General features: G+C 71.0%; 204 protein-coding genes, 5 tRNA genes, 2 pseudogenes and 1 riboswitch (1 of these 212 only partly in view). Of the genes and pseudogenes, 92 read left to right on the forward strand and 119 right to left on the reverse strand.

Annotated features, from left to right (window positions below):
* Positions 1–129: 129 nt before the first annotated feature.
* Positions 130–1,251: an IS630 family transposase gene (locus tag ABZV42_RS08975; protein ID WP_356051606.1), complete on the forward strand. Its 1,122-nt coding sequence runs from the start codon at positions 130–132 to the stop codon at positions 1,249–1,251.
* Here the strand turns inward: ABZV42_RS08975 and ABZV42_RS08980 are convergent.
* Positions 1,248–1,940, reverse strand: a complete 693-nt coding sequence (locus ABZV42_RS08980) for a GntR family transcriptional regulator (RefSeq protein ID WP_355984366.1) — start codon at positions 1,938–1,940, stop codon at positions 1,248–1,250. The genes ABZV42_RS08975 and ABZV42_RS08980 overlap by 4 nt on opposite strands.
* A gap of 156 nt (positions 1,941–2,096) precedes the next feature.
* Here ABZV42_RS08980 and ABZV42_RS08985 point away from each other — a divergent pair, with 156 nt between their 5' ends.
* The 8 genes from ABZV42_RS08985 (at position 2,097) to ABZV42_RS09020 (ending at position 19,893) form a co-directional block, all read left to right on the forward strand.
* Complete coding sequence (locus ABZV42_RS08985) at positions 2,097–2,630, forward strand: YbhB/YbcL family Raf kinase inhibitor-like protein (RefSeq protein WP_355984367.1); 534 nt, start codon at positions 2,097–2,099, stop codon at positions 2,628–2,630.
* 82 nt (positions 2,631–2,712) lie between these two features.
* Positions 2,713–3,573, forward strand: a complete 861-nt coding sequence (locus ABZV42_RS08990; protein ID WP_356051608.1) for a hypothetical protein — start codon at positions 2,713–2,715, stop codon at positions 3,571–3,573.
* Positions 3,574–4,273: 700 nt separating this feature from the next.
* On the forward strand, positions 4,274–11,599 hold the full coding sequence (locus tag ABZV42_RS08995; RefSeq protein WP_356051362.1) for an SDR family NAD(P)-dependent oxidoreductase: 7,326 nt from the start codon (positions 4,274–4,276) through the stop codon (positions 11,597–11,599).
* A 77-nt stretch (positions 11,600–11,676) separates the two neighbouring features.
* Positions 11,677–16,362 carry a beta-ketoacyl synthase N-terminal-like domain-containing protein gene (locus ABZV42_RS09000; protein WP_356051610.1) on the forward strand — a complete coding sequence of 1,562 codons (4,686 nt, stop codon included), beginning with the start codon at positions 11,677–11,679 and terminating at the stop codon, positions 16,360–16,362.
* Positions 16,359–16,694 carry an acyl carrier protein gene (locus ABZV42_RS09005; RefSeq protein WP_356051365.1) on the forward strand — a complete coding sequence of 112 codons (336 nt, stop codon included), beginning with the start codon at positions 16,359–16,361 and terminating at the stop codon, positions 16,692–16,694. The genes ABZV42_RS09000 and ABZV42_RS09005 overlap by 4 nt, the downstream gene beginning before the upstream one ends.
* Positions 16,695–16,697: 3 nt before the next feature.
* Positions 16,698–17,519, forward strand: a complete 822-nt coding sequence (locus tag ABZV42_RS09010; protein WP_356051367.1) for an alpha/beta hydrolase — start codon at positions 16,698–16,700, stop codon at positions 17,517–17,519.
* Positions 17,516–18,772 (forward strand): glycosyltransferase, encoded by a 1,257-nt coding sequence (locus ABZV42_RS09015; protein ID WP_356051369.1) that lies wholly within the window; start codon positions 17,516–17,518, stop codon positions 18,770–18,772. Before ABZV42_RS09010 ends, ABZV42_RS09015 begins: the two co-directional genes overlap by 4 nt.
* Positions 18,769–19,893 (forward strand): class I SAM-dependent methyltransferase, encoded by a 1,125-nt coding sequence (locus ABZV42_RS09020; protein ID WP_355984372.1) that lies wholly within the window; start codon positions 18,769–18,771, stop codon positions 19,891–19,893. The genes ABZV42_RS09015 and ABZV42_RS09020 overlap by 4 nt, the downstream gene beginning before the upstream one ends.
* A 405-nt stretch (positions 19,894–20,298) precedes the next feature.
* Here the strand turns inward: ABZV42_RS09020 and ABZV42_RS09025 are convergent, their stop codons facing one another.
* From ABZV42_RS09025 to ABZV42_RS09040, 4 genes are all read right to left on the reverse strand, one after another.
* Positions 20,299–21,240 (reverse strand): diacylglycerol kinase family protein, encoded by a 942-nt coding sequence (locus ABZV42_RS09025; protein WP_356051371.1) that lies wholly within the window; start codon positions 21,238–21,240, stop codon positions 20,299–20,301.
* 78 nt (positions 21,241–21,318) lie between these two features.
* A tRNA-Cys gene (locus ABZV42_RS09030) sits at positions 21,319–21,405 on the reverse strand.
* A gap of 42 nt (positions 21,406–21,447) precedes the next feature.
* Positions 21,448–21,534: transfer RNA gene (locus tag ABZV42_RS09035), tRNA-Cys, on the reverse strand.
* A gap of 204 nt (positions 21,535–21,738) precedes the next feature.
* Positions 21,739–22,380, reverse strand: a complete 642-nt coding sequence (locus tag ABZV42_RS09040) for a TetR/AcrR family transcriptional regulator (RefSeq protein WP_355984374.1) — start codon at positions 22,378–22,380, stop codon at positions 21,739–21,741.
* A gap of 224 nt (positions 22,381–22,604) precedes the next feature.
* On the opposite strand from ABZV42_RS09040, the gene ABZV42_RS09045 reads away from it, so the two are divergent.
* The 3 genes from ABZV42_RS09045 to ABZV42_RS09055 all read left to right on the forward strand — a co-directional run bounded on the left by ABZV42_RS09045 (position 22,605) and on the right by ABZV42_RS09055 (position 27,257).
* On the forward strand, positions 22,605–24,206 hold the full coding sequence (locus ABZV42_RS09045; RefSeq protein WP_356051373.1) for a DHA2 family efflux MFS transporter permease subunit: 1,602 nt from the start codon (positions 22,605–22,607) through the stop codon (positions 24,204–24,206).
* Complete coding sequence (locus ABZV42_RS09050) at positions 24,206–26,350, forward strand: MmgE/PrpD family protein (RefSeq protein ID WP_356051375.1); 2,145 nt, start codon at positions 24,206–24,208, stop codon at positions 26,348–26,350. The genes ABZV42_RS09045 and ABZV42_RS09050 overlap by 1 nt, the downstream gene beginning before the upstream one ends.
* Before the next feature lie 106 nt (positions 26,351–26,456).
* Complete coding sequence (locus ABZV42_RS09055) at positions 26,457–27,257, forward strand: GDSL-type esterase/lipase family protein (protein ID WP_356051377.1); 801 nt, start codon at positions 26,457–26,459, stop codon at positions 27,255–27,257.
* Positions 27,258–27,576: 319 nt separating this feature from the next.
* Here the strand turns inward: ABZV42_RS09055 and ABZV42_RS09060 are convergent, their stop codons facing one another.
* The 12 genes from ABZV42_RS09060 to ABZV42_RS09115 all read right to left on the reverse strand — a co-directional run bounded on the left by ABZV42_RS09060 (position 27,577) and on the right by ABZV42_RS09115 (position 38,472).
* Positions 27,577–28,059, reverse strand: a complete 483-nt coding sequence (locus ABZV42_RS09060) for an SRPBCC family protein (RefSeq protein ID WP_355984378.1) — start codon at positions 28,057–28,059, stop codon at positions 27,577–27,579.
* A gap of 21 nt (positions 28,060–28,080) precedes the next feature.
* A complete protein-coding gene (locus ABZV42_RS09065; protein WP_355984379.1) occupies positions 28,081–29,316 on the reverse strand; it encodes a beta-ketoacyl-[acyl-carrier-protein] synthase family protein in 1,236 nt (411 codons plus the stop codon).
* On the reverse strand, positions 29,316–29,555 hold the full coding sequence (locus ABZV42_RS09070; RefSeq protein ID WP_355984380.1) for a phosphopantetheine-binding protein: 240 nt from the start codon (positions 29,553–29,555) through the stop codon (positions 29,316–29,318). Before ABZV42_RS09070 ends, ABZV42_RS09065 begins: the two co-directional genes overlap by 1 nt.
* Positions 29,556–29,633: 78 nt before the next feature.
* Complete coding sequence (locus ABZV42_RS09075; RefSeq protein ID WP_355984381.1) at positions 29,634–30,656, reverse strand: beta-ketoacyl-ACP synthase III; 1,023 nt, start codon at positions 30,654–30,656, stop codon at positions 29,634–29,636.
* The gene (locus tag ABZV42_RS09080) at positions 30,653–31,708 is read right to left on the reverse strand and encodes an acyl-CoA desaturase (RefSeq protein WP_355984382.1); all 1,056 of its coding nucleotides are present in this window, start codon (positions 31,706–31,708) and stop codon (positions 30,653–30,655) included. Before ABZV42_RS09080 ends, ABZV42_RS09075 begins: the two co-directional genes overlap by 4 nt.
* The gene (locus ABZV42_RS09085) at positions 31,705–32,688 is read right to left on the reverse strand and encodes a VlmB-like protein (protein WP_355984383.1); all 984 of its coding nucleotides are present in this window, start codon (positions 32,686–32,688) and stop codon (positions 31,705–31,707) included. The genes ABZV42_RS09080 and ABZV42_RS09085 overlap by 4 nt, the downstream gene beginning before the upstream one ends.
* A gap of 2 nt (positions 32,689–32,690) precedes the next feature.
* The gene (locus tag ABZV42_RS09090; RefSeq protein WP_356051379.1) at positions 32,691–33,287 is read right to left on the reverse strand and encodes a flavin reductase family protein; all 597 of its coding nucleotides are present in this window, start codon (positions 33,285–33,287) and stop codon (positions 32,691–32,693) included.
* On the reverse strand, positions 33,284–33,778 hold the full coding sequence (locus tag ABZV42_RS09095) for a hypothetical protein (RefSeq protein ID WP_355984385.1): 495 nt from the start codon (positions 33,776–33,778) through the stop codon (positions 33,284–33,286). The genes ABZV42_RS09090 and ABZV42_RS09095 overlap by 4 nt, the downstream gene beginning before the upstream one ends.
* Complete coding sequence (locus ABZV42_RS09100) at positions 33,778–34,338, reverse strand: SRPBCC family protein (RefSeq protein ID WP_355984386.1); 561 nt, start codon at positions 34,336–34,338, stop codon at positions 33,778–33,780. The genes ABZV42_RS09095 and ABZV42_RS09100 overlap by 1 nt, the downstream gene beginning before the upstream one ends.
* A 2-nt stretch (positions 34,339–34,340) precedes the next feature.
* Positions 34,341–35,627, reverse strand: coding sequence for an aminotransferase class III-fold pyridoxal phosphate-dependent enzyme (locus ABZV42_RS09105; protein WP_355984387.1), 1,287 nt, complete (start codon positions 35,625–35,627; stop codon positions 34,341–34,343).
* 9 nt (positions 35,628–35,636) lie between these two features.
* Positions 35,637–36,773: an acyl-CoA dehydrogenase family protein gene (locus tag ABZV42_RS09110; protein ID WP_356051381.1), complete on the reverse strand. Its 1,137-nt coding sequence runs from the start codon at positions 36,771–36,773 to the stop codon at positions 35,637–35,639.
* Between the two features lie 100 nt (positions 36,774–36,873).
* The gene (locus ABZV42_RS09115; RefSeq protein ID WP_355984457.1) at positions 36,874–38,472 is read right to left on the reverse strand and encodes an aldehyde dehydrogenase; all 1,599 of its coding nucleotides are present in this window, start codon (positions 38,470–38,472) and stop codon (positions 36,874–36,876) included.
* 291 nt (positions 38,473–38,763) lie between these two features.
* On the opposite strand from ABZV42_RS09115, the gene ABZV42_RS09120 reads away from it, so the two are divergent.
* Positions 38,764–39,762, forward strand: a complete 999-nt coding sequence (locus ABZV42_RS09120) for a DUF2156 domain-containing protein (protein ID WP_356051383.1) — start codon at positions 38,764–38,766, stop codon at positions 39,760–39,762.
* A gap of 102 nt (positions 39,763–39,864) precedes the next feature.
* On the opposite strand, the gene ABZV42_RS09125 is transcribed toward ABZV42_RS09120, so the two are convergent.
* Both ABZV42_RS09125 and ABZV42_RS09130 read right to left on the reverse strand, forming a co-directional pair.
* Positions 39,865–40,626 carry an AfsR/SARP family transcriptional regulator gene (locus ABZV42_RS09125; protein WP_355984390.1) on the reverse strand — a complete coding sequence of 254 codons (762 nt, stop codon included), beginning with the start codon at positions 40,624–40,626 and terminating at the stop codon, positions 39,865–39,867.
* Between the two features lie 1,021 nt (positions 40,627–41,647).
* Entirely contained in the window at positions 41,648–42,169 is a 522-nt protein-coding gene (locus ABZV42_RS09130; RefSeq protein ID WP_355984391.1) for an ATP-binding protein, read from the reverse strand.
* Positions 42,170–42,382: 213 nt separating this feature from the next.
* Between ABZV42_RS09130 and ABZV42_RS09135 the strand changes: the two genes are divergently transcribed.
* From ABZV42_RS09135 to ABZV42_RS09145, 3 genes are all read left to right on the forward strand, one after another.
* Positions 42,383–43,213 carry a helix-turn-helix transcriptional regulator gene (locus ABZV42_RS09135; RefSeq protein ID WP_356051385.1) on the forward strand — a complete coding sequence of 277 codons (831 nt, stop codon included), beginning with the start codon at positions 42,383–42,385 and terminating at the stop codon, positions 43,211–43,213.
* Positions 43,210–43,422 (forward strand): DUF397 domain-containing protein, encoded by a 213-nt coding sequence (locus ABZV42_RS09140; RefSeq protein WP_356051387.1) that lies wholly within the window; start codon positions 43,210–43,212, stop codon positions 43,420–43,422. The genes ABZV42_RS09135 and ABZV42_RS09140 overlap by 4 nt, the downstream gene beginning before the upstream one ends.
* Before the next feature lie 256 nt (positions 43,423–43,678).
* The gene (locus ABZV42_RS09145; RefSeq protein WP_355984394.1) at positions 43,679–46,897 is read left to right on the forward strand and encodes an alpha-L-rhamnosidase; all 3,219 of its coding nucleotides are present in this window, start codon (positions 43,679–43,681) and stop codon (positions 46,895–46,897) included.
* A 99-nt stretch (positions 46,898–46,996) separates the two neighbouring features.
* Here ABZV42_RS09145 and ABZV42_RS09150 read toward each other — a convergent pair whose 3' ends face one another.
* A complete protein-coding gene (locus ABZV42_RS09150; protein ID WP_355984458.1) occupies positions 46,997–48,898 on the reverse strand; it encodes an ABC transporter ATP-binding protein in 1,902 nt (633 codons plus the stop codon).
* A gap of 291 nt (positions 48,899–49,189) precedes the next feature.
* Here ABZV42_RS09150 and ABZV42_RS09155 point away from each other — a divergent pair, with 291 nt between their 5' ends.
* The 3 genes from ABZV42_RS09155 (at position 49,190) to ABZV42_RS09165 (ending at position 52,706) form a co-directional block, all read left to right on the forward strand.
* Entirely contained in the window at positions 49,190–50,122 is a 933-nt protein-coding gene (locus ABZV42_RS09155) for a lysylphosphatidylglycerol synthase transmembrane domain-containing protein (protein WP_355984459.1), read from the forward strand.
* A 231-nt stretch (positions 50,123–50,353) separates the two neighbouring features.
* Entirely contained in the window at positions 50,354–51,118 is a 765-nt protein-coding gene (locus ABZV42_RS09160) for a crotonase/enoyl-CoA hydratase family protein (protein WP_356051389.1), read from the forward strand.
* 502 nt (positions 51,119–51,620) lie between these two features.
* Positions 51,621–52,706: a mechanosensitive ion channel family protein gene (locus ABZV42_RS09165; protein WP_355984396.1), complete on the forward strand. Its 1,086-nt coding sequence runs from the start codon at positions 51,621–51,623 to the stop codon at positions 52,704–52,706.
* A gap of 72 nt (positions 52,707–52,778) precedes the next feature.
* Here the strand turns inward: ABZV42_RS09165 and ABZV42_RS09170 are convergent, their stop codons facing one another.
* Positions 52,779–54,332, reverse strand: coding sequence for a M1 family metallopeptidase (locus tag ABZV42_RS09170; RefSeq protein ID WP_355984397.1), 1,554 nt, complete (start codon positions 54,330–54,332; stop codon positions 52,779–52,781).
* 435 nt (positions 54,333–54,767) lie between these two features.
* Here ABZV42_RS09170 and ABZV42_RS09175 point away from each other — a divergent pair, with 435 nt between their 5' ends.
* The 6 genes from ABZV42_RS09175 to ABZV42_RS09200 all read left to right on the forward strand — a co-directional run bounded on the left by ABZV42_RS09175 (position 54,768) and on the right by ABZV42_RS09200 (position 61,394).
* Positions 54,768–56,987 carry an NADP-dependent isocitrate dehydrogenase gene (locus ABZV42_RS09175; protein ID WP_356051391.1) on the forward strand — a complete coding sequence of 740 codons (2,220 nt, stop codon included), beginning with the start codon at positions 54,768–54,770 and terminating at the stop codon, positions 56,985–56,987.
* A gap of 235 nt (positions 56,988–57,222) precedes the next feature.
* Complete coding sequence (locus ABZV42_RS09180) at positions 57,223–58,086, forward strand: helix-turn-helix transcriptional regulator (protein WP_355984399.1); 864 nt, start codon at positions 57,223–57,225, stop codon at positions 58,084–58,086.
* Positions 58,083–58,313, forward strand: coding sequence for a DUF397 domain-containing protein (locus ABZV42_RS09185; RefSeq protein WP_355984400.1), 231 nt, complete (start codon positions 58,083–58,085; stop codon positions 58,311–58,313). Before ABZV42_RS09180 ends, ABZV42_RS09185 begins: the two co-directional genes overlap by 4 nt.
* 58 nt (positions 58,314–58,371) lie before the next feature.
* Positions 58,372–59,022: a hypothetical protein gene (locus ABZV42_RS09190; protein WP_356051393.1), complete on the forward strand. Its 651-nt coding sequence runs from the start codon at positions 58,372–58,374 to the stop codon at positions 59,020–59,022.
* Between the two features lie 214 nt (positions 59,023–59,236).
* The gene (locus ABZV42_RS09195) at positions 59,237–60,298 is read left to right on the forward strand and encodes a right-handed parallel beta-helix repeat-containing protein (RefSeq protein WP_356051396.1); all 1,062 of its coding nucleotides are present in this window, start codon (positions 59,237–59,239) and stop codon (positions 60,296–60,298) included.
* Between the two features lie 67 nt (positions 60,299–60,365).
* Positions 60,366–61,394, forward strand: a complete 1,029-nt coding sequence (locus tag ABZV42_RS09200; RefSeq protein ID WP_355984403.1) for a methyltransferase — start codon at positions 60,366–60,368, stop codon at positions 61,392–61,394.
* 82 nt (positions 61,395–61,476) lie between these two features.
* On the opposite strand, the gene ABZV42_RS09205 is transcribed toward ABZV42_RS09200, so the two are convergent.
* From ABZV42_RS09205 to ABZV42_RS09235, 7 genes are all read right to left on the reverse strand, one after another.
* Positions 61,477–61,809 carry a TcmI family type II polyketide cyclase gene (locus tag ABZV42_RS09205; RefSeq protein WP_355984404.1) on the reverse strand — a complete coding sequence of 111 codons (333 nt, stop codon included), beginning with the start codon at positions 61,807–61,809 and terminating at the stop codon, positions 61,477–61,479.
* A gap of 31 nt (positions 61,810–61,840) precedes the next feature.
* Complete coding sequence (locus tag ABZV42_RS09210; protein WP_355984405.1) at positions 61,841–62,320, reverse strand: SRPBCC family protein; 480 nt, start codon at positions 62,318–62,320, stop codon at positions 61,841–61,843.
* Position 62,321: 1 nt separating this feature from the next.
* On the reverse strand, positions 62,322–62,582 hold the full coding sequence (locus ABZV42_RS09215; RefSeq protein WP_355984406.1) for a phosphopantetheine-binding protein: 261 nt from the start codon (positions 62,580–62,582) through the stop codon (positions 62,322–62,324).
* Positions 62,583–62,611: 29 nt separating this feature from the next.
* Positions 62,612–63,859: a ketosynthase chain-length factor gene (locus tag ABZV42_RS09220; protein ID WP_355984407.1), complete on the reverse strand. Its 1,248-nt coding sequence runs from the start codon at positions 63,857–63,859 to the stop codon at positions 62,612–62,614.
* On the reverse strand, positions 63,856–65,124 hold the full coding sequence (locus tag ABZV42_RS09225) for a beta-ketoacyl-[acyl-carrier-protein] synthase family protein (protein WP_355984408.1): 1,269 nt from the start codon (positions 65,122–65,124) through the stop codon (positions 63,856–63,858). Before ABZV42_RS09225 ends, ABZV42_RS09220 begins: the two co-directional genes overlap by 4 nt.
* Complete coding sequence (locus ABZV42_RS09230; protein ID WP_355984409.1) at positions 65,121–65,603, reverse strand: cupin domain-containing protein; 483 nt, start codon at positions 65,601–65,603, stop codon at positions 65,121–65,123. Before ABZV42_RS09230 ends, ABZV42_RS09225 begins: the two co-directional genes overlap by 4 nt.
* Before the next feature lie 66 nt (positions 65,604–65,669).
* Entirely contained in the window at positions 65,670–66,794 is a 1,125-nt protein-coding gene (locus tag ABZV42_RS09235) for a SchA/CurD-like domain-containing protein (protein ID WP_355984410.1), read from the reverse strand.
* 234 nt (positions 66,795–67,028) lie between these two features.
* On the opposite strand from ABZV42_RS09235, the gene ABZV42_RS09240 reads away from it, so the two are divergent.
* Positions 67,029–68,696 carry an FAD-dependent monooxygenase gene (locus ABZV42_RS09240; protein ID WP_356051399.1) on the forward strand — a complete coding sequence of 556 codons (1,668 nt, stop codon included), beginning with the start codon at positions 67,029–67,031 and terminating at the stop codon, positions 68,694–68,696.
* A 119-nt stretch (positions 68,697–68,815) separates the two neighbouring features.
* Here the strand turns inward: ABZV42_RS09240 and ABZV42_RS09245 are convergent.
* From ABZV42_RS09245 to ABZV42_RS09265, 5 genes are all read right to left on the reverse strand, one after another.
* Positions 68,816–68,889, reverse strand: a tRNA-Pro gene (locus ABZV42_RS09245).
* 146 nt (positions 68,890–69,035) lie between these two features.
* On the reverse strand, positions 69,036–69,803 hold the full coding sequence (locus tag ABZV42_RS09250) for an NPP1 family protein (protein ID WP_355984412.1): 768 nt from the start codon (positions 69,801–69,803) through the stop codon (positions 69,036–69,038).
* 264 nt (positions 69,804–70,067) lie between these two features.
* On the reverse strand, positions 70,068–71,507 hold the full coding sequence (locus tag ABZV42_RS09255) for a hypothetical protein (protein ID WP_356051613.1): 1,440 nt from the start codon (positions 71,505–71,507) through the stop codon (positions 70,068–70,070).
* Positions 71,508–71,814: 307 nt separating this feature from the next.
* On the reverse strand, positions 71,815–72,909 hold the full coding sequence (locus tag ABZV42_RS09260) for a maleylacetate reductase (RefSeq protein ID WP_355984413.1): 1,095 nt from the start codon (positions 72,907–72,909) through the stop codon (positions 71,815–71,817).
* On the reverse strand, positions 72,906–73,769 hold the full coding sequence (locus tag ABZV42_RS09265) for an intradiol ring-cleavage dioxygenase (RefSeq protein ID WP_355984414.1): 864 nt from the start codon (positions 73,767–73,769) through the stop codon (positions 72,906–72,908). The genes ABZV42_RS09260 and ABZV42_RS09265 overlap by 4 nt, the downstream gene beginning before the upstream one ends.
* Positions 73,770–74,012: 243 nt before the next feature.
* Here ABZV42_RS09265 and ABZV42_RS09270 point away from each other — a divergent pair, with 243 nt between their 5' ends.
* A complete protein-coding gene (locus ABZV42_RS09270) occupies positions 74,013–74,549 on the forward strand; it encodes an NUDIX hydrolase family protein (protein WP_355984415.1) in 537 nt (178 codons plus the stop codon).
* A gap of 18 nt (positions 74,550–74,567) precedes the next feature.
* Here the strand turns inward: ABZV42_RS09270 and ABZV42_RS09275 are convergent, their stop codons facing one another.
* Positions 74,568–75,287, reverse strand: coding sequence for a 2-phosphosulfolactate phosphatase (locus ABZV42_RS09275; RefSeq protein WP_355984416.1), 720 nt, complete (start codon positions 75,285–75,287; stop codon positions 74,568–74,570).
* A gap of 109 nt (positions 75,288–75,396) precedes the next feature.
* A tRNA-Pro gene (locus tag ABZV42_RS09280) sits at positions 75,397–75,470 on the reverse strand.
* Between the two features lie 100 nt (positions 75,471–75,570).
* On the opposite strand from ABZV42_RS09280, the gene ABZV42_RS09285 reads away from it, so the two are divergent.
* From ABZV42_RS09285 to ABZV42_RS09295, 3 genes are all read left to right on the forward strand, one after another.
* Positions 75,571–76,095 carry a DUF309 domain-containing protein gene (locus tag ABZV42_RS09285; protein WP_356051401.1) on the forward strand — a complete coding sequence of 175 codons (525 nt, stop codon included), beginning with the start codon at positions 75,571–75,573 and terminating at the stop codon, positions 76,093–76,095.
* 340 nt (positions 76,096–76,435) lie between these two features.
* The gene (gene cobF / locus ABZV42_RS09290) at positions 76,436–77,206 is read left to right on the forward strand and encodes a precorrin-6A synthase (deacetylating) (RefSeq protein ID WP_355984418.1); all 771 of its coding nucleotides are present in this window, start codon (positions 76,436–76,438) and stop codon (positions 77,204–77,206) included.
* A gap of 76 nt (positions 77,207–77,282) precedes the next feature.
* On the forward strand, positions 77,283–79,367 hold the full coding sequence (locus ABZV42_RS09295; protein WP_355984419.1) for an MDR family MFS transporter: 2,085 nt from the start codon (positions 77,283–77,285) through the stop codon (positions 79,365–79,367).
* A gap of 31 nt (positions 79,368–79,398) precedes the next feature.
* Here the strand turns inward: ABZV42_RS09295 and ABZV42_RS09300 are convergent, their stop codons facing one another.
* Positions 79,399–80,172, reverse strand: coding sequence for a sulfite exporter TauE/SafE family protein (locus ABZV42_RS09300; RefSeq protein WP_355984420.1), 774 nt, complete (start codon positions 80,170–80,172; stop codon positions 79,399–79,401).
* 156 nt (positions 80,173–80,328) lie between these two features.
* Positions 80,329–81,516 carry a thiolase family protein gene (locus ABZV42_RS09305; protein WP_356051403.1) on the reverse strand — a complete coding sequence of 396 codons (1,188 nt, stop codon included), beginning with the start codon at positions 81,514–81,516 and terminating at the stop codon, positions 80,329–80,331.
* Between the two features lie 219 nt (positions 81,517–81,735).
* On the opposite strand from ABZV42_RS09305, the gene ABZV42_RS09310 reads away from it, so the two are divergent.
* The 3 genes from ABZV42_RS09310 to ABZV42_RS09320 all read left to right on the forward strand — a co-directional run bounded on the left by ABZV42_RS09310 (position 81,736) and on the right by ABZV42_RS09320 (position 85,545).
* Entirely contained in the window at positions 81,736–82,551 is an 816-nt protein-coding gene (locus ABZV42_RS09310; RefSeq protein ID WP_356051405.1) for an SAM-dependent methyltransferase, read from the forward strand.
* Between the two features lie 153 nt (positions 82,552–82,704).
* Positions 82,705–83,469 (forward strand): CBS domain-containing protein, encoded by a 765-nt coding sequence (locus tag ABZV42_RS09315; RefSeq protein WP_356051407.1) that lies wholly within the window; start codon positions 82,705–82,707, stop codon positions 83,467–83,469.
* A 339-nt stretch (positions 83,470–83,808) separates the two neighbouring features.
* On the forward strand, positions 83,809–85,545 hold the full coding sequence (locus ABZV42_RS09320) for a GAF domain-containing protein (RefSeq protein WP_355984424.1): 1,737 nt from the start codon (positions 83,809–83,811) through the stop codon (positions 85,543–85,545).
* A gap of 82 nt (positions 85,546–85,627) precedes the next feature.
* Here the strand turns inward: ABZV42_RS09320 and ABZV42_RS09325 are convergent, their stop codons facing one another.
* The 13 genes from ABZV42_RS09325 to ABZV42_RS09385 all read right to left on the reverse strand — a co-directional run bounded on the left by ABZV42_RS09325 (position 85,628) and on the right by ABZV42_RS09385 (position 99,440).
* Positions 85,628–87,442, reverse strand: a complete 1,815-nt coding sequence (locus ABZV42_RS09325; protein ID WP_356051409.1) for an ABC transporter ATP-binding protein — start codon at positions 87,440–87,442, stop codon at positions 85,628–85,630.
* A gap of 255 nt (positions 87,443–87,697) precedes the next feature.
* A tRNA-Pro gene (locus ABZV42_RS09330) sits at positions 87,698–87,771 on the reverse strand.
* Positions 87,772–87,828: 57 nt separating this feature from the next.
* Entirely contained in the window at positions 87,829–89,415 is a 1,587-nt protein-coding gene (locus tag ABZV42_RS09335; RefSeq protein WP_355984426.1) for an MFS transporter, read from the reverse strand.
* A 108-nt stretch (positions 89,416–89,523) separates the two neighbouring features.
* Complete coding sequence (locus ABZV42_RS09340; RefSeq protein WP_355984427.1) at positions 89,524–89,883, reverse strand: MmcQ/YjbR family DNA-binding protein; 360 nt, start codon at positions 89,881–89,883, stop codon at positions 89,524–89,526.
* Between the two features lie 260 nt (positions 89,884–90,143).
* Positions 90,144–91,049, reverse strand: coding sequence for a LysR family transcriptional regulator (locus tag ABZV42_RS09345; RefSeq protein ID WP_355984428.1), 906 nt, complete (start codon positions 91,047–91,049; stop codon positions 90,144–90,146).
* Positions 91,050–91,128: 79 nt separating this feature from the next.
* Positions 91,129–92,322 (reverse strand): glycine C-acetyltransferase, encoded by a 1,194-nt coding sequence (locus ABZV42_RS09350; protein ID WP_356051615.1) that lies wholly within the window; start codon positions 92,320–92,322, stop codon positions 91,129–91,131.
* A 19-nt stretch (positions 92,323–92,341) separates the two neighbouring features.
* Complete coding sequence (gene tdh / locus ABZV42_RS09355; protein ID WP_355984430.1) at positions 92,342–93,370, reverse strand: L-threonine 3-dehydrogenase; 1,029 nt, start codon at positions 93,368–93,370, stop codon at positions 92,342–92,344.
* A 396-nt stretch (positions 93,371–93,766) separates the two neighbouring features.
* On the reverse strand, positions 93,767–94,351 hold the full coding sequence (locus ABZV42_RS09360) for a GAF domain-containing protein (protein ID WP_355984431.1): 585 nt from the start codon (positions 94,349–94,351) through the stop codon (positions 93,767–93,769).
* On the reverse strand, positions 94,348–94,947 hold the full coding sequence (locus tag ABZV42_RS09365; RefSeq protein ID WP_355984432.1) for an ATP/GTP-binding protein: 600 nt from the start codon (positions 94,945–94,947) through the stop codon (positions 94,348–94,350). The genes ABZV42_RS09360 and ABZV42_RS09365 overlap by 4 nt, the downstream gene beginning before the upstream one ends.
* Entirely contained in the window at positions 94,925–95,296 is a 372-nt protein-coding gene (locus ABZV42_RS09370; RefSeq protein ID WP_355984433.1) for a DUF742 domain-containing protein, read from the reverse strand. The genes ABZV42_RS09365 and ABZV42_RS09370 overlap by 23 nt, the downstream gene beginning before the upstream one ends.
* Before the next feature lie 2 nt (positions 95,297–95,298).
* Complete coding sequence (locus ABZV42_RS09375) at positions 95,299–95,733, reverse strand: roadblock/LC7 domain-containing protein (protein ID WP_355984434.1); 435 nt, start codon at positions 95,731–95,733, stop codon at positions 95,299–95,301.
* A 62-nt stretch (positions 95,734–95,795) separates the two neighbouring features.
* Entirely contained in the window at positions 95,796–97,877 is a 2,082-nt protein-coding gene (locus tag ABZV42_RS09380; protein WP_355984435.1) for an ATP-binding protein, read from the reverse strand.
* Positions 97,878–98,222: 345 nt separating this feature from the next.
* Positions 98,223–99,440: an MBL fold metallo-hydrolase gene (locus ABZV42_RS09385; protein WP_356051411.1), complete on the reverse strand. Its 1,218-nt coding sequence runs from the start codon at positions 99,438–99,440 to the stop codon at positions 98,223–98,225.
* Between the two features lie 517 nt (positions 99,441–99,957).
* On the opposite strand from ABZV42_RS09385, the gene ABZV42_RS09390 reads away from it, so the two are divergent.
* Both ABZV42_RS09390 and ABZV42_RS09395 read left to right on the forward strand, forming a co-directional pair.
* Positions 99,958–101,577, forward strand: a complete 1,620-nt coding sequence (locus ABZV42_RS09390; protein WP_356051413.1) for a 5-guanidino-2-oxopentanoate decarboxylase — start codon at positions 99,958–99,960, stop codon at positions 101,575–101,577.
* Entirely contained in the window at positions 101,574–102,755 is a 1,182-nt protein-coding gene (locus ABZV42_RS09395) for a Glu/Leu/Phe/Val dehydrogenase dimerization domain-containing protein (protein ID WP_355984438.1), read from the forward strand. The genes ABZV42_RS09390 and ABZV42_RS09395 overlap by 4 nt, the downstream gene beginning before the upstream one ends.
* A gap of 276 nt (positions 102,756–103,031) precedes the next feature.
* On the opposite strand, the gene ABZV42_RS09400 is transcribed toward ABZV42_RS09395, so the two are convergent.
* Together ABZV42_RS09400 and ABZV42_RS09405 are read right to left on the reverse strand one after the other, a co-directional pair.
* Positions 103,032–104,627 (reverse strand): IS4 family transposase, encoded by a 1,596-nt coding sequence (locus ABZV42_RS09400; protein WP_356051617.1) that lies wholly within the window; start codon positions 104,625–104,627, stop codon positions 103,032–103,034.
* Positions 104,628–104,693: 66 nt separating this feature from the next.
* Positions 104,694–105,920 (reverse strand): IS110 family transposase, encoded by a 1,227-nt coding sequence (locus tag ABZV42_RS09405; protein WP_356051415.1) that lies wholly within the window; start codon positions 105,918–105,920, stop codon positions 104,694–104,696.
* A 489-nt stretch (positions 105,921–106,409) separates the two neighbouring features.
* On the opposite strand from ABZV42_RS09405, the gene ABZV42_RS09410 reads away from it, so the two are divergent.
* Positions 106,410–107,030 (forward strand): TetR family transcriptional regulator C-terminal domain-containing protein, encoded by a 621-nt coding sequence (locus ABZV42_RS09410; RefSeq protein WP_355984440.1) that lies wholly within the window; start codon positions 106,410–106,412, stop codon positions 107,028–107,030.
* A gap of 346 nt (positions 107,031–107,376) precedes the next feature.
* On the opposite strand, the gene ABZV42_RS09415 is transcribed toward ABZV42_RS09410, so the two are convergent.
* On the reverse strand, positions 107,377–108,162 hold the full coding sequence (locus ABZV42_RS09415; RefSeq protein ID WP_355984461.1) for an SGNH/GDSL hydrolase family protein: 786 nt from the start codon (positions 108,160–108,162) through the stop codon (positions 107,377–107,379).
* A 303-nt stretch (positions 108,163–108,465) separates the two neighbouring features.
* On the reverse strand, positions 108,466–109,389 hold the full coding sequence (locus ABZV42_RS09420) for a LysM peptidoglycan-binding domain-containing M23 family metallopeptidase (RefSeq protein ID WP_355984441.1): 924 nt from the start codon (positions 109,387–109,389) through the stop codon (positions 108,466–108,468).
* A 4-nt stretch (positions 109,390–109,393) separates the two neighbouring features.
* A riboswitch (cyclic di-AMP (ydaO/yuaA leader) is annotated at positions 109,394–109,551 on the reverse strand.
* A gap of 640 nt (positions 109,552–110,191) precedes the next feature.
* Here ABZV42_RS09420 and ABZV42_RS09425 point away from each other — a divergent pair.
* Complete coding sequence (locus ABZV42_RS09425) at positions 110,192–110,989, forward strand: tyrosine-protein phosphatase (RefSeq protein ID WP_355984442.1); 798 nt, start codon at positions 110,192–110,194, stop codon at positions 110,987–110,989.
* 39 nt (positions 110,990–111,028) lie between these two features.
* Here the strand turns inward: ABZV42_RS09425 and ABZV42_RS09430 are convergent, their stop codons facing one another.
* The 20 genes from ABZV42_RS09430 to ABZV42_RS09525 form a co-directional block, all read right to left on the reverse strand.
* Entirely contained in the window at positions 111,029–111,145 is a 117-nt protein-coding gene (locus tag ABZV42_RS09430) for a DUF6126 family protein (protein WP_148012225.1), read from the reverse strand.
* A gap of 26 nt (positions 111,146–111,171) precedes the next feature.
* Positions 111,172–111,810, reverse strand: coding sequence for an XRE family transcriptional regulator (locus ABZV42_RS09435; protein WP_355984443.1), 639 nt, complete (start codon positions 111,808–111,810; stop codon positions 111,172–111,174).
* A 184-nt stretch (positions 111,811–111,994) separates the two neighbouring features.
* Positions 111,995–113,395 carry an aspartate aminotransferase family protein gene (locus ABZV42_RS09440; RefSeq protein ID WP_355984444.1) on the reverse strand — a complete coding sequence of 467 codons (1,401 nt, stop codon included), beginning with the start codon at positions 113,393–113,395 and terminating at the stop codon, positions 111,995–111,997.
* A complete protein-coding gene (dxs, locus tag ABZV42_RS09445; protein ID WP_355984445.1) occupies positions 113,392–115,344 on the reverse strand; it encodes a 1-deoxy-D-xylulose-5-phosphate synthase in 1,953 nt (650 codons plus the stop codon). Before dxs ends, ABZV42_RS09440 begins: the two co-directional genes overlap by 4 nt.
* Before the next feature lie 27 nt (positions 115,345–115,371).
* Complete coding sequence (gene ispG, locus ABZV42_RS09450; protein WP_356051417.1) at positions 115,372–116,529, reverse strand: flavodoxin-dependent (E)-4-hydroxy-3-methylbut-2-enyl-diphosphate synthase; 1,158 nt, start codon at positions 116,527–116,529, stop codon at positions 115,372–115,374.
* A gap of 4 nt (positions 116,530–116,533) precedes the next feature.
* Entirely contained in the window at positions 116,534–117,556 is a 1,023-nt protein-coding gene (hpnH, locus tag ABZV42_RS09455) for an adenosyl-hopene transferase HpnH (protein ID WP_355984447.1), read from the reverse strand.
* Between the two features lie 5 nt (positions 117,557–117,561).
* Positions 117,562–118,203: a 1-hydroxy-2-methyl-2-butenyl 4-diphosphate reductase gene (locus ABZV42_RS09460; protein WP_355984448.1), complete on the reverse strand. Its 642-nt coding sequence runs from the start codon at positions 118,201–118,203 to the stop codon at positions 117,562–117,564.
* A complete protein-coding gene (gene shc, locus ABZV42_RS09465; RefSeq protein WP_355984449.1) occupies positions 118,203–120,203 on the reverse strand; it encodes a squalene--hopene cyclase in 2,001 nt (666 codons plus the stop codon). The genes ABZV42_RS09460 and shc overlap by 1 nt, the downstream gene beginning before the upstream one ends.
* 152 nt (positions 120,204–120,355) lie before the next feature.
* Positions 120,356–121,486, reverse strand: a complete 1,131-nt coding sequence (locus ABZV42_RS09470) for a polyprenyl synthetase family protein (RefSeq protein ID WP_355984450.1) — start codon at positions 121,484–121,486, stop codon at positions 120,356–120,358.
* Complete coding sequence (hpnE, locus tag ABZV42_RS09475) at positions 121,483–122,889, reverse strand: hydroxysqualene dehydroxylase HpnE (RefSeq protein WP_355984451.1); 1,407 nt, start codon at positions 122,887–122,889, stop codon at positions 121,483–121,485. The genes ABZV42_RS09470 and hpnE overlap by 4 nt, the downstream gene beginning before the upstream one ends.
* Entirely contained in the window at positions 122,889–123,041 is a 153-nt protein-coding gene (locus ABZV42_RS09480) for a DUF6380 family protein (RefSeq protein ID WP_355984452.1), read from the reverse strand. The genes hpnE and ABZV42_RS09480 overlap by 1 nt, the downstream gene beginning before the upstream one ends.
* Positions 123,041–123,991 carry a presqualene diphosphate synthase HpnD gene (hpnD, locus tag ABZV42_RS09485; protein ID WP_355984453.1) on the reverse strand — a complete coding sequence of 317 codons (951 nt, stop codon included), beginning with the start codon at positions 123,989–123,991 and terminating at the stop codon, positions 123,041–123,043. Before hpnD ends, ABZV42_RS09480 begins: the two co-directional genes overlap by 1 nt.
* On the reverse strand, positions 123,988–124,890 hold the full coding sequence (hpnC, locus tag ABZV42_RS09490; protein WP_355984454.1) for a squalene synthase HpnC: 903 nt from the start codon (positions 124,888–124,890) through the stop codon (positions 123,988–123,990). The genes hpnD and hpnC overlap by 4 nt, the downstream gene beginning before the upstream one ends.
* Positions 124,891–125,259: 369 nt before the next feature.
* A complete protein-coding gene (locus tag ABZV42_RS09495; RefSeq protein WP_356051419.1) occupies positions 125,260–126,039 on the reverse strand; it encodes an ABC transporter ATP-binding protein in 780 nt (259 codons plus the stop codon).
* Positions 126,032–127,009: an ABC transporter permease gene (locus ABZV42_RS09500; protein ID WP_356051421.1), complete on the reverse strand. Its 978-nt coding sequence runs from the start codon at positions 127,007–127,009 to the stop codon at positions 126,032–126,034. The genes ABZV42_RS09495 and ABZV42_RS09500 overlap by 8 nt, the downstream gene beginning before the upstream one ends.
* Positions 127,010–127,055: 46 nt before the next feature.
* Positions 127,056–127,901: a glycosyltransferase gene (locus ABZV42_RS09505; protein WP_355983016.1), complete on the reverse strand. Its 846-nt coding sequence runs from the start codon at positions 127,899–127,901 to the stop codon at positions 127,056–127,058.
* Positions 127,902–127,936: 35 nt separating this feature from the next.
* The gene (locus tag ABZV42_RS09510; protein WP_355982998.1) at positions 127,937–128,716 is read right to left on the reverse strand and encodes a CDP-alcohol phosphatidyltransferase family protein; all 780 of its coding nucleotides are present in this window, start codon (positions 128,714–128,716) and stop codon (positions 127,937–127,939) included.
* Positions 128,694–129,755 carry an iron-containing alcohol dehydrogenase family protein gene (locus ABZV42_RS09515; RefSeq protein WP_355982996.1) on the reverse strand — a complete coding sequence of 354 codons (1,062 nt, stop codon included), beginning with the start codon at positions 129,753–129,755 and terminating at the stop codon, positions 128,694–128,696. The genes ABZV42_RS09510 and ABZV42_RS09515 overlap by 23 nt, the downstream gene beginning before the upstream one ends.
* A complete protein-coding gene (locus ABZV42_RS09520; RefSeq protein ID WP_355982994.1) occupies positions 129,743–130,495 on the reverse strand; it encodes a phosphocholine cytidylyltransferase family protein in 753 nt (250 codons plus the stop codon). Before ABZV42_RS09520 ends, ABZV42_RS09515 begins: the two co-directional genes overlap by 13 nt.
* Entirely contained in the window at positions 130,492–132,288 is a 1,797-nt protein-coding gene (locus tag ABZV42_RS09525) for a DUF5941 domain-containing protein (protein ID WP_355983014.1), read from the reverse strand. The genes ABZV42_RS09520 and ABZV42_RS09525 overlap by 4 nt, the downstream gene beginning before the upstream one ends.
* A gap of 323 nt (positions 132,289–132,611) precedes the next feature.
* Here ABZV42_RS09525 and galE point away from each other — a divergent pair, with 323 nt between their 5' ends.
* From galE to idi, 4 genes are all read left to right on the forward strand, one after another.
* Positions 132,612–133,592 carry a UDP-glucose 4-epimerase GalE gene (gene galE, locus ABZV42_RS09530; RefSeq protein ID WP_356051423.1) on the forward strand — a complete coding sequence of 327 codons (981 nt, stop codon included), beginning with the start codon at positions 132,612–132,614 and terminating at the stop codon, positions 133,590–133,592.
* 135 nt (positions 133,593–133,727) lie between these two features.
* Positions 133,728–134,666, forward strand: coding sequence for a cation diffusion facilitator family transporter (locus ABZV42_RS09535; protein ID WP_355982990.1), 939 nt, complete (start codon positions 133,728–133,730; stop codon positions 134,664–134,666).
* Positions 134,667–134,896: 230 nt separating this feature from the next.
* Positions 134,897–135,427 carry an N-acetyltransferase gene (locus ABZV42_RS09540; protein ID WP_355982988.1) on the forward strand — a complete coding sequence of 177 codons (531 nt, stop codon included), beginning with the start codon at positions 134,897–134,899 and terminating at the stop codon, positions 135,425–135,427.
* Positions 135,428–135,551: 124 nt separating this feature from the next.
* Entirely contained in the window at positions 135,552–136,145 is a 594-nt protein-coding gene (gene idi, locus ABZV42_RS09545) for an isopentenyl-diphosphate Delta-isomerase (protein ID WP_355982986.1), read from the forward strand.
* Between the two features lie 16 nt (positions 136,146–136,161).
* Here idi and ABZV42_RS09550 read toward each other — a convergent pair whose 3' ends face one another.
* Entirely contained in the window at positions 136,162–136,662 is a 501-nt protein-coding gene (locus ABZV42_RS09550) for an ATP-binding protein (RefSeq protein ID WP_355983012.1), read from the reverse strand.
* 298 nt (positions 136,663–136,960) lie between these two features.
* On the opposite strand from ABZV42_RS09550, the gene ABZV42_RS09555 reads away from it, so the two are divergent.
* From ABZV42_RS09555 to ABZV42_RS09565, 3 genes are all read left to right on the forward strand, one after another.
* Positions 136,961–137,704 (forward strand): enoyl-CoA hydratase-related protein, encoded by a 744-nt coding sequence (locus ABZV42_RS09555; RefSeq protein WP_356051425.1) that lies wholly within the window; start codon positions 136,961–136,963, stop codon positions 137,702–137,704.
* Positions 137,705–137,963: 259 nt separating this feature from the next.
* On the forward strand, positions 137,964–138,830 hold the full coding sequence (locus ABZV42_RS09560; protein WP_355982982.1) for a hypothetical protein: 867 nt from the start codon (positions 137,964–137,966) through the stop codon (positions 138,828–138,830).
* A gap of 368 nt (positions 138,831–139,198) precedes the next feature.
* A complete protein-coding gene (locus ABZV42_RS09565) occupies positions 139,199–141,622 on the forward strand; it encodes a Tex family protein (RefSeq protein ID WP_355982980.1) in 2,424 nt (807 codons plus the stop codon).
* Between the two features lie 207 nt (positions 141,623–141,829).
* On the opposite strand, the gene ABZV42_RS09570 is transcribed toward ABZV42_RS09565, so the two are convergent.
* Together ABZV42_RS09570 and ABZV42_RS09575 are read right to left on the reverse strand one after the other, a co-directional pair.
* Positions 141,830–143,470 (reverse strand): ABC-F family ATP-binding cassette domain-containing protein, encoded by a 1,641-nt coding sequence (locus ABZV42_RS09570; RefSeq protein WP_356051427.1) that lies wholly within the window; start codon positions 143,468–143,470, stop codon positions 141,830–141,832.
* A 189-nt stretch (positions 143,471–143,659) separates the two neighbouring features.
* A pseudogene (locus ABZV42_RS09575) lies at positions 143,660–144,214 on the reverse strand (oxidoreductase); the annotation flags it as partial.
* 66 nt (positions 144,215–144,280) lie between these two features.
* On the opposite strand from ABZV42_RS09575, the gene ABZV42_RS09580 reads away from it, so the two are divergent.
* The gene (locus tag ABZV42_RS09580; RefSeq protein WP_356051429.1) at positions 144,281–145,237 is read left to right on the forward strand and encodes an FAD-dependent oxidoreductase; all 957 of its coding nucleotides are present in this window, start codon (positions 144,281–144,283) and stop codon (positions 145,235–145,237) included.
* A gap of 26 nt (positions 145,238–145,263) precedes the next feature.
* Here ABZV42_RS09580 and ABZV42_RS09585 read toward each other — a convergent pair whose 3' ends face one another.
* Positions 145,264–147,222: a Xaa-Pro dipeptidyl-peptidase gene (locus tag ABZV42_RS09585; RefSeq protein ID WP_355982974.1), complete on the reverse strand. Its 1,959-nt coding sequence runs from the start codon at positions 147,220–147,222 to the stop codon at positions 145,264–145,266.
* A 183-nt stretch (positions 147,223–147,405) separates the two neighbouring features.
* Between ABZV42_RS09585 and ABZV42_RS09590 the strand changes: the two genes are divergently transcribed.
* On the forward strand, positions 147,406–148,905 hold the full coding sequence (locus ABZV42_RS09590) for a M1 family metallopeptidase (RefSeq protein WP_355982972.1): 1,500 nt from the start codon (positions 147,406–147,408) through the stop codon (positions 148,903–148,905).
* Positions 148,906–149,059: 154 nt separating this feature from the next.
* Here ABZV42_RS09590 and ABZV42_RS09595 read toward each other — a convergent pair whose 3' ends face one another.
* Positions 149,060–149,992, reverse strand: a complete 933-nt coding sequence (locus ABZV42_RS09595) for an adenosine kinase (protein WP_355982970.1) — start codon at positions 149,990–149,992, stop codon at positions 149,060–149,062.
* A 316-nt stretch (positions 149,993–150,308) separates the two neighbouring features.
* On the opposite strand from ABZV42_RS09595, the gene ABZV42_RS09600 reads away from it, so the two are divergent.
* The gene (locus ABZV42_RS09600; RefSeq protein ID WP_356051431.1) at positions 150,309–151,007 is read left to right on the forward strand and encodes a MerR family transcriptional regulator; all 699 of its coding nucleotides are present in this window, start codon (positions 150,309–150,311) and stop codon (positions 151,005–151,007) included.
* A gap of 187 nt (positions 151,008–151,194) precedes the next feature.
* On the opposite strand, the gene ABZV42_RS09605 is transcribed toward ABZV42_RS09600, so the two are convergent.
* From ABZV42_RS09605 to ABZV42_RS09625, 5 genes are all read right to left on the reverse strand, one after another.
* Complete coding sequence (locus tag ABZV42_RS09605; RefSeq protein WP_355982966.1) at positions 151,195–153,387, reverse strand: 3-hydroxyacyl-CoA dehydrogenase NAD-binding domain-containing protein; 2,193 nt, start codon at positions 153,385–153,387, stop codon at positions 151,195–151,197.
* Between the two features lie 38 nt (positions 153,388–153,425).
* On the reverse strand, positions 153,426–154,640 hold the full coding sequence (locus ABZV42_RS09610; protein ID WP_355982964.1) for an acetyl-CoA C-acetyltransferase: 1,215 nt from the start codon (positions 154,638–154,640) through the stop codon (positions 153,426–153,428).
* Between the two features lie 21 nt (positions 154,641–154,661).
* Positions 154,662–155,804 (reverse strand): acyl-CoA dehydrogenase family protein, encoded by a 1,143-nt coding sequence (locus tag ABZV42_RS09615; protein WP_356051433.1) that lies wholly within the window; start codon positions 155,802–155,804, stop codon positions 154,662–154,664.
* 118 nt (positions 155,805–155,922) lie between these two features.
* Positions 155,923–157,059, reverse strand: a complete 1,137-nt coding sequence (locus ABZV42_RS09620) for a CaiB/BaiF CoA-transferase family protein (protein WP_355982960.1) — start codon at positions 157,057–157,059, stop codon at positions 155,923–155,925.
* Positions 157,060–157,309: 250 nt separating this feature from the next.
* Positions 157,310–157,690: an MmcQ/YjbR family DNA-binding protein gene (locus ABZV42_RS09625; protein WP_356051436.1), complete on the reverse strand. Its 381-nt coding sequence runs from the start codon at positions 157,688–157,690 to the stop codon at positions 157,310–157,312.
* Positions 157,691–157,831: 141 nt separating this feature from the next.
* Here ABZV42_RS09625 and ABZV42_RS09630 point away from each other — a divergent pair, with 141 nt between their 5' ends.
* Positions 157,832–159,004 (forward strand): saccharopine dehydrogenase NADP-binding domain-containing protein, encoded by a 1,173-nt coding sequence (locus ABZV42_RS09630; RefSeq protein ID WP_355982956.1) that lies wholly within the window; start codon positions 157,832–157,834, stop codon positions 159,002–159,004.
* Between the two features lie 51 nt (positions 159,005–159,055).
* Here ABZV42_RS09630 and ABZV42_RS09635 read toward each other — a convergent pair whose 3' ends face one another.
* The 3 genes from ABZV42_RS09635 to ABZV42_RS09645 form a co-directional block, all read right to left on the reverse strand.
* The gene (locus ABZV42_RS09635; protein WP_355982954.1) at positions 159,056–159,193 is read right to left on the reverse strand and encodes a hypothetical protein; all 138 of its coding nucleotides are present in this window, start codon (positions 159,191–159,193) and stop codon (positions 159,056–159,058) included.
* Positions 159,194–159,298: 105 nt separating this feature from the next.
* Positions 159,299–159,988: an endonuclease V gene (locus ABZV42_RS09640; protein WP_355982952.1), complete on the reverse strand. Its 690-nt coding sequence runs from the start codon at positions 159,986–159,988 to the stop codon at positions 159,299–159,301.
* A 92-nt stretch (positions 159,989–160,080) separates the two neighbouring features.
* Entirely contained in the window at positions 160,081–161,160 is a 1,080-nt protein-coding gene (locus ABZV42_RS09645; RefSeq protein WP_355982950.1) for an oxidoreductase, read from the reverse strand.
* 322 nt (positions 161,161–161,482) lie between these two features.
* On the opposite strand from ABZV42_RS09645, the gene ABZV42_RS09650 reads away from it, so the two are divergent.
* Positions 161,483–161,899, forward strand: coding sequence for an SsgA family sporulation/cell division regulator (locus ABZV42_RS09650; RefSeq protein ID WP_355982948.1), 417 nt, complete (start codon positions 161,483–161,485; stop codon positions 161,897–161,899).
* 16 nt (positions 161,900–161,915) lie between these two features.
* Here the strand turns inward: ABZV42_RS09650 and ABZV42_RS09655 are convergent, their stop codons facing one another.
* Together ABZV42_RS09655 and ABZV42_RS09660 are read right to left on the reverse strand one after the other, a co-directional pair.
* Entirely contained in the window at positions 161,916–162,752 is an 837-nt protein-coding gene (locus ABZV42_RS09655; protein WP_355982946.1) for an isocitrate lyase/phosphoenolpyruvate mutase family protein, read from the reverse strand.
* Between the two features lie 101 nt (positions 162,753–162,853).
* Complete coding sequence (locus ABZV42_RS09660; protein ID WP_355982944.1) at positions 162,854–163,540, reverse strand: GPP34 family phosphoprotein; 687 nt, start codon at positions 163,538–163,540, stop codon at positions 162,854–162,856.
* A 303-nt stretch (positions 163,541–163,843) separates the two neighbouring features.
* On the opposite strand from ABZV42_RS09660, the gene ABZV42_RS09665 reads away from it, so the two are divergent.
* The 3 genes from ABZV42_RS09665 (at position 163,844) to ABZV42_RS09675 (ending at position 167,574) form a co-directional block, all read left to right on the forward strand.
* Positions 163,844–165,478, forward strand: coding sequence for an ATP-binding cassette domain-containing protein (locus ABZV42_RS09665; RefSeq protein ID WP_355982942.1), 1,635 nt, complete (start codon positions 163,844–163,846; stop codon positions 165,476–165,478).
* 129 nt (positions 165,479–165,607) lie between these two features.
* Entirely contained in the window at positions 165,608–166,384 is a 777-nt protein-coding gene (gene ddaH, locus ABZV42_RS09670; protein ID WP_356051438.1) for a dimethylargininase, read from the forward strand.
* Positions 166,385–166,596: 212 nt separating this feature from the next.
* Entirely contained in the window at positions 166,597–167,574 is a 978-nt protein-coding gene (locus ABZV42_RS09675) for an acyl-ACP desaturase (RefSeq protein WP_355982938.1), read from the forward strand.
* 173 nt (positions 167,575–167,747) lie between these two features.
* On the opposite strand, the gene ABZV42_RS09680 is transcribed toward ABZV42_RS09675, so the two are convergent.
* Positions 167,748–167,993, reverse strand: coding sequence for a WhiB family transcriptional regulator (locus ABZV42_RS09680; protein ID WP_355982936.1), 246 nt, complete (start codon positions 167,991–167,993; stop codon positions 167,748–167,750).
* A 436-nt stretch (positions 167,994–168,429) separates the two neighbouring features.
* Here ABZV42_RS09680 and ABZV42_RS09685 point away from each other — a divergent pair, with 436 nt between their 5' ends.
* Positions 168,430–169,221, forward strand: coding sequence for a VOC family protein (locus tag ABZV42_RS09685; protein WP_356051440.1), 792 nt, complete (start codon positions 168,430–168,432; stop codon positions 169,219–169,221).
* A 62-nt stretch (positions 169,222–169,283) separates the two neighbouring features.
* Here the strand turns inward: ABZV42_RS09685 and ABZV42_RS09690 are convergent, their stop codons facing one another.
* The 4 genes from ABZV42_RS09690 to ABZV42_RS09705 form a co-directional block, all read right to left on the reverse strand.
* Positions 169,284–170,321 (reverse strand): LacI family DNA-binding transcriptional regulator, encoded by a 1,038-nt coding sequence (locus ABZV42_RS09690; protein ID WP_355982932.1) that lies wholly within the window; start codon positions 170,319–170,321, stop codon positions 169,284–169,286.
* A gap of 138 nt (positions 170,322–170,459) precedes the next feature.
* On the reverse strand, positions 170,460–171,491 hold the full coding sequence (gene ligD / locus ABZV42_RS09695) for a non-homologous end-joining DNA ligase (RefSeq protein WP_355982930.1): 1,032 nt from the start codon (positions 171,489–171,491) through the stop codon (positions 170,460–170,462).
* Positions 171,492–171,644: 153 nt separating this feature from the next.
* A complete protein-coding gene (locus ABZV42_RS09700) occupies positions 171,645–172,853 on the reverse strand; it encodes a tyrosine-type recombinase/integrase (protein ID WP_356051442.1) in 1,209 nt (402 codons plus the stop codon).
* 25 nt (positions 172,854–172,878) lie between these two features.
* Entirely contained in the window at positions 172,879–173,457 is a 579-nt protein-coding gene (locus ABZV42_RS09705; RefSeq protein ID WP_356051444.1) for a helix-turn-helix transcriptional regulator, read from the reverse strand.
* 373 nt (positions 173,458–173,830) lie between these two features.
* Here ABZV42_RS09705 and ABZV42_RS09710 point away from each other — a divergent pair, with 373 nt between their 5' ends.
* The 13 genes and pseudogenes from ABZV42_RS09710 (at position 173,831) to ABZV42_RS09770 (ending at position 181,853) form a co-directional block, all read left to right on the forward strand.
* On the forward strand, positions 173,831–174,046 hold the full coding sequence (locus tag ABZV42_RS09710; protein WP_356051445.1) for a DNA-binding protein: 216 nt from the start codon (positions 173,831–173,833) through the stop codon (positions 174,044–174,046).
* A 142-nt stretch (positions 174,047–174,188) separates the two neighbouring features.
* On the forward strand, positions 174,189–174,650 hold the full coding sequence (locus tag ABZV42_RS09715; protein WP_356051447.1) for a hypothetical protein: 462 nt from the start codon (positions 174,189–174,191) through the stop codon (positions 174,648–174,650).
* A complete protein-coding gene (locus tag ABZV42_RS09720) occupies positions 174,647–175,246 on the forward strand; it encodes a hypothetical protein (protein WP_356051449.1) in 600 nt (199 codons plus the stop codon). The genes ABZV42_RS09715 and ABZV42_RS09720 overlap by 4 nt, the downstream gene beginning before the upstream one ends.
* Positions 175,243–175,437, forward strand: coding sequence for a hypothetical protein (locus ABZV42_RS09725; protein ID WP_356051451.1), 195 nt, complete (start codon positions 175,243–175,245; stop codon positions 175,435–175,437). Before ABZV42_RS09720 ends, ABZV42_RS09725 begins: the two co-directional genes overlap by 4 nt.
* A 518-nt stretch (positions 175,438–175,955) precedes the next feature.
* Entirely contained in the window at positions 175,956–176,270 is a 315-nt protein-coding gene (locus ABZV42_RS09730) for a hypothetical protein (RefSeq protein ID WP_356051454.1), read from the forward strand.
* A 20-nt stretch (positions 176,271–176,290) separates the two neighbouring features.
* Positions 176,291–177,610 (forward strand): annotated as a pseudogene (gene dnaB / locus ABZV42_RS09735) (replicative DNA helicase); the annotation flags it as partial.
* A gap of 324 nt (positions 177,611–177,934) precedes the next feature.
* The gene (locus tag ABZV42_RS09740) at positions 177,935–178,489 is read left to right on the forward strand and encodes a hypothetical protein (RefSeq protein WP_356051456.1); all 555 of its coding nucleotides are present in this window, start codon (positions 177,935–177,937) and stop codon (positions 178,487–178,489) included.
* Between the two features lie 6 nt (positions 178,490–178,495).
* Positions 178,496–178,687 (forward strand): hypothetical protein, encoded by a 192-nt coding sequence (locus ABZV42_RS09745; protein WP_356051458.1) that lies wholly within the window; start codon positions 178,496–178,498, stop codon positions 178,685–178,687.
* Between the two features lie 483 nt (positions 178,688–179,170).
* Positions 179,171–179,500: a helix-turn-helix domain-containing protein gene (locus tag ABZV42_RS09750; protein WP_356051460.1), complete on the forward strand. Its 330-nt coding sequence runs from the start codon at positions 179,171–179,173 to the stop codon at positions 179,498–179,500.
* 417 nt (positions 179,501–179,917) lie between these two features.
* The gene (locus ABZV42_RS09755; RefSeq protein ID WP_356051619.1) at positions 179,918–180,127 is read left to right on the forward strand and encodes a WhiB family transcriptional regulator; all 210 of its coding nucleotides are present in this window, start codon (positions 179,918–179,920) and stop codon (positions 180,125–180,127) included.
* Positions 180,128–180,217: 90 nt separating this feature from the next.
* Positions 180,218–180,937: a hypothetical protein gene (locus ABZV42_RS09760; protein WP_356051461.1), complete on the forward strand. Its 720-nt coding sequence runs from the start codon at positions 180,218–180,220 to the stop codon at positions 180,935–180,937.
* A gap of 35 nt (positions 180,938–180,972) precedes the next feature.
* The gene (locus ABZV42_RS09765) at positions 180,973–181,620 is read left to right on the forward strand and encodes a hypothetical protein (protein WP_356051463.1); all 648 of its coding nucleotides are present in this window, start codon (positions 180,973–180,975) and stop codon (positions 181,618–181,620) included.
* 104 nt (positions 181,621–181,724) lie between these two features.
* Complete coding sequence (locus ABZV42_RS09770; RefSeq protein WP_356051465.1) at positions 181,725–181,853, forward strand: hypothetical protein; 129 nt, start codon at positions 181,725–181,727, stop codon at positions 181,851–181,853.
* Positions 181,854–181,902: 49 nt separating this feature from the next.
* On the opposite strand, the gene ABZV42_RS09775 is transcribed toward ABZV42_RS09770, so the two are convergent.
* The 6 genes from ABZV42_RS09775 to ABZV42_RS09800 all read right to left on the reverse strand — a co-directional run bounded on the left by ABZV42_RS09775 (position 181,903) and on the right by ABZV42_RS09800 (position 185,691).
* Positions 181,903–182,412: a hypothetical protein gene (locus tag ABZV42_RS09775; protein ID WP_356051467.1), complete on the reverse strand. Its 510-nt coding sequence runs from the start codon at positions 182,410–182,412 to the stop codon at positions 181,903–181,905.
* 196 nt (positions 182,413–182,608) lie between these two features.
* Positions 182,609–182,869, reverse strand: coding sequence for a hypothetical protein (locus ABZV42_RS09780; protein ID WP_356051469.1), 261 nt, complete (start codon positions 182,867–182,869; stop codon positions 182,609–182,611).
* A 290-nt stretch (positions 182,870–183,159) separates the two neighbouring features.
* Positions 183,160–183,561 carry a hypothetical protein gene (locus ABZV42_RS09785; protein WP_356051471.1) on the reverse strand — a complete coding sequence of 134 codons (402 nt, stop codon included), beginning with the start codon at positions 183,559–183,561 and terminating at the stop codon, positions 183,160–183,162.
* Positions 183,558–184,022, reverse strand: a complete 465-nt coding sequence (locus ABZV42_RS09790) for a hypothetical protein (RefSeq protein ID WP_356051473.1) — start codon at positions 184,020–184,022, stop codon at positions 183,558–183,560. Before ABZV42_RS09790 ends, ABZV42_RS09785 begins: the two co-directional genes overlap by 4 nt.
* Positions 184,023–184,109: 87 nt before the next feature.
* Positions 184,110–184,949 (reverse strand): helix-turn-helix transcriptional regulator, encoded by an 840-nt coding sequence (locus ABZV42_RS09795; protein ID WP_356051475.1) that lies wholly within the window; start codon positions 184,947–184,949, stop codon positions 184,110–184,112.
* Positions 184,950–184,959: 10 nt separating this feature from the next.
* A complete protein-coding gene (locus tag ABZV42_RS09800; RefSeq protein ID WP_356051477.1) occupies positions 184,960–185,691 on the reverse strand; it encodes a DUF6879 family protein in 732 nt (243 codons plus the stop codon).
* A 206-nt stretch (positions 185,692–185,897) separates the two neighbouring features.
* Here ABZV42_RS09800 and ABZV42_RS09805 point away from each other — a divergent pair, with 206 nt between their 5' ends.
* Complete coding sequence (locus ABZV42_RS09805; protein WP_356051479.1) at positions 185,898–186,380, forward strand: hypothetical protein; 483 nt, start codon at positions 185,898–185,900, stop codon at positions 186,378–186,380.
* Positions 186,381–186,574: 194 nt separating this feature from the next.
* A complete protein-coding gene (locus ABZV42_RS09810; protein WP_356051481.1) occupies positions 186,575–187,009 on the forward strand; it encodes a hypothetical protein in 435 nt (144 codons plus the stop codon).
* A 148-nt stretch (positions 187,010–187,157) separates the two neighbouring features.
* Here the strand turns inward: ABZV42_RS09810 and ABZV42_RS09815 are convergent, their stop codons facing one another.
* Positions 187,158–188,402, reverse strand: a complete 1,245-nt coding sequence (locus ABZV42_RS09815) for an IS110 family transposase (protein WP_356051483.1) — start codon at positions 188,400–188,402, stop codon at positions 187,158–187,160.
* 455 nt (positions 188,403–188,857) lie between these two features.
* Here ABZV42_RS09815 and ABZV42_RS09820 point away from each other — a divergent pair, with 455 nt between their 5' ends.
* Positions 188,858–189,313: a hypothetical protein gene (locus ABZV42_RS09820; protein WP_356051485.1), complete on the forward strand. Its 456-nt coding sequence runs from the start codon at positions 188,858–188,860 to the stop codon at positions 189,311–189,313.
* Positions 189,314–189,499: 186 nt separating this feature from the next.
* Here the strand turns inward: ABZV42_RS09820 and ABZV42_RS09825 are convergent, their stop codons facing one another.
* Complete coding sequence (locus ABZV42_RS09825; RefSeq protein WP_356051487.1) at positions 189,500–190,084, reverse strand: hypothetical protein; 585 nt, start codon at positions 190,082–190,084, stop codon at positions 189,500–189,502.
* Between the two features lie 170 nt (positions 190,085–190,254).
* On the opposite strand from ABZV42_RS09825, the gene ABZV42_RS09830 reads away from it, so the two are divergent.
* Positions 190,255–190,470 (forward strand): hypothetical protein, encoded by a 216-nt coding sequence (locus ABZV42_RS09830; protein WP_356051489.1) that lies wholly within the window; start codon positions 190,255–190,257, stop codon positions 190,468–190,470.
* A 64-nt stretch (positions 190,471–190,534) separates the two neighbouring features.
* On the opposite strand, the gene ABZV42_RS09835 is transcribed toward ABZV42_RS09830, so the two are convergent.
* Complete coding sequence (locus ABZV42_RS09835; protein ID WP_356051491.1) at positions 190,535–190,873, reverse strand: hypothetical protein; 339 nt, start codon at positions 190,871–190,873, stop codon at positions 190,535–190,537.
* A gap of 199 nt (positions 190,874–191,072) precedes the next feature.
* On the opposite strand from ABZV42_RS09835, the gene ABZV42_RS09840 reads away from it, so the two are divergent.
* On the forward strand, positions 191,073–192,011 hold the full coding sequence (locus tag ABZV42_RS09840; RefSeq protein WP_356051493.1) for a hypothetical protein: 939 nt from the start codon (positions 191,073–191,075) through the stop codon (positions 192,009–192,011).
* 292 nt (positions 192,012–192,303) lie between these two features.
* Positions 192,304–192,852 (forward strand): PH domain-containing protein, encoded by a 549-nt coding sequence (locus ABZV42_RS09845; RefSeq protein ID WP_356051495.1) that lies wholly within the window; start codon positions 192,304–192,306, stop codon positions 192,850–192,852.
* Positions 192,853–193,082: 230 nt separating this feature from the next.
* On the opposite strand, the gene ABZV42_RS09850 is transcribed toward ABZV42_RS09845, so the two are convergent.
* The 9 genes from ABZV42_RS09850 to ABZV42_RS09890 all read right to left on the reverse strand — a co-directional run bounded on the left by ABZV42_RS09850 (position 193,083) and on the right by ABZV42_RS09890 (position 198,536).
* On the reverse strand, positions 193,083–195,203 hold the full coding sequence (locus tag ABZV42_RS09850; RefSeq protein WP_356051497.1) for an FtsK/SpoIIIE domain-containing protein: 2,121 nt from the start codon (positions 195,201–195,203) through the stop codon (positions 193,083–193,085).
* Positions 195,204–195,289: 86 nt separating this feature from the next.
* Complete coding sequence (locus ABZV42_RS09855; RefSeq protein ID WP_356051499.1) at positions 195,290–195,625, reverse strand: hypothetical protein; 336 nt, start codon at positions 195,623–195,625, stop codon at positions 195,290–195,292.
* Positions 195,626–195,627: 2 nt separating this feature from the next.
* Positions 195,628–195,837 carry a hypothetical protein gene (locus ABZV42_RS09860; RefSeq protein WP_356051501.1) on the reverse strand — a complete coding sequence of 70 codons (210 nt, stop codon included), beginning with the start codon at positions 195,835–195,837 and terminating at the stop codon, positions 195,628–195,630.
* A gap of 82 nt (positions 195,838–195,919) precedes the next feature.
* On the reverse strand, positions 195,920–196,228 hold the full coding sequence (locus tag ABZV42_RS09865; protein ID WP_356051503.1) for a hypothetical protein: 309 nt from the start codon (positions 196,226–196,228) through the stop codon (positions 195,920–195,922).
* Positions 196,225–196,398 (reverse strand): hypothetical protein, encoded by a 174-nt coding sequence (locus tag ABZV42_RS09870; RefSeq protein WP_356051504.1) that lies wholly within the window; start codon positions 196,396–196,398, stop codon positions 196,225–196,227. Before ABZV42_RS09870 ends, ABZV42_RS09865 begins: the two co-directional genes overlap by 4 nt.
* Positions 196,399–196,403: 5 nt before the next feature.
* Entirely contained in the window at positions 196,404–197,645 is a 1,242-nt protein-coding gene (locus tag ABZV42_RS09875) for a hypothetical protein (RefSeq protein ID WP_356051506.1), read from the reverse strand.
* Complete coding sequence (locus ABZV42_RS09880) at positions 197,642–197,836, reverse strand: hypothetical protein (RefSeq protein ID WP_356051508.1); 195 nt, start codon at positions 197,834–197,836, stop codon at positions 197,642–197,644. The genes ABZV42_RS09875 and ABZV42_RS09880 overlap by 4 nt, the downstream gene beginning before the upstream one ends.
* Positions 197,833–198,210 (reverse strand): hypothetical protein, encoded by a 378-nt coding sequence (locus tag ABZV42_RS09885; protein ID WP_356051510.1) that lies wholly within the window; start codon positions 198,208–198,210, stop codon positions 197,833–197,835. Before ABZV42_RS09885 ends, ABZV42_RS09880 begins: the two co-directional genes overlap by 4 nt.
* Complete coding sequence (locus ABZV42_RS09890) at positions 198,207–198,536, reverse strand: hypothetical protein (RefSeq protein ID WP_356051512.1); 330 nt, start codon at positions 198,534–198,536, stop codon at positions 198,207–198,209. The genes ABZV42_RS09885 and ABZV42_RS09890 overlap by 4 nt, the downstream gene beginning before the upstream one ends.
* Positions 198,537–198,772: 236 nt before the next feature.
* On the opposite strand from ABZV42_RS09890, the gene ABZV42_RS09895 reads away from it, so the two are divergent.
* From ABZV42_RS09895 to ABZV42_RS09910, 4 genes are all read left to right on the forward strand, one after another.
* Positions 198,773–199,183: a hypothetical protein gene (locus tag ABZV42_RS09895; RefSeq protein WP_356051514.1), complete on the forward strand. Its 411-nt coding sequence runs from the start codon at positions 198,773–198,775 to the stop codon at positions 199,181–199,183.
* Between the two features lie 298 nt (positions 199,184–199,481).
* The gene (locus tag ABZV42_RS09900; RefSeq protein ID WP_356051516.1) at positions 199,482–199,709 is read left to right on the forward strand and encodes a hypothetical protein; all 228 of its coding nucleotides are present in this window, start codon (positions 199,482–199,484) and stop codon (positions 199,707–199,709) included.
* Between the two features lie 132 nt (positions 199,710–199,841).
* Positions 199,842–200,912, forward strand: a complete 1,071-nt coding sequence (locus ABZV42_RS09905; protein WP_355982849.1) for an ATP-dependent DNA ligase — start codon at positions 199,842–199,844, stop codon at positions 200,910–200,912.
* 179 nt (positions 200,913–201,091) lie between these two features.
* Positions 201,092–202,069: a DUF3048 domain-containing protein gene (locus tag ABZV42_RS09910; protein WP_356051517.1), complete on the forward strand. Its 978-nt coding sequence runs from the start codon at positions 201,092–201,094 to the stop codon at positions 202,067–202,069.
* An 86-nt stretch (positions 202,070–202,155) separates the two neighbouring features.
* On the opposite strand, the gene ABZV42_RS09915 is transcribed toward ABZV42_RS09910, so the two are convergent.
* Positions 202,156–202,620, reverse strand: a complete 465-nt coding sequence (locus ABZV42_RS09915; protein ID WP_355982845.1) for a MarR family transcriptional regulator — start codon at positions 202,618–202,620, stop codon at positions 202,156–202,158.
* A gap of 240 nt (positions 202,621–202,860) precedes the next feature.
* Between ABZV42_RS09915 and ABZV42_RS09920 the strand changes: the two genes are divergently transcribed.
* From ABZV42_RS09920 to pcaD, 7 genes are read left to right on the forward strand one after another with little or no spacing between them, the layout of a single operon-like run.
* Positions 202,861–203,643, forward strand: a complete 783-nt coding sequence (locus tag ABZV42_RS09920; protein ID WP_355982844.1) for a CoA transferase subunit A — start codon at positions 202,861–202,863, stop codon at positions 203,641–203,643.
* Positions 203,643–204,290 (forward strand): CoA transferase subunit B, encoded by a 648-nt coding sequence (locus ABZV42_RS09925; RefSeq protein ID WP_355982842.1) that lies wholly within the window; start codon positions 203,643–203,645, stop codon positions 204,288–204,290. The genes ABZV42_RS09920 and ABZV42_RS09925 overlap by 1 nt, the downstream gene beginning before the upstream one ends.
* Positions 204,287–205,489: a thiolase family protein gene (locus ABZV42_RS09930; protein WP_356051519.1), complete on the forward strand. Its 1,203-nt coding sequence runs from the start codon at positions 204,287–204,289 to the stop codon at positions 205,487–205,489. The genes ABZV42_RS09925 and ABZV42_RS09930 overlap by 4 nt, the downstream gene beginning before the upstream one ends.
* A gap of 10 nt (positions 205,490–205,499) precedes the next feature.
* Complete coding sequence (gene pcaH, locus ABZV42_RS09935) at positions 205,500–206,276, forward strand: protocatechuate 3,4-dioxygenase subunit beta (RefSeq protein ID WP_355982838.1); 777 nt, start codon at positions 205,500–205,502, stop codon at positions 206,274–206,276.
* On the forward strand, positions 206,273–206,842 hold the full coding sequence (gene pcaG / locus ABZV42_RS09940) for a protocatechuate 3,4-dioxygenase subunit alpha (RefSeq protein WP_355982836.1): 570 nt from the start codon (positions 206,273–206,275) through the stop codon (positions 206,840–206,842). The genes pcaH and pcaG overlap by 4 nt, the downstream gene beginning before the upstream one ends.
* The gene (pcaB, locus tag ABZV42_RS09945; RefSeq protein WP_356051521.1) at positions 206,839–208,188 is read left to right on the forward strand and encodes a 3-carboxy-cis,cis-muconate cycloisomerase; all 1,350 of its coding nucleotides are present in this window, start codon (positions 206,839–206,841) and stop codon (positions 208,186–208,188) included. Before pcaG ends, pcaB begins: the two co-directional genes overlap by 4 nt.
* Entirely contained in the window at positions 208,185–209,330 is a 1,146-nt protein-coding gene (gene pcaD / locus ABZV42_RS09950) for a 3-oxoadipate enol-lactonase (protein ID WP_355982832.1), read from the forward strand. Before pcaB ends, pcaD begins: the two co-directional genes overlap by 4 nt.
* Positions 209,331–209,360: 30 nt before the next feature.
* Here pcaD and ABZV42_RS09955 read toward each other — a convergent pair whose 3' ends face one another.
* Entirely contained in the window at positions 209,361–212,027 is a 2,667-nt protein-coding gene (locus ABZV42_RS09955; protein WP_355982830.1) for an AAA family ATPase, read from the reverse strand.
* Positions 212,028–212,674: 647 nt separating this feature from the next.
* On the opposite strand from ABZV42_RS09955, the gene ABZV42_RS09960 reads away from it, so the two are divergent.
* A complete protein-coding gene (locus tag ABZV42_RS09960; protein ID WP_356051523.1) occupies positions 212,675–213,706 on the forward strand; it encodes a DUF2510 domain-containing protein in 1,032 nt (343 codons plus the stop codon).
* A gap of 310 nt (positions 213,707–214,016) precedes the next feature.
* Here the strand turns inward: ABZV42_RS09960 and ABZV42_RS09965 are convergent, their stop codons facing one another.
* A complete protein-coding gene (locus ABZV42_RS09965) occupies positions 214,017–214,634 on the reverse strand; it encodes a TetR/AcrR family transcriptional regulator (protein ID WP_355982825.1) in 618 nt (205 codons plus the stop codon).
* A 232-nt stretch (positions 214,635–214,866) separates the two neighbouring features.
* Here ABZV42_RS09965 and ABZV42_RS09970 point away from each other — a divergent pair, with 232 nt between their 5' ends.
* Positions 214,867–215,805 carry a phosphatase PAP2 family protein gene (locus ABZV42_RS09970; protein ID WP_355982823.1) on the forward strand — a complete coding sequence of 313 codons (939 nt, stop codon included), beginning with the start codon at positions 214,867–214,869 and terminating at the stop codon, positions 215,803–215,805.
* Entirely contained in the window at positions 215,802–216,770 is a 969-nt protein-coding gene (locus tag ABZV42_RS09975) for a hypothetical protein (protein ID WP_355982821.1), read from the forward strand. Before ABZV42_RS09970 ends, ABZV42_RS09975 begins: the two co-directional genes overlap by 4 nt.
* Before the next feature lie 91 nt (positions 216,771–216,861).
* On the opposite strand, the gene ABZV42_RS09980 is transcribed toward ABZV42_RS09975, so the two are convergent.
* Positions 216,862–217,701 carry a phospholipid scramblase-related protein gene (locus ABZV42_RS09980; protein WP_355982819.1) on the reverse strand — a complete coding sequence of 280 codons (840 nt, stop codon included), beginning with the start codon at positions 217,699–217,701 and terminating at the stop codon, positions 216,862–216,864.
* Positions 217,702–217,753: 52 nt separating this feature from the next.
* Complete coding sequence (locus tag ABZV42_RS09985) at positions 217,754–219,805, reverse strand: phosphocholine-specific phospholipase C (RefSeq protein ID WP_356051525.1); 2,052 nt, start codon at positions 219,803–219,805, stop codon at positions 217,754–217,756.
* Between the two features lie 415 nt (positions 219,806–220,220).
* Between ABZV42_RS09985 and ABZV42_RS09990 the strand changes: the two genes are divergently transcribed.
* On the forward strand, positions 220,221–221,285 hold the full coding sequence (locus tag ABZV42_RS09990) for an aromatic ring-hydroxylating dioxygenase subunit alpha (protein ID WP_355982815.1): 1,065 nt from the start codon (positions 220,221–220,223) through the stop codon (positions 221,283–221,285).
* A 50-nt stretch (positions 221,286–221,335) separates the two neighbouring features.
* Complete coding sequence (locus ABZV42_RS09995; protein WP_356051621.1) at positions 221,336–222,247, forward strand: PDR/VanB family oxidoreductase; 912 nt, start codon at positions 221,336–221,338, stop codon at positions 222,245–222,247.
* Here the strand turns inward: ABZV42_RS09995 and ABZV42_RS10000 are convergent.
* Entirely contained in the window at positions 222,198–223,013 is an 816-nt protein-coding gene (locus ABZV42_RS10000) for an IclR family transcriptional regulator C-terminal domain-containing protein (protein ID WP_355982813.1), read from the reverse strand. The genes ABZV42_RS09995 and ABZV42_RS10000 overlap by 50 nt on opposite strands.
* Positions 223,014–223,199: 186 nt before the next feature.
* On the opposite strand from ABZV42_RS10000, the gene ABZV42_RS10005 reads away from it, so the two are divergent.
* Genes ABZV42_RS10005 through ABZV42_RS10020 form a run of 4 tightly spaced genes read left to right on the forward strand, consistent with a single transcriptional unit; the run spans position 223,200 to position 226,625 of the window.
* The gene (locus tag ABZV42_RS10005) at positions 223,200–224,171 is read left to right on the forward strand and encodes an ABC transporter substrate-binding protein (RefSeq protein ID WP_355982811.1); all 972 of its coding nucleotides are present in this window, start codon (positions 223,200–223,202) and stop codon (positions 224,169–224,171) included.
* The gene (locus ABZV42_RS10010; RefSeq protein WP_355982809.1) at positions 224,168–224,977 is read left to right on the forward strand and encodes an ABC transporter permease; all 810 of its coding nucleotides are present in this window, start codon (positions 224,168–224,170) and stop codon (positions 224,975–224,977) included. The genes ABZV42_RS10005 and ABZV42_RS10010 overlap by 4 nt, the downstream gene beginning before the upstream one ends.
* A 47-nt stretch (positions 224,978–225,024) precedes the next feature.
* Positions 225,025–225,792 carry an ABC transporter permease subunit gene (locus ABZV42_RS10015; RefSeq protein WP_355983008.1) on the forward strand — a complete coding sequence of 256 codons (768 nt, stop codon included), beginning with the start codon at positions 225,025–225,027 and terminating at the stop codon, positions 225,790–225,792.
* Between the two features lie 20 nt (positions 225,793–225,812).
* Entirely contained in the window at positions 225,813–226,625 is an 813-nt protein-coding gene (locus ABZV42_RS10020) for an ABC transporter ATP-binding protein (RefSeq protein WP_355982807.1), read from the forward strand.
* Positions 226,626–226,659: 34 nt separating this feature from the next.
* Here ABZV42_RS10020 and ABZV42_RS10025 read toward each other — a convergent pair whose 3' ends face one another.
* Positions 226,660–226,710, reverse strand: the 3' portion of a protein-coding gene (locus tag ABZV42_RS10025; RefSeq protein ID WP_355982805.1) for a glycoside hydrolase family 13 protein. It continues 1,551 nt past the right edge of the window; only the last 51 of its 1,602 coding nucleotides appear in the window; its start codon lies beyond the right edge, outside the window — the gene reads right to left on this strand; it ends in the stop codon at positions 226,660–226,662.

Genomic DNA, 226,710 nt, shown 5'->3' on the forward strand with positions numbered 1-226,710 from the left:
CGGGCAGAAGCCGTCCGTGACGGCATCCTGCCCGCTACACTCCCACCGCTCGACGTTTCCCCAGGTCAAGCCACGAAGTACTGCTGGAGTACTAGTGTCCTGCGCCAGAGATCCGTCGTTAATTCGTTTATGAGTGCTTCTGCGGATGTTCCGGTGCCACGTCGCGGTCCGAAGTTGGAATCGTTGCTGTTGTCGCCTGATGAGCGTGTGGTGTTGGAGCGTTGGGCCCGTAGGGCGTCATCTGCGCAGGCAGTGGCCTTGCGGGCTCGCATCGTGTTGGCATGTGATGGTGTTGATGTGCCGCCGATTGTCGTGGTGGCGCGCGAGTTACACATCGCGGCGGACACAGTCCGCAAGTGGCGTCGCCGGTTTTTGGCCGCACGGTTGGACGGGCTGGTGGACGAGCCGCGGCCGGGCCGGCCGCCCACCATCAGCGTGGACCAGGTGGAGGCCGTCGTGGTCAGCACGCTGGAGGAGATCCCGAAGAACGCGACGCACTGGTCGCGTTCATCGATGGCGGACCGCAGTGGGTTGTCGAAGTCGACGGTGGGCCGGATCTGGCGCAGGTTCCAGCTCAAGCCCCATCTGAGTGACACGTTCAAGCTGTCGACAGATCCATTGTTTGTGGAGAAGGTCTACGACGTGGTGGGCCTGTATTTCAATCCGCCGGAGGGTGCGGTGGTCCTGTCCGTGGACGAGAAGTCCCAGATCCAGGCCCTGGACCGCTCGCAGCCTGTCCTGCCGATGATGCCTGGCATGCCCGAACGTCGCACTCATGACTATGTCCGTAACGGCTTGACCACCTTGTTCGCGGCCTTCGATGTCGCGACCGGCGAAGTCATCACCTCCCTGCACCGCAGGCATCGGGCCGCGGAGTTCAAGAAGTTCCTCATCAAAATCGACAACGAAGTCCCTGAGCACCTGCAAGTGCATCTGATCTGCGACAACTACGGCACTCACAAGACCCCGGCCATCAAGACGTGGCTGGCCAAACACCCGCGGTTTCACCTGCACTTCACGCCCACAGGCTCCTCCTGGATCAACCAGGTCGAGCGATGGTTCGGCTTCCTCGCAGACCAGAAGATCCGGCGCGGCGCACACAAGAGCGTGCGCTCCCTCGAAGCCGACATCCGAGCCTGGGTCAAACAGTGGAACGAGAACCCGACCCCGTTCACCTGGACCAAAACAGCCGAAGAGATCCTCGACTCCCTCGCCCGCTTCTGCCAGCGGATCTCTGGCGCAGGACACTAGGAGACCTGACCTGAATCGTCGGCCAGGGCAGCCGCGGTCAGGGTGAGGTGCTGGACCAGGACCGCTGCTGCGGTGTCGGCGTCGCGGGCCAACACCGCCTCCTCCAGCATGCGGTGTTCCTTGGTGCCGTCCCGGTCAGGGTTGCGGTGCGCCGACCAGCGGCGGGCCAGCTCGCTCGCGGTCCACAACCGGTCGAAGGTCTCCAGCAGTGCGCGGTTGCCGCACCCCTCCAGCAACGTGCGGTGGAAGACCCTGTGAGCCTCGGCCCAAGTGCCGGTGTAGTACTCGCCTTCCTCCGGCACATACGCCGGAGTGCGCACCAGGCGGTGGTGGGCAGCCCGTACGCGGGCCTCCCAGTCGACGTCGCCGCGCTCGACGGACATGCGCAGCATGACCGGTTCGATGGTCCGGCGAGCTTCCGCGATCTCCTGCCAGCGGTGGTCGGAGAAGGACGGGACTGCGAACCCGCGGTTGGGCAGCCGGTCGGCGAGCCCCTCACCGACCAGCCGCACGAGCGCCTCACGCGTGACGGCCAGGCTCACGCCCTGTTCCCTGGCGAGATCCTGCGGTTTGAGGGCGTCGCCAGGGGCGTGGTCCCCGCGCATGATCGCGCCCCGCAGGCGTGTGTGGACCTGCTCGGAAAGCATCTGCTTCCCGGAGGAAGCGAGGTTGTCAGGCGTGCCAGTCATGACGTCAGCATAGACGATCCCTTGGATAATCGATTATTAGTGTTACTGTCGATTCATTGGAGGCGTGCCATCGACGACAGTGCCGTTCCGTCGCCCCTGCCGCCCCGACCGGCCGCGCCACCGCCCCGCCGGACAGCCCCGATGAGGAGCATCACCGTGAACGTCAACGACCCCTTCGCCCGCCTCCCCGAGGCGGTGCCCTTCACCCTCACCAGCACCACCGTCACCGACGGCGCCGCTTGGCCGCCCGGGCAGCACGCCTCCGGCCTGCCCGGCGGGAAGGACATGTCCCCGCAGTTGTCCTGGAGCGGCGCCCCGGACGGCACCAAGAGCTATGCCGTCACCGTCTACGACCCCGACGCCCCCACCGGGTCCGGGTTCTGGCACTGGGCGGTCGCCGACATCCCCGTCACCTGCACCGAACTGCCCGAGGGTGCCGGCGACGACACCGGCTCACATCTGCCCGAAGGTGCCTACCAGTTGCCCAACGACGCCCGCGCAGCGCGCTACATCGGCGCCGCCCCTCCGGCCGGACACGGTCCGCACCGCTACTTCGTCGTGGTGCACGCCCTCGACGTCACCTCCACCGGCGTACCGGCCGATGCCACCCCGGCCGTCCTCGGCTTCACGATGGCCCAACACACGCTCGGGCGCGCCGTGTTGATCGCCACCGCCGAAACGTCCGCCTGACGGCACCGCCCGACTTTCCGGAGAGACAACCGTGACGCACCTCTACGACCTTCGCGGCTCCGCCCGCCCCGGCGACGGGCCGATGGACCTGAACGCCGTCCGCGACGTCAGCTGCGCCGTCAGCGCCGCCCACCTGTTCGTCTATCTCGCCCCCGAGAGCGCCCTGAACGCGGCCGAGCTCGGCGTGAGTGACCGCGGACGGGCGTATCTGGCCTTCCGGTCGGCCGCGATGGGCGCGGTCCCGTGGCAAGTCACCCTCGCGGCCTTCTACAACTTCAGCCCGCGGGCAGTGCGGGCCATGGCGGGCGTGTGGGACGCCGCGCCGCCCGAGCGGTGGCAGGCCGCCCGCTTCTCGGCCGCCGGACGGGCGATGCGGCGCGTCGACGTGCGCCTCACGGGCGACCACCTCGCCGAGGCGCGCTCGTTGATCGACCCGGTCGTCGCCGGCGCCGACTACGCCGGCAAGGTGCTGGCCGCCGCGAACGCCTCGGTCGAGCTTCCACCCGACCCTCTCGTCGCGCTGTGGCAGCAGATCACCGTGGTGCGCGAGTGGCGCGGGGACGCTCATCTCGTCGTGCTCGCCGACAACGGACTCGGGCCGTGCGACTGCCTCGTCCTGCACACCGCGACGGGCCGCCTCCCGACAGCTCTCGCGCGAGAGACCCGGCAATGGGACGACGAGGAGTGGAGCGCGGCGACGGCACGTCTCGCCGCGCGAGGCTGGCTCGACTCCAACGCCACGATCACCCGAGCAGGCAGCGCGGAGCGGGAGCGGATCGAGGTGGAAACGGACGAGCACTGTGCCGCACTGTGGGCGCCGATCGGCAATGAGGGTGCCCGCCGCTTCGCCTCGCTCATCGCGCCGATCACCAGCGCGTTCACCGCGGCGGAGACGCCCCGGGCCGTGCGGGGACCGCGGGTCGCTCGCGATGGCGCGATCTGACCTACGAGGCCCCCGAGGTCTCACGCCCGGGACCGGGTGTGAGGCCAAGGCCCCCTCCTGGCATGTCAGTTGTCGAGTTCCCCGGAGTCGATCAGCCGGGCGGCGCAGCGTGTGAGCGGGCGAAGCCCGCGGAAACACCCGGCAGCCGGTGCGCCGTCCGGCCGAGACCCCGCCTCACGCCTGGCTTCCGCGCGTACGGCGTCCGCACGCGTGCCGCGCGATGCCCGTACGGGCGTTCGCACGCGGGCCATGCGATGCCCATACAGCGCCCGCGTAAATCCCTGCACAGACCTTTCCCGGTCAATTCAAGATCGGCACATGGAATTTTCCTGTGCCCGCCGCCCGAAGGGAAAGTGCGCCCCGATTCGGACATGCCGCACCAGAGAAAGTTCCTCATTCACCTATCGGCGTTTCGATGATGTGTGAAGGGAGTGAACGAGACGCCACCATCGCGGAATTGCTCCGAATCCCGGCACCTTCTCCGGCATCCACGATTGACCGAATCAATACCCCCGCACACCGCCCCACTGGTTCAACATTGACCAGCCAGTAACAACAGGGCTACCTTTCAACGCGTTTCGAGCAGGCTATATAGAACGGTCTTCCCCGGGTTGTCGCAGGTCCCGCTGGAATCCGACGCGCCGCCATCGTTGTCGTACCGCATCCCCCACCATGCAGTCTCAGCTTGATTCGGAGAATCATGACGTCTGCTGTGCGTTCCGAGGACATGATCATCGGCATCACCCCGTTCGGCGAACCCGACGCCCGGCTCGCCGCGGCCGTGTGCCGGGCCGGCGGGCTCGGCGTCCTCGACCTGGGCAACGGGGACCGAAGATCCCGTGACGCGCTGGAACGCCTGCGCCGCCTGGCACCGGGACCGTTCGGAGTTCGGATCGGCGCCCGCTGCCGGCTGGACCCCGCCGACCTCGCGCCGGGGACCGGTGACGCCGGTCGGCCGGACACCGTGGTCCTCGCGGTCGACGCGCCGTGGCAGGCCGGCGGCCTGACCGCCGACCACCGTGTGCTGGTGGAGGTCACGGACCTCGACGAGGCGCGGGCCGCGATGCTCGCCGGGGCGTACGGGCTGATCGCCCGGGGCAGCGAATGCGGCGGCCGGGTCGGGGAGTTGAGTACCTTCGTCCTGCTCCAGCGGCTGCTCGCCGCGCCCGACCTGCCGCTCCCCGTCTGGGCCTGTGGTGGCATCGGCCCCCGGACGGCGGCCGCCGCCATGGCCGGCGGAGCGGCCGGGGTGGTGCTGGACAGCCAGCTCGCGCTGCTGGCCGAGTCCTCCCTGCCAGAGGCGGCCGCCGCGCAACTGCGGCCCCTGGACGGTTCGGAGACGACGGTGCTGGCCGGTCACCGGGTGCTGCTGCGGCGGGGACCGGACGCGCCGCGCATCACCGGGACCGACCCGGAGACGGTGGCGGCGGCACTGGGCGCACAGGATCCGCGTACCCAGTTGCTGCCGGTGGGTCAGGACGGCTTCCTCGCGGCCCGGTTCGCGCGGCGCTGGGGGGACGCGCGCCGGACGGTACGCGCTCTGACGGACGCGGTGCGCGCAGTCGTACGCGACGACACGGCCGCCGGAGCACTGGGCACAGGCTCCGCGATGAGCCGGGCGCTCGGCACCCGGCTGCCCGTCGCGCAGGGACCCATGACCCGGGTCAGTGACCGCGCCGAGTTCGCGGCGGCGGTCGCCGAGGCCGGCGCGCTGCCGTTTCTCGCGCTGGCGCTGGCGGACGGCGCGCGCACCCGGGCGATGCTGACCGAGACCCGGGCCGCCATGGCCGGGCGGCCCTGGGGCGTCGGCGTGCTCGGCTTCGCGCCGGAGGAGGTGCGTGCCGCCCAATTGGAGGCTGTACGGGAGCTGCGGCCGACGCACGCCGTCATCGCGGGCGGACGGCCTTCCCAGGCGCGGGCGCTGGAGCGGGACGGAATCCGTACGTTCTTGCACGTGCCCTCGCCGGGGCTGCTGCGGCAGTTCCTGGAGGCCGGGGCCCGCCGGTTCGTGTTCGAGGGTTCCGAGTGCGGCGGGCACGTCGGTCCGCGCGGCAGTTTCCCGCTCTGGGAGGCCCAACTCGCGGTCCTGGAGGACTTCCTGGAGGACACGGCCGGCAAGAGCAGCGGGTACGACAGGGGCGGCAAGGGCGGCAGCGAGGATGCGGGCGACGGGAACGGCGGGGACACGGCGGAGGCGCTGGAGGTGTTCTTCGCGGGCGGTGTCCACGACGAGCGCTCGGCGGCGATGGTCGCCGCGCTCGCGGCCCCGCTGACCTCGCGCGGGGCCGCCGTCGGGGTCCTCATGGGCACCGCGTACCTGTTCACCGAGGAGGTGGTCGCGCGCGGCGCGATCCAGCCGCTGTTCCAGCGCCAGGTGCGGGCCGCCGAGCGGACCACGCTCCTGGAGACCGCCCCCGGCCACGCCACCCGCTGCGTGCCGAGCTCGTTCACCGAGGGGTACCGCGAGCACGAGGGCCGGCTGCGGTCCGCGGGCGTGACCGACCGGCGGATCTGGGAGGAACTGGAGCAGCTCAACATCGGGCGGCTGCGCCTCGCGAGCAAGGGCGTGGAACGGGACGGCGGCGGGGCGCTGAGGTCGGTCGACGAGGCGCGCCAGCTCACCGACGGCATGTTCATGGCCGGGGAGGTGGCCGTGTTGCGCTCGGCCACCACTACCGTCGCGGCGCTGCACGAGTCGGTGACCTCCAGCGCCGCCGGCTTCCTCACGCGGCGGGCGGTGGGGCTGCGCGACCGGCTGGGCGAGCGGCCGGGCGGGTCCGGGAACCGGGAACCGGTGGTGCCCCCTCCGTTGGACATCGCGGTCGTCGGGATGGCCTGTATGTTCCCGCAGGCGCCCGACCTCCCCGCCTTCTGGGCGAATGTCGTCGGCGGCCGGGACGCTGTCGGTGAGGTACCGCCCGAGCGCTGGGACCCGGCCGTGCACTACGCGCAGGGCGACGACGGTGCCGCCCCCTCCAGCCGTGCCCTTCCCTCCAGCGGGGCCGCCCCTTCCAGCCGTGCCGTCCCCTCCAAATGGGGCGGCTTCCTGCCCCGTATTCCCTTCGACCCGCTGCGCTACGGCATCCCGCCCACGTCGCTCGGCAGCATCGAGCCGGTCCAGTTGCTGTCCCTCGAGGCAGCCCGGCGCGCCTTGGACGACGCCGGCTACGGCGACGGGGGAAGGGAGTTCGACCGTTCCCGCACCTCCGTGGTGTTCGGCGCGGAGGCCGGCAGCGACCTGTCCAACGCGGCCACGCTGCGCGCCGTGCTCCCGTCGTACCACGGGCGCGTCCCCGAGGGCCTCGACGGCCAGTTGCCCCGGCTGACCGAGGACTCCTTCCCGGGCATGCTCGCCAATGTGATCTCCGGCCGGATCGCCAACCGGCTGGACCTCGGTGGCGCCAACTTCACCGTCGACGCCGCCTGCGCCTCCTCGTTGGCCGCGGTGGACGTCGCGTGCAAGGAACTCGTCGGCGGCTCCAGCGATGTGGTGCTGTGCGGCGGCGCCGACCTGCACAACGGCATCAACGACTACGTCCTGTTCTCCTCGGTGCACGCGCTCTCCCCCACAGGGCGCTCCCGCTCCTTCGACGGCTCGGCGGACGGCATCGCGCTCGGCGAGGGCGTCGCCTGCGTCGTCCTGAAGCGGCTCGCGGACGCCGAGCGGGACGGAGACCGGATCTACGGGGTGATCAAGGGCCTCGGCAGTTCCAGCGACGGCCGCTCCCTGGGTCTGACCGCGCCCCGCCCCGAGGGGCAGCGCTCGGCGCTGGAGCGGGCCTACCGCAACGCGAGGGTGTCACCGGCCGACGTCGGGCTCGTCGAGGCGCACGGAACCGGGACCGTGGTCGGCGACCGCACCGAACTGACCGTCCTGGGCGAGGTGTTCGGCAAGGCCGGGGCTGAGCCGGGGAGTTGTGTGCTCGGGTCGGTCAAGTCGCAGATAGGACACACCAAGTGTGCTGCCGGGCTGGCCGGGTTGATCAAGGCGACCCTGGCGCTGTACACCGGTGTCCGGCCGCCCACCTTGCATCTGGAGCACCCCAACGCCGCCTGGGACGAGGGAAGCAGCCCGTTCGCCTTCCACACCCGGGCCCGGCCCTGGGCGGCTCCGGCCTCGCAACGGCTCGCCGGTGTCAGTGCGTTCGGCTTCGGCGGCACCAACTTCCATGTGGTGCTCGGCGCGTACGCGGACGGCGCGGCACCGGCGCAGACGCTGGACGAATGGCCCGCCGAACTGTTCGTGTTCCGGGGCCGGGACACGGCGGCGGCACACCGGGCCGTCGAGGAACTGCTCGGGGCCGCCGAGGCCGACGGCCGGCCGTGGCGGCTGCGCGACCTGGCGCTGAGCGCGGCCCGCCGGGCCGATGTCTGTCCGGATCCGGCACGGGTGGCGGTCGTGGCCGCGGACCTGGACGAGCTGACCGGGCGGCTGCGGCGGGCGCTGGCCGGGGAGCACGATCCCGCGCACGGCGTCCATCTGGTGCCGCGACGCGACGGGCGGACGTCACCTGCGGCGGCGCCTGCCCAGGACCCGGCCGAGGGCAAGGTCGCCTTCCTCTTTCCCGGTCAGGGCAGCCAGCGCCCCGGAATGCTCACCGACCTGTTCGTCGTCTTCCCCGAGCTGCGCCACTACCTCGAACTCGGCGCCGACCACGCCGGGCGGCTGTACCCGCCCGCCGCCTTCGACGACAGCGCACGCGACCGGCAGCGGGCGGCGCTCACCGACACCCGGGCCGCACAGCCCGCGCTCGGCATCGCCGGCCTCGCCGCCCACGCCCTGCTCACCACGGCCGGGGTGCGGCCCGACATGGCCGCGGGGCACAGCTACGGCGAACTGGTCGCCCTGAGCGCGGCGGGCGCCCTGAGCCCGGAGACGCTTCTCGCGCTCAGCTCCGAACGGGCGGCGGCCATCCTCGCGGCCGCCGGGGCGGACCGCGGAGCGGACCCGGGGACCATGGCCGCGGTCGCGGCCGGCGCCACGGAGGTCGTCGCGGCCCTTCGGGCTGTGGAGGCCCCGGCCGCCGTGGTCGTCGCCAACCGCAACGCGCCCCGTCAGACGGTGATATCCGGCCCGGCCGACGACGTCGCGGACGCCGTGCGTCTGCTGCGCGAGGCCGGGTACGACGCCCGGCGCATCCCCGTGGCCTGCGCCTTCCACAGCCCTGTGGTCGCCGGTGCGGGCGCCCGCTTCGCCGAGGCGCTCGCGGCCCGTCCGGTGCGCGCACCGGAGTTCCCGGTGTGGGCCAACCGCACCGCGACGCCGTACGCCGCCGACCCGGACGCGGTACGGGCCGAACTCGCCGCGCAGATCGGCGCCCCGGTCGGGTTCGTCGAGCAGATCGAGGCGATGTACGAGGCGGGCGCGCGGATCTTCGTCGAGGCCGGGCCCGGATCCGTGCTGACCGGGCTGGTCGGACAGATCCTCGGCGACCGGCCGCACCGAACGGTCGCCTGTGAGCCGCGCCCGGACAGCGGCCTGCGCGGCTGGCTGGACGCCCTGGCCCGACTGGCCGTCGCCGGGCTGCCGGTGCGCACCGGCTGGCTGCTACGGGGCCGCGACGCGGTCGACGCGGTGCGCACGCCGGTGCCGAAGCGGCCCGGCTGGACGGTCGACGGACAGTTGGTACGCACCGCCGCCGGAGACCTCCTTCCCGGTGCGCTCGCACCGGCCCGACGAGTCGTGGAGACGACGGTGCCGACGAACCCCCAGCACGCGGCCCCGTCCGACCGGGACGGCCGCCACGGCATGCACAGCAGCAACGGCAGCAACGGCAGCAACGGCGTGCACTACCAGGACCGCCAGGACGCCCAGGACGCGCTGATCTCCGAATTCCTGCGCACCAGCCGCGAGATGGTCGCAGCCCAGCGTGACGTGCTGATGACCTACCTCGGAGCGGTGTCCGGGGAACGGACGGCCGCGCCACCCGCGCCCGTCGCCCCGTCGGCACCGCGGGACACGACGGCCGCCGCGCCCCGGGTGGAGCCGCCGATGTCCCCACCGCCCCGGGCCGCAGGGCTGCCGGCCGACCAGGCACCCGCCACCGGGTCGGCGTCGGTTCAGGACGTCGACGTCCAGCAGGTGGTCCTGGAGATCATCAGCGAGCGAACCGGCTATCCCCTCGACATGATCGAGCCCGATCTCGACCTGGAGGCCGACCTCAGCATCGACTCCATCAAGCGGGCCGAGATAGCCGGCGAACTGGCCCGGCGCCTCGGCGCCGGGGACGGCGCGGACCTCACCGGTCTCGACGACGCCGAGTTGGAGGATCTGGCGAAGGCACGGACGGCCGCCGCGGTGACCGACTGGCTGACCGCGCGGCTCTCCCGCCCCGCGGAACCGACCACGCTTCCCGCCGAGGACGCCGAGACGATCCCGGCGGCCGACACTGCCGAGTCCTCTGCGGCCTCCGAGTCGGCTGAGGCGTTCGAGGCATCGGAGGCGTCCGGGACCGTCGAGGCCGTGCGAACGGTGAACGGCGACGCGGTGAACGGCGATGCAGTGAAAGGCGATGCGGTGAACGCCGCGACGGTGAGCGGCGAGGCGCCCAAGCGGTACCTGCTGCGGTCGGTGCCCCTCCAGCAGGAGGGTGACACCGCGGATCCGGCGGCCGTGCTCTCCGGGACGCGGTGGGCCGTCCTCGGCGACGCCCCCGAGATCGGCGCCCGGCTCGCCTCGTACGGCGCCGACGTCGTCGTACGCGACCGGGAGCATCTGCTCACCCAGGACGACGGGCGGTTGGACGGGGTCCTGTACCTCGTCACGGGTGGCGCGCCGGTGCTGCCGAACGCGTTCCCCGTCCTGAAGGCCGCCCTCGCCCTGGAACCGCGCCGGCTGCTGGCCATGCGGGCCGTCGGCAGGGACACGCCGAACACGGCGGCCGCCGGGCTGCGCGGCCTCTTCCGCACCGTGGCGCGGGAGTACCCGTCGACGGTCGCGCGGACGGTGGAGGTGGTGACCACGTCGGCCGTCGCGGACACGCTGACCGTCGCGGACGGGCTGCTGCTCGCGGACGCGCTGGTCGACGAGCTGTGCGCGTCCGGCCTCGCCCCGGTCGTCCTGCGCCGGCCGGAGGGCCGGTTCGGCCCGGAGCTCGTCGAGTCACCGCTGGGGATCCTCGGCGGCACCGGCGCGGGCCCGGCCGGTGCCGGTGCGGCCGAAGCCGCCGCGCTCGGCCTGGACCGGGACGCGGTGGTCCTGCTGGCCGGCGGGGCACGCGGCATCACCGCGCAGTGCGCAGCGGCCATCGCCGCCGCCGGCCGGTGCCGGCTCGAACTGCTCGGCAGGACGCCCGCGCCGGACGGCCCGGAGGACCCGGACACGGCCGCCGCCCGTACCCCGGCCGCACTGCGCGCGGCGCTCGCCGCCCGCGGCGGGATGAGACCGGCCGCGATCAACCAGGCCGCCGAACTCCTCCTCGCGCAGCGGGAGATCACCACGACGCTGACGGAGCTCAGAGCGCTCGGGAGCGAGGTCCGCTACCGCTGCGTCGACTTCCGGGAGCCGGAGGCGGTGCTCCAGGCGGTGAAGGACATCCACGCCGAGCACGGCCGCCTCGACGGTGTCGTCTACGCGGCCGGGGTGATCGAGGACCGGATCATCGCCGAGAAGACCCCCGAGTCCTTCCAGCGGGTCTACGGTACGAAGGCGACCGGCGCCGGTGCCCTGCTCACCGCGCTGGAGGAACTGCCCGACGGACCGGCGTTCAGTGTGCTGTTCGGCAGCGTCTCCGGTGTCCTCGGCAACCGGGGCCAGGCTGACTACGCGGCGGCCAACGACGCGCTCCAGACCCTCGGCTCGGCCTGGGCCGCCCGCACCGGGCACCGGACTCTGACCGTGCACTGGGGGCCCTGGGCGCCCGCCGCCCGGCACGGCGGCATGGTCGGACCGGAGCTGGCCCGCGCCTACGGCCGCCGGGGCATCGGCCTGATCGACCCCGAGGAAGGCACCGCGGCCCTGCTGCGTGAACTCGCCTGGGGCGACCCGTCGACCACCGCCGTCGTCTACACCGCCTCGGGCTGGTGAGGAGTTCAGTGACGGATACCGCGGCGGGCGCGGCAGGGGCGGCGAGGGACCGGACGGTGGGCTCGGCGGGAGAGCTGATGACGCGGCGGCAGGTTCCGGTCGCCATCGTCGGCATGGCGGTGCTGATGCCAGGGGCCCGGGATCTGGAGGCGTACTGGCTCAACCTGCGGGACGGCGTGGACGCGATCGGCGAGGTGCCGCAGGGGCGTTGGGACGCCGGGTACTACCACCCCGGCACCGCCTCCGCACCGGCCGTCGCCCACCAGGTGTACTGCCGCAGGGGCGGGTTCGTGGACGCGCTGGCCGAGGTGGAGGTGACCCGGTTCGGGATCATGCCGAACTCGGTGGCCGGCACCGAGCCCGACCAGCTCATCGCGCTGCACGTGGCCGCCGCGGCCCTCGCGGACGCGGGCGGCCCGGACCGGCTTCCCGACCGGCGGCGCGTCGGTGTCGTTCTCGGCCGGGGCGGCTATCTCACCCCGGGCCTGGTCCGGCTCGACCAGCGGGTGCGCACGGCCGGGCAACTGGTGCGCACCCTGGGCGAGCTGTTACCTGAGCTGACAGACAGTCAACTCAGCCGTGTACGCACGGCGTTCACCGACCGGCTCGGCCCCGACAGCCCCGAGTCGGCGATCGGCCTGGTGCCCAACCTGGCCGCCTCCCGGGTGGCCAACCGGCTCGACCTGCGCGGCCCCGCCTACACCGTGGACGCCGCCTGCGCCTCGTCGCTCGTCGCGGTCGACCAGGCGGTGGGCGAACTCTCCTCGGAGCGCTGCGATCTGATGCTCGCCGGAGGCGTCCACCACTGCCACGACATCACCCTGTGGAGCGTCTTCTCCCAACTGCGCGCCCTCTCCCCCAGCGAGCGCATCCGCCCCTTCCACCGGGACGCCGACGGTCTCCTCGTCGGCGAGGGCACCGGGGTCGTCGTGCTGAAGCGACTGGCCGACGCCCGGCGCGACGGCGACCGGATCTACGCGGTGATCCGGGGCACCGGGGTGGCGAGCGACGGCCGGGCCGGCGGCCTGGTCAGCCCCGATCCCGGCGGTCAGGCGAGTGCTGTGCGGCAGGCATGGCTCGCCGCCGGACTCGACCCGGCCGCGCCCGGCTCGGTCGGCCTGCTGGAGGCGCACGGCACCGCGACCCCGGCCGGCGACGCGGCCGAACTGGCCACGCTCGGCGCGGTGTTCGGCCCGGCCGGAAGATCCGGCACGGACCGCGCGGTGATCGGCTCGGTGAAGTCGATGATCGGGCACACCATGCCCGCAGCGGGGGTGGCCGGACTGGTCAAGGCCGCTCTCGCGGTGCACCACGCGACACTGCTGCCGACCCTGCACTGCGACGACCCGCATCCGGCGCTGGCCGCGACCCGCTTCCGTACGCTGGAGAAGGCGGCCCCCTGGGAGATCTCGCCCGGTCACCCGGTGCGCCGGGCCGCCGTGAACGCCTTCGGTTTCGGCGGGATCAACGCCCACGTGGTGCTGGAGGAGGCACCGGCGCCCGTCACGACGGCGCCCGCTCCGGCAGCCGGGCGCCCGGCCGTGCGGGTCACCGAGCCCGAGCGGGTCCTGCTGCTCGCCGCGGACGGCCCGGAACGGCTCGCCGCCCTGCTGGACACCGACGACGCCGCGGTACGCGCCGCCGGACTCGACCCCGCGCTTCCCCATCCGGCCGCGGGCCGGGCCCGGCTCGGCATCGTCGACCCGACCGCGAAACGGCTGGCGCTGGCCCGCCGGGCGGTCGGCCGGGGCCGCGCCTGGCACGGCCGGGGCGACGTCTGGTTCCGGCCCGGCCCCCTGCTCGGTCCCGGGCACGGCAAGCTCGTCTTCGTCTTCCCCGGTCTGGAGAGCGAGTTCTCCGCGCGCGTCGACGACGTGGCCGCGCACTTCGGACTGCCCCGGGTGGCGCCCGAGGGCGACCCCGTCGGCGACGTGGGCCGGCACGGCCTCGGCGTGGTGGCCGTCGGACGCCTTCTCGACGCGGCGCTGCGTCGCCTGGGTGTCGTGCCGGACGCGGTCGCGGGGCACAGCGTCGGCGAGTGGACCGCGATGACGGTGGCCGGGCTGTACTCCGGGGACGAGGTCGACGCCTTCATGGCGGGCTTCGATCCGGACACGGTGACGGTGCCGGGTCTCGCGTTCGGTGCCGTCGGCGCGCCCGCGGAGCGCGTACTGGCCGCCCTGGAACAGGAGTTCACGGGCGCCGGCCTGGTGCTCTCCCACGACAACGCGCCGGGCCAGTCGATGGTGTGCGGGCCGGACCGCGCGGTCGAGGAATTCGTCCGGTCGTTCCGGGCCCGCGGTGTGCTCGGCCAGGTGCTGCCGTTCCGTTCCGGCTTCCACACACCGATGCTGGCGCCCTACCTCGGGCCGATCGGACAGGCGGCGCAGCGGTTCCGGCTGCATCCGGCGACCGTCCCGGTGTGGTCGGGGACGACCGCGGCGCCGTTCCCCGAACGGGAGGCGGAGGTACGGGAGCTGTTCGTCCGGCACCTGCTGGAACCCGTGCGCTTCCGGCAGTTGACCGAGGCCCTGTACGCGGCGGGGCACCGGGCCTTCGTCCAGGTGGGCCCCGGGCAGCTCGGGTCTCTCATGGGCGACACCCTCGGCGACCGCGACCATCTGACCGTGGCCGCCAACTCCCCCCAGCGCACCGGCCTCGCCCAGTTGCGCCGGGTGGCGGCCGCGCTGTGGACGGCGGGGGCGGCCGTCGCCCCCGCCCTGCCCACCGGGCCCCGCATGGGCACCACTTCAGGAGCCGGGTCCGGACCCACCGACGGCGGCGCGCTGCCGGCGCGGCCCCCCGTGCGTCTCGACCTGGACGGCGCGCTGATCTCGCTCGACGGCCCGGAACTGGCGCACCTGCGGGCCGAGTTGAGGGCTCCCGTACCCAATCCGGGCGCCGCCACCCGGTACGCGCTGGGTGGGCTCACCGACCGGTTCCCCGCCGCCGCCGAACTGGAGGCCCTGCTGCGGGACACCGCGGACACGGCGGCAGCGCTCATCGCCGCGCGGCCCACCCGCCGACCGGCCGCCACGCCCCCTCCCCCCGTCCCCGCCTCTGCCCCCGTCCCCGTCTCGGTCTCCGTGCCGGCTTCCGGACCCGTCACCGAGACGCGAACGGCGGTCGGCGACGCGGCGACGGGCCCCCACGTACGAACCTCGGTCGTCCGCGTCTCTCCGGAGACCATGCCGTACCTGCTCGACCACTGCTTCTTCCCCCAGCGGGCCAACTGGCCGGACGTGGCCGACCGCTGGCCGGTCGTCCCGGCGACCACGATCGTGCACCACCTGATGGACGCTGCCCGGAGGGCGGCGCCGGGCAAGGTGCCGGTCGCGGTGCACGGCGCCCGGTTCGAGGAGTGGCTGACGGCCACCCCCGCCGTCGACGTACAGGTCACGGTGGAGCCCGTGGCACCGGACCGCCTGGCCGTGTCCTTCGGTCCCCGCGCCCGCGCCACCGTCGAACTCGCCACCGGCTACCCGGCCCCGCCGCCGGACCGTTGGCGGACCGACCCCGCGAGCGAACGCGCGCCCCTCCACACCGCGGCGCACCTGTACGGCGAGCGCTGGATGTTCCACGGCCCGGCGTTCCAGGGAGTCACCGAACTCACCGCGCTCGGCGAGCGGCACATCCGCGGGATCATCACCGCCCCGGCGGCGCCCGGCGCCCTGCTGGACAACGTCGGCCAGATCCTCGGCTACTGGATCATGGCGACCCGCTCCGAGCGGACGGTCGTGTTCCCGGTCGGAATGCGGGAGATGCGCTTCCACGGCCCGCACCCTGCCCCGGGCACGAAGGTGGTGTGTCTGGTGCGGATCACCTCGCTCACCGACACCGTGCTGGAGGCCGACGTACAGCTTTCGGTGGCGGGGGCGGTGTGGGCGGAGTTGCGCGGCTGGCAGGACCGCCGGTTCGACAACGATCCGCGCACCCGGCCGGTGGAGCGCTTCCCCGAGCGCAACACCCTGTCCGAGGCCCGCCCGGGCGGCTGGTCACTGGTGCACGAACGGTGGCCGGATCTGGCGTCGCGCGACCTGATCATGCGCAACTCGCTTGGCGGACAGGAGCGTTCGGACTACGCCGGGCACCCGCCACGCGGCCGGCGACAGTGGCTGCTGGGCCGGATCGCGGTCAAGGACGCCGTACGGCAATGGCTGTGGGACCACGGCGAGGGCCCGGTGTTTCCCGCGGAGCTGCGGGTGCGCAACGACGGCATGGGCCGCCCGTACGTCACCGGGGTGCACGGCCGGGAACTGCCCCCGCTGGACATCTCTCTCGCCCACCGCGGCGAGGCGGGCGTGGCGATCGTACGACCGCACACGCCCGCTCCCGGTCCCGGCATCGACATCGAGGAGGTCACGGCCCGCGACCCGCAGGCGATGGCGACGGTGCTCGGCGTGGAGGAACTGCGGCTGCTGCGCACGCTGTGCGCCACCGGCGGCACCGGCGGCACCGGCGGCACCGGCGGCACCGGCGGCACCGAGGCACTGTGGTTCACCCGGTTCTGGGCCGCCAAGGAGGCGGTCGCCAAGGCGGAGGGCACCGGCTTCGGCGGCCGGCCGCGGGACTTCGCCGTGCTGGAGGCGGCACCGGCCGGGGACGAGCTGATCGTCTCAGGGCGCCTGGAACGCGCCTACGCGGTGCGGTGCGCGCCCGCCGCGAACCCGCCCCGACTGACCGAACGGGCCTACGTCGTGGCCTGGACCACAGGACCGACCGGGCCGACGGGACACCCCCACGAGGAGGAGTACGCCCCATGAGAGCCACCCCCCACCCCGCGGACGCCACGCCCCACCCCGCAGACGCGGACCTGGTGCTCGCCGAGATCACCGGACTGCTCGCCCGGCTCCTGGAGGACGAGTACGGCCTCGACGACGTCGAGATCGGCATGGCGACCACGTTCAACCGCGATCTGGAGCTGGAGAGCATCGACCTGGTGACGCTGTCGGGGCTGCTGGAGGAGCGGTACGGCGGGCGGGTCAACTTCGCCGAGTTCCTGGCCGGGATGGAGTTCGACGAGATCATCGGGCTCACCGTGGGGCAGCTCGTCGCCTACGTCGTGACCAGCCTGAAGGCGGCGGAGGGGAGCTGACGCATGGTGATGGTCGACACCGGTGGACTCCGGTTGCACGTACAGCGGATCGGCCCCCGGGACGACCGGGCGGCCACCGCCACCGCTGTGCTGATCCACGGTCTGCTCACCGACAGCCTGGCCAGCTACTACTTCACCGTGGCGCCGGCCTTCGCCGCGGCCGGCCTCGACGTCGTCATGTACGACCTGCGGGGCCATGGCCGCAGCGAACGCCCGCCCGACGGCTACACCCTGGACCACAGCATCGACGACCTCCGGGCGCTGCTGGACCGGCTGGCGGTGACCGGACCGGTGCACCTGGTCGGCAACTCCTACGGCGGCACGATCGCCTTCGGCTTCGCGGCCCGCCATCCGGAGCGTGTGGCCAGCGTGTCCCTGATCGAGTCGGAACCGGCCACCGCCGCCTGGGCGTCGAAGCTCGGCGGCATCCTCGACCGGGTGATGGCCCAACTGGCGCACAACGAGCTCGAAGCCCTCGCCTGGATCACGGCGAACCGTGGTCACAACACGGCCCGACTGGCCCGAGGCGCGGCCCGGCTCGCCCGGGACACCACCCTCGGGCAGGACATCCCGGCCAGTGGCGTCCTGACGGACAATCAGATCGCCGCGATGCACCGTCCCGTGCTCGGCGTGTACGGGGGTGACTCCGACCTCGCCGAACTCGCGCCCTGGTTGGGGTCGTTGCTGCCGGACTGCCGGACGGTGGTGATCCCGGGCCACGAGCACTCGGTTCTGGTGGAGGCCGCCGGGACCGTGGGCGGTCACATCCTGGCGCTGATCCAGGGGACTTCGGCGGCCCGTAGCGTGGGGGTCGAGGCCAGGTGAGCGCATTCCTGTTCGTGGTACCGCCGTTGGTCGGGCACATCAACCCGGCCGTCGGAGTCGCCGACCTGCTGCTCGCGCGCGGGCACCGGGTGGCGTGGGCCTGCGCCGACCCCGGTCTCGTGGGACGCCTCGCGGGTGACCGGGCCCCGGTGTTCCCGTGCGCCGGGACGGTACCGGGGGCGGGCGAGGCGCGGCGGCCGCCCGATCTGCGGGGGCCCGAGGCGCTGAAGTTCCTGTGGGAGTGGTATCTGCTGCCGCTGGCCGAGGCCATGGCGCCGGGGGTGCGGGCGGCGGTCGAGACGTTCCGTCCGGACGTGGTCGTCGCCGACCAGCAGGCGTTCTCGGGCGGGCTGGTCGCCGAGCGGGCGGGGCTGCCGTGGGCCACCTCGGCGACCACCTCGGCCGAGTTCTCCGACCCGCTGGCCGGGCTGCCGAAGGTCACGGAATGGCTGGCGGAGCGCCTGGCGGGCCTGCGCGGGTCCGTCGGGGATCCGGCGGGCGACACCGATCCGCGGTTCTCGCCGCATCTGGTGCTGGCGTTCAGCACGGTGGAGCTGGCCGGTCCGCCGGCCGCCGGTCGGGGCGGCCCGATCCGCTGGGTCGGCCCCTCGATCACGGCCAGACCGGCCGTGGCTGGCTTCCCCTGGGACTGGCTGGACCCCGGCCGGGCCACGGTGCTGGTGACGCTCGGCACCGCGAACGCGGACGCCGGCGGGCGTTTTCTCGCCGTCTGCCGAGAGGCCCTGCGCGCACGCGCCGACCGGGTGCAGGGGGTCGTCGTCGACCCGGGGAACACGCTGGGCGCGGTCGCCGCCCGGTCACGGGGCGACATTCCGTCCCCGGACGGCACCGGGGCTCCGTACGGCGCTCACCCCTCGCCCGGCCACGACAAGGATCTGCTGGTCCTGCCCTCCGTACCTCAGCTCGCCCTCCTCGAAAGGGTCGACGCCGTGGTCTGCCACGCCGGACACAACACCGTGTGCGAGGCGCTGTGGCACGGGGTTCCGCTCGTGGTGGCGCCCATCCGCGACGACCAGCCGGTGGTGGCCGGTCAGGTGGTGGACGCGGGGGCGGGCGTCCGGGTCAGGTTCGGCCGCGTGACCGCCGCCCGACTGGGCGCCGCACTCGACGCCGTACTGCACGAACCCGGGCACCGCGCAGCCGCCGAACGGATCGGTACGGCGTTCCGCGCCGCCGGCGGTGCATCCGCGGCGGCGGACAGCCTCGAACAACTCGCCTGGGAGCACCGATGAGTGAGCTGACGGATGGACCGACCGGGCAAGCCGGCGAGCAGGACGCAAGGGAACCGGTCAGGGAGGCCGGCCGTGCCGAGCGGGTGGCCGGGCTGCGCCCCGTCTACCTGGCCGATCTGGCCGAGGGCACGGGCCGCTTCTTCGAGCCGCCGCGCACCACCTGCCCCTGGTGCGGCTCAGGCCCGCTGACCACCCGCCTGCGCACCACCGACCTGCTCCAGCACAAGCCGGGCCGGTTCGTCCTCGACAAGTGCGACGCCTGCGGGCACGTCTTCCAGAACCCCCGGCTGAGCGAGGCCGGGCTGGAGTTCTACTACCGCGACTTCTACGACGGGCTCGGCGAGAAGAGACTCGGCGACACCTTCGGCGGCCGTACCAGGATGTATCGCGACCGCGCCGAGTCGATCCTGCCGTACGACTCCGCCCCGAAGAACTGGCTCGACGTCGGCACCGGGCACGGCCACTTCTGCGCGACCGCCCACGAGATGCTGCCCGGCACGGCGTTCGACGGTCTCGACTTCACGGACGGCGTCGAACTCGCCGCCCACGAGGGCCGGGTGGAGCACGGCTACCGCGGTGCCTTCCCCGACCTGGCACCGGAACTCGTCGCCCGCTACGACGTGGTGAGCATGTTCCACTACCTGGAGCACAGCACCGACCCCGACCGTGAACTGAGGGCCGCGTGGCAGGCGGTGCGGCCCGGCGGCCATCTGCTCATCGAGGTCCCGGATCCCGAGAGCCGCTACGCCCGGCTGCTGGGCCGCTGGTGGCTGCCCTGGCTCCAGCCGCAGCACCTGCACTTCGCGCCGGTCGCCAATCTGCGCCACCGACTGGCGGAGCTGGGGTTCACGGTGGTGGCGCAGCAGCATGCCGAGCCTCACGATCCGGTGGACCTGCTCGCCGCCGTCTGGCTGGCGCTGGACCACGCCGCTCCGCGCGAGGACGCGCCCTGGTTGCCGAGGCCGCCTGGCGCGCTGCGCCGGGCCGGGCGCACGACCCTGCTCGTCGCGGCGATCCCGGCCCTGGTCCTGGGCACGCTGCTGGACCGGTTCGCGGTCCGCCCGCTCGCGCACCGGCTCGGCGTGTCCAACGCCTACCGCCTGGTGGCCCGCCGGGACTGACCCGTGTACGGCTCCGAAAGCCGTTTCGTCGTCCGCGGCACATGGCGGGGAATCGGAGTCGGCGGAAGGCACGCTTTTATCGCCCTGGCCGGATACCGGCAATTGCGGCGACCGTGAGCCGAGAATCCGTACTTCCCTGCCCTTCCGCCGCCGACTGCATCACCCCGTCGGTCTTCCAGATGGCGGAGCAGGTGGAGCAGGTGGAGCAGGTGACGATGTCTCAAAGTCGTTGCCAGGGAAGGGATTCCACCGGGCGACGCGGAGTGCGTCCCGGAGAAGCCTGTGGCGTGAACGGGAGTTCGTGGCCCCGCCGGGATCCGTTCCCGGCGGGGCCCTCGCACGCACGGGCCCCGGCGCGGTTTCCTGGCGGCCTGACCAGGACCCCCTCGCCCGGGGCGACTTCGGCTACGCCTCCGGAGACGGTGCCACGACCCTCAGCGCCCCCGGCAGTACGTCCAGCGTGAACCGCTCCCCCGGCATCTCCAGTACGTCACCGTCGTACTCGAAGACGAGTGGCTGTCCGTCGGTGCGTTCCACGACGATGTTCCGGCCGCGCGCGTAGACCACGCCCTCGCGGCCGACGTGGCCGCCGTCGCGGGAGAGTGCCGGGAGTTCGCGCAGCGGGAGGGCGGTGCCGACGACGCAGACGTCGAGGAGGCCGTCGTCCATGACGGAGTCCGGGAGCAACTTGAACCGGCCGCCGCGGTGCCGGCCGCCGCCCACGTTCGCGAAGACGGTCGGGCCCTCCTGGACCACCTCGCCGTCGACCAGGACCCGGCCCGGGTACGGGGTGAACGTACGCAGGGACTCGGCGACCGCCTTCTCGTACCGTTCGCGGCCGGCGTCGGTGATGTCGCGGGCCGTGATGAGGGACTGGGCGACGACGCCGGTGGAGGCGCCGAGCAGGGCAAGCGCGCCGTTCTCCGCGACGCGCGCCAGGTCGATCTCGCGGAAGTGCGGTGCCGTCACGGCAAGTTCGAGTGCCTCACGCCAGGGGCGGTCGGCCCAGATCTCGCGGTAGAAGGAGTTGCCGGTGCCGGTGGGGAGGATCAGCAGAGCCGGGGGCCGGGCGGAGCCCCGGGAGGACTCGGGGTCGCCGTCCGCGAGGCCGGCGGCCACGTCGTGCGCCGTCCCGTCTCCGCCCAGCGCGACGACCAAGGCGGGGCCGCCGGACGCGAGCGCCTCGGCAGCCAACTTGCCTGCCTGTCCCGGTTGTTCGGTGACGACGAGGGTGACGGTCCGGCCCGCGTCGGCGAACCGGCGCCGTACCGCCTCGGCCGTCCCGGGCAGGTACGTGCCCGACGCGGGGTTGGCTATCACCAGGACCGATGCGAACGGGGCGCTCATGACGACGGGCACTCCAAGCCGGGGTGGACAACGCGGCGGCGCCGCCGGAGTCCGGCGGCGCCGCTCGGGAACACTCTGCGGAGAGGGCAGGATTCGAACCTGCGCGGGCCGAAACCCGAACCAAGTTGCCTCGGTACCCCGTTGGGCCGCTTCGGGTACCTCTCCACGCTCCGGTCGACGGACTCCCGTCCGTTCCCCGGTGCACCGCGGAGAGGGCAGGATTCGAACCTACGCGGGCCGAAACCCGAACCAAGTTGCCTCGGTACCCCGTTGGGCCGCTTCGGGTACCTCTCCACGCTCCGGTCGGCGGGCTTTCGTCCGTTCCCCGGTGCACCGCAGACTGTTCCGCAACCACCTGACATCCTGCTGACATCCAGCTGAGACGGACGCCTCAGGAGGCTCGCAGTACGGCGCTCTTGGATCGACTGCGTGGTGGAAAACGTGCAAAGGCGCGCCCTGGCCGGACGCGCCCCGCTCCCCTCCGGACCGTCTCCCGGTTCAGTCGAGGTCCGGGTCGCCCAGGCCGCGGTGGGCCAGTTCCAGGATGGACGCGGTGACCGCTTCCAGGTCGATCGGCTCGTCGCGGCTGATCAGGTCGTCGAGCAGACCGTCCGCGGCATGGAAGACCAGCCGGCAGGCAAGGCCGGTGTCGCGGGCGCGGAAGGCCCCGACCAGGGAGCCGCGAGCGACGAAGTCGCACATCAGGTCCACGACGCGCTGGTTGGAGGCGTGGCAGAGCTCCAGGGCCTTGGCGTTGGCGGAGCGGTAGACGACGCGGTGCAGGGCGGCGTTCTCGACGGCGTGCTCGACCATGGTGCGGATCAGGCGGTCCAGGCTGGGCCACCAGGCGCCGCCCTCGTCGAGCATGGCGCGGGTGTCCCGCAGGAAGCCGTCGACGTACTCCTCCCACATGGCTCCGAGCAGATGGTCCTTGGAGTCGAAGTAGAGGTAGAAGGTGCCCTTGGCCACCTCTCCCGCCTCGGCCAGCTCGGCGACCGTGGCCGCCGCGAAGCCCTTCTCCCGGAAGACCTCGGAAGCGCCCCTGATCAGCGCCGAGCGGCGGTCGTCGGGGCTCATGGTCCGGCGCTTGCGGCGCGCGGGCTTCCCGGGGTCCGTCTCTGCTGTCGCAGCCGTCGCCATGGACTCGCCTCCTGTCCGGGGACCCTCCGTCAGGTTCGCGGGGATCGCCTCCCCAAATCTACCTCCCCCACTGACTGGCCGCCGGTCAGTTGACTGACTGACCGTCGGTCATTAGCCTCGAAGGGCCTTGGCACACGGGCGGACCCGCCCCTCACCGTCCCCGAGACCCGCCCCCTCACCGTCCCCGAGACCCGTCCCCCAACCTTTGACACGAGGGAACCGCGATGAGCGACACCACTGCCCCGGGCCAGCGGAAAGGGCTTCTGCTCGCCTTCCTCTGCTTCGGCGTGTTCATGGTCTATCTCGACGCCACGATCGTGAACGTGGCGCTGCCCGACATCCAGCAGGACCTGTCCACGGACATCACCCAGCTCCAGTGGATCATTGACGCCTACACGCTGACGTTCGCCTGTCTGCTGCTGACCTCCGGCACCCTGGGCGACATCCTCGGCCGCAAGAAGATCTTCCTCGCGGGCCTGACCGGCTTCACCCTCAGCTCCGTGATCTGCGCGCTGTCCCACTCGATCGGCGTGCTGCTCGTCGGCCGTACCCTCCAGGGGGTCTGCGGTTCCATCATGATCCCGGTCTCGCTGGCACTGGTCTCCGCCGCGTACACCGCCCCGGCCGCCCGCGCCAAGGCGATCGGCATCTGGGCCGGCGTCGGCGGCATCGCCCTGTCGACCGGCCCCGTGCTCGGCGGTGTGCTCGTCGACCACTACGGCTGGCAGAGCATCTTCTGGGTCAACGTGCCCGTCGGCATCATCGCGACCGTCGTCCTGGCCAGGCTCCTCACCGAGAACCGCTCCCCGCGCAAGCGCCGGCTCGACCTCGTCGGACAGCTGCTGTTCATCACGGCGATCGCGTCCCTGGCGTACGGACTGATCGAGGGCAACAGCAAGGGCTGGACGTCCGGGATCATCCTCGGGTCGTTCGCCGGCTCGGTCGTGACGCTGCTGCTGTTCGTGCTGTGGGAGCTGCGCCACCCCGACCCCATGCTGCCGATGAGCTTCTTCCGCAGCCCGATCGTGGTCGTCGCGGGCATCGTCAACTTCCTCAGCCTGTTCGGCCTGTTCGCGGCGATCTTCCTGCTCACGCTGTATCTCCAGAGCATCAACCGCCTCAGCTCCATCGAGACCGGAGTACGGTTCCTCGCGCTCACGGTGCCGATCATGATCGCCTCGTTCGCCGCCAGCATCGTGGCCGCGAAGGTCGGGCCGCGGCTGCCGATCGCGATCGGTTCCGTGCTGTCCGCGGGTGGCCTCTTCGGGCTCACGGTCCTGGAGGTCGGTTCCGGATTCGGCAGCTACTGGTGGTCGCTGGCCCTCCTCGGCGTGGGCGTCTCGTTCACCGGCGCGCCCGCCACGGTCGCGCTCCTCGGGTCCGTGCCGGCCGAGCAGGCCGGTACCGCCTCCGGCGTCTCGAACACCTTCCGCCAGGTCGGTACGGTCTTCGGTGTCGCCCTCGCCGGCGCCCTGCTCCTGCGGCACCTGCGGGACACGATGCCGGACGCGCTGGCCGGCACCGACGTGCCCGCCCAGACGCAGGCCAAGGCCGTCGCACTGCTCGGCGACGGCGACCTGTCCCGCGTCGCCGCCCTCCCGCCGGGAATCCGGGCGACGGTCATGGAGGCGGTCGGACCGGTCTACGTGGACGGCATGCACCTCGCCATGCAGATCGCCGGAACCGGCGCCCTGGTCGGCGGGCTGTGCGCGCTGATCTTCCTCAAGGGAAGGCGGCCGGCCGCTCGCGCCGAGTCCGGTGCGGCGGGCGACCAGGGGCAGAACGGCCTTCCGGCCGAGAACGAGACCGCCGGACAGCACTCCTGATGTCCGGCTCCGGAACGGCTCCCGTGGGGCAGGACGCCTTCGGCACCCTGCCCCACGGGACGCCCGGCGGCGCTGCCGACGGGCGCGGCGCATCCGGCGACGCCAGTATCATCCGCCGACTCGCCCGCTGGGGCAGCAGGCTCGACCTCGGCGACGCACCCGACCGGGTCGTCGCGCACCTCAAGAGCCAGATCCTCAGCCAGCTCGGCGCCGCCCGCGCCGGGTACGGGCACCCGCTCGGCAGGCGCATCGGCCAGGCCTACGGCAGTCCGCTCCAGGACGATCCGAAGCACGCCGTGCATTCGCTCTCGATGGCGACCGTCTGTCTGGACTTCGACGACACCGCCTACGCGGGCCACTTGTCGCACTCCACCGTCAACGTCCCGCTGATCTACGCCAGTTCGCTCGGCCTCGACGGGCGGCAGCTGCTTACCTCGGTACTCGCGGCCAACGAGACGGCCGCCCGTATCACCGCCGCCGCGACCCTCGGACCGTTCCGCGGCCAGACCGCCGGGCACACCCATCTCGCGGGGGCGGTCGCCGGGCGGCTGCGCGCGGAGAACGCCTCCGCCGACACCTGGGCCCACGCGCTGGGCATGGCGTTCTCGGTGCCGACGTGGAGCCTGTCACGCGGATTCTTCAGTACGGACGCCAAGTTGCTGGTGGCCGCGGTGCCGGTGCAGATCGGGCTGAGCGCCTGCGACGGGGCCCGGTTCGGGCTCACCGGGCCCGAGGACGTACTGGAGCACCCGCAAGGGTTCCTGCACCGATTCGCGGACATACCGCTGCCCGAGGAGGCACTGGCCGGGCTCGGCAGCCTCTGGCACACGGAGACCTTCTCGTACAAGATCCACCCGGGCAGCGCCTACACCAGTGCCGCCGTCGACTGCGCGATCGAACTGCACAACGCGCTGGCGGGAGTCGACCACAGGGAGATCGCCGAAGTCGTCGTGGAGGGCTCGATCTTCACCGCCGGACTCGACCGCATAGCCCGGCAGCACCGGATCGGCCCCGGCTCCAGCGTGGCCGCGCTCAACTTCTCCCTCCCCTACAACGTCGCCACCGCCCTGCTCACCGGCTCCCTGCTCCCCGCCGACCTGACGCGCCCGGCGGTGGACCGCCCCGACCGCTGGGAAGTCGCCGCCCGCGTACGCACCGAGCACGACCCGGCGTTCAGCCGGCACGCACTGCTGGCCACCGCCCCGCTGGGCCAGGCGCTGCGCCGCGCGGGTGAGCGGGCCGAGGCCTGGGTACGCGCCATCGACGCCCGAGCGGCCGAGGCCCTGCCGCCCGACTGGCTGGAACCGGAGACCGACTTCCGGTGGGCCACCAAGAACCTCGGCGCGCGTGTCACCGTCCGGCTGCGCGACGGCCGCGAACTGCGCGCCGAACGACGCGGCGCCGTGGGTGCGGCGAGCGGCCCGGACGGCACCGACCACGCGGCGCTCGCCCGTGCCAAGTTCCTCGCGTGCGGCGGCGATCCGGAAGCGGTCGACCTGCTCAGCCGCCTCGAGACCCTGCGTCCCGAGGAGGTCCGGCGCCTGGTGAACCTGGCACTCGCCGGAACCGACGACCACACCTCGCGCCCGGCCGCGGACACCCGTGCGACCGGCGAGATCCGAGACTTCCGAAAGGGCACAGCGATGGAGACCGCAGTTCTGGAGGAGGCCTATGTGGGCCTGATCGCCGCCGCGACCGCCGCGACCTCCGCCATGGTCGGCCACCAGGCGTCCGTGCCGCGGCCGGGCGACCGCGACACGGACTGGACTCTTGCCCATATCGCCTTGAGCGACCGGCTGTTGGCCTCGACGGCACGACAGGTGCTGGGGGGAGCCGAGGCGGGGCTGGACAACGGCCCGGCCATGGATCCGAAGGCCATCGAGGAACTGACGTCCTCGGTCGACCGCGACGTCCTCATCGACCTCGTCCGCCGCAATGCCGCCGAATTCGTTGGCCTCGTCGCCCGGATGCGACAGGATCAGCAGGCCACGCCGGTCGCCGTGCGGCTCGTCGGCGACGAGGGCGAGGAACTGTTCAGCGGGGCCGTGCCGTGGGGCGAGATCGTGCGCATGCGCGCCGAGGACCACATCCCCGGGCATACGGACCGGCTCCGGCGGGTCTCGCGGGCGCCGCGGGAGTCATGAGAACAGGGTGCGTCCGGCGTACGCGCACGCATGACCGCGGCCTGCCCGGCTCATGGGGGGCTCATGGGGCGAGCGGGCGGCCGTCGACCGAGAGGGGGCAGGGCCGATGGACGGACCAGGACAGGGAAGAGGCCCCGTACGGACACGGGCACTGACCGAACGGCGGGATGTCCGGGCGCCGGGCGGCGCGCCGCGGCCGGCGGTCGCGGCCGCGGATGCCACCGCGGGCGCTCCGGGCGAGCACGCGGATCCGCGGTGTCTGGGTCCGGGCGAGGGCGCCGGGCTGCTCGCCGACGCCGGCTGGCGACGGGCCGTGGTGCTGGGCGACAGCACCGCCGACTCCTCGGGGATGACCGTCGTACCCGGCTGGGCACGCGCCACGTGGACCGACCGCGTCGCCGCCGCGCTGCGCGACGCGCATCCGCAGTTCGCCTGTCTCCATCCCCGGGGCAGGCGGGACCTGCCGCTCGCCCACGTCAGGTCCACCCAGCTCGGGGATGCCCTCGACTTCAACGGTGACATCGCGCTACTCGCCTGCGGCGGGCCGGAGTTGACTGCGCGCACCTTCGACCCGGACGCCGTGGAGTTCGAGTTGAGCAGAATCCTGGCCGCGTTGCGCGGCGCGACCTGCCAAGTGGTCCTGGTGGTCAGCCCGTTCGACCTGACGAGGGCCGGTCAGGTGCCCCCGGCCCAGCGCACCACCGTACGGGCCCGGCAGCGCCTGCTGGCCGAGCGCATCGAATCGGTGGTCCTGCGGCACGGCTGCGTACATGTCGACCTCGCCGAGCACGAGGGCGCCGACTCAGCCGACCTGTGGGGTGCGCGCGCGGGGCGGCTGAGCAGCAGGGGGCACGCGGTGGCGGCGGCTGCCGTGGTCCGGACGATGGGGCGCCTGCTCGGGAAGTAGGAAAAGGGCACGCCGATTCCACGCCGGTCGCCTCCAGCGGGAATCCAGCGTGCCCTACGCCTCCGGCGAGAAACCGGCGTGCCTCGTCGTCCTCGGCGGGGAAATAGCGTGCCCCGTCAGCTCCGGCGCGGACCGGCACGCCCCCGCCATCGGCGCGGAACCGGCGTACAGCCGCCTACGACGGCAACCGGACCTGCCCCGTCACCTCCGGCAAGGAACCAGCGCGCCCCGTCAGCTCCGACGCTGACCCGGCACGCCCCTCACCTCCGGCGCTGACCCGGCGTACCCGTCGCCCACAACGGCGACCGGCCGTGCCCTCTCAGCGCTCCAGTGCCGTCTTCAGCCGCTCCAGGGTCGCCCGCATGCCCGCGGAGTTCGCCCGGTGGCGGATCGCCGGCTTGGTGCCCGTGAAGAATCCGAGCAGTTCGGCCGGCCGGCCCCTGCGTCCCGTGCGCAGGTCCTCCCAGTACTCGGTGACCCGTGTGCCGTCGCCCTCGGCCGCGAACCGGTAGCCCCAGAGCGCGATCGGCAGGCCGAAGCTGGTGACGCGGAAGGCGAAGTCGCGGCCTTCCTCGGCGCGGACGACGCGGCAGTCGGTGAACCACAGCCAGAGGCCCTTGCGGTTGAACCCGGTGAACCTGGTGCCCCGGGTGACCGGACCGCGGCCGTGCAGCCAGACCCCGACGCACTCGGGGGAGAACGTGCCCATCTTCCGTACGTCGCTGATCGTGCGGTAGGCCCGCTCGGGAGTGGCGTGCACCAGCACACTCTCCTCGACCTGCCATCTGCGTTCCTCGGACACGTCCCACGACTCCCGTTCGCGTCAGGCCCTGGTGAACACGAGTACGGCGTTCTGGCCGCCGAACCCGAAGGAGTTGCTCACCGCGACCTCGACCGGCAGTTCGCGGCCCGCCTTGGCCACCACGTCCAGGTCGACCTCCGGATCGAGGCTCTCCAGGTTCGCGGTGGGCGGGACGAAGCCGTTCTCGATCGTGAGCACGGTGGCCACGGCCTCGATCGCGCCCGCGGCGCCGAGTGCGTGACCGACCACCCCTTTGATGGAGGTTACCGCCGGGTGCTGTCCGACGACCCGGCGGATCATGCGTGCCTCGGACACGTCGTTGAGCGGCGTCGAGGTGCCGTGCGCATTGACGTGCGTGACGTCCGCGCCGACGACTCCGGCGTCCGACAGGGCTCCGCGTACGGCGAGTTCGGCACCGGCGCCCTGCGGATCGGGGGCCGTGGCGTGGTGGGCGTCGGCCGAGGCCCCGTAACCGCTGACCATGGCCCTTATCCGGGCGCCGCGGGCCTTCGCGTGCTCGGCGCGTTCGAGGACGAGGACGGCGGCGCCCTCGGCCGGGACGAAACCGTCGCGGTCGGCGTCGAAGGGGCGCGAGGCCGAGGACCGGTCGTCGCGGCGCTTGGACAGGGCGCCCATCTGGCTGAATCCGGAGACTATCGACGGTACGAGGGGAGCCTCGGTGCCGCCCGTCAGGACGATGTCGCACCGGCCGCTGCGGATGAGTTCGCGTGCCATGCCGATCGCGGTGGTCCCGGAGGCGCAGGCGGTGGCGGTCACGAAGTTGGGGCCGCGCGCCCCGCACTCCATCGCCACATAGCCGGCGGACATGTTGATGGACAGCATCGGGATGAGCAGCGGCGAGACCTTGAGGGGGCCCTCGTCGCGCAGGACGTCGTGCTGCTTCTCCCAGGCGGCGGCGCCACCGATACCGTTTCCGAGGACGACGCCGACTCGGGTGCCGTCCCAGGTGGACGGGTCGAGGCCGGCGTCCGCGATGGCTTCCGCGGCGGCGGCGATCGCGAACTGGTTGCACCGGTCGAGGCGCCAGGCCTTGCGCCTGCCGACCGCCTTCGCCGGGTCGAAGTCCGGCACGGAGCAGCCGAAGTCGGCCGGCGTGCCGTCGAGCGCGGGGACCGGACCGGCGGCCGTGCCCTCTCCGGCACGGATGCGCTCCCAGGACTCCGGGACGCCGATCCCCGCGCAGCTCACCATCCCGACCCCGGTGACGGCGGCGTCGAAGCGGGAGGGACCCGCCATCAGACGGTCACGCCCTTCGCCTCTATGACCTCCGCCGCGCGGGAGATGGTGTCCTGCGAACTGATGTCCTCGTCGTTGACCGGCACGCCGAACTCCTCCTGGGCGGCCAGGGACAGCTCCACCATGGCCAGCGAGTCCAGCTCCAGGTCGTTGAAGGTCTGTTCGGGGCTGATCTCGTCGGCTTCCAGACCGAAGCCGGCCTGAAGCAGCTTGACCATACGGTTGTAGACGTCGCTCATGACTGAATCCCCTTCTGATCGCGTTGATCGCGATTGATTTCCACTTGATCGAAAGTGATCACTACTGGTCGCTGCTGGTCAGGCAGACTGGATGTCCGGCCAGGTCAACGTGCACGCGCCCCAGGTCAGACCCCCGCCGAAGGCGGTCAGGAGGACGCGCCGGCCCACGCTCAGGGCCCCGGAGCGGTCCGCGTCGCCGAGGGCGAGCGGGATGGACGCGGCGGCGGTGTTGCCGACCCGGTCGATGTTGGTGAAGCAGTCCGTACGGTCGACGCCGATCCGGTCGGCGACGGCGTACAGGATCCGCAGGTTGGCCTGGTGCGCCACGACCAGATCCGGCCGCCCTCCGCTCCAGCCCGTGCGGGCCAGCACCCTGCGCGAGGACTCGGTCATCCGCTCGACGGCGTTGCGGAAGACCGCCTTGCCGTTCATCCGGAAGTACGGGTCCGCCGCGTCCCCGGCCGTCGTGTGCGGGAGTCGGGATCCCCCGGTGCGCACGGTGATCAAATCGCTCCCGGTGCCGTCGCTGCCCAGGTCGAAGGGGCCGAGCGCGCCCGGCTCGTCCGGTTCCCCGGCCCGCAGCACCACCGCTCCGGCGCCGTCGCCGAAGATGGCGCGGCTGGAACGGTCCTCGGGGTCGAGGATGCGCGAGAAGGTCTCGGCGCCGATCACGAGGACGCGTTCGGCGGTGCCCGCGGCGATGAGCCCCGCCCCGGCCGCGAGCCCGTAGAGGAAGCCGGTGCACACCGCCGCCACGTCGAACGCCGGAACCGTGCCCAGTCCCAGCCGCGCCGCCACCAGCGGGGCGGTCGCCGGACAGGGGCGGTCGGGGGTGGTCGTCGCCACGATGACGGCGTCGGCTTCCGGACCCCCGGCCGCGGAGGCCGACTTCAGGGCCCGGCCGCCCGCCTCGACCGCGAGGTCGCTCGTCGCGGTCGAGGCGTCGGCGATGTGACGCTGCCCGATGCCGGTGCGGCTGCGGATCCATTCGTCGGACGTGTCGACGAGCTTCGCGAGTTCCCCGTTGGTCAGCGCGTACGGGGGGACGAAGGTGCCGAGCCCGCACACGACGGCCGACCGGCCGGCGCCCGTACCGGTCATGAGGCCCCGCTCTCCAGCCGCGCCACCTCGTGGCTGACCTCGCCGAGGTAGCCGGCCACCTCGGAGTAGGACTCGATGATCGACACCTCCACGTAAGGCAGTCCGCTGCGCAGGCAGAACTCCTTCACGATCGGCTGTGCCCTGCGCAGATTGGTGCGTGGCATCGACGGGAACAGGTGGTGCTCGATCTGGTAGTTGAGCCCGCCGTAGAAGAAGTCGCTGAACCGGCTGGGCTTGAGGTTGCGGGAGGTGACCACCTGCCGGGTGAGCCAGTCCAGTTCCTCCGTCTCGCCGTCGCGGACCGGCATGCCCTTGTGGTTCGGGGCGAACATCAGGCCCATGTAGAAGCCGAACACGGCCTGGTGCAGGGCGAGGAACGCGATCGCCTTGCCCGGCGGCAGCACGTAGAACAGCGCGGCGACGTAGAGCACCAGGTGCAGGGTGATGACGGTGAGCTCGGACTTCTTGTACTTGGTGAGCGCGCCCCTGCTCGCGGCCACATAGCCCGACATGTGCAGGCGCAGGCCTTCCAGCGTGATCAGGACGAAGAACATCCAGGACTGGTGGCGGACCACGAACCGCTGGAACGGCGTGGTGCGCTTGACCCGGTCCCCGGCCTCGAAGATGACCTGCCGGCGCAGGACGTCGGGGTCCATCGAGAGGTGGTTGGGATAGTTGTGGTGGGCCGTGTGGTGCCTGACCCACCAGCCGAAGCTGACGCCCGTGAGCAGGTTGCCGTGCACATAGCCGATGATGTCGCTGGCCTTGCGGGTCCGTACGATCTGCCGGTGGCCCGCGTCATGGCCGACCAGGTCGGTCTGGCCGAACATCAGGCCGAGGAACACGGCCACCGCCAGCTGCCACCAGGTGTCGCCGAGGAGCGCGAAGGCCGTCCAACCCGCCGCCAGAAGAACGAAGTTGAACGCGATCTTGTAGACGTACCAGCTCGGGCGGGTGTCCATCAGGCCGGCTTCCCTGACGAGCCGGGTGATCTCCTCCAGCGTGCCGGAACCGCCTGCGTCCCGGACTCCCCTCTCGTTGACGGTGGTCATATCGCCTCTTCAAGGCCCATGTGGACGAGCCGCTTGCGCTGCATCGTCTCGGACCACTCGTGGGCGGTCCCCACCCGCTCCTCGACGGATGTGTCGACGAGGCGGCGGCCCGGCCAGATCTCGTAGTCGCCCGCGAGGTCGCGGTGCGCGTCCAGGCCCTTCTGGAAGAGGGTCTCGCGGCGCAGTGTCATCTCCCTGGCGGGCAGGTTCTCCCACAGCTTGCGGCCACGGGTGATCAGTTCGAGGACGCGTTCCTTGTCCTCGGGGTGCGCGAGCAGGTGCTCGCGGGCGACGGAACTGCCCACCGTGAGGTGGCGGATCTCGTCGATGCCCGCGCCACGCTCGACGTCGGCGGCGGCCGGGTCGAAGACACGCCACTTGAGCTCGGAGAGCTGCGCGGCGGGCGCGAGCACGCCCTCGACGAGGATCGTCAGGACGACCACCCCGCCGATGAAGTCCCGCTGGTCGCGCAGGACTTCGAGGCCGAGGTTCTCCAACGGCACGAGCACGGCGTCACGGTCGGCGGCGGCGAGCCGGTCCATGGTGGCGAAGAGGTCGCGCTCGGCGACACCGAGGCTCATCAGATGGCTGCGGAACACCATCGCGTGCCGGGCCTCGTCCATCAGCTGGGTCGTGTAGAACTCCATCGTGGCCGTGTCGGGAGCGAGGGCCACCATGTAGCCGAGCGCCCGCGTCGCCTTGTCCTCGGCGATGGAACGGAACGCCAGCTCCTGGGTGAGCGCCTCGTTCAGCGGCCCGGGACGCCGGGTCACCTCGTGCGGTCGTACGTTCTCGTCGTGGCCGAGGACTTTGCCACGCAGGGTGCCCTGCGGCACGGCACGCAGCCAGTACCGCAAGTCACATTCGGCAGCGGTGAGTTCGAGGGACCCGGCACCGTCGACCAGCGACGGCGCGCGGTTCCAGTCGGCTTCCGGCGGGACGGTGGTGTCGGGGGCCGTCCCCGTGGGTGCGTCGGTCATGGTCAGCTCCGGTTGGTGTCGTCGGCCGGGTCGGAAGGGGCCGGTAGCCGGTGCAGGGTTCCGGCGAAGTTGAGCAGCGGGGTCTCCGCGGTACCGAGCCGGGCGTCGGTCACCAGACCGAGGACCAGTTCGTGGTCGCCGGCCCGCACGGTGCGCGTCACCGTGCACTGGAGCCAGCCGACGGCGCCGCCGAGCAGCGGCACCCCGTCCGCGGTGTTCCCCGCCCAGACGCCGCGGCCTGGGCGGATGAGTCCCTCGCCCCGGTCGGAGCGGGCGAAGTGCCGGGCCAGCGGATCCTGCCGGCTGCCCAGGACGTTGGCGGCGAAGGTGCCGGCCGCCAGCAGGGCGGCGAGGCCCTGGCTGTCCCGGCGCAGGGCGACCGAGACCATCGGCGGCTTCATCGAGGCGAGCGTCAGGGTGCTGACGGTGACGCCGTGGGTGCCCTCGTCACGGCCGCACGTCAGGACGGTCACCCCGGTGGCGAACTTCCGGGTGGTGGCGCGGACGGAGGCGGTGCGGCTGCCGGCCGGCCAGCGGGCGGCGCCGGTCCGCGTACCCGTGGACGTCGTACTCGCAGACGTCGCGCTCGGGGACGTCATGTCGTCGACCTCGCGTCGAGCTGCTCGATGAGGCGTGCGCGGTCGGCGGTGGAGGCGGCGAACTCGGACCTGAAGCGCTCGAACGGCGGGTTCGCCACCGGTTCGAAGTCCAGGGCGAAGGGCTTGAGGAAGTTGCCGAACAGGGCCCGGTCGCCGAAGAGATGGATGGGCAGCACGAGCAACGCCCACTCCGCGCCGAAGAGCCAGATCCAGGCGAGCGCGACGATCGTCTGCGTGGCCAGGCTGTGCATCGTGTTGTAGAGGACGTAGTAGGCCTTGGAGATCGCCTTGTCCTCGCTGCGGTGGTAGGCGATCGCGCCCGGGATGTAGCCGATGAGGTCGATGTAGAGGAAGAGGGCCACGGCCGGCAGCCACCGCACCTCGGTGATGTGCGCGAGGAAGAAGGCGACCGCGACGGCCAGACCAACCGCGTACTCGACGCGGATCAGCCGGTAGGTGACGGGCGTGTCGAAGGTGTTCTTGGCATCCATCAGATCGCCCCCACAGTGCTCACGGCGGACGCGTGGTGAGTGGTCCGCAGTTCCGCGGCGCGCTCGCGGGCCAGCTCGACGGCCCGCACGAGTGCCTCGTCGCCCATGACCTCCGCCTTGGGGAACAGGCTCGTGACGACCAGGCCGATCGTCTCGCGGAACACCCGTTCGGCGACCGGGTCGAGGATGCCCGCGAGGCTCGGGATCCCGAAGTCGAACTCGGTGTAGAAGTCGATCAGGCTGTCCTCGCCGTCGGCGCGGACCCGCCACGTACCCGCGAACTCGGCGAAATCCCCGTCGGTCTGGGTGAAGGCGATGCTCAGGCCGGCGCGGTCGAAGGTGTCCGTCTCGCTCCAGCGCAGGATGCCGTTGCGGAAGTACACCTCCCAGTCGCTGTGTTCCTCGGCGGCCCCGCCCGACGGTCCCGAGGCTGTCTGAGTGACCGTCACGGAGCGTACGACGGGTGAGAGTTCGGGATAGGCGGCGAAGTCCTTCACGCGGTCGAACGCATCGACGGGTGCGACGGCGACGGCGCGGATCGTGACCTGTGCGCTGCGCATGGTCAGACACCTCCTGAGGTCGGTGTGTAGCGGGCGGCCTGGATCCGGCAGGCACGGTCCATCGCCTCGTAGAGGAACTCCAGGTCCGCGCTGTCGAGCACGGCCGGCGGAGTGAGACGCAGGACCAGATGGGAGTTGAGCGAGTGGTTGGCGATGACGCCCTGCTGGATCAGCTCGATGAGCAGATCCCCGGCCGGTCCCGGCTCGGCGAACTCGATGCCGAGCATCAGCCCGCGCCCGCGTACCTCGCGCACCACCTCGCCGAAGTGGCCGGTGACGATCGAGCGCAGTTCGGTGAGGATCTCCTCGCCGAGTGTCCTGGAGCGGGTGACGAGGTCGTTGTCCTTGATCGCCTCGATGGCCCCGCGCGCGGCGGCCATGGCGAGCGGCGCGCCGGAGAAGGTGGAGGTGTGCAGATACGGGTCCTGGTCGAAGGCCTTGAACGCCACCGGGGTGGCCACGACCGCCGACACGGGAACGACGCCGCCGCTGAGCCCCTTGCCGACGAGCAGTACGTCCGGCACCACGCCCTCGGCGTCCGCGCCCCACCAGGTACCGAGCCTCCCCAGGCCGGTCTGGATCTCGTCCAGCACCAGGAGGGCGTCGAACTCCTTGCACAGCGCGGCGACTCGGGTCAGATAGCCGGCCGGCGGTATGACCACTCCGGCCTCGCCCTGCACAGGTTCCACGAAGACGCAGCCCTCGCCCGGAATGCGCGCGAGCACGTCCCGCAACGCCTCGGCGTCCCCGTAGGGCACGTGTGTCGTACCGGGCAGCAGCGGGCGGAAGGGGTCCTGGAAGAGGCTCTTCCCGGTGAGCGTCAGAGCGCCCATCGTCTTGCCGTGGTATCCGCCGTCGGTGGCGACGAGCCTCGTCCTGCCGAGGGTGCGAGCCAGTTTGATGGCCGTCTCCACCGCCTCGGCGCCCGAGCCCGCGAAGTGGACCCGGCTCAGGCCCTCCGGTACGACGGACACCAGGGCGTCGGCGGCGAGCGCGGCCTGCGGCTCCAGGAAGATGCGGGTGGCGACGGGGTGGGTGTGCAGTTGTTCGGCGACCCGGCGGATGACGGCGGGATGCCGCGCCCCGGTCAGAAAGACGCCGTAGCCACCGCAGTTGAGGAACGAGCGGCCGTCACTCGTGGTGACCCGGGCGCCCTCGGAGGCGACCTCGACATGGCCGCCGAACATCTCGCCGAGGGTGGCGCGGCCCTTGCTGAGCCGGTTGCGGTAGAGCCGTCCGAGCTCGTGGCGGTCCGGCAGGACGTCCGGTGCGAGAGGAGTGATCGTCACGGTGCCTCCTCAGGCCAGCCGCAGCGGCTTGCCCGCCACATGTTCGAGGAACGGGGCCTGGAAGCTCGCGCGGGACGGCGGGTGGAAGGTCAGTCCGTGCGAGACGGCCGCGAGGTAGGCGACGTCGGAGGAGTTGATGAAGGCCATGCCGCCCAGCAGCTCCACGGCCCGGTTCACCGCCTCGCCGAGCGCGTCCTGCACCGCGTAGCGGGCCACCAGGGTCTTCGCGAGCGCGTCGTTGCCCCGCTCGCCGTCCATCACCATCCGGGCGACGCCTTCGAGCAGCAGGTTCGCGGTCTCCAGTTTCGTGATCAGGTTCGACCGGTCCGACTCGCTGCCGCGGCCCGATCGGTACACGCGCTCCACCAGGGCGGAGACCATGCCCACGTACGCGGCGGAGATGAGCAGTTCGAACCAGATGAACCCGACGGTCTGGAGTTCGTCGAGTTCGCCGGCCTCCCCGAGTTCGGTCCGCATGATCAGCTGCTCGTCGACGAACACGTCCGTCAGCCGTACCTCGTTGCTCTCCGCGCCCGCCAGCGCCCAGCTCCGCCAGAACGGGTGGCTGGTGATGCCGTCGGTCAGGCGCGGCACCAGCAGCACCGCCATCTCCGAGCCTCCGTCGGGCTTGGGAAGCGCCACGCTCGCCGTCAGGAGGTCCATCGACTGCGAGAGGCTGCACGGCTTCTTCGAGCCGTTGATGACGAACCCGCCCTCCGCCGGCTTCGCCCGCATGGTCGGCGTGAGGATGCCCTGCGAGGGGTTCCCCTCGGCGAACCCGGAGGCGACCAGGAGGTTCTGCTCGGCGATGCCTTCGAGCAGCGCCCACTCCATGCCGCTGCTCTTGATGGAGTCAGCCAGCGTGAAAAGGGTGGCCACGGAGAAGTGGTGCATGGTGGTGGCGACGGCCAGCGAGGGCGAGACAGCGCCGATGGCCCGTACGACGGCGAGTGCCTGCAACGGGTCGGCGCCGGCGCCCTGGTACTCCTTCGGAATCACCAGACCCGGGCCCTTGGCGGTACGGAAGTGGGTGAGGCCGGGGCTCTCCGGCTTCTCCAGATCGGCGAACGGAATGTCATCGAGGTTCTTGAGCAGGCCGGGCAGATAGCTCTCGCAGATCTCCCGGGCCGCGTCCAGGGAACGCATGGGCTTCCTCAGGGTCGGTGGTCTTCTGGGATATGGAGACAAAGGAATACGGTGACAAAGGGATACGAGGACACAGCGCCGCGGACCGCCGCGGCCGGTGTCACCCGGACCGGCCGCCGCCGAAGACGGCCTCGCGGGGACGCGGTCCCTGGGGGCTGACGCTGACTCCCTGCACGTGGGAGGTGCGCAGGATCGGGTAGTTGGCCTCGCCGAACACTCCGCCGGTCAGACCCGTGCCGCCGTGCGTGGGCAGGTAGGGCAGGAAGCCGATGTGCGAGTCGTTCACCTTCAGCAGCCCGCCCTTGGTGACCCGCGCGGTGAACCGGTCGATCACCGAACGGTCGTCCGCCCAGAAGGAGTTGCGCAGCCCGTAGGCGTTGCTGTTGACCCAGTCGATGAACTTCTCCAGCAGTTCCTCGTCGTCGCCGTCGGCGCGTTCCGCGACGACCACCGGAAGCAGCGGGAAGAAGGTCTCGTGCGCCACCGCCTGTACGTCGCGTGCCCCTTCGAGACCGCGCACCAGGACGACGGTGGGTTCGAGGAAGATGCCGGAGGAGTCCCGGACTCCGTCGAGCTGCATCGCGTGGCCGCCGCAGACGAGTTCGGCGCCCGAGTCGAGGGCGTCCTGGAGGCAGGAGAAGAACTTCTCGTTCCGCAGCACCGGGGTGAGCAGTACGCCCTCGTCACCGGCGCGCCCCGGGCGTACCAGGGCGCTCTGGCGGGCGAGTTCGGCGGTCAGCGACTCGGCGACGTCGGGGTGGGCGAGCACCTGGTTGGGGATCATGCACAGCTGCCCTGAGCCGTAGAAGCTCTCGGTGAGCGCCTCGGCGGCCAGGGCGACGTCGGCGTCCTTCCAGACCACCACCACGTCGTTGCCCGCGAGTTCGAGGATCGGCTTCTTGCCGGCGGCGACGCAGCGCTCCTGGAACCGCAGGCCGTTCTCGCTGCTGCCGAAGTACATGATGTCGTCGACGTGCGGGCTGCTCAGCCAGGAGTTCAGCATCGGTCCCGGGTCGCCGCACACCACGCCGAGGGTGCCGGGCGGTGCCCCGACCTCCTCCAGCGCGGGCACCACCACCTCGTGCAGGACGTACATCACTCCGAGCGGCGCGCTGCGCGGGGCCCGTACGACCAGGGCGTTGCCCGCGAAGAGCGAGGTCACGCCGAGGAGCGCGCTCGAAAGTGGCGCGTTCTGGGGCGGGTTGAGGCAGACGACCCCGTCGGGCTGCCTGCGTACGGAGATCTCGCGGGCCCCGTGCCGGAATTCCTGGAGCATCTGTGTGCGGTAGAAGCCGAGCGACTCGGGTCCGAAGCACTCCAGCATGCCGGAGACCTGCCAGCGGGCGAGCGCCAGCGGGTGGCCCTCCTTCACCAGGATGTCGATGATCTCCCCGGCCCGCTCGGCCAGCCGGTCGTGCAGCAGCGTGCCGAGCTGTTCGAGGCGTACGTCCAGGGGCACGGCGGACCACTCGCGGCCGGCCCGGGCGGCGGCCTGGAGCGCGTGTTCGACCGTCTCGCGGTCCGCCTTCGCGACCCGGGCGACGATCGTGGGCGGCAGCTCGCCTCCGGCCGGACCGCCCTGCCACTGGCCGCGTTCCAGCTTCCGTTTCAGGGTCAGATTCGTGAACGCGTCGTCGAGCAGTGCCGCCGCGTCCAGGACGTAGACCCATTCCGTACTCGGAATGTTCTTTCCGTCCACATAGGAGAGATACGTCGAGGCCCCAGGGGCGAGAGTGACATCCTCATGGGTGAGCGGCGCACCCCCCGCCAATTGCGTGCCGTTCACACGGTCCCCGCTTTCTTCTAACGCTTCGTACAGCCGGCACATTCTTCTTCCGGCTGCGCTCAGTAATCTCCCAGCGGGGGCTGAGAGGGCCCTGAGACGGAGCTGAGACGACCGTTTCAGGAGCATCGAAGCCGGCAGTCCGAGAATCTGCGGGAAAGGGACGTGGATTTAAGTCCGTGTATGGCCTGGTGACAGGGGAGCGAGATGTCAACGACTGAGGAATCGGTAGCCTTCGACTCCGTTGCGCAGCCGCTACGGAAGTACGCCGAGAACGCGAGCGCCTTCCTGGCGACGAACACCGGGACCGAGTATTTCTTCGCACCCGGCACGGAGGGCTTCATCGCCTACCGCACGGCGGGCGGCTATCTGGTCCAGTTCGGCGGGGTGTTCGGTCCCGAAGGTGAACAGGAGAAGCTTCTCAACGCCTTCCTGGACTTTGCGCGCGGCAAGCGGCGCAAAGTCTGCGCCATCCAGCTCCAGCGCTCGGACGCTGATCTTTACGCACGCTGCGGATTCACCGTGAACCAGGTCGGATCATCGTTCTCTTTGCATTTGCCCGAGTTCACGCTCAAGGGCTCGAAGTTCATGAAGCTGCGCAATAAGATCTCCCGCGCCAAGCGCAGCGGCCTGAAGATCGACGAGGTCGCGTACGAGGACGTCGCCGGCGAGATCGCCGCACTCGACCAGCGCTGGCTGCGCAGCAAGGGCAAGCACGTCAAGGAGATCGAGTTCCTCGTCGGCCAGTGCGGCGGCCCCGCGCAGGGCGAACGCCGGCTGTTCGTCGGCCGCGTCGAGGGCGCCGTGGTCGCGTACATCTCCTACTCCCCCGCGTACGGCTCCCGTTCCGGCTGGCTGCACGACCTCAGCCGCCGCGACAACGAGGTGTCCCCGGGGGTGATGGAGGCGGTCAACGCCCACGCCATCGAGACCTTCCGTACCGAGGGCGCCGAGTGGCTCCACTTCGGCTTCACCCCGTTCACCCGCCTCGATCCCTCTGTCGAGGTCTCCGCCGCCAGTCCCGTGACGGGCTGGTTCATGCGTTTCCTCGCCGACCACGGAGAGAAGGTCTACCCCTCCGCCAGCCAGCTGGCGTACAAGGAGAAGTGGGCGCCGCAGCTGGTGCTGCCCGAGTATCTGGCCTTCCACGGGCGGGCCCGGTTCGGGGCGATCTGGCAGATCCTGCGGGTGACCAAGTCCGTCTGAGCCGGCCCCCGGACCCCCGGTGAAGCCGACGTCCCCTGGCCCGGCGCCGGGCCAGGGGACGTTCGTGACATCGCGCGACGCGGGTGCTTCGCCGGCGGCCGGCTACTTCGCCAGGGGCTCCTGGCGGAGGATTTCCTGGAACCTGGCGCGCAGGGAGTACCCCGGCTCCAGACCGAGCCCCTGGGAGAGCCGCTGCCTGGTGCGGTGGTACGCGTCGAGCGCCTCGGCCTGCCGGCCCGAGCTGTACAGCGCGGTGATCAGTTGCTCGCAGAAGCGCTCGCGCAACGGGTACTGGGCGTGCAACTGCTCCAGCTCCGTGATCACACTGCGGTGCATGCCGAGCACGAACTGGGCCTCGAAGAGCTGTTCGTAGGCCGTCAGCCGGGTCTCGGTGAAGCGGGTGGCGGCTATCCGGCACAGCATGCCGTGGCCGGTGTCGAGGAGCGCGGGGCCCCGCCACAGCGCGAGCCCGTCGGTGAGCAGCCGGACCGCGCCGCCGGGATCGGATTCCTGAAGGATCATCGCCCTGCGAACCAGGTCGCAGAAGTTCAGGGCGTCGATCTGACGGTCCGGCATCGAGAGTACGTAGCCGAAGTTCGAGGTGCCGATCAGATCACGTCGGCTGCCCATCCCGGTGCGTGCCGCGATAATTCGGCGTAATCGGGCCATGTGGCCGTGCAGTGAATTCTCTGCGTCGCGCGGAGGGTTCTCTCCCCACAGTTCGTCGATGAGGTCGTTTCGCGAGACGGGACGGTTCGGGGTGAGGGCGAGAGTCGCGACGATGGCGCGCAGCTTTTCCCCCGGAATCTTCAGCGATATATGCTCGTCGCTCATCTCCAACGAGCCCAGCAGATGGATCTCCATTTTCACTCCCACGTCTGAGTACTCAGCGCAGACACACCTCGGTGACGGGACAGCACTGTTCCGTCACGGCAAGGAGTGCAGGGGAATTTCGGCGCCGTGGTCGCGGCACCGAAATATCGACCGATCGACCGCGCCGGCTCCGGGATCTTGAGCCCGGAGATCAGACGCGGGAGAATCGAAACGAATGAGGAAATGGGACGGCATCCATCACAGCGGACGGCCTCGAGGGGCGTCCTGATCAATGATTCTCGTCTTGCCCCTTGAGGCACTTTCCGCACCACCGCAAGCGGTAGCGACTTCCCCCGTGTCAACCATGGCTCGAACATTATTCTCGTGCCCCGGGGCGGTCAACACGTGCGGGTCGCATCGGCGAGTCGGCCAAGCCCCCGAGTCGGCGGTCCGGCCGGCTCCGGAACTGGTCAACGAGTGGTAAAGACCGCTGGCGGGCATCGGCACGGCGCATTCGAACTGTGTGTCGAGAGTCGCTCACGCTCCGCATGGCACGTGACGCGCCTCACTTCGAATCAGAGGTGATCATGAAGCGTGCCTGCTCAGAGCGGACGTGTCTGTTCAAGGTTGAACTGTCGAAATAGGCCGGATCCGCACCGTGCCGCGGCCTCAGGCCGCGGCCCCGTCGGCCTCCATGGTCATGCGGGCCACGCCCTACGCCGCGGAGGATCTCCTCCGCCAGCGTGCCGGGTGTGGGTGTGTTCATGCGGCGTCCCTGCATCCCTCTGGTTCTCGATATCGCGTCGGTCCGCGACCTCTCACGCCCGGACCGTGGCAACAAAAAAGGCCCGGGTCGCGCACGAGGCGCTACCCAGGCCTTGCCTCCCGTCGAGCTGGACGCCGCCCGGCATCGCACAGGGCGACGACGACGGCATCCATAGGGAGTAACAATCCTGCGATCGAGATCGATCGAAAATGACTATACACGGGCAGAGTGGTACAGGTCGAACCCCTGCCGGCTGCCATGAGGAGCGTGGAGCCCAGGACGTTCACCACGGGAACGCTGAACAGATCAGGGAGGGGTCGGCCGGGCCCACCGCGCCGGCCCCGCGGTAGTAAAGCAGATCGGCGACGGACGCGGCGCCGACGGCGAGCTGCACGCGCCGTGCTGCGCCGACGAGGCCGGTGCGGGGAGGCGCACCTCCGCCCATACGGTCTTGCCGGGCGCCGCCGGGCGCGGGGCGACCCCCCAGTCGTCGGCGAGGGCGGCGACGAGGAGCAGGCCGTATCCGGACTCCCCGGCCGGGTGCGGCGCCGCCGGGACGGGAAGCCGCTCGGCCCGCGTGTCCGCGACCTCGACCCGAAGGACGGGCCCCGTCGCCGCGAGCCGGAGACGGAAGTCCCGGCCGGGGACATGACCGTGCCGGACGGCGTTCGCGGCGAGCTCCGCCGCGATCAGGGTGACCCTCTCGTTGGCCGGTGACGTGTACGGGTGGCCCCACTCGTTCAGCCGATGCGAGACGAGCCGCCGGGCGAGACGCGCGCCCCGCGGGGTCGACGTGAACCGCATCGCGAACTCCCGTGCGATCAGCATGCGTTGCGGCAGAGGGCTGTACGGAGGAATTTCCGGCTTCATGGGGAGAACGGTCGCGGCCCGTGCGTAGCTTTGAACAGGCGCGACGCGCGGACCGGTGCCTGTTGTACGTGACCGGTGCGTGGTTGTACGAGCGGCGAGGCGTGACCTGCCTCCCGCGCGGCGGGTTGACCGCGAGGTGTTCGGTGGCGGCGGGTACGGGAGGTGCCGGGCGTGGAGGAGCAGCGGGCGGAGGGTGAGTACGAGTCCGGGGCGGGCATCCTGCACGTGTTCGGGCGGCAGTTGAAGCTGTGCAGGGAGCGGGCCGGGCTCGACCGGACGGAACTGGGGGCGCGGACGGGGTACTCGGCCTCGACGATCGCCTCCTTCGAACAGGGGAGACGGATCCCGCCACCCAAGTTCATCGACCGCGCCGATGAAGTGCTGGACACGGGCGGGGTGTTGGGGGCGGGCAAGGAAGAGGTGGCGCGGGCCCAGTATCCGGCCTTCTTCCGGGACGCGGCCCGGTTGGAGACGGAGGCCGTCGAACTCCACGTCTATGCCAATCAGGCGGTGCCTGGACTCTTGCAGACGGGTGACTACGCACGCGCCGTATTCGCCATGCGACGCCCCTTGCTGGGTGATGAGATCGTCGAACAGCGGGTCGCCGCACGCCTGGCCCGGCAGGAGATCTTCGCCCGCATGCCGTTGCCCACGATCAGCTTCGTGATCGAGGAGTCAGTCCTACGGCGTCCCCTGGGCGGTCGGCCAGTGATGCGAGGCCAGTTGGAGCAGATGCTGCTCCACGGTCATCGGCGTAACGTCGAATTCCAGGTGATGCCCACGGAGTGCGAGGACCATGCCGGACTCGCGGGTCCGTTCACCTTGATCGAGACCTCGGAAGGGCGGAGGATCGCGTATGCGGAAGTGCACAAGGACAGCCGCCTCTACACGGAGCGGAAGTCGGTCCGAGAACTCGAAGAGCAGTACGGGATTCTGCGCGCCGAGGCACTCACCCCGCGCGAATCACTGGCCTTCGTCGAGAAGTTGCTAGGGGAGAGATGAACGCCGTGGACCCTGTTGCGATCGTGCCCGAGTCGGCCTGGAGCAAGAGCAGCTACAGCAGCGGCGAAGGGGGCGAGTGCGTCGAAATAGCCCCCTGGCAGGGCCTCACCCACGTACGGGACTCCAAGAACCCGGCGGGACCGGCGCTGCGCCTCGGCCCTCACGCCTGGACCGCGTTCGTCGACTTCGCTGCCCGGCACGCCTGTTGAGGTGAAACGCGCGCTTCGTCGTGCCCCGTGACCGCCACGACCGGTCCCGGGGTGCGACGGAATCTTCAGGCCCGCCGATTGAAACGTTCAATCCCCAAGGGTCACGAACCAGCCAGATCTCGTTGATGACACGAATCAACGGCACCGGATCGCGGAAATACCCTGCGCACTCATTGACCCCTCCCCCACGCACCCCTACCTTCACCGACGTGAATCGATTCATAGCGATGCACAACTCCTAGGTGAGGGGCCGCAATTGATCAGCAGGAGGAACATCCTGGCGGGCGCGGCGGGTGCCGTCGCCGCGACGGCCGCCGGAACGGGACCGGCCACCGCCGCGCCCACGTCCGCACCGGCGTCGACGTCCGCGTCGGCCGCGCGGCGCGGAGCACCTCGCGTCACCACCCCGACCGTCGAATACGTCGACCGCCCCTTGGGCCTCGACGCCCGACACCCTCGGCTGAGCTGGCCGATGACCTCGGACAAGCCGGGGATGCGCCAGGCCGCTTACCAGATCCGTGTCGCCTCCAGCGCGTCGGGCCTGTCGCATCCGGACGTCTGGGACAGCGGGAAGGTGACGTCGGAGGATTCCGTCCTCGTCCCGTACGCCGGTCCTCAACTCGCGCCGAGAACCCGCTACTTCTGGTCCGTACGGGTCTGGGACACCGACGGCGCGGCCTCCGGCTGGAGTGCGCCGTCCTGGTGGGAGACCGGGCTCATGGACCGTGCGCAGTGGTCGGCGGACTGGGTCTCCGCTCCCCCGGTCCTCACGGACGCGCCCTCCCTCGAAGGCAGTTCCTGGATCTGGTTCCCCGAGGGGGACCCGGCGAGCAGCGCCCCGGCGGCCACACGGTGGTTCCGGCGGGTCGTCGACATCCCCGACGGGGTCACGGCGGCGAAGATCGCCATCAGCGCTGACAACGTTTTCTCGCTCTCCGTGAACGGCGCCGAAGTCGCCCGTACCGACCTGGCGACGGACAACGAGGACTGGCGCCGTCCGGCCGTCGTCGACGTGCTCGGACGGCTGCGCCCCGGCCGGAACGTCCTCGCGGTCGCGGCGGCCAACGCGACGGTGGGGCCCGCCGGTCTGGTCGCCGTGCTCAGCCTGACCACGGCCTCCGGTGAGCGGCGGATCGTCACCGACACCTCCTGGAAGGCGGCGGACGCCGAGCCTGCGGGCGACTGGCGCGGGGACGGCTTCGACGACAGCGGCTGGCCGGCGGCGAAGCCGGCCGCCGCCTGGGGAGCGGGCCCCTGGGGCAGGGTCGTCCCGGCGTCGTTCGCCGCCAACCAGCTGCGGCACGCGTTCACGCTGCCGGACAAGAAGGTGGCCCGCGCCCGCCTGTACGCCACGGCCCTCGGCCTGTACGAGGCACACCTCAACGGCAGCCGGGTGGGCCGCGACCAGCTCGCCCCCGGCTGGACCGACTACCGCGAACGCGTCCAGTACCAGACGTACGACGTCACCTCCCTGCTTCGGCCCGGCGCCAACGCCATCGGCGCGTACGTGGCACCGGGCTGGTACGCGGGCAACGTCGGCATGTTCGGGCCCCACCAGTACGGTGAACGCCCGGCGCTGCTGGCGCAGTTGGAGGTCGAGTACGCCGACGGGACGAGTGAGCGCGTCACTTCGGGCACGGACTGGCGGGCGTCGGCCGGGCCGATCGTCGCGGCCGACCTGCTCGGCGGTGAGACCTACGACGCGCGGATGGAGACCGCCGGCTGGACGTCACCCGGTTTCGACGACCGGACCTGGCTCGCGGTCCGTGCGGCGGGCGACGGCGCGCCCGGCCGGATCGTCGCGCAGGTCGACGGCCCGGTGCGCGTGGCCGGTGAACGGCCCCCGGAGAAGGTGACCGAGCCGGCGCCGGGGGTCTTCGTCTTCGACCTGGGCCAGAACATGGTCGGTTCGGTCCGGCTGAAGGTCTCGGGCGACGCCGGGACGACCGTGCGGATGAGACACGCCGAGGTCCTCAACCCGGACGGAACCCTGTACACCGCGAACCTGCGCTCCGCCGCGGCGACGGACACGTACACCCTGAAGGGTGGCGGAGAGGAGACGTACGAGCCGCGCTTCACCTTCCACGGGTTCCGCTACGTCGAGCTCACCGGGTTCCCCGGCACTCCCACAGCGCAGGCCGTGACCGGCCGTGTCATGCATACGTCGGCGCCCTTCACCCTTGAGTTCGAGACCGACGTACCGATGCTCAACCAGCTTCACAGCAACATCACCTGGGGTCAGCGCGGCAACTTCCTGTCCGTCCCGACGGACACCCCCGCACGCGACGAGCGGCTCGGCTGGACCGGCGACATCAACGTCTTCGCGCCGACGGCCGCCTACACGATGGAGTCGGCCCGCTTCCTCGCCAAGTGGCTCGTGGACCTGCGCGACGGCCAGACCGCGGACGGCGCGTTCACCGATGTGGCGCCCATGGTCGGAACGGTCGGCAACGGCGTCGCGGGCTGGGGCGACGCGGGTGTCACCGTCCCCTGGTCGCTGTACCAGGCGTACGGGGACCGGCAGGTCCTGGCCGACGCCTGGCCCTCCGTCCAGGCCTGGCTGGGCTACCTGGAGCGGCACAGCGACCGTCTGCTGCGGCCGGCGGACGGATACGGGGACTGGCTGAACGTCTCGGACGAGACACCCAAGGACGTCGTCGCCACCGCGTACTTCGCGCACAGCGCCGATCTCGCGACCCGGATGGCGGGCGAGCTCGGCGAGGACCCGGCGCCCCACGCGAGTCTCTTCGCGCGCGTCCGCGAGGCGTTCCAGAACGCCTACGTCGGCGCAGACGGGAGGGTGAAGGGCGACACACAGACGGCGTACGTGCTCGCCCTGTCGATGAACCTGCTGCCGGACGGCCTGCGCACGGCGGCGGCCGGCCGCCTCGTGGATCTGATCCGCGCGAAGGACTGGCACCTGTCGACCGGCTTCCTCGGCACGCCCCGGCTGCTGCCCGTCCTGACCGACACCGGGCACACCGACGTCGCCTACCGGCTGCTCGGGCAGCGTTCCTTCCCGAGCTGGGGCTACCAGATCGACAAGGGCTCCACCACGATGTGGGAACGCTGGGACTCCATCCGGCCCGACGGCAGCTTCCAGACCCCGGGCATGAACTCCTTCAACCACTACGCCTACGGCTCGGTCGGCGAGTGGATGTACGCCAACATCGCCGGAATCTCGCCGGGCCGCCCCGGTTACCGGGAGATCGTCGTACGCCCCCGGCCGGGCGGTGACGTCACCTCCGCCCGTGCCACGTTCACCTCGGTGTACGGACCCGTCTCCACGCACTGGCGGCAGGGCTCCGGCGGTTTCGACCTGACCTGTGCCGTGCCCGCCAACACCACGGCCGAGGTGTGGATCCCCGCGACCGGACCGGACGCGGTCTCCCACACCCGGGCGACCTTCCTGCGTGCAGAGGACGGCTGCGCGGTGTACCGGGTCGGCTCCGGCCGCCACCGGTTCACCGCCTGACCGGACGGCCCTGGAAGGACGGGAGGGGGTGCCCGCCGTACACCGGCGGACACCCCCTCCCGTCCTGTCGCGGCCCGGCCCGGCCCGCGCGCACGGTGCCTACGGCGTCGCGTCCACGGCGACCGCGATCTCCTCGGCGTCCGCCCGCGCGGACCTGAACTGCGTCCGGTACAGCTCCGCGTAGCGCCCGTCCACCTCAAGCAGATCCTCGTGGGTGCCCCGCTCCACGATCCGGCCGGCCTCGACCACGAGGATCAGGTCGGCGGCCCGCACCGTCGACAGCCGGTGCGCGATGACGATGGCGGTGCGGCCCTCGAGGGCCTCGGTGAGCGCCTCCTGGACGGCCGCCTCCGAGGTGTTGTCGAGGTGGGCGGTGGCCTCGTCCAGGATGACGACCCGCTGGCGGGCGAGCAGCAGCCTGGCGATGGTCATGCGCTGGCGCTCGCCGCCGGAGAGCCGGTAGCCGCGTTCGCCGACCACGGTTTCGAGGCCGTCGGGCAGGGACCGTACGAGATCTTCGAGACGGGCCCGGCCCAGTACGTCCCACAGTTCGTCCTCGGTCGCCCCCGGCCGCGCGAGGAGCAGGTTCTCGCGGACGGATTCGTGGAAGAGGTGACCGTCCTGCGTGACCATGCCGAGGGTCGCACGCATCGAGTCGGCGCTGAGGTCGCGGACGTCGACCCCGCCGATGCGCACGGCGCCCGCGTCGGTGTCGTACAGGCGGGGCAGCAGTTGCGCGATGGTCGACTTGCCGGCGCCGGAGGAGCCGACGAGCGCGATGGTCTGACCGGGATCGGCACGGAAGGAGATGCCGTGCAGGACCTCGTCGCCGCCCCGGGTGTCGAGGGCGGCGACCTCCTCCAGGGAGGCGAGGGAGACCTTGTCGGCGGACGGGTAGGCGAAGCGGACGTCGTCGAACTCGACGGACGCGGGACCCTCCGGGACCGCCCGGGGCTCCGGCTTCTCCTCGATGAGCGGCTTCAGGTCGAGCACCTCGAAGACACGCTCGAAGCTGACCAGGGCGCTCATCACCTCGACGCGCGCCCCGGCCAGCGAGGTGAGCGGCGCGTACAGACGGGTGAGCAGCAGCGCCAGCGAGACGACGGCGCCCGGCTCCAGGGTGCCCTTCAGCGTGAACCAGCCGCCGAGCCCGTAGACGAGGGCGAGCGCCAGGGCCGACACGAGGGTCAGGGCGGTGATGAAGGCGGACTGTGCCATCGCCGTACGCACCCCGATGTCCCGCACCCGCCGGGCCCTCGCCGCGAACTCGGCGGACTCCTCCCCGGGCCGCCCGAAGAGCTTGACGAGGGTGGCGCCGGGCGCGGAGAAACGTTCGGTCATCCGGGTGCCCATGGAGGCGTTGAGGTCCGCGGCCTCTCGCTGGAGCCTGGCCATGCGGCTGCCCATCCGCCGGGCTGGGAGCACGAACACCGGCAGCAGGACCAGCGCGAGCAGAGTGATCTGCCAGCTCAGGGTGAGCATCACGACCAGGGTGAGCAGCAGCGTCACCACGTTGCTGACGACTCCGGACAGGGTGTTGCTGAACGCGCGCTGGGCGCCGATGACGTCGTTGTTGAGTCGACTGACGAGCGCGCCCGTACGTGTACGTGTGAAGAACGCGACCGGCATGCGCTGCACATGATCGAAGACAGCCGTCCGAAGATCGAGGATGAGTCCCTCGCCGAGCGTCGACGAGAGCCAGCGGGCCAGAATCCCGAAGCCCGCCTCGGCGAGCGCGATGACGGCGATGAGCACGGAAAGACGGATGACTGTGCTCTCGGCCCCGTGGGCCACGATGGTGTTCACGACGTGCCCCGCGAGCACCGGCGTCGCGACGGCCAGCAGCGCTGTCACCACACTGAGGAGGACGAACTGCGCGATACGGCGGCGGTGCGGGCGGGCGAAGGCGGCGATGCGGCGCAGCGTCGCACGGTCGAAGGGACGACGCTCCTGCTGGGCGTTCATGACACTGTGCAACTGTGTCCAGGCTGTGGTCTCCATGCTCATAAAAGAGACAGTAGGACCTCAAGCGTTGTTGAGGTCAACGGGCCCGGTCGGGAGTACTCGCACGGGCGGTCCCTCGTACGGGAGCGTTCGCGCCGGCGGTCCCCCGTGGACACCGGGTCCGAGGCCGGCGCCGGGCTTCCGAGGCCCGCGTCTCCCGCGGCTTGCCCCGGGTGTCAGCCGCCGTCCCCGCGCCCGCAACCTCACGTTGGTGCGGTGTGGAAAGCCTCTCCCGATGTGACAGCCGTACGACTTCCCCGGGCGCTGCCCCGGCTCCCCCGTCGACTCATCCTGCGGCCCGCCGTCCGGCCGGTCCTTTGCCTGCTCCCGCTCGCACTGGTCCTGGTGGTGGCCGCACGCCACCGGTCCGTGCTCGCCGAGGGCTTCGGTCAGCTGAGGTCTGCCGAGTGGCCCTGGCTCATCGCCGCGGCCGCCGCGACCTGCCTGACCTGGGTCGCCGCGGCCGTGACCCGCCAGGGCGCCGTCATGGAACGGCTGCCCGCCCGCCGACTGCTGGCCACGCAGTTCGCGGCGGGCGCCGCGAACCATCTGCTGCCGACGGGGCTCGGCGCCGGGGCGGTCAATCTCCGGTTCATGACGGTGTGCGGGGTGCCGCTGGCCCGCTCGTCGGCCGCGCTGGCGCTTTATCTGATGGCCGAGTCGGTCGCCCGGCTGACCCTGCTCCTCGGCCTGCTGATCGCGTTCCCCGATGCGCTACGGGTCGACGGCCTGCTTCCGGACGGAGCGGTCGGGCCACTGCTGCTCGGCGTCGTCCTGGCCCTGTGCGCCGCGCTGGCGGTGCTCGCTCTCGTACGACGGCTGCGCACGGCAGTGTTCTCCTTCCTGCGCACCGCCTTCGGGGAGGCCCGCTCGGTGCACACCCGCCCGTCCCGGGCCATCGCCCTGTGGGGCGGCTCGCTCGCCTTCCCGCTGCTCCAGGCCGCCGGACTGGCCTCGGTGGGACGGGCGCTCGGCCTTCAGGTGTCGCCCACGCACATGATGATCGCGTATCTGGCGGCGACGATCGCGGTCGCGATGGTGCCGACGCCCGGCGGGCTCGGTTCGGTGGAGGCCGCGCTGGTGGTGGCCCTGGTCGCGGCGGGCGGCCCGGTGGCCGTGGCGACCGCGGTGGTGCTGGCCTACCGGATCATCACGGTGTGGGTGCCGCTGGTACCGGGGGCGCTCACGCTCGGCGTGCTGGTCCGGTGGAAGGTGATCTGACGCGCGGGAGCCGAAGCTCCGGGGCGGGATCGGCGCGTCACCCCCGGACCGGGCGTCACACCCCGGACGCTCGTCACCCCGGACTGCGCGTCGCCCCAAACGGCACGTCGCCCCGGACAGCGCGGAGCCCCGGGCCCCGCCCCCGGACCGTGCGTCGCGCCGCGTGCTGTGATACCGAGGAGTAACCACGGCGTGCGGTGTGGCGCGCCGGCCGCCGAAAGGGACAGCGCGATGCCGGTCCGTATCGAACGTCAGGGTCACGTCACCACCGTCGTCCTCTCCCGGCCCGCGGCCCGCAACGCGGTGGACGGGCCGACCGCCGCCGAACTCGCGGACGCCTTCCGCAAGTTCGAGGCCGACGAGACGGCGCGCGTGGCCGTGCTCTGGGGCGAGGGCGGCACCTTCTGCGCGGGCGCGGACCTCAAGGCCATCGGCAGCGAGCACGGCAACGAGGTCGCCGAGGACGGTGACGGGCCGATGGGTCCCACCCGGCTGCGCCTGACCAAGCCGGTGATCGCCGCGATCGCGGGTCACGCCGTGGCCGGCGGCCTGGAGCTGGCGCTCTGGTGCGATCTGCGCGTCGCCGAGGAGGACGCCGTCTTCGGCGTGTTCTGCCGCCGCTGGGGTGTGCCGCTGATCGACGGGGGCACGGTACGGCTGCCCCGGCTCATCGGCACGAGCCGGGCGATGGACATGATTCTCACCGGCCGCCCGGTCGAGGCCCGTGAGGCGTACGAGATGGGGCTCGCGAACCGTCTCGTCCCGGTCGGCCGGGCCCGCGCCGAGGCCGAGCGGCTGGCCGCCGAGATCGCCGGCTTCCCGCAGTCCTGTCTGCGCAGCGACCGCGCCTCGGTCCTCGACCAGGAAGGCCTGATCGAGAAGGAGGCCATGCGGACCGAACTCCTTTACGGCATGGGCGTACTGGAGGAGAGCATGGAGGGTGCGGCCCGGTTCGCGTCCGGTGCGGGCCGGCACGGTGCCTTCGGCGATGTGTGACACCGGTGGCGGGCACTCGGCCGTGACACCGGCAGAGGCCCGCCCGGCGAAAGCCCGTCCGTCAAGAGCCCGCCCCCGTGAAAACCCGCCCCGGTGAAGGGCCGTTGGCGGGGGCGCCTTCGCCAGGAACCCTGCCCGGCATCCCCGGCCAAAGCCCGCCCGGCGAAAGTCCGTCCGGAGAAAGGCCGTTGGCGGGGGCGCCTTCACCGGAGGGCTGCCCGGCGCCGGGGCAGACCACGAGAGCGGCTCCGGGGTCCGTCCGGCCAGACCGGTCACGGCAGTTGGCCGGGCCGGCCGTCGTAGGTCCTCAAGAGTGCTGTCCGGCAGGGGTGGTGACGGAGGGGTAAGTGGATGCGGCAGGATGAGCGGTCCTCCCGGGCGAAGACGATCACCCGTCCGGGCATGATCGCGCGTTCCCGGATTCGAGCAGGTGGCAAGTGACGACACAGCACATTCGGCCCGAGGGCCCTCCCCCCGGTCCCGGCCCGCGAGGAGGCCGTCGATGAAGCGCTCCGTCACCCTGGACGACCTGATGATCGCCGGAATAGCGGTGGCCGCCGGACTGCTTGCGGCGTTCCTGCTGCGGATGCTGCTGCGCTGGCTCGGCAAGCACGCCGAGCGCACCCGCTGGAGCGGCGACGACATCATGGTGGACGCGCTGCGCACCGTCGTGCCGTGGTCCGCGGTGGCCGCGGGCGTCGCCGCGGCCGCCGCGGTGCTTCCGCTGACCGCGCCGGTCGGCCGCACCGTCAACCGGTCGCTGACCGTCCTGCTCATCCTGGTCACGACGATCACCGCGGCGCGGCTGATCACCGGCCTGGTCCGGTCGGTGACCCAGTCCCGCTCGGGTGTCGCCGGTTCGGCCACCATCTTCGTCAACATCACCCGGGTCGTGGTGCTGGCGATCGGTTTCCTGGTCGTCCTCCAGACCCTGGGGATCTCGATCGCGCCCCTGCTGACCGCCCTGGGCGTGGGCGGTCTGGCCGTCGCCCTCGCGCTCCAGGACACCCTCGCCAACCTCTTCGCGGGCGTGCACATCCTCGCGTCGAAGACGATCCAGCCGGGCGACTACATCCAGCTGAGCAGCGGCGAGGAGGGTTACGTCGTCGACATCAACTGGCGCAACACCACGGTCCGTCAGCTGTCCAACAACCTGGTCATCATCCCCAACGCCCAGCTCTCGGGCACCAACATGACCAACTTCACCCGGCCCGAGCAGCGGATGACGCTCACCGTGCAGGTGGGCGTCGGCTACGACAGCGACCTCGACCACGTCGAGCGGGTCACGAACGAGGTCGTCGCCCAGGTGATGACCGGGATCGACGGCGCTGTCCCGGAGCACGAACCCGCCGTGCGTTTCCACACCTTCGGCGACTCGCGCATCGGTCTCACCGTGATCCTCGGGGTGGGCGAGTTCAGCGACCAGTACCGGATCAAGCACGAGTTCATCAAGCGCCTGCACAAGCGCTACCGGGACGAGGGCATCCGGATTCCGTCGCCCGCCCGGACGGTCGCGCTCCAGCCGGGCGGTGCCGGCTTCCTGGAGACCGTCATACCGCATCAGCGCGAGGCCGCGAAGCGGCCCTGAGACCGGGCCGGGACCGAGGCGGCCGGGGCCGGGCGGTGTGTTCCGCCCGGCCCCGGCCGCCTCGCCGCGCGGTCAGAGCGTGGCGGTCGAGTCCGGGTAGTGGCCGGGCGCGCGGTTGCGCGGGGCGACCAGGCTCGACACCACCGGGGTGACCGTCCAGTCCGGGTGGTTCGGCATGCGCGGTGTCCTCGTCCCGTACAGCCAGTCGTTCAGGAATCCGGCCTGGTCCTGCCCGGAGATCTCGGAGGCGACCGCGATGTAGTCCGCGGTGGTGGCCGCGCGGTTGCGGTGGCGCTCCAGGAAGGTGCGCTCGACGCGGTTGAAGACGTCCTCGCCGATGAGTTCGCGCAGTGCGTAGAGGACCAGGACACCGCCCAGGTAGCGCTGGTTGTCGAACAGGTTGACGGCGTTCGGCGCGGCGACCGGCCCGGAGGACTGACGCCACTGGTCGCCCTTGGCGTACGTGTCCTTCATCCGGGCTTCCATGGTGGTCAGGCCGAGCGAGTCCGGCCAGCCGCGCTCGTAGCGGTAGAGCAGCCCGTAGAAGTCGGCGTGGCCCTCGTTCAGCCACAGATCGGCCCAGTCGGCCGGGCTGACGCTGTTGCCGAACCAGGAGTGGACCAGCTCGTGCATCATGTGCGAGCCGATCTTCTTCTCCTCCTGGAGCAGGAAGTTCGGCTTGTAGAGCGTCAGGGTCTGGGTCTCCAGGCCCGTGAAGTCGAAGGCGTTCGGGTCGTCGGAGTTGCAGGGCAGCAGCCCGTACGTCTCGAACGGATAGGCGCCGAGCCGCTGCTCCAGCCAGTCGACGAGACCGGGAGTGAGAGCGAGCGCGGGTTCCAGCGCGGTGGCCCGTGCCGTCGGGACGACATCGCGCAGCCCCAGCCCGCCTGGCCCCTGCCGCTCCTTGACCGTGTAGTCGCCGACGGTGATCTGCACGAGCTCGGTGGCCATCGGGGAGGCCGAACGGTACGTGTACGCGGTCCGGTCCCCGTCCAGGTTCTCCGTGCGGATCAGCGAGCCGTTCGCGACACCGCGCAGGGTGTTCGGCACGGTGATGCGGAAGCTGAAGTCCGCCTTGTCCGCCGGGTGGTCGTTGCACGGGAAGACGGTGTGCGCGGCGTCCGGCTGGGGGCAGGTCGCGAAGCCGTCGGGGGTGGGGACCCAGGCGGTGTGCGCGAGCTTCCTGGCCGGGTCGGCGCCGTACTCGACGCAGACCGCGACGGCGCAGTGCTCCGGCAGGGTCCGCACCGGGGTGACCCGCAGCTTCTCGCCCACCTGCTCGAAGCCGGCCGCGACGGCGCCGACCCGCACCGCGCGGACATCCAGACCGAGCGCGTCGAGCGAGAAGCGGGACAGGTCCTGCGTCGCCCTGATCATCAGGATCGCCTTGGCGTCGACCAGACGGGTCGTGGCGTCGTACGAGAAGTCGAGGTGGTACGCCTCGACGCGGTAGCCGTCGTTGCCGAGGGCCGGGAAGACGGAGTCGCCCAGGGTCTCCGCGCCCGGGGTGCCCTCATCGGGCCGTGGGGTCAGGGGCCGCGCCGAGGCGGTCGGGGCGGCGGCGAGCGCGACGGCGGTACCGAGCAGCGCGGCCGCGGGGGCCGTCACTCTGGTGCGATATCTCATGGTTCGCTTTCGTTCGGGCGACGGAGTGCCGGGAGGTCCGCCGCAGGATGCAAGTGCGCGATCACTTCCTGTACTCCTGGGCGGGCGGCCCGGTTGCCTTCGAGGGGCACCGCCCGATTCACTCCGGCCCGCGCGTTCACAACGCGGGGCCGGGCGGAGGGCCGCGGGTACGCGTCCGGCGAGTGCGGGCCGGGCGGACGGCCGCGGGTACGCGTCAGGCGTGTGTGGGCCGGCGCGGACCGGCCCCGGGTACGCCCCCGGCGAGTGCGGGCCGGCGCGGAGGGCCCCGGGTACGCCTCCGGCGGGTCCGGGCCGGTGCGGACGGCGGATTTTCAGCGGGCCGGGTCCGACGCGGAGTGGACCCCTGTCGAGCCGGGGGCGCTCACGAGATATCTTGATGTCGAGCAATGTTGCAGACGTGGAGCGGAGCACCCGGTGACTGACTCGACCATCATTTACACGCACACTGACGAGGCCCCGGCCCTGGCGACGTATTCGTTCCTGCCGGTGGTCCAGGCGTACGCCTCTCAGGCGGGTGTCACTGTGGAGACCCGTGACATCTCGCTGGCCGGGCGCATCATCGCCCTCTTCCCGGAGTTCCTCCAGGAGGACCAGCGCATCGCGGACGCCCTGTCCGAGCTCGGTGAGCTGGCCAAGACGCCCGGCGCGAACATCATCAAGCTGCCGAACATCTCGGCGTCGATCCCCCAGCTGAAGGCTGCGGTCGCCGAGCTTCAGGCTCAGGGCTACGCGCTTCCGGACTACCCGGACGACCCGAAGTCGGACGAGGAGCGCGACATCCGCGCCCGTTACGACAAGGTCAAGGGCAGCGCCGTGAACCCGGTCCTGCGCGAGGGCAACTCCGACCGCCGCGCCCCCGCGTCGGTCAAGAACTACGCCAAGACCCACCCGCACCGCATGGGCAAGTGGTCGTCCGAGTCGAAGACGAACGTCGCCACCATGGGCGTCGACGACTTCCGCTCCACCGAGAAGTCCGCGGTGATCGCCGAGGCCGGCACGCTGCGCATCGAGCTGGTCGGCGACGACGGCTCCACCACCGTGCTGCGTGAGTCCGTACCCGTCCTCGCGGGCGAGGTCGTGGACGCGTCCGTGATGCACGTCGCGCCGCTGCGCGAGTTCCTGACCGCGCAGATCGCCCGCGCGAAGGCCGAGGACGTGCTGTTCTCGGTGCACCTCAAGGCCACGATGATGAAGGTCTCCGACCCGATCGTCTTCGGTCACGTGGTGCGCGCCTTCTTCCCGAAGACGTTCGCGCGCCACGGCGAGACGCTCGCCGCCGCCGGTCTGACCCCCAACGACGGTCTCGGCGGCATCTACAAGGGCCTGGAGGCCCTCGCCGACGGTGCCGAGATCAAGGCGTCCTTCGACGCCGAGCTCGCCGAGGGCCCGGCCCTCGCAATGGTCGACTCCGACAAGGGCATCACCAACCTGCACGTGCCGTCCGACGTCATCGTCGACGCCTCGATGCCGGCCATGATCCGCACCTCCGGCCGCATGTGGGGCCCGGACGGCCAGGAGGCCGACACCCTCGCGGTGCTGCCGGACTCCTCCTACTCGGGCGTCTACCAGGCCGTGATCGAGGACTGCCGCGCCAACGGCGCCTACGACCCCTCGACCATGGGCTCGGTCCCGAACGTCGGCCTCATGGCGCAGAAGGCCGAGGAGTACGGCAGCCACGACAAGACCTTCGAGATCCCGGTCACCGGCACGGTCCGCCTGGTCGACGCGGCCGGCATCGCGGTCCTGGAGCAGACGGTCTCCGCCGGCGACATCTTCCGCGCCTGCCAGACCAAGGACGCGCCGATCAGGGACTGGGTGAAGCTCGCCGTCACCCGCGCCCGCGCCAGCGGCGACCCGGCCGTGTTCTGGCTGGACGAGTCCCGCGCCCACGACGCCAACCTGATCGCCAAGGTCGAGGAGTACCTCGCGGAGCACGACACCGAGGGCCTGGACATCCGCGTCCTCGCCCCGGTCGAGGCCACCAAGCTGTCGGTGGAGCGCATCCGCCGCGGCGAGGACACCATCTCGGTGACCGGCAACGTGCTGCGCGACTACCTGACCGACCTGTTCCCGATCCTGGAGCTGGGCACCAGCGCCAAGATGCTGTCGGTCGTCCCGCTGATGGCAGGCGGCGGCCTCTTCGAGACGGGCGCCGGCGGCTCCGCGCCGAAGCACGTCCAGCAGCTGGTCAAGGAGAACTACCTGCGCTGGGACTCGCTGGGCGAGTTCTTCGCGCTGGTGCCGTCCCTCGAGCAGTTCGCGAAGACCACCGGCAACGCCCGCGCCCAGGTCCTCGCCGACACCCTCGACCGCGCCACGGCGACCTTCCTCAACGAGGACAAGTCCCCGACCCGCCGGGTCGGCGGCATCGACAACCGCGGCAGCCACTTCTTCCTGTCCCTGTACTGGGCGCAGGAGCTGGCCGGCCAGACCGACGACGCCGAACTCGCCAAGGCGTTCGCCCAGCTCGCCGAGACGCTGGCCGCGCAGGAGGAGACGATCGTCGGCGAGCTGAACGCGGTCCAGGGCAACGCGGCCGACATCGGCGGCTACTACCAGCCCGACCCCGCGAAGGCCGCGAAGATCATGCGCCCGTCCACCACCTGGAACGAGACGCTGGCGACACTCGCCTGACCCACCGCACCACCCCGCGGACACACCTCCGCACACACCGCCCCGGCCGGATCCTCCGACCGGGGCGGTTGTCGTCATGGCAGAGGCGCACGCCCCCGGCGCGACAGAGTGACTTCCTCCACGCAAGTGCGTCAGCCACCTGTCTCGAATCAAGTGAAGTGAATGACAAGGGAGTTGGAGTACGGGCACACTTGCGTGGAGCAATACACCACCACGTCCGGTGTGAGGAGGGGCCATGCCTCCAGTCGGTGGACCGACCGTCCGGCGCCGCCAGCTCGGTTCCGAGCTGCGTCGGCTGCGTGAGCACGCGGGCAAGAAGATCGAGGACGCCGCCGCGCATCTGGAGTGCTCGATGTCCAAGATCAGCCGGGTGGAGACCGGCCAGGCGCCCATCAAGGCACGAGACGTCCGGGACCTGCTGGAGTGGTACGGGGTCACGGACTCGGCGCAGACCGAGACGGTCATGCAGATCCACAGGGACGCACAGCAGCAGGGCTGGTGGGCACACTACGGAGAGGTCCTGCCCTCGGGCATGGCCACCTACGCGGGCCTGGAGTCCGACGCCCGCGCCCTGCGTTCCTACGAACCGACCTTCGTGCACGGCCTGTTGCAGACCGAGGACTACGCCCGGTCGGTGATCGCCGCGGCCAGGCCCAACGATCCCCACGAGGTCGACCAGTTGGTGAGCTTCCGCAAGGAGCGCCAGTCGCTGCTCACCCGGGAGCCCGAGCCCCTGGAACTGTGGGTGGTGCTGGAGGAGAGCGCGCTGCGGCGACCGGTCGGCGGGAGCGACGTCATGGCGGCGCAGCTCGCGTACCTGGCCGAGGCCACGGCGATGCCGAACGTCACGATCCAGATCATGCCGACCGCCAAGGGCGCGCACGCGGCACTGGCCGGGATGTTCTCGCTCCTGGAGTTCGAGCCCCGGACCCCGACCGTGGTCTACGTCAACTCCATCGCAGGAAACGTGTATCTGGAGAAGGAACGGGACGTCCGGACGTTCATCCAGACCTTCGACCTGGTGCGCGCGGCGGCTCCCGATCCGCAGGAGACGCGCTCGGTCCTGGAGACGATCGCAAGGGAGATGTACGGCACATGAGCGGGCACGACGGGCGGTTCGCCCGGCAGGTCGACCTGAGGGACGCCCACTGGCGCAAGAGCAGCCGCAGCTCCGGCAACGGAGCTTGCGTGGAAGTCGCCCTCGTCGGGAACGCCGTCGCCGTCCGGGACTCCAAAAGGACCCGCGGCCCGGCCCTAGTCTTCTCGGCGGCCGGCTGGACCGCGTTCCTCGACGGGGCCCGTCTCGGCCGTCAGGGCCGGGCCTGACCGTCCGTCGGCGCAGGACCGTCGGCGGGCCGGGGCGGTGAGAGAACAACCGGAACAGTTGCCGCACGTACGAATGGAGTACGACGCGCGGCCGGCCCCTCGGCGCGTCGGGCTGCCCGTGTACGACGTTCACCATCTCGCGCCCGTCGCGTCCGGCGCCTTCTACACCGCGAGCACCTTCTGGGCCGCGACGGGGGTCGGCGTCGCCGTCCTCACGGGCGCCGGCGCGATCTGGGCCGCACTGCGCGCCTCGCATCCCAGGTGGCGTCTGACCTACTCGACGGGCCATGATCCGCTGGTCGATCCGCTCGTCGGCGGACGGCTGGAGATCCGGCGCGACGGCACGCTGCTCGCCGACCCCCATCTGGTGCGGCTCGTGCTCGCCAACCCCGGCCGGCGCGACATCCCCAGCAGCGCCTTCGACCAGGGGCAGCCGTTCCAGGTCGACCTCGACGTGCCCTACCTGGAGATGGTGGGCACGGAGTCCGAGCCGAGCGCGGCGCAGCCTCCGCCGGCCTCGGTGGACGGCTCCCGGCTGAGCATCGGACCGGGGCGCATCGGCAGCGGCACGACCATCACGTATCTGCTCCTCGTCGACACCGCTCCCAACTGTCGCTGCACCCACTCCCTGCTCGACGTCAGGGTTACGGAGTTACCCGCCCCGCCCATCCGGCGTGCCCCGTGGCAGCTGCCGCTCGTCCGGCCGTGAACGCCGGGCCGGGGCGGACGCGCCCGCCGTGCGCGCGGTGCGGTGACGCCGGCCCGTGTTCCGCGGGCCCAGGTCGGTGACGGCGCCCCGGGCTGTCCCGGCGGCGCCCTCCCGTGCGTGCCCGTGGTGTCGTTCGGCGCGTCACGGTGACCGGAGCGGGCCACCTGGTGGAGCACCGGTGGCGGGCCGGAACGGCGGTTCATAGCTTCGGCCCATGACCAGACAAAAGATGGCATACCTCGCTTGCACCGCGGTCGTCGTGGCGTCGGGAGTGGGCGCCGCCCTGCCCGCCGACCACCCGTCGGTGCACCTGGTACGCCAAGGTGAATCCATCCAGAAGGCCGTGGACTCGGCGCGCGCGGGCGACACCGTCGTCGTCGCCCCCGGCACCTACCGCGAGAGCGTCACCATCACGGTGAAGGACCTGACGCTGAGGGGCGCGAGCGCCCGGTCCACCGTCATCGTGCCGAACACGGCCGCCACCGACGCCTGCGCCAAGGCGGGCAACGGCATCTGTGTGACCGGGACCGACAGCAAGCGCGTCAGCGGCGTCACCGTCGCCTCACTGACCGTCAAGGGCTTCTCCAAGCAGGGCCTGTGGGCGACCGGGACCGACGGACTGACGGTGCGCCGGGTGACCGCCGAGAAGAACGGACAGTGGGGTATCGCCGAGGAGCGGTCCGTGCGGACCCGGTTCGTCCGCAACGTCGCGAAGGACAACGGCGACGCCGGCGTGTTCCTCTCCAACACGGTCGCCACCGAAGAGGGAGCCCGCGACACCCGGGGCACGGTGGTCGCCCACAACCTGCTGAGCGGCAACCGGATCGGCATCACGGTACGACGGCTGCGGAACCTGACCATCGCCCGTAACGAGGCCACCGCCAACTGCACCGCGGTGTTCGTCGTGGGCGACGAGAACAAGCCGCGCGTCGGCGACCTGTCCGTCCGCGGGAACTACATCCACGCCAACAACAGGTCCTGCCCCAAGACCGCCCGGCTGCCCGCCCTCCAGGGCTCGGGGATCGTCCTCACCGGCGCGGAGGACACGCGGGTCACGCACAACCGGGTCGAGGACAACGTGGGCACGTCCCCGCTGTCGGGCGGCATCGTGCTGTTCAAGAGCTTCGTGGGCGCGCTCAGCGAGCGCAACGAGGTGCGCGACAACGTGGTCCTGCGCAACGGTCCCTCCGACATCGCCAACCGCGACACCGCAGGCAAGGGCAACACGTTCCGGGGCAACAGCTGCAAGGTCTCCGAGCCCACCGGCATGTGCTGAGTCCTCCCCGTACGGCACGACATCGGAAACGACGACATCAGAGCCGACATCAGAAACGAGGCATTGAATGACAACTGTCGAACAGAGTCCCCCGCCGTCCATGCAGCTGAGGGAACTCGTCTTCGGCGCGGCCCGCGCCGCCGCCGTACGCGCCGCGGCCCGGCTGGGTGTGGCGGACGCGCTGGACGACACGCCCATGAGCGCCGAGGAACTGGCCGCCGCGGTCAAGACCCGGCCGGGGACCCTGCGCCGGCTGCTGCGCGCCCTGTCCTGCCAGGGCGTCTTCACGGAGCGCCCCGACGGTACCTTCGCGCACACGCAGATGTCCCGGCTCCTGCGCGAGGACGACCCCAACAGCCTGCGCTACATCGCCCTGTGGTGCACCGAGCCGTGGACGTGGAACGTCTGGCCGAAGCTCGACGAGGCGGTCCGCACCGGCGGCAACGTCTTCGAGGACGTGTACGACAAGGAGTTCTTCCAGTACCTCAACGAGGACGCCCCCGAGTCGGCTCACGTCTTCAACCGGGCCATGACGACGTCCAGTTCGCAGTCGGCCAAGGACGTCGCCGACCTTCTCGACCTGCGGGGCGTGAAGGCGGTCGCCGACATCGGAGGCGGTCAGGGGCACGTGGTGGCCAGTCTGCTGGAGAAGCACCCCGGCATGCACGGCACCCTGCTCGACCTGCCGGGCGTGGTGGAGAACGCCGACCCTCGCCTGCGCGAGGGCGGGGCGCTGGCCGGCCGGGTGCGGATCGTGGCCGGGGACTGCCGTGAGGACATCCCGGTCCAGGCGGACGTCTACATCATCAAGAACATCCTGGAGTGGGACGACGAGAGCACCCGCAGGGCGCTCGCGAACGTCCGCAAGGCGGCCCGGCCCGGCGCCCGGGTCGTCGTCATCGAGAACCTCGTGGACGACACTCCGTCGATGAGGTTCACGACGGCCATGGACCTGCTGCTGCTCCTCAATGTCGGCGGGGCCAAGCACACCCGCCAGAGCATGGTCGACCGGCTCACCGCCGCGGGCCTGGTCATCGGCGAGATCCGCCCGGTGAACCCCTATCTGCACGCCTTCGAGTGCACCGTCCCCGGCTGACAGGCGGCGCACGGAGAAAAACCCGAGGCCGCCGGTTCCGCTTCGTCGCGGAGCCGGCGGCCTCGGGTTGTGTCACGGTGCCTCAGGAGGCGGTGTCCCGCTCCCAGCGGTAGAAGCAGTGCGCCATGGCGTCCTTGGGGCTCCGCCATGTCTTCGGGTCGTACGCGCTGACGTACGCCGACAGTTCCTCGCTGACGCTCCGGAACTCGGGGTGTCCGGCCACCTTCGCGATGGCGGGTCCCGGGTCCCGTTCCGATTCGATGAGGTGCATGTACACGTCGCCGAACTGGAAGAGGCTGCGCCGGCTGACCCCGATGAGGTGCGGGAGCTCACCGCGGTCGGAGGCGGCGAACACGTCGGAGATCGCCGGAGCCGAGTCGGGCGCCATGCGGGCGACGATCAGGGCGTGATGCATCGGGTGTCCTTTCCTGTGCCGGTTGCGGCGGTCAGCGGGGCATGGCGGCGGGGCTGCGGCGCTCGCGGGCGGCCTGCTCGATCCGGTCCCGGATGAGGGCCATCTGCGTGGCGGAGTTGCGGTTGATGTTGTCCGTCATCCAGGCGTCGTCGACCGGGGCGTCGGGCTTCATCGCGAAGTCCTGCACCCAGCGCATGTGCGTACCGGCCGGCGTCTCCTCGTACTCCCACCGGATGTTCATGTGCGCGAACGGCCCGGTCTCGACGCGGCGCGCCCGGACGGTCCGCCCGGGACGGTCGACGGTGCGCTGCGAGACCCAGCTCCACACCTTGCCGTTCTCGTCCGGGTGCATGGTGAGACGGAAGGTGGTCGTGTCGCCGTCCCGGGTCAGGACTTCGAGGGACGCGTACTCGCTGAAGAGCCGTGGCCAGTTCTCGATGTCGTTCGTGATGTCCCACACGAGGTCGAGCGGGGCATCGATGACGATGCTGTTCTCGGTGTGTCCGGCCACTTCAGGCTCCAGCCTTGAGGGTGTCGTTGACGAGGTCGAGGAACTCCCGCGGGGTCTTGCAGCGCTCCGCGTCGGGGGGCAGGGGCCGGCTGTACCGGTTCTCCAGTTCGCCGACGATGCCGAGCAGACCGAGCGAGTCGAGTCCGAGGGTGCCGAACGGCGCGTCGAAGGACTGCGCGAGTTCGTGGGGGTCGACGGTGATCCCGGCGGCCTTCTTCATGAGCGCGGCCAGTTCGTCGACGGTCACTTCGGTGGTGATCATGCGGTGGTTCTCCTCACGTGCGGCCCGGATCACCGGGCGCGGTCTCCACCTCGGCGCACGACCAGGGCCGCGTTGGACCCCATGAGTCCCCTGCTGAGGACGAGGGCGGTGCGCAGTTCGGCGGGGCGGGCGTTCGACGTCACCAGGTCCAGGTCGTGGCAGATGTCGAACACGTTGGGGGTGGGAGGGATCTGGCCGTGCTCCATCGCGAGGATCGCGGCCGCGGTGTCCAGCAGGGGTGCCCCGCAGTAGGCCCGTCCGATGCCGGTCTTGGGTGCGGTGACGGGTACCCGGGTGCCGTGCGCCCCCAGGGCGTCGGCGATGGCCAGGGCCTCGGCGCGGTCGGCGGCCGGGACGCCCAGCGCGTCGGCGAAGACGACGTCGATCTCCTCCGGGGCGCAGCCGGCCTCGGCGAGGGCGCCCCGGATCGCGTGGGCGAGCCCTTCCCGGGACCGCTCCCACTGCGAGGCTCCGGTGAACGTGGCCGCGTGTCCGGCCACGAGGGCGCGGACCTCGGCTCCCCGCTCGCGCGCACGCCGCTCGTCCTCGACGACGAGCATGGCGCCGCCTTCCGCGGGTACGAAGCCGCAGGCTCCCTCGGTGAAGGGGCGGTAGGCGCGACCGGGGTCCTCGACGGTACTGAGCTCGGGGTAGCCGAGCTGGCAGACCATCGAGTACGGGGCGAGCGGCGCCTCCGCGGCGCCGACGAGCATCGCGCCGGTGCCGCGCCGTACACCGCGGGCGGCGTGCGCGACGGCGTCCAGTCCCCCGGCCTCGTCGCTCGCGACGACTCCGCACGGCCCCTTGAATCCGCCGCGGATGGAGATCTGGCCGGTGCTGGCGGCGTAGAACCAGGCGATCGACTGGTACGGGCCGACGTATCTGGAGCCCTGGCCCCACAGTTTCTGGAGTTCGCGCTGGCCGAACTCGCCGCCGCCCGATCCGGCGGCGGTGACGACGCCGATGTCGTACGCGTCCTCGGGGGCGCCCGCTCCGAGGCCCGCGTCGTCGAGGGCGAGGACGGTCGCGGCCATCGCGAAGTGGCTGAAGCGGTCGGTCTGGACGAGGAAGCGCTCCTCGATGAGGTCCGCGGCGTCGAAGGCCCGCACCTCGCCGGCGACGCGCAGCGGCAGGTGTCCGCATCCCTCGCGGGTGATCCCGTCCAGGACGCTGAGGCCTTCCCTGACGGACTTCCAGTACGCGTCGGCGCGCAGTCCGTTGGGCGCGATGACACCGATGCCGGTGACGACCGCGTTCCGGGGACGCTGAGTGCTCATCGTGTCCTCCCAGCCGGCCCGGTCAGAAGCACCGCGGACTGGAATCCGCCGAACCCGCTGCCTACGGAGAGCACGTTCCTGAGCTTCCGCGGGCGTGCGGTGCGCGGCACGTAGTCCAGGTCGCACTCGGGGTCGGGGGTCTCGTAGTTCGCCGTGGGCGGCACCACCTGGTGCTTCAGCGCGAGGACGCAGGCGACGACCTCGATCGCGCCGATCGCGCCGAGCGAGTGGCCCACCATGGATTTGATGGAGCTCATCGGCGTCCGGTGGGCGTGCTGGCCCAGGGACCTCTTGACCGCGGCGGTCTCGTGCCGGTCGTTCTGCCGGGTGCCGGAGCCGTGCGCGTTGACGTAGTCGATGAGCGTGGGGTCGAGGCGTGCCTGGTCGAGCGTGCTGTCGATGGCCCGGGACATCTCCAGGCCCTCGCTGGTGAGACCGGTCATGTGGTAGGCGTTGCCGTAGGTGGCGTAGCCGCCGATCTCGCAGTAGATGTGCGCGCCGCGGGCCCTTGCGTGCTCGTACTCCTCCAGGACCAGTACGGCCGCGCCCTCGCCCATGACGAAGCCGTTGCGGTTGGCGTCGAAGGGCCTGGAGGCGTGCTCGGGGTCGTCGTTGTCGGGCGACGTGGCCTTGATGGCGTCGAAGCAGGCCATCGTGATGGGGGAGATCGGCGAGTCGGACGCCCCGGCTATGCAGACGTCGGCCCTGCCTTCCTCGATGGTGTGGAAGGCGTATCCGACCGCGTCGAGTCCGGAGGTGCATCCGGTGGAGACGGTCTGCACCGGTCCCTGCGCCCCGAACTGTTCGGCGACGACCGAGGCGAGGGTGCTGGGCGCGAACGCGAGGTGGAGTTTCGGGTCGGCCGCGCGGTGGTCCACGTCCCACCGCCGGCCCGACTCGCTGACCCGCACGTAGTCGTGTTCGAGACGGGTGGTGCCGCCGACGGCGCTGCCCAGGGAGACTCCGACGCGCCATGGGTCTTCCCGGCCCGTGTCGAGGCCGGAGTCGTGGACGGCCTCGTCGGCCGCGACCACGGCGAACTGGATGTACCGGTCGACGTGTTCGATCAGCTCCGGGTCCAGACCGTGCGCGAGCGGGTCGAAGTCGCATTCGGCGGCTATGCGCGAGCGCAGGCCCGCCGGGTCGAAGAGCGTTATGCCCCGGGTCGCGGTGCGGCCGCCTTCGAGGAGGTCCCAGAACGCCTTTGTCCCGGTGCCTCCAGGAGCGACCACACCGATGCCGGTGACGGCCACCCGCCGCGTCACTTTATGGCCCCGCTTCGCTCGGACGGCTGTCCGTGGTCCGGCGCGGACAGGTTGGGCACGGTGGTCATGAACTCGGGGCTCGGCACGGTGTCGTCGGTGGCCTCCGTGTCGACATGGCCGAGGCTGGGACGCGGGGCGAGCGGACCGAGGTGGAAGACCATGCGGGCCTCCTCGTGGCCGACGTTGCGGAAGCGGTGCCGCATGTCGATCGGGATCAGCAGGCCCTGGTCGGGCCTGAGCGTGAACGCCTCACCGTCCAGGTCCACTTCGAGGGCGCCGCTGACCACGTACACGAACTCCTCGGAGTACGGGTGGTAGTGCTCGGCGATGCGCTCGCCGGGCTGGATGACGGCCAGGCCCATGAAGCCGCTGGTGGAACCCACCGTGGCGGGTGTGAGAAGGGCCCGGATGTCTCCTCCGCGCCTACGGTTGGGTTCCGTCTCGCTCAGATCCACGATGCGTGGATGGTGCTGGGTCATGCTTCAACCTCCGGGTGTGGCGTGGACGCCGGATGGACGTCCGGGGACGGGGGCTGCGGCGCTCCGTCAGGAGTCCGCCGAGCTCCGGTCGGTGATGGGCAGCATGTCGGCGTGCGACAGGAGGCGGTTGATGTTGCGTTCCGTCCCCAGGGAGCCTTCGACGCCGATCGCCGCGCCGTCGAGGAGGCGCTCCAGTTCGGCGGCCTTCTTGGCGCCCTTGAGGCCGAGTGAGGCGACGGGGTCGAGGTCGAGGTCACCGGTGATGTCGATGAGCCGCACCACGATGTCGTCGCGCTGGAAGACGGTGCTGCTGTACACCGGGCTGTCCTTGGCGTCGGCCGCCGCCTCGTCCTGGTGGGCGAGCAGCCTGGCCAGTTCCATTCCGCAGCCCGGCCGGGCCGGGTAGAACAGCGCGTGCCTGGTCACCTTGGCGGGTTCCTCGCGTCCCGAGACCACGTGGTGGACGGCGGGGAGGGCCGCACGGGTGAAGAAGACCCGCGCGGAGTCGGGGTCGCTCAGGTCCCGGTCCTGCTCCAGGTAGGGGTTGATGGCCTCCTCGACCGCGCGGACCTCGGGCTGGCGCGAGACGTGGCGCAGTGCCGCGAGGAGGTCGCCCTCGACCTCCACGGCCCGCACGACCCGGTTGCCGTGCATGAAGAGCGAGGTGCGGCGCAGCCGGGTGGTGTCGTCCACCTGGGCCTGGGGCGACTGGTAGCCGGCCAGGATCTCCGCGACCTTCGACTCGGATCCGGGCCTGACGGTGAAGGTGAGGGCGTGGCGCGCGACGCCGTTGCCCACGCGGGCCTCGACCTGCCGGGCAGGCCTGGCCGCTTCGGGGGTGAGCGGCTCGGTGGGGCTGGTCTCGCGCAGGATGCTGTAGCGCATCGACCGGGTGTCCCGGACGCAGCTGTGCATGGGCCGGACGGTTTCGACGTGCTCCTCGCTGTTCACCCAGGCGAGGAAGGGCGGGGCGCTCTCCCACTCGCTGGTGATGAGCCACTGCGAGGGGTTCTCGATCGACTGGCAGAGCTGGTCACTGAGGTGACCGGGGACCGAGGCGACCTGGTTGCGCATGAGTTCGTACGCGTCGAGGAACTGCTGCTGGGCGCCTTCGTACAGGTCGAGCAGCAGGATCACCCGAAGCTTCGATCCGTCGAAGGCCGACTGCGCGATACGTCCCGAGTTGGACATTGCGGCACACCTCTCCTTTTCGTCACGGAAGTCCGGAACGACCGCGGTATCCGAAACGCCGGGGCCGCCATGAACTGATCGTTGCCGCGTGCCCGGGACTGCGCGAGCCCCGCGGGTCAGGCGAGTGAACCGCGCGCCATCCGGGTGCCCCTGCCGAGCGAACCGGCCCGCACCGGGCATGGAACCTGCACACCCATCCCTGACTCGCGTCCCAGGCGGCGCTGGAGGCAATCGATGAACGCATTCGAAGAGGCCGGCGAGAACGGTCTCCACACGCCCGTCCTCATCGTCGGCGGCTCACTGGTGGGCCTCTCGACCTCGCTGTTCCTGGGGCGTCTCGGGGTGCCGCACGTCCTGGTCGAACGCCACGCGGGCACGTCCAGGCACCCGCGCGGGCGGGGAAACAACGTGCGCACCATGGAGATCTTCCGGGTGGCCGGGGTGCAGCGGCGCATCGAGGACGCGGCGTCCGTCCTCGCGGACAACCACGGCATTCTCCAGACGCCGACGCTGGTGGGCGACGCAGGTGAATGGCTGTTCAAGGAGATCGACCCCGGCGGCGGGCTGGCCCGCTTCAGCCCGGGGGCGTGGTGCCTGTGCAGCCAGAACGACCTCGAACCGGTGCTGCTGGCGAACGCCCGGGAGCTGGGCGGCGACCTTCGGTTCTCGACGGAACTGATGTCGTTCGAGCAGGACTCCGACGGGGTGACGGCGAAGGTCAAGAGCCGGGAGACCGGCGAGCACACGACGATCCGCGCGGACTACCTCGTCGCGGCGGACGGTCCGCGCAGCCCCATCCGCGACACGCTCCGCATCGGCCGGACCGGTCCTGGCGACCTGTTCCACAACGTGAGCCTCACGTTCACCTCGCGGGGCCTCGCGGAGGTCGTCGGTGACCGCCGGTTCATCGTCTGCTATCTGACCGACCCGGCGGCCGACGGGGCTCTGCTGCCCGTCGACAACAAGGAGCACTGGGTCTTCCACGCTCCCTGGCACCCCGAACACGGGGAAACGCTCGAGGAGTTCACCGACGAGCGGTGCGTGGAGCACATCCGGCGGGCCGTCGGCGTGCCGGATCTCGACGTGGAGATCACCGGCCGGGCGGCCTGGCACGCGGCCGAGCGGGTCGCCGAACGGTACGCGCAGGGGCGGGTGTTCCTGGCCGGCGACTCGGCCCACGAGATGTCCCCGACGGGGGCGTTCGGCTCCAACACCGGTATCCAGGACGCCCACAACCTCGCCTGGAAGCTGTCCGCCGTGCTGGCCGGCTGGGCCGGGCCCGGACTGCTGAAGTCGTACGACGCCGAGCGCCGGCCGGTCGCGGAGGCGACGAGCGCGCGTGCCTCGTCGCGTTCGGTCGAGCACAGCCACCCCGGGTACACCCCGGAGCCGGGAGCGGGTGGCCAGGGCGGCCCCGGCGGCAGGAAGGGCGGGATCCTCAATGTGGCGCTCGCCTACCGCTACCCGCGGGGCGCGGTCATCGGCGCCGACGCGGCCGCTCCGGTCGTGCCCGACGGCGTACGGCTGACGGGCGAGCCGGGAAGCCGGGCGCCGCACCTGTGGCTGACCCGCGCCGGTGCCCGGATCTCCACCCTCGACCTGTACGAGCGTTCCATGGTGCTGCTGAGCTCGGCGGACGGCGCCGACGCCTGGCACGCGGCGGCGAAGGACACGGCCCGGCAGCTGTCGGTCCCGCTCGACTCGTACCGGATCGGCGCAGGACCCGAGGCGGATCTGGTGCCCGCGGGTGACACGGACTGGGCGCAGGTCCACGGTGTGACCGCGGAAGGGGCGGTGCTGGTGCGCCCCGACGGCTTCGTCGCCTGGCGGTCCGAGGGGCCGTCCAAGGACCCCCGCACGACACTGAGGAAGGCCCTGGTCGCCCTGCTGGACCAGGCCTGATCAGCCCTTCGCGGGCGGCCGGCGGACAGCGCCGGCCGGGCCCCGCACCCGCGGTGGACGCGGAAAAGCCGGAGGCCGTATCGGAATTCCGATACGGCCTCCGGCCACGACTTCAACAGTCGGGACGACAGGATTTGAACCTGCGACCCCTTGACCCCCAGTCAAGTGCGCTACCAAGCTGCGCCACGTCCCGATGCGTCTCGCACACGGTTGCCCGTGTGTTCGCGCATCCGAACCTTACCGCACGTCGGTGGACGTCCGCGCACACACGGTCATCGTCGCAGCGCAGCCGGGGTCGGCGCCGGGCGCGGCGGAGCGGCCGGCCTCCCCGGGGGCGGATCAGGCGTTGGGGTCGAAGGCGATGCCTGCGGGCTTCGCCTTCGCCAGGTGGGAGCTGAAGCTGTCGTCCCTGAGGCCGAAGTGGGCACTGCCGAAGTCGTACGAGGTCAACTTGTCGCGCAGTCCGGCGGGGTAGCCGTTCCAGCCGACCAGTGTCGGGAACTGCCAGGTGTGGTAGCTGTTCTCCGGCGGTTCGTCGTTGGTGTTCGCGGGCCGGAAGCAGTGGGTGCCGATGCCGTCCTTGTGGTAGACGACCTTGGGGTGCGTCCCGTCCCAGCGGATCCGGTCCCGGGCGTAGATGTTGAAGTTGCCGTGGGCCGACGTGGAGACGTACTTGGCCTCGTTGTCCTGGACCCACACGACGACGTGCTCCCAGTCGTTGCGGTGCCCGCCGAGGCCGCTGCCGACGACGGCCTGGTCCTTCTCCATGTAGAGGCCGTAGATGATGGCGCACCAGCCGTTGTTGCACTTCTCGCGGGAGTAGCCGTTGGTGTTGTCGAGGTCCCAGGGGTCGTGACAGTGGCCGTTCAGCGCCCCGGAGGGCTTGAGGCCGGGGTTGACGGTCCCGTCGGGGCCGATGGCGGGCGTCGGGTAGCAGCCGTCGGTGTCGTAGTCGAAGGCCGGCTGGAACGTGCTCTCCAGCGCGTCCGCGTTCCCGGGCAGGGCCGTGGGCGGGTCGGCGAGGGCGTTGCCCGGGAAGGCGACGACCAGCGCGACGGCGCTGCCGAGGACGAGCGAGACCTTGCGGGTCCGCGAGCTTCTTCTCACTGCTTCCTCCAGATCGACCGCGGCGTGGGGGCAGGGCAGACCAGGCGGTCATCTTGGCATGCCCAGGTCAGCCTCCCCGGCGTGCCTGGAAAGCACCAGAGGTCGCGGGTCTCGGTGCGATGAAGGATCTCCCAACGGGTGTCTGCGAAAGAGCCGTTGAGGGCATTCGGGTTTCACCGTGGCCCAACTCCCATGCCCATCAGCGTGGTTACTGGTGAGCACGGGAGATGCAGGCCTCAGGCGGGCGTCGGACGCGTCCGGGACCTACCCATGGCCGTCGGCGAGCTTCCACTCCCGGTGCAACACACCCAGGGGAATGACACGCTGGAACACGGGAGTACCGAAGACGGACAACTGCATCCGCAGGGTTCCGGTCAGGTCGACACCGCCGTAGAGAGCCCAGTCACCCGTCGCGGCGACGTCCGTCTTCGCCGTGGACCCAGTCGTGGTCGCGGCCTCGGCCGAGCCCGCGGCCTCGCCCCGCAGATACGGGGCCAGGTCGGCGGTGACACCGACGGCACCGTAGAGGCCGACGGTGGCCTCGGCGCCAAGGGCCGCCTTCACCCGTCCCGCCGCGGTGACGGAGGTACGCACCGGACTGCTCGTCATGTGCGACTCGTCGACCGGCGTCCACCCCTGGGCAGGACCGAAGGTGCCGCCGGCCTTGAAGTCACCCTTGAGATGCTGCTCGACGTCGACCGTGACGGTTCCGTCGGCGCCGATCTGGAAGTAGCAGGTCAGATCGAGGTTCACCACGACGGGGATCGGGCCGACCTGGAGAACGGGGTCGGCGTGCAGCTTGGCGAACGGCACCCGCTGCGGCTGCGCGGAGGCGGCGGCACGCCCCTTCACCGCCCACTGCGCGTCCCAGTCGCCGGAGACACCGAGGTAGGCGGCTCCGGGCCCGGAGCGGGCCACGTCACCGCCGTAGGAGAAGTCGACATCGGGTGCGACCTGCACGAACCCGGACACGGATGCCGCGGCCGACGCCGGTGCCCCCGGCGCCGTCGCCACCTTCGCGCCGACATCGATCCGCAGGCTGCCGAGCGGAACCTTCGCACCCTCGGGGCCGACGTGGACGTCTCCGGACCCTGCCCAGGACACCTGCACGTCCGGCAGCAGTTTCTCGACGTCGAAGGACGCCGGGTCGACGGGGACGGAGCCCTTGGCGTCGTCGTCACCGAGGAGGGCGTCCAGGGTCGTCGGGGCGGTCTGCACCTCGGTGCCGTCACCGCTCTCGCCGATCACCTCGGTCACCTTCGCCAGAAGACCGTCGGGGGCACCGGGCGCGGGAGCGCTGGCGATGACATCGCCCACGGTGGTGCCGTGCGGTTTCGCCGTGCTCCCGGCGGACGGGGAAGGGAACGGGGATTCAGTGACCCTGACGCCTGAACCACTCTTCCCCACAGGCGATATGACGGCTCGTCGGGTCTTGCTGTCGTACGACGTCACCTTGAGCGCGGCACGGTGCGCCCGGCCGCCCGGCGCGCCCGGACGGGCCACGGCGGTCGAGGTGGCCGCCGCCTCGGGGGCCGCGGCGACGGCGAGCGGCTGCCCGGCCTCCGCGGAGGAGGAGGCCGCGGCCGGCCGGGCGTGGTCGGCCCGGGAGGACGGTTCCGCGGAGCTCGCGGAGCAGCCGGCGGCGAGAAAGAGGGCGGATGCGGCGAGCGCGGGCACGACGGCCCGCGAGGGCCGCTTGCGGATACGCAAGGTCAGTCCTTGAGGAGGGTGGGGGGTGGCTGAGGATTACCGACGGGTAACCAGAGGTGAGAGTGTCATGAACCCGTGAAACCCCGCGGCGCGTTTCAGCGCCCGTCAGGGTGATGTGCGCCACCCCTGTCCGGAACGACCCGAAGAGTCGTCGACCGCTCAACCAACGTGTACCGCAATGCATATGACACAGCGTCAGCAAAAACGGAGACGAGACGGATCGACGGCCCCCGGCCCGGCCCCTACGCGCGGCGGAACCAGCCCGCCGGCTCCCGGAACGGCGGAAGCGCCCCCGCCGCCCCTAAGGAGTCTCGCTCCGCGGCTCCCAGCCCTCGTACGCGGCAGTCAGCAGCCCGAGCACGCCGTTCGCCGTGACCTCACGGGGGTTGGGGTAGGACTCGGCGGCGACCATCGTGGCCGCTCGCGCCAAGTCGGCTTCCTTCAGGCCGAGTTCGGCCAGGGTACGGGGAGCACCGAGGCTTCCCGCGAGCTCCTTGAGGGCGCGGGGGACGTCGTCGGTGTCCATGGCCCGCGCCAGTACGGCGATCGCCTGCGGAGCGGCGGCCGCGTTGTGGGCGAGGGTGTACGGGAGGAGCACGGTGTGGGTCTCGGCGTGCGGCAGACCGAAGGTGCCGCCGAGGACATGGCACAGCTTGTGGTGCAGGCCCATGGTCGTCGCGCCGAGGCAGGAACCGCAGAGCCAGGCGCCGTAGAGGGCCCGGCCGCGCGCCTGCGGATCGCCGGGGTCCGCGGCCACGCCGGGAAGCGCGCCCGCCATCGCCCGGACGCCCTCCTCCGCCATCAGGGAGACCAGCGGGGAGGCGTCGGGTGCGTACAGCGCCTCGACCGCGTGCGCGAGTGCGTTGACACCGCTGGTCACCGAGAGCGGTACCGGGAGGCCGAGGGTGAGGTCGGGGTCGTAGACGACGCAGCGCGGCTGTACGGAGGTGTCGCGTCCGGTGCGTTTGACGCCCTGCTCGGTCAGGCCCCAGACGGAGGTCATCTCGGAGCCGGAGTAGGTGGAGGGCACGGCGATCAGCGGCAGACCGGTGCGCAGCGCGATCGCCTTGCCGAGGCCGATCGCGGATCCGCCGCCGACGGCGACACACCCGTCGGCACCCGCCGCCCGCGCCACCTCGACGGCCTCGTCGGCGACTTCGGCGGGGACATGCATCCGGGCACCGGTGTGGACCCCCACGCAGCTGTCGCCGAGCGAGTCCGCCACCGCTCGCGCGGCCTCCTCGCCCCGGTTCCCGCACACCACGAGCACCCGGTGCAGCCCGAGCCGCGCGACCTCCCCGGGCGTAGCGGTCACCGAGGCGCCGGGCCGGAAGACGACCCGGACGGGCCGGGTCTCGTAGGCGAAGTCGAGCGGGGTGGTCGGCGGGGTGGTCATTTCGGCTCCAGCACGAGGTCGAAGCGGGCGTGCCGGAAGGGGTTCGCGACGCCGAACTCCCTTGCCGGCGAGGGGTCGTCGGTCTCGGTGAAGTCCTGGACGAGGCTGCTCTTCACGGCGAAGACGGCGTCGGAGTCCAGGTAGGGGCTGCCCGCCACGAAGATGTGCGTCGTGACGGTGGCGTGGCCCTCGGCCGAGGCGATGAAGTGGATGTGGGCGGGGCGCCAGGGGTGGCGGCCGGTGGCCCCGAGCAGGGCGCCGACCGGGCCGTCGACGGGGATCGGGTACGGGCTCGGTACACAGGTGCGGAACCGGAAGCGGCCCTCGGCGTCCGCGGTGAAGAGGCCGCGGCAGTGGCCGGGCGGGCGGACGTCGGGCCGCTGGACGTCGTAGAAGCCCTCGCCGTCCGCCTGCCACACGTCGAGGACCGCGCCGGGCAGCGGGGTGCCGTCCCGGGACAGCACCCGGCCGCTGACCACGCACGGCTCGCCGGCGCCCACCAGGTCGATGTTCGCGCCGAGTTCCCGTACGGGTGACTCCGTCAGGTGGAACGGCCCGAGGACCGTCGACTCGGTCGCGCCCGGGTCGTCGTGGCCGTTCAGGGTCTCCACCAGCATGGACACGCCGAGCACGTCCGACAGCAGGATGAACTCCTGCCGGGTGTCCGTGCACATCTGCCCGGTCGCCGTGAGAAAAGCTATGGCGCTCTCCCACTCCCCCATGGTCGGCCGGGTCTCGCGGACGAAGGCGTGCAGGTGGCGGGTGAGCGCGCCCAGCAGCTCACGCAGCCTCGGATCGGCCGTGCCCGCGAAACTCTCGACGACGGCGTCGGTGATCTCCGTGGTGAAATCCATGGCCATGCCGCTCCCGTGGTTCCGCCGGCCGCGCTGCCGGGCGTGCACCAGGCTACGAGGCCTCGGGGCCGCACGGCCGCCGGCCGGCGAACCTCCCGCGCCGTGTCCGTGCCCCCCGCGCCGGGTCTGTGCCGGGCGGGCCGAAACATCGCGGCCGGCGCCGAAGAACACACAATGACCCTTTTCGTGGGGCATCGTTGACCTGGAGCATCACACCCGCACCGGACGCACGGAAAGTATGATCAAGCAATGTCTGACTTGACCGAAACCACGCCCGGCTGGCTGTCCCGTGACGAACTGGAATCGGCCCGCTCCCGTATGCCGATCCTGTACGTCGAGGCCGTACCGGTGCGCGTCGACGACAACGGCGAAGTCACCCACATCGGGCTCCTGCTCCGTATCGGTCCGGACGGGACCGTCAGCCGCACCCTCGTCTCCGGCCGGGTGCTGCACCACGAGCGGGTCCGCGACGCTCTGCTGCGCCATCTGGAGAAGGACCTCGGCCCGGTGGCCCTCCCCCGGATCCCCGCCTCGCTCCAGCCCTTCACCGTCGCCGAGTACTTCCCGACGCTGGGGGTGACGCCCTTCCACGACCCGCGCCAGCACGCCGTGTCCCTGGCGTACATCGTGCCGGTGACCGGCGACTGCCGCCCCCGGCAGGACGCCCTCGACCTGGTCTGGTTCAGTCCGGAGGAGGCCTTGTCCCCCGTGGTCACGGACGACATGCCGGGCGGTCACGGCGTTCTGCTGCGGCAGGCACTGGCGTACGTCGGACGGATCGCCTGACCGGCGGGCCGGAACCGGTCAGATCCGCGCGTCGCCGGCCGGCCGGGGCACGGCGGCCGGGCGCAGGACCATGAGCGAGTCCTCCGAGGCCGCCACCATGGCGAAGGGGAAACGGTCGAGCTCGAGACAGAGTGCGACGTCGTCGGGGTGAACTCCTTGACGCACTCCCGTCGCCAGCTCGGTGGCGGCGCGGGACTCGGCGGCGCGGCGGAGGAACTCGGCCGCGTCCGCCCCGGTCTCGCCACCGGGCCCGGCCCCGGTGGCCCTCCGGGAGATGTACTGAGCGCACGCCAGGTCCTCGTCGGCGCGTCCGTCCTCGCCGGTGACCACGAACGTGACGCTGTCGCACGCGCGGGCCCGCAGGAGCCGGGCCGTCGCCTCCGCCACCACGAAACCGGCGCACAGCACCAGCGAGGCGTCCTTGACCGCGAGGGCGCCGACCGTCCCCGCCGTGGTCTTCTGCACGACGGTCCGTCCGCCGAGGTCGAGGGACCGCAGCAGGCCCGGCGAGTTGACGGTGTCGAAGCCGGGAGCGGGCGGACCGTCCTTGAGCGCCACCCAGTCCGGGTGGCGGGCCTTGAGCGCCAGGACCTCGTCCAGCGACGCGGCGAGGACGATCTTCTCCGCGCCCTGGGCGAAGGCCCAGGCCGCCACGGTGAACGCACGCATGACGTCGACCACGACCGCCACGGACGGGGTTTCGACCAGCTCGGCGATACCGGAGAAGCGAGCGTCCATCCGGTCATGATCACGCACGCCCCGGCCGAAGCGCCGGAACAGTGACCCGCATCACAACCGAAAGGCCGTTCCCGCGTCTGCGGAAACGGCCTGCGACCTGCGTTGCAAGTCGGGACGACAGGATTTGAACCTGCGACCCCTTGACCCCCAGTCAAGTGCGCTACCAAGCTGCGCCACGTCCCGGTGCCTTCACCCGCGGTGCTCCGCGTGATCGTGCGAACAGAACTTTACCCCACGCCGGGGTGCCGCTCCGCAGGGGGACGGGGCGCGCGACAATCGGCGTATGACCGGGACATCTGAGACGCGGCGGGCCGGCGGACGCGACCGGGACGCCGAGGGACGGGCACGGAACGCCCGGCCCCGCGACGGACTGGGGCGCCCGCTGCCGTACGGCGCGGACGGGGTGGAGCGAGCGCCCGAGGGCGTCGTACGCCGTCCCGAGGCGACCGTCGCGGAGGCGCAGGCGCTGCTGGACGCGGGGAGGCCGTTCCACGCGCACGAGGTCTTCGAGGACGCCTGGAAGGCCGGTCCCGCGGAGGAGCGGGGGCTCTGGCGCGGGCTGGCCCAGCTCGCCGTGGGGCTCACCCATGCGGCGCGGGGGAACGTGACGGGCGGCGCCCGGCTGCTGCGGCGCGGCGCCGGGGAGGTCGAGGAGTGGACGTCGGCGACCGGACGGCCGCGCCCGTACGACCTGGACCTCGCGGACATCACCGGCTGGGCACGGGAGTTGGCGGCCGTCGTCGAGCGCGACGCCGAGCCCTTGGACGCGGCCCGGGAATCGCCCCGGCTGCGCGGCCGGCCCACCTGACGGGGGCGCGCCTTCGGCACCCGGGGCGGGCTGCGCGGGCCCGGGGGACCTGCGGGTGGGTCCACTGTCGGTGGGCGGGGGCCCAGGAGCTGGGTCGGTGCGTCAGCGGTCACTGGACGGAGGCCCGGGGCCCGGCCGGTGGGTCCCCTGTCGGTGGACGAAGGGCCAGGGAGCCCGGCCCGTGCCGTCCGCCGTCACCGGACGGAGGCCCGCGAGTCCGGCCCGTGCCGTCCGCAGTCTGTGGACGGAGACCCGACAGCCCGGCCCGTGCCGTTCGCTGCCTGTGGACGGAGACCCGGCCGGTGCGTCCACTGTCAGTGGCGTGGGGCAGACTCTCGGTGTGCGAAAGATTCATGTCATCGGCATCGGAGCGGGCGACCCCGATCAGCTCACGCTTCAGGCGGTCAAGGCGCTGAGGGGCACGGACGTGTTCTTCATCCTGGACAAGGGCGAGGTGAAGTCGGACCTCGTCCGGCTGCGCCGCGACATCCTCGACGCGCACATACCCGAGGGGTCGTACCGCCTGGTCGAGGCGCGCGACCCGGACCGGGACCGGACCGCGGGCGGCTCGGCGTACTCGCCGGCCGTCGGGGACTGGCGCAGCGCCCGCGCGGCCATCTACGAGCGGCTGATCACCGAGGACCTGGGCGAGGACGAGAGCGGCGCGTTCCTGGTGTGGGGCGATCCCGCTCTGTACGACAGCACGCTCGGCATCCTGGAGGAGATCCTGGACCGGGGCGCGGTGGCGTTCTCGTACGACGTGGTGCCCGGCATCAGCAGCGTGTCGGCGCTGGTCGCCCGGCACCGTACGGGACTGAACCGGGTCGCCCGGCCCGTCCAGATCACCACCGGACGGCGTCTCGCGGAGGGCTTCCCGGACGGGGTGGACGACGTGGTCGTGATGCTCGACGCCCACCAGACGTTCCGTCAGTACGCGGACGAGGACATCGACATCTACTGGGGCGCCTACATCGGCACCCCCGACGAGATCCTCGCCTCCGGTCCGCTGGCCGAGACCGCCCCCCGGATCGAGCGGCTGCGCGCCGAGGCCAGGGAGCGCAAGGGATGGATCATGGACACCTATCTGCTGCGCAGGAATCCGGGGACGTAGGGCGCCCCGGCCGTCCTGTACACCGGGCGGGTCGCCCCGCATGCACGGGGAGCCCACCGGTGTGAGGGTGGCAAATGTGACGATCACGGAGGACACCGCGCCGGCCCCGGCGGCGGCGCCCGGACCGCCGGTGCTGGACAGGCGCCGCCGCAACATCGTCTTCGTGACGATCGCGCTCGGCCTGCTGCTCGCCGCCCTGGACCAGACGATCGTGGGCACCGCGCTGCCGACGATCGTGTCGGATCTGGGCGGCGCCGAGCACATGTCGTGGGTGGTGACCGCGTATCTGCTGGCGGAGACCGTGGCGACCGTACTGGTCGGCAAGTTCGGCGATCTGTTCGGCCGCAAGGTGGTCTTCCAGGCGTCGGCGATCATCTTCATCACGGGGTCGTTCCTGTGCGGGCTCGCCACGAACATGTCGCTGCTGATCGCCTGGCGCGGATTGCAGGGCGTCGGCGCCGGGGGTCTGATGGTGACCTCCATGGCGCTGATCGCGGATGTCATCCCGCTGCGCGAACGAGGCAAGTACCAGGGCGCGATCGGTGCCGTGTTCGGTGTGGCCACCGTCATCGGACCGCTGCTCGGCGGCCTGTTCACGGACCATCTGTCGTGGCGCTGGGCGTTCTACATCAATGTGCCCCTCGCGATCCTCGTGGTGATCGCGGCGGCGCGCACCATCCCCGTGGTGAAGTCGGTGACCCGGCCGGTCATCGACTATCTGGGCATCGCCCTGGTCGCGGTGGGGGCCAGCTCCCTGATCCTGGCGACGAGTTGGGGCGGCAACGAGTACGCCTGGGGATCTCCGGTCATCATCGGCCTCTTCGTGGGCGGTCTGATCGCGCTCGGCCTGTTCTGCCTCGTGGAGAACCGCGCGGCGGAACCGATGCTGCCGATGCGGCTGTTCTCCAACCCGGTCTTCACGGTCTGCTCGGTCCTCAGCTTCATCGTGGGCTTCGCGATGCTCGGCGCGATGACCTATCTGCCCACCTACCTCCAGTACGTCGACGGGGACTCGGCCACCGTCTCCGGAGTGCGCACGCTGCCCTTGGTCATCGGGCTGCTCATCGCGTCGGTCTTCAGCGGCAACGTGGTGAGCAAGACCGGGCAGTACCGGATCTTCCCCATCGTCGGCTCCCTCGTGATGGCGGTCGGGCTCTATCTGATGTCGCGTATGGGGCCGGGGACCGGGGCCTGGCTCGAGTCGCTGTACATGTTCGTGCTCGGCACCGGGATCGGGCTGTGCATGCAGGTGCTGACGATCGCCGTGCAGAACACCGTCGAGTACACCGACCTCGGCACCGCGACGTCCGGGGTCACCTTCTTCCGCACACTGGGCAGTTCGTTCGGCACGGCCGTCTTCGGCACGATCTACACCAACGCGCTGAAGCCCAACCTGGCCGAAGGGGTCAGGACGGCCGCCGGTACGGGTGCGGCCCCACCCGCCGTCATCGCCAAGGCCGCGCAGAGCCCGGAGGGACTGCACCGACTGCCGCCGAGGGCGGCCGCGCCCATCATCGACGCGTACGCCGACACCCTTCACACGGTGTTCCTGTGGACCGTTCCGGTCGCGGTCCTCGGCTTCGTCGTGGCGCTCTTCCTCAAGCAGGTCGAGCTGCGCGACAGCGCGCGCATGGGCTCGACGGACATGGGCGAGGGTTTCGCGTCGCCGTCCACCGCGGACTCCCGAAGGCTGCTGGAGGCGGCGGTCGGGAAGATCATCGGCACCACGGAGATCAGCACCGCGCGCCGGATCGTGTCCGGGTCCGACACCCGGCTGGACGTGGCGGGCGCCTGGGCCGTGATGCAGGTGGAACTCTTCACCCGCATGGTCGGCCACGCCGGTCTCGCGCTGATCGCCGCCCGGCGCCGGCTGCCTCCCGAGGTTCTGGTCCCGGTCTTCGACCGCATGGTCGAGGAGGGATATCTGACCCGGCACGGATCGCTGTTCTCGCACACGGCTGCGGGCGAGCGTGAGGCGCGGTTGATCAGTGAGGCCTGGGGCCGATGGCTCGCCGGACGGGTGGAGCAGGATCTCGGCCGTCCTTCCGGCGCGGAACTGCACGCCGCGGTCGACTCGATCGCCAAGCGGCTGCTGGTCGAGGACCTCACCCAGGGGCTGCCCGAACAGCCACCGGAACTGACGTCGGCCTCGAGGAGCTGACCGGGCCACCGAGGCGGGCGCAAGGGTGGTGTCAGCGGAGCAGCAGCTGCACTCCGCCGGCCACCGTCGCCGCGATCACCAGGCGTTCGAAGAGCAGCTGGTTGATGCGCTTGACTGCCCACTTCCCGAGGAACGCTCCGGGCACGACGAAGACGGCCAGGGCCGCGTCCAGCAGCAGCGAACGGCCGTTGATCAGGCCGAGACCCGCGCTGAACGGCAGCTTGGAGACGTTGACGATCAGGAAGAAGAAGGCCGAGGTGCCGAGGAAGCCGAGCTTGCGGAAGCCCGCCGAGAGGAGATACATCGACATGACGGGGCCGCCCGCGTTGGCGACCATCGTGGTGAAGCCGCCGAGGACGCCGTAGGAACGTGCCTTGACGCGGCCCGCGGGGGTCACGACGGCGTCGGGTTCCTCGTCCTGCACGGCGGCCCGGCGGCGCCACAGCGTGATCCCGGTCATCAGCAGCAGGGTCGCGCCGATCGAGACCCGTACGACGTCGTCGTCGGCCCACACCAGGAACAGGGTGCCGAGGACGACACCGGCGGCGACCGCCGGGAACAGACGCCACAGCGTGGGCCAGTGGGCGTGGCGCCGGTAGGTGACGACGGCCAGCACATCGCCGACGATCAGGAGGGGCAGCAGGACGCCCGTCGAGGCGCGGGCGGGCAGTACGGCGGCGAAGACCGCCAGACTGACCGTGTTGGCGCCGCTGACGGCGGTCTTGGAGAAGCCGACGAGCAGAGCCGCGACGGCGAGAGCGGCGAACTCCCCCATGGATATGTGCCAGAGCGTCATCGTGTTCATGCGGGGGCCGATGCTATGCCCACGCTTCCCGCCCGGGGGACGTGGGTGCCGCCCAGTGGACGTGGGTCCTGCCCGGGGGACGTGGGTGCCGCCGGGGGGACGAGGGTCCCGCCCGGGGGACGTGGGTCCCGGGCGGGTGTCAGTGGCGATCCACTGTCAGTGGCGTTCCACCAGGACCGCGCTGCCCTGCCCCACGCCGACACACATCGTGGCCAGGCCGCGCTCGGCGCCCGTGCGGCGCATGCGGTGCAGCAGAGTGGTGAGGATACGGGCGCCCGACGCGCCGAGCGGATGGCCGAGGGCGATGGCGCCGCCGGTCGGGTTGACGAGGTCGGGGTCGATGCCGAGGCGGTCGACGCAGGCGAGGGCCTGGGCGGCGAACGCCTCGTTGAACTCGGCCTCCTGGATGTCGGCGACGGCCCAGCCGGCGCGTCCGAGGGCCTTGCGGGTCGCGGGCACCGGGCCGATGCCCATGACGTCGGGTTCGACGCCGGCCGAGGCGCCGGCGACATACCGGCCCAGCGATTCCAGGCCGAGCTCGTTCAGTGCCTCCTCGCTGACGAGGAGCACACCGGCGGCGCCGTCGTTCATCGGCGAGGCGTTGCCCGCGGTGACCGTGCCACCGGCGCGGAACACCGGCTTGAGGCGAGCCAGTTTGTCGAGAGACGTGTCCTCCCGTACGCATTCGTCGCTGTCGACGATCACTCCGTCGGGGCGTTCGACGGGAAGCAGCTCGGTGTCGAAGTACCCGTTCTTGCGGGCGTCCGCCGCGCGCTGGTGGCTGCGGAGCGCGAACGCGTCCTGCCGCTCGCGCGAGACGCCGTACCGCTCGGCGACCTCCTCCGCGGTCTCCCCCATGGACAGGACGCCGTGCAGGTCCTTCATCGCCGGGTTGACCAGCCGCCAGCCGAGCCTGGTGTCGACGGTCTCGATGCGGTGCGGCAGCGCCTGTTCCGGGCGGGGCAGTACGAAGGGGGCCCGGCTCATCGACTCGGAGCCGCCGGCGAGCACGATGTCGGCCTCGCCCGAGGCGATGGCACGGGCCGCCGTGGTGATGGCTTCGAGGCCGGAGGCGCAGAGCCGGTTGACGGTGGCCCCGGGCACGCTGTCGGGCAGTCCGGCGAGCAGGGCGGCCATCCGGGCGACATTGCGGTTGTCCTCGCCGGCCTGGTTGGCGGCGCCCCAGTAGACGTCGTCGACGCGGGCCGGGTCCAGCGTCGGCACCTCGGCGACCAGCGCGCGGATGACGCCCGCGGCGAGGTCGTCGGGCCGCACGGAGGAGAGGGCACCGCGCAGCTTGCCGATGGGCGTGCGGCGAGCGGCCGCGAAATGGACGGGACGCACGACAGGACTCCTGACGGACACCGGCGGACAGACACCGGATGTTGATGAGCACAGGGTTAATTAGCACTGCTAGTTTTGGACTATAGCCCCGCGCCGGCCCCTTGGGAAGATCCCCCGACCGCCCGCCTCCGTCACCGAGCCGCATGGCAGACTGCTCGCGCATCCCGCCGAACCCAGGCCGACGGGGTGAACAGGCCCAGCGGAGCGGGGAGTTGTCGTATGACGGGGACGGAGTCCACCGCGGACGGGATCGACACCACCCGGCCCCATCCGGCACGGGTGTACGACTGGTATCTGGGCGGCAAGGACAACTACCCGGTCGACGAGCGGCTCGGGCAGCAGATCACGGCCCGCGATCCCGGAGCCAGACGGGCCGCGCGCAGCAACCGCTGGTTCATGCAGCGGGCCACCCGCCATCTGGTCCGCACGGCGGGCATCCGCCAGTTCCTGGACATCGGCACCGGCATTCCCACCGAGCCCAACCTTCACCAGATCGCGCAGCGCACCGCTCCGGACGCCCGGGTCGTGTACGTCGACAACGACCCGATCGTCCTCGCCCACGCCGAGGCCCTGCTGCGCGGCACCCCGGAAGGCATGACGGACTACGTGCAGGCGGACGTGCGCGAGCCTGGGAAGATCCTCGACGAGGCCGCGCGCGTGCTCGACCTCGACCGTCCCGTGGCCCTGTCGCTGATCGCGCTGATGCATTTCATCGCCGACGACAGCGGCGCGTACGAGCTGGTCGGGACCCTGGTCGACGCGCTGGCGCCGGGCAGCTTCCTGTCGCTGTCGGCGATGACCGCCGACTACGAGCCGGAGGAGGTCCGGCGGGGCATCGAGGCGTACGCGCGCGGCGGCGTCACCCTGGTGGGCCGCTCCCACTCCGAGGTGAGCCGCTTCTTCGAGGGCCTCGACCTGGTGGAGCCGGGCGTCGTCTCGGTGAAGGACTGGCGTCCCGGGCTCGCGGAGGGCGAGACCCCGATCGGCGACGAGCCGGTGTCCCTGTACGGCGGGGTCGGCCTGAAGAGCCGGTGAGCCGGTGAGTACGGGGCCGGGGTGTCCGGCGTGGGTCCTTGGGCCCGCGGGCGGGGGCGGTCCGGCCCCCGGCCCGGGACGGTCGGCCCCTGCCCCCGCGGGCCCCGGCGGAGCAGGCTGGGAAGCCGTCCGAGCAGGAAGCGAGGTGGCGAGATGACCCTCATCGTCGGGCAGGTGATGACCAGCGAGGTCGTCGGGGCGTGCCGGGAGATGTCCTTCAAGGACGTGGCGCGGCTGCTGGACCGGTACCGGATCAGCGGGCTGCCGGTCGTGGACGACGACGACAAGGTCGTGGGCGTGATCTCGGAGACCGATCTGCTGCGGGTCCAGGCGGCCGGGTCCGGCCGTGGAGGGGAAGCGCGCCGACGGCTGCCGTCGCTGCGCCGGGCGCTGCCGTGGCCGCCCCGTCCGGAGCGGGCGGTGCGACGCGCGACGACCGCCGGGGCAGGGCCCGTCCACCCCACGACCGCGGAACAGCTGATGTCGACGCCCGCGATCACGGTGCATCCCGAGCAGCGCGTGGCCGATGCCGCCCGGGTCATGGAGCGCCATAGCGTCGAACGGCTTCCGGTGGTGGACGAGGAGGACCGGCTCATCGGGATCGCCACCCGCCGCGACCTGCTGCGGGTCTTCCTGCGGACGGACGAGGAGATCCGCCGCGAGGTCGCCGACGACGTCCTGGGGCGCGCGCTGTCGCTGCCGCCGCACTCCGTGATCGTCTCGGTCGGCGACGGCGTGGTGACGCTGGAGGGCCGGCTGGAGCACCGCAGCGAGATCCCGGAGGCCATCAGGCTGACGTGGCGGATCGACGGGGTCGTCGGGGTCATGAACAGCCTGACCTTCCGCGTCGACGACACCCGCCCGGCCGAGAGGCACCCCTCGCACCGGATCGAGCATCACTGGCTCCCCGAACGCTGAGCCGCGCCCGAGGGCTGGGCAGCGGCGCGAACACTCCGGAAGCCGGCCGACGCCGGGTCACGCCCGCCCGGGGTCTTTTCAGGCAACCTGCCCTGAAACAAGCAGTGTTGATACATCGACGGAGCGCCCGGGAACTACGCGGTCCGTGGGCGTCCGGATCCGGCGCCGCGGCCCGCTCCACAGCGCGGCGGCCCGTTCCGCATCCCTCTCCTGAACCATTCGCACATGTTCCTCCCTTCCGCCCCCGAAGCCTTCGCCACGTTCCGCCCAGGTGCCCGACCGCGGGCGCGGGCGGTCGGGCATCATGGCTTCGACGGGCGGTAAGTGAGGGGATCTCGAATGGACCGGAGCGCACACCTTCCGGAGGAGCCGTCGGCTCCGCGGTTCCGGCTGGACGCCCTGCTCGAGGACCTCCAGGAGCAGGTGCAGCGTGTGCGGGGCACCCAGAACCGGGTGCACACCCTCCTCGAGGCCGTTCTCGCGATAGGCAGCGACCTGGACCTCGACGTCGTCCTGCGGCAGATCGTGGAGTCCGCGGTGCAACTCGTCGACTGCCGCTACGGCGCGCTCGGCGTCCTCGGTGACGAGGGCGGCATCAAGCAGTTCATCACGGTGGGCATCGACGAGGAGACCATCGCCCGCATCGGCCACTATCCCCGGGGAGAGGGCATCCTCGGCCTGCTCATCCGCGAGCCCCACGCTCTGCGCCTCCCCGTCCTGAGCGCTCACCCGGACTCCGTCGGCTTCCCGCCCGGTCACCCGCCGATGACCACGTTCCTCGGCACCCCTGTACAGGTCCGGGACAAGATCTTCGGCAACCTGTATCTCACGGAGAAGCACGGCGGCGCCGAGTTCGACGCCGAGGACGAGGCCGTGCTGCGCACGCTCGGCGCGGCGGCCGGTGTGGCCATCGACAACGCCCGGCTGTACGACGACGCCCGGCGCCGCGAGCGCCGGCTCGCCGCGAGCAGTGACCTGACCCGCACCCTGCTGTCGGGCGCCGACCCGGTCGACGTGCTGCACGCGTTCACGGCGACGGTCCGGGAGCTGTCCGACGCGGATCTCGTCACTCTGGCGCTGCCGTTGTCCGGGACCACGGATCTGGTCATCGAGTGGGCCGAAGGACGCGACGCCGACCGGGTACGGGGGCTGACCCTGCCCGACGGGACGAGTCTTGCGGCCAAGGTGTACGCCTCCGGCGAGAGGATCGTCAGTCCATCGCTCAGCCAGGACCCGCGCACCGGGACGGGCAGCGCGTCGGTGATCGACCTCGGCCCGGCGTTCGTCATCCCGCTCGGCACCCACGAGCGGGTGCGGGGCGTTCTCCAGGTCGCGAACCGGCAGGGCGGCCCCGCGTTCCCCGACGCCACCGTCGACATGATCGCCGGGTTCGCCGGCCACGCCGCGCTGGCCCTGGAGATCGCCGAACACCGCCGCGACGCGGAACAGCTCCTGATCCTCAACGACCGCGACCGGATCGCGCGTGATCTGCACGATTTGGCCATCCAGCGGCTCTTCGCGAGCGGACTCAGCCTCCAGTCGGTCCTCAACCGCCTCGCCGACCGGCCCGATGTGGCCGAACGCGTCCAGCGGGTGGTGGACGACCTCGACGACACGATCAAGGTCGTACGCTCCACGATCTACGCCCTGCGGGAGAGCGACCGGTCCGACGCCGTCGCCGGTCTGCGCACCCGGCTCGTGACCGAGGTGGGCCGCGCGGCCGAGACACTCGGCTTCACCCCCGCGCTGCGCATGAGCGGCCTGCTGGACACCGACGTGTCCGACGAGCAGCGGGAACACGTGGTCGCGGTCCTGCGCGAGGCCCTGTCCAACACGGCCAGGCACGCCCACGCCACCGCCGTGGAGATCACCGCCGAGGCCACCGCCACGACGCTGCGGCTGCGCGTGGCGGACAACGGGCGCGGGATCGGCCCCGACGTCACCCGCCGCAGCGGGCTCGGCAACATCGGCACCCGCGCCGAGAACCTGGGCGGCAGCTGCGCCCTGACGTCCAACGAGCCGAGCGGCACCGTCCTGGAGTGGACGGTACCGCTGCACCACGACAACCCGGCCTGAGCCCCGTCGCCCCCGCCCCCGCCCTCCCTCGGCGCCGTCGCCCTGTTCCCGCGCCCGGCGCGGGCCGCCCGAGGGCACGGGTTCAGGGCCGGGCGGCCGAGGCCGGGCTGTCGTCGATGAAGCCGCCGGACTGGTGGCGCCACAGCTTCGCGTACGCGCCCTCCGACGCGAGCAGTTCCTGGTGCGTGCCCTGCTCGACGATCTTTCCTCGGTCGAGGACGACGAGCCGGTCCATGGTGGCGACCGTGCTCAGCCGGTGCGCCACCACGAGCGCCGTACGCTTCTCCATGAGCCGCCACAGGGCCGACTGGACCAGGATCTCGCTCTCGGAGTCGAGGGCGCTCGTGGCCTCGTCGAGCAACAGGATCGGCGCGTCGCGCAGGATCGCGCGGGCGAGGGCGACCCGCTGGCGCTGGCCGCCGGACAGCTTGATGCCACGCTCTCCGACCATCGTCGCGAAACCGTCCGGCAGCGCGTCGGCGAACTCCGTGACGTGCGCCGCCTCTGCCGCGCGGCGGATCTCAGCGTCGGTGGCGTCCGGACGGGCGAAGGCGATGTTGTCCCGGAGCGTGCGGTGGAACATCGCCGGGTCCTGCGGCACGTACGCGATCAGACCGCGCAGGTCGGTCTGGCGCAGCTTGCTGATGTCCTGTCCTCCGATCAGGATGCGGCCGCCGTCGATGTCCGTCATCCGCAGCAGCAGCCGGGTGAGCGTGGTCTTGCCGCCGCCCGACCGGCCGACCAGACCGACCTTCGCCCCGCTGGGCACAGCCAGTTCGAGCCCGGTGAAGAGCGGCTCGGCACCGCCGTGGGTGAAGGTCACCCGCTCGAAGCGGACGTCGGCGTCACCGGACCGCAGCGGCTCGGGGGCGACCGGGTCGAGCACGCTCGGCGGCGTCAGCAGCAGCTCGGTGAACTGGGCGGCCTCCGTCATCGAGCTCTCCAGACGCCTGTAGATCTGATTGAACTCGAACATGATCCGGGTCGCGTTGGCGTAGTACGTGAAGGCCACCACGACCGCCTCCACGCCGTGCGCGCCCCCGCCGAGCGTGATCGCGAGCAGCAGGCCGAGCGCGTTGGTCAGGACGGACATCGGCGCGACGAACGTGTCGATGCGCAGATTGCCGTAGTCCCACGAGCGCAGGGTGAGCCGACGCGACGCCGCGACCCGGGAGCGGTGCTCCGCCGCCTCGCGCTCCTCGGCCGCGAAGGCCCGGACGGTGTCCATGTTCATGAGGCTGTCGGCGACATGGCCCGAGACCCGGGCGATCGCCTCCTCGCGCTCGTCGACGATCGCCTGACGGCGACGGATGAGGGGCACCACGCACACCGCCGTCACGGCGATCATCACCAGGAGCCCGACGACGAGCAGCGGTTCGTAGCGCCACAGGACCACCGACCCGAAGAGGAGCGGTACGAGGCTGCCCACGACCTGGAAGGTCATCGTGTCGACGAACTCCTCGTAGCGGGAGGCGAAACTCAGCACCCGCTTGGTCAGCGAGCCGGCGAAGTTGTCGTGGAAGAACGAGGCGTCCTTGGCGAAGAGTTCGTCCATGCCGATCACGTACAGCCGCTCGATGCCGAGGGCGTCCAGACGGTTCAGGCAGTGCAGACCGAGGCGCCAGAACGCCTCCGCGAGGAGCAGGACACCGCCGAAGGCCAGAACGTAGGGCAGCGCGGCACCGACGGAGACACCGCCGCTGCCCGCGATACGGCCGATGAGCTTCGCGACGACGAGCGGCGCGACATAGCTGATGCCGATATTGCCCAGCGCCGGCAGCAGCATTCCGGGCACGGTCAGCCGTCGGAGCCTGCGCAGTTCTCTTCCGTAGTAGCGAAGTGCGAGGAGGACCGGGCCCTTGCCCGGTAAGGCCTTGCGCGATTCAGGAGATGTCATCACAACCCTGTGTCGTCGTACGGCTGCCCGCCGCGCCGTCGGCGGTTCACGGCGTCCGCGGTTCTCCGGGACGCCGATGTCCGGACATGGGCAGGCAAGAAGTTAGATGGTCCCGTGACGGTGGCCACGCGGTCCAAGCGTTTTTCTCGGCCATCGGCCCGTACCGGTCAGCCACCTGGCGCTCCGGTACCCGGGTACGACAAAGGCCGCTTTCCCGGTGATGAGAAAACGGCCTCTGAACCACGACTCAAAAAGTCGGGACGACAGGATTTGAACCTGCGACCCCTTGACCCCCAGTCAAGTGCGCTACCAAGCTGCGCCACGTCCCGATGCCCGTCTGACCTGGGGTTTCCCCTGGCTGGACGCGCACGGAAACAATACCGCACTCACGCCGGTGGTCGCGCACCCGTTTTGCGCGGGCCGCGTGGACGGCGGACCTGTCCGAGCGGTACGGAGCCGGTGCCGGCCGGCCTGGGCGCGGGGCCTTCGACCCGTACCAGGTCGCGTATCGCGGGCACCGAGAGCAGCGCCACGGCGACGACGAGGGACATGACGCCGGCCACGAGCAGGACGTTGTCCGCGCCGAGGGCCGAGGCGGCGGGCCCCGCGAGTGCCTGGCCGACGGGCATCATCGCCAGGGATCCCGCGACGTCGTAGGCGTGGATGCGGTTCAGGACGTCGGGGGCGACCTGCGTCTGCACACTGGTCGCCCACATCACGCCCCAGAACGAGATGCCCGCTCCCGCGATCACCGCACCCGCCGAGATGGCCGCGACGCCGAACCCCGCCCCCACGGCGGCGGGGAAGCAGGCGAAGGCCAGGAGGGCGAGGGAACCGGCGCGCAGCATGCGGCGCGGCCGCAGCCGCAGCGCGACGAGTCCGCCGATGACGGTGCCGGCGCCGAGGGCGGAGTTGATCAGCCCGTAGGCGCGCGGGCCGTGCCGCTGCACCACCTCGGTCGCCACGAGGGGGACGGTCGGGCCCCAGACGGAGATCATGTAGACGCACCAGATCGCGATGACGGCCCACAGCCACGTCCGGGATCTGAACTCCCGCCATCCTTCGGCGAGATCGGCCTTGAAGCCGGCGGTGTGGGCGCGGCTTCCGGGCGCGGCCGGGGGCAGGCGGAGCAGCAGCAGGCACAGGGCGCTGAGCGCGTAGGTACCGGCGTGGGCGACGAAGACTCCTCCGGCGGAGGAGAACGCGACCAGCAGGCCCGCCAGGGCGGGGCCGGCGAGCTGGGCGGCGGACTCGGCGATCCGGATGGCGCCGTTGGCTCCCTGTATGTCGGCGGCCAGGCGCGGCACGGTGCTGGCGACGCCGGGCTGGAAGACGGCGGCGGCGGCGCCGTTGACCGCGCCGATCACACAGATCTGCCAGAGGACCACGTGGCCGGCGAAGAAGAGGGCGGCGGTGATCGACTGGGCGACGAGCCGCACCAGGTCGGCGCCGATCATCAGTCTGCGGGTGCTGAAGCGGTCGGCGATCACCCCGCCGAAGATCACCAGTCCGGCGAAGGGGGCGGCCGACGCGGCCATGGCGAGTCCGACGGCGCCGACTCCGTACCCGTACCGCAGGAGTCCCGCGGCGAGGGCCACCGGCAGCATGGTCTCGCCGAGCCGGGCCACGGCTCGCGCGACGAAGAAGAGGGCGAAGTCCCGCGACCAGACCGGCCGCGGCGACCGGTCGTCGAGCAGTTCGGACCGGGTCCGGCCGAAGCCCGGCACCCCGGACGTGTCGCGCCGCCGCCCGCCCGACGCGCCTCTGGCGGAGCCGTCCGCCGTGGCCGGGCCCCCGCCGTGACCACCGTGACCGCCGTCGGCGGCGGAGCCCTCGCTCGCGGAAGGGTCCCGTGCGTGGCCGCCGTCTCCCGGGCCGTCCTTCGCGGAGCCCGCGTCCGCCGTGCGGCGCCCAGCCGTCCGGTCCGACGGCTCTCCGGCCCCCGGCTCCTCGCCCGATGACGTCATGGTCATCCCGCTCGCGCCCCTCCCCCTGTCCCTGCCCCGACGGCTCCCCCACGAAGCCGCCCGTCCCCCGCGTTTCGGATCATGCCATGGGGCACCGACGGCGCAGAGGCCGTTTCAGCCGTCGGACGGGAGACCCAACTCGGGGTGGGAGTCGATGAGTCGGGGCGGGGCCGCCTGGCGCCAGGAGTCGGCGAGGATGGCACGGAGTTCATCCTCGTCCTCCACCGCGGCGAGCCGGGCCCGGACCCAGGCGAAACCGGCCTCGTGGCCGGCGATCCAGAACTTCCCCGGCTCGGCCAGGACCAGTTCGTCGCGCTCTTCTTTCGGACACCGCACGGCGATGGAGGTCTCCGCCTCGGGCAGCGTGGCGAACATCTTTCCCGCGACCCGGAAGGTGGGCATGCTCCAGGCGATCTTCTCCGTCGTGTCCGGCAGGGAAAGGGCGATACGGCGTACGTCTTCGGCATCCGGCATGAGACGCACGCTAGCCAATCCCTCTGACATCGACGCGGCGAAGCAGGACGTCAGGGGTGGACCGGTCGGCGCTGCCCGGGGATCCGGCGGTACCGCTGCGCGACCTCGCGGGGTCCGCGCCCCGGACCCGTCACGCGCCGTCGGCGAACGCGCCCGGCCGCCGGACGAATCCGAAGGCCTCGTCCGTCTTGTCCGTCCAGTCCGTCCGGTCGCACGCGCGGACCAGGAGAGCCGAATCCCGCTCGACCTCGCCGAGCGGCTCAGTCGACCGCGGCCGCCCGGGTCAGCGCGTCCAGGACGGGCCGGATCAGGGGGTGGTCCTCCGCGCCGCGGCGTACCGCGGCGAAGACGCGGCGGGTGGGGGCGACGCCGTCCACGGGGCGCACGACCACGCCCGTGAGCTCCATCCCCCGCAGTGCCGAGCGCGGGACGAGGGCCACGCCCGCGTCCGCGGAGGCGAGGGCGACGACGGCGCGGAAGTCGTCCGAGGAGTGTTCGAGGCGCGGCTGGAATCCGGCGTTCTCGCAGGCCAGGACGACCACGTCGTGGCAGGGGTTGCCCGGGTAGGGGCCGATCCACGGGTCCTTGGCCAGCTCGGCGAGGGGCACTTCCTCGGCGTCGGCCAGGCGGTGGGTGACGGGGACGACCGCGTCGAAGGGCTCGGCGTAGAGCGGGACATGTGTCAGACGCGGGTCGTCCGCGTCCGGGGCTCCCCGGTACTCGACGGCCACCGCGATGTCGACCTGCCGGTCCAGCACCATCGGCAGGCTGGCGTCACCCTCCGCGTCCTGGACCCGGACGAGGATGCCGGGCGACGTGACGGCGAGGCGGGCCAGGGCCGGGGCCACCACCAGGCCGATGCCGGTCGCGAAGGAGGCCACCGTGACCGTACCGGCGGAGCCCGCGCTGTATGCGGCCAACTCGGCCTCGGCGCGCTCCAGTTGAGCCAGTACCGCGTTGGTGTGGCCGAGCAGGATCTCACCGGCGGGTGTCAGCCGTACGCCCTTGGCGCCGCGCTCGACGAGCCGGTGGCCAGTCTCCTGCTCCAGGGCGGTCAGCTGCTGCGAGACCGCCGAGGGCGTGAGATAGAGCGCGGCGGCCGCCGCCGTCACCGTGCGGTGGTCGGCCACCGCACGGAGGATATGGAGCCGCCGCGCTTCGATCATGCGACCGATTCTCTCAGGTCACACACGCTTTCCGGCCATCGGACCGGTGTGCGCCCCCGGCGTGGGGGGCGCGCCGCCGTCAGGCGTCGAGTTCCGCCCGCGCCGCCACGAAGGCGTCCACGGCACGGTTCACGTCCTCGGTGGAGTGTCCCGCGGAGAGCTGGACACGGATGCGTGCCTTGCCCTGCGGCACGACCGGGTAGGAGAAGCCGATCACGTACACGCCACGCTCCAGGAGGAGCTCCGCCAGACGGCCGGCGACGGACGCGTCGCCGATCATGACGGGGGCGATCGCGTGGTCGCCGGGGAGGATGTCGAAGCCCTCCTCGGCCATCCGGGAACGGAACAGCGCGGTGTTCTCCCGGAGCCGCACGCGCAGGTCGTCGGCGGACTCCAGCAGGTCGATGACCTTCAGGGAGGCCGCGGCGATCACCGGGGCGAGCGTGTTCGAGAAGAGGTACGGGCGGGAGCGCTGGCGCAGCAGGGCGACGATCTCGGCGCGGGCGGCGACATAACCGCCGGAGGCGCCGCCGAGGGCCTTGCCGAGGGTGCCGGTGATGATGTCGACGCGGTCCATGACCCCGTGCAGCTCCGGGGTGCCCCGGCCGCCGGGGCCGACGAAGCCCACGGCGTGCGAGTCGTCGACCATGACCATCGCGTCGTAGCGGTCGGCGAGGTCGCAGATCTCCTGGAGCGGAGCGACATAGCCGTCCATGGAGAAGACGCCGTCGGTGACGATCAGCCGGCGGCGCGCGCCGGAGGCCTCCTTGAGCTGTGTCTCCAGGTCGGCCATGTCGCGGTTGGCGTACCGGAAGCGGCGTGCCTTGGACAGCCGGATGCCGTCGATGATCGAGGCGTGGTTGAGGGCGTCGGAGATGACCGCGTCCTCGGCCCCGAGGAGGGTCTCGAAGACGCCGCCGTTGGCGTCGAAGCAGGAGGAGTAGAGGATCGTGTCCTCCTGGCCGAGGAACGCGGACAGCCGCGCCTCCAACTCCTTGTGCACCTCCTGCGTACCGCAGATGAAGCGCACGGAGGCCATGCCGTAGCCCCAGCGGTCGAGCGCCGCGTGGGCGGCGGCGACGACCTCGGGGTGGTCGGCGAGACCGAGGTAGTTGTTCGCGCAGAAGTTGAGGACCTCACCGGGGCGGCCGCCCGAGGTGACGCTCACGGTCGCGGACTGCGGGGTGCCGATGACCCGCTCGGGCTTGTGCAGCCCGGCGGCGCGGATCTCGTCGAGGGTGGTGCGAAGGTCGTCGCGGACGGAGTCGAACATCATCAGTTCCTTAGAGTCCTCAGAGGGTCCAGTCGAGAATGACCTTGCCGCCACGGCCGCCGGCCGCGTCGTCGAACGCCGCCTCGTAGTCCCGGAATCCGTAACGGCCGGTGATCACGGGCATGAGGTCGAGGCCGCTCTCCAGGAGGACCGACATCGCATACCAGGTCTCGAACATCTCGCGGCCGTAGATGCCCTTGATCGTGATCATCGAGGTGACGATCCGGACCCAGTCGACCGGGAACTCCTGGGACGGCAGACCCAGCATCGCGATCCGCCCGCCGTGGGTCATGTTGGCGATCATGTCGCGCATCGCCTCGGGGCGGCCGGACATCTCCAGGCCGATGTCGAAGCCCTCGCGCAGGCCGAGTGTCCGCTGCCCGTCGGCGATGGTCGAGCCCGAGACGTTCAGGGCGAGGCTGACACCGATCTTGCGGGCCAGCTCCAGGCGCTCCTCGCTCACGTCGGTGACGACGACGTTGCGGGCGCCCGCGTGGCGGGCCACGGCGGCGGCCATCAGACCGATCGGGCCGGCGCCGGTGATCAGGACGTCCTCGCCGACCAGCGGGAAGGAGAGCGCGGTGTGCACGGCGTTGCCGAACGGGTCGAAGATCGCGGCGACATCGAGGTCGACCGGGACGCGGTGCACCCACACGTTGGTGGCGGGCAGCACGACGTACTCGGCGAACGCGCCGTCGCGGCCGACGCCGAGGCCGACGGTGGCACGGCAGAGGTGACGCCGTCCGGCGAGACAGTTGCGGCACTTGCCGCAGACCAGATGGCCCTCGCCGCTGACCCGGTCGCCGATGTTGATGTCGGTGACGTCGCGGCCGGTCTCGACGACCTCGCCGACGAACTCGTGGCCGAGCACGAGGGGCGTGGTGATGGTCTGCTGCGCCCAGCCGTCCCAGTTGCGGATGTGCAGGTCGGTGCCGCAGATCCCGGTCCTGAGAACCTTGATCAGTACGTCTCCGGGGCCGGCCTCGGGCTCCGGGACGTCCTTGAGCCAGAGTCCGGGCTCCGCCTTCTCCTTGACCAGCGCCTTCACTCGTACGGCTCCTGTGCGTGAGGTCCCGGGAAAGGGCACGCCGAAGCGGGCCCGCACCGGGGAGAGGGGTGAGTTCACCCAGGAATCTGCCGTACTACGGCGTCCTGGGTCCATCGAGGATTTCTTAAGCGCAGCCCCAGCTTTCCTTCACGCCCCCCTCCTCCCGGCCTTTCCCGGGGGTCGCTCGCCGTCCGCCGGGACTGCCGAGACGGCGAGGAATGAGGAGGCGAGGAGGCAAGAGATGAATTGGGGCGGTGGCGTCAGGCATGACTACGTGGACATGCGTCTCCCCCGTTCCATGGGGGCTCATCACATGCATCAGGGAGGGGACCCGGCATAAGTCACAGGATGGGTCCCTGACGGCCGACAAGGCCGGACCCGCGCCCCGGCGCGTCGTCAGATCCCGTGAAACTCTTCCCGCCGTTCGAGCCGCCCGGTCAGCTCGGCCGCCATCGCCTTGATCGTCTCCAGACCCGCCCTTCCCCAGGGACGCGGCTCGATGTCCACGACACAGATCGTGCCGAGGGCGATGCCGCTGCGGTCGAGCAGCGGGGCACCGAGGTAGGAGCGGACGCCGAACTCGTCGACGACCGGATTCCCGGCGAAGCGCGGGTAGTCGCAGACGTCCTCCAGGACGAGCGCCTTGCGGCGCACCACCACATGCGGGCAGAAGCCGTGGTCGCGGGCCATGTAGCGGCCCAGTTCGAGCTCGCTGCCGTCCGCGGCGGCCACGAGGCGGCCGCCTCCGCCGCCGTCCGGGGTGTGCAGACCCGCGAAGAACTGCTGTTGCTCGTCGATGAAGTTGACCATCGAGTACGGCGCCGCGGCGATCTGCGCGAGGCGGTCCGCGAAGGCGTCGAAGGCGGGCTCGGAGCGCTCCCCGAGGCCGAGCCGGCGCAGCCGTCGCACCCGGGCCGGAGCGTCCTTGTCCTGCGGTGTCAGCAGCAGACGACCGGCCGGCCGGGGCGGGTCGTGACTCATGTACGGGCTCCGTGGCTCGGGGAGTGTGCGGGCGCGTGGGCGAGGAGGTGACGGACCAGGGTGAGCAGGGTCTGCACGCCCGAGCTGGAGATCCGGGCGTCGCAGCACACGACGGGGATCGCGGGGTCGAGGTCGATGGCCGCGCGCACCTCGGCCGGGTCGTAGCGGTACGAACCGTCGAACTCGTTGACCGCGACGATGAACGCGAGACCGCGCTGTTCGAAGAAGTCGACGGCCGCGAAACAGTCCTCCAGGCGCCGGGTGTCGGCCAGGATCACCGCGCCGAGCGCGCCGTCCGAGAGCTCGTCCCACATGAACCAGAACCGCTCCTGCCCGGGTGTGCCGAACAGATACAGCACGTGTTCCGGGTCCAGGGTTATGCGGCCGAAGTCCATGGCGACGGTCGTCTCGACCTTGTTCTCGATCCCGTCGAGCCTGTCGGTCGAGGCGCTGACCGTGGTCAGCAGTTCCTCCGTACTGAGCGGCGCGATCTCGCTCACCGCGCCGACGAACGTCGTCTTGCCGACCCCGAACCCTCCCGCGACCAGGATCTTCAGCGCGGTGGGGAAGGGGTCAGAGCTGTCGTCGTAGTCCATCGAGCACTGCCTCCAGAAGGGATCGGTCAGTGGGGTTGTGGTGGAACCGCGGGGGCTTCGTGGTCAGCGCCCCGCAGTCGACGAGGTCCGACAGCAGCACCTTGGTGACCGCCGCCGGCAGCTTCAGATGGGCGGCGACCTCGGCGACCGAGACGGGTGCCCGGCAGCGTTCGAGCGCCTGGCAGTGCTCGGGGCCGAGGTAGCCGAGGGGGGTGGCTCCCGTGGCCATGACCTGGGAGAGGAGGTCGAGCGCGGTACTCGGCCTGGTCCGGCCGTCGCTGACGGTGTAGGGGCGCACCAGGCGTCCTGCCGCTTCGTCGAGCCAGGGCCCGTCACCGGCCGCGGCCACCCTCAAGACCTCATCGCCGAGGGTTCGACGGCGTGCTGCCGGGGCGCGGTGACCAGATAGGGCCGGACGCTCTTGACCAGCATCGCCATCTCGTAACCGAGGACGGCCGCGTCGGCCTCGCGGCCCGCGAGCACGGCGAGACAGGTGCCGGAGCCGGCCGTGGAGACGAACAGCAGGGTCGAGTCGAGTTCGACCACGACCTGGCGCACCTCGCCGCCGTCCCCGAAGCGCACGCCGGCGCTGCGCCCGAGGGCGTAGAGGCCGCAGGCGAGTGCCGCCATGTGGTCGGCGCTGTCCGGGTCGAGGCCGTGGACGGACTTCACGAGCCCGTCGCTGGAGAGAAGTACGGCGCTCGTGGTGTGGGGTACGCGCTGGACGAGGCCGCTCATCAGCCAGTCGAGGTCGGACGCGTGGCCGGTCGGCGCATCGCTCGCCATGGGGGATCGACTCCTTGGGGTACGAAGGTCTGCGGGAGCGGTCGGGGTGGGTGTGGGGGTCGTCATCCGGCCGGTGCGCTCCCGTCGTGCCGGCTGGCGCGTTCGTGGCCGGAGGCGGTGTCGTGGGCTCTGCGGGGAGCCTGTGCGTGCGTCGCGCGCGACAGACCCGGGTGAGCCGCCGGTGTGCCGTCCTCCAGGGGTACGTCCGGCCGGTCGCCGCCGTCGGCGAAGGTGTCCGTGGGCGGCTCCCGGCGGGGCTGGACCGCGCCGTGCCCGCGTGACGACTCCAGCCGCGCCCGGTCCGGGAAGGACGCCGGGGCGGTCGACCCGGCGTCCGGAGAGGGGTCGTGGGAGGGCTCCGGGACCTCCTGGCCCGCCGGCTCCGCGTGGGCGGCCTCCGCGAGTCCGATCCCGCGCTGGAAGGCCGCCATGAGACCCGGGTCGTGGCCGACGAGGTGGTCCGTGGCCGGGCGGGGCGGCTGTGCTTCGCGCAGTTGCGGCACGATGTGCTCCTGGGCACGCCGCTTGGGAAGGTTGGGTCTGCCCATGGTGCCGCGCACGACACCGGCGCGCGCTGTGGGCGGCGTGACCGCGTTCTCGGCGGCGGCGAGCCGGTCCTCGGGGCGGATGCCGGGTACGGCCTCGGCCGGATTGGGCCTTTCGGCACCCGCGCCTCGCACCGGGAGCGGTGTGGCACCGCGTCCCCCGGCGGTTTGGTCGGCGACACGCAGCGGTGTCCGTTCCGCCCGCACGGGCCCGGGCACCGGCTCACGCGGCGACTGCCGTGGCACGACGGGGGCCGCCCGGTGCCCGCTGGGCAGGGCCGGGACCTGCGCCGACGGCGTGTGCGTGGGCGCGGGGCCGAGGGCCGGGCGGTTGCCCCCGCTCGTCCCGCTCGACGGCGTCCGGTCCGCGCCCCCGTCCTCGGCGGCGTCCGGTGCCGGGCCCAACAGGTCCTGCGGGACGACGAGTACGGCCTGGACACCGCCGTAGATGTTGCTCTGGAGCCGTACGTGGATGCCGTGTCTGCGGGCGAGCTGCGAGACCACGAACAGACCGATGCGCCCGTCCTGGAGCAGGCCGGCGACGTTGACCATGTCGGGGTCGGCGAGCAGGCTGTTCATCCGGTCCTGCTCGGCCGCCTGCATGCCGAGTCCGCGGTCCTCCACCTCGATGGCCAGTCCCGAGGTGACGAGATCGACCCGCAGCAGCACCTGGGTGTGCGGGGCGGAGAACAGGGTGGCGTTCTCGACGAGTTCGGCGAGCAGGTGGATGACGTCGGCGACGGCGTGGCCCCGCAGGGTGCCGACGATCGGGGGCACCAGCTTGACCCGTGAGTACTGCTCGACCTCGGCGATCGCGGAGCGCAGCACCTCGGTCATGGATACGGGGTTGCTCCACTGGCGGCGCGAGACGGCACCGCCGAGCACGGCCAGGTTCTCGGCGTGGCGCCTGATCCGGGTGGCCAGGTGGTCGACGTGGAAGAGGCCCTTGAGGAGGTCGGGGTCCTCGATCTCGTTCTCCAGCTCGTCGAGGATGGAGATCTCTCGGTGCACGAGGGACTGAAGGCGCCGGGCCAGGTTGACGAAGACCTCGACCTTCTGTTCGCTGCCCGCCTGGCTGGAGAGCCGGGAGGCCTGTACGACGGCTGTCACGGCGCCGTCGTGGGCACGGGAGAGGTCGGCGGCGAGCAGTTCGAAGTCGTCGGCGTCCGCGGGCGGGCGGCGGCGCTTCTTGCGCGCGGGCGGGTCCTCGCCGCGGCTCAGTCCCTCGACGACGGAGCGCAGGTCGGTCTCGGTGCGGGCGCTCGTGCGGCGCAGGGCTCCTATGCGTTCCCGTACGGACGTGGCGGCGCGGTCGGCGGCCACGGCGGCGATGAGGATGCCGACCAGGGCCACGCCCACGGCTCCGGCGAGGACCGCCCACAGGACGGGGCCGGGCCGGGCTCCGGTGGAGCGGACGGTGAACAGTACGGCGGCGCACGCGCTGAGGGCCACCGCGGTGGGCGGCAGGACCGCGAGGCGCAGCAGCTGGGGCCGCAGGTGCGTCTCGGGCGGCGCGAGGGTGGCGCGGGCGGCCGGTCGGCCGTGCCGCCCGCCCTCGCGGCGGTCTGCGCGTGCGGCCGGTGCGCGGAGGTGAGACATCGGCGTCCTCGTACTGGATGCGTCGGGGGCATGGAGCTCCCGCGGTTCCGCGACTCGGGCGTGTGTCGTCGCGGTGCCGGTCGAGAGAGCCGGAAAAACGGCCCTGCGTCGCCCGTCGGCAACTGACAGTAGTCGCCAACGCGTCATGTGCGGTGGGCTGTTGACAAATTCCCCCGGCTGACGTCCCGCTCTGGTATGAGCCCTCGTACGGCTGACCGATAACTCGGTCGGACACGTGTTCCCGCCCGGCTCCGAGACCGATCAGAGCTGGTCGGAAGCGGTCACAAGCAAACGGCGAGGGCCGGGGAGCATTGCGCTCCCCGGCCCTCGCCGTCGGTCGGTCGATCAGCCCGCGGGCACCGTTTCGGGCTCTCCGGTGTCCTCCGTGGAGCCGTCGGCGACGTCACCCGGAGTGTCGGTGACGGTCTCCTCGAAGGCCGGCCAGCCACCCTTCGGCGCGCGCGCCACACCACGCCACCACGGCTCGGAGGGGACGCTCCCACCCGTGGGTTCGAAGGGCTCACCGGGCCGGGGCAGCGCCACACGCACACCCGCGGCGAGGCCGGCGGCCAGCGTGCCCTCGCCCGGGTCGGCCCAGGCATGGGTGGAGAGGTTGAACGTCCCCCAGTGGATCGGCAGCATCACTCCCGAGGGCTGCCCGCCCTGGAGGTCCAGGTGGGAGCGCATCCCCTCCTGGGGGGTCATGTGGATGTCGGGCCAGAAGTCGCTGTAGGCGCCGATCTGGATCATCGTGGCGTCGAACGGGCCGTGGGTGGCGCCGATCTCCTTGAAGCCCTGGAAGTAGCCGGTGTCTCCGCTGTGGTAGATCCGGTGCCTGTCGCCCTCGGCGACCCAGGAGGCCCAGAGGGTGTGCTGGGTGTTGCGCAGGCCGCGTCCGCAGAAGTGGCGCGCGGGTGTCGCCGTCAGGGTGATCCCGCCGACCTTGGCCGACTCGTTCCAGTCCAGCTCGTGGATCCGCTCGGCCGGGACGCCCCAGTGTTCCAAGTGGGCCCCGACGCCCAGCGGCACGGCGAACACGGTGTCCGTGCCGCCCAATGCCTTGATCGTGGGCATGTCGAGGTGGTCGTAGTGGTCGTGCGAGATCACCACGACGTCGACCGGGCCGAGCGCGGCGAGCGGGAGGGGAACCGGGTGCAGCCGCTTGGGGCCGGCGAAGGCGAACGGGGAACAGCGCTCCCCCCAGACCGGGTCGAACAGCACGCGGTGGCCGTCGATCTCGGCGAGGACGCTGGAGTGCCCCATCCAGGTGAGCCGCAGCCCGGTCGCGGCGGGCCCGGCCAGGTCGGCGAGCGTCGTCGCGTGGACCGGCACGATCCCGGCCGGGGAGCGGTGGGCACGCTCCTCGCTGCGGAAGTAGACCTTCGCGAACTCCACCATGGAGCCGTCGGGGCGGGTGCGGGCGGTCTCCGGGTTCTGGAAGACTCCGTCCGCGAAATTCGGCGAATTGCGGATGCGCCGCAGGCGCGCACCAGCCGGATCCGCGCCGAAGGCGGCGGGCCGCAGCGCGCGGAGCCCGGAGCTCAGGGTACGGAAACCGGTCACGGATACCTCCAGATGGAGTCGGTCAGGCTTTCATTATGGTCGTCGCCTCTGACAGCGCCGGGTCACCCCGGTCACAACGCGATGCCCGTGGCCGTGGGTCCGTATGTGCTCAACCCCGTCGCACCCCCGCTTCTTCCGCCTCCGGAGGGCGTTCTGGGTGCCACCGTGCCGCCGGCGTCCGCCGACGGCACGTCCGGTGCACGGCCGCACCGGGTGCGGGCCGGTCCCGCGGAGCCCACCCGGCCGCTCGCGCCCGCCCGCCCGGCCGCTCCCGCTCCGCCGCCGGCCGCCCGGCACCTCACGCCCGGCCGCCCAGCACCTCCGACGACGTTCGCCCCCCGTGCGTTGACATGACCCGGCGCCCATTCCGATACTGACTCATGGTTCAGTAGTCAGGTATCCGTACGGCCGGCCCGGGGGCCGCGCCGGCGCTTCCGCCCACGTCTGGAGACACCGTGTCCGACCTTGCCGCCGCACCCTCGCCCCTCGCGCCGCGCGCCGCGACGCGGAGCCTGTGATGGGCGAGACGCTCACCGGCGGCGAGGCCCTCGTCCGCGCCCTGAGCGGACACGCGGTGACGCGGGCCTTCGGCATCCCCGGAACGCACAACCTGGAGATCTACCGCCATCTCTCCGCGTACGGCATCCGGCACGTCCTGACACGCCACGAACAGGGCGCCGGATACGCAGCCGACGGCTACGCGCGCGTGAGCGGGCGCCCCGGTGTCGTGATCACCACGACCGGGCCCGCCCTGCTGAACGCGGCGGCCGCCGTCGGCCAGGCCTACTCGGACAGCGTGCCGCTGCTCGTCGTCTCCCCCGGGATGCCCCTGCGCCACCCGCGCCTGGCCACCGGCCTGCTGCACGAGACGCGCAGTCAGACGGAGGCCCTGCGGGGCGTGGCCGCGTTCAGCCACCGCGTGTCCTCGGTCGCCGAGATCGACGCGGCGGTGGCACGCGCCTTCACCCTCTTCCGCACCGGCCGGCCGCGGCCCGCGCACATCGAGATCCCCCTCGATCTGCTGGAGGCCGCCGAGGAGACCGGTCCCGTCCGCCTCACCCCACCCGTCGCCCCCCTCGCCCCGGCCCCCCTCTCGGTGGAGCGGGCCGCCGAGGCCCTGCGCGAGGCCCGCCGCCCGGCACTCGTGCTCGGCGGCGGAGCGCGCGGCGCCGCCGTCCCCGGCCTGGCCCTCGCCGAGGCGCTGGGCGCTCCCGTCGTCACCACGGCCAACGGCAAGGGGATCGTCCCGGAGACCCATCCGCTGGCCCTCGGCGTGTCGCTGCACAGTCCCTCGGTCCGGAACTGGCTCGCGGGACGGGACGCCGTGCTCGCCGTGGGCACCGAGCTCGCCGAGTCCGACTTCTGGTCCGCGCCGCCCGCCCTCGACGGCACCCTGATCCGGGTGGACCTGGACCCGGACCAGATGTACGCGGGTCTCACCGCGGACATCGCCGTCGTCGGCGACGCGCGGCTCTCCCTGACGGCCCTGCTCGCCGCCGTCCAGAGGCCCGGCGGCCCCGACCGGCACGCGCGCGTGGCCGACGAGGAACCCGCCCGGACGGCCGGAACACTGCTGGCCGCCAGGAACGCCGAGACCGCCGAACGCGACGCCCGCTGGATCCCGTACCTGCGGGCGGTCCGTTCCGTCCTCGCCGGCGACGGCGTGATCACCTCGGACAGCGCCCAGTGCTGCTACTACGGCGCACTCCCCCACCTCGCGCTCGGCCCCGCGGGCCGCTATCTTCACCCGACCGGATACGGAACGCTCGGCTACGCTCTGCCCGCGGCGATCGGAGCCAAGGCGGCGTGCCCCGGCCGGGAGGTCGTGGCGCTCAGCGGGGACGGCGGCCTCCAGTTCACCGTGCAGGAGCTGGCGACCGCGGTACAGCTCCGGCTCCCGCTGCCCGTCGTGGTGTTCGACAACGGCGGCTACGGGGAGATCCGCGACGAGATGGCCGCCCGGGGCGACACACCCACGGCGGTCCGCCTCGCCCCGGTCGACCTGCCCGCCCTGGCCCGCGCCTACGGAGGACAGGGCACGCACGCGTACAGCCCGGACGAGCTGAGCGCCGCGCTCGACGAGGCACTGCGCACCCCCGGCCCCACCCTGATCGCCGTCCCCGAGGAGACCTCATGACCGCCGCCCCCCTGATGACGCTCACCTGGACGGACCATGTCACCGGCCGACCGGGCTTCCTCGTCGTCGACCGGCTCGTGCGGGGCGTCTCCAGCGGCGGTCTGCGGATGCGGCCCGGCTGCACCCTGGAGGAGGTCGCCGGACTCGCCCGTGGCATGACCATGAAAGAGGCCCTGCACTACAACCCCGAGGGCCGGTACATCCCGCTGGGCGGCGCCAAGGGTGGCATCGACTGCGATCCCCAGGATCCGGCGGCGTACGGCCTGCTGGTGCGCTATCTGCGCGCCATGCGCCCCTACATCGAGTCCTTCTGGACCACCGGCGAGGACCTCGGGCTCAGCCAGGACCTGGTCGACCGGGCCGCGGCGGAGGCCGGTCTCGTCTCGTCCATCCAGGCCGTGTACCCGCTGCTCGACGACGAGGCGACGGCCCGCAAGCGGCTCGCGGACGCCTTCGCGGTCGAGGTGGACGGCATCGGCCTCGACGAACTGGTCGGCGGCTGCGGCGTCGCCGAGTCGGTGCTCGCCGCCCTGGACCGGGCCGGAACGCCGTACGCGGGAACGCGCGTCGCCGTGCAGGGGCTCGGCACCATGGGCGGGGCCACCGCGCGCTTCCTCGCGCGCGCGGGACTCAGGATCGTGGCCGTCGCCGACGTCAAGGGAACCATCGCGAACCCGGACGGCCTCGATGTCGAGGCGCTGCTCGCGGCACGGGACGCCTACGGGACGGTCGACCGCGCGGTGCTGCGCCGGGCCGACCGTGAACTCCCCGGTGACGCCTGGCTGTCCGCCGACGCCGAGGTACTGGTGCCGGCCGCCGTCTCGTACGCGATCGACGCGGCGAACCAGCGGGCGGTCAAGGCCCGTTGGATCGTCGAGGCGGCCAACATGCCCGTCCTGGCGGACGCGGAACGGCTGCTCGCCGCGCGCGGGGTGACCGTCCTGCCGGACGTCGTGGTCAACTCCGGTACGAACGCCTGGTGGTGGTGGACCCTGTTCGGCGACATCGGCGCCGACGCGGACGAGGCGTTCGCCCACACCCGGCGCTCCATGCGCGCCCTGATCGACCGGACGCTCACGCGCGCGGAGGCCGACGGCACGACTCCCCGGGCCGCCGCCCACGCCATCGTCACCGACCGGCTGCCGGTCATCGCGGAACGGTTCGGCTGGTACCGCTGAGAAAGGCGGAGCCGCCGCCCCTGACCCGACGTGACCGTCCTGGACGAGGAGGGCCGCATCAGGGCCGACTGCCGGTTCGTCGACCGACGGCGGGCGGGGCCTCGCCCGTAAGGGCTGTGTAGACACCTCACGTTGCTATGCCGTCAAGCCGCGGCGGTCAGCTCCGTGGGGAAGGCAGTCTGTTCATCGAACAACTCGTGGTGCTGGAGGCAGTGGTGGAGCTGGCCGAGCATGCGGTTGAAGCAATGCCACGAAGTTAACGCCGCAGTTGCCGAGTCAAGGGCATCCGCTGGGTGAAGGTTGAGCCGGTAGGCAATCGGGGGCGAGCCGGTAAGTCGCGTTTGCGATCTTCTCGAGGAGACCTTCCCGCGTCCAGCGACCCAACTGGACGCAGAAGCTGTCGTAGTGGGTGAAGTCGAGTGCCGTGGCCAGCTCGCGCGCATGCCAGGAACGATGAGGTGCGGTTCGCATGTGCTGGAGGACTCGATTGCGCTGACCACTGCGGCCTTCCGCTGCGGACGATGTGGGCTGCGTGAGGATCTCGACGGTGAGACTGGTGACGTTCTGGCTGTTCAGAGGGTGCCCGCTGGTCGGGTTTGCCGGGTAGCGCGAGGTCGGGCACTTCACCTTGCGGGCGCTGGTGCGTGAGCGTCTGGGAGGCAGCAGGGCGGATCTGACCGCAGTGGAAATGCCGTTGGTGATGCGGTCCGACGGGGTCGGCAGGACGTGGTCTGCGCGGATCAGCTGGTCACGAGCGGCCTGCAGGGCGACGGTGAAGCTTGTCCGGTCCGGGTCGCCCCCGGGGACAGACTCGACGGCGTCGACCATCGCCATTCGGAGGGCCTGATAGAGGGTGAGCAGAGCCCATACCTCCTGTTCGAGTCCGCGGGGCTCCTGGGACCGCAGGACCCGCCCGGTCAGCAGGGTGTGCCGCAGCGAGTAGAAGGCGGACTCGATCTCCCACCGCTCGTGATAGAGGCGGACCAGGACCTCGGCGGGGTCGCGGCGGTGATCCAAGAGAGTGGTCGCGAGCCGGTAGCGGCCGGCGATGCGCTGTCCGCTGCTGGTGGTGAGCGTGATGTCGGCGTCGATGATGCGGACGCGCAGGCCCTGGAAGCGGGTGAGGTAAGAGCCGTCGGGGAGAACCGCCAGCACTGCAGGGCGTCGGTGGGCACACAACCGCACCAGGAACTGGGAACCGGTGCTGGCGACGGCGCGGAGGAAGTCGTCGCCGTCGAAGGCTCGGTCTGCCAGCAGAAGCATCTGCGGGGTTAGCCGGGGCAGCAGCCGTGCCGCCTGCACGGTCTCGCCGTTCTCGGATGGGCCGAAGACTGCACCGAGCAGGCCGCGAGTCCCGGTCTCGCACAGCACGGTCAGTCTCAGGGACGGGTAGCCGGACATGCCCCAGTGGTGCCGGACCTTACCCAGCAGGGCTCGGATGCGTGGCAGGTCCGGTGCCTTGAGGGAGCTGCAGCCGTCGAACGCCACGGTCCGCCAGCGCCGGTAGCAGACGCCGGGTGTTGACGGCCGTGCCAGCGGCACGGCCAGAACTTCGAACAGCGCTCTGAGCGGCTCCGGACCCAGACGTCGGCGAACCTGTCGTAAGGCTGCTTCCGAAGGAGTGCGCAGGTCGATGCCCGACAGGCCAGCCACGAGCTTGTCCCAGACACGCCCGTATCCCAGAGCCGGGAACAGCCCCAGGGCCAGGACGAAGTAGATGCCGACCCGGGACGGAAGCGTACGCACCCGGGCCTGAACGGTCCTGGTCTCTTCGAGCACATCATCGACGAGCTCGAACGGTATGTACTCAGTCAGTCCACCAAGATGACCAGGCGCGAAGGCGCCTGCGGCAACGGTCGTAGTGCGCGTCATGGTGCAGATGGCGGACTGGCTCGACAACGGGATCCTCTGATTAGGAACGTTTTGGTCGACTTCCTCCTACCAGGGAATCCCACTCTTCATCGTCATAACCACCCACTGCAGACACGCCCTTGACTCGGTGGCTGCGGCGTTAACTTCGTGGCATTGGCGGTTGAAGAGGTTTCTCTGGGCGGCCGCGTGCCAGTCTCCAGTCTCGCGACGGCGCCGGTAGTGGGCGTTGGCTCCGGCGGATGGCCGCAGGGAAGCGAAGGCCCAGAAGTAGCCGGCGTGGTTGAGACGGTCGTTCTTCACCCAGCGTCGGGTGATGCTGGACTTCTTGCCGGACGCGCGGGTGATGGGCGAGGCGCCGGCGTAGGCCTTCAGGCCTCGGGCGTCGGCGAAGCGGGTGTGGTCGTCCCCGATCTCAGCCAGGATCCGGGCGGCCAGCTGAATGCCGAGGCCGGGGAAGCTCAGCAGCACTTCGGCGTCCGGGTGTCGAGGGAACGCCTCTTCGACCGCTATGGCGAGGTCATCGGCGGCGGTGCAGGCGGCTTCGAGCTGGACCAGGAGGGCGAGCATCTGCTTGCCGAGCGCCTCCTCGACCAGGAGCGGATGGTGGGCCGAGCCGGTGCGGAAGATCTCACGGAAGCGGTCGGCTTCGGCCTCGATGCCGCGTTTGCGGCCGGACCGCTTGAGCGCGGCCTGGATCTGCGTGCGGCTCAGCTTGGCGGCCCTTGTGGGCGTCGGGGCGGTCTTGAGCAGTTCGCGTGCCTCGGGCCGACACAGGCCATTGGTCCAGGGGGCAAAGGCTTCCAGGGCGGCCGGGTAGTACTCGCGCAGCAGGGAGCGGAGCTGATTGGAAATCTGCTGCCGGTTCCAGGTCGCGTCCTGCTGGGCGCGGGCGAGGACTGCGATGGCGCGGCCCAGGTCGCTGTCGTCGGGCAGCGGCCGGTGGGCGTGCATGTCGGTGCGCAGGATGTTCGCCAGGACCAGGGCGTCACCGGGGTCGGATTTCTTGCGGGAGACGCTGTGCCGGTCACGGTAGCGGGCGGCGGCCATCGGGTTGATCGCAAACACTTTCCGCTTGCCCGTTCGCAGGACTGCCACCAGCAGGCCCCGGGACGTCTCGATCGCCACCGGGATCGGTTTCTCCTCGGTGTCGCCGTATTCGATGAGCAGGTCCAGCAGCAGCCGGTAGCCGGCCGCGTCGTCGGTGACGTGCCGCTTGGCAAGTAATTCGCCACTGTCGTTGACGAGGGCGACGTCGTGTGTCCGTTCTGCCCAGTCGATGCCGCAGTAGATCAAGGGTCCTCCCTTTTCCGACACGCAGGTATTTGCGCTGGTCACGAGCGCAAGCGGGCCACGCAGCGACCTAATCCCAGGACTCAGCCCAGAGGCTGGTCCGCCACCTCACTAGCCGTTCGTGACACCAGCGCACCCCGCGGGCCTCGGTCTATGCAGGAGCTCAAGCGGCTCGGGCATCACAAGAAGTCACCGTGGAATGGGCTCGCACCACCAACACCAACGAGTGATCAATCAGCGAGATGTCGACAGTGGCGGCGGTCGTGAAGACGCCGAGCGTCACCGATCTACGCAGAGGCATCAAAGGCCGGGTACACCAAAGGCATCCGCCCGGAGTCCACGCGACCGCCACCACAAACGCCAAGACCGCCCACCGATCTACACAGAGGCCTTCTCGAGCCAGGGTTGCCGAAGGCATCGCGATCCGCTCGAACAGACTGAAGGAATGGACCTCCTACAGCACTGCCCTCAGCAAGGGATTAGGGTTGCCGCGTGGCGAGAGTCCGGTTGAGCGTGGCGGAGCGGCGTGAGGAATTGCTGCGGGCCGCCGTCGAACAGATCGAGGCACGGGGCGTGGCGGCGGTACGGATCGCCGACGTGGCCTCTTCCCTCGGCGTGAGCAACGCGCTGGTGCTGTACCACTTCTCCACGAAGGAGAAGCTGGTCGCCGCCGCGTTCACCTACGCCGCCGAGGACGACCTCGCCCATCTGCGCAAGCTGCTCGGCCGCCGTACGACGGCACTGCGACGCCTTCGGACCGCCGTGCGCTGGTACGCCCCGACGGGGCAGGCCAAGGGCTGGCGTCTGTGGATCGAGGGGTGGGCAGTCGCCCTGCGCGAGCCCGCGCTGCGCGAGGTCACCCGCGATCTCGACCGGCAGTGGAAGGCCGCGATGACCGAGGTGATCGCGGAGGGCGTGGCCGCCGGCGAGTTCCGGTGCCCGGACCCCGCTGGTTCGGCCCTCCGGCTCACGGCGCTGCTCGACGGACTGGCCGTCCAGATGACGGCGTACACCGGAGCGGTGTCACGGGCGCGGACCCAGGAGTGGGTCGACGAAGCCCTCGCCCGCGAACTGGGCCTGGAGCGCGCCGCGTTGATGGCTGCGGTGCGATAGCCGCGGAAGGCGCGACGCCGTCCGGCCCCGCTCCCCGTGTTCCACTTCGCCCGCTCCGATTCCCGCCTCGCCGTACGACGGACTTCCCCGGTCTCGCCGGGAGGGACCGGTTCCCATGATCCGCCCCTGGGCCGGCCACGGCGTCAGGCACTGGTCCCGGGCCACCGGGTCGCACACCGCCGGCACCGGTCCCGAGCCGCGGGGCGGTCACAGCGGCCGGCACCGGACCGGTCCCCGACTCCAGGTCGGCCACGGTGGCAGGCGCCGGACTCGGGGCCCAGGTCGCACGGAGGCCGGCGCCGACCCGGCCGGGCAGGTCTCCCCCTCCGGCCGGACCGGTCCCGAATCAGGCCACCGACTCGATGCGCAGCTTGATGTCGTCGGGCGAGAGGGTCCCCTTGGCCGCCACGTGGTCGCCCGAGGACTCCCCGCGCAGCCGCCGTCCGATCCACGGGACCAGATACTCGCGCGCCCACTGGATGTTGTCGCGACGCACCTCCAGCGTGCCGCGCGGCGGGAGGGGCGGCCAGGGCTGGTCCGGGTCGGCCGGCACCTCGAAGCCGAGTAGCTGTCCGGCACGGAGCGCCACCCGGGTGTGCCCCTCGGGAGAGAGGTGCAGCCGGTCGCCGTCCCAGGCACGCCGGTCCTGGATCGTCTTCAGGGACCAGAGGTCGAGGACGGGACAGCCGTAGCGGTCCGCGATGGCCCGCACATGTCCGTTGTAGGTGGCGATCTTGCCGCGCAGGTGCTTGAGCACGGGGACGCCACGGGTGTCGAAGCCGGTGGTCACCATCACGGTGCCCACGGCGGAGGTGAGATCGGCGACCGCGCGCTCGAAGCGCTCCGCGACCTCGTCGGGGTCGGTGCCGGGGCGGATGATGTCATTGCCGCCGGCGCTGAACGAGACCAGGTCCGGGCCGAGTTCCTTGGCCCTCTGGAGCTGGGACTCGACGATCTGGTCGAGCAGTTTGCCGCGCACGGCGAGGTTGGTGTAGTCGAAATCGCCTTCGGGCCTGCGGTCCGCGAGAAGTACCGCGAACCGGTCGGCCCAGCCGACGAACGCTCCGTCGGGCCCAGGGTCGCCGACGCCCTCGGTGAAGCTGTCCCCCACCGCCACGTACGACCCGATCACCGATCTGTTGTCACTCTTCGAATCGTCTGCCACATCGAGCATGATTAACCCTTCGATGTGAGCTACGCGACCGTAGGGAAGGGTTGACGGGCGGTGAGATAAGCCACTCGCCAAGCGTTGGTCAACTCCGGAATAAGGCTCGCGGCAAGGACGTTGAAGCAGCGATCGCTCAGATGCCCCGAAAACCCGATCTCTCAGGTGCCCCGGAAACCGGTGCCGCGGGAACACCGAAGGCCGGACCCAGGGGATCATGGGGTCCGGCCTTCGGAGATCGTCCTGCCGTCAGGAGCAGGAAGTCGGGCGTCAGCCCACGGCGACACCGTGCGAGCGCAGGTACGCCACCGGGTCGACGTCGGAGCCGTAGTCGGGCGTGGTGCGGATCTCGAAGTGCAGGTGCGGTCCGGTCACGTTGCCTGTCGCGCCGGAGAGGCCGATCTGCTGCCCCTCGGTCACGGTCTGCCCCGCCGAGACGGACAGCGACGACATGTGGGCGTACTGGGAGTACTTGCCGTCGGCGTGCTGGATGACGACCTGGTTGCCGTAGGCGCCGCCCCAGCCCGCGGAGACGACAGTGCCCGCGGCGATGGACTTGATCGTGGTGCCGGTCGGGACCACGAAGTCCACGCCCGTGTGGTAACCGCTGGACCACATGCTGCCCGGCACCTTGTAGCCGGTGCCGATGCTGCTGCTGTCGACCGGCAGGGTGTAGCCGGAGGAGCTGCTGGTGGAAGCGGTGCCGGAGGAGGCGGCCGTGTCGGCGGCCGGGGTCGCCGCGGACGTCGTGGCGGTCGTCGTGGCGGACGCCGTCGAGGCCGTCGTCGAGGCCCTAGTCCGGGTGGCCGAGTGGGCGACGGTGGCGGCCTTCTTGCCGAGCGACAGCTTCAGACCGGGGTGGATCAGCGACGGGTCGCTGCCGATGGCCGAGTGGTTGTCGGAGTAGATCTTCTTCCAACCGCCGCTGACGTTCTGCTCGTCGGCGATCTTCGAGAGGTAGTCACCGGACCTCACCGCGTACGTCTTCGTGGTGGCGGCCTTGACGGTCTTCTCGGCGGGGGCGGCGGTCGCGGCCCGCTCGACGTGCTGTGCGACGGTGGCCTGGGTCGCGGCGTGGGCGCCCGTGGCTCCCATCAGAGGCAGCGCGAGTGCGGCGCCACCGGTTCCGGCCACGGCGATCGAGCGGGTGAAACGCAGGGACTTGGGACGGCGGTGCTTACCCTTCGCGGGCATGGCGATTTCCTCTCCGGCGCCTGCGGGGTGAGCTGTCGGGTGCGGGCTGGAGATGCCCGGCCGCGCTGCTGCGCGGCTGTACCCCTAGCCTGTTCCGGGAACCGGACCAGGCACGGAACCTGTGGGTCCCCCGCTCCTGCCATGTACGGGTGAGTGTGCGGATTCCGGGCGGCGGCAGGATTGGGCGTCCGTCCGGATTGAGGCAGAACGTAAGCGAGATGAGAGCGCGTCGACAACTATGTGCGGTTTCTGTGCGCTCGCCTTTCTTGATCCATGCGGAAATCGCCGTCACCCTCCGTGGAATGACGATCTTCCGGACATCTCAACCCGCCCGTAATGGCGGGGCGTTGAGAATCGACGACGACAACGCATCGTCACGAATATGACGCTCCTCACGCGACTCGCCCCAGTGCGCCTTATTCCAGGGCCAGTTGTAATGAAGGTGCTTAATCGGACAGAACGGTCAGATGTGACGTGGACGGATATCCGGCACATCTGGATCTCCGTGCGGAATGACGCGCAAATCACCGATCGTGCGAATGCCGCATTTGGGAACAATTCGTCACGGAATCCTCGAGGTGGGGGCGTGCGGTGGATCACTCGATTCGTTCGAACGCGCATCCGGCAGCGCGGAGCCGTGCAGCGAGACCATCAAGGGGTCCCGTCCGCGAGGCGGTGCCTGTGGACAACTCATTGCCCGAGGAACCCATGTCGTATCGTCGAGAGCGCGAGCCGGTACAACTGCCGACGAGCGACGCCGAGTCCAGTCCGGCGACGCCGGAGGCCAATGGGAGGAGCCCCCGTGACGCAGCAGATCCCGTCGACCGAGCCCGAGCTCGGCGGAGTGCGCAACTTCCGCGACGTGGGCGGACTGCCCACCGCGGACGGCCGGCGCGTGCGCTACGGGCAGCTGTTCCGCAGCGGCCACCTGGCACACGCCACGGAGGAGGACGCCGCGTTCCTCTCCTCCCTGGGACTCCACACGATCTTCGACTTCCGCAATGCCGCGGACCAGAAGCTGGAGGGCCCGGACGTCGAACTGCCGGGCGTGCGGAACATGAACCTCCCGCTGACCGACCCGGCGGACGGCAGCGAGTTCTGGAAGATGGTCCGCGAAGGCGATCTCGACCAGCTGCGCGCGCTCCTCGGTGACGGCAAGGCCGCGAACCGGATGATCAACTCCTACCGCGCCATAATCAAGGAGCGAACGGCCGAGCACTCCCAGGTGCTGCACGCCCTGGCCGACGACAGTGTTCCCGCGCTGATGCACTGCGCCGCGGGCAAGGACCGCGCCGGACTGTCCATCGCGGTCACCCTGCTCGCCCTCGGCGTCGAGCGCGAGGCGATCGTGGCCGACTACCTGGAGTCGAACGCCGCGCACCGCCGTTACAAGGTGCACCGCAACAGCTCCTCGACCGGGGCCTACTCCCCCGAGGTGATGGACCTGCTCAGCCCCCTGTTCGACGCGCGCGCCGAGTACCTGACAGCCGCGTTCGAGACGATCGAGGAGACCTGGGGCGACGTCGAGGTCTATCTGGAGCAGGGGCTGGGGCTGACGCCGGAGCTGCGGGAGCGCCTGCGCGCGCGACTCCTGGACTGAGCCGCGCGCCGGACCGGTCCCGGCGCCGGGACCGGGTCGCTACTGGTTCTGCGCGCCGAGCGTGAAGAGCAGGTAGATGAAGGCCGCGAACAGGTGGCCGACGGCGACGTAGATGATCAGCCGCACCCACAGGGCGCGCGGGAACTTGTCCTCCATGGAACGGCGGCGTTCTGTGGGCTCGGTCATGACGTCTCTCCCGGGGTGGGGTGGCCGGTCGCCGGGCCGAGGCACAACGCGGCGACGGGGCTCTGCAACAGGGTGTGTACGAAGAGGAGCTCTGCTCCGTCTCGCTCGGCGGCGGCGATACGGTGCGGGGTCAGCGAGTCGAAGTGGGCGCTGTCTCCCGGCGCGAGGACGTGGGCGGTGTCCCCGAGGCGCAGGCTGAGCCGCCCCTGGAGGACGTACAGCCACTCCTCGCCCGGGTGGACGCGCACGACGTCGCCCTGCGAGCCGTAGGGGACGTGTACGCGCAGCGCCTGCATACCGCGCCCGGAGGAGCCCGCCTGCCAGTAGGTCCAGCCGCCCGCCGGGGCCGGCTCCATGTCGGCGGCCCGTACGATCGCGTCACGTTCGGGGACCGCCTCGCCCAGCAGCTCGGAGACCGTCGTACCGTAGACACGGGCCAGCGTGAGCAGCATCGGCAGCGAGGGCTGGCGCTGCCCGGTCTCCAGCCGGGAGAGATGGGCGGGCGAGAGTCCGGCGGCGCGGGCGGCGGCCTCCAGCGTGAGAGTGGCGCCGCGGCGCAGGGCGCGGAGGCGGGGCGCCACGGCGTGCAGCTCGGCGGACGGCTCGTCGGCCGCCCCTGGTTCGGCAGGGCTCATAGGACCATTGAGCCAAACAATTACCTCCGGGGCAATTTTCTTGCCCCAGAGGCAAAAGGCCCAGGACGTGGCCCGTCCTGGATGGAGCCTGGACGCGGCCCACCCAGCCGCTCGGCGCCCCGCCGCTCTCCGCCCGGCAGCTCGGCGCCCCGCCGCCGTGGCGCCCCGCCGTCGCGGCCCGGTCTCAGCGGTTGGCCACGGCCTGCTTCACCAGCGTCTTCCCGAAGTCCCACATCAGCCCGCCACCGCCGTGCGCGTCCTCCATCACCGCGGTGAAGGCCTCCACGAAGCGGTCGACGTCACGTTCGTCGATGACCAGCGGCGGGATCAGCTTGATCACCTCCAGGTGGTCGCCGGAGACCTGGGTGAGGATGCGGTGCCGCTGGAGCAGCGGTACGACGACCATCTGCGCGAACAGACCCTTGCGCGCGGCCTGAAGCATGGTCCAGCGGCTGCGCAGCTTGAGCGACGCGGGCCGGCCGAACTCGATGCCGATCATCAGACCCCGCCCGCGCACCTCGCTGAGCAGCTCGTACCGGTCGACCAGGGCCGCGAGCCGTGACCTCAGCAGTTCTCCGGTGATCCGCGCGTGGGCGACGGTCTGCTCGTTCTCCATCACGGAGAGGACCGCGAGCCCCGCCGCCATGGCCTGGGCGTTGGAGCCGAAGCTCGCCGAGTGCACGAGGACCCGGTCCATGGAGGAGTAGACCTTCTTGAAGATCCAGTCCTTGCCGAGGGTCGCGCCCACCGGCACATAGCCGCCGGAGAGCGCCTTGGCCACACACACCAGGTCCGGTTCGACACCCTCCTCGTGCTGGTAGGCGTAGAAGTCCCCGGTCCGGCCGAGGCCGGTCTGCACCTCGTCGGCGATGAGCAGCGCCTTGTGCCGGTGCAGCAGCTCCTGGGCGGCGCGCAGATATCCGGGCGGGGACTCGTGGACGCCCTTGCCCTGGATGGGCTCCACGATCAGCGCGGCGACATCGCCCTTCTTCAACTCCCTCGCCAGGGCCTCGAGATCGCCGAGCGGGACGGCGGTGTCGGGCAGCAGCGGTGCGAAGCCGTCGCGGAAGCCGTCCTCGCCGTTCACGGACAGGGAGCCGGTGGTCAGTCCGTGGAAGGCGTGCGAGCAGTACAGGATCCGTGGTCTGCCGGTGGCGTACCGGGCGAACTTCAGCGCGGTCTCGACCGCCTCCGTACCGCTGTTCCCGAAGAACACCCGGTCCAGGTGCGGGCTGTGGGTGAGCAGCCGTTCCGCGAGCAGGCCGGGCAGCGGCTGGCAGTCGAAGCGGGTGAGGTCGGCGAGCGAGGCGTCGAGGACGTCATGGAGCGCCTGCCGGACGACGGGGTGATGGCGGCCGAGGCCCATCACCCCGAACCCGGCGAGCATGTCCAGGTAGTCGTTGCCGTCGGCGTCCCAGAAGTGCGCGCCCTCGGCCCGCTCGTAGACCTTGTCGAAGCCGATGGTGTGCAGCATGCGCGGGAGCTGGTGGTTCAGATACCTCGTGTGCAGTTCGTAGCGCTCGCCTCCGCGCTCGGCGAGGAGTGCGCCGAGGTCGAACTCGCCCTTGCGGGCAGGGTCGGTCATTCCTTCTTCTCCTTGGACGACTCGTCCTCGGCCGGCCGGTCGGCGGCCTGTGCCAGCTCGTGGGCGGCCTTGGCCCGCTCGTCCCTGATGGCCAGGCCCGCGCTGATCCGTCCGGCGATCTCCACGGGCGTGAGCCCGATGTCGGCGAGCACCTCGGCCCGCTTGGCGTGCGCGAGGAACTGCTCGGGGATGCCGAACCGCCGTACGGGTACGTCGACTTCGGCGTCCCCGAGGGCCAGCGCGACCGCGGCGCCGACACCCGAGGCCCGGCTGTTGTCCTCGACGACGGCGACGAGCCGGTGTCCGGCGGCGAGGCGGGGAAGCTCCGGGTCGACGGGCTTGACCCAGCGCGGATCGACGACGGTGCAGCCGATGCCACGGGCCTCCAGGAGGTCGGCGGTCTGGAGGCAGACCGGTGCCATCACGCCGACCGCGACCAGCAGGACCTCGGGGCGCTCGCCGCGGTGCAGGACGTCGAGGCCGCCCACCCGATCGACGGCGGGGATCACCGGGCCGACCGACTCCTTCGGGAAGCGGATCAGGGTCGGCGCGTCGTCCACGGCGACCGCCTCCCGCAGCTGGGCTCTCAGCTGGTCGGCGTCGCGCGGCGCGGCGATCCTGAGTCCGGGCACGACCTGGAGGATCGACATGTCCCACATGCCGTTGTGCGAGGCACCGTCGACACCGGTGACCCCGGCCCGGTCGAGGACGAAGGTCACCCCGCAGCGGTGCAGCGCGACATCCATGAGGAGCTGGTCGAAGGCGCGGTTGAGGAAGGTGGCGTACACGGCGACCACGGGATGCAGCCCGCCGGTCGCGAGTCCGGCCGCGGACACCGTGGCGTGCTGCTCGGCGATGCCGACGTCCCACACCCGGCCGGGGAACCGCTCGGCGAACCCGCCGAGACCGACCGGGTGCAGCATGGCCGCCGTGATGGCGACGACGTCCGCGCGCTCCTCGCCGATCCTGACGATCTCGTCGCCGAACACGGAGGTCCAGGAAGGGCCGTTGGACGGGGCGAGGGGTTCGCAGGTGAGCGGGTTCATCACGCCGACGGTGTGGAAGTGGTCCTCCTCGTGCGCGAGCGCCGGTTCGTAGCCGCGTCCCTTCTCCGTCAGACAGTGGATGAGCACAGGTCCGTGGAAGCGCTTCGCCCGGCGCAGCGCGGACTCCACGGCTCCCACGTCGTGGCCGTCGATCGGGCCGACGTACTTGAGCCCGAGGTCCTCGAACATGCCCTGCGGCGCGAAGGCGTCCTTGAAGCCCTTCTTCGCGCCGTGCAAGGACTCGTAGACGGTGTTGCCGATCAGCGGCGTGCGCAGCAGGACCTTCTTGCCCCAGGCGAGGACCTGTTCGTAGCTGTCGGTCGTCCGCAGGGTGGCGAGGTGGTTCGCGAGTCCGCCGATGGTGGGGGCGTAAGAGCGTTCATTGTCGTTGACGACGATGATCAGGGGCCGGTCCTTGGCGGCGGCGATGTTGTTCAGCGCCTCCCACGCCATGCCGCCGGTCAGCGCGCCGTCGCCGATGACCGCGACGACGTGGCCCTTCTCGCCCTGTACCTGCCGGGCCTTGGCGAGCCCGTCCGCCCAGCCGAGCGCCGTGGAGGCGTGGCTGTTCTCGATGACGTCGTGCTCGGACTCCTCGCGGGAGGGATAGCCGGACAGGCCGCCCTTGCCGCGCAGCTTGGAGAAGTCCTGACGCCCTGTCAGCAGCTTGTGCACGTAGCTCTGATGGCCGGTGTCCCACAGGATGCGGTCGATCGGCGACTCGAAGACCCGGTGGAGGGCGATGGACAGCTCCACCACTCCCAGATTGGGTCCGAGGTGACCGCCGGTCCTGGCGACCGCGTGCACCAGGAACTCCCTCACCTCTTCGGCCAGTTCACCGATTTCCGCCTCGGACAGCGCCTTCAGGTCGCGTGGTCCCCGGATGTTCTCCAGAATCGTCACGTCGGGCCCCCTCTCGGTCCGTGCTGATCAGCTCACGGTGACGGCCGGTTCCCCGGACGCGACGCCGTCGTTCTCCATCTGCTCCGCGATCTTCATCGCCTCGTCGATGAGGGTCTCCACGATCTTCGACTCGGGGACGGTCTTGATGACCTCGCCCCTGACGAAGATCTGCCCCTTGCCGTTGCCGGAGGCGACCCCCAGATCCGCCTCCCGCGCCTCGCCGGGACCGTTGACGACACAGCCCATGACGGCGACCCGCAACGGGACCTCCATGCCCTCCAGGCCGGCCGTGACCTCGTCGGCCAGCTTGTACACGTCGACCTGGGCGCGCCCGCAGGACGGGCAGGAGACGATCTCCAGGCGCCGCTGCCGCAGTCCGAGCGACTCCAGGATCTGGATGCCGACCTTGCACTCCTCTGCGGGCGGCGCGCTCAGCGAGACCCGGATGGTGTCGCCGATGCCCTCGGAGAGCAGGGCACCGAAGGCGACGGCCGACTTGATGGTGCCCTGGAAGGCGGGGCCCGCCTCGGTGACGCCGAGGTGCAGCGGGTAGTCGCAGGCGGCGGCCAGCTGACGGTAGGCGTTGACCATGACGACCGGGTCGTTGTGCTTCACCGAGATCTTGATGTCCCGGAAGCCGTGCTCCTCGAAGAGCGACGCCTCCCACAGCGCGGACTCGACGAGCGCCTCGGGCGTCGCCTTGCCGTACTTCTCCAGCAGCCGCCGGTCCAGCGAACCGGCGTTCACACCGATACGGATCGGGATCCCGGCGTCCTTGGCGGCCCGCGCGATCTCCTTCACCTTGTCGTCGAACTGCTTGATGTTGCCGGGGTTGACACGGACGGCCGCACAGCCGGCGTCGATCGCGGCGAACACGTACTTCGGCTGGAAGTGGATGTCAGCGATCACCGGGATCTGCGACTTGCGGGCGATGGTCGCGAGCGCGTCCGCGTCGTCCTGCGTGGGGCAGGCGACACGGACGATCTGGCATCCCGACGCCGTCAGTTCCGCGATCTGCTGGAGCGTCGCGCCGACGTCCGACGTACGGGTCGTGGTCATCGACTGCACCGACACGGGCGCCCCGCCGCCGACCGCCACCGCTCCGACCTGGATCCGCCGCGACACACGGCGCTCCGCGATCGGCCGGAGGGGAACCTCGGGGAGGCCCAGGGAAACGGCGGTCACGACGTCACCCGCGGCTTTCCGTGAAGGTCTCGCGGGCCGCCCGGATCGACTCCTTGAGAGAGCCCATGGTGGCGAGGACCGCGGTCGGCTCGTAGCCGCAGTGCGCCATGCAGTTCGCGCACCGCTCGTCCCTGCCGCGGCCGTAGGAGTCCCAGTCGGTCTCCTCCAGGAGCTGCTTGTACGTCGGCACGTAGCCGTCGCTCATCAGGTAGCAGGGCCGCTGCCAGCCGAAGAGCGAGTAGCTCGGGATCGCCCACGCGGTGCAGGGGAAGTCGACCTTGCCTTCCAGGAAGTCCAGGAAGAGCGGGCTCTGGTTGAGCCGCCAGCGGCGCCGGTTGCCGCCCGCGAAGGCCTTCTTGAACAGTTCCCGGGTCTGCTGGACGCCGAGGAAGTGCTCCTGGTCGGGGGCCTTCTCGTAGGCGTAGGCGGGCGAGAGCATCATCTCGTCGACCTTGAGGTCGTCGTTGAGGTAGTTCAGCACCTCGATGACGGTCTGCGGGGTGTCGGTGTTGAAGAAGGTCGAGTTCGTGGTGACCCGGAAGCCGCGCCGCTTGGCCTCCTTGATCGCCTCGACGGCCTCGTCGAAGACGCCTTCCTTCGCGACGGACTCGTCGTGCCGCTCGCGCAGCCCGTCGATGTGCACGGCCCACGCGAAGTACGGCGAGGGCTTGAACTTGTCCATCTTCTTGCGCAGCAGCATCGCGTTGGTGCAGAGGAACACGAACTTCTTCTTCGCCACCAACTGCCGCACGATCTCGTCGATCTGAGGGTGCATCAGCGGTTCGCCGCCGGCGATGGACACCATCGGAGCACCGGATTCGAGGACCGCGCCCACCGCCTGGGCGACCGGCATGCGCTGCTTGAGCACACCGGCGGGGTGCTGGATCTTGCCGCAGCCCTCGCACGCGAGGTTGCACGCGAAGAGCGGCTCCAGTTCGACGAGCAGGGCGAACTTGTCCCGCTTCCTGAGCTTCTGTTCAAACAGGTATGCAGCGACCTTCATGGACTGCCGAAGCGGCATGGCCATACGGCTCACCTCCGAGGGAGCGACAAAGAACGGTGCCATTCGAAAAAAGCTGGAAGCACGGAACGAAGTACGCGGAAGGCTGATATTCCACCGCGAAACGTGCCGATTCGGACCAGTTCATGTTCTGGAGCATCCACGACCACCCGGACGGCCGCAACGGGACGGGTGCCCGAGCGGACGGCGCCGAGCAGCGTGGCCGCCGACTCCATGTCGACGGCGATGGCGCCGGTCGCGAGCAGATCGGAGCGCTCGTGACCGCGTACTACATGATCGGAGCCGGTGAGGGGCCCCGTGTGGACGGTGCGGCCGGGCAGGGCCCGCACGAGTTCCTTGACCAGCAGATCGGTGCCCACGCAGGGCGTGGTGCCGCCCGGGTCACGGGTCTCCTCGGCGACGACGAGGTCACCGGGGTGCATGCCCGGGGCCAGCCCCGCGCAGAAGCCGGTGGCCAGCACGGCCGCCGAGGACAGTGCCGGGTCGGCGAGCACCCGGGTGACCGACCGGTCGGCGGCCCTCGGCCCCATGCCGGTACGCAGCACGGTGACCGGCCCGCCCGCGCCGCTCCGGTCGCCGCTGCGCAGGGCGAGGTGCTCGATGCCGAGCGCGCAGGCGATCAGTAGCGGTTCCGGTGCGGGCAGCCTGTCCATCAGCCCCCCTCGGTCACGGCGAAGGGCTCTCCGTGGACGTAGCGGCCGAGCGCGGTCAGGGGAAAGACCTGGCGGTAGAGGTTGTAGTTGATCGAGAAGTCCCACGGGAAGCCGGTCCCCGTGAAGTACGGCTCGTCCCAGGTGCCGTCGGACAGCTGGGTCTCCGCGAGCCAGACCACCCCGCGCTCCGCGGCCTTGGAGTCCCGCTCCCCCGCGGCCAGCAGGGCGAGCAGCGCCCAGCCGGTCTGTGAGGCGGTCGAGGCGCCGCGTCCGCTCCATCCGGGGACGTCCTCGTAGGAGCGCATGTCCTCGCCCCAGCCGCCGTCGTCGTTCTGCACGGTCTCCAGCCAGGCCACGGCGCGGCGGATCGCGGGATGCGAGCCGGGCAGCCCCGCCGCCACGAGCGCCGGGACCACCGACCCTGTTCCGTATACGTAGTTGACGCCCCAGCGCCCGAACCAGGACCCGTTCGGCTCCTGATGGGAGAGGAGCCAGCGGATGCCCCGACGGGTGCGCGGGTCCTGGGTGAGCCCCTCGACCGCCAGCATCTCCACCACGTGCGCCGTGACGTCCGCGGAAGGCGGGTCGATCACCTCCCCGAAGTCGCAGAACGGCAGCCGGTTGGGGAAGGGGCTGGTGTTGTCGACGTCGAACGCGCCCCAGCCGCCGTCCTTGGACTGCATGCCGAGATTCCAGCGGACCCCGCGTCCGATGGCGTTCTCGACGCGGTCCGGGTCGTGATGCCGGACGCGGCGCAGTGCGAGGACGACCTCCGCGGTGTCGTCGATGTCAGGGTAGTTGTCGTTGTGGAACTCGAACGCCCAGCCACCCGGCGGAAGTTGGGGTCGCTTGACCGACCAGTCGCCGGGCCGGACGATCTCCTCCCCGAGCATCCAGTCCACGGCCTTGACGAGCTGCGGATGGTCGGCGGGCACTCCCGCGTCGGCCAGCGCGATGGTGGCCAGGCAGGTGTCCCACACCGGCGACTGGCAGGCCTCGATCATCCGGGCGCCGTCGTCGCGCCACACGGCGAAACGGTCCAGCGAGGCCAGTCCCGCGCGCATCACCGGGTGTTCGAGGTCGTAGCCGAGCAGATGCAGCGCGATGACCGAGTAGACGGCGGGCGGCTGGATGCCTCCCCAGCATCCGTCGTTCTCCTGGCGCTCGATGATCCAGCGGCCGGCCGTGTTCATCGCCGCTCTGCGCAGGGCGCGCGGCGCGACCTTGCGGTACTGGTGCAGCGCCTTGTCCATGCGCTGGAAAGCGCCGTCCCAACTGGCCATGGGAGCAAGGGGCCTGACCGGATTGGGATTGCGGGCGTCGGTGTGCAGCTCGTCCAGCGGGAACGGCGCGGGCCGCACCGGACGCTTGGCCGAGACGACGGTGAGCGGCACGATCGTCTGCCGCGCCCAGCAGCCGAAGTCATAGATGTTCAGCGGCATCCACTTCGGGAAGTAGATGAGTTCCGGAGGGAGTTCGGGCAGGTCGTCCCACTTCCACCAGCCGAAGAGGGCGAGCCAGATCCGGGTGAAGACCCGGGCCGCGGCGAGGCCGCCGCGCTCGCGGATCCACGCGGCCGCCCTCGCCATGTGGGGGTCGTCCGGGGCGTCACCGGCCAGCCGCAGGGCGACATACGCCTCGATGGTGGTGGAGAGCTCGCCCGGTCCGCCGTAGAACGAGGTCCAGGTGCCGTCCTCGCGCTGCTCGCCGCGGATGAACAGCGCCGCGCCGCGGGTGGTCGGCTCGTCGCGGATTCCCAGGAACTGGCGGAGCAGCAGATCCTCGGCGTCCATGGTGACGTTCGTCTCGAGGTCGCCCTTCCACCAGCCCTGGGCGTCCTGCCGTGCCAGCAGGAAGTCCGTGGCCCGCTCCATGGCGCGCGTGGCGGCGTCTCGGGTCTCGACTGTCCCGGCCGCCTCGGGAGTCGTCTCGCGGGTTTCGCTGGCCGAGGCAGCGCGGGGCGGCAGGGCCCCGGTGCTTCCGTCGGTCGTCGCTGTCATGGCTTCCCCTTCGTGCAGTGGTGTGTCTCTGCTGTGGGTCCGCCGTCGGCCGGTGCGTTCGTTCGGATGGATATCCCCCCGCTCGAACGAGGTTCGAAGCTTGGGGAAGGCACCGGCCGGCGACTACGCGAGGTTTATTCGACCGATAACGATCATCTCTTCCGCACGACGACGAAGTCGGCCAGCGCCACGAGCTGGGCGCGTACCTGTTCGGGCATCGGTACGGCGTCCAGCGCCTCGATGGCGATCGCGTGCTGGCGACGCGCCTCCTGGGCGGTCCACTCGCGGCCGCCCGCCTCCTCGATGAGCGCGGCGCGCACGGCGAACTCCTCCTCGGAGAAGTTCTCGAAGTCGCTGGCCTTGGCGTCCTCGGCGAGCAGGTCGCCGAGCCGCTCGGAGGCGGGACCGCCCGCTGCGAGCGCGGCCACGACCGGCAGGGACTTCTTGCGCTGGCGCAGATCGCTCCAGGTCTGCTTCCCGGTGGCCTCCGGGTCGCCCCAGATGCCGAGGAGGTCGTCGACCGCCTGGAATGCGAGGCCCAGGTGGTAGCCGTAGCGCTCCAGCGTGTCGGCGGTGAGGTCGTCGGCGCCGCCGAGGACCGCGCCGATGGAGCAGGCGCAGGCGAGCAGGGCGCCGGTCTTGTTGCCCTCCATCTCCAGGCACTCCTCGACGCTGACGCGGTCGCGGTGCTCGTAGGAGATGTCCTGGGCCTGGCCGTCGATCAGGGCCCGGGTGGCGGTCGTCAGACGCCGGGTGGCCCGGCCGGCCTCGACGGTGCCGAGCTCCAGGAGGACCTCGTTGGCCAGCGCGAACAGGGCGTCGCCGACCAGGATCGCCTGGGCGGGGCCGTGCACCTTCCAGACGGTGTCGCGGTGGCGGCGCTGTTCGTCGCCGTCCATCAGGTCGTCGTGCAGCAGCGAGAAGTTGTGCACCAGCTCGACCGCGACCGCTCCGGGGACGCCCACCTCGGGGGCGGCGCCGGCGGCCTGCGCGGAGAGCACGGCGAGCGCGGGGCGTACCGCCTTGCCGCCGTCGCCGTCCGCGGGCTTGCCCTCGGCGTCGATCCAGCCGAAGTGGTAGGCGGCGACGGTGTCCATGGGCGGCGCCAGGCGGTCCACGGCCGCCTTGAGCACCGGTGTGGCCAGGGTCCGGCCGCGCTCCAGGAGCGCGGTCACGTCCACCGCGTCGGCAGCCGTTTCGGCCGGGGGCACAGTGGGCACAATCTCTCCTCTTGTTGCGGTACCGGGGGTGCGGGGACCTGCCATGCTCCGGTCGAGCTTCATGCCGCCTCCTCGAAGAGTCCGAGGAGGTGGTCGCGGGGCCGGCCCAGGGCGTCCAGCGCGGCGTCCGCCGCACCGACTCCACTGCGAACCGCACTCTCCATGGTCGCGGGCCACCCTGTGGCGGTCCACGCTCCGGCCAGGTACAGGCCGGGGGCCTTGGTACGGGCACCGGGCCGCAGCCGCCCGACGCCCGGGGCGGGGGCGAACGTCGCGGTGCGCTCCCGGGTCACGAAGAAGTCCTTGACCCCGGCGCCGCGCGCACCGGGCAGCAGCCGCTCCAGCTCCGGCAGATAACGCTCCCGGAGCACGGCGACCGGCTCGTCGATCTCGTCCTGCGCGGCCGACTGCGACAGCGCCAGATACTGCCCGTCCCTGAGCCCCGAGGACTCGGTGCGGTCGAAGACCCACTGAACCGGGGAGCCGAGCGCCGCGAAGAACGGAGCGGTGAGGACCTTGCGGTCGTAGACGACGTGGACGTTGAGGATCGGCGCGGTGCCGATGTCCAGAAGCCGCTCGGGGGCGTCGAGCGCTCCTTCGGGCAGCAGCCTGTGGGCCTCGTCCTGGGGTACGGCGAACACGACCGTGTCGGCCTCGATGCGTTCGCCGGGAACCTGAACGCTCCAGCGTCCGTTTTCGTAGCGGGAGACGGAGGTGACTCGTGTACGGATCTCGGTACGCACGCCCGCGGAGTCGAGCGCCTTGCGGGCCAGGGTGTCGTGCAGTTCGCCCAGCGGGACGCGCGCCCAGCCGATGTCGGCCGCGCCCGGGTCGGACAGCAGACCCGTCTTGAACACCATCGCGGCGAGGCCGAGCGAGGAGTCCTTGGCCACCGCGTTGAGGGTGGCGACCCCCACGAGGTCCCACAGTGCTTCGACCGCACGTTCCGACTGACCGTGCCCGGCGAGCCAGTCGCCGAAGTTCTGCGCGTCGAGTGCCGGATCGGTGAGATCCAGGCCCTTGAGCGCGAGCGCGGCACGGCCGACTCTGGCACGCTCGGCGAGGGACAGATGCTGGTACGTCGCGAGGCTGCGCGCCAGGTGCAGCGGCACGGGCAGCGCGGTGCGGCCGATTCTGCCGAGCCGTCGCCCGGAGGGCGCCTCCGCGTCGAGAACGGGCACGTCGAGACGATCCTGCAAGGGCGCGAGAGCCGTCGCGTCGACACGGTCGAGGAACCAGCGGTAGGCGGTGCAGCAGCGCAGGAAGACATGCTGTCCGTTGTCCACGGTGAGTTCGCCGCGCCGGAAGGAGAACGCGAGACCGCCGAGGCGCGGCCGGCCTTCGAGCAGCGTCACCCGGACCCCGGCATCGGCCAGCGCGAGCGCGGCGGTGATGCCGGCGAGCCCGCCACCGATCACCACGGCGCCGGCCCGGCCGGAGTCGTCCGTGGACTCACCCTCGCTCATCACGCACCCTCCCCTGCGGCATCGCCGTGGTGGTCGAACGATCCACGGCAAGCCGTTGAAGTCAGGGACGCCACCCGGCGCCGGAGGGTTGCCTGCCACTTCCCGCCGGCCGTATCACCACCGCCCGTTCCGCCCATCGGACACGCGTCCATCAGACACGCCTCCGGACCGTACGGCGGGAGACGTGCCGGGCGTCGAGGCCGGAGAGGCCGCGCACGGCGACGTACGCCTTCTCGCGTCCCGGCAGGGACACCCGGCCGCGCAGCACGGCCTCCGGCTCGCGCTCGATCCGGTCGAGCAGACGCCGGTAGATCCCCGCCATCGCCGCGACACAGGCGCCGCTGCGCCGGTCCAGCATTGGCAGCAGCCGGTAGCCCTCCGCGAAGAGGGCACGGGCGCGCCGTACCTCGAAGTGCACGAGGCCCGCGAAATCGGAGCCCTGCGGCGGAGTCGGTCCGTCGAACCCGGCCGAGCAGCCGAACTTGGCCAGGTCGTCGGCGGGCAGATAGGTGCGCCCGCCCTCGGCGTCCTCCCGGACGTCCCGCAGGATGTTGGTGAGCTGGAGCGCGAGCCCGAGCGTGTCGGCGTACTCCGGCGCGCGCTCGGCGCCACGCGCCCCGGGCTCGGTGCCGAAGACCCCGAGCGAGAGCCGCCCGATGGCTCCTGCCACGCACCGGCAGTACACCTTCAGGTCGTCCCAGGTCTCGTACGTCTCACCGCGCACGTCCATCAGCACACCGTCGATGAGCTCGTCCAGGCCCCCGAGGGGCACCGGGAAGTACTCGGCGGTGTGGCTGAGGGCGACCGCGACCGGGTCGGTGTCGTCCTCGGCGACGTCGCCCGCGCGGACACGGGCGAGCAGCGCCCGGGTCTCCTCCAGGCGCACCGACTTCACCTCCGGCGCCAGCGTGCCGTCGCCGATGTCGTCGACGCGCCGGGAGAACGCGTAGAGCGCCGACATCGCACGCCGCTTGGACGTCGGCAGCAGCCTGATGCCGTACGCGAAATTACGGGCCTGCTGACCGGTCACCGCCTCGCAGTAGCTGTACGCGGCGAGTACCGGTGCGGACACGTGCTGTTCCGACTCCACGGTCCGGATCACCCCTCTCCTCGCAGAGTCACTCCCACCTCGCGCAGCAGCTGGAGCTTGCCGGGCTTGGGCGGGCCGGGAAGTACGTCGTATTCGGCGGCGGCGATCGCGCGGATCGCCGCCTTTCCCCCTGCCACGAACCCCGCGAGCAGCAGTTTCAGCCTGCCGTGGACGCTACCCACGAGGGGGGTGCCTTCATTCAGGAGGTTCAAGGCTCGTTCTGCTTCGTATGCAACCAGTGCTCGCACCGATGCGCCTGCTGTGCGGACGGCAAGATCCGCTTCGACGACGTGAAAGCGCTTCATGTCCTCGGCGGGCAGGTAGACGCGGTCGCGGCCGAGGTCCTCGGCCACGTCCTGGAGATGCTCCACGATCTGGAGGCCCGTGCACACCGCGTCGGAGCGGCGGACCCGCTCGGGCGTGGACGTTCCGGTGACGGAGAGGACCAGGCGGCCGACGGGATTCGCGGACAGTTCGCAGTAGGCGAGCAGATCGTCGTAGGTCTCGTAACGCTTGACGAGCTGGTCCTGGCGGTTGGCCGCGATCAGGCCGAGAAAGGGCTCGGGGGTCAGATCCGCGCGGCGGACCGTGGGCATGAGCCGGCGCAGCAGGGGGTGGCGCGGGGCCGAGTCGAACACCCGGTGAAGATCGGCTTCGAGTGCGTCGAGGAGGACGAGACGGTCGTCGGCGTCCGCGTCGGCCACGCCGAGGAGCCGAGCGTCGGTACCACCGGGGGTGAGGTCGCCGTCACCGATGTCGTCCACGAGACGGGCGAAGCCGTACACGGCCATCAGGTCGTCGCGCCAGGCCCTGGGCAGGAAGAACGGGGCCACGGGAAAGTTCTCGTCCGCGGCCTTGTCGAGGGTGCCTCGCACCGGATCGCCGGTGCGGGCCGTCCCGGCTTCGGTCACCGCTCGCCGCCCGGCGCGAGGACGGCACACGCATCGCGGAGCTGGAGAGTCACCGTAGCCATTGCCGTCACACCTCCCGTTCTACACTGCCGACCCAACACTGCCCATTTCGGACACGCCGCCCGGAAATCCGCTCGGCGTGACGGTGCCGGGTGTCGCGTATTATCGCCCTACTTGACGCGATTCAGCACCGGTACAGCTTACGTTGTACAACGCGCCACACTCCGCCGGGGTGTCCTGCACATCACAACAACACACCGATTGGCGTCAAGATTCCTCTTGCTGACGGGAGTTGGCGTTTCCCTTGCAGACGCAGGGCCCCGCCGGAGAGTTCCGGCGGGGCCCGGGTCCTGTCGTGGGCGAAACGGGCTACTTGCCCGTGAACTTCTCGTACTCCTTGAGGACGTCCTCGGTCAGGCCGTCCATGCGCAGCTCGCCGCGCTCCAGCCACAGCACGCGGTCGCAGGTGTCGCGGATGGACTTGTTGTTGTGGCTGACCAGGAACACCGTGCCCGCGCTCTTGCGCAGCTCGCGGATGCGGGCCTCGGACCGCTTCTGGAAGGAGCGGTCACCGGTGGCGAGGGCCTCGTCGATCATCAGGACGTCGTGGTCCTTGGCCGCGGCGATGGAGAACCGCAGCCGGGCCGCCATGCCCGAGGAGTAGGTCCGCATCGGCAGGGTGATGAAGTCGCCCTTCTCGTTGATGCCCGAGAAGTCGACGATCTCCTGGTAGCGCTCCCTGACCTGCTCGCGGGACATGCCCATGGCGAGGCCGCCCAGGATGACGTTCCGCTCGCCGGTCAGGTCGTTCATCAGGGCCGCGTTCACGCCGAGCAGCGAGGGCTGGCCGTCGGTGTAGACCTTGCCCTTCTCCGCGGGGAGCAGGCCGGCGATGGCCCGCAGCAGCGTGGACTTGCCGGAACCGTTCGAGCCGATCAGGCCGATGGCCTCGCCCCGGTACGCGGTGAAGGAGACACCCTTGACGGCGTGCACCTTGCGCACACCACGCTCCTCGCCGCGCTTGAGGATGCGGCTGAGGGCGGAGGTGGCGCTGCCCTTGCCGGTCTTGGCGCCGTTCACGCGGTAGACGATGTGCAGTTCGTCCGCGATGACGGTCGGGATGTGCGACCTCTTCTCGAGCTCAGCCACGGCCGTACCTCTCCTCAGCCTTCCAGAAGTAGACGAAACCGCCGACGGCCGTGGTCACGGCCCAGAAGACGGCGATGGCCCACACGTGCGGCGGCAGGTGGGAGGCCCCGTAGCCGTCGATGAGGGCGAAACGCATCAGGTCCATGTAGACGGCGGCCGGGTTCGCCTGGAGCACCCGGGCGATCCACTCGGGCCGGCCGGCCAGCATGGTGCTGATGGAGAACATGACACCGGAGGCGTACATCCAGGTGCGCAGGAGGAACGGCATGAGCTGGGCGAGGTCGGGCGTCTTGGAGCCCATCCGCGCCACGATCAGCGCGAGGCCGGTGTTGAACAGGAACTGGAGGAACAGCACCGGGACGATCAGCAGCCAGGACATGCCCGGGTAGCTGCCGAAGCCGATCGCCACGACGAACAGCACGATCATCGAGAAGAGCAGCTGCTGGAGCTGCTGGAGGGCGAACGAGACGGGCAGCGAGGCGCGCGGGAAGTGCAGGGCGCGCACCAGTCCCAGGTTGCCCGAGATCGCCCGGACACCGGCCATGATCGAGCTCTGCGTGAAGGTGAAGACGAAGACGCCCGTCACCAGGAACGGGATGTACACGTCGTGCGACATCCCGCGGTCGGCCTTCAGGATCAGGCCGAAGATGAAGTAGTAGACGGCCGCGTTCAGCAGCGGCGTCGCCACCTGCCAGAGCTGGCCGAGTTTGGCCTGGCTGTACTGGGCGGTGAGCTTGGCCTGTGAGAAGGCGAGGATGAAGTGCCGTCGGCCCCACAGCTGGCGAACGTACTGGACCAGTCCGGGACGGGCGCCGCTGACCGCGAGGCCGTACCTGGCTGCCAGGTCGGCCGCGGACAGCCCGTCGTCGGGCGAGGGTCGGTCGCTCACCGCGATGCCGCCGTCATGCGTCGTACTCACAAGGGGAAACTTTCGTCTTCGAGAGGCGCACGGCCGGCCGGGCGCCGGCATGAGCCGGGGCCCGGGTTGTGCCCGGGTGCTCTCAGGATCGAGCTTGTCAGATGACCGGGGGCCGGCCCAGTCGGGTCAGCCGCCACACCGTGCGCCACCTCATGGGGCGCCTCGGTCCGCACGGACTCCTCCAGCCTTCCCGGAATCCGCCGAACCAGGCTCGCAGCGCGGCCCGCGAGGGACGGCGCAGCAACGTCAGGAGCATCCAGACGCCGAGGTAGACCGGGACGAGTGGCGCGGGAAGGTTCCGGCGAGCGAGCCAGACGCGGTTGCGGGCCACCATCCGGTGGTACACCGCGTGCCGTGACGGGGCGGTCGTCGGGTGGTTCAGCACCATGTCGGAGCGGTAGTCGATCATCCAGCCGGCGTCGAGGGCCCGCCAGGCCAGGTCGGTCTCCTCATGGGCGTAGAAGAAGGCGTCCGGGAGCCCGCCGACCTCGGCCAGGACCTTCGTGCGGACCGCGTTGGCGCCGCCGAGGAACGTGGTGACGCGCGAGGAGCGCATCGGGTCGGCGGCGCGCAGCCTCGGGACATGGCGGCGCTGGGTCTCGCCGGTCTCGGGGTCGGCTATGCGGAAGCTGATGATGCCGAGCCGGGGGTCGTCGGCGAAGGCCCGGCGGCACAGTTCGGCCGTGTCGTGGCGGGCCAGCAGGCCGTCGTCGTCCAGGAAGAGCAGGACGTCCACGTCGGTGCCGCCGGGGCCGAAGGCCTCGATGCCCACGTTGCGGCCGCCGGGGATGCCGAGGTTCTCCGGCAGCTCGACCGTCCGGACACCCGCGGGGACGTCCGGGACGGGCGAGCCGTTGCCGACCACGACCACCTCGACGCGGTCGCCGTCCTGCTTGGCGACGGAGTCGAGGAGCGCCCTGAGCTCGTCGGGGCGGTTGCCCATGGTGATGATCACCGCGCCGACCTTCGTCGCCGTACTCACTTGAGCCTGCTCGAAGCGAGGATGGACACCAGGTGCAGCACGGTCTGGAGGAGCGCGATGCCGGCGAGCACGGCGGTGCCGAGCCGGGTGAAGAACAGGTCGCCCCTGATCTGGTCCGCGACGGCGAGGAGGAGGATCAGCAGGGACGCCTCGATGCCGAGGATCAGCCGGTGGAACTTCAGCGCGGCGGCGGCCCTGCGGGCCAGCGCCACACCGGAGGACCGGGGCTCGGACGCGGACTCCTGGACCGGAGCGAGCCCGGTCTGGTGGCGGGCGACGCCGACGAGGTCGGTCTCCGCCTTGACCAGGATCGCGCCGAGGGCGGCCAGTGTGCCGAGGAAGGCCCACAGCCAGTCGATACGTCCGGTGCCCCACAGGTCGGCGGCGCGCAGGCCGAGGCCGACGAGCACGGCCGCGTCGGTGAGATAGGCGCCGACGCGGTCGAGGTAGACCCCGCCGAGCGAGTACTGCTTCTTCCAGCGCGCTATCTCGCCGTCGACGCAGTCGAGCAGCAGATAGAGCTGGACCATCACCACGCCGAGCACCGCGCCCGCGATCCCCGGCACCAGAAGGGCGGGGGCCGCGAGCACGCCGCAGAGGGTCATCAGGTACGTGAGCTGGTTGGGCGTGATCCTGGTGTTCACCAGGTAGCGGTCGCAGCGCAGCGAGATCTCTCGCATGTACAGGCGTCCCGCCCAGTGCTCACCGCTGCGCCGGTCCTTCACCCCTGGGGGATGAACGACGGGGCGGAGTTCAGCTACCGATGGCCTTGGCATAGTCGGAGTAGGTGTCCTTGATCTGGTGGGTTTTCAGGTCGAGGTGCTCGAGGATCGTGTAGCGCCCGGGCCGGGTCTGCGGAGCGAACTCCACGACCTGGACGAACTCGTCCACGGTGAAGCCGATCTCCTCGGGCAGCACCGGCAGTCCGTGCCGGCGCAGTACCTCGGCCATGTGTGCCGCCTCCTCGTGGGCTCCGCGCAGATGCATCGCGAAGGCCGCGCCCAGTCCGCACTGCTCGCCGTGGCTCGCGGCGCGCTGGGGGAAGAGGAGGTCGAAGGCGTGGTTGATCTCGTGGCAGGAGCCCGAGGCGGGCCGGGAGTCGCCGGAGATCGACATCGAGATGCCGGTCAGGACCAGCGCCTCGGCCAGGACCTGGAGGAAGTCGTTGTCTCCGACACCGCCGGGGTGCCGGAGCACCGCCTCGCCCGCCTGGCGTGCCATCGCGGCGGCCAGGCCGTCGATCTTCTCGCCTTTGACGCGGTTGGCCAGCTCCCAGTCCGCGATCGCGTTGATGTTGGACACCGCGTCGCCGATGCCGGACCGGACGAACCTGATCGGCGCCTCACGGATCACGTCGAGGTCGATGACGACCGCGATGGGGTTCGGCACTCCGTAGGAGCCGCGGCCCGCGTCGTTGTCCAGGGTGGCGACCGGCGAGCACAGTCCGTCGTGCGCGAGGTTGGTCGGGACGGCGACGAGCGGCAGACCGACCCGTGCCGCGGCGAACTTCGCGCAGTCGATGATCTTGCCGCCGCCCAGGCCCACGACAGCGTCGAAGTGCCCGGACCGCATCTCGTCGGCCAGCCGGATGGCGTCGTCGAGCGTGCCGCCGCCGACCTCGTACCAGGTGGCTCCGGGCAGCGCCGGGGCGAGCCGGTCGCGCAGCCGCGCGCCCGACCCGTTGCTGACCGCGACGGCCAGCTTGCCCGAGTGCGAGATGCGCTCGTCGCTGAGCACGCTCGCCAGGTCGTCCAGGGCACCGGGACGGATGTCGACGACGACCGGCGAGGGGATGAGCCTCGTCAGTACTGGCACGCGATCTCACGTCCCTTGGCCAGGTCGTCGTGGTTGTCGATCTCGACCCACTTGACATCACCGATCGGCGCGACGTCGATCCGGAAGCCGCGGTTGACGAGCTCCTGGTAGCCGTGCTCGTAGAACTGCTGCGGGTCGGTCTCCCACACCGTCTTCAGGGCGTCGGCCAGCTCGTCGGCGGCGGCGCCCTCGATGAGGGTCACACCGATGTACTCGCCGGTGGCCTCGGACGGCTCCATGAGCTTGGTGATCTTCTGGACACCCTTCTCGGGGTCCACGACGACCTTCATCTCCTCGTCGGCGAGCTTCTTCACCGTGTCGAGGGCGAGGATGATCTTCTTGCCGTCGCCGCGGGCGGCGAGCAGCGTCCGCTCGACGGAGACCGGGTGCACGGTGTCGCCGTTGGCGAGGATCACGCCGTCCTTGAGGGCGTCACGTCCGCACCACAGGGAGTAGGCGTTGTTCCACTCCTCGGCCTTGTCGTTGTCGATCAGCGTGATCTTGAGGCCGTACTTCGCCTCGAGGGCCGCCTTGCGGTCGTAGACGGCTTCCTTGCGGTAGCCGACGATGATGCCGACCTCGGTCAGACCGATCTCGGCGAAGTTGCCGAGGGTCAGGTCCAGGACCGTGATGGAGTCCTCCATGCCTGCGGGGCCCACCGGCACCAGAGCCTTCGGGAGGCTGTCGGTGTAAGGGCGCAGTCGCCGGCCGGCGCCGGCCGCCAGCACGAGGCCGATCATGGGGTTTCTCCTTCATCGTGTACGGCGGGGGCCCCGGAGGACACCCAGAAGCGGATGCTCTCGAAGAGCACCAGCAGGGCAACGGCCACGGCGAGTGCCGTGAGCGCGACCTTGAACTGTGAGGCGGTGAGCAGCGCGGCCAGGACGGTGACCAGCAGCGTCCTGCCTTCGTGCCCGCCGATCGCCCGCACCAGCCAGTGCGGGGAGGCTCCGGCGTTTCCGCGAATGCGGTACACCGTGTCGTAGTGATGGTAGGCGACGGCGGCCACCAGGCAGAAAGCCGCCGGAAGCACTCCGTTCATACCGGCGTTGACCGCCAGTGCCAGAACGGTGAGGTACTCGGCCGCGCGGAAGAACGGCGGGACCAGCCAGTCCAGGGCGCCCATGAGGGGCCTGAGCAGGGCGGCGGGCGACAGCAGGACGTAGACGACGGCACCGAGCACGGGCAGCCAGCTGCCGTACGGGGCGAGTGCGGCGGATGTCACGACGACCGCGCCCGCGACGAAGGCGACGACGGCCGGAGCGACGCGCGCGAGCCGGCCCGTGCAGCGGGTCAGGTACTCGGCGAGCGCACCGGAGTCGGTGAGGTCCACCAGTGCCTGCGCGGCGCGGTCCGTCCGGCGCGCCTTGCGGGTGAGCGAGCGCAGCACCCGGCCGGCCGTGGTGTAGGTGGCCGCGAAGGCACAGCCCCCGAGCAGCGCGTAGAAAGTGATACGAGGGGTCGTCAGCGCTGTGAGTACGGCGATCATCGCCCATCGTTCGCCGATGGGCAGGACTATCATCCGGCGCACCCAGACCGTCCAGCCGACGCTGTCGAGCTTGTCCGAGAGGGCGGCGGTGGGGCTGGTGTTGGCCGTGGCGTCGTGGTTCGCCTCGTTGAACGAGAAGTCCACGACATGCCGGCAGGTCTGGAGGATCATCGCGCCGAGCGCGAGCGCCCACACGTCGTCGCCGCCGCGGGCCGCTCCGAGCGCGAGTCCCGCGTAGTACGCGTACTCCTTGGCGCGGTCGAAGGTCGCGTCCAGCCAGGCGCCGAGCGTCGAGTACTGGAGTGAGTAGCGGGCCAGCTGCCCGTCCGTGCAGTCCAGGACGAAGGAGCAGAGCAGCAGCAGACCGGCGGCGACGAAGCCGACCCGGGTACCGGTGGCGGCGCAGGCCGCGGCGATCAGCGCGGTGATCAGCGACGCGGTGGTGACCTGGTTCGGGGTCAGGCCGCGGCGCGCGCACCAGCGGGCGATGTAGCGCGAGTACGGGCTGATGCAGTACGTGGTGAAGAAGCCGTCACGGGCCTTGACGGCGCCGCGCAGCCGTACGGCCTCGTCGTCGACGGCCAGGACGGCCTGCCGGACACCATTGCGCTCCTGCGGATCGGCGGGGACCTCGGCGACGAGGGTGCCGAGTTCCGGACGGTGGACGGAGAGGTCTTCCGCCTCCAGGGCCTCACCGAGACGCTCGGCGAGGTTCTCCGGGGCCACGGCGCCGTTGCCCGCGGCCACGGTCTCGCGGGTCACGGCGCGGGCCAGGGCCCGCCGGGCCTCGGGCTGCACGGACACGGCGCCGGGAAGGGCGGAGGCCGCGAATCGGGGGTCGGTCAGGCCGAGACGCAGGGCGTGCACATGCCCGACGAAGCGGGCGTCCACGACGGCGACGCGCTGGTTCGCCGGCACGGCGGCGAGCTGGGCCTCCGTCTCGCCCGCGTCGGACGCGAGACGCACGTCGAAGCCGAGCGACCGCAGATCGCCTTCGAGCGACGATCCGGGGACCGGCTGGCCGGTGAGGATGGCGGTCGGCAGCGAACTCACTCCCTGGGGTACCGGCGCGGCCTCGCGTCCGGCGTGTGCGTGAATGGGATGGGCCCCCGGCTCATGGCGGCGGCCCCGGCGGCATGTCGGCAGAGGCTATCGGATGAACGGAAGCGGGCGTTCACCAGGCGTTCACGGTCCGATCAACCGATTTTGTCCAGCGGGTGCCGCGATCATCATCAGGGATTCCGGGCCGGCGTCACAAGCGCCGCTTCGCGGACCGGCACATTCCCGGCACGGCGTGCCGCACCCGGTCCTCCCACGAAAGCGGGGCACACCGGACCCGGCCGCGCACCCGCATAGGGTGGTCGTCCATGACATGGCTGATCACAGGCGGGGCCGGATACATCGGGGCACACGTGGCGCGGGCGATGACGGAGGCCGGGGAGCGCGTCGTCGCCCTCGACGACCTGTCGTCCGGGGTACCCGACCGGCTTCCCGGGAGCATTCCCCTCGTCCAGGGGTCGTCACTGGACGGTGATCTGCTCAAGCGGGTCCTGGCGGAGCACGGGATCACGGGTGTGGTTCACCTCGCCGCCCGCAAGCAGGTCGGCGAGTCCGTGGCCGAGCCGACGCGCTACTACCGGGAGAACGTGGGCGGCCTCGCGACGCTTCTGGAGGCGGTGGCGGAGGCGGGCGTCAGGCGGTTCGTCTTCTCCTCGTCGGCGGCCGTCTACGGCAACCCCGATGTCGACCTCATCACGGAGGGCACCCCCTGTGCCCCGATGAGCCCGTACGGCGAGACGAAGCTCGCCGGAGAGTGGCTGGTGCGGGCGGCGGGCCGGGCGCACGGGATCGCCACGGTGTGCCTGCGCTACTTCAACGTGGCGGGCGCGGCCGCGCCGGAACTCGCCGACACCGGGATCTTCAACATCGTCCCGATGGTGTTCGACCGCCTCACCCGCGGCGAGGCCCCGCGGATCTTCGGCGACGACTACCCGACGCCCGACGGCACCTGCGTACGCGACTACATCCATGTCGCCGACCTCGCCGAGGCCCATCTCGCGGCGGCCCGGCGGCTGACGGACGGGGCGACCGGAGATCTGACGGTGAACATCGGCCGGGGCGAAGGTGTCTCCGTACGGGAGCTCGTGACGCTCATCGCCGAGGTCACCAAAAACCCCGTACGGCCCCTCGTCGAACCGCGCCGCCCGGGCGATGCCCCCCGCGCGGTCGCCTCGGCCGCTCTGGCCGCCGACGAGCTGGGCTGGAGCGCGCGACGAGAAGTGCGCGAGATGGTGGACTCGGCCTGGCGGGGCTGGCTGCTGCACCACCCGGGGACCACCGGCGCCTGAACGCGCCGACGCTCTGACCTGCGGATCGTTTCCGCAGGTCAGAGCACATGACAACGGTGTTCAGTGCCGCGTTGCCCGATACCCCCCGCCCGTAGTTGACTGGCACGACCGAGCGGAACACAGGAGGCGGCTTCCATGGGGGCTGGGCACGACCACGGGCACGCGCACGGCGCTCCCCCGGCCGGTACGGCGACGGCCGCGTACCGAGGGCGGCTGCGCGTCGCGCTGGCGATCACGCTCACCGTCATGGTCGCCGAGATCTTCGGCGGTCTCCTCGCCGACTCGCTCGCGCTCGTCGCGGACGCGGCCCACATGGCGACGGACGCGCTGGGCCTGGGCATGGCCCTGCTCGCGATCCACTTCGCGGCGCGCCCTCCGAGCGAGAACCGCACCTTCGGCTACGCGCGGGCCGAGATCCTCGCCGCGCTCGCCAACTGTCTGCTGCTGCTCGTCGTCGGCGGCTACGTGCTCGTCGAGGCGATCCAGCGCTTCATCACGCCCGCGGACACCCACGGCGGACTGACGATCGCGTTCGGTGTGTTCGGTCTGGTCGCCAACATGGTCTCGCTGACGCTGCTCATGCGCGGGCAGAAGGACAGCCTGAACGTGCGCGGGGCCTTCCTGGAGGTAGCGGCCGACGCGCTGGGCTCGGTGGCGGTCATCGTCGCCGCCGTGGTGATCATGACCACCGGCTGGCAGGCCGCGGACCCGATCGCCTCGATCGCCATCGCGCTGATGATCGTCCCGCGTACCTGGAAACTGCTCCAGGAGACGCTCGAGGTGCTCCTGGAGGCGGCGCCCAAGGGGGTCGACATGGCGGAGGTGCGTGCCCACATCCTGGCGCTCGACGGGGTCGAGGAAGTCCACGACCTGCACGCCTGGACCATCACCTCCGGCATGCCGGTGCTCTCCGCGCACGTGGTCGTCAGCACCGACGTCCTGAACGCGATCGGCCACGAGAAGATCCTGCACGAGCTCCAGGGCTGTCTGGGCATCCACTTCGACGTCGAGCACTGCACCTTCCAGCTGGAGCCGAGCGGACACGCGGAGCACGAGGCGAAGCTCTGCCACTGAGGCGGCGAGGCTCCGGACTGGGCGGGCCGGACCGGGCGGGCGCCGGGAATCCGGAGGCGGCGCCAAGCGGGCGCTGCTAGCGTGGCCGGCGGTCCCAGGAGGTGGGTTGATGACGGCCGTCGCCGGCGCTGCCACGCGCAGCGACTTCGTCGTCCCCGTCTCCCCGGCCCGGGGCTGACCGCCGTCCACTCGGCGCGTCGGCCCGGGCCCGTCATCCAAGGGTTTCCACAGTGACCGACCACACAGCACACAGCACTGCCTGGCGCATCCGCCGGGAGAACACCGCCGACGTCACCGAGGTGCACGCCGTGACCGCCGCCGCCTTCGGCCGGGCGGAGGAGGCCGATCTGGTGGACGCGCTGCGCGCCGATCCCGGGGCATGGCTGCCCGGCCTGTCGTACGTGGCCGAGGCCCCGGACGGCACGATCGCGGCCTACGCCCTGATCACGCGCTGTCACGTCGACGACGCCCCGGCGGCCGCTCTGGCGCCCGTCGCCGTCCGTCCCGACCTCCATCGCGAAGGCGCCGGATCGGCCGTCGTCCGCGCGGTGCTGGAGGCGGCACGCGCGCGGGGCGAGGCGCTCGTCCTCGTGCTCGGGCATCCGGGTTACTACCCGAGGTTCGGCTTCCGGCCCGCCGCCGACCACGGCATCCGGCCCGGATTCGACGTGCCGTCCGAACATCTGATGGCCCTCGTCCTCGACGATTCCGTGCCGGTGGCGCCGGGCACGCTCAGGTATCCGGCCGCGTTCGGCGTCTGAACCACGCCGGCCGCGTGTCCCGCCCCGGGACCCCGGGGCGGGACATGCGGAGAGTCGCGAAGTGCCGGGAGTGCCGGATTCGTACGGCAGACTTGGGGCCGGAAAACCGATGCGAAGGATGGGTATGCCGATCACACCTGCCACCGCGACGCACAGTTCGTCGAACGGCGCCGCTGAAGCGATCTTGCTGGAGCTGGTCGACGAGGACGGCAACACGATCGGCACGGCGGAGAAGCTCGCGGCCCATCAGGCCCCGGGACAGCTGCACAGAGCGTTCTCGGTGTTCCTCTTCGACGAACAGGGCCGGCTGCTGCTCCAGCAGCGCGCGCTCGGCAAGTACCACTCCCCCGGCGTCTGGTCGAACACCTGCTGCGGCCACCCCTATCCGGGCGAGGCGCCCTTCGCGGCGGCGGCCAGGCGTACGTACGAGGAGCTCGGGGTGTCACCGACGCTGCTCGCCGAGGCGGGCACGGTCCGCTACAACCACCCGGACCCGGACTCGGGGCTGGTGGAGCAGGAGTACAACCACCTGTTCGTCGGGATGGTCCAGTCCGCGCTGCGGCCCGACCCCGAGGAAGTCGGTTCGACGGCGTTCGTGTCCGCCGCCGAGCTGGCGGAGCGGCACGCGAAGGACCCGTTCTCGGCGTGGTTCATGACGGTGCTGGACGCGGCCCGTCCGGCGATGCGGGAGCTGACGGGTCCGTCCGCGGACTGGTAGCGGGTCCGCCGAAGGCTCAGAGGCCCGGAGCGAGCGGCAGGGCGGCCCAGATCACCTTGCCGCCGCCCGCGGTGTACTCGACGTCGCACCCTCCGCCGAACTCCCTGGTCACCTCGCGTACCAGCAGCAGGCCCCGGCCGCCGGTCTGCCCGTGGTCGGCCTCCAGGGCGGTCGGACGGTAGGGGTGGTCGTCCTCGACGGACACCCGCACCCAGTCGGAGCCGACCGCGACCTCCACCGCGAGCATCGGCGACAGAAGAGCCGCGTGCTTGACGGCGTTCGTGACCAGTTCGGAAACGATCAGCAGCAGTCCCTGAACGACATCGTCCGAGACCGGCACCCCCTGGCGGACCAGCAGATCACGGACGGCGTGCCGCGCCTGCGGCACCGAGGCGTCGACGGCGGCGGCGGTGAACCGCCACACTCCCTCGTACGGCAGCGGTCCCGGCGATCTGACGTCGGGAGTCACGACCGCGCCTTCAGGGCTCGGGTCGGACCCCCGCCCGAGGTTCTCCATCGTCCGGTCGCCACCCTTGCGCTCGATTGTCACCACACGTCGAGTGTTGGTAATGCGCCGGTCCGTACCGGTTGACTGAACAGAAGTCAGCAATTATCGCTGACTTCTGATAGCGGATGCGCAAGAAAGTCGGATATACGACAACCCTTGTCACTTTCGCGTCGACTTCCGAAACTATTCTGGTTGTACGGGTTTGCCCCCTCTGTCGACCCCGTTCGTTCCCCGCGGTCGCGTCGCCCGCGAGGCGGCCCGAGACCATGATCGAAGTCCGGCCGGCGGTGCGGATAGCATCCGGCGTATGGAGCCGCAACTGTTGCACCACGTCGGCGACGGGGTCGCCACCGTCGTCATCCATCACCCCGCCAAGCGGAACGCCATGACGACGCCGATGTGGCGAGCGCTCCCGCCGCTCCTGGACTCGTTGAGCGCGCGCGCCGACGTGCACGCGCTCGTGCTCACCGGAGAGGGCCACACGTTCTGCGCCGGGGCCGATATCTCGACCCTGCGGAAGTCACCGGACGAGGCGCAGGGCCTCGCCGTGCTCGCCGAGGAGTCGCTCGCCGCGTTCCCGAAGCCGACCCTGGCCGCGATCCGCGGCTACTGCGTGGGCGGCGGATCCCAGCTCGCGGCCGCCTGCGATCTGCGATTCGCCCAGGAGGGCTCGCTGTTCGGGGTGACTCCGGCGAAGCTCGGCATCGTCTATCCGGCGTCCTCCACCCGTAGGCTGGCGGCGCTGGTAGGACCGTCCGCCGCCAAGTACCTGCTCTTCTCGGGCGAGTTGATCGACACCGGGCGCGCGCTGCGCACGGGACTGGTGGACGAGGTGCTGCCCGAGGGCGAACTCGACAAGCGCGTCGCGGAGTTCACCCGAGTCCTGGCCGCGCGCTCCCTGCTGACACAGGCGGCGGCCAAGGAGTTCGTGAACGGGCGCACCGACCGCGACGCCCACTGGGCACGGCAGGCACGCGCCGGCGGCGACACCGCGGAGGGGGTCGCCGCCTTCCTCGAACGCAGGCGGCCGCACTTCACTTGGGCTCCCTGACGGCTCAACGTGCCCGCCGGGCGCGGCGACCGGTACCGGGAGTCTTCGCGTCCACGTCAGCGGGAAGCGGCTCCTGCTCCGGAACTCCCGACGAGGTGCGCCGAGGTTCCGCACTCCGTCGAGGAGGACGATCAGGAGCATTCGCATGTCTCGATTCCCGGCCGGTGGGCAGAAGGCCGCAATGACGAGGATCCCGCCTTTCCTGCCATCGCCGGTCCGGGAGTTCACGGCATACCAACCAGTCGGTAATGTGCGGGGTATGACCTCTCCACTGCCGGAGCGCGCCGGGCGCCGCTGCCACAACGTCCTCAATCCGCTGCACTCGATGCACTACTTCTCGCCCGATCTGGGCCGCGAGCTGGCCGCGGTCGGCATCGAGAACGAGCGCACCGCGTACTTCGCGGCGCGGGCCGCCGCGATGGGAGCGGTCGGCGCGGGCACGGTGACGGCCACGTTCTTCAACTTCCGCTACGAGCTGGTCGCCGAGCATGTACCCGCGGTGTGGCGGACCGCGTCTCCGGAGACGGTGCTCGCGGCCCGCCTGCGCGCCGTGGACGCGACGCTCACGCGCCTGCTCGGCGAGGACGTCGTCGCGTCCGTGGAGGTGGCCGAGGCCGCGGAGCTCGCCCTGCGCGCGACCGAGGCCTGCGGCCGGACCGCCCGCCCGCTGTACGCGGCGCACGCGGACCTGCCCGTGCCGAAGGCGCCCCACCTGGCGCTCTGGCACGCGGCCACGCTGCTGCGCGAGCACCGGGGCGACGGTCACCTCGCGGTGCTGCTCGACGCCGGGCTCGACCCGGTGGAGGCGTTGGTGAGCCACACCGCGACCGGCAAGGGCATGGCGCCCCGGTGGGTGCTCGGCACACGTGGCTGGTCTCGGCAGGACTGGGAGGCGGCGTCCGCACGGCTGCGGGAGCGCGGGCTGCTCGACGCGGACGGCGGGCTGACGCAGGCCGGTGCGGACCTGCGCCAGGACATCGAGGTCCGGACGGACCGCCTGGACCGCGCTCCTTACGAGCACCTGGGCGCCGCCGGGGTCGAACGGCTCACCGAGATCGCGAAGGGCCTGCTGATGACGGCGTTCGCCGCCGGCGCGTTCCCGGAGGGGATGATCGGCAAGGAGTGAGGCCCCTGACGGGCCCGGCAGCCCCCGGCCGCGCGTACGAGAGACGGGCCGGCCACGACGGGGGTGGGCGTCGAGCGGGCGCGCTTGGAACGCGGGCGGGCGCGGGTGTGCCGGGCGAGTGCCGGGTGTGCTCGGCGGATGTGCCGGGCGGCTGCGCCGGCCGGGTGTGCCGGGGCCCGCGCCGGGAAGGTGCGCTTCGAGCGCTTGCCGGTGCGGTCGCGGTGGGCGGGTGCTCGGGGCTGATGCCCGGGGCGCCGGCCGGGTCGGGTCGCGGCACGCGGTCCCTCGTGTGCCGCCCTGAGCCCCTCTTGTCGGTGTCACCTGCCACAATTGCCGCGCAACCTCAGTGGAGAAGGCGGTACGGGATCGTGACGACACCCCTCGTAGGGTCCATCGAAGGCAGGATCGCCGAAGAACTCGGCGTACGGGAGCGGCAGGTCAAGGCCGCCGTCGACTTGCTCGACGGCGGTTCGACGGTGCCCTTCATCGCCCGCTACCGCAAGGAAGCGACGGAGATGCTCGACGATGCGCAGCTGCGCACCCTCGAGGAGCGGCTGCGCTATCTGCGGGAGCTCGAGGACCGGCGGGCCGCGATCCTCGACTCGGTGCGCGAGCAGGGCAAGCTCAGCGCCGAGCTGGAGGCGCAGATCAGGGCCGCCGAGACCAAGGCGCGTCTCGAGGACATCTATCTGCCGTTCAAGCCCAAGCGGCGCACCAAGGCGCAGATCGCGCGCGAGGCGGGTCTGGAGCCGCTGGCCGAGGGCCTGCTCGCCGACCCGTCCGTCGAACCGCTCGCCGCGGCCGCGGCCTTCGTCGACGCCGACAAGGGCATCGCCGACCCGCAGGCCGCGCTGGACGGCGCCCGGTCGATCCTCGCCGAACGGTTCTCCGAGGACGCCGATCTGATCGGCGAGCTTCGCGAGCGCATGTGGACGCGCGGCCGGCTCGCCGCCAAGGTGCGCGACGGCAAGGAGGAGGCCGGCGCCAAGTTCGCCGACTACTTCGACTTCGCCGAGCCCTTCAAGGCGCTGCCCTCGCACCGGATCCTCGCCATGCTGCGCGGCGAGAAGGAGGACGTACTCGATCTCGTCCTGGAGCCCGAGGAGCCCACCGAGGGCCCGTCTTCGTACGAAGGGATCGTCGCCCACCGCTTCGGGATCGCCGACCGCGGCCGTCCGGGCGACAAGTGGCTGACGGACACCGCCCGTTGGGCCTGGCGCACCCGCATCCTCGTACACCTCGGCATCGACATGCGCCTCAGGCTGCGCACCGCCGCCGAGGACGAGGCGGTGAACGTCTTCGCGGCGAACCTGCGGGACCTGCTGCTCGCCGCCCCGGCGGGCACGCGTGCGACGCTGGGCCTGGACCCGGGTTTCCGTACGGGCGTGAAGGTCGCCGTGGTCGACGCGACCGGCAAGGTCGTCGCCACGGACGTCATCTACCCGCACGTCCCGGCGAACAAGTGGGACGAGGCCGTCGCCAAACTCGCCCGGCTCTCCAAGGAGCACGCGGTCGACCTGATCGCCATCGGCAACGGCACGGCCTCGCGCGAGACCGACAAGCTCGCCGGTGAGCTCATCACGAAGCACCCGGAGCTGAACGTCACCAAGGTGATGGTGTCGGAGGCGGGCGCGTCGGTGTACTCGGCGTCCGCGTTCGCCTCGCAGGAGCTGCCCGACATGGACGTGTCGCTGCGCGGCGCCGTCTCGATCGCGCGCCGGCTCCAGGATCCGCTGGCCGAGCTGGTGAAGATCGACCCGAAGTCGATCGGTGTCGGGCAGTACCAGCACGACCTGTCCGAGGTGAAGCTCTCCCGTTCGCTCGACGCGGTGGTCGAGGACTGTGTGAACGGCGTGGGTGTGGACGTGAACACCGCCTCCGCCCGGCTGCTGTCCCGGGTCTCCGGCATCACCTCCGGCCTCGCGGAGAACATCGTGGCGCACCGTGACGCCAACGGTCCCTTCACCTCCCGTACGGCTCTCAAGGGCGTGGCCCGGCTCGGCCCGAAGGCGTACGAGCAGTGCGCGGGCTTCCTGCGGATCCGGGGCGGGAGCGACCCGCTGGACGCGTCCAGCGTGCACCCCGAGGCGTACCCCGTGGTGCGGCGGATGGTGAAGACGGCGGGCAGCGAGGTCGCGTCGCTGATCGGCAACACGAGTGTGCTGCGCTCGCTGAGGCCGGCCGAGTTCGTCGACGAGAGCTTCGGTCTGCCGACCGTCACGGACATTCTCCGGGAGCTGGAGAAGCCGGGTCGCGACCCGAGGCCCGCCTTCAAGACGGCGACCTTCAAGGACGGCGTGGAGAAGATCTCCGACGTGGAGTCCGGGATGGTCCTGGAGGGGGTCGTCACGAACGTGGCCGCGTTCGGCGCGTTCGTGGACATCGGCGTCCACCAGGACGGGCTCGTCCATGTCTCCGCGATGTCCAAGACCTTCGTCAAGGACCCGCGGGACGTCGTGAAGTCCGGTGACATCGTCAAGGTGAAGGTGCTGGACATCGACATCCCGCGCAAGCGGATCTCGCTGACGCTCCGCCTGGACGACGAGGCGGCGGCTCCCGCGGCCGAGGACGGCGGCCGGCCCCAGCGGGGCGGACGGCCGCCCCAGCAGCGCGGCCGGCAGCAGGGTGGCCAGCAGCCGCGGCAGGGCCGTGGCGGCGGTGCGGGGAGCGGGAGCGGCGCCGGGAGCGCCGCCGGAGGCGGGTCCCGGCAGGCTCCGCCGCCGGCGAACAGCGCCATGGCCGACGCCCTCAGGCGTGCGGGCCTGACCGGCCCCGAGCGGGGACGGAACTGACACACGGAAGGGGGCGGCTGCCGAACGGCAGCCGCCCCCTTCCGCTTCCGGCCCAAAGGCTCGGCGTTCCGTCAGCTTCCCGGGTCCGGCCCGAAGGCTCGGCGTTCCGTCACCTTCCCGGGTCCGGCCCGAAGGATCGGCGTTGCGTTCCCGGGTCCGGCCCGAAGACTCGGCCTTGCGTCACCTTCCCGGGTCCGGCTCGAAGCCTCAGCGTTCCGTCACCTTGCCGTCCGCCACTTCCAGGCGGCGGGTCGTGCGGACCGCGTCCAGCATGCGGCGGTCGTGGGTGACCAGCAGGAGCGTGCCCTCGTAGGAGTCCATGGCCGCTTCGAGCTGCTCGATGGCCGGGAGGTCGAGGTGGTTGGTCGGCTCGTCCAGGACCAGCAGGTTGACGCCCCGGCCCTGGAGGAGCGCCAGCGCGGAGCGGGTCCGTTCGCCCGGGGAGAGCGTGGCCGCCGGGCGCAGGACATGGTCGGCCTTCAGGCCGAACTTGGCCAGCAGCGTGCGGACCTCGGCGGGTTCCGTGTCCGGGACGGCCGCGCCGAACGCGTCCAGCAGTGACTCGGAGCCGTGGAAGAGCTTGCGGGCCTGGTCGACCTCGCCGACGACCACACCCGAGCCGAGCGTGGCATGGCCGGCGGACAGCGGCACCCGGCCGAGCAGCGCGCCCAGCAGGGTCGACTTGCCCGCGCCGTTGGCGCCGGTGACGGCCACCCGGTCCGCCCAGTCGATCTGGAGGGTCGCCGGGCCGAAGGTGAAGTCTCCGCGCCGCACCGCGGCGTCCCGCAGCGTGGCGACCACCGCGCCCGACCGCGGGGCCGCCGCGATCTCCATGCGCAGGTCCCACTCCTTGCGGGGCTCCTCCACGACGTCCAGCCGCTCGATCATGCGCTGTGTCTGCCGGGCTTTCGCGGCCTGCTTCTCGCTGGCCTCGCTGCGGAACTTGCGGCCGATCTTGTCGTTGTCGTTGTTCGCCTTGCGCCGGGCGTTCTTGACGCCCTTGTCCATCCAGCCCCGTTGCATCTGGGCCCGGCCTTCGAGGGCGGAGCGCTTGTCGGAGTACTCCTCGAAGTCCTCGCGGGCGTGCCGGCGGGCCGTGTCGCGTTCTTCGAGGTAGGCCTCGTAGCCACCGCCGAAGAGCGTGATCTGTTGCTGTGCGAGGTCGAGTTCGAGGACCTTGGTGACCGTGCGGGTGAGGAACTCGCGGTCGTGGCTGACGACGACGGTCCCGGCGCGCAGGCCGGAGACGAAGCGCTCCAGGCGCTCAAGACCGTCGAGGTCGAGGTCGTTCGTCGGCTCGTCGAGCAGGAAGACGTCGTAGCGGGACAGCAGGAGCGAGGCGAGTCCGGCGCGGGCCGCCTGGCCGCCGGACAGGGACGTCATCGGCTGGTCGAGTCCGACGCCGAGCCCCAGGGAGTCGGCGACCTCCTCGGCCCGTTCGTCGAGGTCGGCGCCGCCGAGGTCGAGCCAGCGCTCCAGGCTGGTGGCGTACGCGTCGTCCGCGCCCGGCGCTCCGTCGACGAGGGCCTGCGTCGCCTCGTCCATCGTCCGCTGGGCCTCGTCGACGCCCGTACGGCGCGCGAGGAAGTCGCGTACGGTCTCGCCCTCCCGGCGCTCCGGCTCCTGGGGAAGGTGCCCGACGGTCGCGGAGGGCGGGGAGAGCCGCAGCTCGCCCTGTTCCGGTGTGAGGAGGCCGGCGAGCAGCCGCAGCAGCGTGGACTTGCCCGCGCCGTTGGCGCCGACGAGCCCGATCACATCGCCGGGCGCGACGACGAGGTCGAGTCCGGCGAAGAGCGCGCGGTCGCCGTGTCCGGCGGTGAGATTCTTGGCGACGAGAGTGGCAGTCATCAGGGAGCCGATTTTAACGGCCCGCCGCCGCGCGGCTCACCGTCGCTCCCCACGGTCCGCGGCGGCCCGTGCCATCGGGCGACAGGGGCCGGAACGGCCTGCTCACAGCCGGGTGGCGGGCCCGGGAACCGCAGGGCCGGCGGAACTCGCGGCGGCCCGTTCCGCCTCAGGGACGTCGCCGGCGGTGCCGGCGCCGATGCCGACGAAGCGCGGGACGGCGGCCGGCTTCGCGGGAGGCGCGCCCCGGGCGCCGGCCGGCAGGACGCGGCGGCGGGAATCCGCGTCGCCTTCGAGCAGGGAGTTCAGCGCGCCGCGGTACTCGGGGCCGTAAAAGCGGAACGGTCCCACGCCGTGGTAGCCGTTGCGTTCCAGGTCGGGCCGTTCGCCGGTCTGCCAGGCGAAGTCCCGCCAGACGTAGTCGTCGCCGTCCCGCTCGATGAGCGCGGTGACGGCACCGCACTCGACGCTCTCGCACTCGGGACAGCCGTAGATGATGTGCCTGCCGCCGTCGAGCGGGGCACCGGCTTCCAGGAGAAGGCCGCTCACCTGTGCGGTGAAGATCGCGGGCGGTACGTCGGAGGCGAGCGGGGAGACGGCGTCCAGGCCGGAGAGCCGGAACAGCAGCGGGCGCCCCTCGACGACGAAGTCGACGAAGCCCCGGCGCACTCGGCAGCCACCGGCCGCGAGAACTCCACCGGCACGCGTCGCCTGTACCAGGCCGAAGGTGGCGTACACGGAACACATGCTGTGAGTATCCCAGTACGGAGAGCGACCGGACCACGCGGCGGCCCGATCCGCTAACGTCCCGGCATGGAGAAGCCCGGAAGCGGTGATGTGATCGTGGTCGGCGCCGGCATCGTCGGCCTGACGACGGCGTTGGTGCTGGCCGAGGCCGGCAGACGGGTCCGGGTGTGGGCGCGGGAGCCCTCGGAACGGACCACCTCGGCCGTCGCGGGGGCCCTGTGGTGGCCGTACCGCATCGCGCCGGAGGCCCTGGCCCGCGAGTGGGCGCTCGAATCCCTCGGCGTCTACGAGGAACTGGCGGCGAGACCCGAGGACAGTGGCGTACGCCTGGTCGAAGGGGTCATGGGCGAGACGCGGCTGGACGGGCTGGGGGCGTGGGCGGCCCGGGTGCCAGGACTGCGCGCGGCGACGGCCGAGGAGTACCCGGGGACGGCACTGCGGGCGCGGCTTCCGTTGATCGACATGCCCGTGCATCTGCGCCATCTGCGGGAGCGGTTCCTGCGGGCGGGCGGGACGGTCGAGGAACGCACGGTGACGGACCTCTCGGAGCCGGACGCGCCGGTCGTCGTGAACTGCGCGGGCCTCGGTGCCCGTGAACTCGTCCCGGATCCCGGCGTACGTCCCGTACGCGGGCAGCTCGTGCTCGTCGAGAACCCCGGGATCCGTGAGTGGCTCGTCTCGACCGACCGGGCGGCCGGGACGACGACGTACGTCTTCCCGCAGCCCGACCGGCTGGTGCTCGGCGGCACCACGGACGAGGACGACTGGTCCCAGGTCCCCGACCCCCGGGCGGCGGCGCGGATCGTCGAGCGGTGCGCGGCGCTGCGCCCCGAGGTCGCCGGAGCGCGGGTGCTCGGTCACCGGGTGGGGCTGCGGCCGGTGCGCGACACGGTCCGGCTGGAACGCGAAGTCGGGCCGGACGGCAGGGTGCTGGTGCACAACTACGGGCACGGGGGCGCCGGAGTGACCGTGGCGTGGGGCTGCGCGCGCGTGGCGGCCGGACTCGCCGGTCCGGCCGCCTGAGGCGGTTGGCGTCGGGGGTCAGCGGATCAGCTGTCCTCCCCCGGGACGCGGTGCGCGGCGCGCGGTGCGCGTACGCCGTCGAGGACGGACGCGGCCGGGGCCGCCTCGGAGCCCGCCGTCGCCCGCTCGAACGCGTCCGCGCCGCCCACCAGCGGCACCCGGGCCGAGGTGCGGGACAGATCGAGGGTCAGGGCCGGCTTGTCGGCGGGAGGGTCGATGAGGTCCTTGTCGGTGCCCGCGACGATCAGTGCGAGCCGGTGCCCCTTCGGGACCACGTGGTCGGTGGCCGCCAGGTCCAGGGTGATGGTGTAGGCCTTGCCCGGGGTGAGGGGCACGCCCCGGTCCGACGCGTAGTTGCCGAGGTCGGCCCAGCCGCGGCTGAGGACCGTGTAACCGACGTCCGTCCTGGCGGCCTCGGTCACCTTGTAGCAGGAGCTGTCGCCCGCCGTGCTCGCACCCCAGCAGGTGCGGCCGGTGAGAGTGCCGATGCCCTCGCCGGGGCCCGCGTAGTCGCGGATGGTGTCCGGGCCGAGGTCGACGAGTACCGCCGAGAGATGGGCCGTCGAGGTGGTCGGCGTGGCGGTGATCGTCACTTTCGAGGAGCCGGCGAGTCGCAGGTCGCGGGTGAGGGGTCCGGTGGCGAAGCCGGCCTTGTCGGGGGTCGGCCGGTCGATGTCCGCGGCCCAGTCGGTCTCGCTCCGTCCCGGGTCGTCGGTGAAGGTCTCGGTGCCGGACCCGCGGACGAGTCCCAGGTTGCCGACACCCGCCTGTGCGCCCGTGCCCGGACGCAGGGTCGTGGCGCTCGCGGTGCGGGGCGGCCACACGGCGGAGGTGCTCCACTGGTCGGGGTGGCGTTCGACGTCGGCCATGGGCTCACGGTCGATGCCGTTGTCGTAGCCGAGGAGTTCATGGTCGAACCAGCGGTGCAGGGTGTCGACCCAGGCGGCGCGGCGGAAGTCGAAGGGGTCGACGTGGCCGGTCTGGGAGAGCCAGATCTTGCGCTCGACACCGTTCCTGGCGAGGGCGTCCCACCACTGGCCGAAGTTCTTGGTGCGGACGTTGAGGTCCTGCATCCCGTGCACGAGGAAGACGCTGGCCTTCACCTTCTTGGCGTCCTTGACGTAGTCCCGCTCGGTCCACAGCGACGTCCAGTCGCCGGTGCGCGGGGCCCCGTCGACCAGTTTCCGCTGGACGGCCGAGCACTTGGCGGCGGCGCCGGGGCTGTCGACGTAGCCGGACAGCCAGTCGGGTCCTGAGTCGTAGAGCGGGGCGCCCTTGGCGAAGTAGTAGTCGTACCAGGAGGAGATGGCGCTGATCGGCACGATGGTCTTCAGTCCCTCGACGCCGGTGGCGGCGACGCCGTTGGCGATGGTGCCGTCCCAGCTCTTGCCGATCATGCCCGTTCTGCCGTTGGTCCAGCCGGCCTTGCTGGTGGCTGCGCCGGTGCGGGTGGTGTAGCCCTTGGCGCGGCCGTTCAGCCAGTCGACGACCGCCTTGGCGGACCGGATGTCGGAGCGGCCGCCCACGTCGACGCAGCCGTCGGAGCGGTTGGTGCCGGCGAGGTCGACGCCGACGAACGCGTAGCCGCGTGGCACGAAGTAGTTGTCGTAGAAGAGCGGCATCTGCACGACGTGGCCGTTCGCGTCGTACGTCTTCTTCTGGCTCTCGTTGCCGCGCCCGCAGCAGGAGTAGTAGGGGCTGGCGTCCATGATCACGGGGACCTTGCGGCCCTGCCGGGCGAGTTCGCGGGGCCGGACGATGTCGACGGCGACGCGGTCGTTCCTTCCGTCGCGGTCGCCGTCGAGACCGGTGTCGACCCAGACGGACTCGCGGATCGCGTTCTCGTACGAATAGACCGGGGTGCTCTCCCTCGGGGCGCCGTGTGCGGCGGCCGGGACGAGGAAGGCGGCCATCAGGGCGGCGACGGCCGCCGTCGCGAGCGGCCTCCAGGTCATGAAGCGCGTGCGGCTCACTGATTTCGGCATGCGCGGAACGTACCCCGCTCAACTCTCCTGCGACAGAGGGTCTCTGACGGACACTCGGGACCAGGGGGACTCATGTCGGCCGAATGGCGATCGTGTGACAGGGGTGGCCGTGGACATGACCGGGACCACAGGGACTGAATAGGCTCCGTACAGACTTCATGCCCCGACGACTTGGAGCTTGACGTGCACCGCAGACTCATCGCCCCGGGCGCCCTCGCCGCCTCCCTGCTGCTGGCGATCCCGGCATCGGCGGCAAGTTACACACCGGGAGCACCGGGCATCGGCGACCCCTACTACCCGGCCTACGGCAACGGCGGATACGACGTCTCGCACTACGACCTGAGGCTCACGTACCAGCCGCGGACGGACGAACTGGAGGGCACCGCCACTCTCCTGGCGACGGCCACGCAGGACCTGTCCCGGTTCGATCTGGACTTTCTGCTCGATGTGAGCGAGGTCCGGGTCAACGGCGCGAAGGCGTCGTTCGCCGCCTCGGGGCAGCACGAGCTGGAGGTCACCCCGGCCACGCCGCTGGCCAAGGGCACGCCGGTCACCGTCGTCGTCCGCTACAGCGGAGTGCCGTCGACGAAGAGCGCCTACGGGTTCTCGACCTGGCACCGCACCCCGGACGGGGCGGTCGCGGCGGACGAGCCCGAGTCGGCGTGGTGGTGGTACCCGAGCAACGACCACCCGCTCGACAAGGCGACCTACGACGTGTCGGTGGCCGTCCCGGACGGCACCCAGGCGATCTCCAACGGCACTCTCCAGTCGACGAGTTCACGGCTCGGCTGGACCCGTTGGAACTGGCGGTCCAACAAGCCGCAGGCCACGTATCTGACCACGCTCGCGGTCGGGAAGTTCGACATCACGACGAGTACGTCCGAGGGCGGCGTGCCGGTGGTCAACGCCTACAGCAAGGACCTCGGCGACAACGACGGGGCGGCGCGGGCCAGTGTCGAGCGGACGGGAGAACTGGTCGACTGGCTGAGCGGCTACTTCGGCCCTTACCCCTTCAGCAACGCGGGCGGCTACGTCCCCAACACCACCACCGGGTACGCGCTGGAGACCCAGAGCCGGATCTACTACAGCCCGAAGCAGTTCGCGAACGGCTCCAACACCTCTGTGGTCGTGCACGAGTTGGCGCACCAGTGGTTCGGCGACGACGTGTCGCTCAAGGGCTGGAAGGACATCTGGATCAACGAGGGCTTCGCGCGCTACGCGCAGTGGCTGTGGTCGGAGCACGAGGGCGAGGGCACCGCGCAGGAACTCGCGGACTACGTGTACGCCTCGCATCCGGCGGACGACGCCTTCTGGACGGTGGCGCCCGGCGATCCGGGTCCTGACAACCAGTTCGACATCGCCGTCTACGACCGGGGCGCCCTGGCGGTGCAGGCGCTGCGCAACCAGGTCGGCGACGACGCATTCTTCGCCATCCTGAAGGGGTGGCCGAAGGAGCACGCGTACGGGAACGCGTCGGTCGCCGACTTCCGGAAGTACGCCGAGCAGGTGTCCGGCACCTCGCTCGCCGCGCTCTTCGACACCTGGCTGTTCCAGCCGTCGAAGCCGGCGGCGCCCGCGGCGCGCGGCGCGGGAGTCGCCCCCGCCCCGGCGGCGAAGGGTCCGCTCGCCCGGCCGAAGTCGTGGCAGAAGATCGCCGCCACGGACACGGTCCACTCGGGCTGAGCCGCGCGCTCCGGGTGCCGACGCACCCGGAGCCCGGTGAGTGCCCGCGCAGACATGCCAGGTCTCTTTCCGTGCCGCCCCGGGTTCAACCACCGTCGCCGGGAGCGGTGCCGGGGCGGCCTGGACCGCGGCACGTTCGCCCGTGCTGGCTCCGTCAGGAGAGAGTCGCGTTCACGGCGCGACGGTCCAACTCGGCTACCTGTTCCAGGAGTTCCGCGCGGCTGACGGCGTCGGCGCGGGTCGCGGGCACCGTACAGGCGTAGGCGCCGGCCACCGCGCCGTACAGGGCGCAGCGCCCGGCCGGTTCGCCGGTCAGCCGGCCGTAGAGGAAGCCCGCGGCGAAGGAGTCCCCGGCGCCGTTCGAGTCGACGACCGGTGTGCGGGGCGGGACGACGGGGATGTGGGTCACCTCGTCGTCGGCCAGCAGGTACGCGCCCTCGGTACCGGCGGTGGCGACGACCACCTCGGCCCGGCCCCGTTCCACGATCCGCCGCATCGTGCGCTCGGGGTCGGCGAGGGCCGTGGTGGAGACGAACACGACGTCGGCCGTGTACGCGAACGGCTCGTGATAGGGGTTCTCGCCGTCCCAGTCGTGCAGGTCGGTCGAGATGGTAACCCCGGCCTCCCTCAGGGCCGGCAGGGCGAAGGCGCACGGGTGGGTGATGGAGACATGGGCGTGCCGGCTCGCCGCGGCCAGGTCCCGTACCGCCTCCTCGGGCAGCCGGTCCGCCTCGTGCGCGCGGCTGTCGTCGTACAGGGACAGCCTTCGTCCGTCGGGGCCGACGAGGTTCACCGCGCGCTTGGTGCCCGCGGGCTGGGGGATCGCGGTGAGCGGGATACCCCGGTCGCGGTGCAGCGCTCGCACGAGGTCGCCCTCGGGGTCGGCGCCGAGCATGTCCAGGTGGTGCGTGCGCAGGCCGAGCGAGTGCAGGCCGAGCGCGACGAAGTCACCGGTCTGCCCGGCGCGGGTCTCGATGCCCGGACGGATCATGTAGCTGTCGGCGTAGGGCAACGGCAGTTCGGGGACATGGACGATGGTGTCCACACCCGCACCGCCCAGGACGAGGACATCGATGTCGCGGCTCATGACTCTCCCTCTCGGACGCGAGCAGCGAGTCAACCAGGCACCCGAGGACCACGGCAAGGACTTGCAGAAACTTTCGCAAGTCCCGTCGTGCGCCGCCCCGCCGCGCCCCGGCCCCGGCCGGCCCGCACTCTCGATGACCGTGCCCGCGGGCCGGTCCGCTTCTCGATACCCGTGGCCGCGGGCCGGCCGCGCGTGGCTCGCGTCTCTCGGTGAACGGGAGCTTTCACAACACTGGTGGGACAGCAATACTGTTGCACCGTGCCGTCAGCCGTCACCCCGGGCGTGCGCCGCACGATGCGAGAGGCGAGGACCTGCGATGACGACGGACACCGAGGAGCCGACGCTCACGGTCGACGAGCTGGCCGCGCGGGCGGGTGTCACGGTCCGTACCGTCCGCTTCTACAGCGCCAGGGGCCTGCTGCCGCCGCCCGTGATCGGCCACCGCCGGGTGGGCCACTACAGCCAGGAGCATCTGGCGCGGCTCGCGCTCATCGAGGAGTTGCAGCACCAGGGCATGACGCTGGCCGCGATCGAGCGGCATCTGACGCAGCTGCCGCCCGGCCTGAGCGCGCACGACCTCGCCATCCACCGTGCCGTGGTGGCGTCCTGGGCGCCCGACGCGATGGAGGACGTCACCCGGGAGGAACTGGAACGGCGGGCCGGACGGCCGCTTCGTGACACGGAGCTGGAGCGGCTCGCCGCGATGAGCGTCATCGAGGGGACGGGGGATTCCGTCCGGCTCGACCCCGGTCTGCTGAAGCTCGGCCTGGAGCTCCTGGACGTGCCGATCGCGGACGAGGCGATCCTCGCCGCGCGCAACGTCCTGCTGGAGCACGCGCGCGCGGCGGCCCAGAAACTGTCCGGCCTGCTGCGCGACGCCGTGGGCGAGCAGGAGTCCGTGGCGGCCGTGAAGTCACTGTCGGCGCACATGCAGCCGCTGGTGGTGCAGGCGCTGCTGACCGCGTTCCAGCGCTCGTTGAAGGACGAGCTGCGGGAGTGGCTCAAGGAGTCCTGACGGCGGCTCCCCGGCGGACGGGGAGGCCGCTCCCCCGCGGACGTGGGCAGTGGGCCGCCCCGCGCCGGGTGTTCGTCTCCGCGGAGCGCATCCGGCGTACCCCGGCCCCCGGCCCCCGCGGAACGCGTCCCTCGTACGCCGGTGTCCGCATGCCGCCCCGAGTGCGGCATGCGGACACCGGCCCGGGTCAGGACGCGTCGGTGAACCGCTCGCCCTTCTCGGCCTTCTCCACGAGCAGCGCCGGCGGCAGGAAACGGTCGCCGTAGCGCTCGGCGAGCTCCCGCGCGCGGGCCACGAATCCGGCCGGGCCCCGGCCGGATTCGCCCTCGTAGCCGTTGATGTACTGGAGGACACCGCCGGTCCAGCCCGGGAAGCCGATGCCGAGGATGGAGCCGATGTTGGCGTCGGCGACGGAGGTCAGGACGCCTTCCTCCAGGAGCCGGACGGAGTCCAGCGCCTCGGAGAAGAGCATGCGCTCCTTCATGTCCTCGAACGGGATCTCGTGCCCGGCCTCGGTGAAGTGCTCGCGCAGGCCCGGCCACAGCCTGCCGCGTCCGCCGTCCTCGCCGTACTCGTAGAAGCCCGCTCCGCCGCTGCGCCCGGGGCGCCCGAACTCGTCCACCATGCGGTCGATGACGGCCTCGGCCGGGTGGGTCTCCCAGGTGCCGCCCGCCTCCTCGACGGCCCGCTTCGACTCCTCGCGGATCTTCCTGGGCAGGGTGAGCGTCAGCTCGTCCATCAGGGAGAGGACCTTCGCCGGGTAACCGGCCTGGGCCGCGGCCTGCTCGACGGAGGCGGGCTCGATGCCCTCGCCGACCATCGCCACACCCTCGTTGATGAAGTGCCCGATGACCCGGGAGGTGAAGAAGCCGCGCGAGTCGTTGACGACGATCGGGGTCTTCTTGATCTGGCGGACCAGGTCGAAGGCGCGCGCCAGGGTCTCGTCGCCGGTGCGCTCGCCCCTGATGATCTCCACCAGCGGCATCTTGTCGACGGGCGAGAAGAAGTGCAGCCCGATGAAGTCCTCCTGCCGCTCGACGCCTTCGGCGAGGGCGGTGATGGGCAGGGTGGAGGTGTTGGAGCAGAGCAGCGCGTCGGGCTCGACGATGTTCTCGATCTCCTGGAACACCTTGTGCTTGAGCGAGGTGTCCTCGAAGACCGCCTCGATCACGGCGTCGCAGCCCGCGAGGTCGTTCGGGTCGGCGGTGGGTGTGATGCGGGCGAGCAGCGCGTCGGCCTTCTCCTGGGTCGTACGTCCCCGGGCGACCGCCTTCGCGCACAGCTTCTCGGAGTAGGCCTTGCCCTTGGCCGCCGCGTCCGCCGAGACGTCCTTGAGGACGACTTCGATGCCCGCGAGCGCGCACGAGTAGGCGATGCCCGCGCCCATCATCCCGGCGCCGAGGACGGCGGCCTTGCGGACCGGGCGCGGCTCGATGCCCTGCGGCCGGTTGGCGCCGGAGTTGACGGCCTGGAGGTCGAAGAAGAACGCCTGGATCATGTTCTTCGACGTCTGGCCGGTGACCAGCTCGGTGAAGTACCGGGCCTCGATGACCAGCGCGGTCTCGAAGTCGACCTGGGAGCCCTCGACGGCCGCCGCGAGGATGTTGCGCGGGGCCGGGTAGGGGGCGCCGCCGAGCTGCTTGCGCAGGTTGGCGGGGAAGGCCGGCAGGTTGGCGGCGAACTTCGGGTTGGCGGGGGTGCCGCCCGGGATGCGGTAGCCCGGCTTGTCCCAGGGCTGCTGGGACTCGGGGTTGGCGTCGATGAAGGCGCGCGCCTTGGCGAGCATCTCCTCGGGGGTGGCGGCCAGTTCGTGGACCAGGCCGTTGTCCAGGGCCCGCTGCGGGGAGTACTGGGTGCCCTGGAGGAGCACCTTCAGCAGGGCGTCCGCGATACCCATGAGACGGACCGTACGGGTGACACCGCCGCCCGCGGGCAGCAGGCCGAGGGTGACCTCGGGCAGGCCGATCTTCGAGCCGGGCGCGTCGAGGGCGACCCGGTGGTGGGAGGCGAGGGCGATCTCGTAACCGCCGCCGAGGGCCGCGCCGTTGATCGCGGCGACGACCGGCTTGCCCAGGGTCTCGATCCGGCGCAGCGAGGACTTGATGGCCGTACCGGTCTCGAAGGCCGCCTGGGCGTCCTCGGGACCGGCCTGGATCATGTCCTTGAGGTCGCCGCCGGCGAAGAAGGTCTTCTTCGCGGAGGCGTAGATGATGCCCCGGATGGAGTCCTTCTCGGCCTCGGCGCGCTCGGCGACCGCCGCGATCGAGTCCTTGAACGCCCGGTTCATGGTGTTGGCGGACTGGTTGGGGTCGTCGAGGACGAGGGTGACGACGCCGGTCTCGTCCTGTTCCCAGCGGATGGTGGTGGGCTCAGTGCTCATCAGTGGATGCTCCGTAGATCCTTGATCCGTTGGGAAGGTCAGACGCGCTCGACGATGGTGGCGATGCCCATGCCGCCGCCCACGCACAGGGTGGCGAGGCCGTACCGCTTGTCCTGGCGCTCCAGTTCGTCGACGAGGGTGCCGAGGATCATCGCGCCGGTGGCGCCGAGGGGGTGGCCGAGCGCGATGGCGCCGCCGTTGACGTTGACCTTGTCCAGCGACAGGCCCATGTCCTTCACGAAGCGCAGGACGACGGCCGCGAAGGCCTCGTTGATCTCGACGAGGTCGATGTCGTCGATGGTCAGGCCGGCCTTGGCGAGCGCCTTGCGGGTCGCGGGCGCGGGACCGGTGAGCATGATGGTCGGCTCGGAGCCGGACACGGCGGCGGAGACGATCCGCGCGCGCGGGGTCAGGCCGTAGCGCTCGCCGACCTCCTTGGATCCGATGGCGACCAGCGAGGCGCCGTCCACGATGCCTGAGGAGTTGCCCGCGTGGTGGACGTGCTCGATCCGCTCGACCCAGTGGTACTTCTGGAGGGCCACCGCGTCGAAGCCGCCCAGGTCACCGATGTCCGCGAACGACGGCTTCAGCCTGGCCAGCGAGTCGGCGGTGGTGCCGGGACGCAGGAACTCGTCGTGGTCGAGGATCGTGAGACCGCTGCGGTCCTTGACGGGGACGACGGAGCGGAGGAAGCGGCCGTCCTTCACCGCGGCGGCGGCGCGCTCCTGTGACAGGGCCGCGTACTCGTCGACGTCACGGCGGGAGAAGCCCTCGATGGTGGCGATGAGGTCGGCGCCGATGCCCTGCGGCACGAAGTTGGTGGCCAGGTTGGTCATCGGGTCGGAGAACCAGGCACCGCCGTCCGAGGCCATCGGCACCCGCGACATCGATTCGACGCCGCCCGCGAGGACGAGGTCCTCCCAGCCCGAACGGACCTTCATCGCGGCCATGTTGACCGCTTCGAGGCCCGAGGCACAGAAGCGGTTCTCCTGAACGCCGGCCACCGTGTCGGGCAGTCCGGCGGCGATGGCCGCGATGCGGGCGATGTCGGAGCCCTGGTCGCCGACAGGGCCGACGACACCGAGCACGATGTCGTCGACGGCGGCCGGGTCGAGGCCCGGGAGGCGCCGCTGCACTTCGTGGATGAGCCCGACGACCAGATCGATGGGCTTGGTTCCGTGCAGGGAGCCGTTCTGCTTTCCGCGACCGCGCGGAGTGCGGATCGCGTCGTACACATACGCTTCGGTGCTCACTGGTAAGCCTTTCGGGGAGGGTTAGCCGAGCAGGGAGCGGCCGATGATCTCCTTCATGATCTCGGTCGTCCCGCCGTAGATGGTCTGGATGCGTCCGTCGGTGAAGGCCCGTGCGACCCGGTACTCCGTCATGTAGCCGTATCCGCCGTGCAGTTGCAGGCACCGGTCGGCGACCCGCTTCTGAAGCTCGGTCGCCCACCACTTCGCCATCGAGGCGTGCACCGCGTCGAGTTCGCCGTCCGAGTGGTCGACGATGCAGCGGTCGAGGAAGGCGCGGGTGACGGCGCACTCGGTTGCCATCTCCGCTATCTCGAAGCGGATGTGCTGAAGTTTGGAGAGTGGCCGTCCGAACGCCTCGCGCTCCTTCACGTACTGGGTGGTGATCTCCAGCAGATACTCGGCTCCGGCGATGGCGGCGACGGCGATGCCCATGCGCTCCTGCGCGAGGTTGGTCATCAGGTGGACGAACGCGCCGTTCGGCTCGCCGAGCAGGTTCTCCTTGGGCACGCGCACATCGTTGAAGAACAACTCGGCGGTGTCCTGCGACTTCTGGCCGATCTTGTCGAGATTGCGGCCGCGCCCGAAGCCCTCCATGTCTCGCTCGACGACCAGCAGCGACAGCCCGCGGGCGCCGCCTTCGGGGGTGGTCCTCGCGACGACGATCACCAGGTCGGCGAGGATGCCGTTGGAGATGAAGGTCTTGGAGCCGTTGAGCAGGAAGTGGTCGCCCTTGTCCTCGGCGTGCGTCTTGATGCCCTGGAGGTCGGAGCCGGCTCCTGGTTCGGTCATCGCGATCGCCGTGACGATCGAGCCGTCGCAGAAGCCGGGCAGCCAGCGCCGCTTCTGCTCCTCGGTGGCGAGGTCCGTCAGATACGGGCCGATGATGTCGTTGTGCAGCCCGAGGGCGAGGCCCGCGGCTCCCGCGCGCGTGAACTCCTCGGCGAGTACGGCGCTGTAGCGGAAGTCGGCGTTCCCGCCGCCCCCGTACTCCTCGGGCACGGCGAGTCCGAGCAGGCCCTGCTTCCCGGCCGCCCGCCAGGCCTCGCGCGAGACGATGCCGTCCTTCTCCCACTGCTCGTAATGGGGCAGCACCTCCTTGGCCAGGAAGGTGCGCACGGTCTCGCGGAACGCGTCGTGCTCGGCGGTGAAGATCTGCCGCTTCATGCGGGAAACGCCTTCCTGGAGTGTGCGGGGAGACTTTCGCGGAGGGTCGTACCGGGGCTCTCGGGAGTACGTGCGGGCGCGGGTTCCCCGCCCGGGACGAGTGGTCGGTGAACCTGCATCAGCCGCCGTCCTTCGTCAGCCCGGGCACGTCCCAGTCGCGGGCCACGTCAGCGGTGTCGGCGCCCGGCAGCGCGGGTCCGCCACGGACCGAGGTGGGGGTGGCCGAGAAGCGCGGCGCGGGGGCGGGCTGGGTGATGCCGCCGTGGTCGACGAAGGTGCCCCGGGCGGCGAGGTGCGGATGTCCGGGTGCCTCGCGCAGGGACAGGACCGGCGCCACACAGGCGTCGGTGCCCTCGAAGACGGCGGTCCACTCGTCCCTCGTACGGGTTCTGAAGCGGTCGGCGACCGTGGCGCGCAGTTCCTCCCAGCGGGCCGGGTCCTTGTGCGCGGGGCCGAGTTCGGGGATGCCGAGCAGTTCGACGAACCGGTCGTAGAACCGCTGCTCCAGGGGCCCGACGGCCATGTGCCGGCCGTCGGCGGTCTCGTAGGTGCCGTAGTACGGGCAGCCCCCGTCGAGGAGGTTGGCGGCGCGCCGGTCCTGCCAGCCGCCGGCGGCGATCATGCCGTGGATCATCGTCGAGAGGTGCGCGGTGCCGTCGACGATGGCCGCGTCCACGACCTGCCCGGCGCCGGTCGCGCGCGCGTGGTGCAGGGCGGCGAGGAGGCCGACGACGAGATAGAGCGAGCCGCCCGCGTAGTCGCCGAGGAGGTTCGCGGGGACCGCGGGCGGCTCGCCCGGCTCACCGATCATCCCGAGGGTGCCGGTGATCGCGATGTAGGCGATGTCGTGGCCGGCGCGCTGGGCGAGGGGGCCCTCCTGGCCCCACCCGGTCATCCGGCCGTACACGAGCCCGGGGTTGCGGGCACGGCAGTCCTCGGGGCCCACGCCGAGGCGCTCGGCCACACCGGGCCGGTAGCCCTCGATCAGGATGTCGGCCCGTTCGACCAGGTCCAGGACACGGGACGCGCCGTGCTCGGCCTTGAGGTCGATGATCACGGACCGCTTGTTGCGGTTGGTGATGTCGTAGGCCGGGTCGACCCCGATCCCGGCACCGCCGGGCCGGTCCACCCGGACGACGTCTGCTCCGAGGTCGGCGAGCAGCATGGCGGCGAACGGGCCGGGCCCGATGCCCGCCAGCTCGACCACGCGCACCCCTGCGAGGGGGCCGTGCCCCGGCGTTCCTGCCGCTGTCATCAAGCCCCCAGCACTGTGACACCACTGATGTGACATCAGTGATGTTAAGAACGTGTTCCACTCCCGACAAGCCCCTAACGAGCAAGCGCTTAGTTAAATTCCGGGATCGGGAACCGGGCCCGGCCCCGGCGACCTCTCGGGACCGCCGCGAACGCGGGTCCGGCTCTTCGGTACTTCCGGCTCTTCCGGCTTCCGGCTTCGCGATCGGTCTTGATCCGGCTCCGCGATCACTGACCGCCCAGCCCGTCGATCAACGTCGGTCCAGCTCCGCGATCAGTCTTTTGGGGGCTATGACGCGATAGCTCTCCTCGACCCAGTCGCACAGCAGCTCCGCCGCCGGGGCGCCCCGCTCCTCCAGGGGTACGCGCACCCAGCCTGCCCTGCCCAGGCCGTAGCCGGCGGGTTCCGCACCGGGCGCGGTCAGCGCGTGGGCGTGTGCCGCCTCGTCCTTGAGCTTCAGCGTGACACCCAGCGGGTGACTGCCGTCGTCGAGGCCGAGGAAGACGAAGACCTTCCTGTTGACCTTCGCGACGGTCTCGCCCCAGGGGAACTCCTCCGAGGCGCCGGGCAGGCCGAGCGCGAACCCGCGCACCTTCTGCCACTCTTTCAGCGCGTTTTCCGACACGGTCACGGCTGCCTCCGGCCTGTTCGTGCGACCTCGTCGTCCGACTGTTCGTACCTCACGCTAGCCTCAGCCACCGACAACGGCGCTTCGCGCACGACGTGGCGCGGACCGCACGTTCGAGCGCAGCCCACAGGGTTGGAGGGTGTCATGAGCAGGCTTAACGAGCCGGACCGTGCGTACGACGTCGTGCTCTTCGGAGCCACGGGGTTCGTCGGGGAGCTCACCGCGGAGTACTTGGCCGCTCACGCGCCCGAGGGACTGCGCTGGGCGATCGCCGGACGCGACGCCGGGAAGCTGGAACGGCTGAGGGAACGGCTCGGCGGCGCACCCGGTGTGCTGCGGGCGGATGTGACGGACCCGGACTCGGTGCGCGAGCTCGCCCGCCGGGCGCGCGTGGTGGCCTCGACCGTGGGGCCGTACATCACCTACGGGGAGGAGCTGGTGGCCGCCTGCGCGGACGCCGGGACCGACTATCTGGACCTGACCGGCGAGCCCGAGTTCGTGGACCTGATGTACGTCCGGCACGACGCACGCGCGCGGGAGACGGGCGCGCGGCTCGTCCACGCCTGCGGCTTCGACTCCGTCCCGCACGACCTGGGCGCCTACTTCACCGTCAAGCAGCTCCCGGAGGACGTGCCACTGAGCGTGGAGGGGTTCGTGCGCTCCCAGGCGATGTTCTCGGGCGGCACCTTCGCCTCGGCGCTCAATCAGTTCGCGCGCGGCCGGCACATGTTCGCCGCCGCGCGGGAACGCAGGTACCACGAACCGCGCCTGATGGACCGGCGGGTGCGGGCGCCGCTGGGCGCGCCGCGGTTCGCCAAGGAGGTCGGGGCCTGGGCTCTGCCGCTGCCCACGATCGACGCCCAGGTGGTGCAGCGCTCGGCTCGCGCCCTGGCCCGGTACGGGCCGGACTTCCGCTACCGCCACTACGCGGCCGTCGAGCGGCTGCCCGTCGCCCTGGGCGGAGTCGCCGGGGTGAGCGCGCTGTTCGCCGCCGCCCAGTTGCCGGCCGCGCGCCGCTGGCTGTCCGACCGGATCAAGCCGGGCGAGGGGCCGAGCGCCGAGCGCCGTGCGAAGAGCTGGTTCTCGGTGCGCTTCGTGGGCGAGGGCGGCGGCCGCCGCGTGTTCACCGAGGTCTCGGGTGGCGACCCGGGCTACGGCGAGACCGCGAAGATGCTCGCCGAGTCCGCCCTGTCCCTGGCCCTCGACAAGCTGCCGAACACGTCCGGGCAGGTCACCCCCGTGGTGGCGATGGGCGACGCGCTGCTTGAACGGCTCGGCGCGGCGGGGATCACCTTCCGGGTGGCGGCGGTGCGCTGAGGGGCGGGAATCCGGCGGCCGTGGCGCGTTCGTGAGGGTCGCACGCGATCCTCACAGCGTCCAGGCGATCACCGTGCAGATCATCCCGCCCGCCCAGGCGAGACCGGCCGCGACCGCGAGGACCAGCGCGGCCGTCACCGCGCGCCCGGTGGTTTCGGCGGAGGGTTTCGAAGCCCGGTTCGTCGTCATGCGGATCAGCTTCGCGGCCGTGGCGCGGCCGTACATCCGTACGGCTACTCAGACGCCGTACTCAGATACGCGGTGCGAGCCGACGGGCGGGATCGAGCCGCGGGATCAGGCAGTGGCCTCGCGCAGAGCCCGTCCGCACAGGGAGTCCGCCCGGCGGGTGGACTCCGGCAGACGGTACTTCGGGGTGAGGGCGAGTGTGTGGGCGCAGGCGTTGTCCAGGTCCACGCGGTGGCCGACGGACACGAACACGGGCTTGACCCCGTCCTGGGTGCGCAGGGCGCGGCCCACCTCCTCGGTCCCGGCGAGCAGCGGTGAGGCGCTGCCGCGCGGGACTCCGGGCTCCTCGTAGGAGAAGGCGAACGGGTTCTTGGCGACCCCGATCGTGGGGAGCCCGGTGAGGACGCCGAGGTGGCTGGCGAGGCCGAACCGGCGGGGGTGGGCGACCCCGTACCCGTCGCAGACGACCAGGCCGGGCGGGCAGGGCAGGGCGTCCAGCGCGGCCAGGACGGTCGGGATCTCGCGGAAGGCGAGCAGCCCGGGAACGTACGGGAAGGAGACCCGGCCGACGGCGGTGGCCTCCGCGACGACCTCGAGGGTCGCCGCGTCGAGGACGACGGCGGCCGCGACGACGACGTCCCGCTCGTCGTCGTAGGCGACGTCGACGCCCGTGACCCGGCCGGTGCCGGGAGGCGGGCCGCTCTCGTCGAGCACCACCCGCTCGCGCAACTCGTCCTGCACGGCGCGGGCTTGTTCCTCGGTGGCGGGCCAGCCCGCGGGAATCCTCACGGTCGTCATGATGCGGACGAGCCTACGGGCCGCACCTCGCCCGGAGCCGTGTGGGGCGTTCGCACGAGACCCTCGGCTGAGAACCCTCCCCTCCCCTCCCCTCAGCGCTCCAGCCGGGCGATCCGGCCCTTCTCCCCGGAGGCCCAGCAGCCCAGGTCCGGGGTGCAGTCCACGGTGTCGTACGAGCCCGTGTCGAGGGTGCGCCAGGTGCGGCCGCCGTCGGTGGTCAGGTCGGTGCCGGTGGGGCCGACCGCGAGGGCGGCGGTGCGGCTGTGCGGAAGCCAGGTGACGCCGGAGCGGTAGGCGGGCGGGGGCCGGTCCGCGGTGGTCCAGGTGCGGCCGCCGTCACGGGTGATCGCGGCGGCCCTCGGTGAGGCCTGGTCGGCGCGGTAGTCGCCGCCGACCGCGATTCCGTGGACGCGGTCGCGGAAGGCGAGGGCGAAGACGCCGCGCGCCGGGTCCCCCGCCGGGACCGGCGTGTCGGTGGCGGTCCAGGTCAGTCCGCGGTCCTCGGAGTGCAGCACACGCGCGCGTGCGCCCCCTCCCGTGGCCAGCCACACGTCGCGCGGCCCCGAGCCGACCAGGCACTGACCGCTCGCGGCGAAGCCCGCCTCGCCGTCCTGCGCGGCGGGCATCCCGTCGCCGGGCAGCACCTTCCAGGACCGGCCGCCGTCGCTGGTCGACAGGATGCGGAATCTGCCGTCGACCGGGTCGCTCATGGCCAGGCCGTGCCGCCGGTCGAGGAAGGTGAGGCAGTCGTAGAAGGCCTTGGCATCGGTGTTGCGGAAGGACTCGGTCCAGGTGGTGCCGCCGTCCTCGGTCCGGTAGACCCGGGACGCCTCGCCCTCGCCGATGGCCAGGACCACGGCACGCCGCGCGTCGAACGCCTCGATGTCACGGAACTCCAGGTCCGCGGCGCCGGGTGGCGACACGTTCCGCCAGTGGGCGCCGCCGTCGGTGGTGCGCAGCACGGTGCCCTTGGAGCCGGCCACCCACGCGGTGTCCCTGCTGACGGCGGACAGTCCGCGGAAGCGGGCGTCCGTACCGCTGTCCTTGAGCGCCCAGTGCGGGGTCCGCGCCGTGTCGTGCGCCGGTGCGGACACCGCCGCCGCGGGCGCCGCCACGACGAGCATCGCGGCGAGTGCGGCCGCCGCCGGTCCCAAGCCGACCGCGCGGCTCATGCGTCTCGTCTTCCCCAAGCCCCTCATGGCGGGCGAAGCTAGTGCACCGCACCGACGGCGTCCAGATGGCCTCCGTCCCCCATTGGCGTCCATCTCGCGGTCGACGGGAACCTCGGGGGCCGCCCGGGTGTCCTCTTCGGTGTCGGGCGAGTGCGGAACGGAAAGGGATCACCACGATCGGAAAGTGGATCTCCCGGTGCATGACCTCGGTGACAGAGGTCACTTGTCTCAGAGGTGCACGCGCCGGGTCATTCTTCCGTCTCTTCAATTGACCGGCTTCATCCGCCCGGAGTTCGTCCAGCCGTCACAAGGGAGCAAGGCGTTGTCCACCGTCATCGAGCAGCCCGTAGAGGCCCGCCTCGTCGCCGCCGCGCCGCGGATGCCGAGCATTCCGGCCACGCTCCACTACGACCGGACCGACCCGTTCGCCGTCCGCATGACCTTCCCCGCCCCCGCCACGCTCGAGGGCATCGAGGTCTGCTGGACCTTCGCCCGCGAGCTGCTCGTGTCGGGTCTCGAGGACGCGGTGGGGCACGGCGACGTGCGGGTGCGGCCGTACGGCTTCGACCGCACCGTGCTGGAGTTCCACGCCCCCGAGGGCACCGCCGTGGTCCATGTGCGCTCGGGCGAGGTGCGGAACTTCCTCCAGCAGACCACCGAGCTGGTGCCGGTCGGCCTGGAGCACCTCCAGGTCGACCTGGACCACGATCTGGCCGAGCTCATGCGGGGCACCTGCTGAAGCGGCGCGGATGCCGTCAGCCGGCGCGTCCCATCAGGGCGTTCAGGCCGGCGTAGTCGAACCCGCCGGCCAGTGTCTCGTAGGTCCCCGTGCCCAGCAGCTCCCGCGCGGCACGCCGGACCAGCGCGTGCGCGGCCGACGCGACGCTCGAACCGGCGCTGATCCGGGCCACACCGAGCGCTGCCAGCTCGCCGACGGACGGCGCTCCGGCGCCCACCAGGATGTTCAGGGGGCCTTCGATGCCCTCGACGAGTGCCTTCACGGTCGCCGGATCGACGGTTCCGGGGACGAAGACGCCGTCGGCTCCCGCGGCCAGGAACGCGGCCGCCCTCTCCAGGGTCTCCTCCACCCCGCCCGCGCCCCGCAGGAAGGTGTCGACGCGGGCGTTGACGAACAGCGGCACCTGCGCCGCGTCGGCGGCCGCTCGGGCCCCCGCGATGCGCTCCGCCTGCTCCTCCACCGCGCGCAGCGGCCCGGCCCCCTCCCCGTGGAGGGCGTCCTCGATGTTGACGCCCACCGCACCCGCCGCGAGCACCGCGCGGACGGTGTCTCCCACGCCCTTCGCCTCGGACGCGTATCCGTTCTCGATGTCGGCGCTGACCGGCACCCGGACCGCGGACGCGATGCGCGCGACGGCCGCGAGCGCGTCGTCCCTGTCCAGCCGGTCCCCGTCCGCCGCGCCCAGCGCCCAGGCGAGGCCGGCGCTGGTCGTCGCCACCGCCGTGGCCCCCGCCTCCTCGACGATCCGCGCGGTCACCGCGTCCCAGGCGTTCGCGAGGACGAGGGGGCTGCCGGGCACGTGCAGGTCACGGAAGGCGAGGGCGGATGCGCGGAGTCGCTCGGTGTCGGTCATGAGGACAACCCAAGCACGGCCGGGGCAAGGGCGGCTGGCAGGAATCCGACATGTACGTGAAGACGGCCGCCGGCTCTCGGCTCCTCTCAGGAAGCGCCCGTTCAGTTCGCCGTGGACGTCGCCGCGGTCGTGGAGGAAGCCGTCGTGGCCGCCACGATCACCGCGGTACGGACGTCCTGGATGACCTTCCTCAGGGCGGGGGCCGCCGCGCCGCCGCGTTCGGTGAGCTGTTCGACGCGGGCCTTGTGGAGCTTGCGCTCCTTGGGCGACGCGAAGGTGCGGAGCTCGGCGGCGGTGGCCAGAGCGACGAGGGCCGCGTCGCGGTCGTCCACCTCGGTGACGGGCACGGGTCCCTCCAGCACCTCTCGCGCCTTCGCGCGCAGTGCCTCGACCGCGGCCACCCGGTCCAGCTCGTACTCGACGGACGGGAAGATTCCGAGGACGCGCTTGCGCTGTGCCCGCAGAAATCCCTCCGCGGCGAGCTGGGCGCGTACGGCGTCCAGCGTGAAGCGGGCCCGGCAGGTGACCCATGACTTCCAGCCGCGGGGCCGGGACTCCGACACGAGCTCCAGGAGTCCGTCGAGAACGACGTCCCCCGTCCGCGAGTCGGGGTCGACGGGGGTGACGATGCCGTCGTCGTCGACGAGCAGCCCGCGCTGGGCGAGCTCGGTCAGGGCGCCGGCGCGCACCAGGTGATGGAGGTGGGTGGACCCGGTGATCCTCCGTTTAGTGGTGTCCCACGCCAGGAGGTAGAGCCGGGCGGGCAACGAGAGCGAGCCGTTCGGCACGTGATCTCCTCGGTTCGTCGGTGGGGCGCGTTAATCCTTTGACAGCCCTTGGGACCGCTCCTACGGTGAATAGCGGTTCTGTTGCCGTCGAATGGAGAAGGACGTTGCTCGTCTGAGGTCTGAGACACCGCGTCACACCCGTCCGGTCCTGTCGGACCCGTGTGTGCGCAGCGTGCGACCTCGGCGTTCGAGCCGTCCTTGGGTGCGGAGCCTTCTTCTCGCTCCCCTCCGAACTGGATCGTCGTCGCCTCGCGGTGTCCCCTACGCGTACCCCCGACCGCATCCAGCATTCGCGAGGCCCTCATGTCAGCGTTCCCCACTTCCATCACCTGCGCCTCCCTGTCCTTCGCCTGGCCGGACGGCACCGAGGTCTTCGACGGTCTCCAGGTCGCCTTCGGGCCGGGCATCACCGGACTCGTCGGCGTCAACGGATCAGGCAAGTCAACCCTGTTGAAGCTGATCGCCGGAGAGCTCGCCCCGGCCGACGGCACCGTCCGGGTCGCGGGCGAGGTCGGCCATCTGCCGCAGAACGTCACCCTCGACACCGTGCTGCGGGTCGACGAGGCACTCGGCATCCGCGCGGTCCGCGCCGCCCTGCACGCGATCGAGGCGGGCGACGTGTCCGAGGAGCACTTCGACGTCGTCGGCGACGACTGGGACGTCGAGGAGCGGGCCCGCGCCACTCTCGGCGAACTCGGCCTCGGGCACATCGACCTGGACCGCACGATCGGCGAGGTGTCCGGGGGCGAGTCGGTGCTGCTGCGGCTGGCCGCGCTCCTGCTGCGCCGGCCCGACGTCCTCCTGCTCGACGAGCCCACCAACAACCTCGACCTGTACGCGCGACGGCGGCTGTACGCGGCCGTGGAGGCCTGGTCCGGGGTCATGGTCGTGGTCAGTCACGACCGCGAACTGCTCGACCTGGCCGACCAGATCGCCGATCTGCACTCCGGCGAGGTCAGCTGGTACGGCGGCAACTTCTCCGCGTACGAGGAGGCGCTCGCCGCCGAACAGGAGGCGGCGGAGCGCATGGTGCGCGTCGCCGAGTCCGATCTGAAGAAGCAGAAACGTGAACTGGTCGACGCACAGGTCAAGTTGGCCCGGCGCAGGCGGTACGGGCAGAAGATGTTCGAGCAGAAGCGCGAGCCGAAGATCGTCATGGGGGCGCGCAAGCGGTCGGCCCAGGAGTCCGCGGGCAAGCACCGGCTCCTGCACGAGGGCAGGCTCAGCGAGGCGAAGGAGCGTCTCGACGAGGCGGTGGAGGCCGTACGGGACGACGACCTGATCCGGATCGACCTGCCGCACACGGCCGTACCCCCGGGGCGCACCGTTCTCACCCTCGACCGGCTGGAGCTGAAGCACGGCGGGCGGGTCAACGGTGTGTTCGATCTTCGCGGGCCCGAACGCGTCGCGCTCGTCGGACGCAACGGATCGGGCAAGACGACCCTCCTGCGCACGATCGCCGGGGAGCTGGACGCCGTGTCGGGCGAGGCCCGCGCCCATGTGCCCCTGCGCTTCCTGCCGCAGCGGCTCGACGTCCTGGACGACGCGCTGAGCGTCGCCGAGAACGTGGCCCGGTACGCGCCGGCCGCGACCGGCAACCGGATCCGGGCCCGGCTCGCCCGGTTCCTGTTCAAGGGCGCGAAGGCCGACCAGCCGGCGGCGACGCTCTCCGGCGGCGAACGTTTCCGCGCGGCGCTCGCGGCCCTGATGCTGGCAGAGCCCGCCCCGCAGCTCCTCATGCTCGACGAGCCGACGAACAACCTCGACATGGCGAGCGTCCGCCGGCTCACGACGGCCCTGGAGTCGTACGAAGGGGCCCTGATCGTCGCCAGCCACGACATGCCGTTCCTGGAGTCGATCGGCATCACGCGACGACTCCTGCTGGAAGGAGGAGAACTGAAAGAAATCGCCCCGGAAACTGTCGGGTATTCCTCATAGTGCGGGCGGCACGGGCGGCCTAGCGTCGGGGGTGGGCGGTGCCCGGCGTCAGGCCGGGCCCTTTTGCGCGCGCGAACCGCGCCGCATGATGTTGCGCCGACACCCCCCAGCCGATTCGGAGACCCGCCCGTGCCCAGTCAGAAAGCGCTAGTACGCCGGCCCAGCCCCCGCCTCGCCGAGGGGCTGGTGACGCATGTGGAACGCACGGCGGTGGACGTCGATCTCGCGGTCGAGCAGTGGGAGGCGTACACCGAGGCGCTGCGCACGCACGGCTGGGAGACCGTGGAGGTCGACCCGGCCGAGGACTGTCCGGACTCGGTGTTCGTCGAGGACGCCGTCGTCGTCTTCCGCAACGTCGCCCTCATCGCCCGTCCCGGCGCCGAGTCCCGCCGCGCGGAGACCGCGGGGGTGGAGGAGGCGGTGGCACGCCTCGGCTGCTCGGTGAACTGGATCCGGGATCCGGGCACCCTCGACGGGGGCGACATCCTGAAGGTGGGCGACACGATCTACGTGGGCCGCGGCGGCCGGACGAACGCCGCCGGGGTCCAGCAGCTGCGCGCGGCCTTCGAACCGCTCGGGGCGCGGGTCGTCGCGGTCCCGGTCAGCAAGGTGCTGCACCTGAAGTCGGCGGTCACCGCGCTGCCCGACGGCACGGTGATCGGGCACGAGCCCCTCGTGGACACCCCTTCGCTCTTCTCGCGCTTCCTGGCGGTACCGGAGGAGTCCGGGGCGCACGTGGTGCTCCTGGGCGGCGGCAAGCTGCTGATGGCGGCGTCCGCCCCGAAGACGGCGGAACTGCTCGCCGGCCTCGGCTACGAACCGGTCGTGGTGGACATCGGCGAGTTCGAGAAGCTCGAAGGCTGTGTGACATGTCTCTCGGTGAGACTTCGGGAGCTGTACGCCTGAACGAGTGAGCGGGACATCCGTACGGCCCCGGGCGATCCACGCCTCGGGTCCCACCGGCGTGGACCGAAAAACGCGGCACCGCCGCCCGCGTTGTCGCTGATCAGCGGCCTTTACAGGCTTCTTAACCTACGGTGTCGTAACCTACGGAGACGTAGCCTACGATGCCGTAGGTTAGCTATTCGCTCGTTGTCCCGTCCCTCCCTGGAGCACCCGTGACGATCACTTCTCCCGACCTCGGCAGCCCGGCAACCGCCTGGACCGACGCTCGTCTGCTGTTCGCGCTGGAGGAAGTCGTCGAGACGGAGCTGAATCGTCACCTGGGGGTGGCCAAGGACTGGATGCCGCACGAGTACGTGCCCTTCAGCGACGCCCGCAACTTCCCCGGGATCTTCGAGGACGGCGAGGCCTGGGAGAAGGAGCAGTCCAAGGTCACCGAGATCGGCCGGATCGCGCTCGTCGTCAACCTGCTCACCGAGGACAACCTCCCGAGCTACCACCACGAGATCGCGTCCCTCTTCGGCCGTGACGGCGCCTGGGGCACCTGGGTGCACCGCTGGACGGCGGAGGAGGGCCGGCACGGCATCGTGATGCGCGACTACCTGCTCGCCTCGCGCGCGGTGGACCCGGACAAGCTCGAGGCGTTCCGGATGGCCCACATGAGCGAGGGCTTCGAGTCGGACAACCGTCACTCGATGCTGCACTCGGTCGCGTACGTGGCCTTCCAGGAGCTGGCGACCCGCATCTCGCACCGCAACACCGGTCACCAGTCCGGCGACCCGGTCTGCGACCGCATGCTGTCGCGCATCGCGACCGACGAGAACCTTCACATGGTCTTCTACCGCAACCTTCTGAAGGCGTCGTTCGAGCTCGCCCCCGACCTGACCATGCAGGCCGTGCGTGACGTCGTCGTCAACTTCCGCATGCCCGGTCACGGCATGCCCGGCTTCGAGCGCATGGCGGCGCAGATGGCCATCGGCGAGGTCTACAACATGCGCATCCACCACGACGACGTGCTCCAGCCGGTGCTGCGGCACCTCAAGGTCCTGGAGATCGACGGCCTCGGCCCCGAGGGCCTCAAGGCCCAGGAGGAGCTCGGCTACTTCATGGGCGGCCTCGACGCCGAAGCCTCGAAGTTCGACGAGAAGCTCGCCGCCCGCAAGGCCCGCATGGCGGCCCGCGCCACCGCGTAGCCCCTCCCGCGGGCGCGGCGACGGCCCACTCGCTTCCCTCAGGTGACCCGCGTGACCACGCGGCGCACTTCGCCCCCGGCCCGCGCCGTCCCACCCGAGGCGGCGCGAGCCGGGGTTCGTGCATGTCCGCGCGTGCCAGGTCGTCCGTGGCCGCCGGCCGGCGGGTGCTCGCCTCACTCCAGGGCGCGTCGCAGGCCGTGGCGCTCCTTCTCGGAGAGTCCGCCCCACACGCCGAAGCGCTCGTCGTTGCCCAACGCGTAGTCGAGGCACGCCGAACGCATCGCGCACATTCCGCAGATACGCTTCGCCTCGCGGACCGAGCTGCCCGGCTCGGGAAAGAAGAATTCCGCCCCCGTCTGCGCGCACAACGCCTGCTCCTGCCAGGCGAGGTCGGACGGAGTGATGGTTACCGAGTACATGGCCACAAGCGTGCCCTGACCCGAAAAACGTTCGATCAACGCGGGATCAACGCCTCGTTCCGACGCTCCCGGCGGCCTAGTGCCGCGACAGGCAACGTTCGCCCCGTCGCGACTCCCGGCACCCACTCTCGCCGCACCGGACGAAAGCCCAAGTACATCCAGTACGAGGGCTTCCGGCCGGCACACCGAGAGCACGCACCGGGCGCCGCTCCTTGACGGGCAAACGTTGCCTGCCGCGGCACTAGATGATGGCCCCGCACGACGGTGCCTGGCACGGCGGCGCGCGGGAGAACACGGCGACAAGGAGAAACTCCACCGGCACCCGGAGTGACGGACGCCGCCGCCACGGGCGGTTTGCGCGTCTCCACGGCGATTGTCAGTGGGCGGTGGAAGAGTGGGAACCAAAGGCAACGGGACCCCTCAAAGGAGGGCAATCATGCTCACCACCCGCTTCGTCAACGGCTCCCCGAACTGGCTGGACGTCGGCACGTCCGACATCGAGGGTGCCATCGCCTTCTACGGAGGCCTCTTCGGCTGGCGTTTCCAGTCCGCCGGGCCCGATGCCGGTGGCTACGGCTTCTTCCAGGTGGACGGAAAGACCGTGGCCGGCGGCATGCAGATCAACGCCGAGCAGGGACCCCCGTCCTGGAACGTCTACTTCCGGACCGCAGATGCCGAGGCCACCGCCAAGGCGGTCGAGCATGCCAAGGGCGCGGTGCTCATGCCGCCCATGGACGTGATGGGCGAAGGGCACATGGCCATGCTGGCCGATCAGGCGGGCGTGGCCTTCGGCGTCTGGCAGCCGGGCCGGACCAAGGGCCTGGGCATGGCCGGTGACCCGAACTCCCTGTGCTGGGTCGAGCTCGTCACCCCGGACATCGCGGCGGCCGCCGCCTTCTACAACTCGGTCTTCGGGTGGAACACCTCGGCGGTTCGGTTTCCGGGCGGGACCTACACCTCCATCAACCCGGCGGGGACCGAGGAGGAGGGCATGTTCGGCGGTCTGGTGCCGCTCGCCGACGCCCCGGTCGAGGCGAGTACCGGGGCGTACTGGCTGCCGTACATCGAGGTCCCCGACACCGACGCCGTGGTCGCGAGGACCGAGGAACTCGGCGGCACGGTCCGTATGCCCGCCACGGACATGGAGGGCGTCGGCCGCCTGGCCAGGATCGCCGATCCGTACGGCGCACGCCTGGCGGTGATCAAGAGCGCACCGCAGCAGAGCTGACGCCCCTACCGGCGGACCGGTGCACGCCGGTGGACGCCGACCCGCGCCGAAGTCCCCGGGTGCTAGGCCGAGGCCCGTCGTACCACCGTCGTCGGCAGGACCACCCCGGCGGGCTCGGACACCGGGTCCGCCGTCCCGGCCCGGCCCTCCAGCCCGCCGATCAGGAGGCGGGCCATCAACCGGCCCATCTCCTCTATGTCCTGACGGACCGTGGTCAGCGGCGGATCCGTCTGTTCGGCGATCGGCAGCATGTCGTCGAAGCCGATCACGGCGACATCCTCGGGCACCCGGCGTCCGTGCTCACGCAGCACACGCAGTACCCCGAGGGCCGACAGGTCGTTCGCCACGAACACCGCGTCCAGATCGGGGCGGCGCTCCAGCAGCTCACGCATCGCGCGTTCGCCGCCAGCGGGAGTGAAGTCCCCCTGCGCGACGAGCCCCGGATCGCCGTCGGCCATGACGTCCCGGAAGCCGTCGAGCCGGTCGACCGCGGACGTCTGGTCGAGGGCACCGGTGATGTGGGCGATGCGTGTGCGGCCGAGCCCGAGGAGGTGGCGAACGGCCTGCCGCGCCCCGCCGCGGTTGTCGCAGTCGACGTAGACCGCTTCGCGGACGCCGTCGCCCCAGCCGGGCCGTCCGCCGAACACGGTGGGCACACCCGCGCCGTGGATCAGGCCCGGCAGCGGGTCGTCGAGGTGCAGCGAGAAGACGAGCGCGCCGTCGACATGGCCGCCGGCGAGATAACGGGCGACCCGGGCGTGATCGTCGCGCCCTTCCGTGAGCAGCAGGACCAACTGTGAATCGCTCGCGGCCAGTTCCTTGCTGATGCCCCGGAGCTGAAGTGCGAAGAAGGGGTCGGCGAAGACCCTGGTCTCCGGCTCGGCGATCACGACGGCGACGGCGTCGTGGCGCCGGGTGACGAGACTTCGGGCGGCCTGGTTCGGAACGTACCCGAGTTCCTCGACGGCCCGGCGCACACGCTCGACGAGCGGCTCACGGACCCCGTCCCCACCGTTCACGACCCGCGACACGGTGGCCCGGGAGACCCCGGCTCGCGCGGCCACGGCCTCCAGCGTGGGGCGCGACGCTGTCTCGGTCACCTCAGGGCACCTCCTCGGCGGATGCGGATCAGGATAGCCGCGCGACCGCTCGCTCCGTGGAGGTGCTCCCCGATCATCGAGAACGGCTCGAACCGATCCCGGGAGAAGGGCATTTCGGCCGGGATCGGTTCGAGGGGTTCAGCCGCCCGAGGGCCCGGCGTCCTCGTGTTTCGCGCGGCTCGGCTGCACCCGCTTGGGCTCGCCCGGCATCTTCGGGTACTCGGGCGGGTACGGGAGGTCGCCGAGGCCGTGGTCGTGCTCGTCGCGGCTGGCGAGTTCCAGGAGGGCTTCCAGCGAGAAGGCGTGCTCGTCCATGTCGGCGTGCACGTCGCCGAGTTCGGCGAAGCGCTTCGGCATGGTCGCCAGGTCGAAGTCCCGGGGCCTCGCGTCCTCGACCTCGTCCCAGCGCAGCGGGGCGGAGACCGGGGCGTGCGGGCGGGGCCGTACGGAATAGGCCGAGGCGATGGTGCGGTCCCGGGCGGTCTGGTTGTAGTCGACGAAGATCTTCTCGCCTCGCTCCTCCTTCCACCACGCCGTGGTGACCCGGTCGGGCATACGGCGTTCGAGCTCGCGCCCGACGGCGATGGCGGACCGGCGTACCTGGGTGAACGTCCAGTCCGGCCGGATCGGCACGAAGACATGCAGCCCGCGGCCCCCGGAGGTCTTGGGCCAGCCCCGCAGACCGCCGTACTCGTGCAGGACCTCGCGCAGTTCGTGGGCGGCGCGCACCGCGTCGGCGTAGTCCGTGCCGGGCTGCGGGTCGAGGTCGATGCGCAGTTCGTCGGGGCTGTCGACGTCGTCGCGGCGGACCGGCCACGGATGGAAGGTGAGCGTGCCGAACTGCGCGGCCCACAGCACGGCGGCGGGCTCGGTCGGACACATCTCGTCGGCGCTGCGGCCGCTGGGGAAGGTGATGTGGGCGGTCGGGATCCAGTCGGGCATGTTCTTGGGCGCCCTCTTCTGGAAGAAGGACTCGCCGGTCACTCCGTCCGGGTAGCGCTCCAGCGTGGTGGGGCGGTTGCGCAGGGCACGCAGGATGCCGTCGCCGACGGCGAGGTAGTACTGGGCGAGGTCCAGCTTCGTGAAGCCGCGCTCCGGGAAGAAGATCTTGTCCGGGCTGGACAGACGAACGCTCCGGCCGGCCGCTTGGAGTTCCACCGCATCGCCCATGCGAGCCACGGTAGGCGCAGCTCGCGGGCCCCGCACACCGGGCGGATGCCCTCGCCACCGCGCAGAATCGAAGTATGGTTCTGCGAGGATTTTGATAGGCGCAGGTCAGAGGCCATATTTGCCTACCGCCTCACGCTGTTCTCTCACAATCTCTCACCCCAGCCCATGCAGACCGTCAAGCGCAGCCGCCGCCGAACGAAGGTCCTCGGCATCCGGAGCAACATACTTGGCCTTGGTGAAGGCCGCGTTCGTGTGCCCGGCCCACGCCGCCAGGACTACGTCCGACACCCCATTGACGGCGAGGTGCTTGAGGACGGCATGGCGCGCGTCGTACAGGCGCACCCGCCGGAGCCCCGCCGTCTCCATCAACTGGCAGGCGCGCTCCCGGAGATCCCGAGTGTCGAGCGGGACCCCGAGCTCGTCGACGAGGACGTACCCCGACACGGTGTACCCCTCGCCGGCCGCCAGCCGCTCGCGGGCCTGCAATGCCTTGAAGGTCTTGAGGGAGTCCCACACCAACCGCGGGAGCGGCAGCGTGCGTTCACCGCTGGTGGTCTTGGTGTCCTTCTCCACGGTGTAGTGGTTGCGCACCATCGTCCGGGTGTTGAGCACCGATACGGTCCCTCGCACCAGGTCGACGTCCGGCTCCCAGCGCTGGCCGGCGACTTCGGCGGGGCGCATGCCCATCAGTGACTGCATGAGCGGTGCGCACAGCCGGTCGTCGCGAATCCCGGAGACATACTGCTGGACCTCCGGAACGTTCCAGGGGCTGGCCTTCGTGTTGCGGCGCTTGTCCTGCTTGCGGGCCTGCTTGGGAACGTGGACGTATGCGGCGACGTTCGCCCGCACCATCTGTCGGACGAACGCGCGGCCGAGGATCTCCTTGAGCCGGGAGAGGATCGTGTCCACGCTGCTGGGGCGCAGCCCCCTCAGGGTCTCGACTGGCTGCTCCGGGTCACCAGTGGCCACGACAACAGGCCGGCGTCGCCCTTGGGTGAGGAGCCACTGCACGAAGGCTGTGCAGTCATCCTCGGTCAGTTCTTGGAGGCGAGTCGCCCCGAGTCGCCCCTTGATGTAGCCCAGTTGCGTCTCATAGCTGGGGATCGTGGTGTCCTCGAGGTCTTCTTTTTTCTTGGCGAACCACTCGTCGGCCCACTCCCCCACGGTGATCTTGTTGGGGATGATCAGCGTGCCGGCGTCGCGCTGGTGCCGGATGCGGGCGTATTCGGCTTCAGCCTCCTTCTTGGTGTCCTTGGTGATGGTGAGCTGCTTGCGTTTGCCGGTCTCGTCGCGGCCGACGTCGACCACGACCCGGTATCGGACCCTGCCGTTCTTGAGCGCGATCTTCTTGATCTCGGCCATATCCCCTCCCTCATCAGGGCAGCAGCTATTCGGCGCCCTCAGGACGCGGCCCCCGCCAGATCTCGAACCCGGTGGGCGTGCGAAGCACCCACTGCCCCTCTTCCTTGGAGAACTCGGCAGTCTGATTGCCGATGGCAGAGTTACGGGCGGCACCTTCGAGGGCCTGGTTGTAGATCGTGCGGATCGGGTCTCTATCCCATGGAGGCCGCGAGTCGAGACGGTAGCGAAGGAGGTCGCCGTGCTCGTCGACCTCAGCCTTGCTGGCCGGCTTATCGCCGTCGGCCCACTGCCAGGCATCGGTTGCGCTGAGCGCGACTCGCTCGGTCAGTTCGACCTCCTCGGAACCATCGCCCACGGTGGGCAAGAGGAGGGCGTTGACGCTGACGCGAAGGGCGAGCGCTAGCGCCACCAAGTCGTCGGCATCGATGCGACGGGTACCTGCCTCAACACGCGAGATACCCAGCGGGGGAATCACGCGCCCCAGCTCCGCCACCCGCTCAGACAAGTCCTTCTTGGTCATACCGCGGGCCTCGCGCAGGCGCGCGATGTTCAGGCGCAGGCGCTCGCCCGTGGGGCCTAGAGGGTTCTTCTTCTCTTCGGTCACGAGCCACAGACTCGCATCGAAATGATTCCCTGGCAATCCCACTTGATCCCTGACGCACCCGACGCTACTCTTCGATACGTCGACACATCGAAGTGATGCGTACGGCAATCGAAGGGATAGCCATGCCTCCGAGGCTCTCACTCGCTCCTGCCCCACCGACGGGGCTCAGCGTCGATCCAGCCGACGATCTCCTCACGCCCGCGCAGGTCAGCGCTTGGACGAAGTTGTCGCTCAAGGCCCTGGCGAATGCCCGCAGCCGCGGTGCCGGACCGGCCTACGTAAAGCTGGGCCGGAGCAACGCCTCTCCTGTGCGCTACCGACGGCGTGACATCGACACGTGGATCAGCACGGGGTGCAGCGGGAGCGCCGCCTGATGGCCACGAAGAAGGCGGAGTCGCCGACGCTCGCCGAGGTGAAGAAGTGGCCCGCGACGGTCAACGTCCCCCGTGCCGCCCTCGCCCTCGGCTGTAGCCGATCGCAACTCTACGAACTCATCAAACGTGGCGAGGCGCCTGTCCGAACCCTCTCGTTCGGAAGCCGCCACGTCGTGGTCACTGCATCTCTCGTAGCGGTTCTCGAGGCCGCCTGACCGCACAAGACGACCCCTCTCGCGTCGGCACTACGAATGCCGACGAGGGAGGGGCCCAGCAACAGACCCACACAGCGAAGCCCCGGGCATCTCGCCTCCACAGCGACCCAGGGCAACGCGGAACAGAAACGGATCCATCACCATGCACGAGTCTAATTCCAGCCGGGTCGCCACCGCCATCACCGCCGAGCCGCGTAGCAGCCTCGTCGCCGCCGGCCTCTACGCCGCGACCGCCGCATACGACGAAGCGCTCCGCATGCCGAATCCGGCGGCCGCCCTCGACAACATGTACGCAGCGCTCGACGAGATCGCACCCAGCCTCGCCATGGTGATCAACACCAAGCACGCCGCGGACTTCGCCGAAGCTCTGCGGGACGCCGTCGACGCGCCCCTCCAGGCGTACAGGGCGATCGAGCACTCTCGCATCGAGGCCGGTGACGGGTACGGCTACCTGTTCGGCCTGCTAGCCGACAGCGTGCGCGGCGGCACGAACCCTGCCGTGGCCAGGAAAACCGCCCTCGATGCGCCCGGCCGGATCCGTGAACTCGCCGAAGCCGCCGAGCAGGCCGACGCGATGGCGGAGCAGGCTGGGGGACGGCTGTGAGCGCCCCGACCGACGTCGACACGACGGCCGTGTACGAGAAGTACCTCGCGGCCGTCCGAGTGGAGATCACCGGCAAGGACGAGACCCTCGCGGGCCAGGCATACGAGACCCTCCTCGCCGCCGAGCGGCTTACGACGGCGGAGTTGGAGGAGCTGATCAGCCGCGCTGGCCGCAACTACGGGCCGATGTTCCTGGAGGAGGCGTACAGCGAGGCCAAGGTCAAGGCCGAGACGGTGACTGCGATCACCGGGCCCGTCTGGTCGTCGGCTGAGTTCCCGGACAAGCAGCTGGACCGCGACACGTGGCGGTGGCTGTTCAACGTCGCCGGGTTCACGGTCGACGGCAAGCCGGCCGACCGGCCGACGGAGCCGATGACCCTTTACCGCGGGTCGGTCCCGGAGCGTCGTACGGACTGGTCCTGGACCCGTGACCGGGCGGTGGCGGAGAGGTTCGCCGCCGGGCTCCGCGGACGCGGAGAGGGCCGTCTGTGGGTGTGCGAGGTGCCGCCCGCGCACATGCTCGCGGTCAACACCGGGCGGGACGAGGACGAGGTCGTCGTCGAGACCCGCGGCCTCCGTGTCGAGGCACTCCGGTGACCACCCCCACCCACTCGGGTAGGCCCGCCGCCACGGTGGCGGGGCCTGCCCGGGACGCACTTCTGAACAACCCATACGGCCTTTCCCTCCGCGAGGTCAGAGCCGAGATCCGCCGCTGTGCTGGCCGCGGCTGGCAGCTGTGGGAGATCCGGCTCCGCTTCACGAACGACCGCAAGGACGACGACACCTGATGGGTTACGAGCTGTACCGCGAGGTGAAGTTGTGGGCACCGCCTTCTCTGACCCACCGCGAGAAGTTGACGGCGATGGTCCTCGCAGACGACGCCAACGACAGGACTCGCCTCACGTGGAACAGCGTCGTGGACCCCGAGATCATGCGCCACGCCATGGTGAAGAACGACCGTGACATGCGGAAGATCCTCGCCAAGTTGCAGGACGAGAAGGTCATCGAGAGTGCCGGCGGCGGCCACAACGGCAGGATCGCCAAGTTCCGGTTTCTACACCTGGGTCCGAACGGTTGCCCAGGTGAGTCCGGCTGCGGGTGCCCACTCGCGTTGGCGGTCCAGAACGAACCGGCAACAGAGCCCGTTGGCGGTCCAGAACGAACCGGCTACTCCGACCCGTCGACTCATAGCCCGGTCCAAAAAGAACCGCCTACGGATGGCGTAGGCGGTTCGAATTGGCACCGTAGCCGGTCCGATTCGAACCTCCCTACTCCTCTTTCTCCCTCAACTACCTCTCCTCTCTCTGTGGCTGAGCGCATCGTCCGTGACTCCGACGTCGTGGCCGAGGACGAGAGAGAGACCTTCATCAGCTGGATCAACAACCAGCACAAGCCCCGCGGACCCGCCTGGTGGCGTGCGGTAGAGAGCAACGGCGACCTTGCCGACCTCGCCGAGAAGTGGCGTGCCGAGGGCACGGAGCAGACCACCACCGCCTTGCTGCCGTCCTGGTGCGGCCGATGCGGCGACGACAACCCGGCCGCCGCTCACAACCCCCGCTGGCGCCTCCTCGACGGTGCCCCATGTCCCGCCTGCCACCCCGACGTCCGGGAGATCGCATGACCGACACCCAGCCCGACGCCGAGCGGGTACCGCCCCACGACCGCACCGCGGAACAGGCCGTCCTCGGCGCCATGCAGCTGTCGAAGAACGCCATCGCCGACGCCACCGACAGCCTGCGCTCCCCTGCGGACTTCTACTACGCCAACCACCAGACGATCTACAGCACGATCCTCGACCTCCACGGCCGCGGCGAACCCGCCAACCCGATCACCCTCGGCGCCGAACTCGGGAAGGTGGGTGACCTTGAGCGCGCCGGTGGGGCGCCCTACCTCCACCACCTCGTCCAGCAGGTGCCGTCCGTAGGGAGCGCCGAGCACCACGCACAGATCGTCCGCGAGCTGGCCGAGTTCCGCAGCATCGGCGCCGCCGGCGTACAGATCACAGAGTTGGGCTACCAGGCACAAGGCGACATCGACCAGGCCAAGGAAACCGCCGCAGCCGCCCTGGAATGCGCGCTGATCGCCAGCGAAGAATCCCAGGGCATGTACATCGGCGACGCCCTTGAGGAGTACCTCGACGCCCTCGAAAAGCGTCGCGACGGCGGAGACCTCACCGGCGTACCTACCGGCTTCACCGACCTCGACTCGCTCACCAACGGGCTGCAGCCGGGCCAGATGATCATCGTTGCCGCGCGGCCCGCCATGGGAAAGTCCACCCTCGCCCTGGACTTCGCCCGCGCCTGCTCCATCCGGCACGGCCAGGCATCGGCGTTCTTCTCCCTGGAGATGAGCCGAACCGAACTGCTGGACCGGGCTCTGTCCGCCGAAGCGAGAGTCGCCCTCCATCACATCCGCTCCGGCAACATCACCGACGACGACTGGACTCGGATCGCACGCCGCATGCCCGACATCAGCGCCGCACCCCTGTTCATCGACGACACGTACGGGCAGACCCTGGCAAGCATCAAGGCCAAGTGCCGGCGTAGGCAGCAGAGTCACGGCCTCGACCTGGTGGTCATCGACTACCTCCAGCTCCTCGGCACCGGTACCTCCCGGCGTCACGAGAACCGACAGCAGGAGGTCTCGGAACTGAGCCGCGGGATCAAGCTCCTCGCGAAGGAACTGCACGTCCCGGTCGTGATCCTCGCGCAGCTCAACCGTGGGCCGGAGCAGCGCCAGGACAAGAAGCCCCAGCTGTCTGACCTTCGCGAGTCCGGGTCTCTGGAGCAGGACGCGGACATCGTGATCCTGGTCCACCGTGACGACGCGTACGACAGGGAGTCGCCGCGCGCGGGTGAGGCGGACCTCATGGTTGTAAAACATCGCAACGGGCCCCTGTCGACGATCACAGTCGCCGGTCAACTGCACTACTCCCGTTTCATCGATATGGCGCAGACGTGATCGACGTCAAGCCCTGGGTCAGCCGGGCCGAACGCATCCGGGACGGCGACGGCTACACGTACGCGGACCTCGCCCGGGACCTGGTCGACACCCTCGGCTGAACGACCGCCGTCAACATCGCAGCCAGCATCCGTGGCCACGTCTACGGCTGGCCTGGAGACCACCCACTCCACACCGAAGTCCGGCCGCTGTTCGACCTCCTCGGCTGGGAGCAATCCGCTCTCGTCGCCTGCTGGTTCCGGGACGCCAACAACCGGCCCACCACCCGTCACTGACTTCCGGCCGATGCACGACTGCTGGCCAACCACCGAAGGAGAACAGCCTGTGAAGACGTACGACATCCAAGAGCACCGCAGTGCTCAGCTCCAGCACCAGGCCCGCCGCGCCGCTATGGACCTCACCCTCGCGCACCTGCGCCACGACGACGACCTCGGACTCAAGCTCGGACGGCTCGGCCTCGACGGGATCATCGGAGTCGCCACGCACCTCATCGAGGCCATGGCGAACACCTTGGAAAAGGAGTGCGGCAGCAAGGGTGCCGCCGCCACGTCCCTCACGCGACAGCTCGCGGAATCATCCGCCGGCGCGTTCGGTGACGCAGTCCTCGTCGACATCCGCACCTACGAACTGACCCTGAACAGCGAGTCCGTGGTCCGCGCCACGGCCACCCTGCTGGATACAGCGAACCGGCACCAGCCACTCGTAACCCACATGCCCGTGCGCGCTGCGCTCGTCGCCGCTCTGGCCTGCGCGCGGGACTCCGTCGAGCAGAACGGCGAGCTGTTCATCGCGGGCCCGCAAGAGGCGATTGGCGGCCGTGAGGTCTGGGCGCAGCTCGACCCGGACGGGTACGTGCTGATGCTCCCCGAGGACAGGTGAGGCGTCGTGACCGAGTCGACCAGTCACGTCGAGCAGCAGGTGCAGGCCCGCATCGCCGCGGCCCGCGCCCGAATCCAGGCAGCGAAGGAACGCCGCGACTCCCTCGCCCAAGCCCGCAGACGCGGCCTCGCCCACCGACACGCCCGCAAGCTGCGGAACCTCGCCGAAGCCGAGCAGCGCCAGGCCGACGGCCAATAGCGGCAGCAGACTTCCGGCCGTCACCCGGCGGCCGGCCAGGACCGCGGAGAGCGGAGCGTTCGATGGTCGAGTCGATGGGCCTGGCCTGCGTGGTCTGGCTCCTGGCGTTTCACCTTCTTCGTGTGTCGGGTGGGTGGTTGGGGTGACGCGTCGTGGTGGGCCGTATCCGCACTTGCGGCTGAACTTGGGGGTGAAGGCTGATCAGGGGTTGGCGGTGGTGGAGCTGGTGTTGGGGCAGGGGTTGTCGTTCCGTCAGGCGGGGTCGCAGCTGGGGTTGTCGGCGACGACGGCGTGGCGTCGGTACTGGTGGTTCATGGATTACACGTTGCCTGGGCGTTGGGGGGTGCGGGCGGGGCGGTTGCCGCCGTTGCGGGGGACGCGGGCGTGTCCGCGGGGGCGTCCGTTCATCAGGGAACTGGATGGCCCGGGTGGGCCGCTGCATCGAGGAGGAGACGTATGACGAGGTCGGATCCGCGGAGGCGGGTGGATGCGCTGTTGCTGTTGGCGGGGGGTCGGTCGCAGCGGGCGACGGCGGCTGAGGTGGGTGTGCATCCGAGCACGGTGCGTGCGTGGCTGCGGGATCCGGTGTTCGTGGAGGAGTTGGTGCGGGTGCGGGAGGCGGTGGCGGTGAGGCCGTTGGACGCGGGGCGGTTGATGGCGGTGGTGGATGAGTCGGCGGCGCGGCTGGGTGGTCGTGATCGGGGGCCGGTGACGGCGGTGATTCCGGTGGGTGCGTCTCCGGCCCGGCGCCGGCGGTTGATGGCGGACGGGATTGCCCAGGTACTCGAGCGGAGTGAGGAGGGCCCGTGGTGATGGCTGGTCGTGAGGCGGCGTCGTGGGCGCGGGAGGAGATCGCAGTGTTGGCGTCGGTTCCGGAGTACGGGTCGGAGACGTGGCACGCGTTGGAGCCGTCAGATCCGCGGCGGCAGGCGGCGCTGGTGCTGGCGGCTGAGCGGTGGCGGGAGTCGCAGGGGGTGGGCCGGTGAGGGCGCGATCGGTGCGGGCCGGGCTGGTGGCCGCGCGGTCGACGTTGCTGGACGCGGTGGGGTTGGGGCTGTTGGCGGTGGCTGCGTTCACGTGGTCGGTGACGGCGGGGTTCGTGGCGGCTGGGGTGGGGGTGTTGGCGTTGAACTGGCGTCTTGAGCAGGACGGCGGGTGAGCGGGACGGCCGGGGCGCGGCCGGCACGGGGGTTGGGGGTGCCGGAGTTCGTGTCGGTGTCGGGGCCGGAGGTGCGGTGTCGTGCGGATCCGGATGCGTACTTCGCGGACGGGGTGCGGGCGGTCGGGGCGCGTGCGTTGTGTGCGGGCTGTGGCTTCCTCGAGGCCTGCCGTTCGTACGCGTTGGATAGGCCGGCGTTGTGGGGGGTGTGGGGCGGTACGACGCGCCTGGAGCGGGTGTCGTTGCGACGCCGAGCGTCCGCCGCCGTGGGGCCCGGGTAGCCGGGGCCCCCGGGGGTGAGCAGGACTTCCGGGTGGACGTGCGTCCACCCGGTTACTGGTAGATCGACTCAAGAGGTAACGGAGACACTCATGGTCAAGATCACGGAACGGCAGGTGGAGAAGGCTGAGGCTCGGGCGGCCGAGCAGGAGCAGGCGCGGGAGGCTGCGGCGGGGGTGCTCGATGCCTCTCCTTACAGCGAGTTTGCGGCGCAGGAGCTGACGGAGGCTTCGCAGTTGGCTGCCCGGTTGCGGGCCAATGCGCGGGAGCTGCGGCAGAAGTTCGACGAACAGGTGGCGACGGAGCGGGCGGCGACGACGCGGGAGGAGCGGGAGAAGGCCGCGACCCGGGAGATCGCGGCGGCCGGCCGGGAGTTGAAGGGTGCCGGAGCGGCGCTGGAGGCGGCGGCTGTGGCGGCGCAGGAGGGCCTCGTCGCGCTGATGGTGGCGGCGGAGTCCTACGACGCCCTGGTCGACCGGCACGCGGGTGTTCTCGAGGCCGCGGGGCTCGGCCTGGACGGGGAGACGGGCGGCGGGCACGGGCTGCTGAACACCACGGTCCGGGTGCGGGGCGCGGTGTATGAGTCGCTGGCGCCGGCCGGGGTGTTGCTGTGGGTGGCGGATCGGGTGGCCGAGGCGCGTCTGCCCAGTACGAGCCCAGTGCGGGCGTCGTTGGCGGGACTGCTCGGCTACCGGGCGTGGGAGCAGCGAGGTGACGACCTGATGTCGGGGGTGCCGGAGTTGAAGAGCGTGGCGCACCCCGAGCCGCCGCGTGTCGTGAACGCATACCAGGCCATGCAGGGATCGAAGTGACCGCGCAGGCGGCCGAGTGTGGTGGGAGGAACGCCGTGATCGCGGTGACGACGGAGCAGTTGGAGCAGGTCGAGCGGGAGGCCGAGCAGGCGCAGGGGGTGCTGCGGGTGGCGGAGCGGGAGTATGCCGCGAACCGTGCGTCGCAGACCGCGTACAGCAAGCACAAGGACGCTGTGGAGGTCGCGGACCATATGGCGGTGCGGGCGCGTCTGCTGCGCCAGGACTGGGAGGTGCAGGAGGAGGGGCGCCTGAGGCGGGCCGCGGAGGGTGAGGCGGCGGCGCGGGAGATGGGGCGGGATGTCGACGGTCTCGAGGCGTCCAGGGCTTCTGCCGTGACGGCGGTCTCGGCCGCAGGGTCGGCGATGCGGGCGGCGCTGGACGCGCTCGCGGAGCACGACGAGAGGGTCCGTGTCGTGGGCGCGAAGCTCGCGGCGCGCGGGCTGCGATGCTGGGACGGCGAGGCGACGGGCGCGAGCCTCGACGGGTCGGTGTGGGTGCGCGGCGAGTTGTGGCCGCTCGTCGACGGCAGTGCGGTGCTCGGCCGACTGCTCGCCGAGGTCGTGGCCGAGGCCTATCCGCGGCATCCGATGGCGCGGTTCTCTGCGCCGCCGTATGGGGGTGTGACGGCGGCGAGGGGCCGGGATGAGGTGCTGGCGTTGGTGCGGGCGGAGAGGGGGCGCTGAGCAGCTTGTTGAGGGCGTGGCGCCCGCAACGGCAAGCGCTCGACAGGTCCCCGCCCGTCCCTGCGCTGGGGCTGGTGGATCCGGGGAGGAGGGCGGTCGGGGATGTGGCGCCGCTGGCTGCCCTGCTCGCCGAGCGGCTGACCGCCCCGAGGAAGTCGGCCAAGCCGCGCGGGGTGCAGACAGCGGACTGGTACGCCCTCGACTGCGACGGTGACAGTCCGTCGGCTGCCTAACGTCGTCCGCTGATTTACGCCCGGCCGCAGCGCACGGTGGCTGGGCGTGCTACGTCACGGGCTCCAACTCGGCACGAATGCTGTCTAGCACGAGCTTCCGTGGCTGCTTCGTTTCTTCCTCTTTCCAATCTCCCCTCGCCGCTCGCTGCATGTGATTGTTCAGGGCGTCAACGTAGGCTGCGGCAGCCTGCCGTGTTGGGTTTTCGGCAGCGATGAGCAAATCGAGGTAGGCCCTAGTGAGGTCTGTGGTAACTTGCCTTGCTTCATCGCGGTATTCGCCAATCGTTCCAGCGCGAAACTTAGCCAGGAAGTCGTTTGCGGCCTGCCAGGCAGCATCCGTTGCATGTACAAAAGCGCTGAATGCTTCAAGCTTCTCTTTGCGGCGAGCCTCCAGAGCAACTCCTTGCAGGTCAGCATTTCGAAGCGCTAGTTGAGTACTCGCTTGCCGGGTTGCAATAAGCCAGTTTCCTGCACTCGTCAGGATGATCGCGCCAAGAGTTATGACGATCGTTGTCCACCATGGGACCGTGCCCGTACTTCCGGCTGCAACGTGAAGCATGACAACCCCTGGCTTCGACATTTCTGTCTATTTCCAGGGAACCTCGATACACGGTCGTTCGCATCTGGACGGTCAGCCGCGTTGAACAGCGCTCAGCTGAGACATGACGACGCCCGCCATTGGTGCTGTCAATTTGGTGGGGCATTGGGCGTTCAGCGTGTGCTGGCCGCACACCCTGAACGGTGATGCAGGCAGGCTATGCGCCACCACTGATAACGCTTTCGGTCCGCTGGCGCTGCCACCACCGCCACGCCGCTCGCGGTCCATCCCAGTAGACGGCCCGCAGGAGCCACCAGCAGCCGAGCAGTAGGTACCAGCACAGGACCAGCTCCCACCACAGCAACCAGCCGAACAGCTTGAACATCAGCACGGCGATCTCAACCAGCCCGCCGCCACCCCCGAGCACCGGCACCGATACCCGTAACGGGCCGATCCCGCCCGACAACCGCACCCCCATGAAAACCTCCAGCTCGCACGCGCACCCTGCGCGAGACTGGGGGACGGTACCGACGGCATCGGCCCCGCTCCGGCCTTTCGCCGGATTTCACCCACACGAGATGGGTCCGGCCCTGAGGTGGCGGTGGCGTGATGGCCGACTGCCCGCCATGGCCTGGCCGTTGCCTGCCCGCCCTCGTATCGCCTGGGAAGCGGAGGGCGGGCAGGCGGCCGTCACCGGCCCGCCCCGCGGGTGTACACGGGGCGGGTCGGCCCCTACTCGCCGCCGACCACGGGGCCGGCCGCGAGAGTTCAGATCCTCGTGCCCACCGCCAAGGTGTCGTTGCCCGCGAGCCGCGCGATGGCGCGCAGCATGACCGCCAGGCGGCGCTCGTCGAGATCGGTTACTGCGGCGAGAGTGACTTGCCCGATGCCCACCATCGACAGGACGAGGCCGAGGAACGCGCGCTGCTCGTCGTCCAGGCCGAGGCTGTAGACCCTGCCCATCAGCCCCTCCCAACGGACCTGAGACCAGCTCGGCGTCTCCAGGAGACCGAGCGCGCCCAGCACACTGCGGTGGGCGAGGATCGTCTCTTCCTCGACGAGGGCCTGCGCGGCAGCCCGCTCCCCGGCTGTCTTTGCCGAGGCGGTCAGCCTCTTCTCTGGCTGTTCGAGCAAAGCGCCGTCCGTGGTTTCGGCTGAGGTGAGGGTCATGCGTATGCCTCCGCGGGGAGTCGGGGCCGGCCGCCGGGGCCGAGCGCAGCGCCGAGCAGGAGAGGGTCGGTGAGCCGGCCGCTGCCGTCCGGGCGCTCGAGCCAGACGCGGCCGCGCACTGGGTACAGCACGGGCGGGCAGCGGAGTACCCAGCCGCGGGAGTGGACGGTGATGGTGCGGACGTCGTCCAGCTCCTCGCCGAGCGTGGGCGGCAGGAGCCACCAGGCGATGCCCTGGTTCACGTCGGACAGGACCGGGCCGCGCTGCGGCGGGTCGATGCGCTTGAGGGCGTCCATCGTCCGCGTGAGCGTCGTCTCAGCGACCATCCAGTGGCCGCCAACGGGGAACGGGCCGAGCTCGTCCGCGTCCCACAGGCACCGGATCTCAGCAGGTATGTCGGCGCAGGAGAGGAGCCAGTCCTGTCCCGCCTGCCGTACATACGGGGCAGGTTGTAAGGCCATGACCAGCAAGGTAGGGACAGGCACGAATCAGGGCCCGGTCTGATTCGCGAATATTCGACCGCGCTCCCCGGCGATTCGCCGTGATGCTTACAGGCGGTCCGTGAACTGGCTGCGCGCCCTCGCGATCAGGCGCCGGGCGTGAGTCCCGTATACCGCGGCCTGGTCGAGAGCGTCCCACACGCGACGGTAGAGGGCGCAACTGTCCGCCTCGTTCAGCCACAGCTCGGCATGCCAGTCCTCGGCGATGACGAGACGGTCGTCGTACAGCCAGAACCCGTTGGCCGGCGGCACGCCGACCTGCGCGCCGAAGGGGACGATCCCGAGGCGGACGGTGTCGAGGCCGATCACGCTGCCGAGGCGGTCGAGCTGAGCAGCGAGGACGTCCGGCGGGGCGACACCGGCGTGCAGGGCTGCCTCCCACATGAGGAGGTGGAAGGTACGGCCCGGCTGGTAAAGGAGATCCTGTCGCCGGACCCGGGCGCGCACGGCGTCCTCGACGTCACGCGGCGACTGGTGCAGCTCCGCGTACCGGGTGAACACGGCGCGCGCATAGTCCGGAGTCTGAAGTAGGCCGACGACCATGGCGCTCTGCCACGCCCGCAGCTCCGTGGACCGCTCGTACTCGATGGTGAGGACGTCCTGCACCGGCCGGTGCCCGGCACGCAGTTGCCGCCTCCAGGACCGCGTGTGCGTCTCCAGCCCCTGGAGTCGGGCCGCGAGTTCAGCGGCTGTCTCCGGGGCGCCTACGGCCGCAGCCCATGCGGTGACGTCGGCCGCGGTGGCGGTCTGCCGTCCGGTCTCCAGCTTCGAGACCTTCGCTTGTGGCCAGTCCAGCGAGCCCGCGAGATCCCGCTGGGTCCGGTCGCCGCGGAGTTCGCGGAGCCGGCGGCCGAGCGCCTCGCGGGCCTGCTGGAAGTCCGTTGCCACGCTTGGGAAACTACCCGCTGAACTGGTCGTACGGCACGGAGAAGTGCCAGGCAGTCTCGCGAGCCTGCGCGTACCGAAGGACCTCGACCGGGTTGGTGATCAGCTCCACCCCGGTCATGACATCGTCCTCGTCGAAGCGGAGCAGGGCGACGACACGGACGTCGAACAGCCAGAAGTCCTCGCGGGGAAGCCCGAGTTCATCGGCGCGACTGCGGCCCAGGATTCGGATGGTCTCGCCGACGGCGGTGTTGCGGCGGGCGTTGTCGAGGAGGTACCGCTGCCCGTCGGTCGGGGGCTCGTCGAGGATCCGCACCCGCTCGAACCGTTTCCCGGCCACCGTCTGCTCGCGCCGGTTGGTGCACCACGGGTCGGCGAGGTCCCAGGCAACGGGCTGGCCGGCGGCGAACTGACGGTAGGTGTCGGTGACCTCGTCCTCGGCGTACCGACCGCGGGTCTCCAGCCTCCACGCGGAGTGCTTCAGCGTGGTGAACATGCCGCCGAAGTCGGCGAAGCTGATGGGCTGCGGCACGTGCACGGGCTCCTTCGGGCCGAAGTTGGCGAGCAGTTCGCGGGGCACGGTCACTGCGGCCTCACCTTCCGCGAGGTCGAGCTGCGCCAGTTCGGCAGGGTCAGTGACCGGGTCGCCCTGCACCACGTAGGTGTCGGTGCCGGGCTCGGCATACAGGGTGGGGCAGCCGTCGTTGCCGGAGTTGGTGCCGACTTTCCACAGGCGTCGGGTCATTGCCAGTCCCTTCGTCGGTCCGGTGATCTGCCGCGCACCGTAGTGCGGACAGGTTCGCCCACAACAGGGCGCCATTCGCGCCCCTCCGTGATGCTCGGGTGACCTTGTGTCACGGAAGGGATACAACGCCCCCACGCGTCGATGCGACAGAGCAGCATCCGTGTTCTGGCTCATCTGTCCTTGGGGGGATCATGCGTATCAGGCCTGTGGTTGCGACGACGGCAGTCGCGCTCGTACTCACACTCACCAGCTGCGGCGGCACCAGCGCCGCGCCTGAGCAGTCGACGACGTCAGCGTCGGCATCGGCAAGCCCCAGCGCCGATCCTGCGACCAAACTCCGCGCCTGGGCAGATGCGGGCGGCACCGACACCCTCGGCGTCCTCATGAAGGGCCTGAAGCAAGTGGACAAGGACTCAGACCCAGTCGACCTGGCGGCACTACAGACCAGCTGCGCGCAACTCACCGCAGATATCGAAGCGGCAGCCGAGGAAGACCCGATGCCGGACGAGACGCTCGCCAAGCGCTGGAAACTGGCGCTCGATCACCTGGGGAAGTCCGCATCGGCCTGCACCGTGGGCGCAGCAAGCGAGGACCAGGCGTCGTTCGATCTGATGGCCGCCGAGATGTCCATCGGCACCGACCACCTGAACGCCGTGGTGAAGCGAGTTGGGGAGATCACCGGAAGCTAGCCCGCGCCTGACGCACGGCCCGAGGCATCCGAGTCCAGAGCAGCGTGCGGGCAGGGGGCCGCTGAGCCCGCCGGAGGCGGCATGTACTGTCCTGCCGAAACAGTCGCTGAGCAGGTACGACGTGAGGAACAGGGGGCAGCGTGAGCCAGTGCACGGCGACGACAAGCAGAGGGAACCGATGCAGTAAGCCGGTCATGGCCTGGTATGGCCTCGGCTCTCGCCCACCGGTCTGCACCCTGCACGCCACCCCAGAGCAGAAGGCGGCATCAACGGCGCCCCTGGACGCTCCCGTCAACATCGCTACCGCGGACCCCGCCGCGGTGTTCCCCATGGTGTCGATCACGCCGCGTCGAGTGATCAGTGACAACTCGATCGGCTGGGTTGCCAAGATCCGGGGCACGAACACGAAGTACGTGTACGCGCGAACGTTCCTCAGCCGCAGCGGCCCGCCTTACGGATGGCCGCTCGCTGGAAACGGCTTGTACGAGTGCCGTGGGATCGGGGCGCAGGGGAAGTTCTCCGGTTTCTTCGTGGTGAAGGGCGCTTTCCGCGGCCGGGTGGAATTGGTGACCCCGGAGCGGGCCGCTCAGTTGGCCCGCAAGATGGGCAGCAAGCCCGCTGCGGATTGATCTGTGAGCGGGCTGCGACGATCCCTCACACCTCATAGAGGATGCGGTGCAGGCCTCTGACGCGTAAATAGAGCCTGGTCAGGGTGGGTGTGGGCAGGGCTGGGTGCCCGGTGGTCGTGGCGGGCCGCCGGCTGTTTGGGGCTGTCGGTCAAGCGGCGTGCTCCCTCGGGTTGAGGGTGACGGTGTAGCCGAGCTGGTTGAGCTGGTTGATGGCTCGGCGGGTGGCGCGTTCGGGGTCGCGCTGGGTGAAGTAGGTGCCGCCGAGCTCGTGGTAGGGGACGTTGTCGGTGAGCATGTGCCAGATCGCGGTGATGATCGAGTGTTCGACGGCGACCAATGCCCTGAGCGGGCCGCGACGGGCGGTCAGCCGCTTGTAACGGGCCTGCAGATAGGTGTCTTTGGTTCTCGCCGCGCCGAATGCCGCGAGGCCGAGGGCGCCTTTGAGGTAGGGGTTGCCGGGCCGGACCTTCGTGTTCTTGGTGCGGCCGGCGGACTCGTGGTGGCCGGGGCAGACCCCGGCCCAGGACGCGAGGTGTTTGGCGGTGGCGAAGCGGGTCATGTCGCCGCCGGTCTCCGCGACGATCACTTCGGCGGTGGCCTGGTTGATCCCGGGGATGGTGTCGAGCAGATCGAGGGCGTCACGAAAGGGAGCCATCGCCTCCTCAACCCGCCCGGAGAGCTGGTCGATCACGGAGGTGAGCTGGTCGTAGTGGTCCAGATGCAGGCGTGTCAGGAACGCGTGGTGCTCGCGGAAGCGTCCGGTCAGGGCCTCGGTGAGTTCGGGGATCTTGTTGCGGAGCTTGCGCTTGGCCAGCTCCGCGAGGACCTGCGGGTCGGCTTCGCCGCTGATGAGGGCTTCGAGCATGGCTCGGCCGGAGACGCCCATGATGTCGGAGGCGACCGCGGAGAGTTTGATGCCGGTGTCCTCCAGCAGTTTTTCCAGCCGCTGCACCACGCGGGAGCGTTCGCGGGTGGCGGTGGTCCGGGCCCGGGTGAGGTCGCGTAGTTCACGGACCGGTTCGGGCGGCACGAAGGAGGGCCTCACCAGGCCGTGGGCGCCAAGCTGGGCCAGCCAGGCCGCGTCCGAGACATCCGTCTTGCGGCCGGGCAGGTTCTTGACCTGCCGCGCGTTGACCAGGATCACGTTCAAGCCCTCGGACAGCACGTAGTAGAACGGCTTCCAGTAGTCCGAGGTCGCCTCGATCACCACCAGCGTCACCCGTGCGGCGAGCAGATGGTCGCGCAGGGCGAGGACCGCGTTCGTCGTCGATCCCCACGTCGTGGTCTCGGTCGTGAAGGCCCCCCGCCGCTTCGTACTCGGAGTACGGACACATGCCTTGGCGTCCTTCTTGCTGATATCGAGGCCCACGCAGCGTTCGTGCATCACGTCCACGGCCTTGCTCCCTCCCGTGCCGAACAGCCGAGTACGCCGTTCCGGGAGGGCCAGGGTGAATCAGGAATTCTGACGCACGTGCTTCAGAGCAACACTCCACGGTTCCCGTGGACGGCCCCCGGCACCACGCTGACCTGCGAGCTCGCCGGCATCACAGAAGTATCGGTTTCGTCCGGAACGGACACCACCACGATCCCGAACGGCACCACCCCAGGTCAGGGCAGACAGAAGCACCTCCGGCGCGCACACGGGATTTACCACGCCCCCGGCGCGCACCGAAGGTGCGCTGGATCGCTGACCTGTGAGTTCGTCGAGGTGTTGACACTCGCGTGGGACTCGGGGGGCGCCAAAAGCGAGGCACAGGCGATCTCTGGTGCCAGCGGTGCGCGTGGCGGGTGGCGGCGAAAGATCCGCCTACGACATCCTTTGCCCCCTGAACGTAAGGGGAGCTTGCGGTGTCTCGTTCCTATTGGGACTTTGTTTTGGCCATGGCGTACGGCACGAGCACGTTGGGTCCCGCGATTGACGTTTGGCAGACCGTGCGGGGCCGGGTGCCTCAACGGCTCGTCGCCGCGCACACATCGCTCACTGAGCTGGCGGGAGAGACAGGAGGGCTGACATTGGCTGGTCTTGGATCTGCCGTGACGGCCTGGATTTGGATTCCGACCGACGATCCCATTCAGGATTGGGTGGCGCTGGGTGGAACCTTCGGCCTTCTCGCGGGCCTGTGGGTGTGGAGCGTAAGACGGCTTGCTCCAGACCCGTGGGCACCTGGTTTCGAGGATGGCCTGACCAAGCTCGGTGTTTTGCTGCGACGTGGCTTTGTGTTCGCCAGCTCCGCCGTTTTCATCCTTGGCCTGAGCTGGTTGCAAATGTGGGCCTCCCGCTTTGTCTGGTGGCTCTTTGACTGACATTGCCAGCCGTGAGCGTGGGGAGGTGTTATCCGTTGCCACTGTCGTGCGTCCGACGCCACGCGTTGTGGGCCCGGCGTCCGAGGCGCAGCCAGAGATTCCGGCCACAGCACCGCAGGCATGTCCGAACCTTCATGAAGCGCTCGGACTCGCCCTTCTCACGCACTCGTGACCGACGTGCTGGGGCTACGCCTTGGGTACGGACCACTCAACCGGGTCGCGGCCATCGGGGCTGTAAATGATCTGGTTGGGGCGGGTGCCGCGCTCCATGGAGAACGTGATCTTCCCTCGAAGGCAAGAGCCAGCCTTCACGGCAGTGCTGCCGATGGGGTACTCGGGCTTGGGTACGCCCTCCCCATTGACGAACGGAGCCTGAATGCGGGTGTCGTCGGGGAAGCCAAGAGCCCAGGGCTCCTGGGAGGACATCACGGTGGTGCTGCTGGAGTCGGCGCAGAGCTTGACGTCGAGGGTGGCCCAGACGGGGTGCTCGAAGTCGGAGAGGCCATGGGAGTAAGGGTCGTCCATCTTGATCGGCTGGGTGTAGCCCATGACGGTCGTGGTTCCGCTGATGTGGCTGCCATCGGTGTCGGTGTCGGACCAGTGGTGGCCGGTACCGATTTTGAGTGGGCCAGTCTTGGCCGCGGCTGATGCGGTCGCTCTGCCCGTGGTCTTGGGGTTCGTGGTAAGCGGCTTGTTGTCGGTCGAGCTGCTGCATGCGGTGACCGTGGCTGCGAGCAGCAGGACAGCGGTGACGGCGGTGCGGGTGTGCATGGTTCCCCCCGGAACGATGGTGCCTGAAGGGGCATCATGAGCGGTCCGTGGATGCGGTGCGGGCAGTGTGTCCAGGTTGTGACCCAGATGGCCGCTTGCTGCGGGCACCGCGCTACTGCGACTGGTGCCCGTGACATGCGGGGGAACTCGCCCCACGGCACGCTGTGATCATGACCGCTGCCAAGCCCGTGGTGATCTACCCGCCCGACGAGGACGGCGGCCGGCGCGTCCGGGTGGACGGGGTGATCCTCGGCCGGGCCTTCTCCGTGCAGGACGTCGCAGCGTTCATGCAGACCGCGGGCCTGCAGGACTGGAACGAGATGGATGTGGTCCGGTCCGAGCTGATCGAGTGGCGCGGCGGCGGACCCGACGTCTGGGAGCAGTGAGCATGAGCACGGTCATGCGAGTGCCCGCCCTCTTTACCCGGGCGGGCACTGGTCTGTGGAGCCGCTACTTCCCGATGCTGATCTTGTCGTTGTCGAGCAACGCCGTGTGCGTCGCCGCCGTGATCATCAGCAACACCAGCAGAAACCCAGGCACCGGCGACGTGTCGTCCGAGTTCGGACTGATCGCGAATGCGACCGAGAACACCGCGATCTCACCCACCACGTACGTGACCGCAAGCCACGGCTTCACCACGCCCTTCACCGCGGCGACGACGAACGGGACAGCCGCGGCCAGGCCGGCGCTCAGGATCGGCACGAGGATCCAGATCACCTTGGCGCGCTGGGTGTCGAACATGCGGGGGCGGGCGGGTGTGAGGGGCTGGGTGAGGTAAGGGTTGGCCATGTGGGTCTCCCGTTGGTGAAGGCGTGAGGCGCAGTGTGCTGGGGTGGGAGACGGTGTGTGGGGTCTTCAGCGGAATTGACGCCTACGAGTGACGGGGGTCGGCCTCTCTGCTGGGGCGCGCCGCGTCCCCGGTTGGGTAGCAACGCCCCAGCCGTTATCGGCATGACACGACAGATGCCGGATGCTTACCGTTCTGCGCATGAACGACGTCATGCCCGAGGGCGAGACCGTACGCCTCTTCACCGTTCCGATCACTGAGGAGTTCGCGAACGAAGCCGCCGCGATCCTCGAGCGGTACCGCGAACTTGCCGACGACGCACTCCGCGTGAAGGATCCCGAAGCCTTCGACAAGAACGCCAACTCCCCATTCCACAAGGAGGCCGCTGAGATCGAGGCGCTCGGCGAGCCGCTGCGGAGCGAGCGCGGAAGCCTTCATGGCCTGCTGCTCGAGATTGCGGACACTACGAAAGACAACGCACTCGACCACGTGCGTGCGTTGGAGCACGACCTTCTCATGCAGCCACCCCCCGTCTGGTCGCCGCTCACGCTCGCACGCGTCGTCATGGAGGGCGTGCTCTTCTCCGAGTACCTCTTCGATCCCGCCATTCCCCTGAACCGGCGCCTTGCCCGGCTGGCAGGAATCTGGAGGACCGACGCGACGTATGTACAGAAGCAGGCCGAAGCCCATGGGCAGGATCCTGCCGAGGCACGCCAGATGCTGGACTACGTCGAGGACGCCTTGCGGAAGTGCCAGGCCGTGGAGCGGCACAACAAGCCGGGAAAGCTGATCGGCTACAGCTTCGGCAGCGAGTCCGCGCCCCTGGACATCAACATCACAGAGCGCGCGGCCAAGGCCATGCCCTCGTGGCTGCCGGCGCCGTACAGGCTGACCTCGGGGGCAGCGCACAACCGTCCGTGGATGATCAACCGCGGGAAGGATTTGGCGGAGGGGGACGGCCTTGCGGGGGAGGCGGCGACGGTGATGGCGGCAGTCATGGTCGCGATGGGTTCAGTCGAGACGGTCATACGGGCCTTCGGTGGGTACTTCGGTGTGGATTTGAGCGAGGCGTTGCGGCAGATGGAGGAGGAGCGGACCGCGTTCCTGTACCGCGCAATCGCGATTGCTCACGCGGATTAGGGGCCCACAGCCGCTGGCCCGTCGGTCACCTCGTACCGACCTCATGCGTCCGGCGCCACACGTTGTGCGCCCGGCGTTCGAGGCGCAACCGCACCTTCTTCCCACGGCACCGCGGGCACGTTCTCGGCTCCCGAACAGCTTGATCTCCCGCCGCTGGCACATCAGTTGATGTCGTACGGCACAGGTCGGGCGATACTCGCAGATCAGAGGGGTCAGATGCGAGGAGGAGGCAGGCGCGTGAAGTCTCGAACCGGTCTGTACGATCCGGGCACAAAGTGAGAGGGGGGACGTCATGGTGACGTTCAACGTAAGACCGGACATCGACGCTGCTGCCGCGAGGCTGAGCAGCACCTTCGGGGCGAAGCGGGAGATCGAGAGACTGCCTTCGGTGCTGTGGGAGGGCGAGACGGTTGAAATGCTCGCCAAAGGGCACTACGCCGGCGGTATCGGGCTGATCGCGATGACCAACCTGCGGCTGATCTTCTACAAGAACGGGATCATGCAGCAGACGGTCGAGGACTTCCCCTACGGGAAGATCTCCTCGGTGCAGTGGCAGGGCGGCATGCTCACGGGCACGCTCACGGTGTACACCTCGGGCAACCGGGCGGACATCCAGAACGTGCTGAAGAACGATGGCAAGATTCTGGCGGACGACCTGCGCCGCCACATTGCGCAGGGAACGGCCCCGGGCGCAGCGCCTGCGAGCCCGGCGGTAGCTGCGCCGACGGCTGGGCCGGACGTCGCAAGCCGCCTGGCCACACTCGACCAACTGCGAGGCCAGGGCCTCGTGTCGGATGAGGAGTACACCCAGCGGCGCACGCAGATCCTCGACAGCCTGTAGGCCTGCCAGTGCAACGAAGCCCCGGCCAGGGGGACCGGGGCCGGGGCTTCGTCTTGTGTTCGTGGTGTCGCTGGCGGACCCGGTCGCGGAGACCGATTCCAGGGCTGTTGGAGCCTCTCGGGCCGGGGGTCGAAACTCGAAACTTCCCAGCTCGGGGCCGATATCGGGGGCGAAACCGGTTTCGGATCAAGGTGAAACCACAGGCTTGATCCGAAACCGGCTCAGAGGGTCTATTCGCCGTCCTCGGCGGCGGGTAGATCGGCGTAGCGGAGGCCCTTGGCGCCGCCGCAGCACTCCCGGATGGTGAGCTGTCGGGTGGCGGCCTTGAAGGGCTTCAAGGCCGCGCTCAGGGCGGTGGAGGCACCGGCGGCGTCCATCTCGGTCCACGGCCGGTACAGGTCGGCCCGGTACGCGGCGAGGGCCTCGACGAGCCGGTGCGAGTGGACGGTCTCGACTCCGTCCGGCCAGATCGCACGGACGTGGTCGACGACGGTCTCGACGTCCTGCTCCTCGACTGTGGCGCCGACGGCCTGACCGGTGAGGGTGCCGGCGGCGGTGCGGAGCGCGAGGGCGCGCTTGCCAATGTCCTCGGCCTCGGTCTGCTTGATGAACGCGGCCCGGACGGTGATGCCTTCACGGCCGCGGGCGAGGATGCCGGTTCCCTGCTCGTCGATGCTGATGTCGGTGGCGCGCAGGCCGCGGTCGTAGGCGCCGGTGCCGAGGACGTTGTTGTTGGCGCGCCAGTCCATGACGGCGAGGCACAGGCGGGTGCCGACGCTGCTGGAGACGCTGGAGGGCAGGGACGGGGCGTCAGGGTTCTGGGTGAGCAGGATGAGGATGAGGCCGTAGGCGCGGCCTTTCTTGATCAGGCGGGTGGCGAGGGCGCCAGCCTCTTCCTTGTAGTCGGCGTGAGTGAACAGCTCCTGCACTTCGTCGATGACGATGACGCGCGGGCCGAGCTGCTGCTCGGGGTACTTCTCGGCGAGCGCGCGGGTGACGCGGCGGCCATCGGGAACTTCGGAGGCGGGCAGGCCCTTGATGAACTTGGCGCGCCGCTGATACTCGGCGATCCCGGAGCGCATGCCTGCCATGGCGGCCTCGAGGTCAGGATCGTCGTCGCCGGATACGTACCGGTGACAGACGGGCTTGACGGCGTCGAGGTCGCCGGAGCCCTTCAACTCATAGATCCACAGTTCGGCGGTGGGGTCGAGGGCGACGCCGAGAACGATGGCGAGCGCGCAGCTCGTCTTGCCGGAGCCCGGGATGCCGCCGACCAGCAGGTTCGAGTACATGAGGGTGATGTCGATCAGGTTGCCGCGCGGGTCGAAGCCGTAGGGGAGCGGCTCGTACACGTCCGCGGTGCCCTGCTTCATGAGGGGCCACAGCTTGCGGCCGGACTTCGCGGGGTCGCGCTGGGCGACCCAGAGCATGAGGCGACCGGGGTGGGCGGTGCGGTCGGCTTCGGGCCACACGGTGCTGATGGGGCGTCGCATCGCGGCGGCGAGCGCGGCGCGCTTCTCCAGGACGGCGGTGGCCTCGATTCCCGGGGGCAGGTCGACCTCGGCGCGCCAGCCGGGCCCGTCGCGCATGACCTCGGCGGCGAACTCGACGCCGCGGCGGCCCTTCTTGCCCTCGATGCCGATCGCGGCGAGCGCGTCGAGGACCTCGGTGGAGTCGAGGCGGCGCAGCACGTTGGTGGCGACGTAGCGGGTGACCAGCGGTTTGCCGTCGCGCTTCTTGCCGTTGAGGCCGACGAGGGTGGCGGCGGCGAGGGTGGCGGTGAGCGTCCAGCCTGGAGCGAGGAAGCAGCCGGCCAGAGTGGTGATACCGGTGGCCGTGGCGACGGCCACGGAGGCGGTACGGCGCGGGCGGACGCGGCGGGAGTGCTCACGGGACAGGGTGAGCCAGGCGTCGATGTCCGCAGATGCGGCCGCCTTGGCCTCGACGGGCCGGGCTTCGGTGTCGGCGACCCACTTGCCCCAGCGCAGGACCATGCGGGCGAGGCCGCGGGGTGCGCGGGTGAGCAGGCGCAGGGCGTAGACGGGCAGGCGGACGGTGTGGAAGGCGGTGACGTGGCCGTAGTAGGAGGCGGTCCAGCGGGCTGCGGTGGCGAACTCGGTGGCGTTGCGCAGGAAGGTGGGGACGACGGGCGGGGCGTCGGCGAGGTAGGCCTGTCGTTCGGCGATCCAGGTGCCGGCCGGGGCCTGCTCGGCGGGCGGGTCGACGGGGCGGGGCTCGGCGTCCGGGACGACGTCGATGATGGTCTCGGTGAGGGTGTCCTTGGCGTCCTCGGTGAACGCGTGGGCGTCCGGGGGGATGTCCTTGTGGAGCTGGATCACGTTCTCGGTCATGCTGTTCGGGTCCTGCCTCTCGGTGAGGTGTGGGACGCCCGGGGTGGCCGGCTTCCTGGTCGGTGGACGGCCACCCCGGGGCGCGGCTATCGGTAGCGGCGTAGCTCGCCCTCGATGCGGCGGCCGGCCTGCTCGTGGTCCTGCATCTGCCGACGCGCGGTGGCACGCTCCTGACCGCTGCTGGTCCGCATGGTCACGCGGGCGCTGGCCGCGGACCGGCGGGCTTCGCTCAGGCGGCGCTCCAGCTCGGCGACCTCGGCCTTACCGCGCTCCTCGGCGCGCTCGCCGATCCGCTCGGCCTCGCGCTTGATCCGGTCGTCGATGGTGTCAGCGTTGCGGTCGCCGGCCAACGACTGCTTGGCGGCCTTGAGGCTGAGCCAGGCCAGGCGGCGCTTCTCGCGGCTGGTGTATGAGGCGGGCATGGTCAGACCTCCCGGGTTACGCCGTCGGCGGGCGTGGCTTCGGCGATCAGCAGGTGGGTGCGGGCGATCGAGTCCCACAGAGTTCCGGCGGCGGCATACGGAGCGGCCTTGTGCGGGCCGTCGCCACGCGCCGCCTCCTCGGCCCACCCGGCGAGCCTCTCCGCCTTGGTGAGCGCCTCGTCCGCCAAGTTCAGGTGCGCTGCTCGGTGCATGGGTTCCTCCTGGTCACGGGCCGGGCTGTCCGGCCCCACCGCCCGACAGACATCCCGGAAGGACCTCTGTGGGACGGAAGGGTCAGCGGCCCTTGGAGAAGTCGCGCCATACCGACCGCAGGATGAGCAGGCAGGCGGTCGCGCAGGTTGCGCCGATGGCGATGGCCACGGCGAACAGGGCGCCGACCAGGCCGACGGAGACGACGACGCCACCGATGACAAGCCACTTCCGTGCGTCGAACTCCGGGCGAGCCGGGGCCGGCGGGGCGGGCTGCTGCTGGGTGGCCTGCTGCGCGGCGAGAACGGCGGCGACGATCCGGACGATGTCGGTGTTGTCGGCGGCCTCCGCGAGGGCGGCCTCCGCCTTGGCGAGCGGGTTGGGCTCGGTCATCGCGTCCACCTCCGAACACGGGGCAGGGACGCACGGGTCGCGAGGCCGAGCCCGAAAGCAGCCAGCACTGGCTTGGACAGGACCGCGGCGACGACCGCGAGAGCCAGGCCGAGGAGCTGCGGGTAGGCGAGCAGCAGGCCCGCCAGGGCGCCGAGGAGAAGCCAGCGCATGACCATCACCGTCCTTCCGGGGTGACCACTTGGCGGCGCAGCTCGGTGGCCTCGCGGCGGCTGAGTCCGAACTCGTCTTGCAGCTGAGGGATGGTCACCCGGCGGCCGGAAGTGGATGACCGGTCGCGGTCGAGGCGCTGCGCCCGCTTCAGCAGCTCAGCCGGGGTGATCGTGACCACCTGCGTGACCACCTGGCGGGGGGTCTCCACGGGTACGACGGCGGTCATCTTCGGAGCGTCGTCACTCTGGAGGCCGGCACCGGCGCTGGCGTCTTTCCAGTGCCAGGGCACGGAGTCGGGGATGACCACCTGCTGGCTCGGGCGGGAGACGAGCGGCAGCAGACGGACGCCGGCCGGGACGACCCGGGGCCGCGGCGCGGGCGGCAGTTCCTTCCGCTCCTCCGCGACCTGCTCGACGGTCACCTCGACGGCGTCCTCCCACGGCGAGGCAAGGTCGATCGTGGCCAGGGAGGCAGCGTGCCGGCGGGCGGCGAGCAGGTCGAGGAGCTTGTGCCTCTGCTCCTCGCTCGCCCCGGCCTGTGCCTTGCCCACGGCCACGGACAGGCGCCGGGACAGCCGGGTCCGGCCGCGGCCGGCGGGCGGGGTGTCGGCGAGCTTCGCGGCCAAGGCGACCGCCTTGACCGTCCACCGGTCCCGGGAGATCTGCTCGGCTGTGCGGTCGCGGACGGCGAGGCCGAGGCGGGACAGCAGCCGCTCACGGGCCTCGCGGGCGAGCAGCGCGGGCAGACTGCCCGAGTCGGTGCCGGGCTTGGTGTGCCGCAGCTCGATGCCCATGGCGAGGTGCCACAGCAGTGCGGCGAGGATCGGGCCGACGACGGCGCGGACGGTGCCGCCGACGATCCCGGACTCGGAGTAGGCGGGGATGACCTGCACGCCGGTGATGACCCAGACGAGGACACCGGGGGCGCCGGGCGTGCCCTGGGTGCGGAGGTTCTGGCGGGCCATCAGCGCGCAGGAGAAGAGGGCCAGTTCGGCGGCGAGGAACAGGGCGCTGCGTTCGCTGGTCGAGGTCATGCCGAGGCGGTTCTCGGCGAAGCGCCATGAGGTGTCGCCGCTGTAGGCGGTGCAGGCCATCGCGGCGACAGAGGCGACGAGGACGGCAGCCGGCGGGCGGGCGGTGGTCTTGCGGACGGCGCGGACGGCGAGCGTGACGGCGACGAGGAGCGTCACTGTGGCGCCGACGACGGCGGTCGGGTGGGCTGGTGCCCAGTGGAGTACGAGGTTCATGAGCCGACCTCCGGGGCGGCGGCGCGCACAACGCGGTGCGCGGCCAGCGTGGTGCCCTCGCGGTCGCTGCGCGCGGTCGCGTCGAGCAGCGCAGCCATGAGGGCGGGGACAGGCGGGAGTGGCCGGGCCGACCGGGCGGCCGCGCGGATGGCGGCCGCCTCGGTCGGGCGGCGGACGGGGCCGCGCCTCACTCGGTGTTCTCCGAGCGGATGGCGGCCAGCTTGTCGGCGAGGTCGCGGAGGACGTCGGAGAACCGGTCGAGGTCGGCGGCCAGGGTGTACAGCTCGGTGGGGTCGAGGGTCTCGCCGAGCGGGGAGATGGAGACGCCGGGTGTCGGGCCGCCGAGGTGCGGGTCGGGGAGACTGGCGAAGGGGGACTGCACCAGCTCGGCGGTGAGAAGGGTGGCGCCGCGGTGGGTACAGGCGCGGGTGGGGCCGGAGTGGATGAGGTCGACGTGCTGCGTGCGCGGGTCGTGGCTGGCGTGCCCTGCGCACCACCAGGGCTCGGGCAGGGTGACGTCGCCGTGGTCGGCGGTGGCCAGGGTAACGATGCGGGGCTCGGTCACTCGCCCTCCCCAGTGGGCAGGGTGACTGCCTCGGCCCAGGTCTTGCCCTCGGCGATGCCGGCGCGGGCCTGGTCGGTGGTGACGTAGCCGGTCGCCGGGTGCAGGGCCAGCTGCTCGCGCAGGTAGGCGGTCGTCCACTCGGTTTCCATCAGCGGCTTGTCGTCAAGGATCGAGCGGAGGGCCATCACGGCGTGCAGGACGCGCTGGTTGCGGATCCGGTCGCACACCTCGGCGTGGCCGATCGTTGCCGGGTGCGGGATGTCGAGGGCTTCGAGGACGGCGGCGAGCAGGCCGCGGATGGGCTCGGGGATGTCGGTGTGCGTCATCGGGTCACCTGCTTGGCGCGGACGCGGCGCAGGGCCTCGTCCATGTTCGGGTCGGAGTCGCCGCGGCGGATGACGGGGGCGGAGATCAGGCGCCGACCGGGGGCTGCCTTGGTCACGATGGGCGGTGTGACGGTGGGGGCTAGGCTGGTAGGCAAGGTCGTTTCTCCCCAGGTTGTGGCGGGGTTCGGCCCTAGGCCCCGGCGGGTGCTCGCTACACCTGCCGGGGCCGTCTGCTTGTGCAGGGCCGTGGGGCGGAGAGCGGGTTAGGCGGTGAGGGCCGGGACGTCGACGCGCTCGACTTTGAGGGACGACGCGGACTGCTTCATCGGGACCGGGCCGAGGCCGAGGCGCTCGTAGGTGGCGCGGATCGCGTCGAGGTCGGCGGTCTGCCGGCTGCTCGGGGTGCGGGAGACGAGCCATCCGCCGTACAGGCCGGCCGGGAGGCGGTCGAGGAGCTTGCGGGTCTTGCGCTTGGCGCGGTCCGCGGTGCGGGCCTGGTCGGCAGCAGCCGCGAACTCGGCGGCGGCGGTCTCGATGGCCTCGACCTCCGGCAGCTGGTCGGCGGCGTAGACACCGGCCGGGTCCGGGGCGGTCTCCGTCTCGATGGTCTCCAGCTGCTGCGCCTCGACGAGGGCGGCGGGGGGTGACGAGCGAGCGGACCGCGTCGGCCACGGTGCCGAGCAGGCCGCGGACAGTGCGGGCGGTACGGGGGCTCATGAGAAGGTTGAGCATCGGTTCTCCCTGTTAGCGCAGGTGGATTCCGTAGGCCCTCGGCCGGTGTTGACGCACCGTCGGGGGCCGCTTGCGTTGTCGGGGCTGGTCTCCCTTGCCGACACCTCCACTCTAGGGAACATGATGTTCCCTCGTCAAGCATCACAGCCATAGACATTGACGCCTTCATAGGTAACATCATGTTCCATGACGACGGATGGAACACTGTGTGCCATGGATAAGCGATCACTGGCGCAGTTCGCGCAGCGCTTCAGGGATGCCGAGCAGCGGGCGGAGGTCCTGCGGCAGGAGCTGGCCGTGGCCATCCGTCAGGCGGACGTCGACGGCGTCGCGCAGAAGGACATCTGCGAGGCAACGGGGTACACCCGCCAGCAGGTTCGGCGGATCGTGCTCGCCAGCGATGCCGACACGGACAAGCCTGAGACGGCCACCGAGCCGTAGCCGGCGGGGCGGCCGTCTCACACTCGTCTCACAGTGCTGCCATCAGACGACCGCAAAAGCGCAGGAAGAACGGCGTCTGTCGGACGAACCGTGCAGCGCGCGGACACCATGGACGGCTCTTAGAGTCGAAGTATGGATCTGCCGGTGATGCCACCCGTGAAGCCGATGCTCGCCAAGTCCGTGGCGAAGATCCCGCCGGACATGCACTACGAGGCGAAGTGGGACGGCTTCCGGGCGATCGTGTTCCGCGACGGCGACGAGACGGAGATCGGCAGCCGCACCGGCAAGCCGCTGACCAGGTATTTTCCGGAGCTCGTCGAGGCCTTGCGGGAGCGGTTGCCGGAGCGCTGTGTGATGGACGGGGAGATCGTGATCGCCAGGGACGGCCGGCTCGACTTCGACGCGCTCACGGAGCGGATCCATCCCGCGGACTCACGGGTGCGGATGCTGGCCGAGAAGACCCCCGCCTCGTTCGTGGCCTTCGATCTGCTGGCGCTGGCCGACGAGTCGCTGCTCGACGTTCCGCTGGGCGACCGGCGCACCCTGCTGGTGACGGCGCTGTCCGGGGTGAGCGCGCCGGTGCACGTCGCACCCGCGACCACGGACCGCGAGGTGGCGCAGCGGTGGTTCGAGCAGTACGAGGGCGCGGGCCTCGACGGGGTCATGGCGAAACCCCTCACGCTGCCGTATCTGCGGGACGAGCGCGCCATGTACAAGATCAAGCACGAGCGGACGGCGGATGTCGTCGTCGCCGGCTACCGCTTCCACAAGAGCGGACCGGTCGTCGGCTCGCTGCTGCTGGGCCTGTACGACAGCGGAGGCACCCTCCAGCACGTGGGCGTGAGCGCCGCGTTCACGATGAAGCGGCGGGCGGAACTGGTGGAGGAGCTGGAGCCGCTGCGGCTGGAGGACGCGGCCGATCATCCCTGGGCGGCCTGGGCGCAGGAGTCGGCGCACGAGAGCGCCCGGCTGCCGGGCGCGCCGAGCAGATGGTCGGCGAAGAAGGACCTGTCGTGGATCCCGGTCCGGCCCGAGCGGGTGGCCGAGGTGGCGTACGACCACATGGAGAACGGCGTACGGTTCCGCCACACGGCCCGCTTCCGCCGATGGCGTCCCGACCGCACGGCCGAGAGCTGCACGTACGGACAACTGGAGGAGCCGGTCGGCTACGACCTGGCGGAGATCCTGGGGCCGAGCGGCTGACACGCGGGACGCGGAACCGCTTCCTCCGCGACTTCCGACGCGACCCCGTTCGATCTTGCACGGATCATCTCGCTGAGCCGACTTCTCGCTCGCCACGCGTAATCAGAAACGATCGGGTATGTCCACCGATGAACTGATGAACGCACAATCAATGGCACGGGAGAGGTGGCACGGTGGGCATGCGGAAGATGGTGCGGAGCGGGCGGGGCGCTTGGACGGCGGCGCTGCTGGCCGTCGCGGTGACGGGCTCGCTGATGACGGGCTGCACCTCGGGGGGCGGATCGCCGGACGACGGCCGGTCCCCGAGCCAGAGCCGGAGCCCGAGCGAGACCGGCACGGCGAACGCCGGTCCGGTGCTCGCCGTGAAGATAGACAACGCGCCCGACGCCCCCCCCCAGACGGGTCTCGACGCGGCGGACGTGGTGTACGCGGAGCAGGTCGAGGGCGGGCTGAGCCGGCTGATGGCGGTCTTCGCGAGCACCCTGCCCGCCGCGGTCGGGCCCGTGCGCAGCGCCCGCGAGTCGGATCTCGAACTGCTGAGACAGTTCCACGAGCCGACGCTCGCCTTCTCCGGGGCCCAGCACAAGCTGCTGCCGCTGATAGACGACGCGCCGCTGGTTCCCGAGCCTGCGGGGAAGGTGCCGGACGCCTGGTACCGGGGCACGGGCAAGGCCGCACCGCACAATCTGTATCTGCGTCCGCGGCGGCTGATGGACTCCGCGCCCGGCGACTCGGCGCTGACCACGGGCTTCCGTTTCGGCGCGGCGCCGACGGGCGGCACGCCCGAGACCTCCCGCACGGTCCGCTTCCCGTCCGCCCGCTTCACCTTCACCTGGTCCGCCGGCCGCGGGCGCTGGCTGGTGGCCATGGACGGCACGCCGACGGTGACGACCGACGGGAAGACGGTGGCCCCCGCCACGGTGGTCATCCAGAACGTGAAGGTGCACAACTCGAAGTACCACGACTTCCTCGGCAACAACACGCCGTTCACGGAGTCCGTGGGCTCGGGTACGGCCAAGGTGCTGCGCGACGGCCGCGTCTTCGACGCGAACTGGACCCGCCCCGAGGCGACCGGCGGTACACGGTTCACCACCCCGGACGGCGCGCCGATGAATTTCGCCCCGGGCCAGGTCTGGGTGGTCCTCGCCCAGGCGTGAGCCACCGTGCTCACCGCGGCGGGCGGAGGGGTTACCGAGCCACCCTGCTCACTGCGGCGGGCGAAGGGGGTCCGCGGCCACCGTGCTCACTGCGGCGCGCGGAGGGGTTCCGCGGGATTGCGGAGCCCCTCGGCGGCGTCCGAGACCCGCTGGATGAGGTCGAAGAAGAGGTGCTGTTCCTCGGTGGAGAGGGGAGCCAGGAAGACCTGGTTCATGCGCGCGGTGCGCACGGTGAGTTTGCGGTGGACGCGAAGCCCGTCGTCCGTGAGGCGGAGCAGGAAGCGCCGCCCGTCCTGCGGGTCGCGCACCTTGTCGAGCAGCGCGCGCCGCCCGAGCCTGCTGACGACCTCGGCGATCGTGGACCGGTCGAGCCCCACCCGCTCCCCCACCGTGCGCTGGTCGAGGCCGGGTTCGGCGACGAGCGCGTTCAGGACCGCGAACTGCGGCGAGGTGATCTCCTCGGAGACCATCGTGTTCCACAGCAGGTAGTGCGCCTGCTGGAGTCGCCGGGCCAGGTGCCCGGGGTGGGTGGAGAGGTCCACCGCGGCCATGTGCGCTCCTCGGGTCCGGTACGCGCCGGTGCGTCCAAAATCGTTGGTGCACTGAACAATACCGTCCTTCCCGGCGACTGTCCCACTTCCATGGACCTGATCGGATCTTCACATGAGGTCGCCTATCTGGAGCCTTGACGGACCGGAGTCCGGGTGGCAGCGTGTTGGGCACCTCGAAGAATTAATCAGTGCCCTGATTAATTTGAGGCGCCTGACACTCGGAGAGATGGGGCTTCACGGATGGACAAGGTGGTCGCCACCGCACTGGAGGCGGTGGCCGATGTACCGGACGGCGCGACACTGGCTGTCGGCGGATTCGGCCTCAGCGGTGTCCCGAACGTGCTGATCGAGGCTCTCCACGAGCGTGGCGTCCACGGGCTCGGGGTCGTCTCCAACAACTGCGGGGCCATGGACTCCGGGCTCGCCACCCTGCTCGCCGCCGGACGCATCGCCCGGGTCACCGGGTCGTACATCGGCGCGAACAAGGAGTTCGCCCGGCAGTACCTGGCCGGCGAGCTGGAGGTCGAGATGATCCCGCAGGGCACGCTGGCCGAGCGGCTGCGCGCCGGCGGCGCCGGGATCCCCGCCTTCTACACCCCCGCCGGAGTCGGCACCCAGGTCGCCGAGGGCGGACTGCCCTGGCGGTACGACGGCCACGGCGGCGTCACGCTGGCCTCCCCCGCGAAGGAGGTGCGCGAGTTCGACGGCACCCCGTACGTACTGGAGCACGGCATCCGCACCGACTTCGCCCTGGTACGGGCCGCGAAGGGTGACCGGCACGGCAACCTCGTCTTCAACAAGTCCTCCCGGAACTTCAACCCGCTCGCCGCGATGGCCGGCCGGGTGACAATCGCCGAGGTCGAGGAGCTCGTGGAGCCGGGCGGGATCGACCCGGACGCGGTGCATCTGCCGGGCATCTTCGTGCAGCGCGTCGTGGTCCTTACCCGCGAGCAGGCGGACGCCAAGATGATCGAGAAGCGGACCGTCTCGGTGTCCGCGGCCGGTGGAACGGTGGGCGAGTGATGGCCTGGAGCAGGGAAGAAATGGCCGCCCGCGCCGCGTGCGAGCTCACGGACGGCCAGTACGTGAACCTGGGCATCGGACTGCCGACACTGATCCCCAACCACCTCCCCCCGGGCGTCGAGGTGATCCTGGAGTCCGAGAACGGCATCCTGGGCACCGGCCCCTATCCGAGCGAGGACCAGGTCGACCCGGATCTCATCAACGCCGGCAAGGAGACCGTGACCGTCCTGCCGGGCGCCTCGTACTTCGACTCCGCGCTGTCCTTCGGGATGATCCGCGGCGGGCACATCGACGTCGCGGTGCTGGGCGCGATGCAGGTGTCGGCCGGCGGCGACCTCGCCAACTGGGCCGTCCCCGGCAAGATGATCACCGGCATCGGCGGCGCGATGGACCTCGTGCACGGGGCCCGGACGGTCATCGTCGTGATGACGCACACCGCCAAGGACGGCTCGCCCAAGATCCTCCGTGAGTGCGAGCTGCCCCTCACCGGGAAGGCCTGCGTGAACCGGATCATCACCGACCTGGGCGTCCTCGACGTCACCGCGGAAGGGCTGCTGCTGGTCGAGACCGCTCCGGGTGTCACGGCCGGGGAGATCCTGGCGAGGACCGCCGCCGAGGTCCGTGTCGCGGAAGGAATCCAGTCGTGAGGGACGTCTACATCGTCGACGCCGTCCGGACGCCGATCGGCAAGTACAACGGTTCGCTGGCCGCGGTCCGCCCGGACGACCTGGCGGCACACGCCGTCCGCGAACTCCTCGCCCGTACCCCGGACCTGGATCCGGCGCGGATCGACGACGTGTACTTCGGCAACGCCAACGGCGCGGGCGAGGAGAACCGGAACGTGGGCCGGATGGCCGCCCTCCTGGCCGGGCTGCCCACCTCCGTGCCGGGCGTGACCGTCAACCGCCTGTGCGCCTCCGGGCTCGAAGCCGTGATCCAGGCGGCCCGCGCCATCGCGCTCGGCGACGCCTCGATCGCCCTGGCCGGCGGCGTCGAGTCGATGACCCGCGCACCCTACGTGCTGCCCAAGAGCGAGCGGCCGTTCCCCGCCGGGCACGCCGAGCTGTACTCCACGACGCTCGGCTGGCGCATGGTCAATCCACGGATGGAACCGCAGTGGACCATCCCGCTCGGCGAGTCCGCCGAACTCATCGCCGACAAGCACCGGATCACCCGTGAGCGGCAGGACGAGTTCGCCCTCGCCAGTCATCGCAAAGCGGCCCGAGCACAGGCGGAGGGCCTCTTCGACACCGAGATCGCCCCGCTGTCCCTCCCCCGGCGCAAGGGTGACCCGATCCTGTTCGGCGCCGACGAATGCGTACGCGCCGACGCGTCCCTCGACGCCATGGCCCGGCTCGAACCCTCCTTCCGCACGGACCGGGGCACGGTGACCGCGGCCAACGCCTCACCCCTGAACGACGGTGCCGCCGCTCTGCTGCTCACCGACGCGGAGGGCCTCAGGGCCACCGGCCGCGAACCCCTTGCCCGGGTGTCCGCGACCGGCGTGTCCGCGACCGACCCGCAGTACTTCGGACTCGCCCCCGTCGAGGCCGTGAACCGGGCTCTGGCCAGGGCGGGCAAGGCATTTGACGACCTGTCCGTACTGGAACTGAACGAAGCCTTCGCCGCACAGGTCCTCGGATGCCTCGCCGAATGGCCCGAGTTCGACCCGGCGGTCCTCAATCCGCAGGGCGGCGCCATCGCGCTGGGCCACCCCCTCGGCGCCTCCGGTGCCCGGCTCGCCGGCACCGTCGCCCACCAACTCGCCCGCAAGGGCAGTGGAGTTGGCGTGGCCACCCTCTGCATCGGCGTGGGCCAGGGCCTCGCCCTCGCCCTCGAACGCTAGGAAGTCGACCATGGCTCTCACTCAGTCGGAGATCGACACCGAGATCAAGGATCTCCAGGACGCGTACGACAAGGCGGTGGCCGGCGGCGCGCCCGTGCGACACCACCCCGAGCGCGACTACGCCCCGTACCGCAGCTCACTGCTGCGGCACCCGAAGCAGCCGCTGGTCGCCGTGAGCGGCGCCGACCCGGAGACGGTCGAGCTGTCCGGCCCGGTCTTCGGCGTCACCGACATCACCGACGTGGACAACGACCTCACCCTCCAGCACCGCGGCGAGCCGATCGGCGAGCGGATCACCGTCTCGGGCCGGCTGCTCGACCGCGAGGGCGGTCCGGTACGCGGCCAGCTCATCGAGATCTGGCAGGCCAACGCCGCCGGCCGGTACGCCCATCTGCGCGAGCGGCACCCGGCACCGCTCGACCCCAACTTCACCGGCGTGGGACGGACTCTGACGGATGATCAGGGGTGGTACACGTTCACCACGGTGAAGCCGGGACCGTACCCCTGGGGCAATCACACCAACGCGTGGCGGCCCGCGCACATCCACTTCTCGGTCTTCGGCACCGCGTTCACCCAGCGGCTCGTGACCCAGATGTACTTCCCGGGCGACCCGCTCTTCCGCCACGACCCGATCCTGCGGTCCGTGACGGACGAGGCGGCCCGCGAGCGGCTGATCGCCGCCTACAACCATGAACTCTCACGGCCCGAGTTCTCCATGGGCTACGAGTGGGACATCGTCCTCGACGGTCCCTCCGCCACCTGGATCGAGGAAGGCCGTCCATCATGAGCGAACGCCCGCTCCCCACCCCCGCCCACACCATCGGCCCCTTCTACGGCCACGCGCTGCCCTTCCCCGGCGGCGACCGCATCGCGCCGCCGGGCCACCCCGGCACGATCACCCTGCACGGCCATGTCCACGACGGAGCGGGCACGCCCGTCCCCGACGCCCTGCTCGACTTCTGGCAGGCCGCACCCGACGGCTCGCTGACGGGCGCCCCGGGCTCACTGCGCCGGGACCCGTCCACGGGAGGCTTCCTCGGCCGCGACGGCGTCGGCTTCACCGGCTTCGGCCGGGTCGCCACCGACGCGGACGGCCACTACGCGCTGCGCACGCTGCCACCGGGCAACGCCGGGCCGCCGTACATCGCCGTGTGCGTGTTCGCGCGCGGCCTGACGCACCAGTTGTTCACCCGCGCCTATCTGGCCGACGGCACGGACCCGCTGCTCGACGCGCTGCCGGACGAGCGGCGCGCCACGCTGATCGCGACCGCGGGCCCGGACGCGACACGGACGTACCGTTTCGACATCCGCCTTCAGGGCGAGGGCGAAACGGTCTTCCTGGAGTTCCCGTGACAGCTGCCGACCCCGTCGCGACCGACACCGGTCTGCTCGCTCCCGGCCGGGCGGGCTCCCCCGCTTCGGCCGCGACGAGCGACAGCGCGTATCTGCGGGCCCTGCTCGACGCGGAAGCCGCGCTGACCCGGGCGCAGGCGTCGCTGGGGCTGGCCCCGGCCGAGGCCGCGACGGCGGTGACCCTCGCCGCCCGCGCCGCGGACTTCGACATCACCTCGATCGCGCTGCGCGCCCGGGGCGGCGGCAATCCTGTGATCCCCCTGGTCGCGGACCTGACGGCCGCCGTCGCCGCCGAGTACGCCCCGTACGTCCACCGGGGCGCGACGAGCCAGGACATCCTGGACTCGGCCACCATGCTCGTCGCCGCCCGCACCCTCCACGTGATCCTGGACGACCTGGACCGGACCGCGCACCACCTCGCCCGGCTCGCGGCGCGGCACCGGGACACCGTCCTGCCCGGCCGCACCCTCACCCAGCACGCGGTGCCGACGACCTTCGGGCTGAAGGCGGCGGGGTGGCGGTCGCTGGTGCTGGACGCCAGAGACCGGCTGCGGTCCGTACGGACCTCGCTGCCCGCCCAACTCGGCGGCGCGGCGGGCACCTTGGCCGCCTTCACGGCCTTCGGCGCGGACGACACCCGGGCACTGACCGCCGCGTACTCCCGCGAACTGGGCCTCGCCGAGCCCGTGTTGCCCTGGCACACCCTGCGCACACCGATCGCGGACCTGGCCGGAGCACTGGCGTTCACGGCCGGCGCGCTCGGCAAGACCGCCGCCGACGTGCTCACCCTCTCGCGCACCGAGATCGCCGAGCTGGCCGAGGGGACCGGCGGCGGTTCGTCCGCGATGCCGCACAAGTCGAACCCGGTACGGGCCACCCTCGTAGCCTCCGCCGCCCGGCGCGCTCCCCTGCTCGCGGCGACGCTGTACGGCGCGATGGCGGCCGAGGACGAACGGCCGGCCGGAGCCTGGCACGCCGAGTGGGAACCACTGCGTGATCTGCTGCGGCTGGCCGGCGGGGCGGCCCGCGACACGGCCGAACTGACCGAGGATCTACGGGTCGACGCCGTGGCCATGAGCGAACACCTGGGCCTCACGCACGGGTTGATCGTCTCGGAACGACTGGCCGCCGAACTCGCCCCGGTTCTGGGCCGGACGGCCGCCAGGGAACTGCTGACGCGAGCCGCCGCGCGGGCTGTCGATGAGCGGCGGCCGCTCGCGGACGTGCTCGGCGAGGAACCCGGTCTCGGGGGCCTCCCGGGTGTCGACCTCGCGGACCTCACCGACCCGACCCGTTACACGGGCTCCGCCGGAGTCCTCACCGACCGTGCCCTGGAGCGACGTTGACCGCGAACCTGCTCACCCATCACGCCGAGGGCTCCCCTTCCGCTCCCCCGCTGCTCCTCGGGCCCTCGCTCGGGACCTCGTACGCCCTGTGGGACAGGATCGCGCCCGAGCTGTCCGCCGGCCACCGGGTGGTGCGCTGGAACCTCCCCGGCCACGGCGGGTCACCGGCCGGTGCGATCGGCCCAGGGGCGACGGTCGCCGACCTGGCCGCGCTCGTGCTGGACCTGGCCGACTCCCTGGGCATCGGGCGTTTCGCGTACGCCGGTGTGTCGCTGGGCGGCGCGGTGGGCCTTCATCTGGCGGTCCATCATCCTGAGCGGATCTCGTCGCTCGCCGTCATCTGTTCCTCGGCCCACTTCAACGGCGCGAAGCCGTGGCAGGAGCGGGCCGAACTGGTCCGCCGCGAGGGTCTCGGGCCCGTCGCCGCGACCGCCGACGCCCGCTGGTTCACCCCCGGTTTCACCGTGCCGGAGCTGGTCCGGGACCACCGGGACGCCGACCCACAGGCGTACGCCGCCTGTTGTGACGCCCTGGCCGCGTTCGACATCCGGGACCGGCTGGCGTCGATCACCGTACCGACGCTGCTGATCGCCGGGCGCGAGGACCCCGCGACGCCGCCCGCGCATCTGCGGGAGATCGCGGACGCGGTGCGGGGCGCGGCGCTCGTGGAGATCCCGGGCGCCTCACACCTGGCACCCGCGCAGTGCCCGGAAGCCGTGCTGACCGCTCTGCGGGCGCATTTCTCGGGGGGAGTCGTCCGGCGGGGCATGGAGGTACGGCGTCAGGTTCTCGGCGACGAGCACGTGGACCGCGCGCAGGCGCGCCAGAGCCCGTTCACCGCCCCCTTCCAGGACTTCATCTCGCGCTATGCCTGGGGCGAGATCTGGACCGACACGACGCTGACCCGGCGCGAGCGCAGCATGATCACCATGACGGCGCTGGTGGCACACGGCCACCACGACGAGCTGGCGATGCATGTCCGGGCGGCCCGGCGCAACGGGCTCACTCCCGAGGAGATCGGCGCGGTGCTGTTGCAGACGGCGGTCTACTGCGGTGTCCCGGCCGCCAATTCGGCGTTCGCGGTGGCCCAGCGGGTACTGGCGGAGGAGGACACGCAGGACCCCGGCTCCCCGTCGGACTGACCGTGTGAAGGGCCCCGCGCGAGGAGCTCGTCACAGGCCCGTCAGTGCCGCCTCCGCCTTCGCCGCCAGGCCGTCCGCTCCACAGGTGCGTGCCAGGGTCAGGCCCTTGTTCAGTTCCATCACCGAACGGGACGCGATGCCGTACTCGATGCGGGCCGCCGCGTGTTCGTACTGGCAGGGGGAGGCCTCCAGGTAGGTGACCGCCTGGGCCGCCAGCCGGACCGCGCGCTGGCCGGTCTCGAGGGCGGCGGCGCACCGCAGCGCCTCGCCGATCGCCGTGTCGGTGCCGAACCGCTCGGCCTGGCGGCGGGCGTCACCGGCCAGGGCTGCGGCACGTGACGGGTCCTCGTTGGCGAGGGCCTTCGCGAGGTCGACGGCCCAGGGTGCGAGCACCGTGTTGTGGTGGCCCCGGGCGGCGGCGGCCTTCTCGGCCGCCTCCAGTTCGTTGACGCCCTCCTTGGTGCGGCCGAGGGCGAGCAGCAGGCGCCCGCGCACCGAGCGGGTGTCGGGAAGGACGATCGTGGTGGGGTACGGGGGCGCGAAGCCGTAGCGCTCGGCGATCTCCGCCGCCTGCTGGACGTGTCCGCGGGCCAGCAGGGTGTCGATGAGCCCGCAGGTCGCCGACCAGTACAGGGGCAGTCCGCGTCCGACCCGCTCCGCGAGGCGCAGCGATTCGCGCTGGTAGTGCTCCGCGTCGGCGAGACGGCCCCGCCTGCGGTGGGCGAGTCCGAGGTAGGCGTTGGCGAGGGAGAGGTGACCGCCGCTCCAGCCCGCCTTCACATAGGCGCGCAGGGCCTCGTTGAACAGGCTCTCAGCCCGGTCGAGCCTGTCCGTGTAGGCGTACGCGCTGCCCAGCATCAGCAGGAGTTCGACGCCCCACTCGGTGTCGGTCCAGCCGAGTCCGGGTGCGAGGCGGCCGTTGACGAGGGCGCGGTCGCAGAGTTCCACGACCTCCTCGGCGTTCTCGCCGCGGGTCATCGCGTCGAAGCCGCGCAGTATGAGCAAGGCGCGCTCGGAGTTGTCGCGCCCGGTGCAGGTCGTGACGAGTTCGGCGAGCCCGCTGGAGTGTCCGGCGCGCTCCTCGCCCGCGTGGATGCCCTCCCACATGTAGTGCACCGCCTGGAGCCGCATCCGGGCGGGCCCCGGCTCCAGCCGTTCCACCTCGGCGTCGACCGTGCGGACGGCCTCGTCCAGCTGGTTGTTGTGAAGCAGTGCCTGGGAGAGCCGGAAGACGGCGTCGACCCGCACGGTGTCCTCGAGTCCGGGCCGTTCGAGCGCGGCCCGCAGATGCCCGATGGTCGTGGACGGCGCGGTCAGCAGGGTGGCACAGCCCAGCTCGTAGAGCACCCGTGCGTGCACCTCGGGAAGGGGCGGCTCCTTCAGAGCGCGCTCCAGGCAGCGCCTGGCCGCGTCCGGGGCGCCGACGGCGAGGTGCTCGCGGGCGGCCTCGCGCATCTGATCCACGAGTTCGGGGTCGTCGTCCGGATGCACTTCGAGGAGATGGCGGGAGGCCGCGGCGGCGCCCCGTCCCGACTCGGTGACCGCCCAGGCCGCCTGACCGTGCATCGCGGTGCGCAGGGCGTCCGGGATCGAACGGTAGACCGCTGTCGCGATCAGCGGGTGCACGAACTCCAGCTCGCCGTCCGGCCAGTGGTCGTTGACGGGCCCGACCGCGGTCAGGATGCGGGCGGCGCCCAGCAGTTCGGCACAGCGGGAGGCCTCGTCGTCCGGCATTCCGGCGAGTTGGGCGGCGAGGTCGAGGGAGATCCCGGTGCCCAGGATGGCGGCCGCCCAGGCGAACCGGGTGGCGTCGATGCCGAGGCCTTCGAGGCGGGCGACGAGTCCGCGGCCGCGGGCGGAGCGGTTCAGGTCGCGTAGTTCGGCGGCCGAGCCCTCGACCGGGTCCAGTTCGCTGTCCTGGACCTTGGCGAGCAGCTCGACGGTCTCGTACGGGTTGCCGCCGGTGACCGCCCACACCTCACGGCAGAAGGGCGCGTCGGCGTGTTCGCCCAGCGTGGCGCGGGTGAGTCCCTCGGTGGCGCCGGGGGTCAGCGCGGTCAGGGTGGAGACCGGGCGGCCCACGGCGGCCACCGCGTCCAGCAGCCGGGCGCTCTCGCCGCTGACCCCGCCGGGCCTGCGTGCCACCACGACGAGGACGGACAGGTCGTCCAGGCGCTCGGTGAACGCGGCGAGCCAGCGCAGGGTCTCCTGGTCGGCCCAGTGGGCGTCGTCGATGAGCAGTACGAGCGGCCAGTCCCGCTTGGCGAGCCGCCGCACCGCGGCGACCAGGCCGTCGCAGACACCCTGCGGGTCGGGCTGGCGGTCACCGGGTTCGGCTATGCCGAGGGCGGGTCCTGCGATGTCGTACCAGTCGCCCAGATATTCGCGTGCCTCCTCCGGAAGCAGCGAGACGAGAGCCGGCTGGAGCAACTGCCGTACGACATTGAAGGGGACGGACGTGACGGTCTCGCCGCCGCGCGCCGACCACACGGCACAGCCGTTGCTCTCCGCGATCCTGCGCGCCTCGGCGAGGAGGGCGGTCTTTCCGAGACCCGCCTCTCCGCTGAGCACCAGCAGGGTGCCCGAGGTCGCGGAGTCCGCGCGCAGCGCGGTGATCGCCTCTTCGAGAGTGGCGACCTCGTCATCGCGCTCCCACAGGGAAGCCGAGGCGACCGTTCCTGGCCGAACCTCCGTCATCCCGCTACCTCCCCAGGTCGCCCAAACGACGTAACTGCCATGAGCCTAGCCTCCTGGAAGCCGTGGCGGAGCCGGGACCCGGCAGCAGTTGCCGGGACGGGTGACGGCGTTTTCGCGACGCCGCCCCCGCCGAACACCCCGCTGCCGACAGGGAAAGTGACAGTCAGTCAACTACTGGGAAAATGAAGGTAATTTTCCTCCTTCGTTCGCCGTCCCGGGACGCGGCCGGCCGATCCGCGGGCCTCACCGGTAAGAACCGGCACGAGCGCCCCCGCGCGCGACCGTGACCTGCGCGCCCTCCTCGCGCGCGCTTCGAGTGCCCCCTCTCGCGGAGCCCGCGGACATCCCGTCGAGCCCGTCGGAGCCGGCGGCCGCGACGGTCACCGCGCCCCGCCCGCTCCTCCCGGGAGCAGAACGGCCGGCCCGAGGAATCCGCGGGGTGTGCGTACCCCTGGCACTGGCGTTCTTCATCCGTACGGTGAGGTTCCGCGCCCGCGAGGACCCTGCCATCGACATGCGCGCGTCAAGAATGGGAGGGCGGCGCGGGGCCGGCCCCCGGGGACGCCGGACGGCACGCCGGGTCCCGGAGCCGGCTTCGGGGGGAACCCTCTCATCCGCCTTTCACCCTGGACTCATACGGTGGGCCCATGACGCAGGTGACTCCCCCCGGCTGGTATCCCGACCCCGGGCAGACAGATGACGCTCCCGCCGCCGAGCGCTGGTGGGACGGTAAGACATGGACGGACCAGGTCCGCCCCGTCGGATCGGCGGGCGCGTGGGGGCCCCCGACGTACCCGGCGGGGGCCGGACCCTATCCGGCGTACGCCCCGAGCGGTCCGCGGCGCGGGCTGCGCACGGGCATAGCCGTCGCGGCCGCGGTCGCCGTCCTCGCGGGGATCGGCGGCGGCGTGTACGCGCTGACCAGTGATGGCGGAGGCGGCGGAAGTACGGCTTCAGCCGACCCCGCCGGGCCGAACGGCCAGAGCGGACCGGGGGGACCCGGCGGCCTGGAGGGCGGCCCCAGCGGCGCGCCCGGGGGCTCCGGTGGCTCGGGCGGGTCCGGCGGCTCGGGCGGGTCCGGCGGCTCGGGCGGGTCCGGCGGGCAGACCCCGGCGCCCGGTGAGTCGGGGCAGCCGGGGACCGACCCCGGCTACGCCACGGACCTCTACAACGGCATCAGCATCCCGGTGCCCGACGGCTGGACCGGCCACAGCGGCGCGAGCGCGGCCGTGGTCTCCACCAAGGACACCTACAAATGCCCCGGCGACACCTCGCAGAACTGCCAGCGCGGCGGTGTCTACTCGGCCCCGGCGAGCGCGCAGAAGCTGAAGTCCACGACGGCGGAGGCGGCGGCGAAGGAGGACATCCCCAAGAGCGCCACCGAGGCGTACGGCACGGGCTACGGCTCGATCACCTCGCACACGGTGCTGGCCTCGAAGGCGGTCACCGTGGCCGGCGAGAAGGGCTATCTGGTGCGCTGGAAGGTCGTGACGAGCAAGGGTGACGACGGATACGTCGAGTCGCTCGTGTTCCCGTCCCCCGCCGACCCCGCCTCGCTGGTCGTCGTCCGCTTCGGCCTCGACGTCAGCTCCAAGGCCCCCCAGCAGTCGATCCTCGACACGATCACCAAGGGCATCAAGGTGGCACCCGGGGCCGGCGGCAACGGGCAGAACGTCTAGGGCGCCCTCTCCGTACCCCGGCCGTCCCTGGCGCCGGCCCCCGGCCTCGCCTCGACCTCCCGGCCCCGCCGGGACGGGACCGGACAGACCGGGCGGACCGGGCGGACCGGGCGGACCGGGCGGACCGGGCGGAGCAAACGGGCGGGACCGGCCGGAGCGGCCCCGAGCGGTGGAATTGGATCGGCCGGGTGGAGCCCCCCTCCGCTCAAGGGGAACCCCACCCGGCCGGGGGGTGTGCGCCGCCCCCGTCCCCACGGTGCGGCGCGATACAGGCCTCCGTCCGGTCATCCCACGGACGGTGGCCTGAGACTCAGGTGAGACCGAGCGTCGGCAGCACGACGGCCTCCACGAACCGTGTGAGATACGCCGCGTCCGCGTACTGGCCGTCGAGCAGGGGGCGCACCCTCAGGACACCGAGCATCTGGGCCGGAATGAACTCCAGCGCCGGGTGACCGGCGTCGACCTCACCGCGCTCGACGCCACGGGTGATCATCTGCCGTAGTTCGGCGACCTCGGGTTCGACGAGCGCGTCGCGGAGCGCCTGCTGGAGCTCCTTGTCCTGCATCACGGCGTTGCCGAGGCCCTGGAGCAACTGCGTGCTGTCCCGGGCCGACCACTCGCCCGCGGCCCGGCCCGCCGCCCGCAGGTCTCCCGCGAGCGAGCCGGTGTCGATCCCCGTGAACCGCGGACAGCGGTTGTTGCGCAGCGCCGCGGCCACGAACTGGGGCTTCGTCTTCCACTGCCGGTAGAGCGTGGACTTGCTGCACCGCGTGCTGGCGGCGACGCCCTCCATGGTGAGCGCCTCGTAGCCGCATTCCCGGATCTGCTCCAGCACGGCGTCGAAGAACTCCTGCTCACGCTCGGGCGTGATCTTGGAGCGGCGCGAGGCGACGACCGAGTCAGGTCCGTCCGCGGCCTGCGACGTCATGGCGCTTCTCCTCGCTCGATCCGGCACGTGCCGGTGCGGTGTTGCCGCAAGTGTAATCGATACGCACGGGTACCGGTACGCATCCGTATCGGTACACTCGCGTATCGGTACACTGCCGTATCGATGAGCCTCGGACAGGATCCACTTCTCCCGTACAGGGAAAACCGAGTGGATCCTGTCCTGGGCTCACCGCGCTTCGCACGACATCAGACCGTCAGCAAGGGGGCCGGGGATGGATTCCCGAACCGAGCCTGCACGACCCGCATCCGACTCCGCGCCGCAACCGGAGCCACCCGACGCCGCCATACCCGCGGCCGCGTCGCACGACGCGGCCGCCCACGCGCGCCCGCACTCACCCGCGTCCTCGCCTGCGGGTCCGGGCGCTCGCCCGGACGACACCGCGGCCCGCCCGCCGCTGGTGCGGGAGCTGCTGCTCGTCGTCGGGCTCTTCGTCGTCTACAAGGCCGGCCGCCTGCTCGCCACCGGCCGCACCGACGAGGCCTTCGCCGACGCGCACCGCGTCTGGGGATGGGAGCGGTCCCTGCACATGCCGGGCGAGGGCGCCGTACAGACCGCGCTGCTGCACAGCGACACGCTCGTGCACCTCGCGAACACCTACTACGCGACCGTCCACTTCCCCGCCACCGCGGCCTTCCTGGTCTGGCTCTATCTGCGGCGCCCCGCGCACTACGTGTGGGCCCGCAGGGTCCTCGCCCTGGTCACCGGAGCCGCCCTGGTCGGGCATCTCGCGTTCCCGCTCGCGCCGCCGCGGCTGCTCGCCGAGACGGGCCTCGTCGACACCGGCCGGGTCTACGGGCCCACGGTGTACGGCGCCCACCCGGCGGCCGACGCCCTGGCGAACCAGTTCGCGGCGATGCCGTCGCTGCACTTCGGCTGGGCGCTGATGGTCGCGATCGGGCTGATCACGGTGACCCGGTCGCGGCTGCGGGCGCTGTGGCTGCTGCATCCCCTGCTCACCCTGCTGGTGATCGTGGGCACCGCGAACCACTACTGGCTCGACGCGGTCGTCGCGACCGCGCTGCTCTGCGTCGCCCTCGCCGTGGTCCCCCCGCCGCACCGGACGGTGAAGGCCTCGGAACGGCACCGCGGCCACGAGCCGGCCGAGCTCCCCGTACGCGATCTGCCCGGACTCGTGGGAGCGGGACGATGAACCCGACCCTCGTCGCCGTCGTGCTGTCCCTCTTCTCCGCCGTCGCTTACGCCTCCGCGGCCGTCGCGCAGGAACGGCTCGCCGCCCGGTCCGCGGGCTCGGGCACGCTGGGTCTGCTGGCCCGGGGCGCCTGGTGGTGGTCGGTGGCACTGAACGCCTCGGCCGCGCTGCTGCACGTGGCGGCCCTCAGCTACGGAACCCTCACCCTGGTCCAGCCGCTCGGAGCGCTCACGCTCGTGGCCGCCGTGCCGCTGGGCGCGCGGCTGGCCGGACGGCGGGTCAGCGTGGTCGAGTGGCGCGGTACGGCGCTCACCCTGACCGGCCTCGCCGCGCTGCTCGTCACGGCTTCGGGGGCCGCGCCCGACGAGGTGCTGAGCCTGCCGCAGGCGCTCGCCGTCGCGGGAGCGACCGCCGCGGTCATCGGCGCGCTGACGCGCGGCGCCCGGCCGGGACTGCGGCACGCGACGGGTTCCGGTTTCGCCTCGGGTGTGGCGTCGGCGCTCACCCAGACCGTGACGGTGGCCGCGACGGACCGCTCGGACCCGACTCCGGTCGCGCAGGTCGCCGTGGTGGCCCTGCTCGTGGCCGCCTTCGCGGCGGGCGGGCTGCTGCTGTCGCAGACCGCCTACCAGGGCGGGCTCGGCGCGCCGCTCGCCGTCGTGACGCTGGCCAACCCGCTGGCCGCCTCGGTGATCGGGCTGTCCCTGCTCGGCGAACGCCTTCAGGGCGGTCCGGCCGGCCTGCTGCTCGCGCTCGCGGGGGCCTCGGTCGCCGCGTGGGGTGTGGTGACCCTGTCCCGTTCCGCGCCCGAGCCGGCCGCGGCGTCGGCGGACGCCCACCTGGAGGACCTGACGGACGACGACCATCCGGTCGCCGCGGTCCTCGCGCTGGAGTCGGGGCCGGTGGCGTACGAACCCTCGTTGATGCCACGACAGCCCGGCTCGGGCCAGCTGACGTCCTTGTAGGACAGAGCCGGAAGGGCGGCCGCGGAGAGTTCCGCGACCGCCCTTCCGTACGTCCGTACGCCCTTGGCCGGCTGGCCAGGACCGTGGCCGGTCAGCCCAGTCCGCGGGCGTCCTGCTTGAGCGCCGTGTCGACGGTCAGCGCCGTCGCGACAACGAGGCTCAGCAGCGGCTCGGGGAGCTGGAAGTGGATCTGGAGGACGTAGTTGTCCGCGCTCGTGAACAGCGTCTTGGCGAGGCCTTCCCAGGTCTTCGTGATCCGGGCGACCTCCTTGTCCGACTGGTCGACGATCGCGAAGTTCCAGGCCCGCCAGTTCTCCGCCTTGATCGCGCCGACCTTCTGGCCGTCGACGTTCATCGCGAAGTTGATCTTGCCGATCATGTTCTGCTGCACGATCTCGCCGACGGGCGAACCGTCCGGACGCGTCACGATCACCCGCGACTTGAATATCTTCGCGGGGCGCGTGAGCAGCAGCTGCGGCACTCCGTGCGGGTCACGGATCTCCAGCCGGTGCGTCAGGTACTGGTCGAGGCTGGAGACGAGGCGCAGGATCTTCCTGAACACGCCCTGCCCGACCTCGACGACCGAGCCGACCGGGTTGCCCTGCTGGTCCATGACCTTGTACTCGTTGGTCAGCTCGATCAGCTTGGCCTTCTGGTTCACCACCAGGACCGGCTCGGTGAACAGCGTGCCGCCGCCGGCACCGCTCGGGGCCACCCCGGCCTGCTGCTGCACCTGGTGCTGGACGCGCGGGTCGGCTGAGCCGGCCTGCTGAGGGAAGGCCTGCTGGGGCGGCGGCCCCTGGTGCGGCACCTGCTGTGCGGCCGGAGCCTCCTGGTCGGTCCACTGCGAGCCGTCCCAGTAACGCTGCGTCTGGGGCTTCCCGTTCGGGTCCGGGTACCAACCTGCAGGAGTGTTCGAATGCGTGGTCACCGGGGCACCCTACCGTGACGCGGCCGGAAAACAACGGCCAGTTGTGGACCCATCAGACAGTGATGAGGGCCGGGTCGCTGACGCCGGGCCGGCCGTTCTCGACATGTCCGGCGAATCGCCTCAAGAAGCCCGCCTGACCGTCGCTCACCACACTCAGGTCGTACCAGCACGCGCTCGCCCGCAGATCCACCGTGTGCTTCACGGTCGCGCCCGCTCGGACCCGGAAGACCTGGGACTGTCCGCCGTAGCCGTTCGCGAGCGTGAGCGTCGCCGTGGCGGCGCCCTTGTTGACGAGGGTGAGTTCCACGTCACAGCCCGTGTGACGGGCGGTGACCTCGGGTCCGGCCACCTTGCCCGCCCCCTTGAAGGTGCGCAGGAAGCCGTTCGGACCGTGCACCGTCAGGTCGTACGAGCCGCCGGAGTAGGCCGAGTTCCAGGTGTCCGAAATGGTTCTGCCCGCTTCGGTGCTGTACGTCCAGGGGCCGTCGGTGCGATTGCCCGAGGTCACGAGGAAGGCCGCGCCTGCCTTGGCGCCGGAGCCGAACGTCAGCGTGAACGTGCCGGCCGCGGTGTCCGCCGAACCGTCCACGAGGGGCGCGTACTTGAGCGGGCGGGTCGGGCGCGAGCCGCGCTCCTGCCGGGGCAGGGAGGGGTTCGCGGGCGGGGTCGGCACATAGTCGGGGTGGCGGTTGCCGTCCGGCGGCCGGTAGCCGTCGGTGGCCGGCAGCACGGCGGGCTCGGTGTCCTTGCGGGCGAAGTCGAAGGCGGCGGTGAGGTCGCCGCAGACGGCGCGCCGCCAGGGCGAGATGTTGGGCTCGCGCACCCCGAACCGGGCTTCCATGAACCGGATGATCGAGGTGTGGTCGAGCGTCTCGGAGCAGACGTAACCGCCCTTGCTCCAGGGCGAGACGACGAGCATGGGGACCCGCTGGCCCAGTCCGTACGGTCCGGCCGCGTGGCTCGCGTCGCCGGTGTAGAGGTCCGGGCCGACGTCGACCGTGGACCTGCCCTGGGCCGCGGACTGCGGCGGGAAGGGCGGCACCAGGTGGTCGAAGAAGCCGTCGTTCTCGTCGTACGTGACGAACAGGGCCGTCCGGCTCCACACCTCCGGGTCGGAGGTCAGCGCGTCCAGCACCTGCGAGATGTACCAGGCGCCGTAGTTGGCGGGCCAGTTGGGGTGTTCCGTGAAGGCCTCGGGAGCGGCGATCCAGGAGATCTGGGGCAGCGTGCCGCCCTGCACGTCGGCCCGGAGCTGATCGAAGAAGCCCTCGCCCTTGCGGGCGTCGGTCCCGGTGCGGGCCTTGTCGTACAGCGGGTCACCGGGCTTGGCGTTGCGGTACTGGTTGAAGTAGAGCAGCGAGTTGTCGCCGTAGTTGCCCCGGTAGGCGTCGGGGATCCAGCCCCAGGAGCCGTTCGCGTCCAGCCCGTCGCCGACGTCCTGGTACACCTTCCAGGAGATCCCGGCCGCCTCCAGCCGCTCCGGGTACGTCGTCCAGCCGTACCCCGCCTCGTCGTTGCCGAGGACCGGGCCGCCGCCCTTGCCGTCGTTGCCCGTGTACCCCGTCCACATGTAATAGCGGTTGGGGTCCGTCGAGCCGATGAACGAGCAGTGGTACGCGTCGCAGACGGTGAACGAGTCGGCCAGCGCGTAGTGGAACGGGATGTCGTCACGCGTCAGATAGGCCATCGTCGTGGCCGACTTGGCGGGGACCCACTTGTCGTACCTGCCCTTGTTGAACGCGGCGTGGCCGTCGCTCCAGCCGTGCGGGAGGTCCTTGAGGAACGCGAGACCGAGGTCGTCCGCCTCCGGGTGGAACGGGAGGACGTCCTTGGTGCCGTCGGACTGGTACCACACCGGCTTGGTGCCCGTCGTGGTCGCCGGACGGGGGTCGCCGAAGCCGCGGACGCCTCTCATCGAGCCGAAGTAGTGGTCGAACGAACGGTTCTCCTGCATCAGGACGACGATGTGCTCGACATCCTGGATCGTTCCCGAACGGCGGTGCGCCGGCAGAGCCGCCGCGCGCTGGACACTGCTGGACAGCGCGGTGAACGCCGCTGTCCCGCCGGCGAGTTGAAAGAACCGACGCCGATTCACTTGAGGCATGGGTGGGTGACCTCTCGTCCTGACGGGCGCTTCGGCCCGGAGGTTGATGGAACGTGCGCGAAGGGAGTCTTCCAAGCGCACCGAACGTCAGGAAAGGGCCCTCTGTCCCTTGCGTGAAGGTCGGCGGTACGCCAAGCGAACGGTTCCGGCCGGCGGTCGGCACGAAAGCGCCCGAGCACCTCCGATCCCCCGCCACAGGCCCCTGGTCGACCGCGCCGAACAGGGAGAACACGCCGATCACGACACCGGCCACGACCGGGGCGGCAGCGTCGAGGCGTCACCGTTCGCACAGCGCTCCTCACGAACCCTTCCGCCTGGCGGAAGCCGCCTTGCCGGGCGTCCGCGGGCGTCACGACGCTGATGGCGACCACGGCACGCGGGGCGAGGGCGCCCCGCTCTCAGGGACGGGAACGCCATGCCGCACGCAACCGCCTTCGCCAGGAACCAGTGGTACGTCGTCGCCTACACGTACGAGGTCGGGCGCGAACTCGTCGCACGGACCGTCCTCGGCGAGCCGCTCGTGCTCTACCGGACCGAGGAGGACGGGGTGGCCGTCGCGCTCTCCGACCGCTGTGTGCACCGGCGCTTCCCCCTTTCGCGGAGCCGGCTCGACGGTGACCGGATCGTGTGCGGCTACCACGGGTTCACGTACGACACGACCGGCACGTGCGTGTACGTGCCCGGGCAGAAACGGATACCGCGCACCGCCCGGGTCGCCTCCTACCCGGTCGTCGAGCAGGACCTGTTCGTCTGGGTCTGGATCGGCGACCCCGCGCTCGCCGATCCCGCGTCCGTGCCGCGCGCCCCGCACATGGACTCGCCCGACTGGACGACGGTCAGCGGTATGGAACCCATCGGCGCGGACTACGGACTCCTCGTCGACAACCTGCTCGACCTCTCGCACGAGACGTATCTGCACGGCGGCTACATCGGCACGCCCGAGGTCGCCGAGACACCGATCGCCACCGAGGTGGACGAGGGCGCCGGAATCGTGCGTGTCTCCCGGCGCATGGACGACGCCGAGTGCCCGCCCTTCTACGCCCGTTCGACCGGGATCGAGGGCCGCATCACACGCTGGCAGGACATCGAGTACCACGCGCCGTGCCTCTACCTGCTGCACAGCAGGATCGCGCCGGCCGGTGTGCTCCCGGAGGCGGACGGCAGTGACCCGAACGCCTTCCACACCGAGATCACGTACGCCATCACGCCGTCCGCCGAGGGCGAGGTCTACGACTTCTGGGCGGTCTCGCGCGACTTCGCCCGCTCGGACGACGAAGTCAGCGCCTTCATGCGGGATTTGAACCACACCGTGGTGATGCAGGACGTCGACGCGCTCAACCTCCTCCAGCAAGCCCTGTCCTGCGAGCGCACCGGCTACCAGGAGCTGAGCATCGGCATCGACAGCGGTGGCCTCGCGGCCCGGCGCATTCTGGCCCGCCTGGTCGAGGAGGGCGACAAGCCGGTGGAGAGGGTGCGGTGACCGGGCCTGCCCGCGAGAACGTGTACGAGGCCGAACTCGTCGTCGAGCGGATGGAGTTCGCGGCTGAGGGCGTGCTCGCCCTGAGCCTGCGGCATCCGCTCGGCGCCGAACTCCCCGCCTGGGAGCCGGGCGCCCACATCGATGTCGTGCTCGGGCCGGGCCTGGAGCGGCAGTACTCCCTGTGCGGTGATCCCGCGGACCGCGGCTCGTGGCGGATCGCGGTGCTGCGGGAGCCGGACGGAGGTGGCGGATCGGCCCATGTGCACGGCCGGTTGGGCGAGGGCGACACGGTCCGTGTCCGCGGGCCGCGCAACCACTTCGCGCTCGTGCCCGCCCCGCGCTACCGCTTCGTGGCGGGCGGTATCGGCATCACGCCCATTCTGCCGATGCTCGCCGCGGCCGAGGCGGCGGGCGCCGAGTGGACCCTGCTGTACGGCGGACGGGCCCGCGGTTCCATGGCGTTCACCGGGGAGTTGAGGCGGTACGGGGACCGGGTCACCCTCGTCCCCGAGGACGAGGCGGGACTGCTCGACCTCGCCTCCGTGCTGGGCCGGATCCCCGGGGGCACCCTCGTCTACTGCTGCGGCCCCGGGCCACTGCTCGACGCGGTGGAGGAACGCTGTCCGACGGCGCTGCTGCGCGTCGAACGGTTCCGGCCGAAGGACCGGGTCAGGGACGAGGAGACGGGCGGGGAGACGGAGTTCGAGGTCGTCCTGGGGCGGTCGGGGCGCACGGTCACCGTCGCCCCCGGCGTCTCCGTCCTCGACACCGTGCGCGCCGCCGGCGTCGAGGTGCTCCACTCCTGCACCGAGGGCACCTGCGGAACCTGCGAGACGGACGTCCTCGAAGGGACCCCGGACCACCGGGACTCGGTGCTCACGGAAGAGGAGCGGGAAGCGGGCGAGACCATGCTCATCTGTGTGTCCCGCTGTCTCGGGAAACGACTCGTCCTGGACCTGTGACCGCCAGATCCCGCTCGATCCGCGCGACCGTCTCCAGCAGGTGGGGAAGCAGGTCGCGCAGGACGGATTCGACGCTGTTGCGGCCGGCGGCCACGGGGATGTTCGCGGCCGCCACCACGGCGCCGTCCCGGTCGCGCACGGGAGCCGCGACCGAGCGGAGTCCCTCCTCCAACTCCTGCTCGACGACGGCGTATCCCTGGTTCCGCACCCGGACCAATTCCGCTCTCAGCAGGTCCGGCGAGACGATGGTGTGCGCGGTCAGCGGGCGCAGCTCGGCCCGCTTCAGCCGGGTGTCGATCTCCTCGTCCGTGAGGTGCGCGAGGATCACCCGGCCCACGGAGGTGGCATGGGCGGGGAAGCGGGTCCCGACGGTGATCGTCGCCGTCATGATGCGCCGGGTCGGGACCCGCGCCACGTACACGATGTCGTCCCCGTCGAGGACGCAGAGCGAGCTCGACTCCCCTATGCGTGAGACGAGTTGCTCGAGATGGGGCCGGGCGATCTCCGGGAGGGTGAAGCCGGAGAGATAGGCGTAGCCCAGTTCCAGGACGCGCGGGGTGAGCCTGAAGACGCGGCCGTCCGTGCGGACGTATCCGAGATCGACCAGGGTCAGCAGGAACCGGCGGGCCGCCGCGCGGGTCAGGTCGCAGCCGCGGGCGACCTCACTGAGTGTCAGTTCGGGCCGGTCGGGGCCGAAGACGCGGATGACGGCGAGTCCGCGTTCGAAGGACCGGACGAAGTGGGGCGCTCGGTCTGCCGCAGGCATCGTCGCCTCCAGAGGGACGCACGGAGTGCTCTCCACCCGGGGCGGGAGCACACTTCGATAACTGTCAACAATATTGTCAGCCAAGGCCATTGACCCGGCAGGGACAGGGTTCTACCTTCGCGCTGAGCACCATTGTGCGGTGTGCGCACGCCCTGTCGGAACACTCTCGTCTGCACAGGAGGAGCCATGCGTCGTCTGCTCGCCGGTATCGCGGTCGGAGCCTTGATGGTCGCCGCGACGGCCTGCGGTTCGTCCGACGGCGGTGGTGCCTCGGACAAGAACTCCTCGTCCGGCGGTACCACCGACGTCAAGCTGGGGGTCATCCCCATCGTCGATGTCGCCCCCGTCTATCTGGGCCAGAAGAAGGGCTTCTACAAGAAGCACGGACTGACCCTGTCGATGACGACCGCGCAGGGCGGCGCGGCGATCGTCCCCGGTGTCGTCTCGGGCCAGTTCCAGTTCGGGTTCTCCAATGTGACGTCGCTGATGATCGCCCAGTCCAACGGCGTTCCGGTGAAGGCGATCGCGAACGGTGTCGCCTCGACCGGCGTGGCGGGCGCGGACTTCGGCGCCATCACGGTCAAGAAGGGCAGCGCCATCACGTCGGCCAAGGACCTGGAGGGCAAGAAGGTCGCCGTCAACACGCTGAAGAACATCAACGAGACGGCCGTGCGCGAGTCCGTGCGCAAGGCGGGCGGCGATCCGTCCAAGGTGAAGTTCGTCGAGCTCGCCTTCGACCAGATGCCCGCGGCCCTGGACAGCGGCCAGATCGACGCCGCGATGGTGGTCGAGCCCGCGCTCGCCACCGTCAAGAGCCAGGGCGCGACCGAGATCGCCTCCTCCCTGGTCGACGTGGCGAAGAACCTCACCGTCGCCATGTACTTCACCTCGAACCAGTACGCGCAGCAGCACCCGGACGTGGTCAAGAACTTCGAGGACGCCACGGCGGAGTCCCTCGCCTACGCCGACGCCCACCCGGACGAGGTCCGGCAGATCGTCACCACGTACACGACGATCCCCGCGGCCGTACTGGCGAAGGTGACCCTGCCCAAGTGGCCGGCCGAGGCGAACCGGGCCTCGATCGAGACGCTGGAGAAGCTGGGCGAGCGGGACGGCCTCTTCAAGTCGGCACCCGATCTGGACAAGCTGCTGCCGTGACGGCGAAGTCACCGCGCGGCGGCGGCTCCGCCGGACGGTCCGTGAACGCCGCGCTGGGCGCCGCCGGGCTCGCGGCCTTCCTCGCCCTCGGCGAGGCGGTGCCACGGCTCGGTGTCGTCAAGGAGCGGTACTTCCCACCGACCAGCCGCATCGCGCGGGCCCTCGGCGACGAGATCACCGACAAGGCCTTCTGGACGGATCTCGGCGACACCCTCACGGGCTGGGCGCTGGGCCTGGCGATCGCCGTCGGCGCGGGAATCGTGGTGGGGGTGGTCGTCTCGGTCGTGCCGTATCTTCGCGAGGCGACGGCCTCCACGATCGAGTTCCTGCGGCCCATCCCCTCCGTGGCCCTGATCCCGCTCGCCGTCCTCCTCTACGGCACCGAACTGAGGTCGGTGCTCCTGCTGGTCGTCTACGCGTCCTTCTGGCAGGTCCTCGTACAGGTCATGTACGGGGTGCGGGACGTCGACCCGGTGGCGGAGGAGACGGCCCGCTCGTACGGGCTCGGGCCCTGGGCCCGGGTCCGTCATGTGCTGTGGCCGACCGCGCTCCCCTACGTCATGACCGGGGTCCGGCTCGCCGCGGCGGTCGCGTTGATCCTCACGGTTACCGCCGAACTCGTCATCGGAGCACCGGGGTTGGGAGCGCGCATCGCCGTCGCCCAGAGCTCCCAGGCGGTGCCCGAGATGTACGCGCTGATCGTGGTCACGGGTCTGCTCGGGCTGCTGATCAACGTGGGCGCGCGATCGGTGGAGCGGCATGCGCTGGCCTGGCACCAGTCGGTGCGCGGGGAGGTGACGGTGTGACGGACGTCCCGGCCGGGCGGACGAGGCCGAACCCGTGGGGCGGCTTCCTGCTGCGAGCGCTGTTCGTCGTCGCGCTCCCCGCGCTGCTGCTCCTCGTGTGGTGGCTCGCCTCGGACGGCAGCCGCAACGTCTACTGGCCCCCGCTGCGCACGATCCTCAGGACGTTCCCCGACGTCTGGACCCCCGCGCGGCTCCACGCCGACCTGGTGCCCAGCCTGCTGCGGCTGCTCGCCGGCTACGCGTCGGCCGCGGTCGTGGGGATCGGCGTCGGGACGGTCATCGGCTCGTACCGGAAGGTGCGGGCGGTGTGCGAACCGGTCCTCGAGTTCCTGCGGGCGGTGCCGCCGCCCGTCCTCGTTCCGGTCATCATGCTGTTCGCGGGCATCGGGGACACGATGAAGGTCCTCGTGATCGCGAGCGGCTGCGTGTGGCCGATCCTGCTCAACACCATCGAGGGCGTGCGCGCCGTCGACTCCGTGATGTCCGAGACGGCCCGCGCGTACGGCGTCACGGGACCGGCCCGGATACGGCACGTCGTCCTGCCGTCGGCCGGCCCGCAGATCTTCGCCGGACTTCGCCAGGCGCTGTCCGTCGGCATCATCCTGATGGTCATCAGCGAGATGTTCGCGGCCAGCAACGGACTCGGCTTCACCATCGTGCAGTTCCAGCGGGGCTTCGCGATCCCCGACATGTGGACCGGGATCCTCGTCCTCGGCCTGCTCGGCTTTCTCCTCTCGGTCGTCCTCCAGCTGGTCGAACGCCGGTTCCTCGGCTGGTACCACGGTCTGCGCGACTCCTCCAGGCGGTCCCCGTGACGCATCCGAAAGGGCGGTCCATGCACGCGTCTTTGGTCGTATCCGGACTGCGGAAGGTCTACGAGGGGTCGGGGCGCCGGGTGGAGGCGGTCCGCGATCTCACCTTCACGGTGGACCCGGGTGAACTCGTCTGTCTGGTCGGCCCGTCGGGGTGCGGCAAGACCACGCTGCTGAAATGCGTGGCGGGCCTGCTGGCACCGACATCGGGCGAGGTGCTGCTCGGGGGCCGGCGGGTGAGCGGCCCCCCGCCGGGCATGGCGTTCGTGTTCCAGGAGTACGGGCGCAGCCTGTTCCCCTGGATGCGGGTCGGCGAGAACGTCGGGCTCCCTTTGCGGCAGAAGAATCTGGGCAGGGCGCGGCGCGGGGAACTGGTCGCCGACGCGCTGGAGTCCGTCGGCCTGGCCGATGCCGCGGGAGCCTATCCGTGGCAGCTGTCGGGCGGGATGCAGCAGCGGGTGGCCATCGCGCGGGCCCTGGCGTACGAGCCCGAAGTCCTGCTCATGGACGAGCCGTTCGCGGCGGTCGACGCGCAGACCCGGGCCGATCTGGAGGATCTGGTGCGCCGGCTGTGGCGGCAGCGCGGGATCACCGTCCTGTTCGTGACGCACGACATCGACGAGGCCGTCTACCTGGGTGAGCGGGTTCTGGTCCTCTCGGCCTCCCCCACCGTGGTGCGGGAGCAGCTGAAGGTCGATCTGCCTGCGGAGCGGGACCAGTTGAACACCCGGGTCGCCCCGCGCTTCGCCGAGCTGCGGACCCATGTGTACGAGCAGATCCAGGCGGCGAAACGCGGGGAACCGGGCATGCCGACGGATGCGCCCCCGCCTCGGTGAAGCCCCGCGGGGAGCTCTGCGGCGGAACGGCCGGTCAGGCGCGCAGCCAGACCGCCGTGTCCGGCGGAAGGAAGCCGTCGGCGTC

The organism is Streptomyces sp. NPDC005281, assembly GCF_040607495.1.
In the GTDB taxonomy this organism is placed as follows: domain Bacteria; phylum Actinomycetota; class Actinomycetes; order Streptomycetales; family Streptomycetaceae; genus Streptomyces.

What these genes read in the sequence shown, in the direction of transcription:
- ABZV42_RS09140 (WP_356051387.1), top strand. Translation starts at nt 43,210, where the DNA reads ATGAACGCCGTGGACCCTGTTGCGATCGTGCCCGAGTCGGCCTGGAGC.
- ABZV42_RS09055 (WP_356051377.1), top strand. Translation starts at nt 26,457, where the DNA reads ATGGACGGACCAGGACAGGGAAGAGGCCCCGTACGGACACGGGCACTG.
- ABZV42_RS09960 (WP_356051523.1), top strand. Translation starts at nt 212,675, where the DNA reads ATGACGCAGGTGACTCCCCCCGGCTGGTATCCCGACCCCGGGCAGACA.
- ABZV42_RS09780 (WP_356051469.1), bottom strand. Translation starts at nt 182,869, where the DNA reads ATGGGGGTGCGGTTGTCGGGCGGGATCGGCCCGTTACGGGTATCGGTG.
- ABZV42_RS09320 (WP_355984424.1), top strand. Translation starts at nt 83,809, where the DNA reads ATGGACCGGAGCGCACACCTTCCGGAGGAGCCGTCGGCTCCGCGGTTC.
- ABZV42_RS09560 (WP_355982982.1), top strand. Translation starts at nt 137,964, where the DNA reads ATGACCTCTCCACTGCCGGAGCGCGCCGGGCGCCGCTGCCACAACGTC.
- ABZV42_RS09080 (WP_355984382.1), bottom strand. Translation starts at nt 31,708, where the DNA reads ATGACCACCGTCAACGAGAGGGGAGTCCGGGACGCAGGCGGTTCCGGC.
- idi (WP_355982986.1), top strand. Translation starts at nt 135,552, where the DNA reads ATGCCGATCACACCTGCCACCGCGACGCACAGTTCGTCGAACGGCGCC.
- ABZV42_RS09045 (WP_356051373.1), top strand. Translation starts at nt 22,605, where the DNA reads ATGAGCGACACCACTGCCCCGGGCCAGCGGAAAGGGCTTCTGCTCGCC.
- ABZV42_RS09600 (WP_356051431.1), top strand. Translation starts at nt 150,309, where the DNA reads ATGACGACGGACACCGAGGAGCCGACGCTCACGGTCGACGAGCTGGCC.
- ABZV42_RS09505 (WP_355983016.1), bottom strand. Translation starts at nt 127,901, where the DNA reads ATGGGCAACCGCCCCGACGAGCTCAGGGCGCTCCTCGACTCCGTCGCC.
- ABZV42_RS09240 (WP_356051399.1), top strand. Translation starts at nt 67,029, where the DNA reads ATGAACGCATTCGAAGAGGCCGGCGAGAACGGTCTCCACACGCCCGTC.
- ABZV42_RS09710 (WP_356051445.1), top strand. Translation starts at nt 173,831, where the DNA reads ATGGCCACGAAGAAGGCGGAGTCGCCGACGCTCGCCGAGGTGAAGAAG.
- ABZV42_RS09990 (WP_355982815.1), top strand. Translation starts at nt 220,221, where the DNA reads ATGCCGCACGCAACCGCCTTCGCCAGGAACCAGTGGTACGTCGTCGCC.
- ABZV42_RS09090 (WP_356051379.1), bottom strand. Translation starts at nt 33,287, where the DNA reads ATGACGTCCCCGAGCGCGACGTCTGCGAGTACGACGTCCACGGGTACG.
- ABZV42_RS09520 (WP_355982994.1), bottom strand. Translation starts at nt 130,495, where the DNA reads ATGATCGGCCTCGTGCTGGCGGCCGGCGCCGGCCGGCGACTGCGCCCT.
- ABZV42_RS08975 (WP_356051606.1), top strand. Translation starts at nt 130, where the DNA reads ATGAGTGCTTCTGCGGATGTTCCGGTGCCACGTCGCGGTCCGAAGTTG.
- ABZV42_RS09510 (WP_355982998.1), bottom strand. Translation starts at nt 128,716, where the DNA reads ATGCCAAGGCCATCGGTAGCTGAACTCCGCCCCGTCGTTCATCCCCCA.
- ABZV42_RS09655 (WP_355982946.1), bottom strand. Translation starts at nt 162,752, where the DNA reads ATGACCGACACCGAGCGACTCCGCGCATCCGCCCTCGCCTTCCGTGAC.
- ABZV42_RS09620 (WP_355982960.1), bottom strand. Translation starts at nt 157,059, where the DNA reads ATGACAGCGGCAGGAACGCCGGGGCACGGCCCCCTCGCAGGGGTGCGC.
- ABZV42_RS09470 (WP_355984450.1), bottom strand. Translation starts at nt 121,486, where the DNA reads ATGAAGCTCGACCGGAGCATGGCAGGTCCCCGCACCCCCGGTACCGCA.
- ABZV42_RS09845 (WP_356051495.1), top strand. Translation starts at nt 192,304, where the DNA reads ATGGTGACGTTCAACGTAAGACCGGACATCGACGCTGCTGCCGCGAGG.
- ABZV42_RS09910 (WP_356051517.1), top strand. Translation starts at nt 201,092, where the DNA reads ATGCGGAAGATGGTGCGGAGCGGGCGGGGCGCTTGGACGGCGGCGCTG.
- ABZV42_RS09200 (WP_355984403.1), top strand. Translation starts at nt 60,366, where the DNA reads ATGACAACTGTCGAACAGAGTCCCCCGCCGTCCATGCAGCTGAGGGAA.
- ABZV42_RS09125 (WP_355984390.1), bottom strand. Translation starts at nt 40,626, where the DNA reads ATGGAGATCCATCTGCTGGGCTCGTTGGAGATGAGCGACGAGCATATA.
- ABZV42_RS09865 (WP_356051503.1), bottom strand. Translation starts at nt 196,228, where the DNA reads ATGACCGAGCCCAACCCGCTCGCCAAGGCGGAGGCCGCCCTCGCGGAG.
- ABZV42_RS09925 (WP_355982842.1), top strand. Translation starts at nt 203,643, where the DNA reads ATGGCCTGGAGCAGGGAAGAAATGGCCGCCCGCGCCGCGTGCGAGCTC.
- ABZV42_RS09100 (WP_355984386.1), bottom strand. Translation starts at nt 34,338, where the DNA reads ATGCGCAGCGCACAGGTCACGATCCGCGCCGTCGCCGTCGCACCCGTC.
- ABZV42_RS09345 (WP_355984428.1), bottom strand. Translation starts at nt 91,049, where the DNA reads ATGATCGAAGCGCGGCGGCTCCATATCCTCCGTGCGGTGGCCGACCAC.
- ABZV42_RS09630 (WP_355982956.1), top strand. Translation starts at nt 157,832, where the DNA reads ATGAGCAGGCTTAACGAGCCGGACCGTGCGTACGACGTCGTGCTCTTC.
- ABZV42_RS09020 (WP_355984372.1), top strand. Translation starts at nt 18,769, where the DNA reads ATGAGTGAGCTGACGGATGGACCGACCGGGCAAGCCGGCGAGCAGGAC.
- ABZV42_RS09375 (WP_355984434.1), bottom strand. Translation starts at nt 95,733, where the DNA reads ATGGCGAGCGATGCGCCGACCGGCCACGCGTCCGACCTCGACTGGCTG.
- pcaH (WP_355982838.1), top strand. Translation starts at nt 205,500, where the DNA reads ATGGCTCTCACTCAGTCGGAGATCGACACCGAGATCAAGGATCTCCAG.
- ABZV42_RS09985 (WP_356051525.1), bottom strand. Translation starts at nt 219,805, where the DNA reads ATGCCTCAAGTGAATCGGCGTCGGTTCTTTCAACTCGCCGGCGGGACA.
- ABZV42_RS09110 (WP_356051381.1), bottom strand. Translation starts at nt 36,773, where the DNA reads ATGCGTTCCCTGGACGCGGCCCGGGAGATCTGCGAGAGCTATCTGCCC.
- ABZV42_RS09915 (WP_355982845.1), bottom strand. Translation starts at nt 202,620, where the DNA reads ATGGCCGCGGTGGACCTCTCCACCCACCCCGGGCACCTGGCCCGGCGA.
- ABZV42_RS09840 (WP_356051493.1), top strand. Translation starts at nt 191,073, where the DNA reads ATGAACGACGTCATGCCCGAGGGCGAGACCGTACGCCTCTTCACCGTT.
- ABZV42_RS09235 (WP_355984410.1), bottom strand. Translation starts at nt 66,794, where the DNA reads ATGTCCAACTCGGGACGTATCGCGCAGTCGGCCTTCGACGGATCGAAG.
- ABZV42_RS09615 (WP_356051433.1), bottom strand. Translation starts at nt 155,804, where the DNA reads ATGAAGCGGCAGATCTTCACCGCCGAGCACGACGCGTTCCGCGAGACC.
- ABZV42_RS10005 (WP_355982811.1), top strand. Translation starts at nt 223,200, where the DNA reads ATGCGTCGTCTGCTCGCCGGTATCGCGGTCGGAGCCTTGATGGTCGCC.
- ABZV42_RS09550 (WP_355983012.1), bottom strand. Translation starts at nt 136,662, where the DNA reads ATGGAGAACCTCGGGCGGGGGTCCGACCCGAGCCCTGAAGGCGCGGTC.
- ABZV42_RS09860 (WP_356051501.1), bottom strand. Translation starts at nt 195,837, where the DNA reads ATGCACCGAGCAGCGCACCTGAACTTGGCGGACGAGGCGCTCACCAAG.
- ABZV42_RS09500 (WP_356051421.1), bottom strand. Translation starts at nt 127,009, where the DNA reads ATGCCGGCGCCCGGCCGGCCGTGCGCCTCTCGAAGACGAAAGTTTCCC.
- ABZV42_RS09440 (WP_355984444.1), bottom strand. Translation starts at nt 113,395, where the DNA reads ATGACCGACCCTGCCCGCAAGGGCGAGTTCGACCTCGGCGCACTCCTC.
- ABZV42_RS09390 (WP_356051413.1), top strand. Translation starts at nt 99,958, where the DNA reads ATGGGCGAGACGCTCACCGGCGGCGAGGCCCTCGTCCGCGCCCTGAGC.
- ABZV42_RS09570 (WP_356051427.1), bottom strand. Translation starts at nt 143,470, where the DNA reads ATGACTGCCACTCTCGTCGCCAAGAATCTCACCGCCGGACACGGCGAC.
- ABZV42_RS09180 (WP_355984399.1), top strand. Translation starts at nt 57,223, where the DNA reads ATGCCTCCAGTCGGTGGACCGACCGTCCGGCGCCGCCAGCTCGGTTCC.
- ABZV42_RS09095 (WP_355984385.1), bottom strand. Translation starts at nt 33,778, where the DNA reads ATGGATGCCAAGAACACCTTCGACACGCCCGTCACCTACCGGCTGATC.
- ABZV42_RS09395 (WP_355984438.1), top strand. Translation starts at nt 101,574, where the DNA reads ATGACCGCCGCCCCCCTGATGACGCTCACCTGGACGGACCATGTCACC.
- ABZV42_RS09965 (WP_355982825.1), bottom strand. Translation starts at nt 214,634, where the DNA reads ATGACGTCGCAGGCCGCGGACGGACCTGACTCGGTCGTCGCCTCGCGC.
- ABZV42_RS09275 (WP_355984416.1), bottom strand. Translation starts at nt 75,287, where the DNA reads ATGGACGCTCGCTTCTCCGGTATCGCCGAGCTGGTCGAAACCCCGTCC.
- ABZV42_RS09785 (WP_356051471.1), bottom strand. Translation starts at nt 183,561, where the DNA reads ATGACCCTCACCTCAGCCGAAACCACGGACGGCGCTTTGCTCGAACAG.
- ABZV42_RS09850 (WP_356051497.1), bottom strand. Translation starts at nt 195,203, where the DNA reads ATGACCGAGAACGTGATCCAGCTCCACAAGGACATCCCCCCGGACGCC.
- ABZV42_RS09400 (WP_356051617.1), bottom strand. Translation starts at nt 104,627, where the DNA reads ATGACGCGCACTACGACCGTTGCCGCAGGCGCCTTCGCGCCTGGTCAT.
- ABZV42_RS09285 (WP_356051401.1), top strand. Translation starts at nt 75,571, where the DNA reads ATGACCGGGACATCTGAGACGCGGCGGGCCGGCGGACGCGACCGGGAC.
- ABZV42_RS09300 (WP_355984420.1), bottom strand. Translation starts at nt 80,172, where the DNA reads ATGAACACGATGACGCTCTGGCACATATCCATGGGGGAGTTCGCCGCT.
- ABZV42_RS09150 (WP_355984458.1), bottom strand. Translation starts at nt 48,898, where the DNA reads ATGGAGACCACAGCCTGGACACAGTTGCACAGTGTCATGAACGCCCAG.
- ABZV42_RS09900 (WP_356051516.1), top strand. Translation starts at nt 199,482, where the DNA reads ATGGATAAGCGATCACTGGCGCAGTTCGCGCAGCGCTTCAGGGATGCC.
- ABZV42_RS09360 (WP_355984431.1), bottom strand. Translation starts at nt 94,351, where the DNA reads ATGAGTCACGACCCGCCCCGGCCGGCCGGTCGTCTGCTGCTGACACCG.
- ABZV42_RS09855 (WP_356051499.1), bottom strand. Translation starts at nt 195,625, where the DNA reads ATGCCCGCCTCATACACCAGCCGCGAGAAGCGCCGCCTGGCCTGGCTC.
- ABZV42_RS09460 (WP_355984448.1), bottom strand. Translation starts at nt 118,203, where the DNA reads ATGGACAGGCTGCCCGCACCGGAACCGCTACTGATCGCCTGCGCGCTC.
- ABZV42_RS09315 (WP_356051407.1), top strand. Translation starts at nt 82,705, where the DNA reads ATGACCCTCATCGTCGGGCAGGTGATGACCAGCGAGGTCGTCGGGGCG.
- ABZV42_RS09270 (WP_355984415.1), top strand. Translation starts at nt 74,013, where the DNA reads ATGTCTGACTTGACCGAAACCACGCCCGGCTGGCTGTCCCGTGACGAA.
- ABZV42_RS09430 (WP_148012225.1), bottom strand. Translation starts at nt 111,145, where the DNA reads ATGGAGGACAAGTTCCCGCGCGCCCTGTGGGTGCGGCTGATCATCTAC.
- ABZV42_RS09480 (WP_355984452.1), bottom strand. Translation starts at nt 123,041, where the DNA reads ATGGACGCGTGTCCGATGGGCGGAACGGGCGGTGGTGATACGGCCGGC.
- ABZV42_RS09535 (WP_355982990.1), top strand. Translation starts at nt 133,728, where the DNA reads ATGGGGGCTGGGCACGACCACGGGCACGCGCACGGCGCTCCCCCGGCC.
- ABZV42_RS09380 (WP_355984435.1), bottom strand. Translation starts at nt 97,877, where the DNA reads ATGTCTCACCTCCGCGCACCGGCCGCACGCGCAGACCGCCGCGAGGGC.
- ABZV42_RS09825 (WP_356051487.1), bottom strand. Translation starts at nt 190,084, where the DNA reads ATGCACACCCGCACCGCCGTCACCGCTGTCCTGCTGCTCGCAGCCACG.
- ABZV42_RS09215 (WP_355984406.1), bottom strand. Translation starts at nt 62,582, where the DNA reads ATGATCACCACCGAAGTGACCGTCGACGAACTGGCCGCGCTCATGAAG.
- ABZV42_RS09025 (WP_356051371.1), bottom strand. Translation starts at nt 21,240, where the DNA reads ATGAGCGCCCCGTTCGCATCGGTCCTGGTGATAGCCAACCCCGCGTCG.
- ABZV42_RS09975 (WP_355982821.1), top strand. Translation starts at nt 215,802, where the DNA reads ATGAACCCGACCCTCGTCGCCGTCGTGCTGTCCCTCTTCTCCGCCGTC.
- ABZV42_RS10000 (WP_355982813.1), bottom strand. Translation starts at nt 223,013, where the DNA reads ATGCCTGCGGCAGACCGAGCGCCCCACTTCGTCCGGTCCTTCGAACGC.
- ABZV42_RS09875 (WP_356051506.1), bottom strand. Translation starts at nt 197,645, where the DNA reads ATGAACCTCGTACTCCACTGGGCACCAGCCCACCCGACCGCCGTCGTC.
- ABZV42_RS09790 (WP_356051473.1), bottom strand. Translation starts at nt 184,022, where the DNA reads ATGGCCTTACAACCTGCCCCGTATGTACGGCAGGCGGGACAGGACTGG.
- ABZV42_RS09435 (WP_355984443.1), bottom strand. Translation starts at nt 111,810, where the DNA reads ATGAGCCCTGCCGAACCAGGGGCGGCCGACGAGCCGTCCGCCGAGCTG.
- ABZV42_RS09185 (WP_355984400.1), top strand. Translation starts at nt 58,083, where the DNA reads ATGAGCGGGCACGACGGGCGGTTCGCCCGGCAGGTCGACCTGAGGGAC.
- ABZV42_RS08980 (WP_355984366.1), bottom strand. Translation starts at nt 1,940, where the DNA reads ATGACTGGCACGCCTGACAACCTCGCTTCCTCCGGGAAGCAGATGCTT.
- hpnE (WP_355984451.1), bottom strand. Translation starts at nt 122,889, where the DNA reads ATGAGCGAGGGTGAGTCCACGGACGACTCCGGCCGGGCCGGCGCCGTG.
- ABZV42_RS09335 (WP_355984426.1), bottom strand. Translation starts at nt 89,415, where the DNA reads ATGACCATGACGTCATCGGGCGAGGAGCCGGGGGCCGGAGAGCCGTCG.
- ABZV42_RS09005 (WP_356051365.1), top strand. Translation starts at nt 16,359, where the DNA reads ATGAGAGCCACCCCCCACCCCGCGGACGCCACGCCCCACCCCGCAGAC.
- ABZV42_RS09760 (WP_356051461.1), top strand. Translation starts at nt 180,218, where the DNA reads ATGGTCAAGATCACGGAACGGCAGGTGGAGAAGGCTGAGGCTCGGGCG.
- ABZV42_RS09595 (WP_355982970.1), bottom strand. Translation starts at nt 149,992, where the DNA reads ATGAGCCGCGACATCGATGTCCTCGTCCTGGGCGGTGCGGGTGTGGAC.
- ABZV42_RS09905 (WP_355982849.1), top strand. Translation starts at nt 199,842, where the DNA reads ATGGATCTGCCGGTGATGCCACCCGTGAAGCCGATGCTCGCCAAGTCC.
- ABZV42_RS09365 (WP_355984432.1), bottom strand. Translation starts at nt 94,947, where the DNA reads ATGGACTACGACGACAGCTCTGACCCCTTCCCCACCGCGCTGAAGATC.
- ABZV42_RS09970 (WP_355982823.1), top strand. Translation starts at nt 214,867, where the DNA reads ATGGATTCCCGAACCGAGCCTGCACGACCCGCATCCGACTCCGCGCCG.
- ABZV42_RS09680 (WP_355982936.1), bottom strand. Translation starts at nt 167,993, where the DNA reads ATGTACTCGGTAACCATCACTCCGTCCGACCTCGCCTGGCAGGAGCAG.
- hpnH (WP_355984447.1), bottom strand. Translation starts at nt 117,556, where the DNA reads ATGGCCATGCCGCTTCGGCAGTCCATGAAGGTCGCTGCATACCTGTTT.
- ABZV42_RS09555 (WP_356051425.1), top strand. Translation starts at nt 136,961, where the DNA reads ATGGAGCCGCAACTGTTGCACCACGTCGGCGACGGGGTCGCCACCGTC.
- ABZV42_RS09000 (WP_356051610.1), top strand. Translation starts at nt 11,677, where the DNA reads ATGACGCGGCGGCAGGTTCCGGTCGCCATCGTCGGCATGGCGGTGCTG.
- ABZV42_RS09130 (WP_355984391.1), bottom strand. Translation starts at nt 42,169, where the DNA reads ATGCTGATCGCACGGGAGTTCGCGATGCGGTTCACGTCGACCCCGCGG.
- ABZV42_RS09050 (WP_356051375.1), top strand. Translation starts at nt 24,206, where the DNA reads ATGTCCGGCTCCGGAACGGCTCCCGTGGGGCAGGACGCCTTCGGCACC.
- ABZV42_RS09800 (WP_356051477.1), bottom strand. Translation starts at nt 185,691, where the DNA reads ATGACCCGACGCCTGTGGAAAGTCGGCACCAACTCCGGCAACGACGGC.
- ABZV42_RS09830 (WP_356051489.1), top strand. Translation starts at nt 190,255, where the DNA reads ATGACCGCTGCCAAGCCCGTGGTGATCTACCCGCCCGACGAGGACGGC.
- galE (WP_356051423.1), top strand. Translation starts at nt 132,612, where the DNA reads ATGACATGGCTGATCACAGGCGGGGCCGGATACATCGGGGCACACGTG.
- ligD (WP_355982930.1), bottom strand. Translation starts at nt 171,491, where the DNA reads ATGGGCGATGCGGTGGAACTCCAAGCGGCCGGCCGGAGCGTTCGTCTG.
- ABZV42_RS09810 (WP_356051481.1), top strand. Translation starts at nt 186,575, where the DNA reads ATGGCCTGGTATGGCCTCGGCTCTCGCCCACCGGTCTGCACCCTGCAC.
- ABZV42_RS09120 (WP_356051383.1), top strand. Translation starts at nt 38,764, where the DNA reads ATGTCAACGACTGAGGAATCGGTAGCCTTCGACTCCGTTGCGCAGCCG.
- shc (WP_355984449.1), bottom strand. Translation starts at nt 120,203, where the DNA reads ATGACAGCGACGACCGACGGAAGCACCGGGGCCCTGCCGCCCCGCGCT.
- ABZV42_RS09715 (WP_356051447.1), top strand. Translation starts at nt 174,189, where the DNA reads ATGCACGAGTCTAATTCCAGCCGGGTCGCCACCGCCATCACCGCCGAG.
- ABZV42_RS09265 (WP_355984414.1), bottom strand. Translation starts at nt 73,769, where the DNA reads ATGGCCATGGATTTCACCACGGAGATCACCGACGCCGTCGTCGAGAGT.
- ABZV42_RS09340 (WP_355984427.1), bottom strand. Translation starts at nt 89,883, where the DNA reads ATGCCGGATGCCGAAGACGTACGCCGTATCGCCCTTTCCCTGCCGGAC.
- ABZV42_RS09995 (WP_356051621.1), top strand. Translation starts at nt 221,336, where the DNA reads ATGGAGTTCGCGGCTGAGGGCGTGCTCGCCCTGAGCCTGCGGCATCCG.
- ABZV42_RS09220 (WP_355984407.1), bottom strand. Translation starts at nt 63,859, where the DNA reads ATGAGCACTCAGCGTCCCCGGAACGCGGTCGTCACCGGCATCGGTGTC.
- ABZV42_RS09420 (WP_355984441.1), bottom strand. Translation starts at nt 109,389, where the DNA reads ATGCCCGCGAAGGGTAAGCACCGCCGTCCCAAGTCCCTGCGTTTCACC.
- ABZV42_RS09350 (WP_356051615.1), bottom strand. Translation starts at nt 92,322, where the DNA reads ATGTTCGACTCCGTCCGCGACGACCTTCGCACCACCCTCGACGAGATC.
- ABZV42_RS09195 (WP_356051396.1), top strand. Translation starts at nt 59,237, where the DNA reads ATGACCAGACAAAAGATGGCATACCTCGCTTGCACCGCGGTCGTCGTG.
- ABZV42_RS09260 (WP_355984413.1), bottom strand. Translation starts at nt 72,909, where the DNA reads ATGACCACCCCGCCGACCACCCCGCTCGACTTCGCCTACGAGACCCGG.
- ABZV42_RS09700 (WP_356051442.1), bottom strand. Translation starts at nt 172,853, where the DNA reads ATGGCCGAGATCAAGAAGATCGCGCTCAAGAACGGCAGGGTCCGATAC.
- ABZV42_RS09870 (WP_356051504.1), bottom strand. Translation starts at nt 196,398, where the DNA reads ATGCGCTGGCTTCTCCTCGGCGCCCTGGCGGGCCTGCTGCTCGCCTAC.
- ABZV42_RS09075 (WP_355984381.1), bottom strand. Translation starts at nt 30,656, where the DNA reads ATGACCGGTACGGGCGCCGGCCGGTCGGCCGTCGTGTGCGGGCTCGGC.
- ABZV42_RS09065 (WP_355984379.1), bottom strand. Translation starts at nt 29,316, where the DNA reads ATGGCGGGTCCCTCCCGCTTCGACGCCGCCGTCACCGGGGTCGGGATG.
- ABZV42_RS09310 (WP_356051405.1), top strand. Translation starts at nt 81,736, where the DNA reads ATGACGGGGACGGAGTCCACCGCGGACGGGATCGACACCACCCGGCCC.
- ABZV42_RS09955 (WP_355982830.1), bottom strand. Translation starts at nt 212,027, where the DNA reads ATGACGGAGGTTCGGCCAGGAACGGTCGCCTCGGCTTCCCTGTGGGAG.
- ABZV42_RS09170 (WP_355984397.1), bottom strand. Translation starts at nt 54,332, where the DNA reads ATGAGATATCGCACCAGAGTGACGGCCCCCGCGGCCGCGCTGCTCGGT.
- ABZV42_RS09070 (WP_355984380.1), bottom strand. Translation starts at nt 29,555, where the DNA reads ATGAGCGACGTCTACAACCGTATGGTCAAGCTGCTTCAGGCCGGCTTC.
- ABZV42_RS09635 (WP_355982954.1), bottom strand. Translation starts at nt 159,193, where the DNA reads ATGACGACGAACCGGGCTTCGAAACCCTCCGCCGAAACCACCGGGCGC.
- ABZV42_RS09640 (WP_355982952.1), bottom strand. Translation starts at nt 159,988, where the DNA reads ATGACGACCGTGAGGATTCCCGCGGGCTGGCCCGCCACCGAGGAACAA.
- ABZV42_RS09010 (WP_356051367.1), top strand. Translation starts at nt 16,698, where the DNA reads ATGGTGATGGTCGACACCGGTGGACTCCGGTTGCACGTACAGCGGATC.
- ABZV42_RS09890 (WP_356051512.1), bottom strand. Translation starts at nt 198,536, where the DNA reads ATGACGCACACCGACATCCCCGAGCCCATCCGCGGCCTGCTCGCCGCC.
- ABZV42_RS10020 (WP_355982807.1), top strand. Translation starts at nt 225,813, where the DNA reads ATGCACGCGTCTTTGGTCGTATCCGGACTGCGGAAGGTCTACGAGGGG.
- ABZV42_RS09585 (WP_355982974.1), bottom strand. Translation starts at nt 147,222, where the DNA reads ATGCCGAAATCAGTGAGCCGCACGCGCTTCATGACCTGGAGGCCGCTC.
- ABZV42_RS09230 (WP_355984409.1), bottom strand. Translation starts at nt 65,603, where the DNA reads ATGACCCAGCACCATCCACGCATCGTGGATCTGAGCGAGACGGAACCC.
- ABZV42_RS09665 (WP_355982942.1), top strand. Translation starts at nt 163,844, where the DNA reads ATGTCAGCGTTCCCCACTTCCATCACCTGCGCCTCCCTGTCCTTCGCC.
- ABZV42_RS09835 (WP_356051491.1), bottom strand. Translation starts at nt 190,873, where the DNA reads ATGGCCAACCCTTACCTCACCCAGCCCCTCACACCCGCCCGCCCCCGC.
- ABZV42_RS09685 (WP_356051440.1), top strand. Translation starts at nt 168,430, where the DNA reads ATGCTCACCACCCGCTTCGTCAACGGCTCCCCGAACTGGCTGGACGTC.
- ABZV42_RS09165 (WP_355984396.1), top strand. Translation starts at nt 51,621, where the DNA reads ATGAAGCGCTCCGTCACCCTGGACGACCTGATGATCGCCGGAATAGCG.
- pcaG (WP_355982836.1), top strand. Translation starts at nt 206,273, where the DNA reads ATGAGCGAACGCCCGCTCCCCACCCCCGCCCACACCATCGGCCCCTTC.
- ABZV42_RS09205 (WP_355984404.1), bottom strand. Translation starts at nt 61,809, where the DNA reads ATGCATCACGCCCTGATCGTCGCCCGCATGGCGCCCGACTCGGCTCCG.
- ABZV42_RS08995 (WP_356051362.1), top strand. Translation starts at nt 4,274, where the DNA reads ATGACGTCTGCTGTGCGTTCCGAGGACATGATCATCGGCATCACCCCG.
- ABZV42_RS09920 (WP_355982844.1), top strand. Translation starts at nt 202,861, where the DNA reads ATGGACAAGGTGGTCGCCACCGCACTGGAGGCGGTGGCCGATGTACCG.
- ABZV42_RS09160 (WP_356051389.1), top strand. Translation starts at nt 50,354, where the DNA reads ATGCCGGTCCGTATCGAACGTCAGGGTCACGTCACCACCGTCGTCCTC.
- ABZV42_RS09325 (WP_356051409.1), bottom strand. Translation starts at nt 87,442, where the DNA reads ATGACATCTCCTGAATCGCGCAAGGCCTTACCGGGCAAGGGCCCGGTC.
- ABZV42_RS09580 (WP_356051429.1), top strand. Translation starts at nt 144,281, where the DNA reads ATGGAGAAGCCCGGAAGCGGTGATGTGATCGTGGTCGGCGCCGGCATC.
- ABZV42_RS09085 (WP_355984383.1), bottom strand. Translation starts at nt 32,688, where the DNA reads ATGACCGACGCACCCACGGGGACGGCCCCCGACACCACCGTCCCGCCG.
- ABZV42_RS08990 (WP_356051608.1), top strand. Translation starts at nt 2,713, where the DNA reads ATGGACCTGAACGCCGTCCGCGACGTCAGCTGCGCCGTCAGCGCCGCC.
- ABZV42_RS09775 (WP_356051467.1), bottom strand. Translation starts at nt 182,412, where the DNA reads ATGCTTCACGTTGCAGCCGGAAGTACGGGCACGGTCCCATGGTGGACA.
- ABZV42_RS09040 (WP_355984374.1), bottom strand. Translation starts at nt 22,380, where the DNA reads ATGGCGACGGCTGCGACAGCAGAGACGGACCCCGGGAAGCCCGCGCGC.
- ABZV42_RS09645 (WP_355982950.1), bottom strand. Translation starts at nt 161,160, where the DNA reads ATGAGCCGCGCGGTCGGCTTGGGACCGGCGGCGGCCGCACTCGCCGCG.
- ABZV42_RS09605 (WP_355982966.1), bottom strand. Translation starts at nt 153,387, where the DNA reads ATGAGCACTGAGCCCACCACCATCCGCTGGGAACAGGACGAGACCGGC.